The sequence below is a fragment of the Oceanobacillus halophilus genome (genome assembly GCF_003628505.1).
In the GTDB taxonomy this organism is placed as follows: domain Bacteria; phylum Bacillota; class Bacilli; order Bacillales; family Amphibacillaceae; genus Oceanobacillus; species Oceanobacillus halophilus.
On sequence record NZ_RBZP01000005.1, the window covers coordinates 1 to 196,981 of the forward strand.

Genomic DNA, 196,981 nt, shown 5'->3' on the forward strand with positions numbered 1-196,981 from the left:
GATGAGACCCCGCAGTGCGGTAGCACGAGGAGGCTCATCAGCCGCCCGCGGAAAGCGACTGCCCGGAGCGGAAATCAACAAGGCACTACATTTATCTTTAATTAAAGTAATTCGCATTCTATACAAATTACGAATTCCCCATGCACAAAATTTTCTTAAAGTACAAACAATTATATTTACAATAACATACAATCGATATAAACTAGACTTATTTAAGGGGAGGGGAATGGGAATGTCTGTTTATCCAATTATCATGACACAGTCCAGATTTACACATCGGGAACATTTAAAATACCCATTTGAAGAACGGGGCTTACAATTTGGGGATGGAATATATGAAGTTATCCGTATTTACCATGGAACCTATTATTTATTTGAAGAACATGTGGACCGGTTATTTCGTTCTGCTGATGCGATAAAGCTAAAACTTCCATTTAATAAAGAGGAACTAAAAAAGCTATTACTGGAGTTGCTAAGCAGGAACGAAATGAAAACGGACGGAAAACTATACTTACAGGCAACTCGTGGTTCTGCACCACGTGATCATATCTTCCCAGGAGAAGATGTGTTACCTAACATTTATGCCTATGTGCAAGATTTGCCACGTAATTTAGATAGTCTGACAAACGGTGTAAAAACCATTACACAACGTGATGTTCGCTGGGAAAATTGCTATATCAAAAGTTTAAACCTCCTACCAAACGTTCTTGCAAAACAAGAAGCAAAAGAAAATAGCTGTTATGAAGCAATTTTACACAAAGATGGTACAGTAACCGAATGCAGTAGTTCCAATGTATATTTAGTGAAGGATGGAAAAATTTTCACCCACCCTGCCAAAAATAATATATTGCATGGATGCGTTAGAATGGCAGTAGAGCGCTTTGCAAAGAAACATAATATCCCATTTATAGAACAGGCTTTTCAAGTGAGCGACATGAGCTCAGCTGATGAAATTTTCCTAACAAGCAGTACCTCGGAAATTTTACCAATTATTCAAGTAGATAATACCGTAGTTAATGACGGAAAGCCTGGTGATATCACCAGACAATTGCAAACAGCTTACGAAAAGGATGCAAAGATTCATCAAACCATACAAGCAGAATCAAGAGAGTGATCTATTAACGGTCACTCTTTCCTTTTCTAGTATAGGAGGTTTTTATGAAACGAATAGTCATTCTTGGTGGAAGTGGCGCAGGAAAATCAACTTTAGCCAAACAACTCGGTTCGATACTACATATTCCTTTCTATCATCTTGATGCTCTTCACTGGCAACCTGGTTGGAAACCATTGAACAAAGATGACTTTATCAAAAAGCAAGAAGAAATTTTACAACAAGAATCCTGGATCATTGATGGGAACTATAGTGGAACTATGGACAAAAGACTTGAACTTGCTGATACCGTCATTTTTCTTCATTATAGGACCATTCTATACCTATACAGAATAACGAAGCGCAGAATTCAATATCACAATAAAACCAGACCTGACATGGGTAAAGACTGTCCCGAAAAAATAGATTGGGAGTTTTTCCAATGGGTTAAAAATTTTAATAAAGAAAAAGCCCCTGCCCTTCGCAAAAAAATAGCGAAATTGGAAAATACAAATGTTCTAGTCTTTAGATCCCCAAAAGAACTAAATACGTTTTTAATGAAATTAGAGAAAACAACTAAAAAACCAAATGATTCGTAACCAAGTATAACTGTGATAATTTTTTAGGAGGAGTCAATATGACCAACAACAAACGTCCAATTACATCAGAAGATTTAACCAAAATTGAAATATTTAGCGATCCACAGTTCACACCAGATGGGAAAGCATACACTTACGTCTCTACCATTATTAATGATAAAAATGAATATGAATCAAATGTTTACTATCAAAAATTAACACAAGAACCACCTAAACAATGGACATATGGTCATCATAAAACTAGTAATCTAGCATTTTCACCAAATGGAAAAAAAGCAGTTTTTCAGTCTGATCGCACTGGTGTTTCTCAGCTGTGGTTATTACATACAGATGGCGGTGAAGCGAAACAAATTACTACTTTTAAAAATGGAGCTTTCAATCCAGCATGGTCTAAGGATGGGAGATATATTATTTTCAGCGCAACTTTAGATGCAGATGATGACATTCATAACCAAAAGGAACTTTCCAAAGAAGAAAGACAAAAAGAAACCGAAGAAAAGAGAAAAGAGCCTTTATTTGTGAATCGTCTAAAATATAAAGCCAATGGAACGGGCTTTTTGGATAATAAACATACACAAATCATTCGTTATGATATGGTCCATGAAACATTTGAACAATTAACTACGGCAGATGCAGACCACAGTTACCAAGATATTTCACCTGATGGAAAGTATCTTATCTTTGCTGCTAATTTAAGTCCGAATGCTGATTATGAGCTTAATCATAATCTTTACTTACTTGATTCTGATACTAAAGAAGTAAAGAAACTAACAAACGATGAAGGCAGTTACTACAACGCTTCTTTTTCTCCAAGTGGGGATAAAATCGCATTTTTTGGCCATGAATACCAATATGCTGGTGCAACGCTAACGGAAATATTTATTCTTGATGTAAGAACAGGACAACGTACATGTTTAACTAAAGATTTCGACGTTCAAATAGGTGATGCTGTTGCAAGTGATACTAGATTAGGAAGTTCTAAAACGGGTCCAGTTTGGTCTAAGGATGAAACAAGTCTATTTTTTATTGCAACAGACTTTGGTTCCACTGGGTTGTATGAAGTCACTTTAGACTTTAAGATAAATGTCCTATATAAAAATGATAATCACGTATATGGATTTTCTTATGATGCTGGGTCGGGATCTTTTATACTTGGAATAAGTACACCTACTAATCCATGTAACAATTACTTATTAACACAAGACTTTTCCTTAACCCAACTAACGCACTCAAATGACGCGTTTTTAAAGGAAGTTGAAGTTATCAAACCGGAAACTCTAGCCATTCCTGCTGAGGATGGTCTCGAAATTCAAGGATGGCTACTGAAGCCATTTGGATTCAAAGAAGGAGAAAAATATCCTTTTGTTTTAGAGATACATGGTGGACCTCACGCCATGTACGGACAAACCTTTTTCCATGAAATGCAACTGCTTGCAGCAAAAGGATATGCAGTGCTTTACATCAATCCACGTGGGAGCCATGGATATGGACAAGAATTCGTGGATGCAGTTCGATCTGATTATGGTGGCGGTGATTATTCTGATTTAATGACAGCTGTTGATTATGCTTTAGAGAATTATAGTTTTATAGACGAATCACGCCTAGGAGTAACTGGTGGAAGTTATGGTGGATTTATGACTAACTGGATTGTTGGACATACAAACCGTTTCAAAGCGGCCGTAACACAACGATCTATTTCGAACTGGCTCAGTTTTTACGGTGTTAGTGATATCGGTTATTTCTTTACTAAATGGGAGCTTGGACATCATCTACTAGAAGATCCTGCTAAACTATGGGATTTCTCACCTATTAAATATGCTAAAAAGGTAAAAACCCCTCTGCTAATATTACACGGTGAACTCGATTATCGCTGTCCTATCGAACAAGGAGAACAACTCTTTGTAGCACTAAAACATTTACGTAAAGAAGTTGAGTTTGTGCGATTTCCTGGTGCTGATCACGAACTAAGCCGCAGTGGCGATCCAAATATGCGCATCGCACGCTTGGACGAGATTTGTAAATGGTTTGAAAAATATATATAAAATGGAATTAGATTAACAGCCAGTGCACGGTAAGTGTGGTGGCTGTTTTTTTAGGCTCTATTCTAAATGATTGTCGCTTTTAAAATCATTGATATCATTTTATATAGTCGATATCCATCTTTCATCGTTTAAACCTGCAGTCAAATATTTTTCACAACTAGAAAACAAAAAAGCAAGGGCACTCCCCGCACCCTTGCCATCGCTTATTCTCTATCCTATAATTTCACTTCACTTTGACCTAAATATTCCTGCAAGGATAGCGTGACTCCCTCTTGCTGTTGGCTATTATAACAATCAAACATTGCCTGTAAAGTTTCTAGACTCGTAAAATACGAAGTTTGATAACGGACAGCTAATTCGCGAATAAAAAATCCGATTTTCTCTTTTTCACGTCCTTGATTTGGAATATTTAAGACAAGATCAGGTACGTCTGTAATCCAATAATCAAGTAAATCAGACTTATCGTTTGCAATTTCCTTTGCAGTAATTCCTTTTGATTCTAAGAATTCCGCAGTTCCTTCTGTTGCTACGATTTCAGCTCCTGAATCGACCAATTGAAATATTAGCGACACACTTTCTTCTTTTAATCGATCAGAAATGGACACAAAAACCTTATTCACTTGCTCCCAATTCCCCATGTAAGAAGATACTTTCTTCAATGCTTCATTTTTAGAAGACCCGATACCTATAATCTCTCCAGTAGATTTCATCTCAGGTCCTAATACATGGTCTACTCCTTTTAATTTACTCGCTGAAAAGACTGGAGCTTTGACCGTATAATTTTTTGGCTCTTGCAACAAACCAAATTCATTGGTAATTTGCCCTAACGATATGCCTAACTGCGTCATCACAGCCCATTTAATCATAGGAATACCTGTTAATTTACTCATTATTGGTATCGTACGAGATGATCTTGGATTTACTTCCAATACATAAATCACATCATCATGAATGACGAATTGAATATTCATTACGCCGATAATTGGCACAGTTCTGCTAATCTGATGTGCCATTTCCACTAATTGCCCTTTCACCTCATCTGATAGAGATATTGTAGGAAAAATACTCATACTATCACCAGAATGCACCCCTGCTTTTTCTATATGTTCAAAGATTCCTGGCACTACAATATCTTTCCCATCACTAATGACATCAATTTCACATTCTACTCCTGGCAAATATTGATCAATCAATAATGGCCAGCAACGATCATCTGTGTCCTTCTGAATTCGTGAAACATACCCATATAGTTCATTGTAATTATTACAAATAAACATCGATTGCCCGCCAATAACATAGGATGGGCGGATTAACACCGGGAACCCGAGTTCAGTTGCCGATTCAGATAATTCTTCTACGGAATGAACAATATGCCCAGTGATATGTGGGATATTTAATTGATTGAGAACTTCATAGAATTGTTCCCTATCTTCCATTTGATCTATATGTTCAGGCAGCGTTCCAAAAATGTGAATGCCTTCTTCTTTTAAATTATTTGCTAGATTAATAGCTGTTTGACCACCAAATTGGATGAGGACGCCTTCCACCTCTTCTTTTTGTATGACTGCTAGCACATCCTCTAATGCAAGTGGCTCAAAATATAAACGGTCTGCTATAGAATAATCGGTACTAACCGTTTCCGGATTATTGTTAATAACCACCGCTTCGTACCCCAATTCTTTCACTGCCCATGCTGCATGGACAGAGCAATAATCAAATTCAACACCTTGACCAATGCGAATAGGACCCGACCCTAAAACCAATATTTTTTTCCTATCCCTACTAGGCTCCACCTCATCTCGACCATGCCATGTAGAATAATAATAAGGGGTAATAGCATCAAATTCACCAGCACAGGTATCAACTAATTTATATACTGGCTGTAACCCCATCTCTTTATAAAAGTCACGCAAAGTCTTTGCAGTAGTTCCAATCAGTTCGGCTATTCGATTATCACTTATATTAAATCGTTTTGCTTCCTGCAATCTCTCGTTTGGAACCTGTGGCCATTCAAAATCTCCCAAGGATTGCTCACACTCTATAATTTGCTGCACTTTTCTCAAAAACCAAAAATCAATATTGGTTATTTTTATTAATCGATTTATGTCCATGTTACGGTAAAATGCTTCAGCAATTGCAAACAATCGTAAATCATTTGGAATAGAAAGAAGTTCCAGCAATTCTTCTTGTGTTTTCTTCTCCATTCCGGGCCATTTTAGACTATAAACATTCATTTCTAGTGAACGTACCGCTTTGTTCAAGGCACCTTCAAAGGTACGGTCAATCGCCATCACCTCTCCGGTCGCCTTCATTTGCGTACCTAACGTTCGGTCTGCTTCTGTAAATTTATCAAATGGAAAACGAGGTAGTTTTATCACCACATAATCCAATGCAGGTTCAAATGATGCATATGTATTTCCTGTAATCGGGTTAATAATTTCATCTAAATGTTGACCAATTGCGCACTTGGCAGCAATACGTGCAATAGGATAACCGGTTGCCTTCGATGCTAATGCTGAAGATCTGCTCACCCGAGGATTTACTTCAATAATACAATACTCATTGGATTCCGGATGTAAGGCAAATTGAATATTACATCCCCCAACCACATCCAATGCGCGAATCACTTTCAATGAAGAAGACCGAAGCATTTGATATTCAACATCTGATAATGTCTGTGAAGGGGCAACAACAATCGAATCACCCGTATGAACGCCAACCGGATCCATGTTTTCCATGTTACAAACAATGACGCATGTATCGTTCGCATCTCGCATAACTTCATATTCGATTTCTTTCCAGCCTTTAATACTTTTTTCAACTAATACCTGGCTAATCGGACTTAATTTCAATCCATTTTTCAGAAGATTGATGAAATCTTCTTCATGATAGGCAAATCCACCGCCTTCCCCACCAAGTGTATATGCAGGTCTTAGGATAACCGGAAAGCCAATTTCTCTTATAAATTCCAATCCTTCTTCGATATTTTCCACAATTTTAGATTCAGCTATCGGTTCATTTATATCAATCATTAACTGACGAAACTTTTCACGATCTTCCCCTCTTTGAATAGAGGAAACAGAAGTACCTAGAAGCTCTACATGATATTTATCTAAAATTCCTTGCTCATGTAATTGGACGGTTAAATTCAGCCCCGTTTGTCCACCCAACGTACCAATTAAGCCATCTGGTTTCTCCTTGGCAATTATTTTCTCTAAGGAAGGAACGGTCAGTGGCTCCAAATAAACATGATCGGCAATATTTTCATCCGTCATAATGGTTGCTGGGTTATTATTTACCAGCACCACTTCAATCCCTTCTTCCCTTAATGCTAGACAGGCTTGCGTACCTGCATAGTCAAATTCTGCTGCTTGCCCGATTACTATTGGTCCTGATCCAACGACAAGAACCTTATTCAACGTTTTATGCTTCGACATATTTCTCCCCTCCAGAAGTAACTACCTGATGAATGAATTCCATAAAAATATATTCTGTATCACTTGGTCCTGGATGTGCTTCTGGGTGAAACTGTACGGATTGAACAGGTAAATGCACATGTTTCATGCCTTCCACCGATTTATCATTTACATTTTTAAATAACATATCAAATAATTCTGTGTCGACACTTTCTTCAACTACCACATATCCATGATTTTGCGAGGTCATTCGAACTTTACCTGTTTGCACGTCCTTAACCGGATGATTCCCACCACGATGGCCATATGGGAGTTTTTCAGTTTTGGCACCATATGCAAGTGCAATTAACTGATGCCCCAGACAAATACCGAGTGTCGGATAGTTCTCTGTTAGTGCTTTAACAGTTGGAAACACCTGCTTTAACTCCATTGGATTCCCTGGTCCATTACTTAATAGAATTCCATCTGGATTCAGTTCCTGTATAATCTCAAAGGAAGTATTATATGGAACAATTGTTACTTTGCAATTTTCCTTAAGCAAAGCATCTAAAATGGATTTCTTATAGCCAAAATCTACTAGAACAACATGATACGGACCATCTCCGTAGGTTATCTTTTCGTTAACAGAAACTCGCTGAACCAAATCTACTGTATCTTTATTTCCCCATTTCACAGGGGACTTTAATTCTTTCACCAGTCTCCCTCTTACTGTTTTGTGTTTGCGAATCGCCCCTACGAGAGTGCGGGTATCCACATTGGCTAATCCTGGAACATTAGCTGCTTTTAGGTGGGAAGAAATAGAATGTGTAGATTGATAGTGACTTGGTTCTTCACAAAGATCATTAATAATAACAGCAGTGACATTAATACAATTGCTTTCGGAATCCTGATCATTGACTCCATAACTACCAATAATCGGATAAGAGAAAGTTAAAATTTGCCCTGCATATGATGGATCAGTAATCATTTCCTGATAGCCAGTCATGCTTGTATTAAAAACCACTTCTCCTTCTATTTCCATTTCAGCTCCTATCCAATCACCAACAAACTGCTCACCCGTTTCCAATATGAGATAACCCTTCGTCATGATGTTGTCCCCTCCGTCTCCGATAAAATTTCTTTAAAAGTCATTATGAATCGGTTTAATTCTTCTTTTGTTGTCGTTAATGGAGGTAAAATTCGCAGTACATTTACGCCAGCCGCAAGTACTAAAATACCTTTTTCCCGAAATTTATTAATCCATGTTCCCACCTGTTCTGAAAGCTCGATACCAATCAAGAATCCATTACCTCTTACCTCTTCTATTACTTCATAAGATTTCTGTAGTTGCAGCAGCTCCTCATTTAGCCAGGAACTTTTTTCCTGAACTTCTTCCAAGAACCCTTCTTGCACCATGTTCTCCATCGTTGCCACACCAGCAGTTGCAGCTAATGGATTACCACCAAATGTACTACCATGTGAACCAGGCTGAAAAGATGCCGCCACGTTCTCTTTAGCAAGCGTTGCACCGATAGGAACACCGGATCCTAAGCCTTTTGCTAAAGTGATTACATCAGGCTCCACGTCATATTGTTCATATGCAAATAATGTTCCTGTTCTTCCTATGCCTGTTTGGACTTCATCTAACATCAAGAGAATATCGTTATCCTTACAAATTTTGTCCAGTTCTTTTAGCCAGTCACTATTTACAGGTCGTACTCCGCCTTCCCCTTGAATGATTTCTACTAAAACAGCAGTTGTTTTACCATCATTGATTTCTTTTAAACTGTTAAAATCATTAAATGGTAAATAACGAAAACCCGGTGTTAATGGGGTAAAACCCTGATGGATTTTTTCTTGTGCCGTTGCAGCCATTGTCGTCCCTGTTCGGCCATGGAAGGATTGTTTAAAAGTAACAATCTCTGTTCGTTCCGAATTCCCCTGATCCTTGGCATATTTTTTCGCTAATTTGATTGCAGCTTCATTAGCTTCTGCTCCACTATTACAAAAGAAAACTTGATCTAATACACTGTTTATCGATAATAATTCAGATAGCTTTTCCTGGTTAGGAATCTCATATAAATTGGAGCAATGCCAGAGCAAATCTAGTTGTTCTTTCACTTGTCCATGTACATAATCTGGTACATGCCCCAGATTACATGTAGCGATGCCTGATGTATAATCTAGGTACTGATTATCCTGCTCATCCCAAACCTTACTTCCTTTTCCTCGCACCATTCTCACAGGAAAACGATTATATGTATTCATGGTTGCCCGTTTTTTCTCGCTAATGGAATTAGACATGTTGTAACTCCCCCATCACAATTTTTGTTCCTATCATTTGCCCATTCAAGTAACCTTCTAGATTAGTTGGTGTTAATCCATCGATAATAACTGACTCACTTACACCACCAGAAAGGGCATTAATTGCTGATCGCACTTTTGGAATCATTCCACCATAAATGACACCAGAAGTAATCATAGATTCGATTTTATGCTTTGACAGTTTAGAATGGACAACTTGCTTGCCATTAATCGTTTCCATTACCCCCGGAATATCACTGACAAAGATTAGTTTTCCTTTCATCGCACTGGCAACCGCAGCCGCCGCCATATCCCCATTGATATTATAGCGAGTACCTTTCGAATCAATGCCAATAGGAGAAATAACCGGAATTCCGCCTTTTTCGATAATCAACTTTAACCATGTATCATTCACCTTAGCCACTTGACCTACGAACCCAAGCTTACCTGATTGATCCACTGGTTCGGCATGTAATAAGGAACCGTCAACCCCACTTAAACCAAATGCTTTCCCATTGGATTTATTTATTTTTGCAACAATCCGTTTATTAATCGAACCGCTCATTACCATTTCTGCTACATTTAAAACTTCTTCCGTCGTTACCCTCAATCCATCCACAAAGGTTGTTTCTACATTAGATTGTTTTAACGCCAGATTGATTTCCGGACCGCCTCCATGAACAATGATTGGTTGACAGATTCCTGATTTTCTCAACTCTGCAACTTTCTGATAAAAACTTATTGGCAGTTTTTCTAAGATACTTCCGCCCATTTTTAAAATAATAGTATTCATTCTACTCACCTCACGTTCTGTAGGATGCGTTAATTTTTACGTAATCATAGGTTAAATCACAACCCCAAGCTGTAGCTTGATACATTCCGTCTTGCATATGAACGTTGATGATTACAGCGTCCGCCTGTAAATATTGACTAGCTTCATGTTCGTTAAAATTAACAACCTGACCATGATGGACAACCTCGATTTCTCCAAGGGAAATACTTATTTTATCCGTATTTATTGGCTGCTCGCTATATCCTACAGCACAAATAATCCGTCCCCAATTGGGATCTGCACCGTATATTGCTGTTTTCACCAAATTAGATGATATGACAGCTTTGGCTACTTGTTTGGCTGCTGTTTCAGATGGTGCTCCTGTAGTATTCACTTCAATTAATTTCGTAGCACCTTCCCCGTCTTTCGCGATTTGTTTGGCTAATTCTTCGCTGACAAATTTTAATGCCTCCACAAATCGCATCCAATCCGCATGATTCTCAGTGAGGAGATGATTTTCCTTCATTCCATTAGCCAAAACCAGCACCATATCATTTGTACTGGAATCACCATCGACTGTGATCATGTTAAATGAACAATCCGTTATACTGCGCAATGCTTTTTGTAAGCTTTGTGCTTCAACTGCAGCATCCGTTGTAATAAACCCAAGCATTGTTGCCATATTGGGATGTATCATACCTGATCCTTTTGCAGCACCACCAATGGTAATCGTCTTACCATCAATTTCTATTTGAACAGCAACATGTTTTGTGATGGTATCTGTCGTTAATATGGACTGCTCAAATTTCTCTGGAGACAGATGATTAGAATCCCCAATTGACTGTATCCCAGCTTCAATATTCTCCATCGGCAATAATTCTCCAATGACACCCGTCGATGCAACGGCAACATTATCCACTTCCACCTTCAATTTTTCAGCAGCTAATTGCTGCATTTTCAAGGCATCCTGATAGCCTTGTGTACCTGTAAATGAGTTAGCGTTACCTGAATTGACAACAATGGTTTGCAATTGGTCATCTTTTTCCAAACTGTTTTTCGTAACCTTTAGTGGAGCTGCCTGAAATGCATTCAACGTATACACTCCAGCAGCACATGCTGGGACTTCCGAATGAATCCACCCAAAATCAAGTTTGGTTTTACGCAGTCCACAATGTACTCCACCGGCCGAGAACCCTTTTGGGCTTGTAACATGCCCATCTTGCAAAACTTGTATTTTCTTCCCCTTTGTTAAAATCACTCTTTCCACCCTCTCTTATGGATAAATCGGTATCGTGTTAAGCCCGTGTTTTTCATCCCAGCCATTCATTAAATTAGCATTCTGTATCGCTTGACCCGCAGCTCCTTTTACAAGGTTATCTATAGCTGACTCTACAACAAGTTGATTTGTTCGCTGATCAACGTACAACCCAATATCACAGTAATTACTTCCATAAACTTCTCGAGTTGTTGGAAAAGTTCCCTCGTCTCTAATACGAATAAATGGGTGTGTTTCGTAGTAAGATTCATAAAGGTCAATCACTTCTGACGATGTTATATTTTTTTCTAACGGTGCATACATCGTGCAAATTAAACCTCGTGTCATTGGAATTAAATGTGTAGTAAATGTCGTTGTAATAGAATCTTTGGCGATATCAGATAAGTATTTTTCAATTTCTGGTATGTGCTGATGGGCTCCAATCTTATATGGTTTTACATTTTCATTCGTCTCCGAAAAATGCGTCATCGCTGATTGTTTTCTTCCAGCACCAGATACACCCGTTTTTCCATCGATAACAATTGATTGATTTGCAATTACCTGATGTTCAATTGCTGGTATTAATCCGAGTAAAGCGGATGTTGGAAAACAGCCTGGATTCGAGATGATCTGTGCTTGCTTTACTTGTTCCTTATATACCTCGGGCAATCCATATACTGCCTTGTCTAAGGTTTCCTGCGGTGCTGGATCTTTGCCATACCATTCCTTGTATTGTTCAGCTGAGGTTAATCGTAAATCTCCAGATAAATCTATACACTGTACAGAAGAGCCTTGAAAATCTGGTATAATATCTTTAGCCACACCAGCTGGAGTTGCAAAGAAAATGATATCCACCTCTTCTTTTAAACGATCAATATCTAACTCTTCCATGGGTTCTTTTATAAATTCAGTTAAATGAGGATAAGTATTTGCAATTCCTTCCCCATACTGGGAATGTGATATTATTTTTTTTATATGCATAAATTCATGCAATTGGAGTAATCGGATTAACTCTACCGCCCCATATCCTGTTCCTCCAATAATCGCTACATTCTTCACGGTATAACTCCCTTTCGAATTTTCGAATTATTCATTATTATAGTTTTTAAAAGTTATTTATGCAAGTATATTTATAAAAAAATATTAATATTTATGCATAAAATATAGATAATCATTCATTTATTCCGTATATAACATGTATAATTTTTTGTTCTTGTAAAACGGTTTATTCGCTTTAACGTCCTTAATACAGCGCTGTCATTTAAAAAATATTAATCAACAAAAAAACCAAACAGTCAACTGCTTGGTTTTTTTGTATTAGTTTTAACTAGTTACTTGATTCGATCAATCTGTAAATTTTTCTAAAAAACTAGTTAGCTTTTCTATATAGCTCTTTTTTTCTAACACAATCGATTCACCATGACTTGCTTTCTCCACAATCATTAACTCCGTTTCACTATTCGTATGTTCCACTAATTCTTGCGTCATTTCTGTCGGAACAAAAGTGTCACTGCCTCCATGAAAGTACAATATTGGTACTTCCGCTTTTTGCACCTGTTTTAGTGCAGATGCTTCTTTAAAGTTATATCCCGTTTTGATATCCGTAACAAGTCCTGTTGTTGGAAGGATAGGGATTTCTGGCAGTTTGAACATACGATCTAGCTGGTAGGAGAAAAGATCATATACAGTAGAATACGGGCTATCAGCGACAATAGCTTTTACATTACTTGGCAATTCCTCACCACTCGCCATTAAAACAGTAGCTGCACCCATAGAAACCCCATGAAGTACAATCTCTGTATCTTCTCCCAGTTCCTCGATCACTCGGTGTACCCAATCAATTAGATCTAATCGATCATGCCAGCCAAAACCAATATACTCTCCTTCACTATTGCCATGCCCCCGCATATCCGCAGTGAACATATTGTATCCAAGATTCTCATAATAATATTGTCCAAATAATCCCATATCACTTGCACGACCTAAGTAGCCATGAGCAAAAACAACCGTTTTATTAGTTGGCTGTTCCGCTTCCAGAAAATATCCCTGAAGTGTCAAATCATCAAAAGATTGTAGTTGCCATTCGTCAAATGCCTGACTTCTTACCCAATCCCGCCAGCTACCAGCAGTAAATTCCTCCATTGCCTCAGCAGAAACTTCTAAATCCTGGTTTCCTGTTAGAAAGTCTTTCACATTTCGAGCAATGGCCATATCGTATAATACATAACCAATAACAAAATTTATCATTAGTACGATAAGAAATAGTCCAATACTAAGTTTTATCCATAGCTTCCTTCTTTTCACCAACTCGCCCCCTTTAACGCACGATTATATGTGCTTTAAAAAGACTGGTATATACCGTATCATATTTACCAGTCTTTTAGAATCACCTTTATAATTCTATTATACTAGAATATTCAATAAGGAAAAGGCGAGCTGGGGTGGTAGATTCTAGAAATTATTTATTTAACATTCAGGGCTATTTTCTAAAAGATTGTTTCTTTTAGCATATAACCTTGTTCCAGATTTTATAAAAGACTCTGGTCAACTTTAATGAAGAATACTGTATGAAAAGAGCTATTCAATTACTATCTATATATTGCCTTACACATGCCTTCTTTCCATCAAATGAATACCTAATCCCATCAGAACCACACCCATTAAAACTAAAATACTAATTGGTAATAATACTTCTTCCAGTGGATACCCATAGACCACCATCCCATTTAGTGCTTCCATACCATAAGTTAATGGATTTATTTTGGAAAGTGCTAATAATACCTCTGACTCGACAATTTCTATTGGCCAGTAAGCACCACCAATCATTGCCATACTCACTGCAACAATGGGTAAAACAGCATTAAATTGTTGGGCATTTTTCACACATGCTGTAATAAAGATGGATAAAGAAACGACTGCAAAAACATATGGTATCAACAATAGCACAGCCTCCAAGAATCTACCTTGGAAATCAACCCCTATCCAAAAATGGAACACTAAGAATATAATTAGCACTTGTAAATAACCTTCAAAAAAACTATAAACTAAATTTGCGATATACATTTCAGTCTTTCTCACTGGAGATAATATCATACGATCCCAGATTCCTTCTTTTTTCTCCAGCAAGATAGGCAATACATTGTACGCTATCGTGTAAATGACGAAAAATAAGGTAAATCCAAATAAAAAATGAGTCTCATTATCATAGACAAATGCTTCTGAGCTACTAAAATTGCTAGTTTTCATTGTAAAAACCGGAGAATCCATAGCCGTTTTATATTCTTCGTCTAATAGTTGTTTCTCTGAATCCGTTTGTGCTTCAACTTCCTCAAAGAGTTTTTCTTGCTGTAATTTTTTCGCATAAATGTCATGAATTGTTTGTTCCACCATTTGTGCATTGGTAGATTCAACTCCTACGACTAGTTGAAAATCATCTTCTTTCACAATGACTCCAACCTCTGATTTGCCATCAGCAATCAGATCCAACATTTCTTTTTCAGTCATCCAATTAAATGTGTAAACATCATTCTTTTCCAAGGATTTCCCTATAAAAGATTCTTGAATGTTACTCGAACCATAAACAGGAACAGAAATAGAAGTCATTCCTCCACTAGTTCCTAGTATTAAAGCGAAAATGATAGACATGGTGGTAAAAAGCAGAAACATCCAAGGTTTACGTATAAATGTTGTAAATTTTGCTACCAATATACCATTCATGCGGATGCCCCCCTTTTTGGAAAACTAAGTGCGCCAATGATGATGGAAGAAATAGCAAAGCCAAGGATGTATAAGAGGTGATGGCTTACTTCACTTATTCCTTCCCCTCTTAATATCGTCAAATAAGCAGACATTCCTGCCCCATTTGGAGTCAAGTCCCCTAACGTTTGCAATAATTTTGATGAATCCCCAATAGGAAAGAAACTTCCACCGATAAACGCCATTAAGCTGACTACGACACTTCCAAAGAAATCAATAATGTTCTCCGAATTGAGTCGATAGCTAATTGCAGCTAAAAGGACTGTTAACCCACCAACAGAAATAGAAATAAACAAGCTAACAATAAGAAAAGAAGTCAAATCTGGCCAGGTTACATCAAATACAATCCAAGCAAAGCTAAATAGTACGAGCAATTGTATAAAGGCAAAAATCATACCTGACAGTAAAATCCCTAAGAAATATATCCATTTAGATACATTAGCAATTATGACACGATCAAACACATGTGTTGCTTTTTCATGAAAAGATATCCAACCAATTGCCGTTGCCATAAATAATACATTCATCACAGCCATACCAATAGTATAATAGTCTTTTGATGAGATAGGATTCCCTTGATTAATCCTCTTCACTTCTCCAGGAAGTTCATTAGTATCGATTTGAATGGCATCCAGGTCTATGCCTTTCTCAGATAAAAAGACTCCAAATGTCATCTGTTCCTGAAATTGAGTTAGTATATCACTAACTATATTTGCACCAATTTCCTGTTGCTCATTATGGTACACTCGTAATTCTGGACTTATGTCCTCATGGAGCATGATGGTCTGTAATGTATCATAAGTGAAATTTTCCGGTACTTCTATAACAGCAGCAAATGAGCTGTCATCCAATAACTCTTCCTTTTCAGAGGGTTTAGCTTCATGCAAATCTATCATATTTGCTAATTCTTCGCTCTTAAAAACAGAGTCTTTTAATATACCAATAGGAGCGATTTGTGGTGCAGTTTCTTTGATCATCTCTATTGCGGTTTCTGGAATAACACCAGATTCAATATCAGAAATAAATTGGTTAACCTGCTTTTCCTCGTCTTCCTGCTCTATCATTGCAACCTTTACATTGATTTCAATTGATTCTCCATCCATCCAATTACTAAGCGCCGTACCTAATATGGTAATTAAAATGATAGGAAGCCCCAATAATAATAAAATCTGGACTGGGTTTCTCAACAAAATCAAAGCTTGCTTCTTTATAATCTGCCATAACATAGATATCCCTCCTAATCCCTTAAAGCTCTTCCTGTTAAATGCAGGAAGACATCTTCAAGTGTTGGAGAGTTAATATCAATGGACCTTAATTCTAACCCAGCTTGTTCTGCCATTTTTGCCAGTTCTGAAAACATATTAACCTCTTTCGGAACGACGATAGTAATTTCCTTTTCCTCCACTTTTATTCGGTGGATTGTTGGGCTACTCTCTATACTGGCAATAAACGCATCATTCCATCTGTCTGCTTTAATGGAAATGGTGTTCTCGGCTGAAAGAATCTGCTTAATTTCTTGCTTTGTACCAGATGCAATGAGATTTCCTTTGTCCATAATATAAATTCGGTCACAAAGAAACTCTACTTCTTCCATATAATGACTCGTATAAAGAACCGTCATTTGTCGTTCTTCATTTAGCCGCTTTACTGTTTCTAGAATATAATTCCTGGATTGCGGATCAATGCCTACAGTTGGTTCGTCCATGATTATAACTTCAGGATCATGCAGCAATGCTACTCCAATATTTAACCTCCGCTTCATTCCTCCAGAAAACTTTTTCACGATATCCTTTCGATGATCTGTTAAACCGATTAATTCCAGTATTACATCTATTTTTCTCTGCAATTCTTTTCCCTTCATGCGATAAAGTCTACCAAAAAACTGTAAATTTTCTATAGCAGTTAAATCTTCATATAAAGCAATCTCCTGAGGAACCATACCAAGAATCTTTCTTAGCGGTGCTGGATTCTTCAGAATACTTTTATTGCAATAGCGGACATCACCACTTGTTGGTTCCATTAAAGATGAAAGCATCGAAATTGCGGTGGACTTTCCAGCACCATTGGGCCCGAGAAGACCTACAATTTCTCCTTTTTCAATAAACATATTTAATTTCTTCACTGCTTTGACCTTTTTAAAGGATTTGGTTGAATCCACTAACTCTAACATACCAATCCCCTCCTCTAATCTTAGTTTACGATATAACCTGATTTAAGCACACTACCCGAAGTCACTAAACTTACTTCCAAACCATGACCATAGTCACTTTTCGTAAATTCTAAGCTTTGAATCTTCGTAGTTGATAGAAACTCCTGATTTATTTAATTAAGAATAAATATGAAATAAGGTGCATTGTTGATTTCCGCTCCGGGCAGTCGCGCACCTTAGGGCGGCTGATGAGCCTCCTCGTGCTATCGCACTCCGGGGTCTCATCTAGGCCTCTTTTCCCGCAGGACAAGGAAGGCTGCGGCAGCATTACATCGCACGAAGAAAATTGCCCTTTATTTTCGAGGAGTCGACTGCCCTCCGCTCCTATCAACTTGCTTAAAAGTAGTGGCTATATCTAAGAACCTTTATAACACGATTAGAAGTTAAAAAGCACTAAACTAGCGAAGGAAATACACGGAGACTCCTGCGGGATGAAAAGCCTAGGTGAGACTACGTAGAGCGATAGCTCGGAGTAGGCTCAGCAGCGCCCGCGGAAAGCGGAGTGTATTTCCGTAGCGGATGTATAGCGGTATTCTTAATTAAAGTGATCAACAGTCTATACAAAATGCGAAGAATAAAAGGTAACATTTTGTTGGACAATTAATGCCGTCCTAGCTTAAGAGAAAATTCCTTTACTAAAAAAACTCCCTGTAAAACAGAGAGTTTAAGGTTTGTTACGTTTTTTTATTTTTGTTCCTGCAAAAGTGCCCACAGTAAAAATAACAATCTGGCTAATAAGGAGTAAGATCCCACCTTTTTGTTGTTCTGCTACAGGATCAAATGGGAGGAGTGATTGATAAAATTCTGGTGTTAAATATTCTGCATCTGGCAAACACACTACTAGTGAAGACATAAATAAGTCTATATCCGTATAGAGGGAATAGATGCCTTCTTTTGCCATTAGTAAAAAAATACTGTAGGGAATCATTAACAAAATGTTAACTAATCCATAAATAAGTTTCTGTTTATCAGACAATTTACCAGGTTTTAGAATTGGTATCCATATTAGGATTGCAGCAATAAAAATAATAAGTAAAACAAAATAATTTAAATATAAATCAAGCCGTGAATAACTAAAGATTGCAGGAACATGATAACCATAAAAAAGAAGATAGAATGTACTCATTGCGACCACCGGCTTAGTCATGACATTTATAAGATTATCCAATATATTAACCTGTTTAACTTGATTGAAAATCTCATTTTTAAATCCCACAATAAACAATGGTGGTGCAATAAGATATAATAGAATGACTTGAATGATATGAGTACTGAATTTAATTCTACCAATAATATTTAATGGACTTCCTAATGCTGCATACAGCGCAGCTATACCTGCCAAAAAGGCCATTGATTTCCATATAGAATGACTTTTAGACGATGGCAATAATAAAAAATAAATGATGATTGCAAACGCCGAAAAGATAAATATTCCACCATTCCATAATGTAGAAGGATGAAATTCATCTAATATAATTTCTAACATCTTTACTACCAACTTTCTAACTCAATATTACTTCTATAAACTTGCAAAACTACCTTATAGAATAAGTATATAGGATATAAAATTCGATAAGGGAATATAGTTATAACAAAATAATGACAACTTGCTTATTCATCGCTGATCCCATTTTTTATTGCATATATGGCCAGTTTTGTGCGGTCTGCTAACCCTGTTTTTTGTAGGATATGGGTTATATGATTTTTAACAGTTCCTACAGACAAATGAAGGTTCCCTGCAATCTCTTTATTTGTAAAACCCTTTCCAACCAACTTTGTAATTGCTAACTCTCTCGGCGAAAGATCAATTTGTAATTCCTTAGATTTATTCGTTTTCTTTAATAATCGTGGAACAACTTTTGCAGCAACTTCATCATGGATGGTCATACCACCCTTCATACAGCTTTTTACAGCTTCTATTAACTTATCGGGTTCAGCCGTTTTTAAAAGAAACCCATTCGCTCCCTCTTCCAATGCTTGAAGCGCATAATCATCATCATTGAACGTTGTTAGTATTAATATTTTCACATGTGGCCATCGATGTTTAATTTTTCTGGTTGCTTCAATACCGTTCATAACCGGCATCCTAACATCCATCATAACGAAATCAATCATATGTTTTTCAAGTATATGTATTGCGTCCTCACCATCTGCCGCTTCATGTGTAACCTGGATATTCGGGTCCTGCTCCAGTATTACCTTTAATCCTTGTCTCACAATTGTTTGATCTTCTACTAACAATACCTGTAACATTCTATTCCCCCTCATTTGGGATGGTCCCAAGCACAATAAATTCCTTTTCATTTTGATAAACATGTAGTATTCCGTTTACATCTTCCACACGCTGTTTCATGTTTCTTATCCCAAAACCATAAACTATAGATTTAGAGAGATGAATCATATTCTTAATTTCAAATGATAGATCCCCTGTTGCTGATTTGCTTAAAATAACGTGAACTTCCCGAGAGTCACCATGACGCATGGCATTTGTTAACGATTCCTGAATGGCACGATATAGGGCTACATTTTTCTGATTAGAAAGTGGAATGGATAATACACCTTGTTTAATTGTTAATTGAACGAGCATATGACTTTCCGCTTCTAACCTGCGAATCAGATGAACAACCGTAGAAATTCCCTCATTTTCTTCCGATTGAAGCGCTTTTACAGCTTGTCTCGTTTCCTCTAAGCTGTCCTTTGCCATTTTCTTTAACTCTTCATATGCCTCATTTTTTTGTTTAATGGATAGCATTTCTAATTTCATTATTAAAGCTGTTAAGCGATGCCCAACAGAATCGTGAATATCTCGAGCTATCTTGGTACGTTCCTCTAATCGAGCATTATGTTCTAATTGCATGTTCATCCGCTTTAGTTTTCGATATTCTCCATAAAGTTCCTCATAAATCCCTTGCTGTTCTTTCCTATCTTTGGTCATTCCATAAATAACAAAAATTAGAAAGTCTAATAAGACACAATAAAGAATCAATTCCAGACCAAGAATTTCTTGGGTATACATAAGGAGAAGCATCATGACATTTACAAACACGAAATATCCAATCAACACCTTATAGTTGATGTAGAACATTGCATCCATTAATAAGAAGATTAAGATCAAAATACTTAAACTATTGTAATCAGTAACGAAATAACTATGAACAAAAGAAATGAATAGTAAAGATAAATACAATAATAATACTGATTTATTCAAGGAAAGAAGAAAAAAATAATATGCTGATTGGTATATTGAAACTTCCTAATCCAATTAAAAGTGTCCATAAACCCATAAATGATACAAACCGAGCCCAGAATATCTTCAAAACTTCACATCCTCTTCCTCTGCCTATTTTCTTTTAAACATACCAAAGAATTATGAGGATGAAAACAACAAAAGGGATAGAATAGATTGCCTAAACCGGACAGCTTTTATATGCACAACAAAGTATATTATGTTGGTCATCCTTTAGATTAACATTTGAGCAAAAGGCTCTTTTCTAAAGAATTGTTGCTTTTTGTAATATGACTTTGTTTCATATTTTGTATAGAGCCCTAATATCTTTAATTCAGAATACTACTCTGCCTCCGCTACGGAAATACACTCCGCTTTCCGCGGGGAGCTGGTGAGCCTCCTCCGTGCTGAAGAGCGTGTGCGCCTGCGTCTTCCAGTAATGCTTCGAAGCGGGCTTTCTCGGCGCAAGGGACAAGGGAGGTTATTCAAGTAGTTCCCTCACTACGTAGTCTCACCGATGCTCTTCTTCCCGCAGGACAAGGAACGCTTCGTCAGCGAAACATCGCACGCAGAAAAAAGTGGCCTTCTTTTTTCAAGGAATCTCCGTGTATTTCCTTCGCTAAATTTCTGCTCTACTTGATTTTAACTAGAATAATTCTATTTTACGAGGAGCAATGCCCAAAACGCGACATTATAGACTATAGCTTTAAAAATATCTAGAGAGTATATCATAGCGGAGGCAGAATGCGGAGACTCCTGCGGGAAAAGCACGTGTCCGAAGACCCCGCAGGACAAGGAACGCTTCGTCAGCGAAACATCGCACGCAGAAAAAGTGCTCTTCTTTTTCAAGGAAGTGGGTTTCTTCCGAGGAGGCTGAGGCCGTGCCCGCGGAAAGCGAAGTATTCTGCCGGAGCGATTGCCAGCAGAAAACATTCATAAGTGAAAGCGAGAGATAATTATTCTGAATTAAATAAATCAGGAGCTTCTATCAACTGTAAAACTTCAAAAAGCAACAAACTATACAAAAATAGCTATGCAAAAAAATAAGAGGTCCGTTACCTCTTATCAAAATCATACATCTACTTTTCTAAAACTGATTTTCCAATTATCTCCTGTTTCGATATGATATGCTTTAGCAAAAGACCCTTGATTTATTGCAACTCCAATTTTATCAAGTGAATTTACAAATAAAAGGGCTTCACCTAAACGACTATCTGCAAAGGAACGAACAAATTTTATCATATTTTTATAAAGATGCCGCTTATTATTCTCAATAGTAACCTCTAAAAAGTCACCATATAGAACCCCTGTCTCTACAAATAATTCCCGCTCTATGTTGGTCCACAGGTTTCCAAATCGTACATCTAGGATATCTATATTACCAGTGATTACTTTCTCTTTCTCTTTAACTTCTGTTTTGGCAAGGGGGAGTAAAGTCAAATTCTCCACACTTAGTTCCGGGCCGACATCCTCAAATGATATAATACCAGATGCTAGTCTTGCGGCTGTATAGACATAAACATCGCGACCATGAAATGTGTAAGATTCACCAGAATTCGGCAATCGATTGAATTCCTCCTCGATAATTCTTGCTTCGACAATTCCAAATTTATCTTTAATATGAGTTAGTGTCCCATTATCTGGAGTAACGATATATTGATTTAACCCCGTTTTAACCACGACACTCAATCTGTCTGTCCCAACTCCTGGGTCTACCACAGATACAAAAACACTGTCTTCCGGCCAATATTCCACCGTTTGATAAAGTCTGTATGAGGCTTCCCAAATATTAAAAGGAGGAATATCATGAGTTAAGTCAAAAATTCTGAGCCATGGGTCGACTGACAGTGCAACACCATACATCGCACTAACTGCTCCATCACTTAAACCAAAATCTGTTTGCAAGATGATATGTTTTCTCATTGAAATATCCCCCTTATTGGTAGTAACTGCAGTTAAATGAACACATCGCCCATTAAAATTTCCTTAAGTTAACATGATTATACGTAATTTATTTCGCGATAGCAATATTTATATTTTTACTTTTCTAAAAATGATATAATCTAACTAAAATGAAGAGGAGTGGTAACAGATGCAAACATATTTCATAACTGGTTATCCAGGATTTCTTGCAAGAAATCTCTTACAGCAACTAATAAAAGATCACCGGTCCACTATCGAACATATTTATTTGCTGGTACTCCCTAAACTTAAGGAACAAGCAGAAAAAGAACGCATGTATTTTTCAAAAACTGAAAGATTCGATGATGAAAAGATTACGATTGTTGAAGGAGATATTACGGAAGAAAAGCTGGCTATAAATAAGCAGATACAAGCGGAACTACAACAGAATGTTACCCATGTTTTTCACTTGGCAGCAGTTTACGACTTAGCTGTTCCTGAAACGCTTGCCTATCAGGTAAATGTAAAAGGAACCGATAACGTCAATAAATGGTTAAGAACTCTTTTCCATCTAGAACGTTACATCTATTTTAGTACCGCTTATATCTCCGGAACAAGAGAAGGTAACATATTTGAAAATGAATTAAACGAAAATCAATCCTTTCGTAATCATTATGAGAAAACAAAATTCAAAGCTGAAATTTTGGTAGACAAGTTAAAAACATCTATTCCAACTACCATTATCAGACCCGGAATTGTAAAAGGACATTCAAAAACTGGAGAAACCATTAAATTTGATGGCATGTATTTCTTGCTGAACTTATTCGATCGTATTGGATCATTGCCAATTATTCCCTATTTAGGCGAAGGAAACGTGGAAGGTAATTTTGTACCATCGGATTATGTGTTAATGGCAACGAGCTATCTAGCTATTGATAAAATAGGAGAAGGAAAAACATATCATGTAACAGATCCGAATGCCTATACCATGAGAGAAATCTATAAAATGGTATGTGAAGCTTATCTAGGGAAAACACCAAAAGGCATTGTTTCAAAATCAGTAGCTAGTTTACCTTTATATTCAAAATTAGTTCGTAAATGGATTCGTATTGAGAAAGAAGCAATGGATTATTTTATCATTGACTCTTCCTACGATACAACACAAACTATTACTGATTTAGAGGGATCAGGAATTGAATGTCCAGATTTAAAAGATACCATAGAACCCATGATTAACTTTTACCGTAGATATAAACACGACTATAAAAGGCACATCCAAATCTCCTAATAATTGGTAGGACATTTTGAGTACTTAAAAACATTTTCCTCTACTATCATCTTATTAAAATAGCTAACAGTATAGTATTATTCTATCATTTTCTTACTATTTTAACTGTTATGAATTTTTGTGTAGTATAATATATTGAACAGGTCCTGCAAGTTAATAAACATGTTGGTTGCTTAAACCCTTAAGAAGGGGGTTGAAGCGATTGATTCCAATTGACAAAACCATAGAGTTGATGCTCTCATTTGCCATGCTCGTGTTGTTAATTGTGAACAACAACCAAGAAAAAAAGTAATCCGCTCCGATTCCCCCCGGATAAGATTACTTTTTTTCAGGAAACCCTGAAGTAAAGCAGCCCAATTTGTTGCAGGAACCTGTTCGAGTCGTAAGTGCAGGAACTTACGGCTCGTTTTTAGGGCACCCATATGAAGCACACTATATATGATATTATATTGCTAACTCAGATATGATTCAAAATTTCACTCCATGCTTCCACTTTTTCCGAGTATGATTTATTGTATCGTCCAGGAATTGGACTGCTGGAAGGCAATTTCATAACTTCAACACCATTAAGTTGATTGACATCGAAATGTTTTAAGAAGGTTTGATAAGACTTTGTTCCATTACACCCAATAAATGAAATTGACGGATATTGTTCAAGCAAACCTATCATATTGTTTGGTACTTCATCCATAATGTCTGCATCCAGACTCCCTTTCCGATAACAAGCTGCAATCGAATCCCATAAGGCAATATGATGCTTTTTTACAAAATCCACTCGTTTTTCATATTCTGCAATCGGCTCTTCGTTAAATAATTCAAATAATATGGGCCAAAAATGGTTGCGAGGGTTTCCATAATATTGCATTTTTTCAAGGGATTTGACACTTGGCATCGACCCTAGAATCAGCACCTTTGGATTCTTAGGTAATACTGGTGGAAAGGATAGAATCTTCTTGTTCATCATTACTACCCCTGTCTATTGTTGAGTTTCAAATTTCTCATCTAATATTTTCTACAGCATAGCATAAATACAAATAAAAAAAAGGCTATAAAGCCCTTCAGAAATTTTCATTTCAGCTACGGCTTTATAGCAAAAAGGATAGAACCGCTTCTGAAAACCTCATAAGACTGCTCTCTTCTCTATTGACTTTCTTTCCTTGGTTCTTCATGCAACTCATTCTTATTCTTCTTATTTGACAGTTTTTCCTTAATAACTAATAACCAGCGTTTCATATGTTGATAAATATATCTATTCCAATAATGAGCGATCTTATTTCCTAACCAGTTTAACCTATCATAAACGTACGGTATTTTATAAGCTTTAATTAATAAATCTGCCAAAACGATAAGGAGCCAAATCGATATGTAAACATAACCAACCGCAATGAAAATTGCGAGCCAATGATCCGCCTGCAGCTGTATCATTATATATTCATATGGGCTACCTTCTGTTCTTTGCACAGTATAAACAAAGGAAATCAATGGAAGTAAAAGAGAAAAAATTAATGCGATAGCTGCTAATGGACTAAATTTTCGAATAACCCAATATATGATACTACTTATTAATACTAGTGAAAGAATAATACCATATAGAACCCAAAAACCTGCTGGCATACTTTCCAATAGTTACACTCCCCTTTTCAAAAAATGGTGTTAATACTATTATAATATAAAAAAATACTATTATTATATAATTCTGTAAAAAACTCTATCATCCTTTAAATTTTTATCTATAAATAAAGACTCCCAATAGCTTATGGGAGCCCAACGCATTAATTTGCTCTTAAATTAGCGATGACATTAAAACCAAAACAAAAAATTCCTATTACCGTTACTACCCCTCCTATTGTAGCAAGTGGAAAAAATAGCGGGCTCACTTCTAAGATTGCAAGTGCAATAGATATCATCATCACTGGAAGTCCAATGTTATGAAGCCAAAAGTGTGCTTTTGCTGCACCTGTTTCGGCAAGCTGTGGAAATAAAATATAAAATATACCGGCGATAGCTAATGACATCCAACCTAATAAATTTAAATGCGCGTGAACACTTGTTAATGTAAAAACATGAAAGATGGACATATACAATCCAAACAAAATTCCTATCATAAAATAAACTACTGCAATTTTCATTAACTTCACTCCCACACCTATCCCTCCCTTCCTTCTTTTTGACTAAGTCCAATTTATTATATGTTCATTAAACATTCGATTATGTTATATAATTCAGAATTATTAGGTATATAATTAAGATGAATACTTTTATTTTTTTAATATCTCTTTTTATTTACAGCAAAAACTCTGTTATCCTATGCTATAATTTGGAATTTTGATTAGGAGGAATACTTTGTGAAGGCAATCATAATAGGACTTTTGGGAGCATTATTTTTTTCTGTGACTTTTGTATTAAATCGTTCAATGGAACTAGAGGGCGGTAGTTGGGTATGGAGTGCATCATTAAGATTTTTCTTCATGCTTCCAATTTTATTTCTGATTGTAGGATATCAGAGAAATATACTACCCGTCATACGTCATCTAAAAAGGAATTATAAACCTTGGCTTTTATGGAGTACCATTGGATTTGGTCTGTTCTACTCCCCACTCACTTTTGCTACGGTTTACGGACCAGGTTGGCTTGTTGCCGCTACCTTTCAGTTAACCATTGTTGCTGGTTCACTGCTTGTTCCCTTTTTAGCCAAAGATCAAAAACAAAAGATTCCCGTTCAAGGTATCATTATCTCCTTGATTATTTTAGCCGGAGTCTTTATCATGCAGATGGAACATGCATCATCTGTTACACTAGTAAATGTTATTCTTTGTGTGGTCCCCCTTATCGTTTCAGCATTTGCTTATCCTTTAGGAAATCGGAAAATGATGGAGGTTGTGAATGGAGAACTTAACACTTTTCAAAGAATTCTAGGTATGACAATTGCCTCCATGCCTTTTTGGCTCTTACTTTCTGTATATGGCTCTATCGTTCACGGATTACCCGATGGCAGGCAGATGTCACAGACGTTTATTGTTGCCATTTCATCTGGGATCATTGCAACTGCTTTATTTTTTTATGCAACGGAACTAGTTCGTCACGATAATCAAAAACTTGCTGGAGTAGAGGCTACACAATCAGGAGAAGTAGTCTTTGCCTTGATTGGAGAGATACTTTTCTTAAGTTTAGCATTGCCGAGCTTCCTATCTTTTATAGGAATGATACTCGTTATAGCAGGAATGATTTTGCATAGTATAGTATCTTCTATAGGAAAACAGAAAAAGACCCCCGTTATTAATAAGATATCAGGAGAAAACTAGAACACTGCCAGTCTATTGCCAGCAGTGTTTTTATCACTTTATCGTTTGCTTTATGAAGTCTACTAATCTATCCTGATATTCTTCGGTAGCAATGTCATAAGCATCTGTATGTCCTGCGCCAGGGACTAACCATAATTCCTTTCCCCCTGCAGCCGCTTCATAAAGTTCTTTAGCCATCTCTGTTGGTACTAATTCATCTTCTTCGCCGTGAACAAGAAATATTGGAAGATTATTTTCTTTAACTTGATTTAATGCGGAGGCCTCTTCAAATGAATATCCTGATCTTATAACAGTCATGATACTTGTTAAATGAAGTAGCGGAAATGCCGGCAGATTATATAAATGCCTTAATTGGTGTGTTAATTCTTCTTTTACCGTTGTATACCCACTATCTGCAATAATTCCTTTTACTTCTTCTGGGAGGTCCTCCCCACTAGTCATTAATACGGCCGAAGCCCCCATGGAATTACCGTGCATAAGAATTTGTTCAGATTTATATCTATCAATTAATAGCTCAATCCATCCAAGATAATCAAGACGATCATGCCAGCCATACCCAATATAATCTCCTTCACTTTCCCCGTGCCCTCGTGCATCGGGAATTAGCACGTCAAATCCTTGATCATAATAAAACTTCGCATACTGCCCCATGCTCTCACTCGTTGAGCGGTATCCATGAGCAAGGATAACTGCTTTATTTTGAAGTGTATCATTTTCTATTAATTTTGCTTTTAATATTAAATCGTCGTATGATTCCAGTTCTATTAAAGTATGCTCCTGCTGGTCAAACCATACATTGGCTTCTTCTATGAGAGATTGATCTTGCGGACTGGCCATTACCTGCATTGTCTCCTCCCCACGATACAACTCCACTGCCATTCCACGCTTGACAGCTTCTCCATAAAAGTAATTAACAACCAACAATAACATGACAAAGACAATGCCTACTACAACCAATGCTGTTTTTATTATTTTTCTCTTCATCCCACTCCCCCAGATAACGATAATATTCATATTAACTATTTACCTATTAGTTTAGCATATGCCTTAACTATCTACTTCATAATTATTTAAAATCCAGGCTATTTTCTAAAGATTTGTTGTTTTTTGTAATATGACTTTGTTTTATATTTTGTATAGACTGTTGATATCTTTAATTCAGAATACTGCTTATCCCCCGCTACGGAAATACACTCCGCTTTCCGCGGGGAGCTGGTGAGCCTCCTTCGTGCTGAAAATCGTGTGCGCCTGCGTCTTCCAGTGATGCTTTGAAGCGGGCTTCCTCGGCGCAAGGGAGCAGGGAGGAATATTCAAGTAGTTCCCTCACTACGTAGTCTCACCGATGCTCTTCTTCCCGCAGGACAAGGAACACTTCGGCAGGGTTACATCGCACGCAGAAAAAGTGCTCTTCTTTTTCAAGGAAGTGGGTTTCTTCCGAGGAGGCTGAGGCCGTGTCTGCGGAAAGCGAAGTATTCTGCCGGAGCGAATGCCAGCAGAAAACATTCATAAGTGAAAGTGAGAGATAACTATTCTTAATTAAATAAATTAGGAATCTCTAACAATTACGACATTAATAAAGCAACAAAATTGCTTTTACATTTGCATTCACTCCAATAGAATATTACGCCATCCGTAGCTGGTAATAGCACTATCCAGAACCAAATGAAAAAGAGCATCACCACTAATGGTGATACCCTTGTCATCGTTATTAAGCTTCTTTTTCCTTTAAAGCAATTACAGGCTTTTTCTCTGTTCTCATATTAAAGACAATATTCAATACAATTGCTGTGACACTTCCTGCGACAATACCATTGCTTGTTAAAATTTGAACACTAGATGGTAAAGTAGCAAACAATTCAGGAACTACCGTTACTCCCAATCCCATTCCAACGGAGCAAGCAATAATCATGGAATTGCCAGGTGAATCATTGATAACTTTCCCGAGCATTTTGATACCTTGTGAGATAACCATTCCAAACATTGCAATCATGGCTCCACCTAATACAGAGGTAGGGATAATCGTTGTTAAGGCTGCAATTTTAGGAACTAATCCTAAACCAATCAGAATACCCCCAGCAACAAAAATCACTTTACGAGATTTTACACCAGTAAGCTGGATTAATCCCACATTTTGAGAGAAAGCAGTATATTGAAAAGCATTAAAAATACCACCTAGAAATACAGCAATACCTTCTGCTCGATATCCTTTTGATAAATCATCTTCAGACAAATCTCTTTTTGTAATATCTCCAAGCGCAAAATAAACACCGGTTGATTCCACTAAAGATACCATTGCTACTAAGATCATCGTGATAATTGCTGACCACTCAAATGTTGGCAGTCCGAAATAAAAAGGCTGAATCATGTGAAAGTAAGATGCTTCTGTTACAGCACTAAAGTCTACCTTGCCCATGAAAGCAGCTGTTAACGTACCAATGATTAAACCAATTAAGATTGATATAGAGCGAGTGAAGCCGCTAGAGAATCGGTACATAAGTATGATAAAAACAAGCGTTCCAAAGCCCAATGATAGATTTGCAACCGAACCGAAATCATTTGCACCTTGACCGCCACCCAAATCATTAATGGCAACTGGTATAAGGGTGATCCCAATAATAGTTACGACACTTCCAGTTACAACTGGTGGAAAGAACCGTACAAGTTTTCCAAATACCGTACTTATCGCTACAACAAATAATCCAGAAATAATAATAGCTCCATAAATAGCTGTAATTCCGTATTGTCCACCAATTGCAATCATCGGTCCAACCGCTGTGAAGGTACACCCAAGAACTACCGGAAGTCCAATTCCAAAGAAACGATTACTAAGTACTTGTAGGATTGTGGCAACTCCACACATAAATATGTCAATAGCCACTAAATATGTAAGTTGTTCCGAAGTTAACCCTAAAGCTCCACCAACTATTAATGGAACTAGAATGGCACCTGCATACATAGCAAGTACGTGCTGAATGCTCAATGCTGCTGTTTTCATATGGATACTTCCTCCTTAAATTTCACTTTTCCACCGTTTAGCGATTCAATTATTGCCAATGATTCCACTTGGATCCCACGTTCACGCAACTGATTTCCTCCAGGTTGGAATCCCTTTTCAATTACAATTCCAATTCCAGCAACTTTTGCACCAGATTGCTTAACTATATCCATCAACCCTAACGCAGCTTGCCCATTTGCTAGAAAATCATCAATTATTAGCACATTATCCTTGCTAGTAATATAATCTTTTGAAATCGATATTTCACTTGTTTCTTGTTTCGTAAACGAATGAACTTCAGCCGAATATAAATCATCAATTAGAGTAAGTGATTTACGCTTCCTTGCAATAACAGTAGTCACCCCCAGTTGCAATGCAGTCATAACAGCAGGGGCAATACCAGAAGATTCCAACGTTAAAACTTTTGTAATCCCTGCCTTTGTAAACCGAGTTGCAAATTCTTCTCCAATCTTCTGCATTAGAACGGGATCGATTTGATGATTTAAAAAAGAATCTACTTTCAGTACAGATTCAGATAATACTTTACCTTCTTGTGAAATCTTCTGTTTTAGTTCTTCCATTACACAAACAACCTCCATTTAATTCCTTGATATTATTACATAACAGAAAAAGCTCAGGAAATTTGCTTCTGCCTATGAAGAAGCAAATTTCCTGAGCTTTTGAACAAAACATGAGAAAATAAAATGAAAAAGATTATACAATCATTGCATATACTTAGTCATTATCCGCTTTTCATAGTCGGCTCATTTACGGTAAACCGGTAGAAACTTGCAGGCCATATCCCCGCGATTATATGAAAATAGTATTCAATTAAGATGATGTTACTAGTATAGCATGGAATAATTATATTGCAACCCGAACATTATTCAAAAAAACTTTCAAATAATTCGGATACCAAGATTTCAAAGAATTAAAATGATTACTTCCATTCTAACATTTCTATTCGATTACCAAAAGGATCTGATAAGTAGAATCTATTTGCCTCTGGAAGTTTATTGTCGACCTGAAAAACGACGTCCTTGTCTTTAAGGTATGTTTTCATTTGTTCTATATTTTGTACCAAAATAGCTGGATGTGCTTTTCTAGCGGGTATAAAAGGAGATTCTATTCCGAGATGGATTTCCACTGTACCTGCTTTAAACCATACACCTCCATTTTCCTTCAACAATGGAGGCTTTTCCAATTCTTCAAATCCTAACAAATCAACGTAAAATTTACGTGCCTTTTCTTCCCCTCCAGCTGGTGCAGCTAATTGAACATGTTCTATCTTTTCGTATTTAAAATTCATCAAAACCCCTCCCTTTTATAATAATAAGTATATCAAGGAGCATAGCTGAGAAGTGATATCGATTTGTTATCGTAATGAAGAAGAATTACTTATAATAAAAAAGGAATATAATTTCTTAGACCATTAAAAAGACTAGCCCCAAAAAAGGAACTAGTCTTAGAAATTCACTATGTAGTACAGCCACAATTGCCGTATTTATATAATAAAAAGTTTTAAACCACCACTTCACAAAGTGGGTGTTCGCAGAAATCTTCCTGCCTTCCGTTCCAGTTGACGGCCCGGCATTAGGATTCCGATGTAAAACTCCCTATTATTCGATTAGAGGTTAAAACTTAATTAAATACGCACAATGTAGCTTGTATTTATATAATACCCTGTTTAGTTCGATATGACAATAGTAAATTCCTACCAATTCATTAAAATAATAACTCAAACACTTCTGTAAGCTGTTCTACTCTTTCATCATTTTGTACATTCTTAGCGTAGTTTAATTCATTTTCTAAGACATTGTCTAAATACGCAATTTCTTCTTCATCTAAATCCTCAACAAACTGTTCCTCACTCTTATACTCTTTCTGCTCCAATTTCCTAAGTATATGCTGACATATCTCGTTTTCACTATAATTAGCCAACGATTCACGCAAATACTTTAACGTTTTATCTATGACGGTTCACCTCTTGTTAACTAAATCTTTGTATTTTTCTTTTTGGCACGTTGTTCAAGCTGAGATTTTGGCTGCTGATCTGCCACATCTTCCGTTAACCCCTGGGGATTAATACTAGTATTCACTCTTTTTTTACTTCGCTTTTTATCTGTCATTTGAACACCTCCAATTATTAGTGTTTCTAAAATTTATTTATGTATGCTTCGTGATTAAAAAAAGAACGGTACCATTACGGCCCGTTCTTTCATTTCTATTCTTTTGCTAACCCTTCGTATTTGTCGCGCAATGTCCTTTTTAGAACTTTTCCACTTGGGTTTTTCGGTAACTCTTTTGTGACCTCCACATATTTTGGAACTTTAAATTTAGACAGATTCGCTTTACAGAATTCCAAAACATCTTCCTTTGTGAAGGTATATCCGTCTTTTGGAACGATGATTGCTGTGATTGCCTCAATCCAATAGGCATCAGGAATTCCAATAACCGCAACTTCTGAGACACCTTCCATCTGGTAAATAGCTTCTTCCACTTCTCTGCTGGAAACATTAACACCACCAGTATTAATCATGTCTTTTTTACGGTCAATTATCGTTATATAGCCATCTTCATCCATAACCCCTAAATCGCCACTATGAAACCATCCATTTCTAAAAGCTTCTGCCGTTTTTTCTGGAGCATGTAAATACCCCTTCATCGCATGTGGTGTACGATGCACAATCTCTCCAATTTCTCCACGAGCAACTTCTACATCATTTTCGTCTACAATTCTTGTCTGACAATTCAGTACAGGCATTCCTGCTGACCCTAGTTTTGTTAATTGGTCCTCAGGCTGCAGAACTGTTACCAAAGGCGCTACTTCTGTCTGTCCATAACAATTCCAAAGTTCTACATTCGGAAGACGTTCACTCAATTCTTTAATTACTTCACGAGGCATAATAGCTGCCCCGTAATATCCTTTTCGTAATGTAGACAAGTCACGTTTATCAAAATCCGGATGACGGAGTAATGAAATCCAAACGGTAGGTGGGCAAAATAAGGATGTTACTTTTTCTTCTTCAATCGTTTTTAAAATGATTTCCGGTGTCGCTGAACTTAACACAATACCACTTGAACCTACATAAATACTTGGACCCAAGAACACGTGAAGCTGGGCACTATGATAAAGTGGTAAGGCATGAATAACGACATCTTTCTTATTAATATTCGCATCAATAATTGTGCTGACATACTCGCTTATGATACTTTTGTGTGTCAGCATCACACCTTTTGGCTTCGACTCTGTTCCACTTGTATAAAGTACATGCGCAAGATCATCATCTGCAATATCTATATCCACAAGTTCCGTAGATTTCCCATCTCGTGCCACGGATAATGGTGTCCAATCTGATAATTCTCCTTTATATGAGGGTAGTGTATCCATTAAATATTTAAATTTAATATCTAATGTACTCGAAGCCTCGTCTAACACTTTGGCATATTCCAGTGAGGCTAGAAATCCAGTTGCTCCAGCATGCTCTAATATATACTGTATATCACTTACACTTAGCATATAATTTACAGGAATCATGACAGCTCCAACACGAGCTAAGGCAAAATTTGCTAGCACAAAATCTCGACTGTTCTTTGAAAGAACCGTAATCATATCCCCTTTTTTTACTCCATCTGCCAAAAAAGCTTGAGCTGTCTGGTTCACTAAATTATCTAATTCTCGAAATGTTAATCTTTCACCATTGTAAGCAATTGCATCTTTATCAGGATATCGATCTGTTGTCCTGCTTAATAAATCACCTAAAGTATTTCTTCGCGCGCGTTCCAGCGTTTTACTTAATTCCAATTCCTCATTAGATTTCACACTCATTTTACCACTCCTATAAAGAAAAATTGCTGTTAATCCGGTTGAATATTCTTTCTATTATTTTAATTCAGAACATAGTTTTTAGCAAATTTCTAAATAACAGCTTTTTTATAGTGTATCGCATCTTGTATACTGTGGATTACTTTAATTCAGAATAGTGTACTTTCGTTTACGCTTATGAATGCTTTGTGCTACCATTCGCTCCGGCAGAATACTTCGGTTTCCACAGGCACGGCCTCAGCCTCCCTCGCAACAAACCGTAACTGCGCCTGCATTTGCTAGTAACGCTTCGAAGTAGGCTTTCTCGGCGCAAGGTTCAAAGAAGCTTAATCAAGTGGTGCCCTTACTGCGGAGGCTTCGGACACGTGCTCTTCCCGCAGTGCGACAACACGAGGAGGCTCACCAGCCGCCCACGGAAAGCGTAGTGTATTTCCGTAGCGGATATAAAGCACTATTCTTAATTAACTAAATCCACAATTTCTATCAACACGACATCGTAATATAGCAATCCCACTTACGAAATGAACTAATTTTGTTCCTTCTTTTATAGATTCTGAACTATATATGATGGTTGTTGCTTTTTACCGATGTGGATATTACCCTGTTAATGTCAGCTACTCAATCAATTACGATTGCCTAATGAGTGATTTTCGGAATCTTAATATTTTCTCTTTTTAGGGAAACATGAAATGTATGATTCTGATCAACCGCTGCATAAAATACTTCTTCCATATCCTCAATTCCTGCACTATTCAACTGTTCTTTCACCCAATTTTCGTCTAAATTAAAATCTTCAAGCACTTCTTCATATATCTTTCCTTCAATAATTACCGGTAACGTGAATTCTGGCTGTTTATTAAAGATATTTATATCTTCTAAAACAACATTGGATTTACTTGCCGTTTTTAATACAGATAATTTCCCATTGGCTTCTATGATTCCTAACTTTACTGCACGCAGATCAAAAACATCCTTTTCTCTTAACATCATTAATAAATTGTCAATAGAGTAATTAATATCTTTTAAATTCTCGGTTATAAATTTCCCATCTTTAATAACAACGGTAGGTTCAAATGTAGCAAGCTTTCCAAACTTCCTATTGCTGATTTTCCCTTTTACCACGATTTTCTGTAATATAGCTATTAAAATAATTGCTATCGCTGTATGTATATGTTCTATTTTTGGGTCCGCAATATCAGCCCCTACGACCGAACCAAGAGACAACAATATCAAGAAATCAAATATTGGAAGTTCCCCGATAGATCGTTTTCCCATAAATAATGTAGCCAATAACATTAATGGCAATATCGTGAAAACTCTTCCAAATAAAATTAAAAACTCTTTTAGAAAATCCAACCAGACACCTCCGATTCACAACTGATGTGTTCACTATTAAATTGTGTTTAAGTTAAAAAAACTATGCAGGTGTCGCTATACAATTTAATTCTTTGAATATGATTATGATAGGATATAAAAAAGGGGAGATTTTAAATGCAGAATGAATATTTTGTTGGTTGGGGAACCTTAGCATTGATAAATGCTGGCTTGGCACAAGGGAAAAATCGAACCGGACTTAATTGGTTTTTACTTTCACTCGTACTAGGACCTGTTGCAACCTTTATCCTGTTATTTGTAGAAAAACGTTAAAAAGCACACAAAGCTTGTGTGCTAATTCTTTTATTTTATATATAATTTTTTTCTTTGGCGTTTTCTTTTTACTTTCGGAGGGACGTAGCCTCGCTCATAAATTCTTCCTTTTGCCATCTGCAAGTCTTCCAAAATAGTATCAACAGAATCTGTTTCATAATGCTCCATAGTCTTCATCATAACTTGCGCTGCAACTCGCGCATCCTCCAGGGCATGATGATGCTCCAAATTAAAGCCGTGAAACTCTGCTAACGTGTTTAACTTGTGATTCTCTAAATCCGGCCAAATTTTTTGGGAGAGTTTTACGGTACATAGATAATCCAACTCTGGATAAGGTAACTGGAAATAGTCCAACGTATTTCGTATGACACTCATATCAAAGCTGGCATTATGCGCTATAACCAGATTATTTGTTAGAAATTCATCTAATCTGGGCCACAACTCACTAAAGGTTGGCGCATCCAGAACATCCTGTTCATCTATTCCATGAATGTACGTATTAAACGAGCTAAAAGCCATCATTGGATTAATTAAACTGTAAAACTCATCTAGGATTTCTTTCTCATTGGCAATTACTACCCCAATCGCACACGGACTAAATCGTTTTTCATTGGCTGTCTCAAAATCAATTGATACAAAATTCATCGTATTCTCCGCCTTCTCTTTCTTCTATTAGGCATTAACTTTCATAATATCCCAGTTTGTAATAATGCCAGCTAATTTTTCAGTAGTTTTACCATGACTTGTTATAAGCAATGCTTCTAAGCGTATGCCTTTTCCAAGTTGTTCTTTAAAAACCTCTACTGCTTCATAAACAGAACTATCACCGGAAATGAATTTATAATTTCCATCTTTCTCATACTTGAGAACATCTTCCAGGAAGCTTTCCATCATCTTGTTTGAATCGTTAACATGATGAGCTAACCAATTGGTAATTCCTTTTTGTGTTATTAACCCTTGAAATTCATTTCCACGATAGATAGGAAACTTCGTAAATTGTTTTTCTCGTATAACATTCAATAAAGATTCCATGGTATCATCCTGCTGAAACGTATATACTTTTCGAGAAAAAACATTAATAACCCTTCTTGGCTGGGTTAATTCTTTTTCTATTTTCATGATACTTTCCACGATAGAGTCGTGTGGTTCAGCAATAGCGAAGGTGGCATCTGTTTTATTATGGATAATCGCATTTCTTAACTCAGCAAACTCTAAAAGGTCATCACTATATTGTTTTACAATAGCATTCGAATTGCGTAAGATTTTTACTGCTTTAGAAAAACCAACTTCTTTTTTATGAATCAATAAAGACTTTAATTCTTTCTCAATTCTATTAAAAGTTGCCAGGAAAACTTCTGAATTCTTATTCATGATATTACTCCTAAACTAGATTTTCAATATAAAGAAGAAGAACTAGATTGCACGAAACATATGTTTACCATTTACGACTTTTCTTTCTATTTTCCCTAGAGATTCTAAATAAATCAACCTTGTAACAGTTGCCATAAATGCACTTAAATTGATAATAACATTGAGTGTATTATATATTTCATGACTGATTTGGCTTGCAGTCTTATATTCCTGCTTAATTGCACCTATCACTTGTTCAAGTCGGAATTGATGTCTTTCCTGAATTTCTTCTACACGTGTCTGCAAGTCAACAATCGATTCACCATGTCCAGGTAGTGCAATACTTGGTTTGTATTGTTTAATTTTCTCCAAGGAATCAAAGTACTCTTTCAGCGGATTCGTTTCCTCCCCATTCCAGAGCCCAATTACCGGTGAAAAATCTTTCAATATATGATCTCCTACAATCATTATATTCTTCTTTTTATTATAAAAACAATACTGATCATATGCATGGCCAGGCGTCCAAATCGTTTGATATATATCTTCACCAATCAGAATATCTTGTTGACTATCAAATAGTTCATCTGGCATAAACTCATAGATAGATGTATCATCCTTATAGTTTTTCGGCAGTGCAGGTCCATCGTACTTTGTAATCAATTGGTTGAATTGTTTTAACGGCATATTTCGCCTTTTTTCCATTTCACTTAGACCAAATTTAGATACGATGATAGGAACTCCTATTGTTTCCTTAAACCAGCGCGCAAGACCAATATGATCCTCATGTGTATGAGTTAACACCACTTTTTCAACCATAATTCCTGAATCGATGACACGCTGCCAAATATCGATTGCATTTTGATGATTAGTACCTGTATCTATAACAGTATATCCATTTTCTCCTTTAATTAGATAACTGTTTACATCCCCCATCCCCTGTGGAAATTTCACAACTAATTTATATATATTATCCGTTATTTTAGAAAGCATGTAAGGTCCCCTCTTGTTCTAATTAAAAGACTGTCTTCTGAAAAATTGTTGCATTGTTGCTTTATAAAATGACTTTACTTTACATTTTATATAGACTGTTGATCACTTTAATTAAGAATACTGCTATATATCCGCTACTTGATTTTAAGTAAACAAATTTATTTTATATGAGGAAGAGCTATCCCAAACGTGACATTACGGACTTCAGCTATAAAAATATCTAGACCATCTAACATAGCGGAGGCAGAATACGTAGACTCCTGCGGGAAAAGCACGAGTCTGAAGACCCCGCAGCGGCGCTTTTTCCGCGAGGAGGCTGAAGCCGTGCCCGCGGAAAGCGTAGTATTCTGTCGGAGCGAATGATAGCACAAAACTTTCATTAATGTAAGCGAGAGCTATACTACTCTTAATTAAATATATCAACAGTTTCTATCAACTCTAAAACTTCAAAAAGCAACAACCTATAGCGAAAAGAGCCATTTAAAAACATATTTTAAATTTATTTATTTTTATTACCATTGGACTGAACGCTTGGTGTGCCAGAATACTACAGTTCGTAAAATCCATTTCTTGTTATATAATACATATTTTAACGGTAGTTATAATAATTGCAAGATATGTGTTTCGTTTATATTTTTTACAGTTTGGATATTGACAATTATTTCTAAGAGGTGTATAGTAAATTCATAATTTAATAGTTCGAAATTTTCTTATCCAGAGAGGTGGAGGGACTGGCCCTTGGAAGCCTCGGCAGCGGACTTTTAATAGTACTGTGCCAATTCCAGCAGCTAAAAAGCTAAAAGATAAGAAGAGTTGCTAGTCAATGTCTGTCTAACCCTCTTCTTATTTAAGAAGAGGGTTTTTTAGTATTTAAGATATTATACAAAGGGAGAGGTTTTTCAAATGACAAAAACTTTAGTTAAAGCACCATTTAGAGCTGACCATGTTGGGAGTTTATTAAGACCAGAAAGAATTCATCAAGCCAGAAAAGATTTTCAAAATGGAAAGATTAACGCTGAAGAATTACACAACATTGAGACAGAAGAAATTAAACGTGTTGTTGACAAACAAATTGAAGTTGGGCTGAAGGCAGTGACAGATGGAGAATTTCGTCGCAGATTCTGGCACACAGATTTCTTAGAGCATTTAAACGGTGTAGAGGGTTATGTTCCAGAACAAGGTTTTGCCTTTAAGGGTGAGGAAACAGAACGCTATGATGTCCGTGTTACTGGAAAGATTTCCTTCAATCTAGATCATCCACATATAAGAGATTTTATCGAGTTTAAAGAAATTGTTGGTGATCGTGCTATTGCAAAACAAACAATCCCAAGCCCAAACCAATTATTTAACGCAGGGATTCGCAATTTAGAAATCTATCCAGATGTAGAAGAATATGCAAATGATGTTATCCAAGTTTACCGTGATGCAATTAAAGCATTTTATGATGCAGGATGCCGTTACTTGCAATTAGATGATGTCTATATCGCTGGTCTGAATGCACCAGAAATTCCATTTAACGATAGCGGCTATTCCCGTGAGAAATTAATTGACTTGGCATTACGTGTTGCTAATGGTGTTTTAGAAGATAAGCCAGAAGATTTGATTGTAACCACTCACCTATGCCGAGGAAATTATCGTTCGAAATGGGCATTTGAGGGAAGCTACGCAAAAATTGCTCCAACGCTATTTGCTAAAGAAAAAGTAAACGGCTTTTTCTTGGAATATGATGACGATCGTTCCGGTGATTTTCAACCATTGGATTCCATCCCTACTGGTGGTCCACAAGTCGTTTTAGGATTATTCACTTCGAAACATGGAGAATTAGAAGATAAAGATACCATAAAAGCACGTGTAGAAGAAGCAACCCAATATGTGCCATTAGAACAATTATGTATTAGCCCACAATGTGGATTCGCTTCTACCCATCATGGGAATATTTTAACGGAAGAACAACAGTGGGAAAAATTAAAATACATTGTAGATATCTCAAAAGAAATTTGGGGATAAAAAAATAGCGAGCAGCCAGAAACATGGCTGCTCGTGTTTTTACGATTCAAAATGAAACTCCTTCCACCAATCGGTATACTCATTGATTGCGTCCGAATTAAGCTCATAACCAATACCAGGTTTATCTGGTACTTTTATCACGCCATGCTGCGCGACGACTTCCGGCACGATAATATCCTTCTCCCAATAATGAGATGACCCTGCGGTATCGCCTGGCAATACGAACTGTGGCAAGGTAGTCAGAGCTATGTTGTGCGCTCGTCCAACCCCTGCTTCTAGCATGCCACCACACCAGACTTTTATATCGTGCTTCCGGCAATAATCATGGATACGTAACGCCTCTGTTAAGCCACCAACACGGCCAATTTTCACATTCATAATCTTGCAGCTTCCTAGTTCATATGCCTTCCTTACATCCTCTAAAGAATGAATACTTTCATCCAGACAGATTGGTGTTTGTATTTGTGACTGTAACTTGGCGTGGTCAACAATATCATCATGCGCAAGTGGCTGTTCAATCATCATAAGTTCTAGATCATCTAGTTTTTTTAGGTGATCAATATCCTCTAAAGTATAGGCAGAATTGGCATCTGCCATAATCAGTGTACTTGGAAAGTGAGCACGTACTTCTCGGAGTACTTCCATATCCGCTCCTGGTTTAATTTTTAATTTGATTCGCTTATACCCTTCATTAAGGCTTTTATCAATCGTATGAAGTAAATCATTCATTGTAGGTTGGATGCCGATACTAATTCCAACATCAATTTCTTTTTTCTCTCCACCTAGCGCTTCAGCTAGAGTGATATTATTTCTTTTCGCATAAAGATCCCAAATTGCCCCTTCTACTGCTGCTTTTGCCATATTGTTTCGTTTTATTGGACTGAATAATTTAGAAACATCATCTGGATGGCTGATTTCATTTTTTTGAAGAATAGGTACTAGAAAATCCTCTATCATATGCTGACTAGTCTTCACGGTTTCTTCTGTATACCATGGAGACGAAAAAGCCACTGATTCTCCATACCCGCAGTTACCGTCTGAATCATATGCCTCAATAATAAATATTTCTTTTTCTTGTGTTGTTCCGAAACTTGTGGTGAAGGGATTCTTCAAGCTCATATGTAATTTTCTTAGAATGATATTTTTTAAAGGTATAGTCAACGTAATGGCCTCCTGAATTTTTCTGCTTGGTTTTATTATAGAAAAAATAGAGGAAGGAAGCGAATGGTTGGTGTTTCTTGTTGATTTATTTCATACTTGTCGATCAAACCTCTCTCAATGCATCAGAAAAAGTTTTCTCTGACCATTTTCCTCTCATTCCCATCACACAAAACCAAAGGAATCCCCATTACACTTTTCGCTAAATATGTTACTATTTAATATAGCAGTAAAATATTTTAATAGTTTAGGAGTGTCGATATGGTTAAAAAAATGAACGTAGAAAGCTTTAACCTTGATCATACAAAAGTACAAGCACCTTATATTCGCTTAGCTGGTGTTACAGAAGGTGCAAACGGTGATGTTATTCATAAATATGACTTGCGTTTCAAACAGCCAAATAAGGAACATATGGAAATGCCAGGATTGCATTCATTGGAGCATTTAATGGCTGAGTTAATTAGAAACCACCATAATACGATCGTTGACTTAAGTCCAATGGGTTGCCAAACTGGTTTTTATTTAACGGTTCTTAACGATGATAACTATGATAAAATCTTAGACACTGTAGAAAAAACATTAGAAGACGTACTAAAGGCGGAAGAAGTTCCTGCGTGTAACGAAGTACAATGTGGTTGGGCAGCAAGTCACAGCCTTGAAGGTGCAAAAGAAATAGCACACGAAATGCTTGAGAAGCGAAATGAATGGAAAGAAGTATTTGGCGAAGAACAATAATTAAACATTAAGAAGACGAACAATAACACAAGAGTATTGTTCGTCTTATTCTTTTATAACTGTTTCTCTTCTGATCCATTGAGCGAGTAACTTGCCGTAAGCTCTGCATTTAAGGAATGAGATACAGAGCAATACTTATCTTTGGATAAATTAATAGCTCTTACTACTTTGTCCTCTGACAATTCCCCGTCCAAGGAATAATGAATATGAATGGTAGTAAATCGTTTTGGGTGATCATCTGCACGTTGGCCTTGGACATCCATTTGGAATGCAGTGGGCTCCATACGCATCTTTTTTAAAATGGAAATGATATCAATTCCTGTACACCCAGCTACTGCATTAAGTAACAATTCGGTTGGTCTTGCACCGGAATTTTCTCCGCCAATTTCCTCAGCTGCATCCATTTTAAGTTCATGACCGGATGGAGTCATTCCAGAAAAGGCCATCTTTTCATTCCATTTGACTGTAAGTTCCATGGCTATCATCCTTTCATCGAGTAAATCCACTGTATGTTCGAATCCATTAATCGCCATTAGTTTACCCTAAATACAATCACCATACCTATTTAGTTCCTTACCTGCCCATTTCCTTTAATGAAAAACTTGCTGGAAGTTAATGCAGGTAATCCCATTGGTCCTCTTGCATGAAGTTTTTGCGTACTTATTCCTATTTCCGCTCCATAACCAAATTCAAATCCATCCGTAAATCTTGTTGATGCATTATGGTAAACCGCTGCTGCATCTACACCTTGTTGAAACATAGTCGCATGCGAATCATTTTCCGTAATGATTGCTTCTGAATGTCTTGTTCCATATTTATTGATATGTTTAATAGCCTTTTTAACGTCGTCCACTAATTTAACACTAACAGTTAGACCAAGATATTCTGTATACCAATCCTCTTCGGTTGCAGCTTTTGCTCCAGGGAAAGCTTCATCTACTATTTCATCAGCAAAAATTTCTACGTTATTATCCTTAAGCTGCTCCAAAAGTACTACACCATGCTTTTCAAACCAAACTCGATGGATTAAAAGAGATTCGATGGCATTACATACTGATGGACGCTGCAATTTAGCATTTAACACAATTTCTTCCGCCATTTTAGGATTAGCAGATTCATCGATATAAATATGGCAATTTCCTGCACCAGTCTCAATGACAGGAACTGTAGATTCTCTCACAACAGTATCGATTAAATTTTTCCCGCCACGCGGAATAAGAACATCAAGAAATTCATTTAGACGAAACAATTCTTTTGCAGTTTCTCTACTTGTATCTTCTACTAATTGAACCGCATCAACTGGGATAGAACTTTTTCCCAATGCTTGGTGAATGGATTTGACAAGTGCGGTATTGGAAAATTTTGCCGAAGAGCTTCCTCGTAGTATCACTGTATTCCCTGTTTTTAAAGTGAGGGCTGCTGCATCAATTGTTACATTTGGCCTTGCTTCGTAAATCATTCCTACCACACCAATGGGAACCCTTCTTTTTTCAATAAATAATCCATTTTCTTTTTCAATCGTTTCCAATATTTCACCAATAGGATCATTTAACTCCGTTACTTGCCTAATTCCTTCAGCCATCCCTTTAATTCTGCTTTCATCCAAAAAAATTCGATCTAATACAGCTTCTGATAGACCTTTTTCTCTTCCACTCTCAATATCCTTTTGATTTTCCACTATGATAGATGCACTATCATCTACAATTTGTTCTGCAATCAGTCGTAATGCCTGATTTTTCTCTTCCTCCGTTAGTGCTGTCATTTGATAACTGGCATCCTGCGCTTTTTTTCCTTTTACCTGTACTTCATTCATGTTAAATCTCCTCCCCAATTTTGTTTATATGTTCTACCCAGTGGTCGCGATGGATAACTTCCAATGCTGGTGATGAAAATTCTGCACCCTGGTTCTTACGCAATTCAATTCGTTGTTTTAAGTCGCCCGATGAACATTTAACCTGACCTTTTCCGAGAAATCGGTTGGCACTTACGACTTCTACAACATCCCCTTTTTCAAAAATTCCTTTGACTTTAAAAACACCTGCTGAAAGTAAACTTTTGCCATTGTAAAGAATTGCTTCTTCTGCCCCTTGATCTACAAAGATTTTCCCTGAAGACTCTGAATGTAAAGCAATCCATTGTTTTCTAGTATTAATCCAGTTTAAATCTTGGTTCGCAATATATGTACCATTGCCATTTCCATCGATAACTTCCAGCAATTTATTCTTACCTGCGCCTTTCCCAATAAAAACAGGAACTCCCAAAGAAAGTGCCGTTTTTGCAGCCAGAAGTTTGGATTTCATTCCACCAGTTCCGACTTTGGAGCCTTTATCATCTACAGCTTTAAACATATCCTCTGAGATGTTCTCTAAATAATCAAACCTTTTGGCATCTGGATTGGTGCGAGGATTTCCATTATAAATTCCATTGATATCTGTTAGAATAATTAAACGATCAGCATGAACAAATCCACTAACTAAAGCAGAAAGCATATCGTTATCCCCAAACGTTAACTCATCAACAGACACGGTGTCATTCTCATTAATTATTGGTAAAATACCTCTGTCCAATAGTTCGCTTAACGTGGCAAAAGCATTTCGATATCGTTCCCGATTGGAAAAGTCCGACCGTGTTAAGAGAATTAATGCAGCTGATAAATTATAGGCTTGAAATTTTTCCATATATGTTTGAATTAGAAGGCTTTGCCCAACTGCTGCAGCTGCTTGTTTTCCTTTGATTGTTACCGGTCTGGAGGAATATCCAAGTTTTTTAAACCCAGCAGCGACGGCACCAGAAGATACTAAAAGGACCTCGTGTTTTCTTTTCCGCAATTCAACTATCGCTTTTACATGGTCCATCAATTTCTCTTGGTCAATTTCTCCTTTTTCATTTGTCAAAGAACTGCTTCCAATCTTCACAACGATACGTTCCTTCGCCATTTCATCATCATGCTCCTGTTATGATATTTTATATATAAAAAAGCCCAATCATCCCTAATAAAAAGGACGAAAGAGCTTTTAGCTTCCGCGGTACCACCATTTTTGGATGTTCAAACACATCCCACTTTTCTTCAAATAACGCTGAAGAAACGCCTGTGATTTGGCACAGGACTGATAAAGGTAGGTTCTGTGACTTGTATGTGATGGAACCTCTCAGCTCGTTAAGTTCCACTCTCTGACACTACAAATTTCACATACTAGTCCTTCGTTCACGTTCAAAGTATTATTAAAATTATTATGGATAGAAAAAAGGTAAATGTCAATAGGAAAATAAAATTATTAGAAGATTAAATTTTTGTATTCATCCCCCACTCTTCGTATAATATGACAAAAGGGGAGAAAATACGAATGTGTCTAATTAATTTCCATTATCATGATCATGCAAAATATAAACTCATTGTAGCAGCAAATCGAGATGAGTTTTACAAACGACCAACAGCACCAGCAGCCTATTGGGAGGATGAACCAACTATCCTTGCAGGGCGTGATTTATTGCAAATGGGTACTTGGTTAGGTGTAACGAAGAAAGGGCGTTTTGCTGCATTAACGAACTATCGGGATCCAAAGTTAGCCGAGACAGGGAACATATCGCGCGGAGAAATCGTTAAGAGTTATCTTGCCAGTAATGAAACCCCAGAAGAATTTTTATCTCAATTACAAAAAAATAAAACAGCGTATGCTGGTTTTAATATTCTTTTAGGAAATCACGAGGAATTATTTCATTATAATAATGTACTAGATGAAGTTAATAAAGTTTTACCTGGTACACACGGATTAAGCAACCATACCCTCAATACGCCTTGGCCAAAAGTTGTCAAAGGGAAAAAAATGCTGCATGAATATATAAACAACAATCAAAAGATAGACCCTGATGAATTATTTAAAATTACTTCCGATTCAGAACGTGCATCTGATGATATATTGCCTAACACAGGAGTTGGCATTGACATGGAGAGAATGCTCTCCCCGTTATTTATCAAGTCACCAGAATATGGAACGAGATCCTCTACCGTTTTACTAATCGATAATAACTATAATGTTAGATTTCATGAGCGCACATACCAAAATGGTGAATTTCAAAGAGAAAAACAATATACGTTTTCTATTAGTTAAGTTACTTTTTACTCTACAATCCATAACGCTGACATATTTTTCACTTCTTCGGTTAAATTACCGTTAGGAGGTGGAATTATGGCAAAAGATAATAATGAAAAATCCAATGAGAAAATCAACGTGAAATTAGGGGGCATGGGGCTTTATGGTACAACGTCCAATGCTGAAGTTGCCGGCTATAAAGCAACTGGAGATATCGAAAACGCTGGGCAAGCAGATAAACTTCAACGAGTGGAAGAAGAGGATATTTCTGCAACAGCCTCTGTGAAAGAGGAAGGAAAAAAAGGTTATTAATATTTTGAACATAGGATGCAAGGAGCTGAGTTTTTCAGCTCCTTATTATTTCATTGCATTTATACATATTTTCTAAACTTTAGAGAAATCTAAGAAAAAATACTGTTATTTTAGAAATGTAATACCATTTTTTGGTAAGATAGAAACTGATTTATTTTTTAGGAGGAATAGTATAGATGGATAATGTTCGTATTAGTCGTGTCGCTTTAATTGGAACAGGCTTTGTCGGTTCAAGCTACGCATTTGCATTAATGAATCAAGGTATTGCACATGAACTTATTATGATTGACTTAAATGAGGATAAAGCAAAAGGGGACGTGATTGATTTAAATCACGGGAAAGCATTTGCTCCAAGCCCTATGAATATTCGATTTGGTACATATGAAGATTGTGAAAATGTTGACTTAGTAGTTATTTGTGCTGGCGCGAATCAAAAGCCTGGGGAAACAAGACTTGACCTAGTAGAAAAAAACCTAAAGATATTTAAGAGCATTGTTGACCAGGTGATGGAAAGCGGATTTGATGGTATCTTCCTAGTTGCAACTAATCCTGTCGACATTTTAAGTTATGCGACGTGGAAATATAGTAAATTACCTAAAGAACGTGTGATAGGTTCTGGTACTATTCTGGATACAGCTCGTTTTCGTTATTCTCTTGGTGAGTATTTCAAGATTGCTCCAACAAATGTCCATGCATATATCATCGGTGAACACGGGGACAGTGAATTGCCTGTATATAGTTCTGCAAGTCTTGGTACCACTCATATTAATAAAATCATCAGCCAGGATAATGAATACAATAAAGAAGATCTAGATGAGATCTTTGTTAATGTTCGTGATGCTGCCTATAAAATCATTCAAAGCAAGGGTGCAACCTATTACGGTATTGCCATGGGACTTGTCCGGATTACGAAAGCTATCTTGACTAATGAAAATTCAATACTGACTGTTTCTGCACACCTTGATGGTCAATACAATGAAAATGATGTTTATATTGGAGTACCTGCAGTCATAAATCGTGGCGGAATCCGTAATATTGTTGAACTTGAATTAGATAGTGATGAACAAGAAAAATTTAGTCATAGTGCTAATGTGTTAAAAAACATTCTCGCACCACACTTTGAAGAAGTGAAAAAGTCCCTTGATGATTAAAGAAAAACGAGCTCTTGTTAGTCAAGTGCTCGTTTTTATGACCTGTTTCTATCTAAAAACTTTTTAATTCCATAGATGATTAATCCTATAATAGCATAAATTAAAAATAGGACAATGAATCCCCACAAACCTGCAACTGCATCGGCAAATTCCATATTACCTCGATTTGTAATGGCCTGTTGTAATTCAATTGCAAAAACTAACACAACCATTCCGGTAAAAGTATAAATAAAGGAAAGGATAGTGATACTCCATTTTAGCTTTTCTATTAGTTTGAAAAAGAAATAGACTACTAAAAATGTCATCATGCCTATAATCCCAATAATCCAGAAATGAAGTTCCTTATCTGTCATATGAAATCCAAGCAAATCTACTATAATATCGTGTATTTCATTTACAATTTCAGCTAAAATAATAACTATTTCTTTCATAAACCTTCCCAACTTTCATTTTTGTTAATAAAATGTTTTTTCAGACGTATCATTGTTTATAATCTAAGTCGAGGTTAATAGAAAATATGACATAAGAAACTGGTGCATAACCTACGCTACGTGATACCTATCACTACTTGTGTAAACCTTACTCTATATCTAAGGATATGTTGGAAGAATTCATACATTGATAACCTCTATTAAACTATAAAACGAACACTTGCTAAATCACATGAGTTAGCATGATGATAATTAAATGCAAGTTTAATATAAAGGATCTTTCTAAAAGATTCTTACCTTTTGTATTATGACTTTGTTTCATATTTTGTTAGAGTACGAACATCTTTAATTCAGAATACTACTCTGTTCCCGTTACGGAAATACACTTCGCTTTCCGCGGGGAGGCTGAGGCCGTGCCCGCGAACCGCAAGTATTCTGCCGGAGCGAATGGTAGCACAAATCAATCATAAGTGTGAGCGAGACCTACACTACTCTTAATTAAATTTATCAACAGTTTCTATCTACTACTACATTAAAAAAGCCACAAAATATACGAAAAGCGCCAATATAAAAAAAGCAAGGATAAGCTATATTAGCCTTCCTCGCTTGTCGTTGTTTATGAATGGGACATGTAGGGATCGAACCTACGACCCGCTGATTAAGAGTCAGCTGCTCTACCGACTGAGCTAATGTCCCGTATGTTCTTGCGACTTTTCTATGTTATCATAGATAAAGATATTACGCAAGACTTTTTCTATAGTCCTATTTAATCTCTTCTAAGGAATCTTTTAGTTTTAATAGTTCTTCTTTCGTTAAAGTAACGCCCTTGCCCATTTTCATCTTATCCGGAGCCCAGTCTCTAAGATCATATTTTGGATCCCTTCCATTCCAGCTAATTAAATTTAGTTCCTTCGTCCAGCCTTTTGGTGATTCTGATAGTACTGCAATCGTTTGGATAATATCGTATTTTAATTCTGCCATAATAACTACTCCCAACATACTTAAGATAAAATTATTATAACAAACATATTTGGAGAAAAAAATTTTTAATGCGTTTATTCGATTTAAAAGAGATACTTTGGTCCATTCCGTAACTTTCCTAACAAATAAAAATAGCGAATAGTCACTACACCATTCGCTATTTTACTCTTTAAAATTGCTCATACGCTCATATGATATTACCTTTTCCCTTGGAATATGTTTCTTTGGTTTAGGTTGCTCTTTAGGATACCCCAAACCTATGACAGCAACTATGTGATTTTCTTTTGGAATATCTAATAAATCTCTTACGTGACTTTCACGCTTTACCGATTCTTCCGGATCTTCAGAATGATAGACTGCTCCGAAAGCTGATCCAAGACCAAGCTCAACCGCTTCTAACCAAATGTAACCACATGCTATGGACGCGTCCTGTAACCAGTATTTACTAACAGATGGATTACCAGTAACTGCCACAGCAGCAGGAGCTTCTTTCAACCATTTCATATATGGTGTCGTTTCAGCGAGTTTGTCAAGGGTCTGACGTTCTTGCACAACTATTAGCTGCTTAGATGGAAGATTATTTCCTGACGGTGCAAAATAACCAGCATCTGCAATTTTATCCAACGTGTCTGACGGTATATTCATGTCAGCATATCTTGTAATTTCTCTTCTTTTTTTTATTGCTTCCATAACATCCATAACAAATCCCTCCTATAAGTTAGTATATCATTAATTCATACTAAAACAGTAGGAAAACCTCTAGTTATCATCTATATGAAAAAATTTAAACCCTAGATCCTGGTTTGGCCGTGAATTCTGCTTAAATAGCCTTTCCTTGCTTCGTTTTAAGCGCTCCCTACCTATTTCACTTATTGATTGAAAACCTTCGTGATATGCTGCTGACTGTGAATCGATTTTTTCAGGAAGTTGTACGAGAATAAATTGATGATTTGTCCCAAACTCATTATTAAGACGCCAAACAGCTTCCCCTGTTGTTCCAGAACCAGAGAAAAAATCCAACACAATTGCCTGATTATCATTATATAAAAGTGATTGAATTAATCCTCTTATTAGTCTTTCTGGTTTAGAATAGTCAAATATCTTTTTACCAAATATATCTGTAATTTCCTTATCTGCATCTTCATATGTTGGAAAGCCATACCCTGCTATTGAAAATAGATTTCTCATTTTCTTAACCTTTCCGCCTCTCTTCACATGGTTTGGTCGAAAAGGAACCTTGCTGATAACTATCTCTTCCCTATTCTTAACAATTTCATAAACTTTTTCCTGAGAGTAACGCCACTCTCCCTTTAATCGAAAGGTATTTTTATTTCGTCCATTTTCAATAACAACATCGTCTAATAACTCCGTAATAATTTTACCAGCAGACATGTCTTGAGCATTTACAATAGTATCTGGAATTCGAAATGTCACAGCATTCTCTGGGAAAGTTAATGTTCGTAAGGTATTTCCTGCATTATTAAATGGATATTTCTTTCCTTCTTCTGTTTTCTCAATAGAAAGCGCATGTGATTTCTCATTATTCTTTGAAAAAACAAGAATATATTCCGTAACACAGCCAACATTTCTATCTAGAAAGGAAGGTTTTTTCTTTTTCTCCCAAATTAGAGTGGTGACAAAATTTTCTTCTCCAAATATTTCATCACACACCTTCTTTAAATTATATAGCTCTTTATCATTAATACTTATAAAAATCATTCCGTCTTCTGTGAGTAATCTACGAGCGAGCATCAGCCTAGGGTACATAAAGCTTAGCCAATTGCTATGAAATCTTCCTGTTAATTGACTGGAAGAAGCGCTCGTTTTATAACTACTAATCGGTTCTCTAAAATTATCATTAAAAATGAAGCCCATCCCTGTATTATAAGGGGGGTCGATGTAAATCATCTTGACTTTTTCTTGATAGGATTGCTGCAGTATTTTTAATGCATCTAAGTTATCCCCTTCAATATAAATATTATTGGTTCGATCCCAGTCTATACTTTTTTCGATACGAGGCTGGAGTGTTTTAGAAGTTGGTTCTTGTCCCAAACGGATAGCAGCCTTCTTACCTCTCCAGCTAAATTCGTAGCTTTCTTCATCCTCTTCTATACTCTCTCCCAATAATAGCATAAGCTTATTCTTATCTAATTTTGAATTCGTAAATACCTCAGGGAACATCTCTCTCATCTTACTGATATTCTGTTCGATCATACCCGGGGTTAATCCATTCACTTTTTGCATGATTGGTCTCCTCATCATTTGGTAGATAAATTAACAGTCTACTCTCCTATATAATAAGTTAACATAAATATCAGATAATTTTAAATAATAAAGAAGGAAGCTATCGCAATAACAGCTTCCTTCTTTTAAAAAGTTTTCCTTTTTTAAGCCTGGCTTTGTTTCACATTTTGTATAGACTGTTTATATCTTTAATTCAGAATAGTGTAGCTCTCGCTCGCATTTATGTTTGATATGTGCGATCATTCGCTCCGGCAGAATACTTCGCTTTCCGCGGGCACGGCCTCAGCCTCCTCGGAAGAAAACCACTTCCTGCGGGGTCTTCGGACACGTGCTATTCCCACAGGAGTCTCCGTATTCTGCCTCCGCTAAGATAGATGCATAATATATTTTTGAAATGAAAGTTCTTGAAATCACGTTTAAGACCATTATTATTCTTGAAAATAGCATATTTCTTGTTTATACAAGTAGAGCTGCCACATAGCGAAGGAAATACACGGAGACTCCTGCGGGAAGAAGAGCATCGGTGAGACTACGTAGTGCGACAGCACGAAGGAGGCTCACCAGCTCCCCGCGGAAAGAGGAGTGTATTTCCGTAGCGGTGTTAACGAATCGCCCCATTAGTTATTTATACTGAATTAAATATATCAGGAATTTCTTTCTACTACGACATTTAAATTGCAACAATATATACTCAAAAAATCTTCCTTAAACTTAAAGTTTCACTCCTTTTAAAACTGGTGGTACTCGATGCTTTGTTCCTTGCTCATAGGAATAGGCTATTTCAATTAATCTAGGCTCACTATATGCTGTGCCAGTAAATGTGATTCCTACCGGTTCTCCTTCACACGTATAACCTGCAGGAACTGTAATGGAAGGATAACCAGCTTTTGCTGGAATCATTGCTCCATCATTATCAGGGAAAATTAACGCATCTAGGTTTTCACCTTCTAACACTTCATTAAGCCCTTTCTCGCGAGATAGGTAAGCATCTTTTAACAGACTTGAAAGGTACTCTGGATCAGTTAGATTTCCTGTGGTTTCCTCTGATTGTATAAGTACTTTCTGCCCAAACTTTAATGCTTGTTCTCCAATTTCATTATTTTTCTTAATCACATCAGCTAATGTGCGTACACCTAGAGAGGCATCTACATTTTTCAAATACGCATTAAGGTCATTCTTAAACTCATAGAGCATGACCGTAATATCTTCGTCTAATTCCTGGGAAGGTATTTCAACCCCATCCACTATTTCTGCTCCAAGCTGTTCGACCTCTTCTATTGCTTTTTCAATTACAGTCAGTTTAGATTCCTTTAAACTTTCTAAATAGGGTTTACGGACAATACCTATTCGCTTTCCTTTCAATCCATTTTTCATTAGAAAATGGGTAAAATCTTTGTCTTCCAATGAATTCCTTGAAGTAATCGGATCCTTGGAATCAGAACCTTGTAATACGTTCAACAAAATCACTGCGTCTGCAACAGTTCTAGCCATTGGTCCAGCTGTATCTTGAGTATGTGAAATAGGGATAATTCCACTTCTGCTAACTAAACCAATGGTGGGCTTTATTCCTACTAAGGAATTTTGACTGGATGGACTAAGAATGGAACCTGAAGTTTCTGTACCAACAGCAACAGAAGCAAAATTGGCCGCAATCGCCGCACCCGATCCTGCACTTGAGCCACCAACGATAAAATGGGAACCATATGGATTTAATACTTGCCCTCCACGGGAACTATACCCTGTAGGCATATCTTCCGCCATAAAGTTTGCCCATTCTGTAAGATTGGTTTTTCCTAAAATTATGGCACCAGCCTTACGAAGTTGTTTTACCAGGAATGCATCCTCTTTCGCATAGGATTCAGCCAATACTAGAGAACCTGCACTTGTATGCATTTTATCTCCTGTATCAATATTATCTTTGATAACAACAGGTATCCCATGTAAAGGCCCTCTTTTACCAGTTGTTTTACGCTCATAATCCAATGTTTCTGCAATATGAATTGCTTCAGGATTAATTTCAAGGATAGAATTAATCTTAGGTCCTTTTTGATCAAATTCTTTGATTCTATAAAAATACATCTTAACTAATTCCGTGGAAGTTACTTCACCTATATCTAGCTTTTCCTGTATCTCCTCAATGCTTGTTTCTACTAACCATTCTACTTGTTTATACGGATTTTCCATGTACGTTTTTCCTTCCTACTATATATTAATTTAATTAATTCTATTATGCGTCACTACTTTAGATTGGTAAAGTATAATAGTATAATCTATTTAATTATTGTTGTTTTAATGGACAAGAAAAAGTAGTCCAATTCATGAACAATTAGACTACTGAAAAGTTGGTTGTACAGAATTCTAAACTTGTGTTGACTATCTAATAATCAAGACCTTGCAATGGGCATGATGAACGATATTATTGCTTACACTACCCAAGAAGAACCTGCTCATTGTTCCCAGACCACGACTTCCAACAATAATTAAATCAATTTCATTTTCATCCGCGTATTCACAAATCTTAGAGCCTGGATTTCGCTGATTGTAATTAACAAGCACTTCCGTGTGAACATTCATTCCTTCTTCTTTAAGATCCTTCTCGATACGGTCCATAATTGGACGCATGTTATCAGCCATTTCCATCGTAATACTTTTTGCAATCGTATAGTTTGTTGTAGGACCACTTATTGTAACTACGGTCACAACATGTACTTCAGCATCAGGGGTGATTTTCAATTGTAGCTTAGCTTCTTCTATAGCTTGTTTACTTAGCTCAGACCCATCATAAGCAACGAGAATTTTTGTGGTCATAACAATGACCCCTCCCTTGATCATAAGGCTTGATCTTTCTACCTCTATTTTATCATGGGAGTTTGTATTATTGTCAGAAGTTTGTAAACGTTTACAAAATAGTCATAAATATCCTATTTTCTTTAGATTTGATAGGGAGTTATTCTAAAAAGAAAGCATCCTTTCTAGAAAATAACCTGATTTTCATCGCTAGGTAAACATAGACTGATCCAAGACAGATTGCACATGTGAGAGTTCTTTGGAAGCTTGTCTGATTGCTTCTTCATATAATAATGGATCAGAATTGTACTTTTGAATAGCCTGCGAAATTAGTTCCTCTGTTAAAAAAATATTCGTTTGTACTTCTTTTAACTGCTGTAAATTTCCAAAATGATGTTTGTCCATAGTGTCTCTCCTATTAATAAATACTTATTAATAGGATTATCTAATTTCCATCTTTATATAAGTAGCTTTTACTACTAACAAAAACAGAACATTAGTTCTATTTTACGATTATATTCCTACGGCATTTATGGTAGAATATTTATATCAACTATAAATGTATAGTGGGCGGTTGACCATCTTCCCTTGTGAAGGGAGGTGGTAATTTGACGGCATACGAACACTTGAGTTTAATGTCACAATTCAGTAATACACTGATTGCGGTAATTACAATTACAGTGACTATGGTCGTGTATATAAATAAAAAGAAGTAACCGCCTGCTATGACTAAGGTTGGCGATTACTTCAAAAGTTTCAATCATCATTATCTTGGTCAACCGCTCTTTATGCGGTTTGTAGTTGATTGGGGTTTGGGTAGTTGCAGCTACTCCAATCCCTATTCTAATTATAGTATAAAATCTGTAAATTATACTGTCAATATACAGGGAAATTAGAACTATTTTTACTACATCGTACGTCATTTCACTGCATGTCTATGTCGAAAAAACGCATAAAAATTCTTTACCCTACCTTTACACTCATAAAAAAAGAGTTTATAGTTTATTATTATAACATTTATTTTCCATCTGAAAATAAATAGGGTTTATATAGGGGGACTTCAACATGACAATGAAAAAAACACTAACACTTGCTGGTTCGGATACAAGTGGCGGGGCAGGACAAGCAGCGGATCTTAAAACTTTTCAGGAACATGATACGTATGGAATGACTGCATTAACAAGTATCGTTACAATGGATCCTCAAGGGTGGCACCACAATGTTGCACCAATAGATGTAAACCTTGTTGAAAAACAATTAGATACAGCTTTATCTGTTGGTATTGATGCTGCAAAATCAGGCATGCTGGGTACAGTTGACATCATAGAACTTGGTGCAAAGAAATTCAAAGAAGCAAACTTAGATAAATACGTACTTGATCCTGTAATGGTATGTAAAGGCGAAGATGAAGTATTACAACCAGAAAACACCGATGCTATGCGAGAATTATTGCTACCTCAAGCACTTGTTACTACACCGAACCTTTTTGAAGCATGGCAATTAGCAGGTACAAGTGGTCCAATCAAAGATATTGAAGGCATGAAAGAAGCAGCTGCTATCATCCATGAATTAGGTGCCAAAAACGTTGTAATTAAAGGCGGGAAAGCACTTCAGCATGACAAAGCAATTGATCTCTTCTATGACGGAAAAGAATATATTGTTTTAGAAGGAGATAAGATTAATACAACTTACAATCATGGTGCTGGCTGTACATTTGCTGCTGCGATCACAGCAAACCTAGCACACGGCAAACCCGTGAAAGAAGCTGTTACGAACGCAAAAGCATTTGTTACTGCTGCAATCAAACATGGCTGGAAACTAAATGAATATGTGGGTCCAGTTATGCACGGAGCATATAATAAGTTTAACAAATAAGTAACATATTAATTATACTGGAAAGCAAGTTGTTAGGAAAACTTGCTTTCCTATTTTTTATCCACTCCTGCGAGAAAACACTTATGCGTAGACACGTAATCGTGATTTTTTCGTGAGGAGGCTGTGGCCATGATCTATGGTGAATTACTGCCCAGAGTGAGAATTAACAAGTCTATTCAGATATTTGTTATTAGCTAAGTCAGTACGAAATCTATTTAAAAGATTTCTCAAGATGACTAGTAATACATAGAGAAGATTTTACGTATCTGATACATAAATCCCTTACAAACCGACCCAAGGTTATTAGATATATACTTACAGATAGGAGGTTAGATTTTGTCCAAATTCAGGCAACTGCACCCATCTATAAAAATTCGTTTATATTTACAGTTTGCCACCAATTTAGCTACGATGACAATTATGCCTTTTATCGCCATTTACTTTAGCAGATTAGTAGGAGAAACGATTACCGGTATACTCGTTATTTCTGTTATTGTTTCAGGTATTATTGGTGGTTTGTGCGGTGGTTACTGGTCCGATCAAAACGGTCGAAAGAAGTTACTTGTACTTTCCGAACTAGGAATTGGCTTATCATTTTTAGCGATTGCTTTTGCAAATTCCCCATGGTTTTTATCGCCATATTTGAGTTTTATCCTGTTTCTTGTAAACATGTTTTGTAGTGGAATATTTTATCCTGTTTCTACCGCAATGATTTATGATTTACTTAAAAAGGAAGAACGGAATTTTGTGTTTACAGCAATGTATTGGATAATCAATTTATCTGTTGCGCTTGGCAGTATTACAGGAGCATTCTTATTTGAAGAATATCATTTTTATTTATTTCTATTCGTTGCTGCTATTTCTATGACTTCTTCTTTGATTACTTTTCTGTTTATTGGAGAAACTTTTGTTAAAAAAGAAACAAAGGATCCAAGAGCTCCATCCTCTATGTGGTCTAATTATCTCCATGTATTAAAAGATGGTACATATATGATATTTCTCATTGGTTCCTTATTGGTTTTCTCTCTGGAAGGTCATTTAACCAATTATATCGCGATTCATTTAGAAAAGAACATGACGGAGATTTCATTATATGACTCTTTCACCATTAATGGATTAAACATGGTCGGAATACTTCAAGCTGAAAATACCTTGCTTGTTGTATTTACAGTGGGCTTTGTTACCTGGCTGATCAAAAACAAATCGAATACCTGGAAACTCCTTTTTGGAATGAGTATTTATGTAAGCGGCTATGCCCTATTGAGCTATACAGCTTCTCCATGGGCATTAATTGCCTTAATGTTCTTTATATCCATAGGAGAATTAATTTATGTTCCCGTTCATCAAGGATTACTTGCCGATTTAGCTGATGGTTCATACCGAAGTTCTTATCTCGCTTTGGATAGTTTAGCTGGCCAAGGACAAATGATTATTGCTGGTGCAGCAGTTACTATCGGTGGAATCATACCAGAACAACTAATGAGTGGAGGATTTCTCGTATTTGGTTTAATTGGTGTTTTCATGATGAAATATGTAATAAATATACAAAAAAGTAAAGAACAATCGAACGTTATTGCAAAATAATTTCACAACTAGAATGTATGAGGTGTATATTTAATGATTAGGAAAAACAAAACTATTGTTATTACCGGAGCTAGCAGTGGTATTGGGGAAGCAACGGCTGAAAAATTTGTTCACGAAGGTTATAATGTCGTGCTGGCAGCAAGAAGAAAAGACAAAATACAAGCTATTCTAGACCGATTGAGCCAATATAACGGGAATGTCAAAATAAAAGTAACGGATGTAACTTCACAGAAAGAAGTACAGGAATTGATAGACTTTACTATAAAAGAATTTCAACAAGTTGACATCCTCTTTAACAATACTGGACTAATGCCGCTTAGCTTTATGAAAAATAGAAAAGTAGATGAATGGGAAAAGATGATTGACGTTAACATTAAAGGTGTACTATACGGTGTGAACGCCGTATTACCCTATATGATGGAACGCAATGAAGGGCATATTATTACAACCTCCTCCGTTGCTGGCCATGAAGTAGCACCTGCAGAAACGGTGTATGCAGCTACTAAGTTTGCTGCGAGAGTAATTATGGAAGGATTGGGAAAAGAGCTAGCTGGAACCAATATTCGTACCACCTCCATTTCACCCGGATTTACAGCAACTGATTTAGCTAGCACCATCACCGACCAGGAAGCTATCGATATGTTAACAAGCGGTCCTGAAGTAACTCCACTCCAAAGTAAAGATGTCGCAGAGGCTGTATTCTATGCTGTGAATCAACCATCACGGGTCAATGTAAATGAAGTCATCGTACGTCCAAATGACTTACCATAAAGAATTGCATAAAAATAAGGATGTACTATAACATCCTTATTTTTTATAGGCTCTTTTGTATACTTTGTTCCTTTTTAAATGTCGTAGTTGATAGAAATTGTTGATTTATTTAATTAAGAATAAATATGAAATAAGGTGCATTGTTGATTTCCGCTCCGGGCAGTCGCGCACCTTAGGGCGGCTGATGAGCCTCCTCGTGCTATCGCACTCCGGGGTCTCATCTAGGCCTCTTTTCCCGCAGGACAAGGAAGGCTGCGGCAGCATTACATCGCACGAAGAAAATTGCCCTTTATTTTCGAGGAGTCGACTGCCCTCCCGCTCCAATCAACTTGCTTAAAAGTAGTGGCTATATCTAAGAACCTTTATAACACGATTAGAAGTTAAAAAGCACTAAACTAGCGAAGGAAATACACGGAGACTCCTTGAAAAAAGAAAACCACTTTTTTCTACATGCGATGTAACCCTGCCGAAGCGTTCCTTGTCCTGCGGGATGAAAAGCCTAGGTAAGACTACGTAGAGCGATAGCTCGGAGTAGGCTCAGCAGCGCCCGCGGAAAGCGGAGTGTATTTCCGTAGCGGATGTATAGCGGTGTTCTTAATTAAAGTGATCAACAGTCTATACAAAATATGAAACAAAGACATGTTTCCAAAAGGAACAATCTTTTAGAAAGAGCTATTTATAAGAATTTACCTTGAGCTGATTTTAACTTCTTTTCTGTCTTTAATATAAAAAGCTATCAAAAGACCAATGATGGCAAATATCCCCGAAACAATAAATGATACGTTCACCCCATGAATAATTCCATTAATTCCTTCTTCAGGGACAGCTGCAGTCGTCATAATCGTTATCGGCAGTGCAGTACCTATGGCACCTGAAACCTGACGAAATGTATTATTCACTGCTGTACCATGAGAAATTAAATGCATCGGCAAAACATTTAATCCAGCTGTAGTTGCTGGCATCATGACCATGGCTATACCTAACATTCGAAATGCATGCACGGTTGCAATATACGTGAAAGTGGTTTGATCTGTTAAGATAGCCAACATAAACGTTGTAATTACAATTAAAGACAAACCGATAATAGATAGCCATCTTGCCCCATACTTATCAAATAATCTCCCGGTTATCGGGTTCATTATTCCCTGTAAAACAGCTCCAGGCAACAATGCTAATCCAGAATGAAATGCCGAAAAACCTAACATGTTTTGCATATATAAAGGTAATACAACCGCTGCTCCAATCATTGCCATGAATGTAACCATGCCTAAAGCGGTAGTTAATGTAAACATTTTGTATTTAAATACACTAAATTCTAGAATAGGTTCTTTCAGTTTGGTCTGTCTCACGATAAACCATGTTAATGTAATGGACCCAACTATAAAGGAAGTAATTACTTGCACACTTCCCCATCCGGCACTTCCTGCAATACTAAATCCATATAAAAATCCCCCAAATCCAAAGGTAGATAAAATAATGGATAACACATCAATTTTTGGATTGGTTCGTTTGGTAACATTTTTAAGAATAAAATATGCCACAATAATATCTATAATTGCTATCGGTAAAATCATATAGAATAAGGTTCTCCATGGGGCATGTTCCACGATGTATCCTGATAAAGAAGGGCCAATTGCTGGTGCAAAGGCGATAACCAGCCCAAACATCCCCATAATTGTTCCTCTTTTTTCGATAGGGAATATGAGCATCATAATTGTCTGCATTAAGGGCATCATGATACCTGCACCCGCTGCTTGAAGTATTCTTCCTATCAGTAATACAGAAAAACCTGGTGCGATAGCTGCCGACAATGTACCTATTGTAAATAGAGTCATTGCAGTTAAAAATAAACCCCGTGTTGTAAACTTTCCTATTAAAAATGCCGTTACTGGAATCATTATCCCGTTAACCAACATAAATACGGACTGTAACCATTGAACAGTATTTTCATCAACTTGAAGATCTGCCATGATATGCGGTAACGCTGTACCTAATAGCGTCTGGTTCAAAATAGTAACAAACGCACCTGAAATCAAGACAATAACAATTGGTACCTTATTGATAGTATCTGTTGATTGCCCAGAAGATGTTTGATCTGTCATTATATAATTCCTTCCTTCTTTCAAGCACTTGCTATAATAATTTCCAAAAAATAGTAATCCTATCAAAGGCAACTTATGTATTTTATCATAATTACCGTAGAGATAACAGCTTAATTGCTCTAGCCAAATACTTCACACCAACAAAATATTTTTTCATTAATTTTAAGAATGGCTATTGGTCATCTGCTTTTATAGTTATATCGTATTTTGTATAAAGACCCTACTAGTAAAAAGTTATGATGATGCTCTCGCTTGTCCTAATTTTTGCTTTCGCTCAGGCAGCATACTACGCTATTATAGATTTCTGAATAAAGTTTCGTTTTAAACGGCTAAGACTCCGACATTGTTAAAAGCAATGAGACTTATAAAAGAGTCTAAGGACAATAGAATTAAATAGGGAAAAATCATTTACATAGTTTAATCTTTTTAATTTTTATTATGCAAAAGACATAGTGAGTAAGCTCAAAACCTTAAAGAGCAATAAAAAAGCTGAGACAAACCTCTCAGCTATAGTTACATTTCTTTTATATCAAAAGAAACTATTCTATCCGTATTCGGGTTATAAATGACTGTTCCTCTGACTTTTATCATTTCTTGATACGATTGTAAGGAGAATTCATAGGTCTCTTTCATTTGAGAATCGGAAACCTTGGTTTTCCCGATGGTTCGATAATCTGTTATTTGATAATTTGGATAGGCTGTTTGAGTAACTTCTAATAAATATTTTCCCCATTTTTCCTGTTCTAATTCAGGCGTTGGAATAATTTCTACGTTTAATACACCTATATTTGGGTTTACACCTAGCGCTTCAAAAGCTTTGCGATGAACATTGACTCTGTTTGGTGGGAAACCAGCTACTTCATCAACAATCATCACAATAATTTCTCTTCCATAAGGTGCAGCTACATTTCTTATCTTAAGTAACTGACCACATTGGTAAGGAGAATCCTCTCCAACAGCCGCTGTCATATATTCATTTTCTGACCATGGTATATCACATTTAGTAACATCCCCTCCTTCTGTCCAGGTTACTTGACCATTTATTGGTTGCTGCCGGTATGGATGATGGGGTTGATTAGGATAAAAATATGGTTGCGATCTAAATGAGTTAACCGGTAGGGCTGGCACTCCATAATACATATAAGGATAATATGGATACATTTGTATTCCTCCTGTAATCATCATAGACTTTAAGTGTCTTTACACACTTTATAACTATGTGTGTTTTCCTTATTAGTAACGTTACCCAAAAAAATAACCTTCTTGATAGCATATTATCAAGAAGGTTGACCGGTTCCTCCTATTACCTTTGCGCTCTTCTTTTCCGAATAAACACTAAGATTAGCATAAAGACACATAGTGATCCTATCGGTATCATTGTTGATAAATCGAAAAAGCCAGAACTGTTGTTATTACTGCTTTTTACAGAGGTAGTATCAAGTTGTTTTTCTTTTTCTCTGGAAACTTGATGCAAGGGTATTGTTGTCGTCAGCATACTATCTTGTATTCGAAGTACTCCTTCATCTTGCACTTCTTTTTTAACTTCCTCATGTAATGAATGAGTGTAACGAACCGTTTCAGGTATTACATACTCTTGATTTCCCAGAAAATAGGATGTACCCTTCTCAATCTTAGAGGTTTTAAAATGTTCAAACCCATAGTCTAATAGATTAATAGTGTCCGTATACACCCCATCTTTCATAGGATGGTTTAAAGTAACTACAATTAAACTTAAATCGTCCTTTTTTGCCGTAGTTGCTAAGGTATAACCTGACTTACTGACAAAACCATTTTTACCACCAGTAATACCTTCATACGGGTATTCTCCTTTTAGGAGTTTATGATGTGTTTGAATGGTTGTATCCCACGTTTTCCCATTCCATTCTAAATACTTCGTCCCAAAAATATCCATAAATACTTCATTTTTCATAGCATATTGAACAATCCTAGCTAAATCACCAGCTGTTGTAACATGACCGGGATTATAAAGTCCGTGTGGATTATTTAGTTGAGTATCTTTTATTCCAATAACTTTGGTCAAATACGTATTCAAATCTTCTGAAAACTTCTTCACACTTCCACTTAAATGTTCTGCAATTGCTACGGAGGCATCATTACCAGAATTGATAAGCATCCCTTGAATGAGTTGTTTTAATAGAACTTTTTCCTCTTCTACAAGAAAAACGGTTGTGCCATCCACATCTACCGCATTAGCACTTATGGTGACAACATCATCTAGGTTCCCTTTCTCAATCGCATATATGGCTGTTGCCATTTTTGTTAAACTAGCAGGATACATTTCTTTTTCCTCATTTTTACTATATAGTACCTGCCCAGAATCAGCTTCAAGTAAGATTGCTGCTTCACTTTCAATAGTAGGAGTTTCAGGTTCTGAGGTTTCTGCGAAGATTTGCGGAGAAACTATTAAATTGAGAGTTAATACTACTAATAGTAATGTCAAATATTTCTTCTTCATTGTGCCTACACCTATTCTGTTTAAATATCCTTTCACTAAAACCAGTCCAATTATATGGTAAACTTATGGCAAAAGTGTGGAATTTTCTTTACTAGTTATTACATCCCTATTACGTACAGAACAATCAATTAAAAACAGATCCCCAACTACTTTCGGAGATCTGTTTCTGTTTTTTAATAAAGGCACTTAGCTAAGAAATCGTTGCTTTTTAACATGACTTTATCTTGCATTTTGTATAGATTCCAAATTTATTTAATTAACTATAAATCTCTAATGTAGTGCTCTGTTGATTTCCGCTCCGGGCAGTCGCTTTCCGCAGCGAGGTTAAGCATATTACTCTGAATTCAAGTTATTAACAATTTCTATCAACTGTACAACTCAAAAAGCAACCAAACTATACATAAAATAGCCTTAATAAGAAAGGTTAAGGAAGTTCATTCCCAGCTGCACGGTACAATTCATACCATTCTTCTCTAGTTAACTCTACAGCAGACGCTTTCGCAATATTGGTTAACCGCTCTGGAGTCATTGTACCAACGATTGCCTGAATTTTTGCTGGGTGTCTTAGAATCCACGCGATGGCCGCAGCTGATTTATTGATATGATACTTATCACCGATTTCTTCCAGTTTACTATTCACTTCCGGAAATTCATCATTATCAATAAACAAACCTTCAAAGTTTCCATATCGGAAAGGTGACCATGCCTGAATCGTCATATTATTTAAGCGGCTATAGTCTAATACACTCCCGTCACGATTCACTCCATTTTCGTGTTTCGTATTCACTTGTAAACCAGCATCAATCATCCCCGTGTGCATCACACTTAACTGAAGCTGATTCACAATTAATTCTTGTTCTACATATTTTTTTAATAACTCTATTTGCATTGGATTATGATTACTGACACCAAAATGACGTACTTTGCCACTTTTATGCAGCTCTGAAAATGCTTCAGCAACTTCTTCGGGCTCTACTAACGCATCTGGACGATGGAGCAGCAAAATATCAATGTAGTCCGTTTTTAGTCTTTTTAAACTTCCCTCCACAGAATTTATAATATGTTCTTTTGAGAAGTCAAAAAAGCCCTTTCGTATTCCAGTTTTTGTTTGAATGGTGATTTTGTCTCTTGTTGATGGTGTCAATACTTCAGAGAATATCTCTTCTGATTTTCCACTTGCATAGATATCTGCATGGTCGAAGAAATCAATTCCCAGTTCTAGGGCATTATGTAATACTTTTGAGGCTTCTTCCGTAGTCTTATTTCCCATGCTCATACAACCTAGTGCAATATTAGAAACTTCTAAATCACTAGTACCTAGCTTGATTTTTTTCATGTCATCACCTCTTTATTTTATCCTCTTTAGTTTAGCACTTTTATTATTTTTCCCATATTTAAAAGACGCCTATATCAACTATAGGCGTCTTTTTCCTATTTGTGGCGAGGTGATCCGTGTGTTCACATTCACACGTGTTGCACAATCCCTCGACTTACACAAATCAGCTCATCGCTTATCTAGCATAACATATACTTTTTCAAATTACTAATGGGAATCCATGGTATGAGTGAACTAAAGAACTTTATTTAAAAATTCCTTCGTACGTTCAGATTTAGGATTAGAGAAAATTTGCTCTGGTTTCCCTTCTTCCATAATAATCCCCTCATCCATAAACAGCACACGATCTGCTACTTCACGAGCAAATCCCATTTCATGTGTTACAACTACCATCGTCATCCCCTCAAGTGCCAGCTGCTTCATTACTTCCAGCACTTCCCCAACCAATTCCGGGTCTAGAGCTGAAGTCGGCTCATCAAAAAGCATTAACTTTGGTTCCATTGCTAAAGCTCTAGCAATAGCAACACGCTGCTGTTGTCCACCAGATAGGGAAGATGGATATTGATCTGCCTTTTCAGATAATCCTACTTTTTCAAGAAGTTTCAACCCTCGTTCTCTTGCTTCACTACTTGAAATTTTCCGTACTTTTTCGGGTGCAAGCATTATATTTTCTATGACCGTTTTGTGAGGGAATAAATTAAACTGCTGAAATACCATTCCAACTTCTGTTCGGACCATGTTAATGTTTGTTTTAGGGTCTTTCAAATTTTGACCATCAACCTCAACATCACCGCTTGTAATGGATTCTAGCATATTTAAGCAGCGAAGGAATGTACTTTTTCCAGAACCACTTGGTCCGATGACACAGACAACCTCAGAAGACTGAATCTCACAATCTATTCCTTTTAAAACCTCGTTATCACCAAATTTTTTGTGTAAATCTTTAACTTTAATCACTGAACATCCAACCTTCTTTCGACAATGCGTAATACATAAGATAATGTTAAAGTAATAAATAGGTAGAAGACTGCTACAGTTGTATAGATTTCTACTGCGTTAAAATAGTTGGAAGCAATTAATCTTCCTTGGAACATAAGCTCTGGTACAAGGATAACAGATAATAGTGAAGTATCTTTTATACTAATTATAAACTGGTTTCCTAACGGAGGTATCATTCGCTTGAATGCTTGAGGCCAAACAATGTATCGCATTGTTTGATTCTGACTTAAACCAAGAGAACGTCCAGCTTCAACTTGTCCCTTCTCAATCGATTGAACCGAACCACGAACAATCTCAGCTATATAAGCTCCTGAATTAATGGCAATTACCACAATACCTGCCATTACTGAATCCATATTGTATCCAGTAATTAATGGGAGTGCAAAGAATATCCAGATTGCCTGTACCAATACGGGGGTTCCACGTATGACTTCAACATAGACTGCTGATATTCCATAAAACAGCTTATTCTTAGAAATTCGTCCAAGACCAAATATTGCTCCTAAAATAAAGCCGATTAAAAGTCCAACAATTGAAATTAATAAAGTATAATATAGTCCTGTGCCAAGTTCTGGTATAAATTCTATCACACCAGCCCAATTAAATCTTCCTTCCATATTTCCACCTCTTAAGTTCTATAATAAAATAAGGCTTACCTGCAAGGAGATAAGCCTTATTCTAATTATTATTTTTCACTGAAGCATACCTCTGGATTGTCTATAAAGTTATTATTCTGGTTTGCTACCGAACCATTCCTCATAGATTTCGTCGTACTTGCCATTTTCTTTTAATGATGCCAATGCATCATTAATCGCAGTCACTAGTTCTTCTTTTCCTTTCGTAATTGCAATACCATAGTTCTCAGCTTGATACAGGTCACCAACTACTTTCAACTTGCCCTCACCAGCTGTTTTGATGTAATAGCTCACATTTGGTGCATCATAAAGAATCGCATCAGCACTGCCATTTTCAACTGCTAAATATGCTTGGTCAAGCTGTTCATATTCGTTAGGTGTTGCACTTTCTATATTTTCTTTAATAAATGCGGAACTGGTAGATCCTAAACGTGTTGCAACTGTTTTTCCTTCTAAATCTTCTAATCCTTGAATCTCATCATTATCTGCTGCCACCCCAATATGTAACCCAGATTCATAATAAGGATCAGAATAATCAATTACCTGTTTTCTTTCTTCTGTTATACTGATACCTGCAATAGCGATATCAAATTGTCCTGTTTGTAATCCTGGAATAATTCCATCAAAATTCGTTGTTTCTAATTCTATCTCAAAACCAGCCTCTTCAGAGATAGCTTTAATTAATTCAATATCAAATCCTGTGTATTCACCATTTTCATCTTGGAACTCAAATGGCACGAAAGATGTATCGCTAACTACTGTATATGTTTCCTCTAATTCGGCATTTGAACTAGCCTCTTCATCTGTACTTGATTCTTCTGCACTTTCTTCAGTTGCAGCTTCCTCACCACCAGACGATCCTTCTTCTTCTGTACTAGACTCTTCACTGCTTCCACATGCTGCTAGTAAAAGAACTAGTGCTAATGATATAAATAAAGTAACTCCCAACTTCCATGTACTAACCTTCATAAAAAAACTGCCCCCTTTAAATATTGCGTTTCTCTAATCGAGATTTGTCAGAAAAACTAATATAATTAATAGTATCAGATTTTATATTTTTTAGAAAATTTAATTTAAACTTATATTTTCGAATATACAGGCGAAAAATTGATTTACAATCTATTAATACACTAAATACTTACATATCTTTACATATACTCGCTAATTCTTTAGATTAGTCGGAAAAGTAGGACATTTGGTATGTCATTTTTTTCTACTGTAGCCATAAAAATACCTGAATCCTACTATAGATTCAGGTATTTTGTCTCTTCTTTAATGCACTTCTCTTTCAAACGGATAAACTTGTTGTTCTTTGGCTTCTTCATAATGATCGGTAATAATCTCATCGAGCAACGCTTCTGAGTCCTTCCCTTCTGTTTCAATACCTAATTGTTCTGCAGCTTGTGTTAATTTTGCTTGTTTTATTTCTTTAGCAAGTTCACGTAGTTCTTTCCCTACCGTATCTAGTCCTAAAGCTTCTGCTTCCATATTTATCTTTACTTCAAACATTTCTTTTTTCAACTCATCTGATTGTTTTCCCTCTGTAGATATTCCTAACTCTTCTGCTTTTTGAATTAATTTTGCCTGATGTACTTCTTCAGCTAGTTTTTTCGTATCCTTTCCTTCTGTTTCGATTCCAAGTTCTTCCGCTTTTTGCAACATTTTTACTTCCATAACTTCCTTCTTTAATGTGTCTAATTTTTTACCTTCTGGATCGATTCCGAATTTTTCAGCCGATTTTTTTATCCACGCTTCGTATACTTCTTGTTTTAACGTTTCGATATCCTTGCCTTCTACTTCAATTCCAAGTTCTTTTGCGTGTAATTTTACCATTGCATCGCTCTTGAAGTGATGATGTTTCTCTTTTTCTTCTCCCTTATTATCGTCCTTTTCTTTAAGGCTCCAAACAGGATCAAAATCCATGCTTGCTGAAACTGACATTCCAGGATTAGTAAATCCAAAGATAAACATTGCCGTCATAACAGCTGCAAAAACATACTTTTTCATCGCTATACACCTTCCTATGTAATTATTTGCATTTGGTAGTGTTTCCTGGAATATGTAAAAAATGTAAATAAATTTAGGAAAGTGCAAACTAATTTGAAATGGATAATTTTACGTCTACACACATAGATTTAATAGATTAATTTCTTATAATTATAGTATCCGGTTCTCAGACTGTTCTTTAATGATGTCCCGTTTCGCTCGTTCCATACGGCCTATTTTTTCTTCACATCAGCGGAACGACTTGATATTACACCAAAGGCCCAGCTTAGAAAATCAAAAACATTCATAAAGAGAAAAATCGAAGGGATACGAGCCTTTGCAAATAATATAAACAGACCCACAATTCTTATTCAATTGTAGGTCTGTTTCATTCTTGGAATAATAAAGAAAAACATCGTTCCAATCACAAGGCTTACAGCTATTATCATTAAAATCATTATGGTTGAGTTATTCTGTACACTTTCAGCTTCATCGGTCAACTGTATCGCTCGCTTGTCTTGTTCCGAGAATAGATTAAACTGTTGTGCTTTAGCTGCTATCGTGTTGGTTTCTATATTTGATGATAAGAATAATTGTTCTTCTATTCGATCTGTTTCTGTTTTATTTTCTTTTTCAAACGTTAAGTTCTTTTGCTCTTCCGGAAGTGGTTTTTTTTGCTCAGTTTCCTGGAAGTTTCTGTTTATATTAATATCTTTCCCTTTATAAATATTAGGTTCCACCTTAATGGTTGAATCATCGGCAAGCACTGGAGATCCAACCATTAAAATGATAATTAAAACGATATTACTAAGAAGCCTTTTCTTCATGATCATCCACCTTAGGTTTATCACGCATTATCTGAAGAGCATAAATAAATGCCGAAACTAGTAATACGATACCTATTAAAATGGTCATGGTTAAATACTTAGGTGCATCTAATCCACTATATTGTAAGGACATATACACATTAGCAATAGGATTATCGAAGCTAAACTCAGGTATGACAATATTCATTAATGGTGAAATGAAAAATACAATCATCACAATGCTTGCCATCCACCCAACAAATGGGCCAATAAACAAACCAGCTCGAACTATATTAGAGCAAGCCATTAATAATAGAATCGTGAAAACAGACCATTGAATGGCTTGAGCATTTTCCAATGAATACAGATTTAATCCATATATGCTAATAATTAATCCAACTGCTAAATTCAACATAAGGAATAAAGCACCTTGAACAACATAGGAAATATTGGAATAGTAATGGCAAAGGAAGCCAATCATTAGGCCACTTACTAATATGATAATAAACATCATAACTGGTGGTACTCTCTCATCTGTTTCAGATAACACTTTTCCGTTTACTTGACCTGCAACATTGACAGGACTGGATAAGTGATGATAAACAGTTGAGTTCTCCTGGCCATCGACCACTGTGTTTCCTAAAATTTCATAAATGTCATCTCGAATTAATCCAGTTGATGCGACATTCGTTGACCATCTGTCATTTAAAATGTCTGATTCTTGCTGAACATTATTTACTTGTTCCTGTAATTCCTCTGTCGTACTAGTAATATTGCTTTGACTTTCTTGCAAGGAAGTCATTAATTCAGAGAGTTGGTCCAGATTAGCTGCTGTTCCTTGTTGAATATCCATCACCATTTGTCCGTCTAAGTATTCAACTGAAGGGGATTCTTCCCACTCATAGTTTTCAGCGTTGACGGTTTGGAGGTGGTTAGTAATCTCATCTGTTGTTGACAATAGTTGATTTACATTATCTATTATCTTATGCTGTTCTTCTTCGACTAGCGCATTATATTCATCCATGAATTTTTGAGTATCTGCAACCAGTTTGTTGAAACGTTGTTCGAGTAATTTCATTTCTCCAATATCTTCCCCATCATCCAGGAGAACACTAAACATATCTTGGAGTTGATCTGTATAAGGTGTATGGATACTTAACAATTTATCTAGCTCTTCTTGAACTTCATCTTGAGCTAACAGTTCCCTAACAAATGTTAAATCTACTTGTCCTTTGTTAATAAGATTCTCTTGTAGTGTCGCCAACTTACCAAAATACCTCATAAGTAATGCAGCATCTTTATCCTTTAAAACTTCTTTATCAAGGAATATCCCTTTCAACTCTTTGGCTTCTTCCTCACCAATAGTTTCAACACCGTAAATTTCATTTTGCTTATTCATTATTTGATTTATCATTGTATCCGAAACCTGTAAATGAATTTCTTCCAAATCATCATATGCTTTTTGTAATTCTTTTGCATATTTTTTCCAATCACTGATTGTTTTGTTAACTCCATCTTCACCTGACAAATTATTAATTTTTTGTTCCAAATTATCCAGATTAGTTAAGACCTGCGTCCAGTCAGGTACAGTTGGTTTTGGCTCCGGTTTCTCTGCAGGTGATTCATCTTTATCTTTCTCTAACCCTTCTTTACTACCTGCTTCTGCGGATTCCTCGTCTTGTGATGCTTCTTCCCCATCTACTTCTGTGGATTCCTCGTCTTGTGATACTTCTTCCCCATCTGCTTCTGCGGATTCCTCGTCTTGCGATGCTTCTTCCCCATCTACTTCTGTGGATTCCTCTTCCTCTGTTACTTCTTCATTATCCTCTTCTACTGTTGTCTCTTTCTCTTCCGGAGTTTCTTCTTTTTCTGGAAGTAAATTCACTAATTCATCTACTAATTCTTTCATATTTTTAACAGAAGAATCTAATTGATGAAGACTTGATTTTATTTCTCCAAAGTCTACTTCCTCATTATTTGGTACATCTGGCAACTCTGGCATAACGTCTTCCGTACCACTTTCTTCAATCTCGTTTGCTACATTAAATAAATCTGACTTCGCTTGATTATAAATATCTGTGTTATAGACATTCAGCAAAGTCTCATTCAATTTAAAAAGTTGTTTTCTAAAATTGTCTTTCCCTTGCTCTTTCCAATGAATAAAACCATTAATTGGCTTCCCATTTTCATCTAAAGATCCATGCTTTAATTCATAGATTTGTCCATAAATAGTTTCATAACTTTGTGTAATTCCGCTTAAACCATTTTGTATATTCTCTTGTTCTAAATAAACTGGCGGCTGAAACGAGTTAAATTGGGCAGTAACCAAATCCGTACTTACTGCTAAAGCTTCTTGGTAACTATCCACCCCAGCCTGAATCGCTTCTTGATTCTCTGTTTGGAATATATCTAGTAACTGCTGTTGTTCTTGCTGGGTCTCTTTATAGTTCTCTAAGGCTTCTACGAAAGTACTTAACTGTGCTTCTGCTTCATCCACTGCATGAGCACTATCAGCAGAAACTCCTTCTACTTGACTAGTTTGTTCCAAAATATTTTCTAAATCACTTTTATGTTGGTCAATCTCATAAGCTAGTGTTTTTGAAGATGGTGCATAAAAGGCGTACATTGCTTCTTGAAATTCAACTTCCTTTTGCAATATCGCATCAAATTGCTCTTTCATATGATCTACTTCTTGCGCGACATAACTCCAATAAATCATAGACATTTCCTGATTGATAATATTCTTGGCATTTGCCATGATTCGATGAATATTTTCGCGATCTTTTGCTTCCAAGTTCGGCTGGATTTCGTAATTAACGGAAGCCTTCATGGGCTGATCCTGCGTAAATGTCATGACGTTTTCCGTAAAGTTAGACGGAATATAAATAATAGCATCATAGTTTTGATTATTAAATCCCTGCTTCGCTGCACTCCGGTTCATAACAGTCCAATTGTAATCCCCTTGCTCGATTTGTTCGTTTAGGAGCATTGGAATCTCTTTTCCTAGTGTTATCGTCTCATTATTCATCTCATGTCCATTATCTTCATTTACCACAGCAATACTTTCAGTAACTGTATTTTCTTCACTACTGAAACCACTAGTTCCACTAACCTGTGGCTGACTATCTACGTAACGAAATAGTAATAAAGGTAGTGCTAAAACGATAAGCAGTTTAACAATAATTCCTAATGGAAAATTTTTTCTTTGATTCATATGGTTACCACCCTTTCAGCATCGTAGTGCGGGATTTGTATTTTTTTGGCTTTTCCATTTTGTACGTAGTAGCCAAATCCAGCTTGTATGTCTTGTTCATTTCGGGTGTAAGGCAGTGTAAGTAGATTTTGATCTGACTTCTTCATGAGCAAGATTGCTTGTTTAATCTGTTTCACTTCATTAGTAAATGGATCGAAACCTTTCGAGAACTCATTAGCACTTCCTGAAACAATGATGCTAAATCCTAAGTGACTGTAATTTTTCACTAACTCGGCTATCTTCGGCTGCATTAAAGTATCAATGGTTTGTTGAAAGTTCCCCATCCCATCAATCATCAGCACAATAGGAGAGAACGCTAGACTTGCTGTTTTTCTTTCCCGGGAAGCTTGCACATATATGTCTTTTCGTTTCGTGAATTCCTCTTGAATATCAGCTAGCCAAGTGCTGATATGATCTTTCGTTTCCAAATACGTGATTTGTTCATCCTCTGCATAGTCTATTAAAGAACGATTAATTGAATCGAATAAGCCAATCTGCACTTCATCCGTACCTTCTTTGATTCCGTTTATCATGAGTTGTAAGACATTGGTTTTACCTTTTTGCGCTTCTCCGACAATCAGACAATGTTTACTATTTTCAAAATCAAGGTATACAGGCATTACTGAATCCTCATCTAACCCTATAGCTAACCTATTCTTTGTTTGCTGTACATGGTAGTTTTTGTAAAACATCGCAATATTTAACTTGCGTGGCAGCATTGGTATAGCTCTTGGTTTAACCGTATGTCGGTATTTTTCTTTCAGTTCTTGAACACACGATTTCATATTTTCCAATACTTCCACATCATTTTCACCAGCAACAGGTAGGTAGATTTGCGCTAGGTATGCTTCGTCTTTTTTAATATAAACTCTTCCAGGAATTGCTTCCGTATCATATGGTGTTCTACCAATTACAGCAAATTTTTCGGATGTGTCCATTAAATAATGAACGATTTTTGTTTTTAAATTACTCATTAATGCATGTTTTACAGCATTCGTTCTTGTTGCAGTCAGAATTGTATAAATCCCAAGTGACTGGCCATCACGTGAAATTTGCGTAAATCGGTTTTCAATTTCCATCATTTCCTCTTTTACCAAATCAAAGTTATCTATCGAAATAAAGATTGCTGGCAATTTCTCAGGAACAATGGTGTTATACATTTTTATATTACTCACTTCATAATCACGGAATAATTGTTTTCTTTTTTCCATTTCTTCCGATATAAATGTTAAGAATTTTTCAATCTTCCTTTCATCATCTGACCGGAAATAATCACCTGTATGTGGAAGTTGCTGCAATGGAAGCAATGCACCGTTACCAAAATCAAAAATATAATATTGCACTTCTTCCGGGGTGTTTCTAGCTGCTAATTGCATAAGTAATGTCAACATGGTTGTGGATTTCCCGTAACCAGATGACCCAAATATACCAACATTGCCATCATCCATTAATTGATAATGATAGACAGACTGTTTTTGCTTTTCTGGTTCATCCACCAATCCAATTGGATACTGATTTTCTTCCGTATCTTCGGTTGTTTGCATTACAATTCTATGCCCTAATGGTGGCAGCCAAGGACTTCTTAGCTTTTCAATCCCCATATGTTGCTGAACAGTCGTGATTTCTTCCACAATAGCATCAATTTCTGTTTTCTTATCTCTTTTGCCTGTATCTTCTGATGCTACATCTGAAAGTGGAATAAGCCCTAAATCGGTTACTAGAGCCACTTCATCTTCTGTACCAAAGGCATCTTTCGAATAAGGAGCACCACTCCAGGCAGATTGGAATAATTCATATACTTCATTATTTCCTACCTGCAAATATCCACGGCCAGTTACAGTAATTTTAGCAGCATCTCCATTTTTTAAAATCTCGTTACTGTCACTGTCATCCTGAACTTTCAATGCCACTTTAAAACGCGAATTACTCCAAATTTGATCATCTATTACCCCGCCAGGTTTTTGAGTTGCTAGAATCAAATGAACGCCTAAACTTCTACCAATTCTTGCTGCACTAACCAATTCTCGAATAAAATCTGGTTCTTCGCTTTTTAGTTCAGCAAACTCATCTGAAATAAGGAATAAATGAGGTAGTGGATTTTTTGCCTCTCCTTCTTTATATAACTCTGTGTAATCATTGATATGATTGACCTCATATTGATCAAACAAGTGCTGTCTGCGTTTCAACTCACTCTTTATCGATTCTAAGGCACGTTTACTAAAGTTCTTGCTTCCCTCAATATTCGTAATTGTCCCTAGCAAATGTGGCATGTTCTTGAAAGGCTGTGCCATACCCCCGCCTTTATAATCAATTAATAAAAACGCAACTTCGTAAGGATGAAAATGAACAGCTAACGATAAGATAAAGGTCTGTAAAAATTCACTCTTACCTGAGCCTGTTGTACCTGCCAATAACCCATGAGGACCATGTGCTTTTTCATGAAGGTTTAAGTAAACAAGGTCTTCTCTCCCCTTTAGACCAACAGGTACAGCGAGTGACCGGGAAGATTGGTTTTCTCGCCATTTATTCTCTATATTCAATTCGGAAACATGGTCTTTTTGAAACAGTTCCATGAACGTCACTTTATCTGGAATAGAATTACTCATTCCTAATTGGTGGTCTAAGGATCTAAGCGTGCGCGCAAAACGTTCATTATTTGTCGTAGCATGCTCATCGATTTGAAATGGCTTATGTACGGCCTTTTGTTTTTCTATTAAAATATCTCCCTGCGTTTCATCAATATATCGAACCAATGTATGAATATTTTCTGATAGATTCTCTTTCGTATCAGCAGCGAATATGACAGACATGCCAATAGGTTGATTCTCTCCTTCCAAATACTCCAGTATGGCATGTTCGGAAATCAACTGACGATTGGTCACAACAAATACAAAATGCGGAGTGTATATTTTTTTCTCTTTTTCCTCGTCTAGTGCTCGCTCTTTTAATATTTCATAAATCGATGAAAGCAGCTGATCGCGCGTCTGCTCATTGTAAATTAGACCTCTTGCATATAAATGGGGCAGCTGAAACTGTGGCAGCCACTTCATCCATTCCCATGAGGAATACTCAGCCTCATCAAATATGGCAACAAAACGAATATCATGATAGCTTTGGAAGAAACTTAACTGGCCGACAACCTGCTGCATTTCTTTTTTAACTACAGATTCTTTTCCGACCATCCCCATGGGTCCTTCCGATAAGTCAATGATGAGTGGAACATTCTGTACTTGCTTATAATGGGCAACTAATTCCTGGGACTTTTCAAGTAAATCATCCATCTCCTGATTGGACATATCCCGTCGTTGTACAGAAACCTCATAACTGGATGGCACTGTTGCTCTCCCCACTCGAAAATGGAGAAAATCATTACTCATTCGATTACGTTCCCAAATTCGCTCACTAATTTCACCAGTTAAATACTTCATCCGTTCAAATGATGGGAAATGATAATATAAGATTTCTCGTTGTTTCTCTGAGAGCTCTTGTAATTCTTCTCGTTTGGTTTCTAAATAACGGGTATATAATCGTTTCCGCTTTTCTTTCCTCTTACGCTGCATCTTTTTCTCTTTAAAATATTGAAATGTAGATGTTACCAAGGTGGTTCCAAACATAGCCACAGAAATTAAGATAAAAATCCCCCTTGGACGTACAAGTGCCACAACTCCCATTACGATTAACATCATTAATGGAGGAGCAATAATGAGCCACAAACTACGCCCGTAATCCTCTGTTTCTTCCGTTGGAAAGGAAAATTGTACTTTCTCTTCCGGTAATTCATAAATCATTCTGGGCGTTCGTCTGTATTTAGGATATTTTTGTTTCATGACAGATGTAGGTTGTTTCATTTCTATTAGATGTTCCGGCTGCTTTCCCGATACCGAAATAACATCACCTTCCTTTAAAGTAATGCTTGAAAAATCGGTAAAGATTATATCTCCGACTTGAAGGTGGCGCATTTCAACCATTTTTTCACCATTGATATATACATCTTCAATAGAAGGTTCTATCCTCCACTTATTCTTATCTCTCAGAAGAGAAAACTTTTTAGAATGTTGATTAGGATATAATACTTCATTCTGGTTACCGATATAATACAATTTCTCTTCCGTTTCTTGAGCCTGATAAATAATGGTTACTTCCTCTTTATTGATTAAAACTTTCAATGACCGTTTTTCCTCTAATGTTCCAAGGAACTGGCTTTCCTGATACACCGAATAAGCCCCTTCTTTGGGTACTATTGTAATTCCCGGTTTGACTGGAAAAGCTTGTATGGTGATCGTATGAGATAATTGATTGCCAATTGTCACTTCTTTATCACCTAGTTGCAAATATTGATACGTATTCCCATACAAGACCCATAACTCACTCAAATTCACACCTCCCAATCTATTTCTTATTCTGTGAGATTACTTTCTTCTGTATCTTCCTGTGTTTCTTCCTGCATTTCTTCTAAATAGTCATCAATCTCTCTTTGAATGGAATCCAGTTCTGTTTCTCTTTCATCGCCACTTAAGCTTTCATCCGTTTTTACTGCTTCCCGCAGCTGTAATAATCCATAAACAATTAAATCTCGGTCCTCTAGTAATCTCGCAATATCAATTGCTTCTTGATAATTACCTCGTCCAATATCAATCCAATAAAGGAAGTATCGATTATCTGATTGTAAGGTAATGGTATTTTCTACGTTCTTACGCTGCTCTTCGGTTAAGGATTCGTTCATCATATAAGCAGTCGCTAGCTGGTATTGTACACTGTAGGGCATATCTTCAGCATCATAACCATTTAACGATTCAACAACAGAGCTATACTGATTTTGCATATAATACCGATTACTCTCAACATAGGCTTGCGTTTCCGGAATTTTAAAGAAAAAACCATATACAGATAAAATAATTGCAGGGATTAATAAAATTCCTAAAGCTAAGATGCCATACCGTTGTACTTTCCACTTCTTTTTTGGAATATGGACAACCGTCTTTTCATATGCTTCTTCCCTTTTTATATTTTCATCGGCAATGGTGAGCAACTCATCATACGAAGCAGCATCCATTATTTTCTTCGTCACCGGGGTTAAATCAATGGTTTCGTGATGAGATAAATATGTCATAAAGTCATATTTTTGCTCCACTATCGCAGCCACAGTCGCTTTTGTTTCCATCCATAATCGTTCTGGATCCTCTTCATATGGTGGAATACTTTCTTTCACACCATAATGAAGAAAATGAGGCATGAGTCCTTGATCCATTAGAATATTCTCTGGACAAACCCATAAATGCAACCTTGATAAAGAATGATGTTGAATAGACTGAATAAGGTTATACACAAGCTGCCATTTCGACTGAGCGCTCTTTCGGTAAATATGATGTAATGGTTCATACGTACTAGGCGGCAAAATTCGAATGGTAAGCTGATCATCAGTCAGTATAAAATCCTTTTGAAATTCTGGATTCATCGATTTCAAAAGGTGAATTTCCAATTCATCATGCAGTTTTACTTTGGCACGATGGAATATAATGTCAATTTTTTCTTTCTCAGCATATATTTTGGCTTCTAATTTCGATTCCCAGTAGGTGGGCTTGTCTTCATTCATTTGGTATCTTCCCTCCTTTTTTAAATTATAAAACTTCTACGCAATCTCCTGTTGTGATGCCACAATCTTTTAATGTTTGCACCCCAAGGTATATCTCATCTCGATTTTTCACTCGAATCCAATGTCCCTCTCTTGGTTTTTCTTCCAATTTAACCGTCTTCCAAGTAATATCAATTAACTTTTTTATGTAATGTTGATCAGACAACCTTATTTCAATGGGAGGTTTATTATATTTGTTTAAATCAACTGTTATCTGTATATACACCGTTTAAACACACCTACTCTTTACTGATTACTATTATGCATATCCAAAGACTCACTTATCTTACAAATAAAAATAGTGCCTGCAAGTTAGTACTGATTGCGGCACTATTTCTCATCCAAATCGTTGTATTATCCGCGGATTTGACTTGCAATATTTGCGTCGGTTTCTCGAAGGGTTTGAGCAGTAGAAGCTAACTGTCTATTTACATCTTCTAGCAGTTCCACCATTCTTAAGAAGGATGGTCTTAATTCTTCGTATTGTCCATGAAATGCTTCTTTTGCATTCCCTTCCCATACTTGATGTAAAGTTTCCATAAGTCCATCTAAATTACCGATAATGTTCATCACATTACCACTTTCTACACCATAACGCTTAGCAATACTTTCTAATTCTTCCGGGCTTAATCGAATCATGCCAGACATTAAATTACCTCCATAAATGTATTAAACTCAATCTCCATTGATATTATAGAAGAAAAGATTGATAATATCTACACACATACAGAATATTTAAAAAAATAAGCACAAATCCCTAAAGAGTTTTTACATAATTTAGGACAGAAGGCCATACTAAGTTATTTAAGATAGAGCATATAGTCTACGTATATAGTCTATATCAACCAAAAGTATTGGAATCCTTAACTTCAGAAGAATATATCCATTGGTATATTGTAACTTTTGCTACAAGAATGACTTAAGTAATAGTGAATGGATTTTCATTGGTTCATTAGCCCCGTTTTTCAAAAGGACAATATTTTAGAGGTTAATATATGATATATTGTCAAATATAGGTTGATTAAAACAGTGGAAACAGTGGAGGAAGTTTATCTTATGGATACAAACGTTCTTTTATTTATATTATTAGTACTACTAAATGCTACACTCTTTTCTTTCTTTCAATATGAGATTTCAAAAAATAGTGTGAATAAGGAACACTACAAAGCAGGATGGAAAACAGCAATAAACATTTTCATTTCTATCATTCCAGCGTTTTTCTTTTTAGAGATGTTGCAGGAAGACCCTACTAATTATGAAGGCTCTCCTCTTTTGAAATCTACTGTCACATTAATGAATGTCTTGTCAGCTTCTTTCCTCTTTCTTGTTATATTTTTGAATCTACTTGCTATTCTCATCACGCATGTAGTTACACTAAATTATTACAAAAAAAAAGAGTTCGATTCTAACGTCAGTAGCAGTCAGGAAGCAAACAAGCATTAGTCCGTTTTACACAAAAAAACTCGCCCTTCATTCAAGGACGAGTTTCTCTTTATTAATAAGCACTTTCATATACAACCGTTTTTTCAACCCATTGGATGAAGTTATCTACTACAGAATCAATAAATTCGATAGTTGCTTGGTCTGTCAAGTTTCCGTAGTCATCCATTTTAGTATGAACAGATCCCACATACACTTCATTTCCAGGTAGTGTGCTTGTGGATACATTCACTGCATTTAAAATCTGACGTAATTGTAGTTGAGCTTTTACCGTTCCTAATGCTCCCATTGATGCTCCGACGATCATAGCAGGTTTATCAACTAATACTGTCTCTACTCGAGAGAACCAGTCAATTGCATTTTTTAACAAAGCTGGAATAGATGCATTGTATTCCGGTGTCGCAAATAAAATTCCATCACTTTCTTTTATTTTCTCTCTAATTTCTTTAACAATTTCAGGTGGATCTAGTTCATCATCCTGGTTATAAAAAGGAAGCTGATCAATTGGTAAAATTTCAATTTCTACTTTATCAGCATATCTGTTCTGCATATATCTTGTTAATTTCATATTATACGATTCTTTACGATTACTACCAACCATAGCTACTATTTTCATAGATATATATTCCTCCATACTTATGTATTCTTTATTAGTACTTCTATTATTATTTCAAAGAAAAGCAATTACTTCAAGTGACGTTTGTTTCATATAATGGGTAAATTTTCTAGTTATTTAGTTTTATTACATTGTAGTTTTCTAATATTCGAACATCGCTAAAACCCCTTGAAGAATTTTACAAAAAAGATTATTATTTATAATGTATTTCATAGTGGTTTTCAATTTCTATTCGCTGGTGTAGCACAGTTGGTAGTGCACTTCACTCGTAATGAAGGGGTCGGGGGTTCAAGTCCTCTCACCAGCATCATAAATGCTCAAGGTTCCTTTTAAAAGGACCCTTGAGTATTTTTTATTTAATCCTTTACATCATACTCGACCGAATTACTGCCTAATAAAAAGACATACCAATTCTAACAAATTTGGTATGTCTTTTACACTTATGAAATTTCAGCAAACATTACTGGATAACCTAGTTCTTTTATCATCTCTTCAATTTGTTCTACTTTGATTTGTTTCTCATCATATTGTGTTTCTACCATTTTAGAACTAAAAGAAACACTAGCTGAATATATTCCATTAGTTGTATTTAATGTGTTCTCTATATTATTAATGCAAGATGGACATGTTAATGGTTCTAGTTCAAAAATTGCTTTTTGCATTTTGTTTTCCTCCCAAACTTTCATGTAAGTCAGATTGATTTTAAACCATTTTGATATAAAAATCATGAGAAAAATAAAGGTTTCAATAATTGTTCACACATATTAGGATGAACCGTGAATGAAGATAATATAATCAGAATTTGCAGTTTAGAGCGAAATCTTTTCATCCATATTTTTTACATGTAAAATTGGAATCAGACACTAATTGAAGGATGGATAAAATGAGAGAAATATTCAGTGATATTATTCAATTTCGAGGAAGTCATTATGATTTTGGATATATGCAAGGAAAGCAATTAAAAAATTCTTTAATTGTCAAGAACCGAAAGAAATTCTGGAAATTGCGAAGACCAAGATTTACGGTAAATATCCAAGAAACAAAACAGATTTTAAATCGGTATGCTCCTGGAATGTGGGATGAGCTAGAGGGTCTGCAGAATGCAATGGAAGCACCAATGAATGAAATATTACGCGACTTCGGAGGTTATCGAATAAATACACCAAAAAGCGGCTGTTCCATTTTCACTGGTAAAGATTATTTAATACGCAATTACGACTATCATCCAAAAACTTATGAAGGACGATACAGTATTTATCAACCAAGTGATCAAGGGTATGCAGTGATTGGACCACAACAGCGTGTGACAGGTCGAATGGACGGTATGAACGAGAAAGGGTTAGCAATGGGATACAATTCCATTCATCGAAAAAAACCGGGTGCAGGATTTGTTTGTCATATGATTGGTCGCATGATTTTAGAAACTTGTGCAAGTGTGGATGAAGCAATTGCTTTCCTAAAAGAAATTCCACATCGCCATTCATTTAGTTATATCTTATTGGATAAAAATAATGAAACATATATTGTAGAAGCAACTCCCAGGTCTGTTGATATTCGTCAATCTCATGTTTGCACAAATCACTTTGAGCTGCAAAAGGATGAAAATAAACGTATTTTGGATGATTCATATAACCGCCTAAATGCAATGAAAAAACACAAAAGTGAAGTTTCTGACGTTCATACAGCCTTTCAAATGATGAATGATACAGATAAAGGTGTTTTCTCGAAAGAATATAAAAACTGGGTAGGCACAATACACACTTCCGCCTATCTGCCAAAAGAACTAAAAGCGTGGATTGCCTTAGGAGGAAACCAAGAGCCTGTTGTGTTTGATTTTGAAAAATGGCTTCAAGGAGAGAACGTAACGATGGAAAAGTTTCATGGACAGATCGATACAGATTTACCATTTGCTCATATGGATTAGCTATTATGTTGAGAAATGGGAAGCAACATATATGATATCTCACTCGCTCCGGCAGAATACTTCGCTATCCGCAGGCAGGGCTTATAGATGCTTCTCACGGTCTATAGGCGTTTCTCTCTTTTTATAGGCGCTCCTCTCTTTTTATAGGCGCTCCTCTCTTTTTATAGGCGCTCCTCTCGTTTTATAGGCGCTCCTCTCGTTTTATAGGCGCTCCTCTCGATTTATAGGTGCTCCTCTCTTTTTATAGGCGCTCCTCTCTTTTCATAGGCGCTCCTCTCCATTTATAGGCGCTCCTCTCGATTTATAGGCGCTCCTCTCGATTTTATAGGCGCTCCTCTCCATTTATAGGCGCTCCTCTCGTTTTATAGGCGCTCCTCTCGTTTTATAGGCGCTCCTCTCATTTTATAGGCGCTCCTCTCGTTTTATAGGCGCTCCTCTCGTTTTATAGGCGCTCCTCTCGTTTTATAGGCGCTCCTCTCGATTTATAGGCGCTCCTCTCGTTTTATAGGCGCTCCTCTCGTTTTATAGGCGCTCCTCTCGTTTTATATTGATAGGGAACTGTTGGATGCATGGAATAGTTTAAATAAAGGTGGCCGCTTCCATTCTTTAACTAACTCGCAACAGCATAAAGTAACACTTTTCGATTCCTTTACAGAAAGCTTTTTAGATAAGGACAAGATTATTGTTGCAAATCCACTTTGGAACTTAAGTATTCCAACTTATTTAAAGGCATGGTTTGATGCAATTACAGTCGCTGGGAAAACCTTTAAATACACAGAAACTGGTTCAGTTGGCCTGCTAAAAGGTAAGAAAGCTTTACATATTCAAGCAAATGGTGGAATTTACAATGGATCCGATCCAGCAAGCCAATATGTAAAAACCATGTTTGATTTTCTAGGAATCACCGACTTTGAGCAATTATTTGTTGAAGGCATGGACCACCACCCAGAAAAAGCAGACGAAATCGTTTCAACAGCAATTCAAAAAGCAACCAATCTAGCCAAAACATTTTAAGCGGTGCCTGTCACTCCCCGATTTTTGTCGAAAATTATTTCAAAGGTGTAGACAAATTTGGAAGTTTTATTTATAATTATTTATTGGAATTAACGTTGGGAAGTGACAGATCCCCCTTATTTATAGTGGAGAAGTACCCAAGTCCGGCTGAAGGGGATGCACTCGAAATGCATTAGGGCAGGCAACTGCTGCGTGGGTTCGAATCCCACCTTCTCCTCCATTACCAGAATGCTAGTTTTCATACATATCAACTATTAATCAAAGAACTCCATATGCTTTTTATCCAACTTATAATACTCCAATCTATCCTTTAGACTCCCTGTATGAAATTCAAATTTATGCCCATCTGGATCTGTGAAATAGATAGACTTTTTATCTCCTACATCACGAGGCCTTCCTTTTAGAATATTTACCTTCATGTCTAGTAAATTCGTATGAATTCTATCAAATTGCGATTCTTCAATGGAAAAAGCAATATGTGTATATGACTCGTGAATTTCATTTCTTTGAATCCCTTTCTCCTCATTAAGTGCTAACCATAGTCCTTTTAAATCAAAATACGCCGTCTTATTCCCCTTCACTAACAGTTTTGCACCAAAGACACTTTCATAGAATACGATCGATCGTTCAAGATTAGATACAGAAAACAACAGATGATTGATGCCCTTAACATCCAATTTCATACACCTCACTTTTTCACTGCTCTTTTCATCGTAATAAATTCCACACCATTATCACTTACAAATGCAATCTGCTTTACAAAGCCTAATTTCTCATAAAGGCGAACAGCCCTTTTATTAAATGTAGCAACTGTAAGGCGTATATCCTTATGCTGATTCTGTTCCTGAACAAAACGAAGGATATAAGAAAAGAACCGTTCCCCATTTCCTTTCCCTGTCAGTTCCGGCTTCATACCAATTCCGATATCAATACAGTCTTCCTTGTAAGCATCATGTTGATCTCCAACCGGAACTTGCGCAGGCCTGCCAACACAGAAATATCCGATTAAATGATTATATTTATCTAAAACTACATAATATTTATACGTGAGCAATTCCATAATAGCACCGCTGGTAAGTACGTTGTTATAGAAATCATACGGTTTCTCATACTTCCAACAAAGAACATCAATTGCATATTTCTCTGTCATTTTTCTAATAGTAAGCTGCATCGTTTCTCCTCAATTCTATAGCGGTTTACTATTATTTTAGCAATTTATGATAGGAATCGCATCTGATTGATAAAAATAAAAAAAGCCCTACATTATAAATGAGAGCTACATCTTATCTCCTGTATCAATCAATTGCCAAGCTAGCCTTGTCAATTCTGTTACTTCTTGCTCAACCTCCGTTCCCCCTGCAATCTTTTGTAAGGACATCAACACACTTTCCAATAAGAATACGCGTGGATCCTCATTCTGTACTTCATCCAACAAAAATTGCACATAGTTAATAGCTTTATAATCAGATTTTTTATCAAGTTTCTCCTGCAAATCATTTAGTTTGCATATAATCATTGCTTTGACGTCAGTACTATTATCTTCTTCCTTATACAAATAGGAATGGAATAATTCTTCATGGATAAGAACGACATCTGAATTTTTATAATTGGTAATTATTTTTTCCGTTTGGTTAAGTGCAAATTTAATTGCTTCTGCTACTTCATTGGATGTAGTCGCGAAAAATTTCGTCACGAGCATCCCTTGCTGGAGTATGCCTAAGAAAGAGATAGCATGATCCAATGAGAATCGCTCTATTTCAATTCCATAAATATCTTTAAACCGTTCTGCTATCCACTTTATCTCTTTCATGTATAATTTTGTCATAAAATCTTTCAAAACCTGATCATCCGTAAAAGTTACAGAATGAAAGAGCTGCATTAAATTATGTTTTTTATCTATGTTAAAACGCACTTCAATTTGTTTGGCAAATACAGATAAATCTTTTGATTCTCCCTCACTCACAAGTAGCCTGCGTTCCTGCTCAATTTCCTGATTAACTAATTCCAGTATCGCCATTAAACACTCGTTTTTCGAGCTGAAATAATTATAAAACGTCCCTTTTGCTATTTGGGCTTCCTTTAAAATATCTTGAATGGATGTTGATGCATATCCCTTTTTAATAAATAGCTTTTGTGCCGCGTCAATAATTTGCTTTTGTTTTCGATTCATGAAAACCACCTTTTTTGTAATGCTAGTCTACCATCATTTTAGTAACTAAACACTTATTTATCAAACGTTAATTGCTGTTATGTAAATTGATGTTGATTTTTTTAGACTATCGGTATAGAATATTACAAGTCTAAAGAAACGTAAAAATCATAAGCCCTATTTCTAAAAAATGTGGGGCTTTATTTTATTGATGATATATAGGCTCTTTCTTATACGATTTAGTTAAACACTAGGGCGAAAAGAGCAAAAATGAAAATGCAGGGGATGAGAAAATGACAGAAAAAAATTCAATACACAGCAACCCTCCATATGGGATGATTGCCATTCTTTTTATTGGAGCGTTTGTCGCCATCTTAAACGAAACCTTATTAAATGTTGCACTCCCGTCTATTATGACGGAATTTGAAGTAGATGCAACAGCGGTACAATGGCTAACTACTGGATACATGCTAATTAATGGGATTCTAATCCCAGCCAGTGCATTTTTTATCCAGAGATTTACAAACAGAGGGTTGTTCTTGACAGCTATGACGCTATTTACCATCGGTACTATTTTAGCAGCTGTTTCACCTACTTTCGGTGTCCTTCTTGTTGGACGTATGATTCAAGCATCTGGTTCTGCTGTCATGATGCCACTTCTAATGAATGTAATGCTGATTGCTTTTCCAGTGGAAAAAAGAGGTACTGCGATGGGTACTTTCGGTCTTGTAATGATTGTCGCACCTGCAATTGGACCTACACTATCCGGTTGGGTAGTCGAGCATTACAGTTGGAGAACCCTATTTGAGATAGTTGTACCAATTGCCATTCTATCCCTAGTAATCGGCATATTCAAACTGAAAAATCTTACACCACAGCGTGATATTAAACTGGATGTCTTCTCTATCATTCTTTCCAGTTTCGGATTTGGAGGATTATTATACGGATTCAGTACAGCTAGTGATCATGGATGGTCCAGTCCGTTTGTTTATGGAACCATTATAATAGGTGTTGTTTCATTGGTCACCCTCATTCTTCGTCAAATGCAAATGGAAGAACCAATGCTGGAATTTAGAATCTTTAAGTTTCCAATGTTCGCATTATCATCAGCTATTTCAATCGTACTAGCGATGGCAATGTTCTCTGGAATGATATTAATACCTATCTATGTTCAAACTGTACGTGGCTTTACACCAATGGAGGCAGGTCTGCTCATGTTGCCAGGTGCTCTAGTTATGGGATTCATGTCTCCTATTACTGGTAGACTTTTTGATAAATATGGTGCTAAGACGCTCGGTATTATAGGGCTATCGATTACGATAATAACAACCTTTTATTTTAGCAAATTAGATATGAATATCTCTTATACTAGCTTAATGATTCTCTTTGCGATTCGTAGTTTGGGAATGTCTATGGTAATGATGCCAATCATGACAAACGGGTTAAATCAGCTTCCTGCCAAGGACTACCCTCACGGTACCGCCATGAATAACACCCTGCAGCAAGTATCCGGTGCGATAGGTTCTGCTCTCTTAATTACGGTGATGAATAACCGCACCGAAACAAGAGCAGAAGAACTAGCGAATAAAGCAATGGCTACGATGGATCCTGCTATGAGTCAACAAGCATTAGCAGAAATGCAAGCTCAAATGATGAACGAAGCAATGTTAAATGGAATTAATTTTTCACTCTTGGTTTCAACATTTATTGCTGGTCTTGCACTGATACTCGCATTCTTCATCCAGCGAGTTGGAACAGATGGCCAGATTAATAATAAAAAGAAAGCAAGTTCCTCCAAAGCTGTTGTAGCAGTAGAAAAATAGTATAAAAACTCCCTCTGATTTATTTTCAAAGGGAGTTTTTTTTACATATTTCCAAGGTCTTCATTGATTTCAATTAAAGTTCCTGACGGGTCGCGAAATTGCGCAACCTTAATTCCCCAGTCTTCCCTGCTTACCGGTTCTGTTATAAACGATACTTTATCCTTTAATTTTGAATAGGTTTCTTCTACACTATCTACTCTGAATATTAACATCGATGTATCTTGAGCAGTCTCAAGGGTCGTATGATTCTTTCCAAGAGATTCTACCATTTGCCTGCGATCAAATATTGCTAACTTATAGGATGGAGTTACTTCAAAGTCTGCATAATTAGAATCCTCATCCCCCCATGAAACTGCTAATCCTAAAATATCCCGATAAAATAAAAAGCACTCCCGATAATTGTCTATTAAAAGTCTAGTATGAGTTAACTGCATAAATTCATCTCCTCCCTTTATAAACAATTATATATTATCTGAATATTATTTAAATAGAGAACCTCACAATTAAGCCAAAAGAGAACACAAGAAAGAAAATCTTCTTTTATGTTCTCTTAGATTAAACTCTCTTTTCTGAAAAATGTCGCTTTTAACATGACTTTACATTTATATAAACTGCGGTTCACTTTAACAAAAATAAATACTTAATGGAGTAAATTATAATAAACTAACTAAACCAGCCTCTGTCACTATATTTTCTACCGGAATATCATATGATTCTCTCGGCACACTCTCCACAAGTTGTGAAGAGTGTAGTAATGCTATGGTGTCATTCGAATAATCTGTTAGGAACCGGTCATAAAAACCTCCTCCAAAACCAATTCGATATCCTTTTTTATCAAAAACTAATCCAGGAACAATTAACAAATCCATTTCATTTTTATCCATTTTCTCTGTTTCTTCTGGCTTTGGTTCGAGTAGATTGTAATAGACTTTTTCCAGCTGATGGAAATTTTCTAATTTATAGAAATCCATTTTTTTCGCTTTTGGGAGACATTTGGGAACCGCGACCGTCTTCCCCTGTTCCCATGCTTCTTCGATGATTGATTTTGTATCCCATTCAAAACCTTGTGACACAGTTATCCCAATAGTTTTCGCCTCAGTCCAAAGATTTGATCTGATTAAATTGCTCGTCAATTGCTTGTCAATTTGCTCTTTCTCGGTGTCAGCTAAATGTTTCAGCTTTGCGATAGCAGATTTTCGAAGTTCTGATTTATCCAGCGGAAACCCCTCCACAAATCTATTTATTAATAAGTGCTAGTACTTCATTTCTTGATTTGCTATTTGAATGGAATGAACCACGCACTGCGCTTGTTACGGTTTTCGCCCCTTGTTTGTTCACACCACGGATACTCATACACATATGTTCTGCTTCCAGTACGACCATCACACCAACAGGATCCAATTCTTCCATTAATAAATCAGCGACAGATTTTGTAATACGCTCCTGAAGTTGAGGTCGTTTGCTGATATCATCCACAATTCTTGCTATTTTGCTTAATCCAATCACACGACCATTCTTTGGTATATATGCAACGTGCGCTTCTCCTATAAATGGAACCAAATGATGTTCACACATGGATGAAAACGGAATATCTTTAACGAGTACCATTTCCTCATGCTGCTCTTCAAAAACTGTTTCACAGTGAATAGCTGGGTTTTTCGAAAGCCCTGCAAATACTTCTTCATACATATTCGCAACACGTTTCGGAGTATCAAGCAATCCCTGTCTATCTGGGTCATCTCCTATTGCTTCTAAAATCATTTTGACCGCTGATGCAATCTTTTCTTTATCCATTATTTGCTGCCTCATTTCTTTCCTATTTTCTATTTCTAACTATTCTCCGGACTGCTCCGATATAATAAAGAGATCCAAAAGCACAAATCACGTCGTCTTCCCGTGCTTCCTGAAACGCTAATTGAACCGCTTCTTCATATGTTTCGCTTGAAGTGACAGGTATATTTTTTTCTTCTAAAAGTGTTGCCAGTTCCTCGGCGCCCACTGCTCGAGGACTATCTGGTGTTACAGTAATAAACTGATTAATTACTGGTGAGACTTCCTCTAAAATCTTATCAACGTCTTTATCTTTCAGAACCCCGAGAATAGCAATGATTTTTTTCTTTGAAAAATACTTTGTTAAATTATCTACTAATGCTTGAATACTGTCAATGTTATGGGCTCCATCAATTACAACAACGGGGTTCTGATGAATGATTTCAAAGCGACCTGGCCAAGTTGTTTTGCTTAACCCTTTTCGCAATGTTGCATCATGGACCGAAAATCCTGCTTCATTCAGCAAATGCACCGCTTCAATAGCTAGTGCTGCATTTTTCAGTTGGTGTTCTCCAAGTAGGCTAATTTGCAGATCCTGATAAGATTGATAACTGAAATACTGCCCTGTTAAGCTACTGCGAACATCTTTGATAGCTCCAAAATCTGGTTGATAGACTACCGCATTTTTCTCTCGAGCAGCTTGATAAATTACTTCTTCTGCGTCCTTATCCTGTGGGTATAGCAGTACTTTCGCATTTTCCTTTATAATGCCTGCTTTTTCTCCAGCTATTTCTGTCAGTGTTGTACCGAGAAACGATTGATGATCATAACTGATTGGAGTAATGACAGACAATATAGGTGTATCAATGACATTAGTCGAATCAAGCTTTCCGCCTAGACCTACTTCCAGAACAACTATATCACACTGTTGCTCATAGAAATATTGAAATGAAATTGCTGTTATGATTTCAAATTCAGTTGGATTTTGTTTCATTTCTAATATTTTTTCTTTCACTTCACCAGTTATTTTACCGAGTGATTCATTAGAGATTTTTTCATGATTGACTTGAATTCTTTCATTAAACTGTTCTATGTAAGGGGAAGTGAACAATCCTGTTTTATAGCCAGCTTCTGTCAAGATATGGGCAAGATAGGATGCTACCGAACCTTTGCCATTTGTCCCTGCAACATGAATGAATTTCAACTGTTTCTGTGGGTTTCCCAGTGCTGCCATTAATGCCCTGATATTGTCGAGTCCCAGTTTCATTCCATGGTACTTGGGACTGTTGATATACTGAATTGCTTCCTCATAAATCATGAATGTTCTCCTTATACTTCTATTTGATTAGGTTTATCCTTGAATAATTAAATACACTTTTTAAAACAAACCGTGAATTTGGCCTTGTTCATCAACATCTATTCTTTCTGCTGCTGGTCTTTTTGGTAAGCCTGGCATCGTCATTATTTTCCCTGTCAGCACTACAATAAACCCCGCCCCCGCAGAGACTTTGACATTCGTAATTGTTACGGTAAAATCTTCTGGCCGTCCTATTTTCGATGGGTCATCCGAGAAAGAATACTGGGTCTTCGCCATGCAAATAGGTATATTTCCAAATCCTAAGTTTTCGAGTCTGTCGATTTCCCTTGCAGCTTCCCGCGTTAATTGAATGCCATTTCCGCCGTATACCTTTTGCACCACTTTTTCAATCTTCTTCGTAATACTGTCATCCAATTCATAGACATACTTGTGTTGTTTATATCCTTCCGCTAATCGTATGACTGCTTTGGCTACATCTTCTGCTCCTCTACCACCGTTTCCCCACACATCGGAGAGAACCACTTCGACTCCATATTCCTTGCATCTTGTTTTTATTAAATTTATCTCCGCTTCTGTATCTGTTGGGAATTTATTGATAGCAACCACTGCAGGCATACCATGGACATCTTGAATATTTTCTAAATGCTTCATTAAATTGGGCAATCCTGCTTCCAGTGCTGTCAAGTTTTCACCATCTAATTCAGATTTCGCAACTCCTCCATGCATTTTTAATGCTCTAATTGTTGCTACTAACACAACTGCGGATGGCTTTACTCCAGATAACCGGCATTTAATATCAAAGAACTTTTCTGCACCTAAATCTGCACCAAATCCAGCTTCTGTCACTACATAGTCCGCATATTTTAATGCCATTTTTGTTGCCATGACACTATTACATCCGTGTGCAATGTTGGCAAAAGGGCCACCATGAACAATAGCTGGTGTATGTTCTAATGTCTGTACTAGATTCGGTTTTAATGCATCTTTTAACAAAGCTGCCATCGCTCCATGTGCGTACAAATCTCCTGCAGTAACCGGTTTGTCATCATATGTATAACCAATAATTATTTGTTCTAGCTTGGCTTTCAACTCAGCAATTGAATTAGACAGACAAAGTACTGCCATAATCTCAGACGCTACCGTAATATCAAAACCATCTTCTCTAGGGACACCATTCGTTTTACCTTGAAGTCCACCTACGATAAATCGCAATTGTCGGTCATTCATATCTACAGCGCGTTTCCAAGTAATCTTACGTGTATCGATTTGCAATTCATTTCCCTGATGAATATGGTTGTCTAACATGGCTGCAAGTAAATTATTTGCCGCACCAATAGCATGAAAATCACCAGTAAAATGTAAATTAATATCTTCCATTGGAACCACTTGAGCATATCCACCACCAGCTGCTCCACCTTTAATCCCAAATACCGGACCTAAGGAGGGCTCCCTGATAGCAATCATCGCCTTCTCGCCTAAACGCTTCAATCCATCACCCAATCCAACTGCTGTAGTCGTCTTCCCTTCTCCTGCTGGTGTTGGTGAAATCGCAGTAACAAGGATTAATTTTCCATCTTCTCTATCTTGCAATTTATCCATGGCGTTATAATTTATTTTCGCTTTATAATCACCATATAATTCTAAATCACTTCGTTCGATGCCTGCTGTTTCAGCTATTTCTTCAATTGGCTTGATTTCCACTTCTTGTGCAATTTCGATGTCTGATTTATATGCCATTAATTGATTTCCCTCCTTGCGATAATCCTATTATAGAGCAAAAGGTTGTTAATCGACAAAAAATAATTCATTGTGTACAATAGCATTTGCAAAAAAACTATAAAAATAGAAAAAAGCCCCCTCTTTAATCACAAGAGAAGACTTCTTCTAATAAACGTGCGCTTCTGTTCGCAACATAACCAACACTATTGTCAATAAAACCATCACCAATAAACCAATGGTATCTCTGCCATGCCAGTTTAAACGTCGGAAAGAGGATCTTGGTTTACTTGATTGATACCCTCTAACCTCCATTGCATTTGCCATGTCCTCTGCCCGATTCAAAGAACTTACAAATAATGGTAAAAATATAGGGACTATCTTTTTCATTTGCTGAACTAGTGATCCCTCGCCAAATTCTGTTCCCCTAGCACGTTGAGCATCCATGACCTTTTGCGTTTCATCCAATAAATTAGGAATAAACCGTAAAGAAATAGATAGCATTAAGGAAATTTCATCTACCGGAACTTTTAACCGTCGTAGTGGGTGAAGCAAATAATTGATAGCATCTGTTAAATCAATTGGTTTTGTTGTCAGTGTAACAACAGTGGAAATGAAAATGATCATCACAAATCGGCTAAAGATATAAACACCATTAATTAAACCAAACTCGGAAATAGTAATCGGACCCCAGTCAATATAAATTTCGCCACCAGCAGTAAATAAAATCTGCAAGAAAACGGTAAATATAATTAGCCAGATCAGCGGACGTACGCCTCGAAAATAAACACGAAATTTCACTCCAGATAGACGCATGACAAAGAAAGTAAATAACCAAAGCAGCACGTAAGATAACCAGTTATTAGCAATAAATAATACAAAAATAAAATATATACCTGCAAGCAGCTTTGCTCGTGCATCCATTTGGTGAAGAATAGAATCGCCTGGGAAATATCTGCCTAAAATTAACTTATTCATGCGAGCCCCACCTCAATCAACACGTCTGCTAACTCATTTAGCGTTAAACAAACCCTAGGTAATGATACTGCTTTTTCTTTCTCTAGTTTTAACTGAAACCTTCTTGCTTCTGGAAGCTCCAGATGCCAATTACGTACTCTGTCAGCATCACGGAAAGCATCTCTGACAGTCCCTTGAAATGCGATGCTGCCTTTTTCCATGACAATCACTTCATCTGCATACAACGCTACGTCATCCATATCATGGGTTACAAATATGGTAGTCAATCCTTTTTCTTCATGCCATGAACGAATCAGCGACATAATTTCTTTTTTTCCTTTTGGATCTAGCCCTGCTCCAGGTTCATCTAAAACTAAAATATCAGGATTCATCGCTAAGATCCCGGCAATTGCAACTCTTCTTTTTTGTCCCCCTGATAAAGAAAATGGGGATTTTTTCAATATTGAAACCTCTAGACCAACCTGTACAATAACTTCTTTTGCAATTACTTTTGCTTCTTCCACTGACATACCGAAGTTAAGTGGTCCGAAAATAATATCCTTTTCTACCGTTTCAGCAAATAATTGAGACTCAGGAAATTGAAATACCATTCCTACCTTTTTCCTGGCTGCTTTCACCGACTTTTTTGGGTTTTCCGATTTTATAATGTGGTCACCTATTTCGACCTGTCCACTTGTTGGCAGCAATAAACCGTTTGTCAATTTCAGTAAGCTGGACTTCCCTGAACCTGTATGACCAACAACCGCAGAAAACGACTTGGATTTCACCGTTGTACTTACTGCATTTAATATTTTCGGACTACGAATTGGACCGACCCGATAATCCGCTGTTACTGTATCTAATCTTATCTGCATAACCATCGCACCATTTCATCTTCTGTCATATATCCATCAGGAACCTTGCTGCCTCGATTCTCCAGTTCTCGTCTAAGTTGCTCAGCAAACGGAACATCTAACGTAGGTTCTTTTTGAAAAACTTCCGCCGGCTCTCCATCATGAAGAATCTGCCCACTACTTAACATCAGAATTCTATCTGCAGCCTGAGCTTCATTCATATCATGCGTAATAGAAATAATCGTGATATGATTATTTGTTTTTAAGTTGCTTAGCGTTTCCATTAATTCTTTTCTGCTCTTAGGATCTAACATCACCATCGCTTCATCTAAAATAAGAATGGAAGGATTTAGGGCAAGAAGCCCAGCAATAGCGACTCGTTGTTTTTGTCCACCAGATAAACGGGAGGGATCATACTCGGCGAAATCCTCTAAACCAACCATCTCTAGCGCTTGCTCTACACGCACTTTCATTTCATCATAGGCCATGTTCATGTTTTCTAAAGCAAAAGCAACATCATCTTTAACAGTCGTACCAATAAACTGGTTTTCCGGATTTTGAAAAATTAATCCGATTTGACTGCGAAGCTTCCACTTCGAGTCTTCGTCCAACTTGATACCATTAATATGAACACTTCCTTCATTCGGTGTTAACAAACCAACTAGAAGCCTAGCCAAGGTAGATTTACCAGAACCGTTATGACCAACTACAGCTAACCACTCCCCTTTTTGCACCGTAAATGAAACATTCTCCAATGTGTTTTCCTGCTTCCGTTCATCATAACGGAATGTCAACTGTTCAACTTGTAATCGAGGGGGTAACATGTAGTTGCTCCTTTCTATAAAACAATAATAGCTATGATCAACGCTGCAACCATGGAGCCATTGACAAGAACCATATTTTTTAACGATACAGAGAACGTCTCTGCTTTGCTTTGTTTTTGATTAAACTTATGAACATGCTGAAATACTGGCACACCCACAATTAATACGAGTAACATTACCAATGGCAGTACATTAAAACTAACAGCACTTAAAATGGCAAGGAAGGAAAAAATATAAAGGGCATCAAATAAACGCACTGCATTTTTTCTTCCTATATAATATGGAAGGGTAAATCGTTTATTTTTTATATCATCTTCTAAATCACAAATATTATTAGCTAGCATGATATTGGCAATCGTAAATATACAAGGAAGGGAAATCCAGAAAATCTCCAGCATCAACAGAATATCCATTTCGAAACTTAATGTACGTCCAGTTAATAGAAGATTCGCTATTCCTTGGTCAAATGCATTTACGTAGATAATTAAAAACGTAATTCCGAATCCCATTGTAACACCCGAGAACACCTCACCCAAAGGCATACGTGATAGCGGAATCGGACCAAATGTATAGAAAATACCAATACCAAAGCAAACCATACCAATGAATAGGACAAATAAATCTGTTCGAAAAACAAGCCAGATTCCTAGAGTTGTTGCAATAGACAGCATGGTCAAAATCGTTGTAACAACCAGCCACTCCGGAATCTCTTTCTGACCGATTATGTTAGATTCCTTCTTATAAATTTCACTTGTTGCTTTTTTATAATCCATATAATTATTAATTGCTGTTGTAGTTAAATCAAATATCAACATTCCACTGAAAAATATAATGGTGTTTACAGGGTCAAAGGCATCAAAACGGTAAATAACAAATAGCAGTCCGACAATAAATGGAAATAGACTAGCTAATTTTGTTTGAATTTCTACTAATTTTAAAAATGTCGGTAGTGACACGAATAATCTCCCCCTTACTCATTTCCAAACGTAAATTGCTCATTGGTTATTTCAAAATTATCGGTAAGACCATCTGTTGTATAAATAGTCTTATCTTCCATAATAAAAATTGCTTCGACACCTTCTAATTCATGAATGAAGTCCAATCCATCCTGAAGACCTTTTGAGAATAAGACAGTTGATAAGGCATCTCCATCGATGGATTTGTCACTTATAATAGATACACTTGCCAGTTTGTTATTAAATGGATAGCCGTCCTTTGGATTTAATAGGTGATGATATTTCACACCATCCACTTCCAAGTATCTTTCATATATTCCTGATGTAACGATTGATTTATTGGAAGCTTTCAATTTTCCGATTGTGTCCCCTCTACCTGAAAATGGGTCCTGAATCCCAACGGTCCATGGATTACCCGAATAGTGATTTCCCATAACAAAAATATTTCCACCCAAGTCAATAATTGCTGTTGTAACTCCGTTTTCTTTTAATAGTTGCACTACCTCATCAGCGATATAGCCTTTCGCAATCGCTCCTAAGTCCATCCGCATACCCTTATCTTTCAGAAAGACCTTTTTATTTTTCTCATTTAATTCTACTTTTTTGTAATTAATTAACGGTAAAATCTCATCAATTTCCGCTTGCTCCGGTTTTCTTGCATCATCAAAACCAATATGCCAAAGCTTTGTAAGCGGACCAATCGTAATATCAAAAGATCCTTCCGCTACTTCGCTGTAATTTTTCCCTTCCGTAATAAGTTGGAATATATCTTCAGAGACGTTTACCGCTTCTTCTCCAGCCTTGTCATTAATCGTATTAATCTCAGAGCCTTCTTCATCAGCCGTAATCTTTTGATCCAGTTCCTCTATTTTGTCAAAGACTAAACCTAGAACTTCTTCCTTACCCTCATCATAAATTTTTATCGTAACCACGGTCCCTAACAAAAACTCTGTCTGTTTATATGGGTTTTCGATTAGATTTAACTTTTCTGCATGTGTTTCTGGGTCATTGGAACAGCCAGTTATTATCAATATAATAGCTAATAAAATAAAAATAATTACCTTGTTATTCACCATACCTTGCTCCTTTCATTTTGACTTTTATTCATATTATTATTTCCATATCGAACGAAAGTTTTTTCAACTAATATAAGTGAAAACTTCACGATTAAAATATCACTTACCTATTGTGAAAACAATCACAATATAGTTTACGTTTTAATTTTACATCTATATTCATATATTGTCTAGACAAATTTATGAAGAGTTTATGGCATTTATATATTCACTATTATATATACATTTTATATAGTAGATACGCAATTTACATTTTACTAATATGTGACATCCCACAATTATTTGTGAATTAAATTACATTTTTCTATAGACAAATAAACCATTTAATTATACAATACAATTGTTCATATATTCACATTATCAATATTTCTACAGTGATAAATAATTCAAGGGAGTGAAACAAATGGCTGAAAAAAATATTGTAATTATTGGAGCAGGTTATGCCGGCGTCCATGCAGCCAAGAAGTTAGCAAAGAAATACAAAAATGATGACTCTGTTTCTATTACATTAATAGATAGACATTCTTATCACACGATGATGACAGAGTTACACGAAGTAGCTGCGCATCGCGTAGAACCAGATGCCATTCAATTTGATTTAAGAAGGTTATTCAACCGAACAAAAGTGAAACTTGTCACAGACAACGTTACAAACGTGGATTATAAAACCAAAACTGTTACAACAGAACATGGATCTTTCCCTTTTGATTATTTAGTGCTTGGTATGGGTGGAGAACCAAACGATTTTGGTACACCAGGCGTACAAGAACATGGATTTACATTATGGTCATGGGAAGATGCCATGAAAGTGAGACATCAATTAGAAGATGTTACAAAACGTGCAGCATTAGAACATGATCCAGAAAAACGTAAAGCAATGCTTACTTTTACTGTTTGTGGTTCTGGCTTTACCGGTATTGAAATGGTTGGGGAATTAATCGAATGGAAATATCGTCTAGCAAAAGAAAATAAGTTAGATGAAGATGATATTAGCTTATATGTTGTCGAAGCAGCACCAACCATTTTGAATATGCTAGATCGTAAGAGTGCAGATAAAGCAGAATCTTACCTAGTGAAAAAAGGAGTTAAAATCCTAAAAAGTTCACCAATTGTAGAAGTGAAAGAAGACAGAGTGGTATTAAAATCAGGTGAAGAATTACCGACCCATACCTTAATCTGGACAGCAGGTGTGAAAGCTAACTCTGATACAGAAGATTATGGTATACCTTCTGCAAGAGCTGGAAGACTAAAAGTAAATGAGTACATGGAAGCTGAAGGTTACGAGAATGTTTATGTAATAGGTGACTTGGCTTACTTTGAAGAAGAAGAAGGAAAACCAACTCCACAAATCGTAGAAGCAGCAGAACAAACTGGTATGACAGCTGCAAAATCTATTATTGCTGAAATTGATAATGGTGAAAAAGAAGCATATGAAGGTAAATATCACGGTACGATGGTATCCATCGGTGCAAGATATGGTGTCGCTAACCTAATGGGGCTTCGCCTAAGCGGCTGGTTAGCTAACTTTATGAAACACATGGTTAATTTATATTACTTCTTTGGTATAAGAAGCGGCTATTATATGTTCCATTATATTATGCATGAATTTTTCCAAACAAAAGACAAACGTAATATTTTCCGTGATACCATCACACGCACTGGGAATGTCCTATGGAGCTTACCATTACGACTCTTCGTTGGTGGTTTCTGGTTAGTTGAAGCAGGTGCGAAGATTTGGGGAGAATCGACCTGGAAAGAAGCAACATCAAGTTTTAGTAATATCCCTCTATTGTTTAAAGGATTAGGCGAAGATTCTTGGTTAACAGGCAACACAGTCAACATGCCTTTTGAATGGTTACAAACCGCAACAAGTGGTGCTAGTGAAGCTGCTGCTGATGGTGGCGGAGAATGGGCAACACCAATCTTGAGTGAAATGTGGGGCTGGTTCGAATGGATTATGCAAATCATGCTTCCTACACCAGAAATGGCTATCTTTATGCAAAAAATGATGGTATTTATTGAATTAGGTATTGGATTAGCAATCGTATTTGGTTTATTCACTTGGTTAGCTAGTGCAGCAAGTGCTGGTTTCCTAGTAATGTTTACTCTATCTGCCATGCTTGGCTGGGATAAAGTTTGGGCATTACCTGCATCCATCGCTCTTATGAATGGTTCAGGTCGTTCCATTGGTCTTGATTACTATGTAGTGCCTTGGTTACAAAAAGTAGCAGGTAACTGGTGGTATGGCAAAGAACGCGCCATTTACAGTGACCATAAAGGTTCTGCAGCAAGTAAATCAAAAACAGAAAAAAGAAGTGCTTAATTAAAACGGCAATTAACTATTGTTAATGATGAAATGAGGTGAAAAGATATGAAGGAATTTTTCCAAATGGTTAAAACATGGGACATTATCCTGATTGTGTTACTCATCCTTCTATCTTTTCTGCCTTTTGGTATATTTACTTACCAACAAGCTGCACAAGCAGGTAATGATTCTACGCTTGTTGCCGTAATTACAGTTGATAACCAAGAAACAAGAAGAGTTCCTTTAACTGGCAATACTGAAACGGAGGTTTTTGATATTGTCGTATCTGAACACGAAAAGAACACAGTAGAAGTAGATCATGAACATATTCGTATAAAGAGTGCAACCTGTTCTGATCAAGTATGTGTTCGAACTGGAGCTATTTCCAAACCCGGTGAAACCATCGTTTGTTTACCACACAAAATAGTGATAGAAATTCAATCAACAACCAATGAGCCAACGGATGAAGAAATAATTATCAGTTCTTAATTTTCGTTTAAGGCATGACTATTTAACCTATCTTAGAGATTGGAAGTTATAACTATGACAAATAACCAGCGCCTCGTTTATATTGCATTACTGGCTGCACAAGCGGTAATAATCAGTTTACTGGAAAGAGCTATTCCCTTTCCTTTTGCTGTAGCACCTGGTGCCAAACTCGGTTTAGCCAACATCATTACCTGTATGGCGTTATACACACTGAGTACGAAGGATGCTGGCAAAGTTGTCATGATTCGAATTACCTTAGCTACATTACTCGGTGGAACAATTTCTACTTTCATGTATAGTGGCGCAGGAGCATTATTAAGTTTTATAGGAATGTGGGGGGTTAAAAAATTAGGGCCTTCTCGTATTAGCCTAATTGGTGTCAGTGTTACTGGAGCAATTTTGCATAATGTCGGTCAATTGACGATAGCCAGCTGGATTGCCCAAACCTGGACCGTCCTCCTCTACCTACCTGTATTATCTTTTATTGGCATTCTATCTGGGATTGCTATTGGTATCATTGCAAATTATTTACTAAATCATGTGGAAAAACTTCAATATTATCGAAGTTTACAAGAGTTAAATTATACGCGTTAATCTAACGTGTTGACATAAATGGGGGTTTTTATGATGCAAGTCCAAGTTCATCCTATGTGGGAATCTTACCCAAAAATAAAAGCAGACCTTTTATCTGTCCTTCAAATGGTAGAATCACATGTACGAATCCATGATAAAAATATCGAGTCTACGATTAGAGACTTAATCTACTCGGGGGGGAAATTACTTCGACCTGCCTACACACTATTATGTTCCCAAATTGGTTCAGCTTCTAGTCAAGAAAAAGAGAGATCGATAGCAGTAGCTGCAGCACTTGAGACTTTGCACATGGCAACACTCGTTCATGATGATGTAATAGATGAAGCTGATACCAGACATAGCAATCCGACCATTCACACACAAAAAGGTAACCAATTTGCGATTTACTCTGGCGATTATTTATTCTGTGTTTGCTTTACGATACTATCTAAACATGCTTCCTCACTGGCACACCTTGAGTTCAATGCACGAAGCATGGAGAAGATTTTAACTGGTGAATTGGATCAGTTAAATTCTCGTTATCGCACAGTTGCTAGTGTGAAAGACTATCTATCTCGTATTTCCGGTAAGACAGCACAATTATTTGCAGTAAGCTGTTACTCCGGTGCTATCACGAGTGATGCGTCACGAAGACAAGCGGTGACAGCATGGAATATGGGGCATTACATTGGGATGGCATTTCAAATTATGGATGATGTGCTAGACTTTAAGGGTGATAGCCAAACACTTGGAAAACCAAGCATGGCTGACATTCGTCAAGGCATTTATACATTGCCTTTACTCTACGCAATGAAAGCTAAACCTAATGTATTACATCCATTGCTAGCGAAAAAAGAAGCATTAACAGAGAATGACTTGATGCAAATTATGGAAATCGTCGAAGAAACTCGAGGTGTCGAAAAAGCACAGCAGGTCGCTGAAAAATATACAAACAAGGCGTTGAAAGCTTTGGCTAAATTGCCTGATGGAGAATATAAGCGAACATTATATGAAATAACAACAAACCTATTGCATAGAACGGTATAAATAGTTTAATAGAATTTTAGATACTTTAAAAAGAGGCATCTGTCGCAGGAGAGCCTCTTTTTTATGATCGGAAAATTTATGGCTGCAAATGTGAACTTTAGCATTTACTCTTACTCTTTATCAAAGACTCCATTTTCGATATATCATTTTTACTGGACTTTTTGAAGAATCTATAAAAAGAAAAAGTCCTCCTTCATCATAAAGAGAACCCTTTAAGTATATTTATTCTACTACACTCCAAAACAATCCCAGCGTTCCTTCACCAGCATGCACAGCAAGCGACGAACTAATATCACCAATCGTTATTTCCACACTAGGAACTTCACTCTTAATTCGCTTCTCTAATTCTTTTGCTTTTTCTATTGTATTTCCATGCATAATTCCTACTCTTTGCACTTTGCTTTCCTCACAGGACTGCTTTAACAAAGTTATTATTCGAGTCGTCGCCTTTTTCTCTGACCGAATCCTCTCCAATAAATCTAACTCTCCATTGGATTTAATGGAAAGAATAGGCTTTATTTGCAGGAGATTCCCCACTAAGAAGGATGCACCAGACATTCTTCCACCTTTATATAATTGCTCTAGACTACCTAATAAAACAAGATTTCTGGAGTTATGCGAAGCATCCTTAAGTTTATTGGCAATCGTAGCGACATCCTCTCCCATTTCTGCTAATTCCAATCCCTTTGAAAGAAGTACAGTAATAGCATAAGAAAGGGATAAGGAGTCAATAACTTCAACATGAAAATCGGACTGCTCTTTACCTGTAACGGAACTGGAAAAAGTCCCACTTAATTTAGATGAAACATGTATGGCAATTGCCGCATCATAATCTTCCTTCAGCTGTTCATATAATGCTTGGAATTTTGCTACGTTCGGCTGCGATGTTTTAGGTACTTCTTTTTCCGTCCGAATAATTTCGTATAGTTTATCAGCCGATAAGTCCACTCCGTCTTCGTATTCCTTCCCATCTGAAATGACCACAATCGGTACAACATAAACATCTGGATGCGTTCGTAATTCCTCTGTTAAAAAAGCCGTACTATCAGTTACAAAAGCAATCTTTTTCTTGTTCATTTAATATATCGCACCTTTCCGTCACCTTGCTAATTTGATTATACAATTAATTACACCCACAAACAATACCAAGTGTTAGTAATAGGTACTAATTTTATTATCTGTATCGTAAGGGAGATAATATAACCAATATTACTTTAATAAAATCGTGACTAGCCCTTTTTCTTCATGACCTTTATAATAGTAAAAGTATGTATTTTAAAAGAAAAGGTGTATTAATTATGAGCTTATTAACCGTAAAAAATTTAAGTCACGGATTCGGAGATCGAGCAATTTTCGATGACGTTTCTTTCCGATTATTACAAGGTGAACATATTGGACTTATCGGTGCCAATGGAGAAGGCAAGTCCACTTTTATGAATATCATTACAGGAAAACTGGAACCAGATGCAGGAAATGTAACATGGTCCAAAAATGTCCGTGTGGGCTATTTAGATCAGCATGCTGTTCTAAAACAAGGCATGACAATCCTTGACGTACTGAGAACTGCTTTTCAGTATTTATATGATATGGAAACAAAAATGAATGAACTGTTTGCCAAAATGGGACAAGTTGGACAGGATGAATTAGAAAAGTTTTTGGAAGAAACTGGACGCATTCAAGATGCGCTATCAAATAGTGATTTCTATACAATTGATGCAAAAGCAGAAGAAGTAGCCAATGGACTTGGATTGGATGAATTCGGTTTAGACCGTGACGTTCACGACTTAAGTGGGGGTCAGCGAACCAAGGTCTTGCTAGCTAAGTTACTACTAGAAAAACCAGATATACTATTACTCGATGAGCCTACAAACTATCTGGACGTCGAGCATATCGAATGGCTGAAACAATATCTAATTAATTATGATCATGCGTTTATTCTTGTGTCACATGATATTCCATTCCTAAATAGTGTTGTAAATTTAATCTATCATATGGAAAACCAGGAATTAACTCGTTACCCTGGGGATTATGATGAATTCCTGCGTGTCTATGATATGAAAAAACAGCAGCTGGAGGCAGCCTTTAAGAAACAACAAAAGGAAATAGCCAATTTAAAAGACTTCGTAGCGAGAAATAAAGCAAATGCTGCCACAAGCAGAATGGCAATGTCTCGTCAGAAAAAGCTAGATAAGATGGACGTCATTGAATTAGATGCAGAGAAACCAAAACCTCAATTCCTTTTCAAACAAGCACGTACACCTGGCAAGTATTTATTCGAAGCCAATGATCTAGTGATTGGTTATGAGGAAGCATTATCCAGACCACTGAATATATCCATGGAACGCGGTCAAAAGATTGCTCTTTATGGTGCAAACGGAATTGGTAAAACCACGCTACTCCGAAGTATACTTGGAGAGATCCCCCCTGTTTCTGGTTCCGTAGAGCTAGGAGACCATCTCCATATTGGATACTTTGAACAAGAAATGAAAACGGAAAGCGAGAAAACGTGTCTGGATGAAGTTTGGGATGAATTTCCTCACTTCACACAATATGAAGTACGAGCTGCACTTGCGAAATGCGGACTTACGACGAAACATATTGAAAGCAAGGTAAAGGTATTAAGCGGTGGTGAGAAAGCCAAAGTACGTCTTTGTAAATTAATTAATCAAGAAACTAATTTGCTTGTACTGGATGAACCAACGAATCACCTGGACCATGACGCGAAAATTGAATTAAAGCGGGCCTTGAAAGATTATAAGGGAAGCGTCCTGCTTATCTCCCACGAACCAGAGTTTTATGATGGAATTGTAACAGACATGTGGAATTGCGAAGACTGGACAACAAAGGCATTTTAAAAGAAGCCTCTTTTTAAAAGATGACCAAATGAACCTAATAAAAGACATATATGCTTTGGATACAGTGCATAGAAAAAGGACCAGTACCCGGTCCTTTTTTCTTATTCGTTCTATAAGATATCATTAATATTTTGCTGTGCTTCTTGCACTTGCTGGCGTACGTCATGTAATTCTTCAAAAGCTTGCTGAAATTGAGGATTTTCGGTTGCTTCCTCTCCTGCTTCACTTTGAACATTTTTTAGTACCTGTTCGGCTTGCTGCAATTGCTGCTCTGCTTGCTCAAGTCGTTGCATATCCTGTCCCTGTGCTTGGATTACAGCCTCCTGAGCCGCATTCACCTGCTGACTTGCTTCTTGTAATTTCTGATGTAGGTTCAGATGCGCCATATAAGTGACCTCCATTATAATAAAATCGAAGAATATCTCTCTATATATTGCCTCATTCTTGTTGAACTATGTATACTTTATAAGACATGCTTCATTTTTAAATGAAAAGGCCACCCGTAACAGTGCTTTTACCATAAATCACAATCACATGGACGTACATTCCAATTGCATCTTCAATAAAATAAATAGGCTCTTTTCTTATATTTTGTTGCTATAAGAATTTTACAGATGGAAATTCCAAATATATTTAATTAAGTATAAATAATTAATGGAGCGATTTGTTAACATCGCTACGGAAATACACTCCGCTATGCGTCTGCTCTACTTGTATAAACAAGAAATATGAAATATGCTGTTTTAAGGATCATAACGGTCTTAAGACGTAATTTCTAGAGATATAAGTTCAAAGTAATCTTAAGCGCCTATTTAAGCGAAGTATTCTGCCGGAGCGGATAATCACACGAATCAAACATAAGTGTGAGCGAGAGCAACACTGTTCTGAATTAAGGATATTAGGACTCTATACAAAATATAAGGTAGAGTCCTGATAAAAAGTAACAATCTTCTAGAACAGAGCCAAAAAAATTCACTCTAAGTACCGTCATGTATTCTTTGATTTTTTTCGTTTTTAAACATATAACGAATTCCTTTTCCTGATAGAGGTTCATCTTGATACCTTGGTAATACATGAAAGTGTGCATGAAAGATATGCTGCCCCCCAACTTTCCCACAATTCCATCCAAGATTGTATCCATCAGGCTGGTGCTTTTCATCTATATATTTTTGTACATCAAGAAGCAAATCGTATGTTGCATTCCACTCATCCTTCGTTAAATCAAATGCGGTTTCACGATGTTTTTTTGGTACGATTACCCCCGCACCTTCTAAATTCTTTCCTTTAATATCGCTATCATCCAATTGTAAAAACATACAATGTTCGTTGCTTAAAAGCATCCTTTGCTTTGGTTCCAACTCTATCTGACAAAAAACACAATCCTTCCTCAACTGACAAAAACTCCTCAAAACATTATTCACAATAATACCAATTTTAACATAAATATCATTCTGTATCTAATCTGTATTGACCTACCTTTTGTGGAAAAACTAAATACAAATGATGGAAAGGAGAGATGAAGAATGAGCCGTGGTAAAGGATTTAATCATAAAAGAAAAGGACACCCTGGAAACTTTCCGAAAGATAACTTAGTAGAGGAAAAAGAACATAGTCGACAGTTCGAACAAGAAGAGGATATCGTCACACACGAAGCTTTCAAAAACCGTCCTAAAAATGATGAAATGCCATAAGAAAATAGTAATAAAAAGGACCAAGACGCAATTCACCGGTCTTGGTCCTTTCACCTATCTTCTTCCGTTCTTTTCCGTTTCATTTGCTAACTGTTCGAATGACTTTACATTACCATGAGGGTTTTGTTGCTGTTTTCTTGCTCTCCACCTGCGCTCACGGCGTGATTTAGAATGCGACAATGATATTCACCCCTTTTTGATAAGGTAACAGTTATAGAATAACCTGCTGAGGAAATTTGATTCTTCATCAGTTGCAATTTAAACCTTTTCTATTTTACTTATAGAGCGCATTGGGTTGTAAACATCGAGGTCTACATCAATTTCGTCCCTAGTCATAATAGATGCTGCTAACTTCCCAACGTAAGGTCCCATTGTCAGTCCAGATGCTCCCAATCCTGTTGCCAAAACAAGACCGTCTACATAATCCAATTTTCCTAGCAAAGGCAAACCATCTGAGCTCATAGGACGAAAGCCAATTCTTACTTCTTCTAATGTTCCAGAGGAAAGATCTGGAGCAATCTCTAATGCTTCTGTCAATACCTCGTTTACCCCTCCTGCTGTCATACGGTAATCATAACCAGAGCCAGTTTCCCTTGTAGCTCCTGCCACAATTCTTGAATCATCAAAAGCAAGCATATAATAGCTGCTTTGGGGTAACACTACAGGCCAAGTGGAGGTATCTTTCTCTGGCAATTTAATATGAGCAATCTGCCCCCGCTGTGGCTCTACCTTTAATTGTAATCCTAATGGTTCTAAAAGGGCTGGACTCCATGCACCTGCTGCAACTAATACATAATCTGCCTGATAAGTATCTGTATGGACTGTTACTCCCGTTACTTTCCCCTCTTCAAATACTAACTTTCCATCACCCTGGATTAGTTTGGCACCATGTTTTTGAGCAGCTCGCTTCATTGCGTCCGTTAGCAAGCGGCCATCAACCCGTGCAGCTCCTGATACAAATACGGATTCATACTTTTCACTTATTGGGGGAAATAAGGCTCTTGTTTGTTCAGAATTATACCTAGATATGTCTCCTAATTCTGGTGCGTTTGGTTGCTTTATTTTTATCTTTTTTTCAATCTCGTCTAATTCCATTTTGTTAGAACTAACACAAAGTGCACCAACCTTTTTATAACCAACCTCATTTTCTCCATCTTTTTTTAGTTCTTCTATCAAGGATGGATAGAATTTAGCACCATTTCTAGCTATTTTATACCAGTCTTTATCCTCTACTCTCGACACCCAAGGACATACAATCCCCGCACCTGCTGCTGTTGCTTTTCCTTCCTGTATGTTATCAATCATGATCACCTCATGATTGTCTTTGGCCAGTCGATAAGCAGCACTAGCACCTACGATTCCGCTACCAATTATCACTATTTTCACTTAATCACTCCTTGTTTTTTTAAACGTATTTCTAAATGAAAATATCATGACAAAATTTTAAAGCCAGTGTATGGTATGAAGTAATCTCTTTTGTGATTGACACTCATTGTGCTATATAACTCTTTATTTTTTCATAAGTCTCTTCTTTGCAAACAATTAATAATTTCGATTCTTTACGAAGAATTTCCTCCGTTTTTTCCGTAACATTTAATTCGTTGTCTATTGAAATTAATGTTGCACCTTTTTCATATAAATCAGTAAAAGCATCTTTATACGTTCTCCAGTTTCGGTGGGGCTGAATGGTGAATATATCCGAACCATAGTTAGAAGAAGCTAGCTGGCGGAACACTTCACTTACCCCTTTATAAGAACCACTTTTTGCGATTAATCGAGCACTCGTGTGCGTTGGCGTTACAAATTCATCTATACCGCCATGGATAAAACTAGGGATATGTATTTCATCATTTATTTCAGCAATCGTATAAATCGGTTTGTTCGTTTTTTTGGAATAATCTTCGATGGTTGTTGCAATGAGAAGAGTCTGACCATCTGCAAGAGAAGATTGCTGAACTTCATCTGAAGCAAAAATCATCACGGACTCTGCTTCTGCTAAATTGGCTTTTAAAAGAATATGAATATCACCAGGATCACCACTTACAAAATGTACGCGTTCATTATAATGGGTCCTTCTCTAATGCCCCATCAACGAGAACGACATCCTTATCTTCGTTCATACTAAGTAATTCTTTTATTGTTTCTTTAGATCGTCGTGAAAAATTAATAATCACATGATGATGTTTTCCTTTATAACTCAATTTCCCTGTCTCCTTTCTTCTTTTGTAATCGATATAAACGTCTACAACATATCCAACTGCCACCCCCATAATCCCTATTCCGACAACATAGACAATGGTCATTGCAAATATCTTACCGCCTACTGTTACTGGAGATACATCTCCATATCCAACCGTTGTTACAGTAGTCATAACCCACCACAAAGCATCAAAGTAATCTGGAAACGTGTCAGGTTCGATAAGTTGAATTATTTTTGTAGTAATTAATATAAATGCGAATAAACCAATGAAAATAGTGAATTTCACATCCATCTTCATTGCTTTTTGGATGATACGAAAAATCAAAATACTCCCCCCTTTTTTACGTCTTATTTCCATATCTTGTTCCGTATTAGTGCATGTACCTTCCTATGGTCAGGCTTTCTTACACCTGTCGATGCAACCTTTATAGTAAATGACATTTGATCAGTTCTCACGTAGAGTTCCTCTTTCTTAACTTAGGATAATGCTTTTCCAAAAACTCATCTAATATAACTCGATGACTTTTGACCATGTTAGCTGGAAATTCATCTGGATAAAAAAATGCAATTTGAATGGATTCTATTTTATCTACTTTGATATCGCCTTGAAAATTAGTTGTATAGTAGGCAACAGTGACGGTATAAAATTCATCACCATTTTCAGCTTTGATAAATTGATCTGCACCAGAATAGACATTGATTAAATGCAAATCACGGATAACCAACCCCGTTTCTTCCATTACTTCACGTTGCGCCACTTCTTCTGTAGACTCCCCAAGTTCCATGAGACCTCCAGGTATACCCCATACTCCTTTTGGATGCGTGCGTTGTTGCAGCAATATTCTACCTAGATCATCGACGATAACAGCAACAGCCCCTGGAAAAATTAATGGTCGATGTCCTACTACTTTTCGCAAATCTTCTATGTATCCCAATTTTAAATCTCCTTGTGTTTGATTGGTAATTGTTCGGCCTTCTTTTCGTATGGCGCTTCTAGTAGTCAGACTTATACACATATTCTTCTATCGTATTTCTACCGATAAAATATAAACCTGTTCATAATTCGTTTGCTTTTCCAAAGCTTCATCTCTAGAAAAATGGTTCAACATAACGATGCTTTCTTTATTCGAATAAACAATGGAGGCTATTGGAAGTTTTTCTCCTATAAAAAGTGGCGTTGAATCAGTAATGCCACCCCATGCGGATGAGTTTAAATTCACTATTTCGGATGAATCATACGTATTGGTTCCACTTCCACTGCCGCTATTTGTCATCACGGCACTCATCCACTTTTCATCATGTTTATTTAACATGGAGCTTAAAAACACCGTTCTTATGGTTTCTTCTTTCTCGGTCTCAGATATCCCTTTTCCAAATTCAACTACCGTATCCTTGTACTCTCCATTTTGATAGACATCGACGGTAGTAGAAATTTCCTTCACCTGATCATTCTTTATTTCGATATCATGGACAAAAGATACACCGTCCAATAAATCCGTAAATTGCTTTTCAAAATCAGTCAGTTTTGCTTCCTGTATTGTTGCATCCCCTTGAGTTTCTACTGAATCTTTTGTAGAACAAGCAACCAGGAGCACCATTGTTATAATGATTATACTTACAAAAAATCGTTTCATTCTTCCCCTCTTTTCATTTGTCAATTAGGCACTATCCATAAGATTGTTGTTTTTTCACCATACATTTGTATAAAAGAGCGAATATCTTTAATTCAGAATAGCGCTCTGTTGCCGCTACGGAAATAAACTATATGAAAAGAACCTTTCATTATGTAAGTAGTATACTGTAATGTCATTTATTTCTGTTTGTTTCAAGTATCAAGTAAATAACTAGGTGTATTGTCTTGAATCTGTGTGTTGCATATAACTATTATTGGTTGGATTACTTATGTTTTCTAGCCAGAGGGTGTTGGTGGATTTGTTGAAGGTGTGATATTGGATATAAGACTAGAATTTGTAATTTAACAAATCACCTTCAGTTAAATGGAAGTAAAAGGAAATTTATCTTAGCGATGACTGATTTTAGGGCTGGTTCTTAGACAACTTCAATTTTTATCTAATAATTTCATTTCAATTGCTAAAGTCCCCCATTTTTTCTCTTGTTCAGGTGTATAGATTTGGTACGTATTTTCTACCATTCCTTGGATAGATTCTCCTTGTGTATCAAAGGCCGAGGATGGAATCGATTCGTACATTTCTTTAAACGTAGGGAATGTTTTCAGTCCAATTACTTGTACACGAAGTTTTTGGTTTTGATTAGGTAGCTTGGTAAATTCTATTTCATCACCAATCTGCAGACTTCTGCGCTTTTCATCATTTAACCGAACTTCGACTGTCTTTCTTTCCGATTGTATGGATTCAAATGGTACGTTATATAAGCGCATTTTATGTAACATATTTTTCCTCTTTTCTTTTTTGTAACTTTCCGTGAGCACCGCCTCCCTCTCCTTGGAAAACCAGCTTTCTCTGGGAGTAGAGAGGTTTCGATTAGCCCACGTAATTTGTTTCCCAAAAGCTATAAAATAGAACCAACTCTCAACGAATGTCAAACTCTATAAAAAGATTTAACACAACCTACAATAATATTTACACATCCATCTTTAAACGAATCATATCTCGGCAAATGATTCCATTTTCAACAATTACTTCTTCGTAATTTCTTGTAAAATAGTCAAAATCTACCTCTACCATGCGAAAGCCGCACTTCTGATAAAAAGCTATTTGGCTGATGCTTGAATTTCCTGTTCCTACTTCTAGTATGGAGAAATTTTGTTTTTTTGCTGTTTCTATCGCATGTTCGACTAATGCTTTTCCAATTCCTTTGTTTTGTTCCGTTTCTAATACTGATATATTCATAATCTCAAGCGTGTCATCTTTCGTGCTTGCTAAGACGTAAACTCCTATCACTTTCTCACCATGATCATTTATACCAATATAACATTGGCCATCTTCTAAATACTTTTCTATATGTTCCTTGTCCGGGTCTGCTCCTAGAAGTAAATCCATAGGTGGTGTTTCATTAGATGCTAATTTTCGAATATGCATCGTTATCTCCTAACTTTTTCTATCTTCTTATTTATTATTATTTTTTCTTTCTTTTTCTGCGAGTCTTCTTCTTTCCGTCAAAAACTAAATCCGCTACTACCATTATTGCTGCAGCAATCATTTCTGTCTCAACAGGAACTGTAATGCTTAACATCATCTCATCCACGATAAAAATGGCTAGCCAGGCAAATAAAAATTCTAATATGATCTTTAGTGCTATCAATTGGCCTTTGTTTTTATAATAATAAGTTGCCGAAACCACTAAGAACGCTTGTGCCAAAAGGTCTGTAATAAAACTAAATATAAATATGAATGTAATAAATAAGAATAAGGAGCCAAGTGTCTCATATTCAACATTAAATAGATTAAAAAAACCAACGAATCCAAAGAAATACGCCCCAAATACAAATACTAGTGCTAACGCAACCAGCAGTCCAAGAGACGTAATCACTACAATTTTTCCACCAAAATTCATTTCACGAAATGAATCGTCTTTTTTTTTACGCATCAAAACATCCTAACAAAAATAATAGATTACTAGGTTACATAGATAAAAATTTAAGGTCTACTTTAACGGACTTCTATGCTTCCTTTGACTTTAAGTGCCATTTCAACGGTTTTTAGTATATGTCCATCAAAATCATCTTCATATTCTCTAACTTTCTCAAACCCCTTCGCCTCATAAAAGCGCATTCCAATTATATTGTTTTTTTCCACATTTAATTGAATTTTTCGCACATCTCCCAATTTCTCCATTCCTTCTTTTAAAAAGGCAGATCCAATCCCCTTCCCTTGGTATTCCGGATAAATATAGATGGCACCTAGGATTGTAGATCCTTCTTTTGAAACAGGCGAATAGTTGGCAAAACCCACAATTTTACCATCCATTTCTGCAACAAAAATAGTCGTGTGTTTTAATCGCCTTTTCATATTTTTATAACTATATGCATTTTGTAAAAAGTTATTTTGAATGTCAAGTGGGATAATCCCTTCATATGTACTGTTCCAGCTAGTCTTGGCAACATGCTGAACCTGAGGTATATCTTTCTTTTTCATATACCGAATGGTGTAAACCACTGTAATCACCCTATTCACTTTCGAATTTTATTAATAGTTTTTAACATTATAACACTATATAGCTATCCGGTTAAAGAAGGTAGAATTTGATGCCTCTTCCTATATTATAAAGTTTTATGCAAATACATTCCACAGTGACTAGCCAATACGTACATTTTCTCCTTCCTTTCGCACACCAACAAGCATTTCTTAATATACTGCATTAGGTGTGAAAGGAGGGTGAAAATCTTATGAAAAACTACTTTGTTTACACCCTGTTGGGTCTTGCTGCATTTTTTGCCATTACGTTTTTAGTCATCTTCTTTGTCGCGGCACCGACGATGAATGAAAACGTTAATGAAGCCCCCGACAACAACACCGAAGAAACTTCGGACAATGAGGATGAATCGGAGGATACAGATACAGAGAATTCCAATGAAGAGGAGTCTGAGGAAGCTAGTAACGAAGAGAATAATCAGGATTCGAACTCAGAAGAAGATGGCAGTAATGAGGAAGAATCCGAAAATGGGGAAGAAGAAAACAATAACGACGAGGAGTCTTCAGATAACAACGACGATGGAAGTAGTGAGGATGAAAATACAGAGGAAGAGTCCTCACAAGAACATTACTGGGGTGTTGATTCAGCAAGCTATACGGATGAGGAACATTACTCCTGTATTGTAGACAATTTCGGTGAACCTTCTGTTTTTGGTCGCTATATCGGTGAAAACGAAGGTGTTTCCATAGGCTTGGATAGGGAGGAAGTCAACTTTCTCCACGATAATGATATTTCCATTCTAGTAATCTATAATCATGTTAATGATGCTGTTGGTAATGAGCAAGGTGTAGAACATGCGGAACAAGCCATTGCCATGGCAGAAGATTTAAGTATCCCTGAAGACATAGCATTATTCGTAGATATTGAACCTGAGTATCCAATTGATTCGTCTTTTTTACAAGCATGGTATGAAACAGTTAATGAATCTAATTATTACCCAGCAGTTTACGGTGTATTTGACGAAGGAAGTGAACTTCTAGAAGCATATAACGCAATGGAATCAGAAGCACTAGAAAATATGATCGTTTGGACTGCGTACCCTCAAGAAGGTGTTACCACTAAAGACAATGCTCCAGAATACAATCCACAAGGACCAGACAATTCGATGCTTTATGGTTGGCAATATGGACTTGAATCTGAAACATGTACAATTGATACCAATTTGTTTACAAATGACATGATGGATTATCTGTGGAAGGAATAGGGATTTATTCTCCCTATCCCACCACTTTCCTTTTTTGCAGTGAAGGAGGACAAGCATAATTATATTCTCTTATTTTTTTATTAACCTCTTTGACTAATTTCCGTTTTTCTCTTCCCGCAGTTTGCTTTAGTTCTTCTTTTAAAATGTCAATTTCTTTTGCTAATTTCACCCATTTGGGAAGAATATGATTATCTTTAAGAGTCTTATAGAGTTGCCTTTCTTCTGATTGGATACTTTGTCCTGCCATTTTCAGTGGTTTTCCCTTACCAGGAAGATAATCAAATTGCCCTTCCCTCTCAGCATTTCTGATAATTGCCGTCATATGATCCGTGTACTGCAGCCTTTCTTCTATCTCTGGAGCCTCGTTTTGAACAGACCATTCCGGCTTTAACAAGGAATGTATGATAGCGTCATGCGATTGATTATTCTGATGTAAATAACCTCTGAGGAGCCCTTCCTGTTTGAATCCCAATTTTTTAAGAAGTTGATTGGAAGCCGTGTTCTGAGGAAAAGTTACGGCACCAATTCGAAATAAGTTTAATTCATGAAATGAATACGCAAGTACTTTTTTTGCTGCTTCTAAAGTAATTCCTCTTCTCCAGAAGGCAGGATGCAGTTCGTATCCGATTTCTCCCTTTTTATTCCATAAATTCAAGTTATTTAGTCCCACAGTTCCTAAAAATTGCCCCGTTTCTTTCCAGATAATTCCCCATCGGATACTACGTTTTTGCCGAAACAAATGATAAAATCCATCAATCATCTCTTTCGCTTCTTCTAGACTTTCCAGACTTTCTTTCCCGTAATAGATGGTTACTCGATCCATTGATAAGATCTCATATAAGTCTTTATCATATTTATGGTCGATTTGCACAAGCTCAAGTCTTTTTGTTTCCAGTTTAGGAAATTCCCCCATCTCATTTCCTCCCGAATAACTTTGTATTTATATAAGAGTCCCCTTTTCTCGGTTATGTAAAGTAAATGAATGTTTACTTTTTCGGACATTTCATCCACCTTATACTTATTATTCTCTTCTTTTTTTTGAAATCCTCTTAATATTTAAATATTGCGTCTATTTCTGCTTGTATTTGAATCTGTCCTGGTTTTATTGGGGTAGAAAAACTATCTTGGGTGCTGGCTGCCAATACTCTTGGTGTAACCTGGTCCCTTGTTACTTTTTCTACTAATTTTACGGGAGTTTCATGAAGATTGATTTGTAATGTGTCTGCTATCGTCATCGCTTTCTCCATAGCATTTATAATAGCTTGTTGCAATGCTTGATTATAATAAGCATTTTCATTTTGTGTGGTAAATTGAATATTCATTACACGGTTTACACCAGCATCTACTGCCGCATCAATAATTTGCCCTGTTTCTTGGATTTCCGTAATCTTTAGAGTGATTTCGTTTTGAACTTCATAACCTCTGAAAACTTGTTTGCCTTCCACAAAGTCATATTTAGGCTGAATGGTATAGCGAGAGGTTTGTATTTTTTCTTGTGGAATTCCTTGTGCCTCGATCGCTACCAACACTTGATTCATTGTCTCCGCATTTTCCTCTTGTGCCTGTGTAAGTGATATATTTTCTGTTAGGACGGCAAGTTGGACACTGGCCATATCAGGTTGAATAGAGACGCTCGACATGCCTCTTACCGTGATCGTGTTTGGCTGACTTGGTTCGCGTGCAGGTCTTGTAATTTGTTGCGTATTGGGGTTAGGACTCGGATTCGACTGATAAGGATAATGCGCATTGTAAGGATAATACATAATCATTCCACCTTTTTTGATTGATATTAGATATTATGCAGGCCGAGGCAGAATGATTATGGTTTGTTTTTTGAGGCTGAGAGTTGATTCAAGCATGAGTGGGGTGTATGAGATGTGAACTTTAGCAATTTTACTGTAAATATTAGCATTTCATCAAAAAATAAGCACAAGCTGCCACCACAGCTCCCTATCACTCCCAATAATCGGGATCCTGCATCCTAAGTTCTTCTACGATATCTTCTAAATCTGTAGGGGTAATTGTGAATATTTCATATCCATCGGCCTTTTTTGCCACATCATAAAAATACTTTGTACTTCCTGGAAATTCCTCATCCATTAACAAAAGACAGGCATCACTTTTTTCGATCAGCCACATATTTTTTGCACGAAACTGGTATGGACCTTTGTAATCTCCTTCATATAAAGGCTTATAAAAATCAACAACAAAAGTTAACTCCTGGTACTTTTCCTTTAATGGATCTGGCCAGCGACTTTCTTGATTCTCGAATGGTGGAAACATGGCAATGTTAATATCATAAGTTTCTTTTAAGTCCAGAACAATCTCAGCAGTCCATAATTCTACCCCCATTTGTCCGGTAACAATCACCCACTCAAGACCTTCGTTTTCTATAAAACTGATTATTCGTTTTTCAATAGCAGCTTTGACAAATGTTACTCGTGGATCGTTTTCTTTAAAAATACCCATTTCCATCGGTTTGTAGCCAGTAACCGTTAATATTTTCATATGTATCCCTCTTTCATAAACCTTCAATTATTATAAATCCCATAAGAAAAGCTGGCAAATATTTGCCAGCTTACTTATCAATAATGACTGTTATCTGTTATCTTGGTTTTCTATTCATCATGCCTGGCATCTGACCTTGTGCACCAGTTCCCATTCCTGTGCCTGGCATTTGACCTTGTTGTGCACCAGCGCCCATTCCTGTGCCTGGCATCTGGCCTTGTTGTGCACCAGTGCCCATTCCTGCTCCTGGCATCTGACCTTGCATGGCACCTGGTCCCATTCCTGCTCCTGGCATCTGACCTTGCATGGCACCTGGTCCCATTCCTGCTCCTGGCATCTGACCTTGCATCCAACCTGGTCCCATTCCTGCTCCTGGTCCAGCTCCTGCACCGAATCCTGGCCCCATTGGACCTGGTCCTGGCACATTGTATTGAGGTCCCATTATATCTACACTGTTTGTTACATTCTGATGCGAAGTTGAGTGTGGGAACGTGTGGTAATTTTTCACGGTATGATGATTAACTACATTTGTATGAGAAGGGTGTACATGCTCTACGCAACTTTCGGAATACGTGTTTACATTATTAACTTTAGTCGGATAGACACATTTCGGACAACCGCAATGTGGCCCGTGATGATGACGTCGTCTCATAGACAATCTCCTTTCTTTTTTTGGTACACTAATAACCTATGTCAACTGTCATCCGAATGTATAAGCGAGTACCCATTTTAAAGGAAATTACAAGACACACCCAAAATAGGTGTTTGCTCCTTGGGAACAAACACCTTCTCTAACCATGCTAATAATGCGCAAGCAGTCCCTTTTTCATCGCTACTTTTTCACAATTCAGGTAAAACACTAATCCAATGACAAAATAAAATACCGCATTGAATAGAAGAATCATGTAATCAGCAAATGCAACTTGACTGAGTGTTATCCCATCAATCATGATACCGCGTACAAGGTCAACCCCTTTTACAATTGGAAAAAAGGCTAAGATTGGAGCTACAGACACAGGAACAAATACTAACCCAGCTAAAATAAATTGCAGAATCTGCAAGAATGCTTGGACTTGTTTAAAGACAACCGACATTCCAGCAATAATAAAGCCCAAACCAAACATACTAAAAAGTGTAGATATAAGAATCGGTAATAAAGATATGACATCAATATTTAGCCACTGGCCGGTTGTAAACATGGATAAATACAACAAAAAAACAACAATCAAAAAATGGACAGCAACGAGTGCAATTAAACGGGCGAAAAGAATCCTCCACACACCCATGGGAGACATACTAAGTTGTTCAAAAGTTCCCTGTGTTGCTTCATTCGTAATCTGCCAACCAATGTCTTGGACAACCATCATCGACAAGTACCAAAAAATATAGTTTACTATAACAAATTGGATATTCGCATCCTGTGTACTTGGATCACCAATCACTTGAATTCCTGCAAACATGGCTAAAAAAATAATATAAAAAGTAAGAAGTAAAGCAATCGTATTTGGTAAGTATCGTTTCAATTCGATATACTCTTTCCTTGTATTTGCTTTAAGAAGATTTAAGCTTTTCATTCTGTTGTTCCCCCTTTACAATTTTCAGGAATACTTGCTCAAAATTAACAGTCTTTCGATCTATAGCTTCCACTGGTGTCCGTGCCAGTTTTAAAATATCAAAAAGCTCATAGATTTCTTCACTCTTCGCCAACTCAACCTCTAATTTAGATTGATAGGTATCAGGCGTATATTGATATATTGCGAATTTCTTCTTCAAAAGGGTCTGCTGATTGTCACTTAATAAATTTCCAAGTGTCAAGCTATAGGCACGGACATCAAATAGTTTCAATAAATTTTCTACCTTATCATTTGTGACAATTTCTCCATTATTAATAATTACGGTTCGTTCGCAAATATCCTGAATAACATCCATATCATGGGAACTAATAATAATGGTACGTTGGTGTTCGTTTGCTACTTTTCGCAGCAATTCCCGAACTTCATAACTCGTTTCAACATCCAGTCCAAGTGTTGGTTCGTCCAGTAAAATCACTTCACTATCAGCGAGCATTGCAACGGCAATCGCTAGTTTTTGCTGCATGCCTCGAGATAGTCTGTTCACCAATTCCTTTTCTTTCCCCTTTAATTGAAATTCATCCAATAACTCATCAACTTGTTCAGTGACAGCTTTTCGTGAAAAACCTCTATTACCAGCAAAGTATTCCAGATTTTCTCTTACCGTTAGCCGCCAATATAAATTTCGATTCCCTTCAAGTACAGCGCTTATGTGACGTAATGCTTTTAACCGTTTTTCCTGATTATTGATACCGTTAATTTGAATAATTCCTGAATCAGGCTTCACTAAGCCGCATATCATTTTAATTGTAGTTGATTTTCCTGCTCCATTAGGTCCTAATAATCCTAAAATTTCCCCGCGTCTTACAGAAAAGGAAATTCCTTTTACCGCCTGTATCACTTCTTTTGTTTTTCTTTTTTTATATGACTTCTTAAGATTCTGAACATGAATAATCTGTTCCATCATAATCTCGCCCTCCATCTTTTAACTATTACTATTTTAAGCAATATAAAGTCCCAATAACACGACCCTTAGTTCGAAAAATACTCAGCCTGAAGACTGAGTATCTGAAACTTATATCCTTTGTATATGTGTGTCTTTAAATGCAGTTGGATATTTTAAACCAAATCCAATCATTCGGTCCATCCCAATATGTGCCGTCCAAATCAATCCAACAATAATCAAGAATTGTATCTGTACATCACTAAGAAAGCGAACCCTTCTATCCTTACTAAAATATTAGGCATTTATACTCCCTCCCAAACGATATTACGAGAGAGTCCATCGAAAGTTTCATAAAGTTCTAAATAATCATTATCCATCTCCTAGATTATTTTACCATTGCTAAAAAGTGAAACCTATCATAGGATGAATACGTACTATTATTTATCACTGCAAAAAGTAAACTCTTAATTACATATTAAAGGAGGTGAATACAGATGTTGCTTGAATTATTTAATGAAATGTTTTATGAGTTCTCACCATTCTATTTTTATTTAAGCATTGCTTTGTCTCTCATTACTATAGACATATTTTACGTGAACCTGGAGCATAAGGCTTTTGAGAATCAATTATATATAAGAAAATCTCACGACGTTAAAATACAGCAATTGCCAAGACAGATTATCATTCCTCGAGTCATAGAAATCCGCAATTGGATAACAACAAAAACCAAACGGATAGAAGCTCCAGATGATGATTCTGATGCTCATTCCTTCTCGTTATTTCCATCAATAAAATATCGAGGAGGAAAACAATGGAAACAACATCTGTATTCACTTTTATTAAAAAATATAGCGTTATTATAGGGATTCTTGCTTTACTCTTATTATCTGGATGCCAACAAAACATGGCTATGGAACCAATTGATCCAAGTTCTGCCGGATTTTTTGATCAATATTTTGTTCTTCCATTTTCCCAACTAATCAAATGGATTGCAGGAATCTTTAATGAGAACTACGGTTTATCCATTATTATCATTACATTGCTCATTCGCTTTGCGATCATGCCATTCATATTAAAGCAAACGAAAAACGGTGTACAAATGAAAGAAAAAATGAATGGTATGAAGCCTGAACTTGATGCATTAAATGAAAAATATAAGGAAAAAAAAGATACGGAGTCTAAAGCAAAAATGCAGCAGGAAATGATGCAACTTTATCAGAAGCATGATATGAACCCGCTAGCTTCACTCGGTGGCTGTTTGCCAATGATTATTCAAATGCCTATACTAATTGGATTTTACTATGCAATCCGTCGGACGCCTGAGATTGCAACTCATTCATTTTTGTGGTTTGATTTAGGTCAAACGGATATTATTCTGACCGTCGCTGCTGTCGTCATTTACTTTTTCCAATTTAAAGTTTCACAAATTGGGATGGATCCAAAAATGAAACAACAGATGGCATTTATGGGAATGCTGTCCCCTATTATGATCGGTATCATTTCGTTGAGCGCACCATCCGCTTTGCCATTGTATTGGGCAGTTGGGGGAATATTCATGATTGTACAAACCCTTATCTCCCGAAAAATTTATACAACTGCTGCAGCTAGTAATTAATAAATGATGCTGGGACGGAGGGATCGTAATCGTATCAAAGTAAAACCCGAACATGTTTGGAGTGTTAATCCCTCTTCGAAAAATACACTCCACTTATCGCAGCCAACTGTTCTGCGGTGCGGGGCCTCAATTAAAGACACTTCCATCACACAATTAAGTGATGAAAGTGCTTTTTTAATAAAAGAATCTTACTGTTGTTACATATCGTGATGAGGATTATGTTTTTGTCGAGAATGATTTGCATTTTTTACCTTTTTGGAGCCACTTAGAGGTTCTCCATAGGGTTGTTCTGGACTTTTAGGCAAACGAGGGCGTTCCTGTTGCTTTGGTCCTTTTGGTTTACCAGACATTCGGGCATTCCTCCTTTCACCTGTATTAGTCTTTGAGGAATTACTAAATCATATACAACCTGGTAGTAGGCAAACATATATTTTATTGATTCAGTAGACAGGTACACGGTCGCCCTCTATTTTTTCACATAACATGAACAGAGAGAAAACATAAGGAGGGATTTCAGTGTCAAAAAGTGTATACCGATCAAAGCGTTCTCGAAACAAAAAACACCACTCATCTTCGGACTCAGCATCTATGACGAAAACGGAAACCGTGTTAAATAGCTTTGTTAAAAATTGGATAAACAACAATTCAAATTCTATAGACCTTGAGCAAATCATTTCTAAATTAATGAATTCTAGTGAGGGCAATGATCTTCTTAAAAATAGCACTTCCATCTTAAATGAATATCGTGACTCCTTTGACACTAACAACGGATTTGATTTCGGACAAATTTTAAAAACGATTCAATCAAACGAGAATTCGGATAAACTGGAAGACATATTAAATGATTCAGATATTAAAGATCAAGCAATAAATATGGTAAATAATATTTTGCAGCAAACAAATGAGGAAGAAGAAAATGATGATGAAGATAATTAAAAGTAAACGGCAAATACTCTGATTAGAGTATTTGCCGTTTATTAGGTTACTATCCTTATTTCGAAAATTCTTCCGTTAGTACCGTTACGATTTGTTTCTTACGTGATACAACACCTTTAAGAAGTGCACGGTTCTTATCACTTAAAGTAACATGATAGGCGGATTCTACTTTACCTTTTCCTTCTCCAAGTGCCAGTACTTCGGAGTCATTATTTAAGATATCTGTTACTACAAATAAGAATAAATCTAAATCTTTATCATCTACAATCTTATTAATTTCCTTCTCCAGTTCTGGTTGAATAGCATAAACTGTTTCCGTATCAACAGCATTAACTTGAGCAATTTCTACTTTTGCATTGCCCATTGTGAATTCTTTTGCATCCATGGTTACTAGTTCAAGAGCAGATTTATCACTTAAATCTGCACCAGCCTGAAGCATATCCAATCCATATTCTTCCAAGTTTACTCCAGCAATCTCCGCTAACTCACGAGCAGCATTCACATCTTCTTCCGTACATGTAGGAGATTTTAATAGTAATGAATCAGAAATAATCGCGGATAGTAAAAGTCCTGCAATTTCTTTGGATACTTCTACATTTTTCTCTTTGTACATTTTATTTAAAATGGTTGCTGTACATCCTACTGGCTCTGCACGGAAAAATAATGGTTCCTTTGTTTCAAAGTTAGAAACACGGTGATGATCGATAACCTCCGTAATTTTTGCTTGATTAATATTTTCTACACTTTGCTGGAACTCATTATGGTCCACTAATATTACCTCTGCACCATCTTCTACTTTTTCAATTAATTGCGGTGCTTCAGCTTTAAAATAATCCAAAGCAAATTGTGTTTCTTTATTCACTTCACCAAGTCTAGCTGGTTCAGCGTCTTCTCCTAATTTCACTTTCAAATCTGCATAAGCTAATGCAGAGCAAATTGTATCCGTATCAGGGTTTTTATGTCCAAAGATTAACGTTTTTGCCATTTTTCTACAACTCCTTTTATGTATATTATTCAACTATTAGATTATCATAGTTTTTTCATATATGAACATGTTTTACTTTAAAATTCTATCACAAGGCATATTCATCTTCAAATTAAGTATTGCGATAAGATGCAAGCAATTGATTCACTGTCTCTGCGTGATGAACTTCTTCTGCTGCTTGACCACGAACATCTACTACCTTTAACCCTGGATCTAATGGTCCATTATAATCCTGCACTTTTACAATGCAATATCCTTTCGTATTCGAAGCGGTTATCTCTAAGATGGCTTGATTGGCGTACAGTTCATATATTTTTTCTTGATCATTTTCTGTTAGCGTCCAAACTTCATGCTTCTTTTCGGAAGGTGTAACTGGAAGGCTACTATGTTCGTTGTGATGTTCTTGTGTAGGAGTGTCCCCTTGCATATTTTTATTTTTCAATGCATCTAAGTATTTTATAAATTCCGAGAAGGCGATTAACATCATTCCATTAAAAATGGATTGAGTCATCGATGATAAGAAGAATCGCCATTCAAATACTGTTTCCTCTTCCCCATGCGGCCCGACATAATTGACATACTCTGCATTTAGATAGGCCGAGATAATTCCGACCACAATCAACCCAATTCCGGTAAAAAACAATATATTGCCAATGATATTTTTCTGTAGAATTGTCATTCCCTCCTTTTTAATTGACTCTTCTATCATTTTACATTTACTTGCTTTATTTTTATAGTAATAAATGTATGGATGAAGGAGGTATGCTTTTTGGTAAAGCAATTAAATATATGGGTTGTGGATAAATTATGAAAAAATATATTATCGTAGGTGCAGGAATAGTTGGTGCAAGTACTGCCTACTATTTAGCAAAAAATGGTGCCGATGTAATAGTCGTGGACCGTGTTGATAAGGGCCAAGCAACAGACGCTGCTGCTGGGATGATTTGTCCATGGATCTCTCAGCGAAGAAATAAAGCATGGTACAGACTAGCAAAAGCTGGTGCCAAAATTTACCCAGAATTAGTAAAAGAACTGGCTGAAGATGGAGAAAAAGACACTGGCTATTCGCAAGTAGGGACTATTCGTTTACATAAAGATGAAGAAAAGTTAATAAAAATGCGAGATCGTGCGATTAAACGACGGGAAGATGCAACTGAGATTGGCAATGTCACATTACTTAATGAAACAGAAACAAAAGCCATGTTTCCACTGTTGACAGATGGATATCAAGCGGTCCATGTAAGTGGCGGCGCAAGAGTTGACGGGCGTGCGATGAGAAGCGCTCTACTCCGTGGCGCCGAGAAACATGGTGCGACAGTTATTCGTGGTAATGGCGAGTTGGTTCATGATGAATTTAGAGTTACAGGTGTAAAAGTTGGTACCGATGTTTACAAGGCTGATATGGTAATTGCAGCAACAGGCGCATGGATGAATGAATTGCTTAAACCATTAAATATTGCTTTTGATGTTGTTCCGCAAAAAGGACAAATTCTGCATGTGCAAATTCCCGGCTCAGATACATCAAAATGGCCAGTCGTTATGCCGCCAACAAGTCAATTGATTTTAGCGTTTGATCAACGCATCCTTATCGGAAGTACCCATGAAGATGACCAAGGATTTGATGGTCGCACTACTGCTGGTGGCTTACACGAAATTTTATCTAGTGTGATGGATATCGCACCAGGCCTAAGGAATGGAACCTTCTTAGAGACACGTGTCGGATTTAGGCCATTTACTCCGGGATACTTACCTGTAGTTGGCAAATTACCTGGATACGAAGGCTTATTATTAGCAAACGGGCTAGGTTCATCCGGATTAACCACCGGTCCTTACATAGGTCAGCAATTAGCAAAGTTGACGCTAGGCGAGGAACTTGAAATACATTTAGAGGACTATCCTGTGGCTGGCGCGTTGAAGGAAAATTAAATATTGTGAGCGAACCCATTGTTTGTGAGGGTTCGTTTTTTTCTAACTAGATTGGCTATGTGGAGTCTTGCTGGGGTGTGAAGCATGGTAGTTAGTTAGAGATTATGAGCTTATAACTTGTGATGAGAACTTATAAATTCGGGTAAGCGCCTATAAATTTAGGTGAACACCTATAAATTCAGGTAAACGCCTATAAATTCGGATTAACGCCTATAAATTCAGGTGAACGCCTATAAATTCGGATTAACGCCCATAAATTCGGATTAACGCCCATAAATTCGGATTAACGCCTATAAATTCAGGTGAACGCCTATAAATTCGGATTAACGCCCATAAATTCGGATTAACGCCTATAAATTCGGATTAACGCCTATAAATTCAGATTAACGCCTATAAATCCAGATTAACGCCTATAAATCCAGATTAACGCCTATAAACTCAGATTAACGCCTATAAACTCAGATTAACGCCTATAAACTCAGATTAACGCCTATAAACTCAGATTAACGCCTATAAACTCAGATTAACGCCTATAAACTCAGATTAACGCCTATAAACTCAGATTAACGCCTATAAACTCAGATTAACGCCTATAAACTCAGATTAACGCCTATAAATCCAGATTAACGCCTATAAATTCAGATTAACGCCTATAAATCCAGATTAACGCCTATAAATCCAGATTAACGCCTATAAATCCAGATTAACGCCTATAAACTCAGATTAACGCCTATAAATTCAGGTAAACGCCTATAAACTCAGATTAACACCTATAAACTCAGATTAACGCCTATAAATTCAGATTAACGCCTATAAAGCCAGATTAACGCCTATAAAGCCAGATTAACGCCTATAACTCTCAATCAGCACCCGCATGAACGCTCCTAACATGTGTACAATACTGATTCAGAAGGCGTCGTTCTCTACCCAATCTGAGCAAAATTTTATCATCCAAACAATCTTCCTACTAAAACTAAAAAAACAGCCAAAATCAAAAAGAGCAGTAACTCCCCAAAAACAGGAATTACTACCCACTACTTAGAAATTCTCCTATAAAATTAATGCTCAGAAGCTTTCGTCATGCCGCCAATTCGATTCTTCAATTGCTTACTTTCTGTATTTAATCCTACATACTGAACATTAATTCCATTTTGTTCGAATTTCATTTCTATTTTATCTAAAGCCCCTATAGCTGAATCATCCCAGAGGTGTGCATTCGTTAAGTCAATTACCACTTCTTTGACAGAATCTGCAAATTGGAATTTTCCTGTAAAATCATTAACCGAAGCAAAGAATAATTGTCCTTCCACACGATAAATGCGTTTTTGACTTCTCATATCCATTTCTTCTGTAACTTTAACTTTGGAAATTTTCGCTGCAAAGAATATAGCACTTAATAATACTCCAGCTAATACTCCTTTGGAAAGGTCATGTGTTGCAAGTACGATACCAACTGTCACTACCATAACGATAGCGTCTGTACGTGGTATTTTGTGTAAGGTTGTTAAGGATGACCAATCAAATGTACTGATGGAAACCATAATCATCACACCGACCAGTGCTGCCATTGGTATTTGGACAACTAATCCACCTAATACGACGATTAAGAACATAAGGAAGACACCAGCTACCAAAGCAGATAAGCGTCCTTTACCACCGGATTTTACGTTAATCACAGATTGTCCAATCATGGCACAACCTGCCATCCCGCCAAAGAATCCTGAAACGATATTCGCAATTCCTTGTCCGCGTGACTCTTTGTTTTTATTACTCTCTGTATCTGTCATATCATCTACTATATTTGCCGTTAACAATGATTCTAGCAATCCCACAATTGCTAGAGATAAAGAGTATGGGAATATGATCATTAATGTTTCAAAGTTTAATGGAATATCCGGTATTAAAAATACTGGTAACTGTTGTGTTAATGCACCCATATCCCCTACCGTACGGACACCAAGATTACCGAAAATAGTGATTGCTGTTACAACGATGATAGCTACTAGTGTAGATGGTACGGCTGTTGTTACTTTCGGGAAAAGATAGATAATAGCTAGTGCGAGTCCAACTAATGCATACATTATCCATGTTTCGCCAACAAAATGCTGAAGCTGTGAGGTAAAAATAACAATAGCTAAAGCATTAACAAATCCGACCATTACTGAACGTGGAACGAATTTGATTAAATTCGCTAACTTAAATACACCAAACAGTATCTGAATAACTCCTGTCAGAATGGTTGCCGCTAATAAATACTCTAATCCATATTCTGCAACAAGGTTGATCATCAACATTGCCATTGCGCCGGTTGCTGCAGAAATCATACCCGGACGTCCGCCAACAAAGGCGATAACTACCGCAATACAAAATGATGCATACAATCCTACCATTGGATCGACGCCAGCAATGATGGAAAAGGCAATTGCTTCTGGAATTAATGCTAAAGCAACTACAAGACCTGCAAGCACATCACCTTTTACATTACCAAACCATTCTTGCTTTAATTGTTCTGTTTTCAACTAATTCCCTCTTCCTATTTATATTTCAAGCTTCATTTAGCTTGATCCGTCGAAGACAATATGCATCATACCATAGGTAGGGTTTTTTTGAAAACACCAAGAAAACGTGAACATTAACCAAAAACTCGATAATGCTCGTTCTTTTTCAGTTTTTCACAGCAACTATAGAAAATAGTCTCTAAGGAGAGGTTTTTATAATTCGCTTTATGAAGACAATTCGTATTTTCTTACAGGATATTTGTTCGATTATTTTATTCACCTGCTCTTGTTCCTCGTTGATACGTACGTTCATTATACTATTTTCCCTCTTTCCATTTGTTTTAGCGTAATATTTAATAATGATGGATATAATTGTGGATTAGCGTAGTAGTTTCCTGAAGAAGCATTCTTTTTAAAGTGAGGAACAATATGACTTACAATCGTTTTACTTATTGGTGCTGGAATTCTGATGAATCCTCGTAATATGGAATGTGATTCATCCGCCATCGGCATGACCATCCCTGTTATTAAATCACCGCGCTGCATTTGCTGAAAATGCGTGTGAAATACACAGACCAACTTTTGGCGATTATCTAACATATTTCGAAATATATAAACCCTGCCACTCAGACTGTTGTCGCTTTCAACTATATAAAAACCAGGGTTTAGGAATAACCAGTTTACTAGGACTTTTTGTACTGGAGTTGGCTTATCACGCATTTTTGTCTTATTCCGAAATAAATAATGTTGATAAATCGTCTTATTTTCCATCTCGATGGGCTTGCAAAAGATCATCCAATAAATCAGTTGTGACATCAAATCACTTTCGATTTCTTTTGAGTAGTTCAACTGAACAATAATCTCCTCTGTTTCAGCCAAAATTTTTCGTCGAAAGTTGTGAAGTGAAAAATCAAAAATGTCATCTAAAATCTCAAACAAATTCTTTTGTAAATAATCGGGATAGTACATAAATGAATCATATTTGCTCTCCATTTAATCATTCCTTTCTGTAATTTTTATCATTCTAGCACAGTACCATTTTCCTTGCAGATTCCATAATTTCTTTTTAGAGGCCTTTTAAGTGTTATTTCCTAGAAATAGTTCGTACCATTCTGGATTTCTGACTCAAAGATCGTTCTAATTTGCAAAAAACGTAAAAAAATAGACAACCATTTAGTTGTCTAGGAGACTATTTCTATTTACTTAAGAACAAGGGTTTATAATACTCATACGAAATTACATTTTTGAAACTGCTCGTTTATCGGAGTATGTTGAGGGTAACCGGTCCAGAATACTTGCCAGTTTTAAGTAGGTTACCTGGAAGATAGGGCTTTGGATAAATGTAAAAATAAACGTCACGATAAAGACAGGTCCTCCAAGTATTAATCCAATAACTAGCACGGAACTCTCTGTAATAATTCTTACTTTGCCAATGGATGCGCCAGTTTTATCGGAAATGGATAGCATAAATCCATCACGCGGGCCGGAGCCAACTTTCGCTGCATTGTAGATACCACCACCAATACCCATTACGACAATTCCTACTAACATTGTCAAAATATCTATCCATGTGTTGGTTGCTTTTGGAAGGAAATCAAGCCACATATACGTATCTACAAACACACCAATCAATACAGCATTGAAGAATGTACCGATTTTAATATAACGCTTATCTAAAATCCACGAAATGACAATTAATAATCCAGATATGATAATAGCCCACGAGCCAATAGATAAACCGATTAAATTAAACATTGCTACATTCAATACATCCCAAGGGTGAATCCCCAAATGCTGTACATTTATTGTCATTGTAATTCCTAAACTAAAAATCATTAATCCTATAAAAAATACAGTCCAGCGAATCCAAAAATTCAAAGAATCACACCCCACTTTCCTCGTTGTTTTAATTACTTACACTATAATAGCAGATTTTCTACCTTAATGGGAAAATTCTTTATAATAAAGATACTTTTTCAATTTCAGATATTTGTCCTATAATAAGTGAAATATGTTGTTCCCTATTTTGATAGGCTCTTTTCTATAAGATTGTTCCTTTTTCTCATGACTTTACTTTACATTTGTATAGATTACGGGCCTACTTTATTAAGAATAGTCTAGCGCTTGCTTACACTTATGATTGATTTGAGCGGATATTCGCTTCGGCAGAGCACCATGCTAACCGTGGGATTCTCCGTGCTCTCTCTCCGTTTTGATAGTTGCTCAAGATATTTTTGAGGTGATACACCATCAAATTACGTTTAAGACAGTTATTTTTCTTAAAAACAGCAAATTCATAATCAAAAAAATATAAAAATTACGCGACAAATTAATTTCTTATACGTCTAAGTAATGATAATAATTCTAGAGGTGCTTTTATGTCTAATAAACAACGGGTAATTACAGATTGGTATTCGAAATATAGTTCGTCGATATATCGTTATATTCTTATGACTATTCGACATGCTCATCATGCTGAAGATCTGACACAAGAAACTTTTTTAAAAGCTTATAAATATTTCCACTCCTTTAAATGGGAAGCCAATCCAAAAACTTGGTTATTCAGCATTGCGCATAATGTAACCGTAGATTTTATGAGGAAAAAACAGCCTTATCTGTACTTAATGGAAATGTTTCCTATCAAAGCAGCAAAAGGAGAATCTCCAGATGAGATAGTTCAAATAAATGAAAGCTCTAATGAATTATTCCAGGCAATCGGACGGTTAAAAAAGTCGTATCGTGAAATTATCATTTTAAGAAAAATCAAAGAGTTTTCCATAAAAGAAACGGCTGAAATTTTAAACTGGAGTGAAAGCAAAGTAAAATCCACCTTGTCTAGAGCCATTCAAGCTTTAGAAAAAGAACTTCTAAAGGAGGGCTTTGTCTATGAAAACACCATTTGATAAATCTCTGAAACAATTGGAACATGATATTTCTTGGAATGAATCTAGAAAACAGCAAACGAAGATTAAATTAGTAGAAGAAATGCAGAAAACAGGTCGGAAACAGAAACCGAAAGGACAGTTAGCCTATTATTCTAGCATTGCAATGTTTTTACTTGTTGCCAGTATTGGTTTAAACTATTTACTAAATACCACACCACCTATAGATCAATCGATCACGCATGTGGAAAAACAGACTGGTATAAGCCTGAAAGAAAAATGGCTACCAGCGTTTATTCAACAAAAAAATGTGTTAGAAACAGATTCGTTACAGTTGACTAAGGACTATTCTGAACGGACCGAAGAAACAATGAAACGTGATGTGGAAGTAGCAATTCACATCCTTTATCTTCAATTAGAAAAACTGGAAGAAGGTAAGTGGGATCCTGATTTTGACCGTGAGAAAGATCATATTATATTTTCAGATATGATTAGTGCTGCAAACCAGGCTTCCACTGCTGCTCATCTTTTAGATCTGGATAATTGGTTATACGCAGATTTATATAATATTTCTCCATTAATTGCAGAAGCCAGGGATAAGAAAGATATAGATGGTCTCGTACTTGCCTATCAACTAGTCCATGACCTGCATGTTGCGTATAATGGGTATGAATCTGATGAACCATCTTACGGAGTGACACTTTACCGTGACGCAAATAATGATAGTATTCGAGAGTATCTTGGAAGAAAATAATTTATGAAATAAATGGGGAGAAGTATGATGAAGAATAAAAAATTGTACATTATTATTACATTAGTTGCTTTCGTTATTGCTGGAATTGGATTTTTTGCATTTAATTTTATTAGTGATAGGATGGAAGAGCAGAAAGCCATTGAAGCGGAAAAGGCAAGTATTGTGGAGGATTTGAAATCGGAAAACCCGGATTTGTCTGACACGGTACAAGTAAGTGAAGATACGGAAGTAGAAAATACAGAAGATGTTATGAAAGCCACAAAAGAAAATACAGTTATTGCCAACATACACGAAGACTTTAATGATATGACTGGATGGGGCAGGTATCATAATTTTGATTTTAACAACAGCAAAGTTTTAAACCGTCTCCAACGTATTCAAGAACAAATAGAGGCTGTCATTCAAGAATCGTCAGATGAGGCATTAATAGGAGATTTCACCAATGCATTATTAGTTTTAGAAAAGGCAATAGAAACCGAAGATGTACAGGGAATCCTATATGCCCATCGAATTTTTCATGACCTGGACATTCATATAAACAACTATGATTCTAAGGAAATTTTTGGAATAACCGAATGGAAAAACGGTCGCCAGCCTCGATCAATTAATAGTTATCTAGGCTCATAACCGTGGAGAACATTGCCTCCACGGCTTTTTTATCATTTGCTCATCTCTAAAACATTGTTGCCTTTCTTTATCGGAGTTAATATAGGGTGCGGCCTTAGTCCCCCCATAATGAAAAACACTTTATATTTAAAAAGCCCAGTTACCCTTGCGGAAAATCGGTTCGAGGGTTCCGTCACTTAACTCACCATCTATATCCATTTCTCCATTACCAATCATAAAATCCTCATGGGTAATCGACGTGTTTAGCCCAAGATTCTGAATTGCTTGCTTATCTAAGTCTCGTGCTCCTTCAACACACGTTGGATATGCATCACCAAGTGCCAAATGATTCGAAGCATTTTCATCAAACAGTGTATTATAAAATAATATGTTGGAAGATGATATTGGTGATTGATGTGGAACGAGAGCAACTTCTCCTAAATAGGAAGATCCTTCATCCGATTGAAGCAGTTCGTTCAAAAGTTCTTCCCCTTTTACTGCTTCCGCTTTAACGACTTTGCCATTTTCAAAGGTTAATTTAAAATCATCAATGACATTCCCTTGGAAAACGAGTGGTTTGGTATTGGAAACATAGCCATTTACACCTGTTTTCAGTGGGGCTGTATAAACTTCTTCCGTCGGCATATTCGCGATAAATGGTGTTTCTTCAGGTGTTGTGCTTGCTCCCGATAACCATATATGTTTTTCCGGTAATGCAATAGATAATTCAGTTCCAGGTGCTTTATAATGCAGTTTTTTATATCTTTTATCATTCAATAATTTTGCTTTTTTTTCTAATTCGGTAATATGATTCTTCCACTTTTCAACAGCGTCCCCATCACCTATGCGAACTGTATGGAATATCGCATCCCAAAGAGCATCTACCTGTTCTTCTTCTGGTTTATCTGGGAACACTTTTTTTGCCCAATTCTTTGAAGGTACAGCAATAATCGACCAGGCAATTTTATCATTGGTGACAGCGTTCCGATAGTTTTCTAGTGCCTGTCCAGCTGCTTTTTGCTGCTTCGCAATTCTTTCAGTTGAAATTCCATCTAGTAAATCTGGATTCTCAGCATCAATCCACAACAATACTCCCTTTTTCTCGATCAGTTCATCACGCTGTCTGACCACCCACTCTGGATATCTATTAAATTCGTCATCCGGAGCCATTTCATAAAAAGCTCGTTGAATTACTTCATCTGTCAAGTTCACTTCGACTCGAGAAGCTCCTGCTTCATATGCTTTTTTTACAACGATTCGGGTAAAATCCAATGTTTCTGTTGTTGTATTAATAAGAACATATTGTCCTTTTTGAACATTCATTCCTACCTGTACAGCAAGTTCAGCATACTGTGTTAGTTTCTCATTAAAGTTCATTTAGATAACTTCCTTTCCTGTTTTGTTCAGTAATTAATGTCTTTAAGCTTTTTAATACCCTGATATTATTGTACTAGCAGAGGGGTTATCTATCTTTAAATATTATATCCCCATAATGAACAATTTTCGAGTAGCTCGTTTTAAGATTTGTTGCTATTTTACTATATCAGAGTTGATGGAAACTCCTCATTTATTTCATTCAGAATCGTTATCTCTCGCTTACACTTATGAATGTTTTCTGCTGTCATTCGCTCTGGCAGAATACTTGCGGTTCGCGGGCACAGCCTCTGCCTCCTCGCGGAAAAAGCATACTGCGCCTGCGTCTACTAGTAATGCTTCGAAGTAGGCTTCCTCGGCGCAAGAGCCAAAGAAGCTTAATCAAGGAGTTCCCTCGCTGCGGGGTCTTCAGACTCGTGCTTAGTCAAGTCTAAATTTATGTGTAAATTCATAATACAAGTTATCATCCACATTAGATATTTAGTTATTGAAGAGACTGGGACAAAAGTATTTTCTAAAGAAAAACCCGAACATGATTGGTGGATCGGTGCATAAATACCGCTCCGGAAATATACTTCGCTTTCCGTAGCGAAGACAGAGCAGTATTCTGAATTAAAGATATCAGGACTCTATACAAAATGCGACCTAATTACAACAATCGCCAATCCCTTTCGCTAAGCCGAGTATTCTCAGTCCCAATCAATAGATAAGAGCCAAAAAGAACCTAGCAGTGAGGACAGGATGAATGTCCACTCTAGGCTCTAATCTCCACCTACGCAACTAATTATTTGTTTTAGCCTTTTCCCTATTTCTTTATCCCTTTGGATAACTGTCTTCTATCCACCGCCAATGGTGGCTGCTCCAACCAGCCTTCTTTAATCATTAAATTTGAACCGTCCTCTGCGTATAACGCTAGTTCGCCGGCTAATTTCATGTGTTTTGCAGCTAAATCTCTTCTGGCATTAACGCTAAAAGCTGAACCATAAAAAGCAATTGCAATTTGTGAAGACAATTGAATTTGATACATCATTAATTTATCAGAAAAAGGAGGGGTTGTAGAATCAGTAACAAACGATTGCCATGCTACTGGAGAACTTAACTTTTCTTCACGAAGGATCTCCTCAAATACATTAATATGCTTGTTGGCAATCTTCGCACCACGATTGGAATATTTGCGAAGTGCATCTGACTTCGTAACCTGACTAAAACCAACTTTCAATCCCACATGTAGATGCATTTTCATCATATTAAAAGTAATGTCACCAATTTCCATCGCAGTAAGAGGTCGACGTTCACCCAACCAACCAGTTAAAAAGCTTTGATCTTTCACAAAATCAATAGAACTAGGTGGAGTAAGTATTGGAGGACGTGATAAAAGTCCCTTATTCAACATTATTTCTATTGTTTGATCAAAAAGATTCATTGTTTCGGTATACACTTTCATATAATATTTGCGCAAATCAGACCGAATTGACGTGCTTACAGATAGTGAATAACCTGTTAACCCCTGTAAGGACATAATATATAAATAATTTAAGTAAAAAGGATCCTGGAAAAGCCTTGGCGCATTCACATCTACATCTTCTTCAGTAAAGCCTTTTGGAATAGGATAGTTTTCACCTTTAAAAAATTTCTTTATCTCCTTAATATGTTTTTCTGATAACATCAATGCTTTTTCATAAAGTTCACTTATCTCTTCATCCTCCATATGGTTGAGTGCATATCTAAAAAAGCAAATGGACATTGTATCAAACATATACTGAGTCCATAGAGCTGCCATTTCTGGTGCACAAAGCGGAATTTTATTTTTTGAATTCATTAGGGCCTCCCCTTTTTTCATTATAATTATATGTTTTGAATACAGCGAGATTTTATACTTAAGAATGATTTGACCCTCTCTATCTTAGCGTTAAAATTTTCCACTATTAGTAGATGCATTATTCCATATAATACAACTGTTCTATTTCATAACTAGGCGGTGTGAACGTGACTTGGCAAAAACAATTATTAAGCATGATTAACCATTCAAAAGATAAGAATATTGCATTAGCCGTAGATGTATCAACGGATGAATACCCTATCGAAACCATTCGCAACATAATAACTTTGTTTGATGAAGTTAAAGAAGAAATCCCATTAATTCTTGCAGATTATAAACTGAGAGAAGTAACAGACACGAAAAAGGCAAAAAACATCATGTTTCACACCCATGGCAGAGCTTCCTACACAGATGCGCTCGAATGGGGACAAGAAAATGGCATAGAAAAGCTTTTCTATATTACGGATGTAACGGGACACTTTTGGGAAGAACTAAAAATCGATTATGACGTCGTGTGGTTAATACCAGATAAATTTAAACCGCAAGTACCATTTGGGAAAACTTTTAATTTGGTCCAATGATCGAGTCTAATTCTTACATTGCATCAAGTGCGTAGTAGTTATGCTTTATGTAACGACTACGCACTGTTTTCATTCCATCCAAGAGGATTCGCCGATGAATAACAATCTCCTCTGTACATCATACTAACTCGTAAAATTATCTCGTAAATGAATGAATATATCAGGAGGTTATTATGAAAAAAGTCTCTAGTGTTTTTTACATAACTGCCGCTTTAATAATTATTGCGGTTTTATTAGGATCCTTATTTCCTGTAAACGCAGAAAGAGTTACTTCTTCTCTAAATACGTTTCTCTCTAATACCTTTGGCTGGTATTACATGTGGATTATGCTTGGGTTTATTACTATTTCCATATTCATCGCGCTTAGCCCATATGGTAAGATTCGTTTAGGAAAAGATGATGAGAAGCCAGACTTCACCACAACATCATGGATTGCCATGCTTTTTTCTGCCGGACTAGGTATCGGTCTTGTTTTCTATGGTGCTTCTGAACCACTACTTCACTCTTTTTCAGACGCTCCTTTATCCGAACCTGGTTCTGAACAAGCTATTAAGGAGGGTTTAGTATTCACATATTTGCACTGGGGATTTCATGGTTGGGCAATGTATGGACTTGTGGCCCTTTCACTTGCATTCTTTCAATTTCGAAAAGGCGAACCTGGTTTAATTTCCTCTACTTTGAAGCCTCTCTTTGGAGATAGAATGAAAGGAACGTTTGGAAAAGGAATAGACGTGCTTGCCACATTTGCAACCATATTCGGCGTTGCAACTTCACTGGGGTTAGGGGCTGCACAAATTAATGCCGGTCTTTCCCACCTATTTGGATTACCCGAAAACTTCATTACCCAATTTATTATCATCCTTATCATTACCGTTTTATTTCTCCTATCTGCTTGGTCTGGGCTTAGTAAGGGAATCCAATATTTGTCTAACGCGAACTTGGTACTGGCAGTATTATTGTTTTTTAGTGTTTTGCTCGTTGGACCAACCCTACTGATTTTGAACATGTTCACGGAAACTTTTGGAAATTATTTGCAGAATATCATTCAAATGAGTTTCCTAACCATGCCACTTGATGGTGATAATCGCACCTGGCTAAATGGCTGGACTATTTTCTATTGGGCATGGTGGATTGCCTGGGCACCATTTGTCGGGATGTTTATCGCTCGTGTATCACGTGGGCGGACTATTAGAGAATTCATCATTGGGGTGATGGTTGTACCAACAGTAATATGTGGTATTTGGTTCGCTACCTTTGGGACAACAGCGGCAAGTGTACAGCAAAGTGGATTTGACCTTACTCAATTTGCGATAGAAGTATTAAACTTTCATATGTATGATAATTTGTCATTTTCGTTTATGTTGTCTATCATCTCTATCTCACTCCTTCTAACATTTTTTATTACGTCAGCTGATTCTGCAACTTTTGTACTCGGTATGCAAACGACAAATGGTTCCCTGAATCCAGCAACAAGCGTAAAAATTGTTTGGGGATTGGCACAGTCATCCGTAGCACTTGTTTTGCTATATGTCGGGGGATTAACAGCTCTGCAAAATACGATTATTGCAGCCGCTTTTCCATTTTCATTTGTAGTGATTTTGATGAGTATTGCCCTCTTAAAAGCTTTAAATGCAGAATTAAAGCAAATCAAAAGGAGAAAAAATATCTAAGTTATCAAAAGTAGGTAGTAGCTTCTTAGTCAAGCTACTACTTACTTTTGTTTTACTTCTTACAAGATACAACTTAACTCCATCTCTTTACGCAACGCATATTCTTTTAAAAATTTCTTTCTGAATTCCTGATAACCCTCTTCACCTAAAATATGAGTGAAGTACTTTTTAGTCGTATTGTTTTTACCTACTATTTTTCCTTCCACCTCATAATTTTTAATTGGGTAGTGATGGATGGTTCCATCTTCCTTTAACACGATATCTTTTTGGTAGGTTGCGATGGTATCTGTTGCATAGTGTTTCATTGTAACGTCAATAGCTACACTACTCTCATCTACTTTTTTAAATAGAATGGTTGCTTCTGCAGTATCGTTTTGAAATGTAGATTTCTTCCCATTAAATGTGTAATTCATAAGTAACCCCCCTAGTATTCGACTATGTATACCTATAAAATCATATCATACATTCAGAGGTGTATCAGATTAGAGTACATGAGATAGAAAGTAGTACTAAACTTTCTTGTCTGGCTTAATTTCTTTCATTTATCATTTGATTCCTCTATACTTTATAGTGTTATGTGATAGAGGAGGGAAAACAATGTCAGCATTAAAACAATTTAACCTTGCAAGAACTTCTTTGCTTTCATTTATTCAAGATTTAGATAAAGAAACGTTAGATTACCAATCCAACTATTTCGATAATACGATTCGCTGGCACATTGGAAATACATTATTTATAGATGAGAAATTATTATTTGTAAACCAAAATAAGTCTCAAAAAATACCTAAGGAATATGCTGAACTATTTAGTTCCGATATAAAAGTTACAGACTGGTCAATCACCCCACCATCGCTTGAACAGTTACAGGAACATTTAATAACTCAGCAAGAAAGAATTAACAGTTATGATGAACTGTTCTGGAAATCAAATGTTAAATTTAAAGTTCCATATGGTCATATTGAAACACATGAAGACTTGTTGATTATGCTTGCCTATCGAGAAGCGGAACAAATAGGTAAAATAAAAATGATGAAACAAGTAATTGATGCCAAGTAATTTGATATAAAGAAATAAAACATCAAAAATGCGTAGCAGGGAGACTGATTTAGTCCGACTACTACGCATTTTTTTTGTATAATTCTCCATCATTAGATAGGAACGGTAATCCAGCATTTATATTACACCGTGTTCAATCATAGCATCTGCTACTTTAACAAAACCTGCAATGTTAGCACCAATTACAAGATTGCCTTCAGCTTCGTATTCTTTAGATGCGTTTATGCTCTTCTGATAGATATCCTTCATAATATCTTGCAATTTCGAATCAACTTCTTCTTGTGTCCAAGCAAGCCTTGCGCTATTTTGAGCCATTTCTAATGCGGAAACAGCTACTCCCCCTGCATTTGCAGCTTTGGCAGGTGCAAACAAAATATCGTTTTCTAAAAACGCATCGATTGCTTCTTGAGTAGATGGCATATTGGCACCTTCGCCTATAGCTTTTACACCGTTGGAGATTAATGATTCAGCAGCTTCTTTGTCTAACTCATTTTGCGTTGCGCATGGTAATGCAATGTCACAAGGAATGGACCAGATGCCAGAACATCCAACTTTAAAGGAAGCTTCTGGGTGTATTTTCACATAATCATAAATTCGTTTGTTCTCTACTTCTTTTAATTGTTTAATGGTATCAAGATCTATTCCATTTGGATCATAGATATAACCGCTTGAGTCACTGCAAGCTACTACTTTGGCACCTAATTGCATCGCTTTTTCCATCGCATAAATCGACACATTCCCTGATCCTGATACTACGACCGTACTATCATTGAAACTTAGCCCTTGATCTTTTAGCATTTCATCTACAAAATAAACCGTACCATATCCCGTTGCTTCTTTTCGTCCTAAACTACCACCGTATCCAATACCTTTTCCTGTTAGAACTCCGGCTTCATAAGCGCCTCTAAGTTTCTTATATTGACCAAACATGTAACCAATTTCTCTTGCGCCAACTCCAATATCACCAGCAGGGACATCAATATCTGGTCCGATATGTTTGCTAAGTTCTGTCATAAAGCTCTGGCAAAAGCGCATAATTTCTAAGTCTGATTTTCCTTTTGGATCAAAGTCAGAGCCACCTTTTCCTCCGCCAATAGGTTGACCTGTTAAGGAATTTTTTAAAATTTGTTCAAAACCTAGAAATTTAATGATGCTCGTGTTTACAGAAGGATGAAAACGTAATCCCCCTTTGTACGGACCAATTGCGCTATTGAACTGAACACGAAATCCACGATTCACTTTTACATTTCCTTGATCATCTACCCATGGTACTCTAAAAGTAATTAAGCGCTCAGGCTCTACCATTCTTTCTAGTACAGCTTGTTTAATGTATGTTGGATTTTTCACAAGGACAGGAATTAAAGAATCGAGTACTTCCTTAACAGCCTGATGAAATTCCAATTCATTCGGATTACGTTTTTCTACTTTTTTAATTAAATTATCAATGTAATCCTTCACGTTTTGCTTATGTGTCATTTCCATCTCTTGTAATACTTTCAATATATCAACCCCTAATTTATTTAAATATTTACGAAACTACAATTTTTGTCATGTTTTTATTTTATAATTATATCCATGATAGTTACAATATGAATATACGATGAAACCGATGCGTTAAATGCATGAATGGAGGAAAAGTCATGGAAATAAGACAAATTACATATTTTATGGAAGTAGCAGAAAGAGAACATGTTACAGAGGCTGCAGATGCTCTCCATGTTGCCCAGTCTTCGGTCAGCAGGCAAATTTTTAATCTTGAGGATGAATTAGGGGTAGAACTTTTTATTAGAGAAGGGCGTAATGTTAAGTTAACTCCAATAGGAAAAATTTTTTATGAACGAATGAAGCAGGCTATGAACTTGATTGAAGAGGCAAAAAGGGAAGTAAAAGAATATCTGGATCCAGAAAAAGGAACCGTTCGTATTGCGTTCCCTATTAGTATGGCAGCTCATATACTTCCTTCCACCATCTATGCATTTCGCACAAAGTACCCAGATGCAAAATTCGAGATGAGTAATGCATTATACCATGATTTAATTAAAGGTGTGGTGAATGGAGATTATAATTTGGCTATGATTGCACCAATGCCTAATAAAGAAAAAGTGAAAAAGATTAAAGGAACAACGCTATTTACAGAAGATATCGTAGCCCTTCTTCCTGTTAATCATCCATTAGCAGATAAATCATCCATCATGTTACAAGAACTGAAAGACGACCCATTTGTGGTATTGCCGGAAGGGCATGTCTTTCGGAATCAGGTGGTTAAAGCGTGTAACAATGCAGGCTTTACTCCAAACATTGCTTTTAAAGGCGAGAATATGGATGCATTAAAGGGATTGGTTTCCGCTGGTCTAGGTGTTGCTCTGATGCCTGAAATGACATTGGTTGATAACACCCCAAGGTCAACAACTATCGTACCTTTAGAAGATCCTAATCTGACAAGAACGGTTGGTATCATATACCCAACACAACGAAAACTGTTGCCAACAGAAAAGTTATTCTTTGAGTTTTTAGTGGAAACTTATGATAGGTTAAACAAATTTATGTAATGGTTGGTGTGGGATGACATAAATTGTGAAGTTAGTCAGTACGTATATTACCGCTTCGGAAATATGTTTCGGTTTCCGTAGCGGTAGATATGACACAAACTAGTGTACTTAGAGTTATTCAGTGACAGAAAATCGCCCTCTCCCCCACTGCCTCTTTAGTCCTTCATTGCTTTTGTTTCTTCGTGATGACAAGTATAACAATAAAAGTAATGCAAGCATTCATGATTTTCCAGTGAATTCGCATCTCCATCATACATTTTCATCATATCTATATCCATATAAGCACTATAATCATCAAAAAAATCAGTAACTTTCCCCTGATCCTCCATGGCTGTTTGGCAATTGGGACATTCAACTATCAGCGTTTCCACACCGTTACACAAAGGACAAAATTCCATCGTTTCAACTCCTTTATACTTCCTACATACTTCTAGAATTCCTCAGGATAAGTGAATTATGTAACTAAAAAAGTAGGCTCTTTTCGTAAGTTATTGCTTTTTATTGTTACAGTTGATAGAAACTGTTGATGATCTGAATTCATAGGAATGTGCTTAACCCACTGCGGAAATACACTGCGCTTTCCGTGGGCTGCTGGTTTAAGAAAATAGCCAAAAAGAAAAACCGTTCACCATCATTAGTCTAATAAAGCCATGATTTTTCTCTCTGATTGTAAATTCTATTCGATTCTTTTTCCCCATCTATTGAAATACGGAAATCATAAATTGTATAATAAATAATGTACATATAGAAAAGAATAAATATTTTGCTTATTTTATTTATGGGAAATAAAGTAAGACTATTTAATGAGAGGAGCACAACATGGAATTCGCAATTGTATTATCCATTATTTTAGCAGTTGTCGTACTAGCAGTTATTGGAGGTATTGTTTGGTTTGTTTATATGAAGCTAAAATATAAAACAGTCCCTTCCAACACCGCTTTAATCATAACCGGTCCAAAATTAGGAGATCCTGAAAAGGAAACCAATATTTTCCAGGATGATCAAGGGAGATATATGAAGGTAATACGTGGTGGTGGACATCGCTTAAGAATGTTCCAAACACATACCCCTGTTTCCTTAACAGCTTTTCAATTAAAAATATCTACTCCTACCGTATACACGCTACAAGGAGTTCCTATCGTTGGAGAAGCCGTTGCGATGATTAAAGTGGCAGATTCTCTTGACGGAATTGCTAAATACGCAGAACAGTTCTTAGGAAGAGACCAAGATGAAATAGAAGCAGATATTTCTGAAGTACTTGGTTCCAATTTACGTGCCATTCTTTCAAAAATGACAGTTGAACAAATTAACAATGATCGGGAAAGCTTTAATGAGCAGGTACGGGATATTGCACAGAAACAACTAGATGACATGGGATTCAAAATAACCAGTCTAGGCCTTACCGACTTAAAAGACGTGGAGGGCAGTGATTACTTAACCAACCTTGGACGTCCTCGTACTGCAGAAGTTCAAAAAGCTGCCGAAATTGCAGAAGCAACGAACCGAAGAGAAACAAAAGTTCACGTTGCCCAAATGAATGAAGATGTAAAACGAGAAGAATACGAAAGAGAAATTGCCATTGCAGAATCAAGAAAACAAAAGGAAATTCAAGAAGCACAAAATAAAGCAGAAACGGAAAGAGAGAAAGCGAAAACGGAAGCTGCTTATGCTTTAGAAAAAGCCGAGAGAGAAATTGAAGTAGAAAAAGAACGACTCAAGATCGTTAGTCAGGAGAAAGAAGAACAGTTACGATTACAATTACTGGAACGTGAAAGACAAGTAAAATTAGAAGAAGAAGAAGTGAAAGTGAAAAAAGCAAAAGCAGAAGCTGATTATTACGAAAGAATTAAAGCAGCTCAAGCGGAAGCAGAGGCACAAGAAAAAGCTGGTCGAGCGGAAGCAGAAGTTATTCGTATCAAGAGCTTAGCAGAAATTGAAGCGATAGAAAAACGTGCGGAAGCATTAAATCGAAACAAAGATGTCATGATGACAGAAATGCTCATCAAGATGCTTCCAGAGTTTGCCAAAGCTGTATCTGAACCACTTAGCAACGTTGATTCTATTCGAATTCTTGATGGTGGAAACGGAAATGGTGTCAATAACATACCTAATAGTGTCACAGGCATGATGGCCAATCTTCAGGAAAGTTTATCACAAATGACCGGAATTGACTTAAATGAAATTATTGAGAACATTTCTGGAAAAGGTAATCTTAAGACAGAATTAGGCCAAATTGCAAGCTCTCTTGAAGAGCAAAAAACCACTCCAAAGGAAGAGACAGAAAATGCTGTTTCTAATGAAAATGAGAAAGAAATAGTTAGTGAAGATATAAATACGGAAGAATCGTAATAAAATATATAAACGCTCATAGTTCAGTTTTCGTAGAGTTAATAAAAAATGGCAGTATAAATGTAGTGCTCAATCACACAGGGGTTAGCACTACATTTTTTGTTATTAAATTACCAGTTGTATGGATTATTAGCGGCAATTAACATAGTATCCATAACTGTTAAAATAAGTGCTGGATAGCATACACTATTGTCAGTTCTTCTTTTTTTTGCTCCATAAAGAGAAAGTTAACGAAATGAGTTAACGAATGAGTTAGATTTTTCGATAAGATAATGATATCCATAAACAGTGATCGAAATTAAATAGTAAAATACAAAAAGATGGATTCGTTTAAAATTGACTAATTTATAGACGTTATGTTTTTCAAAAAAGGCAGTCAATGGATATGAGAACATAAAATTCGCGAAAAGATTGATAAGTAAGTAGCGTTTAAAATTATGGGGCGATGCACGAAATGCCCACATGGTACCGACAAAAAAAGGACCCAGAATGAAACTTAAATCCATGAAAGTTAGTTCTGCAATTCCACCTCGTACTTTCCACCATTTATATTTATGGGATATGAAACAAAAGCATATAACGAGTAAGGAACTGAAAATCGATAACGGTAAATATTTTCTAAACGTTTGCTTAGATAAAAAGATAGCAGTAAGCCACGAAATGACTATTAATCCAATTCGGATAATATGAGGGTTCATTTTATTCCTCCTCCTTTAAAGGTTAATCTTTTCCATTAAGCTAAAATTATTCCTTATGAATGTTATATTCCCAACAGATTAAAGAAAATACTATTGGGTAATTTATTAGTTAAGGAGGGGTCGTTTATGGTTAACCAAGACTTTAACAAGTTTATTAAGTATCAGCAAAAAGAAAAAACGAACTATCCTGGGCATGGTGAGCGTGCCAAGAATAGAGATCCAAAAACAAATAATACGAAGACATCAAATAAACACCCTGGGGCAGCAGGAAGAGATATTTAAGTAAGAAAAGTCGAGTGTGTTAGAGAAAGCACTCGACTTTTCATTTGTCATTTAATTACTAAATTTTTGTCTAAGTTCGAGTATTTCCTTCCCATAAAACTCCCCTGTCATTTTGCTGCTCCACGCCAATTGTTACAAAAAATCGAAAACTAAATATAACTCCCTTTTTTACTATTCAAATAATATTGACCAATCCTTGTAGTTTGTACTATGTTTGAATTAGAAGGGTTTTCATAAAACAAAAGGAAGAGGGATGCAAAATGAAAGGTTGGGAATTTACTACTACAAACGTGCCATTAAAGATTGTAGAGAAGCCAGATCCCGTTGCAACCGAAGGAAGAGTTGTCATTGATGTCAAGGCTGCAGGTCTTTGCCATTCAGACGTTGGGGCATTAAGAGATGAAAAATGGTTAGATATTATTGAATATACACCAATTATAATGGGGCATGAAGTAGCTGGTGTTATCTCTGAAGTTGGTGAAGGTGTTACAGATTATCAAGTTGGTGACCGAGTAGGTGTATGTCCAGTAAGTAAGGTAGGTATGGGTCCAGGTTACGGGTATGATGGAGGTTACGCAGATAAGGTATCTGCTCCTGCAGTAGATTTAGTCCCTATTCCAGATAACGTGAGCTTTGCACAAGCCGCCGCTGGTACCGATGCAGGAATGACTTCCTATCATGCCATGTTCAGACGAGGAGAAGCAAAGCCTGGTATGAAAGTAGGCATTATCGGTATCGGTGGTTTAGGTCAAATAGCTGCTCGTGCCGCTGTCGTGAAAGGAATGGACGTGTATGCGGTCGATTTAAGCCCGAAAGCTCGTGAACTAGCAAGAGAAATCGGAGTAAAAGAAGTCTATGAAAATGTTACGGATTTAGCTGAGGTTGCTCCAGAACTAATAGTTGACTATGCTGGGTTCGGAACAACAACTGCTGATGCATTGGATGTTGTAGCCCAAGGTGGTAAGGTCGTCCTTGTCGGTATGGGTAAACTAGAATCAACTATAAATACAGATAGTTTAATCCTTAAACGTGCGGATCTGCTTGGTAGTGTTGGTGGAGATGGAGACGATATTGCTGAAGTATACAAACTTTTCGCATCCGGTGATATTGATCCAGTTCTTACTAAAATTACTTTTGATGAAATAGGAGAAGGACTGGGACGCCTCGAACGCCATGAAATTTCTGGTAGGTTGGTAGCGATAATGGATTAACTGGAATACGAAAGGGAGACCGGGACATAAGTAAAGTCTTTTGCCAAAAGACGAACAAAGCAGAAGTCGAGCGTAGGTGAGTCTACGTATGGTGGCAGAACATAGTAGACTCACTAGCTCACCATCATCGAAAGCCAAGTATATATCTGAATTTCTTTGTCCCCCCTCTTTTTATGTAAATATGTAAATTTAAAGGAAGTAAAATTTAGACGATACATTAAAAGTAAGGCACTTCTCTTACTTCACCATCTTTTACTACTATATAATTGTAATTTCTCCCTCTAGATTTTTCTTTTAGATAGTCCAATAAATCTTCATGTTTTGAATGAAAAACGTAACGAAAAACATCATCAAATGCTTGAAAGAATAGAGTATAACTGCTTTTCATCAAAGGTAACTTCCGAATATAGGCAACCAATTCCATCTGATTATTTAACTTGTCTAATAAATACGCCTTCTCTTCCCCACTTATGTGGGCCATTAATTCAGAAGGTCTTCTTAATTCTTCTATAGGATGAAAAATTAGAATATTACTGCGTTCTTGGCCTAAGAATATACGTAATCCTTTAGGCTTCTCAGAAAGTAATAAAAAGTCATCTTTAAGTCCGGTTAGTTTCATGAAGTTCATCCTTGTCAGTAAAATTAGAGAAACTTATAGTCAACAACTTTATCTGGTCTTTGGCTAATTTGCACACTCAATCTGGTTTCCATGTTTAATTTTTCATACAAATACTTGCGCTTAATGGATGGTATTAATGCAAGCATTTCTACAGGATCCTTCGTTCTTTCGTTACGCATAAACGCTAAAAAGTTCTTATTATTTTCTCCAACAAATGCCGCAAATACCTCATGAGTCTCTCCACCAACTGGTTTATAATCATCCCCCAGCCCTGGTAATTTTAGCACCGTCTCCGCCATAACCAAACACCTTCCTTTCCAAACTAATATCTATTATGTTTTATCATTTTATCCACTTAGTTATAATCTAAACGATATACAGAAGGGAAGTTTGTATTCGTAAAAAGATTGGGTGCCTTGTCTCTTGTATAAACCTTACAGATTGTTTAATTACCACGTAACACACCTCAACTCACCCTTACTTCACAAATGACAACCCTTTATTCGTAAGATTGATTATCATTTTAGCCAACTCTTTCGGCGATTTATCCATTCCATTATCCAGCCAGCTTTTAATCACGTGAATGCTGCCACTAATAATAAATGTGCTTAAGTACTCGGATACATCCTCATTCAGGCTATTTTCATCCACCCAGTTTTCAATTAAAAATCGTTGTGCTACAATCATAACTCTCTTTGGAAATGTCGTATCCCCATTTTCATTAAGTAACGTCTGACAGACATCGCTTTTCGATACGATGTATTCAAGCATCTTTTCTGTCATTTGTAGGGATTCCTCTTCTTTCGCAAAATTATATTGACTTAAGTACTCATTCATATCCTCAATAATTTCTTCTTCCATTCGAGCCAAAAGATCAAATTGGTCCGAGTAATGGGAATAGAATGTCGAGCGGTTAATATCAGCTAACTGACAGATTTCCTTCACGGTAATGGAAGAAATTGGCTTTTCTTTTAGTAATTTCATTAAGCTATCTTTTAACATCATTCGGGTATATTTTTTTCTTCGATCTAATTTAGAAGAAGTCAAATGTAAAGTCCTCCTTAAATTTTTATGTTTTCCAACATAAATTCCATTTGTGTTGTGCTTTTTACGTAAATAACAAAACTGTTTGTTGTATATCCAACACTGTGTCTATATAATAATATAGTGGAAATTTTTCTAACGCAAGAGAGGATGAAATATTTTAAGCATGGCAGCAAAGATTATTAAATATAAAAAATCCATTGTGATCGCATTTATGATTTTAACCTTAATCAGTATATTTGCTTCGTTTACTGTATCCGTAAACTATAATATGGTAGATTACCTGCCGGAGGATGCCCCATCAACGGAGGCAATGGACGTCATGGAGCAGGAATTTGAAGGTTCTGTAGCAAACACAAGGGTCATGATTCAAGATGTGACCGTACAAGAAGCACTTGTAATGAAAGAGAAACTTGCTGCCATCGACGGTGTGTCCGATGTTACCTGGTTAGACGATGCCATTGATATAAAAACTCCTATTGAAATGGCGGATCAGGACACCGTGGAAACCTATTATAAGAACGATAATGCCTTGTTTACGTTTAGTATTCGTGAAGGGGACGAGGTTCCAATAACGGATGACATCTATGAACTAATAGGCGATGACAACGCCATGTCAGGTGACGCTCTCGATACAGCCAATTCACAAAAAATGGCTGGTAGTGAATCACTTAATGCAGCAGCATTACTGGTACCGATTATCATTATCATATTGGTACTATCTACTACCTCTTGGGCAGAACCTATATTCTTCCTGACAGCCATTGGTGTTTCTGTCCTTATTAATATGGGAACAAATTTCTTTCTTGGTGAAGTTTCATTTGTTACGCAGTCTGTTGCACCAATTCTGCAATTGGCCGTATCACTAGACTATGCAATCTTTCTACTTCATAGTTTCCAGGATTATAGGAAACAAGAAGAATATCCGCACGTAGCAATGAGACGAGCAATGAAACGATCATTCCCTGCGATTGCTGCAAGTGCGTCCACCACGTTCTTTGGTTTTATCGCTCTGACGTTTATGAACTTTGAAATTGGTTCTGATTTAGGGCTTAATCTTGTAAAAGGAATTGTCTTGAGCTTTATTAGTGTCATGATCTTTTTACCTGCATTAACTTTACTTTTATATAAATGGATTGATAAAACGCAGCATAAGCAGTTCATTCCAAGCTTCAGAAATGTTGGAAGCAAAGTAGCTAAGTTGAGAATACCGAGTTTAGTAATTGTATTTCTGCTTATTGTTCCTGCCTTTTTAGGACAAGGTCAAACGAACTTTATCTATGGGGTAGGAGAGCAACCGGAGAACACACGCGCTGGAAGTGACGCGATAAAGATTGAAGAGAATTTTGGCAAATTCACCCCGATGGTCTTACTTGTTCCAAAAGGTGATGTAGCAAAAGAAGAAGAATTAGTCCAGCAGTTGGAAAACCTGGACCATGTATCAAGTGTTCTAGCATATGTTAATGCAGTGAGCGCAGCAATACCATCCGAGTATATAGATGAATCGGTGACAGAGCAATTCTATTCCGAAAATTACAGTCGTATTATTGTAAATACGAATACTAAAAACGAGGGTGAAGAAGCGTTCGGCTTAATTGAATCGACACAAGATACAGTTGAAACGTATTATGATGATTTTTACCTACTAGGGGAAAGTGTTACCCTCTACGATATGAAAAATGTTGTGCAGAAGGATAATACGGTTGTAAACTTGTTAACCGTAATTACAATCGCCATCGTTTTACTGGTAACATTTAAATCCATCTCATTCCCTGTAGTTCTGTTGCTTACAATTCAGTCTGCAGTGTGGATTAATTTATCTATCCCCTATTTTACTGGCACCTCTTTAGTGTACGTCGGGTACCTAATTGTTAGTACGGTTCAGCTTGCTGCAACTGTCGATTATGGAATCCTTTTAACAGAGGCATTTAAGGAAAATCGCAAGGAAATGTCTGCACTAAATGCTATGAAGAAAACGGTAGATGAAAAATTATTCTCTATCCTAATTTCAGCATCCATTTTATCCAGTGTCGGTTTCATTTTATCCTGGACCTCTTCTAACCCTATCGTGTCATCGATCGGTTTGCTGTTAGGACGAGGAGCATTGCTTGCATTTCTAATGGTTGTACTATTCCTTCCTGCAATGCTGTTGGTATTTGATAAAGTCATTGAAAAAACAACTTGGAAAGCTAATTATAGTAAGGAGAAATGATGATGAAACGAATGAAAAAAATACTTTTTGTCTTTATGGCAATCTTACTAATACTTCCGTCATTTCTTGTAAGTGCTGAGTCCAATCAAAACAAGACGGAAGAAGAAACTTCCGAATCAAAAGGGAATATTTCTTCAAAAGACGAAGTTGTATACGCAACACTTGGTGCTACAGGTGATAGCAAAGAAATTTTCGTTGTGAACACGTTTGATGTGGCAAAAGCCGGAACCATTGTCGATTATGGTCACTATGAAAGTCTTAAAAACCTAACCGATTTATCAAAAATCGAGCAAAACCATGATACGGTTGAGTTTCAAGCAGCAGAAGGGAAATTCTATTATCAGGGAAATATGAATAATGAGTCCCTTCCATGGAATATTTCCATTTCCTATTTTCTAGATGGGGAAAAAATGAACCCGGAAGAACTTGCTGGTAAGGATGGACACGTGGAAATCCATATCGAGACAACTGCTAATAAGCAGGTGGACCCACTGTTTTTCGAAAACTATTTATTACAGATTTCCATGACACTGGATCCAACTATTTACAGCAATATTCAAGCGCCTGACGGAATGATTGCAAATGCTGGTAAAAACAAGCAAGTGACCTTTACCGTCATGCCGGAAAAAGAGGAAGAATTTGTTCTAGAAGCCGAAGTTGACGGCTTTGAGCTGGATGGAATTGAATTTACTGGAGTTCCATCATCCATGTCTATTGACTCACCAGATATGGACGATGTTACTGGAGATATGGAGTCTCTAACAGATGCGATTGCGGAAGTAAACAATGGCGTTGGAGAGTTAAGAACTGGAGTTTCTGATTTGAATAGCGGTGTGTCGAGCTTACGTGATGGCTCCGCTCAGTACAAGCAAGGAATGTCTGATATTAGTGCTGGATCTTCTGATCTTATTCAAGGATCTAAGTCGATTGATCAAGCACTTGTAGCAATGAGCAGTTCTTTGGATGTTGGTGAAGTGGATTTAAGTGAATTGGAAAAGTTGGCTACTGGGCTTAAGGAGATTTCTAAAGGACTAAATGAATCAGCGGATGGATTGGACGAGCTAAAAGAAGGCTATACTAGTGCTTATACAGCTTTAGATGAAGCTATGCAAGCCATTCCGGAACATGAAATCTCAGAAGAAGAATTTCAGGAATTATATATGAGTGGTGCTGATCCTGAAACAGTGGATAAGTTAGTAGAAACCTACGAAAAAGCACTTATAGCCAAAGGAACTTATACTAACGAAGACCTACAAAAAGCCTTCAAAGCTGTAGACCCTACTTTAACAGAAGTTAGCAATGGTCTTAAAGAAATGGCAACAAACATGGACACCATGGCATCTGAACTTGATTCCTCCTTGGAAGGAATGGATGTTTCCGATTCTCTTGGTCAGTTACAGGAAGGATTAGAAGCACTATCTTCTAACTACAAAGACTTCCATTCTGGATTAACAGAGTATACGAATGGTGTTGGCCAATTAGCGAATTCTTATCATGAGCTACACGCTGGTATAGAAGAACTTTCAGGTGGAACAAATGAACTGGAAAATGGTGTAGCCGAACTTCATAACGGTACAAACGAATTATATGAATCTACCAATGATTTACCAGATCAAATGAAAGAAGAAGTCGATCAAATGGTTTCTGAATACGATAAATCAGATATCGAACCTGTATCTTTCGTTTCATCAAAAAATAACGACAAAATCCAATCGGTGCAATTTATCATTAGTACAGATAGTATTCAAATCGAAGAACCAGAAACCGTCGAAGCTCCTAAAGAAGAAGAAAAAGGCTTCTGGGATCGTTTAATGGATCTGTTTTCTTGATAAGGAATAGAAAAAATGCCTTTCCTTTTACTTTAAAAGGGAAAGGCGTTTTTATTTAAGAAGGGACATGGGGACAGGTTAGTTGTCCCACGAGGCTGGGACAACTAACCTGTCCCCATGTCCCCACTCATTTATTTCCCCCCGTCATCCTTTTTAAATGCATGGATAGAATTAGCTATTTTAACTAAGTCTACAGCAGGGACTTTATCAGAAACCCTCTTATCGACACTTAGGATATATTGCCAATTACTTTGTTCAAAGACTAATACATGGAAACCTGAGATTTTTAGATATGTTGCATCCTTTCCATTCTTTAATTTGAAAACATCTATAATATCCTTATCTCTAACTGGAATTCTGTTTTCAGCTGGCCGAACATCGATTTTGTAATGATTCTCTGGTACCTGTTCATGGATAAATTTCAACTCAAAAGAAGCATTAATATCTCCAGCCAACCTATCAAACCTTCCAAAATAATGCGTAAATGTCAATGCTGGAAGTCTCGTAGGAAGTGGTAATTTTTGATCGAAATGCTGTTCTGCTTTTTTTATTGCCTCTTCCACTGGTTCATACCCAAATTCCTCATAAAATTCTTCAGCTGGTTTAGGTCTGTCTTCTTTGCTAGCGAATACTGCCCCATTACCTATTAATATGCTGATTAAAAAGAACAACAATAAAAAGATATATTTATTCAATGAAACTCCTCCATTTTCCTTAAAAGGGACGTGGGGACAGGTTGGTTGTCCCAGTGGGGGGACAACTAACCTGTCCCCACGTCCCCATCCCCACGTCCCCAAAATACAAAAAGAGAACACAAGTTTTTCATGGTATTACGTGCCTTAGTAAGTATCTTTACCCAATGGAAAAACTGCATTCTCTTATATTTAGTTAATCTCCTAATTTAACTCTGGCAATCATGCTTCTTCGTCATTCACTTTGTCATGCCATTCCTTTTGCCGCTTCTTGCGTAAGAGTTCTTGGTAAAAAGCTAACCGAGCCACTTCATATAGAACCAGACTAAAAATGGCCCCAATCACAAATAAGAACACACCTATTATTAAAGCTATTCCCGTTAATAGGAACAGTCCCAATAAGGACCATCTATAACCCTTCATAAGCGAAAAGCTGTTCTTTATACTTCGGAATATACCAAGTTTCGGATCATCATGTAAAAGATACATTGTCTGTGAAATCCCTAAGTATAGCCAAAACAGAATAGCATATAAAACAAGATAAATGAGAATTACTATACCCGTTCGCACATTCCACCCAGCTGCAGCAATGACAACGGCGCCTATGCCTGTGTATATAATCAACATCCCAATGAAATAGATCAGCAAATTATTTAGAACGAAAATAATAACCCCTTTATACAATAAACGCGCATTACGAAATGGGTAGGTGATTGCTGTCATCCATCTGTTTCCCATTGTATTCTTTGTAAGGGTAATATATTGAATAAGTATAAAAAATAAGATGCTATTTACAAATGCTCCTATTAGAAGAGACTGAAGCGTTTCGGAAGTAGCAACAGCTAAAGGATCCATTTTTATGCTTAGTGTCCCCTGAATAGGAAGTGTACCAATTACAAGCTTAATTAGGTAAATTAACAGTACCATACCAATAATTTTTAGCCAATTTCTATTAAGAATGTCCATAGCACCCTTTAAAACAGTTCCAATCATAACATTTCCCCTTGTGGTTGGGACAGAGGGACAGGTTCTTTGTCCCTGTGTCTACTGGGACAAAGAACCTGTCCCCGCGTCCCACAATATTATCGGTTCATTTTCTTCCATGGTTGCTTTATATAGGCTAATATTTCCTACAGTTGAATCAGAAGCAGTTGGATGTACTTCAAAATTTTCGTTTAATGAGATGGTCCATACAGCTTCATTATGTTTTTTTAATACAATAGCCAGTGTACCAAACTGATGAATGTTATCCCAATCAAAAAGTTCCGTATCTCCATTTTCTGTTACAGAAATTCCTGCTGTATTGCTTATTACCTCTACATTTTCACCATCCCATTGTCCATGCATCTCTGCTCCAACATAATAATAAGACCTGCCAGTTCCACGATCACCATATGTACCAACGAATTGCTGTATCGTATTATCTGCTGCTTTGTAGGTTACAGCTGCAGCATCATTTGCTAACCACTCCACTTTATATTCTCCAACCGTTTCATGTGGCAATCTTTCTTTAGGTCGAGCCAGAATACCGTAATATGACCGGTAATAAATTGCATTTCCATTCTCTGTATTCTCTTTAATTGATAAGACGTGCTTGAAATTAGGTGATATGCTTGTTATGTTTTTTATCTCCTGGTTACTATCTATAAGGAGCACTACGTGAGCGATAATAATAATTCCTGTAACGCTTGTACCAATTATTTTGGACCTTTTGTTAAGTCTAAGTAAGAGTAAGATGGCGAGTGCCAAGCATATTATGCAGAATATATTTATCATGTAAAATAACCGATTATCAATATATTCTATTTGAAATCTTTCATGAACGAATAAATATCCCATTTGCAAACCAAAAGACCCAATTGCCAATAAAAATAGACTCCAGCCTACTACTTTAATTAAATTATTCGTAATCAGCTTCACCTGGCTCTACCTCCATCAGAAATTCCCATGTTTTTCCGTTATCTTCTGAAATGAATTTTCCTTTTACTTGTCCACCTTGATAATCACCATTAGGTCCTTGATTAACTAAAACAGCTAAATGTTCTCCTTCTTTTACAGGTACTTCAGCTGAAACAAAAATCGGCTGATACTTTTCTGGAATCTGGAAGTTCGCTTTACTCCAAGTTTTTCCTGAATTTTGGGTTACATAAAGATTCGGTTCTTCTGGATTAATGGTACCATAGGATAAAAATCCAGTAGTTTCATCTACAAAACCACCATCATAAATTAACCTTGTTATCCCAGGGTTATTCGTTTCCTCCCAATTCTCTCCCCCATCATGAGTTAAAAAGATGGGACGCGGGGACAGGTTAGTTGTCCCAACGGCTTGGGACAACTAACCTGTCCCCGCGTCCCCATTTCCACAAACCAAACATTTTTTTCAATAAGACACCTAACATACGGTTTATGGCATTATCTGTGAGATAAACGGAGGATAAGCAAGATAATCACGTTGTTTACTGTGCTAACCTCCATATACGAACACTATATACAGTTGAAACTTTTTTTATTTGTTGTTATGTTTAAACAGTTGCGTTTTGTCGTGAAATAAATGTAATTAGCGACGTCATACCAAATATTGTGCAATTAATAACAAAAAAGGAGCTGATTACAAATGGAAGCCTACGAATCTCAACATTACGAGAAAACGGAAGAAACAAGTGATGATTATTCACTTGATAGAGTACCTCGAAAAGAGAGGAACATGGGCTGGTTAAGTATTACTAACATTACATTCGGAATTGCAACAGCTATTTTTTATTTCCAAATGGGAAGTGTTATGGCACTTCAGTTTGGAGCTATTAACGCCATTATATCTGCTGTATATGCAATCATTGTTGCGGGGATTCTTGGAACATTTATCGCCTATTTATCTGCTAAATCAGGAATGAATGTAAACTTATTATCCCGTGGCGGTGGGTTTGGTTATATTGGAGCATCGCTAACCTCATTTATTTATGCTACAAATTTTATTATGTATTGTGCACTAGAAGGTTTGATTCTAGTAGCTGCGGTTCATGAATTCTTTCCTGTCATCCCAGAATGGGTGCTTATTATCTTCTTCGGTACGATTGTCATCCCATTAAATTGGTTTGGCATTAAGCAGTTGGATAAACTACAGAAATGGTCATTGCCATTGTTTTTTGTTTTCCTAATCGCCGCGATTATTATGGCTGCTATGAAACCATCTGGCTACGATGGAAGCTTTTGGTCCTACTTGCCTGAAGGAGTTCAAGTTGGCGGAACCGCGTTATTACTCTGCATCGGAATGCAGCATGGCATTATGGGTCTAACCCCTCTTCTCGCATCAGATTATGCCCGCTTTTTAAAACCAAAAGATACGAAGATTGGAATTTTCGCTATCGGATTTATCCCTCAAATATTCTGTTTTGGAGTAATGGGTGGTCTTGGTATCTGGTTTGGCGTACGTTTAGGTGAACCAAATCCTGGAGTATATATTGTATTGCTTCTTGGTATTTGGGGTGCTTTATTTACGATGTTAACGCAAATAAGAATTAATGTAACGAATATTTATAGTGGTTCCTTATCTTTATCAAGTTTCTTTGAAAATATCTTTAAATTTAAACCTGGCAGACGTTTCTGGGTAGTAGTTACTGGGGTAACGGCAATCATCTTAATGCTTCTTAACATTGTAGATCACCTGGAAGCTGTCATGACATTCCAAGGGGTCTTCCTTCTAACCTGGGCAACTATTTTAGTTGTAGATGCGATTGTTGTTAAAAAACTCTTAAAAATTGGTCCTGGTTATTATGAAGCAAGACAAGGTAATTTATATAGATGGAATCCAGTAGGTGTAGGGGCACTCCTAATAGCAAGTGGCCTTGGTACTATTGCAGCTTTAGGGTTTATGGGAACCTTCCTGCAAAGCACTGCCGCATTCTTTGCTTCTATACTAGCTGCTATTCTAACGATTGTTTTAGCACTTATAACAAAAGGGAAATACTATATTAAAAAAGAAGCAACTGATATTGATAAAGAAGACTATATTGCTTAAAAACAAAAGGACGGTCACATGCTACCAAAATGGAAGCATGTGACCGTCCTTCTTTCTTTCAAGAGGTGGGACGAGGAACCTGTCCCTCTGTCCCTAGATTGCTTTCTTTCGTTTGTCATTTTCTGATATGATATATGCGCATGTTGCGTCTCCGGTTATATTCATTGCTGTTCGCAACATATCTAGGATACGGTCAATACCGATGATTAGTGCAATCCCTTCTACTGGCAGGCCAACTTGATTAAGCACCATGGCAAGCATAATTAATCCTACACCAGGCACACCAGCTGTACCAATACTAGCTAGGGTAGCTGTTATGATAATTACAATAATATCGCTGAATTCCAAAGGTATCGCGTAAACTTGTGAAATAAATACGGCAGCAGTAGCTTGCATAACGGCTGTACCATCCATATTAATAGTAGCACCAAGTGGCTGGACGAAACTGCTAATGTTCTTGCTTACCCCTAAATTTTCCTGTGCAGTTTTCATAGACACTGGCAATGTGGCACTAGAACTAGCCGTACTAAATGCGACAGACATTGCTGGCAAAAATCCTTTGTAAAATTGAATTGGATTTGCTCTACCAAGTAACCAGATAATCAAAGAATAAGTTAATCCGGCATGTAGGATCAAGCCTAAAATAACGGTTATCATATAGGCACCCATGGATCCCACTGCATCTAATCCTGCCCCTCCTATAGCAGAAGCAATCAAAGCAAAGGCACCATATGGGGCAGTTTTCATAATGAAATTAACAAGCAGCATCAGGATTTCATTGGCCTGCTCAAATAAACTGTAAATCCCTTGCGTTTTCTCTCCCAAGAAAGCAAGCCCAATCCCAATAAAGACAGCAAATGCGATAAGCTGAAGCATATCTCCTGCAGCCATCGATGATATTGGATTGGTTGGAATAATATTGACAATAGTTTCCATGATTGGCGGAGCTTCACTCGCTTCAAAAATTCGCGCTGCTTACATCAAATACTCCTTCCTTACCTGGCTGAATGATATAGGCCAAGGCAAGGCTAATACAAAGTGCAACAGCTGTTGTCACAAGGAAAAAACTAATCGTCTGTACACCAATTTTACCAAGTCTTGCTGGTTCACCAAGCCCTGCTGTCCCAAGAACAATCGATACAAATACGATTGGCACAACCAGCATCATAATTAAATTAACAAATATCTGCCCAACTGGATTTAAGAGATAAGAATCTAAGGTAGAATAAATATTTTCCGGTACAAAAGTTAAAATAATACCTGTAACCACACCAAGAACAAGAGCTATTAAAATCTTTTTGGTTAAACTCATGTAGCTACCACCTTCCTATGAATTTAATCATATCTTTTTATAGAATTCTGGTAGTACGTTATTGCTAGTTATTCTAAATGTACATCCGATCACCGACAATTTATTCTTTAATCTTATATTTGATACACCCCCTTCTTAAACCAGAATCATAGAAAGCGATTACATTTCAGTCCTTAAATCGCTTCTGCTGAAAATAACAACCACTTACCAAAACTCATTCTAACTTTTCTGAATATTTTTTATAATAATATTACTAAATAATAGAATATAGAACTTTTTGATTAAACTTTTTTCTCATTTTAACTAACTAGTCCTTGAATCATCCTTATATAGGGGGAGGGTTTTCTAGGATGTAATAGTTTGTTTCTTTCAATAAACAAACAAAAAAGCCAGTCCTTTTACACGTAAGAACTGACCTTTCTAGATGGTTATCCCTTTTTGTACAGTTTCTTCTCAACCAAATATTGTACGCCATACAATATAAAAACCTTATAATGGATATAGAGGAAAAATTGAAAGTGATTTAACCTTCTTAATCTGATTATTTTAACACGTCCAAGAAAATTCATAATAACAAAAGCAAAAAGTCCATCTGCAATAGCATTAAGTAACCAAAACTTTTTAAAATTTCCATAGGATAGTTTAAGCAACCACATAGTAAGCGGCATATATGGTCCAATACTAAATGGAAGCTCATCTTTTAAAAATGACCTTTTCTTATCGAAAAACTTCCACCATCTCCGCTTATAGCCTATTATATGATTGATTATCTCGAACACAACAATGAAAACCCCAGTTATAGAAAAACGCTTGAAATTACGCTTACCTATGAAAAGCATCGATAGCCAAGGAACGATTATTATACCGATATTAAATAATAAATGCCTTTTGGAAATCATAAATTATCTCTCCAATCCTTTCCTTTTCGTCTCTTTTAAAGTAACCAGATAAACCATTTCTATTCCTAACATATTACATCATAGACTGAAAGGTTGGTTTGCAGATAGGCTCTTGTGTTACTATTTGATTTATAGGATTTATTGAAGGAGAGTTTATACCATGCAAGTCCCAATACTTTATGAGGATAATCATTTACTTTTTGTAGAAAAGCCAGTTAATATACCAGTTCAAGAAGATCGTTCGAAAAGTCAGGATTTACTATCATTCTTAAAAGAAGATATAAAATACCGGTATCAAAAACCAGGGAATGTGTATCTTGCTCTTATCCACCGATTGGACAGGCCTGTTGGTGGCGTAATGGTGTTCTCCAAAACATCAAAAGCTGCCTCCCGACTATCAGACGCCTTCCGCAGACAGGACGTTGATAAAAAATACCTTGCTATTGTGCGAGGGAAGCCATCGAAAAACCAAGCAGTCTTGGAAGATTATCTGGTTAAGGATCGGCGTAATAATAAAGTTTATACCGCTCAACCGAACCAAAAAAATGCTAAAAAAGCGATATTGGAATATAACGTTATTGGTACCAAAAAGGGGCTAAGTTTGCTTTCCATCACGCTTCATACTGGAAGACCCCATCAAATACGAGTTCAGCTTGCTTCCCGCAATTGTCCACTATACGGAGATCAAAAGTATGGACAAGACGTCAATCAACCAGGACAGCAAATTGCCTTATGGTCTCATTCGCTAACCCTTGAGCATCCAACTAAAAAGGAAGAATTAGAAGTAACGTCCCAGCCACCTGATGAATATCCATGGAATCTTTGGTAAGTTTTAATCCGTATTGGGAGGGAATTTATATCATTGAAATACGATAGGAGGACTGACGAAAGCATGGCCCAATATTTGATTTTAGCATCTTCCTCTCCTAGAAGGCAGGAGTTATTACAACAGGTTAAGATTCCTTTTACCATTCGTAAACCAGGAACCGATGAATCACAAATCGTGACCAGTAACCCTTTGGAAAAAGTAAAACAATTAGCCATTCTTAAAGGACGAAATATACCAATTCAGAATGAAACGGAGGTAGTACTCTCCGCCGATACCGTTGTTTCATACCAAAAGAATATCTTTGAAAAACCACAGAACAAAGAGGAAGCATTCCAAATGATGTCAGCATTAAGTGGACATGTTCACGAAGTATTAACTGGAGTCATGATTCGGTCTCTAGATGATGAAGTAGTATTTGTAGAACGAACACAGGTAGAATTTTGGCCATTATCTGAGGATGAAATAAATTGGTATATATCCACAAAAGAGCCTTATGATAAGGCAGGTGCTTACGGAATTCAAAGTCTTGGAGCTATGTTTGTAAAACAGGTTATTGGCGATTACTATACTGTTGTAGGGTTGCCCATTTCCCGAGTGGTTAGAGTACTGAGGGAGTTTGGCGTTTATCCGAGAGATTAAATAAGGCTGACTTCAGCTTAGATTAGATACGGTAAAACAGTAATTATTAATCGTTTCTATAGACCTTATCTAAGTTTTTTATCTTAACCCGATACATCATAAAAATGGACGGTTAAATTGTTCCTCACAATTTAACCGTCCATTCATACTTACTTTTAAGAATGAACCCATTAATTCTTTTGCACGGGAATCCAAATTTCACTCTTAAACGTTGGAGACTCAATATCTTTACTTTCATTCCATAAGATTTCTGGTCCTTCAGCTAGTTGGTAGTTAGAAGATGGAAACCATTCGGAATAAATACGTCCCCAAGTTTCTTGCAGTGTTTTAGGAAAAGGACCAACAGACTCAAACACAGCCCATGTTAAGGCTGGTACCTTTAGCTGGGAAAATTCTTCTGGGCATGCATTGGTTGTCGCTACTCCAATATACTGGTCCAATCCTCCCTTTTCCTCCATACGTCCTTCTGAGAAATTCGTAGAAGCTTGGATCAACCCGCTAGGTTCGATATTGGAAAGTTCTTTTAGTCTATCTATTTTTTCCATGTCTAACATTTTCCACATCTTTGTGATTTCTGGATTTTCTCCTTCAAAGACAATAGGAACTCGTTTCATCACACCAACAATCGAAAAGGCTTCTTTTTCTACGATTCGGTAGTTCATTTCATTTCCTCCTTTGATAGATAATTGGAAGGTCATTCGTGGATAGGCTTTGAGCGATTTATTGCTGTTTCTTGCTTCTGATGGAGTGATACCGTGTAAACTTTGAAAAGCTCTTGTAAATGAGTCTGGTGAACTATATCCATATTTAATTGCTATATCGATTACTTTTATGTTGCTGTCCTTCAATTCAAATGCAGCAAGTGTCAAACGTCTTCTCCGAATATATTCTGATAAACTAACTCCTGCTAGAAATGAGAACATCCGTTTAAAATGATACTCTGAGCAACGAGCCCGTCTCGCAACTTCTCTAAAACTTATCTCATTTATCAAATTATCTTCTATATACTGTATCGCTTCATTCATATCTTTAAGTGAATCCATTATCATGACCTCCTTATCTAGATATTAACAAGAATGGAATGCAGCCATCCGACATTCTGTGTACAATTATGCAGGGTTATGGCAAATCACCATCCACTAAGGCTTTCTATTAATAAATATCCACCTGTAACTAACAAAATAATGTATATAATCATTTGGAAAGTTCGTTGATTCATCCATTTAAATACGAGTTGTCCTGCATATAATCCGATGAAAATCAAAGGGAGGGCCATACTGCTTGAAATCCAGACCGTACGAGTGGTACCAGCAATCGTAACCTGAATAATTAAACTCATAAAATAGATAAACAAATAAAACGCAAGTGTCGTCCCTCTCAATGTTTCCTTTTGTGTGTTGGTTCCGGAAAAATATAACAATAAAGGAGGTCCAGGCATCCCGATACTGGTCGTTAACATACCTGAGAGACCTCCAACTCCCAAATCACGTCCGTCTTTTTGATGGATGCGAAATTGCTTCATAAGTAAAATCGTTAAAGCTACGATAATCAAGCTTACTACTAGCTTTAACTTTGTCATATCCATTAGTAAAAAAATTCCAATTCCTATTGGTAGGCCAATAATACTTCCAATAATAAGTCGTTTGAGAATGCCAAAATGAATGTCTTTTTTAATCTTCCTAATTAACGCAAAAGAGATAACGAAGGATAAAAATAAATTAATCTGTATCGCTTCTGCAGGATGGAATAATAAGAGAAGGAAAGGAGTTGCCAAAATAGAAAAGCCAAAGCCTGTACTCGTTTGGAGAATGGATGCAATTAGTATGATGACACTGAAATAGATTATTTCCATAAAACCCTACCTTTTATATTACTTTAAATTAGGCTCTTTTCTAGATGATTGTTGCTTTATAACATGACTTTACCTTATGGTTATTATAGTTTGCTGAGTTCTTTAATAAAGAATAAATATCTAATTTGGTATGTTGATTTCCGCTCCGAAGCGTTCCGTGTCCTGCGGGAAGAAGAGCATCGGTGAGACTGCGTAGTGAGGGAACTACTTGAATAACCTTCCTCGTTCCCTTGCGCCGAGAAACCCCGCTTCGAAGCACTACTGGAAGACGCAGGCGCACACGCTTTTCAGCACGAAGAAGGCTCACCAGCTCCCCGCGGAAAGCGTAGTGTATTTCCGGAGCGAGAGTTAAGCACATTACTCTGGAGTCAGATTATCAGGAGTTTCTATCAACTATAAACTACAAAAAGCAACAAACGATACGAAAAGAGCCTTAAATAAAGAACGAGACTCTTTCAGATAAGTTTACCATATTAGATACCTGAGATAGAAACTAGCAAAGACTTAGATGAGCGGTTCATAAAGTCGATAAGTAGAGTAATATATTGTTAGTCTCTCTGTTATATATGATAAAATATGTAACATTACATACATAATGGAAAATCGTATGAATTAGGAGTGTGCTTTGTGAAAAAGACAACAGTTGCTAATACGGCAATGGAGACCGTTCAATGGTTTATTTTTCTGTTAGCAAGTTCCGTGGCATTGCCGATAGTTATCGGAGCCATTTATGAAATGAGTTTTGGTGAAGTCTCTGGACTAATGCAGCGCACCTTTTTTGTTATTGGAGTTGCCTCCTTGTTGCAAGGTCTTTTTGGACATCGACTGCCAATAGCAGAAGGCCCGGCTGGACTATGGATCAGTATTTTTGCCGTAATGGCTGTAACTGGGGTTCAAAATGGTTCCACGTTAAACGAAACATTGCGATCGTTGGAAACCATCATGATACTGACTGGTTTATTTTTGTTTTTGTTTGGTTTGTTAAAAATCGCCCAAAAGATTTTACCAATCTTTACTCCACTAGTAACAGGGACTTTTTTCTTGCTCTTAACCGTGCAATTGAGTGGAACGTTTTTAAAAGGGATGCTTGGCCTGCAGGGTAATACAAATACGATACAGCTGTCAGAAGCTACCCTTGCATTTATCACCTTTTTTATTATCCTATGTCTATCCTCCTTTGCTAGAGGATGGTTACGTAACTACGGCGTACTTGTTGGAATTGTCATCGGCTGGATTGGATATGTAGTCTTCATAGGGGCCCAGGAAATGCCTGGAAGTGTTCAGTTATTCTCTGTCCCAAAATGGTTTGCTTTTGGTACACCAACGTTTGATCTTAGTGTCGTTCCAGTTGCTTTCCTGACAGCTGTCATTATTTTATCGAATATTGTTGCTTCTATCGTAGCTGCAAATCAGACACTAGGAATCAAATCTAAAAACAGCAATGCAGAAATAAACGGGGGAACTGCTTTTTCTGGAATTAGCCATGGACTAGCAGGTATGTTTTCGGCAATTGCCAATGTTCCTTTAGCGACTTCTTCTGGATTTATTGCGTTAACCGGACAGAAAAGGAAAATGCCATTTATTTATGCAACGATTCTATTAATCTTTATTGCCTTTTTCCCACCAATTATTTCATTGATTTCTAGTATTCCCTCTCCTATCGCAAATGCAGCATTAATGGCAACCTTTGTTCAATTGGTAGGATTAGCGATAAACAATGTCTCCATGGAGAGATTAGACTCCAGAAAGATAACGATTGTTGGGGTCGCATATTTATTTGGTATGGGTACCATGTTTTTGCCAACTGAAGTATTCGCTAATTTCCCAGCAATTCTACAAAATATAGTGAGCAACGGGCTTTTAGTAGGTACAGGACTAGTTATCTTGCTCGAACAGGTGTGGAGAGAAAAATAAAGTAACCGCAAATACTTCGTCTAATTTTAGGTGAGGTTTTGCTAAAATTCTAAAAGAAGGTGGTAATTTTGGAAAAACTTCTAGTTAAAACAGGTATATATGGCTTTATATGTTCGCTTGCTATTGGAATTTTATTTATTGAAAAAACAGATACTATCCAAACTTCAAACGGTATGTACTCATATTATGAGAAAGATTTAACCGAATATGTTATTGAGATTTTAAGATTCTCCATAAAGGTAACAATCGCGTTAATTTTCCTGGCTCTATTATATAAATTATATCGAACATACAAATCATAATACTATGAACTTTAATTATAGGGTACTTTTTTAAACAAAAACAGATATTGTAGAGTATGGAGATTCGGCTGGGACATAACTAAAGTGTTTTATCAGAAAACGAACAATGTGCTACATAGCGGAGGAAATATACGTAGACTCCTTGAAAAAAGAAAACCACTTTTTTCTGCTTGCGATGTAACCCTGCCGAAGTGTTCCTTGTCCTGCGGGAAGAAGAGCATCGGTGAGACTGCGTAGTGAGGGAACTACTTGAATAACCTCCCTTGTCCCTTGCGCCGAGAAAGCCGCTTCGAAGCATTACTGGAAGACGCAGGCGTACACGCTTTTCAGCACGAAGGAGGCTCAGCTGCTCCCCTAAGGTGCGCGAAGTATATTTCCGGAGCGGTATTTTCTGATTTCGTCTTTAAATTTCTGTAAATCTAGGCAGAATGCAAACAAGTAACTTTTAAGTATGCCCCAAATAAACATGCTATATTTGATAAGTTAACTTTATTTACTCAAGTATATCAAACGGGTTTTTGTGACTTTCTAAAGTTTTTAAATTTCCCCATGTACATTCACCCAAAATCTGCATAGGATAACATGGAGAATTTCTTAACTTTTGGAGATGATAGTTTGAGTATTGCTACAAGTCCACAAATTATTTATACTGTTCAGCCAGGAGATACGCTGTATTCCATTGCCTCAAGGTTTGCAAGTAATATTCAGGAAATTGCCCGCAGCAATTATTTGTTTCCACCTATTACCGATTCTTATTTAATTTTTCCTGGGCAGACACTTGTTGTACCTACTGCTGCAATGTCTGAATTAAGTACATTTTATTTCACAGCACCAGGCGATACATTGTTTAACATTGCACAACGATTTTCCACATCAATAGACTTGGTTGCTGAAGTAAATCATATAAATAACCCCAACCAGATTCTATCAGAACAACTGCTACAGGTTCCTGCTTTTATTTACGATATAGAAGTTACTGATACACTTCAAGATATCGCCAGCCGCTTCGAAATTTCATTGGATGTATTAATAGCAGCCAACATGGGACGTCCAGGATTTTCACCAGACACCATGTGGCCCTCCTATTCCTTAATTATTCCGCTTCCGTGAGACTAGCGCTCCAGCAGATGGGAATTTCTCTATACCACTGGAATTTGAGCGACAGCCTACTGCTAGCACTGGTGAGATTTGGGAAATGAATCTTAAGTTTCATCTTCTCCAAACTAAAAGGGTACGGTTTTATACTGATCCGTACCCTTGAGCAAAACTATGAACTTACTACTTTCATCCCAACATTTCCATCAATCGACTGATCATCATGCCCCATGTCTACTATTAACTAACCAACAACTCTCATGACTTTTGATCCACACTTTTCACAATACCCCTCTAGAAAAACCCGAAAATTAGAAGAATCTACCTCATAATTCACAATAGTTGTGACGCCACAATTGCCACAATAGACATTTTCTTCCACCTTTTTTCTAGTGTTGCTAGGAATAGTCAGCCATCTCTTTTTAGCAAGTTGATCGAGAGACATTGCCCCCACTTCCCCCTATCCTATTTTATCTTAATAGTACGACTAAATGACTGATTATTCAAATATAAGCGATTAAATGTTAAACTCTCTGTCTCTTTCATGAATTACTTTGTGTAAAGTTTGTAAGAAAGGTGCCTTCCTCTTGGATTTCCACCATCATTCTACGGGGCAAAAGGAAAATATGTAAAGGCAACTACAAACAATACTAAGCCACCAAACCAAAGGTAAATAAAACTGAACAGAATATCCAAACTTATTAATGCCCACCTAAGCCATGATTGTTTTTTCCAAGCAGCTTTTAACCAGCGGTAATTAATCATTCCCAACAGATACAATCCTAAAACGATGAAACATGGAACTACCCATTGTCCAACAGGCTCAGACGCTTCGAAACTTCGTGCTCCAAAAAAACCTGATTGAAATTTAATTATTTGGCTAACAACTATAAAAATAAGCGCAAGCAAGCCTCCGATGCCGCCAATCCACTTCTTCTCCTTGTGATTCATACCTATTATTAAAAACGAACCAATAACCGTGAACAGAGCAAACAGTATAAAATCGATAGGGCACATCTCCTTTCTAGTTCATGTAAAGTGGTATTTCTTCTGGATTGCCGCCACCGATAGTCATTTGATATAAGTAATAGTCCGGTTTTGGGCTACCAAATTGCTTATCTACCACAAAGTAAACGTACTTTTCATCCGGGCCAATTATTGGGTTAGTCGTATGTTCTCTTAAATGAGTAAAGCGTTCCCCTTGTTCCGTTTGACGGTCATAGAAAAAGAGCTCATATTGAAAAATCCCATCCTCTCCGGTATCATTCACTGCTTGATAGATAAACGCATCATCATTTGCAGCTACGGCAAAGTCATATATGTCCTGTTCATTATCTTTCTGACTTACTACTTGAATCGATTTTGGATCATCTAAACTAATTTCAAAAATTCGCAGGTATGTTGCAAAGCTATCTTCTGCTGTCTCTACATCTGTATCATCAAACATCGATACATATACAGTATTTTTCGTCCTAGAGACGCGTAATGACTGCATCATATATTTTTTCAAATCCGTGTGCTGTTTTGTTTCGCCGCTTGATATCTGATAACTAAACACATCAAAATCATGCGGTTTGGCACTGGCAATGGGGGAGTAGTTTTCAAACGTATCTGCATTCAAATAATAGAGCATATCTTCATTGGTTGGGTGATATTCTATTTCCGTCACAAGCGTTCTTTTAGCAAACAACACCTGATTAGAGCCAGTTTCTACGTTTACCACATGGATGGCACTCTTTAGATCTTCTTGCTTATTTTTATGACTAATAATATAGGCAAGCTTTTTTCCATCTGGAGAAAAGCTAATATCTAAAATTTCCTGATCTATTTTCAACTGAACAATTGGCTCTTCGGGACTAGCCGTATCACTTTGTAAATAAATACCAGGATTGCCCTCATCAAAGAACACATAGGCAATCGTTCCGTTAGACGATACATCATAAATAGAAGTACGTCCTTGTTGTTTTTCAAACTCTTCTTTATCAAAGATGATTCCTAGCACAATCAACGTGATCGTTATTAATCCAATGATAATTAAGATAGAAATAATTGTTTTTTTCTTCATCATAAACCCCTTTACATACCGATAAAAATTACAATTATGTACCAAAACATTAGAAGGATAGCAGCCATTGGAACAACTGCTACTGCATATGCTCCCTTTTTTCTTCTTTTGCGAATCAAATGCATTTGCCAAATATATAGACTAATCCACACAAGCAGCGGTATTAAAGGAATCACCATAACAGGTGACAAGCTGCCAATCATCACCATCATTCCCCATAAGAAAAATAAAATATAGCCAATAACACCAACTCCTGCTGTCATGTTAATCACATGGAGCCATTTTGCATAATGTGGTAATGGATGATCAGTCGCCCGGTAATCATGAATGGTCGTACGGTAAATCAATACGATAGCGAGCAGGATAATGATGCTCGCAAAGATGGTTAATGGTGCTGAGATAGAAGGTACTGTTACTCCTGTGGTGAGTAGTAATCCAAACAAATAGATGGCAATATGTATAAGAAGCAGGCTATTCATCCATAAGCGCCTATTGAAAAAGGCACGTGATTGGATAGAAAAGATGAACAATAGAGCGCTTGCCATAATGGAGAGCACCAGCCATAGAATATAGGCATCACCTTCTAAAAATAGCTGAGCTAAATAAATACCGATTGAAAAAATTATCGATCCAATAGCCAATACTATCATCATTTCTTTTCTATATGGATACATCGCCTGCTGGATTTCACTACCGATTTCTGTTTCCTCTCCAAAATCTTCAAGTGCCTTCTTTTCTGCCTCTGTCTCACTTAATCCTGCTTTGACAAATTGTTCTTTAGACAATTCCAAGTGAATCATTAATTCTTCGTACAAATCATCTTTCTCTTGCTGATTGCCTTCAATTTGTTGAACGGTTTTATCAACAAATTTTGTGAACCGCTCCGTCATATCAGCCCCTCCGAACTCTTATGTACGAGTGATTCTACTAACTTCCAATTATCTTGCTTTCGTTTTAGTTCTTTCCCTCCTGTTTCGGTTAGGTGATAATACTTTCGCCGGCCATTTTCTGTATCACTCCAATAAGATTCAACCCACTGCTTTCTTTCTAATCGTTTCAGCGCAGAATACAACGTCCCCTCACTCATCTCGTAAGTATCATCACTTAAGCGCTTTAGTATTTTAGTAATCTCATAGCCATACAGGTCACGCTGCGAAATGAGAGACAATATTAATAAATCAATACTTCCTTTCATCATTTCCTTATCAACCATCGATTTCACCTCTTTTATTAACATTACCAGTGTAATACGATGCACCTCGTATTACAAGGGTATAGAGGAAATATTTTTGGAAGAAATTACACGTCTAGCATTGGTTGTTTCGGATGGAGCGTGTCTATTAGCTGCTTGGCCTGTTTTTTTACCCGATTGTGGTGAGCTATCAGCCTTGGCGGATGTTCTATCGATTGTTTGGCGAGCTCTATCAACCGACTCATCCTCTCTATCAACCGCCCCATACTCTCTATCAACTGCCTCATCCCTTCTATCAACCGACCCATACTCTCTATCAACCGCTCCTCCCTCTCTATCAACTGCCTCATCCCTTCTATCAACTGCCTCATCCCTTCTATCAACCGCCCCATACTTTCTATCAACCGCCTCACCCTCTCTATCAAACGCCTCACCCTCTCTATCAACCGACTCATACTTTCTATCAACCGCCCCATACTCTCTATCAACCGCCCCATACTCTCTATCAACCGCCCCATACTTTCTATCAACCGACTCATACTTTCTATCAACCGCCCCATACTCTCTATCAACCGCCCCATACTCTCTATCAACCGCCCCATACTCTCTATCAACCGCCCCATACTCTCTATCAACCGCCCCATACTCTCTATCAACCGACTCATACTTTCTATCAACCGCCCCATACTCTCTATCAACCGCCCATACTCAGCTACCACCCCAATGTACACCATAAACAAAAAATGCCAGCCCCTATCGCAAGAAGGAACTGACATTTTTGAAATTAAACAGAACATTGATTTAGTTGGTCCCGCAACATTTCTCTACCTTGCCTAAGATAGGTTAATGTTTCGGTTTTTGAGGTATTAAGAACTTCACTGATTTCCTGTATGGATAAATGATTACTGGATTTCAGGATAAGGGCTAATCTTTCTTTCATAGATACATGCATCAAAAATCCTTGTATATCAGCTTCTGGACATTTTTCAAGAAGGAAACATTTACTTACCTCATTAAAATCTTCTTCATCCATTTGAACTTGTGCGAGATCAATCGTTAGTTGGTATAACCACAATGAAAATTTTTGATTGGTCAATGGATAATCGTGAATATGGGAATAGACATGTAAAAAGGTATCATAAGCAAGATCATCCGCCATTTGCTTGTTCCCCATCAGAATATAACAAAGTCGGTAAACTGCTTGATGATAATGCTGAACTAGTTTCTTAAATGCATGACGATTTCCTTTTTTCACCTGTTTAATGATACATAACCTTATCTCCCTCATCCTACACCCTCCGTATACTTACTCCCTATCCCCTACTAGGTTCCGCATAAAGCTTCACCTTCCCGGGTATTTATTTCATTACTCATCAGAACTTAATTTCATATTTTCAAGCATATTCAATATTTCTTCCTCTTCTACATCTGGATTCGTCATTAACAACGAATAGCGCAACCCATCTTCATCCCAAAGATACCCATTAATTACTTCTTCATATTCTGCAGGATTTCCCCGGATTTCTAGATCTGCTCCTTCAATCGCCATCTCCTCTGGTGTTGGAAAGATGGATAATGTAAACATTGGAATATCCTCTTCGGAACTATATGTTAATTCCACCTCATAGCGCTCAAGCTCACTTGAGAAATCATACATCTGTACATTAGAGAGATGTACCTCTTCTTCCGGTAATACGAGAAAGGCTTGACCTAATGCTTCTTCTGCTTCCTCCAATGTTACGGTATCTGGACCAAAACTTTCTTCTAAGTTTTCAATTTCTACATCATCTGGAATCTCGAGAGTGAACGTACCTTCAGGAAATTCCGGTGAAAAGTCCAGCTCGGTATATTCTAATTCTGTTCGAACATCTCCAGTTTCTGAGATCATTTTAACGACAAACCAAGTTTTCTGGTCTACCCATAATTCCATATCCCCTAGTAAATTATCTGCTTCATTTGCTTTAATCTCTATATGGTACGTGTCATAATCAAGCACTTTTTCTTCGCCAGACATTTCATAGGTATGGGAGTCCTTCATCGATTCCATCATTGTTTTTAACTGATCTTTTGGACTTGAACCTGCTATGTCACCAAGCTCGGATGTATCCATTTCATGCGCCTGCCCTTTGCCTTTGTCGTACATAATCATTTTCTGGCCATCATTAAATACCTCAACCTCTTGATCAAGTAACTGATCTTTCGTAAGAACCTTTCTCTTTTCATCTGCAACATTTTCCTCGAGAATGATATGTTCAGTCATCTCTTCTCCATCGAACATTTTCATTTCAGACACACCATGATAGGTAGTAACATCTTTCTCCGACTCTATGGCATTATGGATAATTTCTTCCGCAGAAACATTCATACCTTGTGAACATCCTCCTAATAATAAGATGATTATACTTACTAAAATAATGCTTTTTCTCCACATAACCTTCATGTTATCCCCTTTCCTTTAGCCAACAGGCAATTAATGTACCTTTATTTTCAGTTGACCAAATGTTCATTTTTCCATCGTGTTTTTCGATAATTATTTTTGCAATACTTAATCCAAGTCCTGATGTAGCTCCTTTTCCTCTAGAAGCATCATTCTGATAGAAAGGCTGGAATACTTTTTCCAGATTACTTTCTTTGATTCCCTCTCCCTCATTTTGAATCAGAATAACGGTTCCATCTTTTCTCCATTCATCCAATTCCTTTTGAAATTCCGAAAAAACCCAATGTGGCAATGGTGATTTCGATGATATGCCCGAAAGCCAAATGCTGTGATTGTTTGGTGTGTAGCGAATGCTATTGTCCATCAGGTTATCTATGAGACGAATCATCTGCTTCGGATCCAAGTGATAGGAATTTCTTACATACAGTTCTGTTGATAGTTCTATCCCTTTTCTTGCACATGGTTCCTCATATCCGGAAAATAACATTTCAAAAAATTCATTCCCATTTACTTTTACCTTTTCCAACATATTTTCGGATGATTGAAGGGCAGTGAATACAGATAAATCATCGATCATCTGTTTCATATGATCCAATTTATCATTGAGTATCGTCTGATATTCCCTTCGTTCTTCTTCCGATAACTGATGATTTTCCAAAGCTTCTGTGTATGTTCGAATAACGGTTAATGGCGTTTTTAAATCATGAGATAAGGAGGCAACCATATATTCTTTTTCCTGCTGCTGTTCCGTAAGCGCTTCTCTCGTTTCTTTAATTTGGGCTTTCATATCTTCAAAATGCGAGATGAGTACCCCGATTTCATCTTTTGATTGCACCAGTTCTTGCTCAGAATCTTTCCCTTCCGCAAATGCCTTCATATGTTCCTGCAACTGGTGTAATGGCCGATTTAATTTTCGGTTGAGGGACCAAATGAGGATAGCATATAAAATGATGAAAAATGCAACCAAGATACTAAGCATCAGTACCGTACGCTTACTAGTTGTTTCCACCCACGCATTTCTTCCCATGGTAATTTCATATAGTCCTACTAATTGATTCTCCTCATTAAAAACGAGTTTTTTCGTTGTGTAGGTTCGTGGATTCTTTTGATATTCATTTAAATTCTGAAACAATTTTTCTTTATTCACTTGAAAATAACTAGAAGATCCAGGCGTATCCATACTGGAAAACAGCGTAATCCCATCATAGCGATATAAATCTATTTTGAGATTGTTTCTGGTAAGATTTCGTAAATGCTGATAGTTTTCTTCAGGCTGAATTTCATATAAAGACGTATCCTGCAACTCCTTTTCCAAAGAAGATACTAATTCCTGAAATTCAAGATATTCTTTTAAATCCTGCTGACTGTCATAGTCACTTAGATTTATATAGAGCAAATAAATCGCTACAATCGGCAGAAGCATGACAATCAGATAACTGATGATTAACCAATTTTTAATTTTCATCCCAATTGCTCTCCTATAAAGCGATAGCCAACTCCCCAAACAGTCTGGATAAATTTTGCTTGTTTTTGCGTGTCATTCAGTTTTTGGCGCAGACTTTTAATATGTACAGTTACTGTATTATTTCCATCCACATTTTTGAGTTGCCACACATGTTCATAGACTTTCGATTTTTCGAAAGTGATAAATGGATTCTTAGCTAACAAAAATAGAATGTCCTTCTCTTTGGCAGTTAAATTAACCAGCTCTTGATTTAAAAACACAGCCTCATTCAGGAAATCAATGGATAATCCATGTTTGTACTGGATGTTTTGCTCATTGTAGTGTTTCTTTGTATACCGATGATATCTTCTTAGGTGTGAATGAACACGTGCAGTCAGTTCCTTTAGACTGAATGGTTTGGTCAAATAATCATCTGCCCCAAGATTTAGTCCTTGAATCTTGCTTTCATCCTCATTCTTTGCACTAACAATTAGCAGCGGAACATCACTTTCTAACCGAATCGTTTCACATAGAGTAAAGCCATCCATTTCCGGCAGCATAAGATCAACTATCACTAAGGAATAGGTATCGTCTTTAAAGTCCTCCCAGCCTTCTACACCAGTAGATGCCCATGTTACGTGAAACCCTTCTCTATCTAAATGGTCTCTCATAATCCGGGCAATTCCATAATCATCTTCTACAATAAGAATTTTGCTTCTTTCTCCCATATGTCCCCCTCTTCTCTATCTTAAGTATAAGCCATGTTGCTTGAACTGATGGAAAAGTTTATTTTTGTTTAATAATTGCTAATACTTGAAGTACACGGTAACAATTACATAACATTTTACAACCTCCATAAATATCCTATCACAGCACACTTATCAATTGATAGAAGGTGCTTAGGAGGTGCCTGTCACTCCCCGAATTTTGTCGAACCGAATAAATTTGTTATCCCCTTATCTACCAAGGGAGGAGATGACTTCATTTCTGAATAGTATTCGACAGGTGACAGGCACCAGAAAGGCGGCACCAGAAAGGCACCAATGAAATGTGATTTTACAAATGTTTAATAAAGTAATAAAAGGATTTTCTTTCTTATCCTGTTGACTTGCTAAACGATAGGTTTTTAGAGTTCTTATCACCTATTACTTTATCACCTCTTTTTGCCATAAACTTGTAAATAGGGTGTTATTGCTATTCCACAGTTTTGATACAAGCCTTTGTTACTCTTTAAGAGAAGTCAAAACTGAAAGGAGATAGAAAATGAAAATTAAAAACATCATGGTAGGTGTACTTTCTGTCGGTACTGCATTGACTTTAGCTGCATGTGGTGGGGATACGAACGAGGAGGAAATAATTGAAACTCCACCGGAAACAGAAACGGAAACAAACCCAGGTAATGATGAAATGGATCCTGGTTTAGAGTCTGAAGAGCCTGAAGAACCTGCTCCTGGTTCAGATTCTGAAGTAGATCCTGAAGAACCTGCTCCTGGTTCAGATTCTGAAGTAGACCCTGAAGATCCTGCATCCGGGACAGATTCCGAGTTAGATCCTGAAGACCCTGATTCTGAATCAGATTTTGAATTAGATTCTGAAGATCCCGCTTCTGAATCAGAAACTGAGCTAGAATAAGACGAATATTTGTAAGGCATAAGAAACCTTAATTGTATATTTCCCCTTTTTTACTGAAGTCTGTCTGCAGAAATGTGGACAGGCTTTTTTTGGATTGTGGCTGTATTTAAAAGAATTGGGTCTGTTGTTTGTATGAAAGTTAGAGATAGACTACTTTTTCTGGGAGATATTGATACCTGGTACGGTGATAAACGCATCTGATTCGTTGCTATCTTCTCCAATCGTTAATATAAACTGCAACGAATAACACTTTTGCCTCCCAAAAAAAGACAATTCACCAAGTCGGCAAATTGTCTTCTAGTCAACCTTCTATTCTATTATATCGATTTAACAGCGTCCTTAACCGGAGTAGTTCCAGTGACTATCTGAAATTCTTTTCTAATTGTCGAATCGTTCTCTAGGCTTGCAACAATGACACTTGCTACATCTTCACGAGGGATTTCCCCGCGTTCGACTTTCGATGCTGCCTCAACTTGTCCTGTTCCTTCGTCATTAGTTAACAGGCCAGGATGAATGATTGTGTAATCTAAGTCGGTCCGCTTTAGCCATTCATCTGCATAATGCTTCGCTGCAACATATGGTGCAAAGGAAGATGGTGCCGCTTGAATTGCTTCGCGACTTGTGTCAAACGAACTGATCATCACATAACGTTTCACACCAGCTTTTTTTGCTGCCTCCACAGTTTTCACCGCACCATCTAGATCAACCATAATGGTTTTGTCTTTACCTGTATGCGGTCCAGATCCCGCAGTAAATACCATCGCATCTACGTCCTCACAAGCTTTGGCAATAGTGTCAATATCTCCTTCTAAATCCACCACCGCTGTTTCTGCACCTAAATTTTCAAAATAAGAAGCTTGCTCTTGTTTACGAATCATGGCTTTTGCTTTCAATTTATCACTATCCTGAATAAACGAAACGAGATGTTTCCCAATCTGACCATTTGCTCCAACTACTAGTACCTTCATATTTTCCACCCTTTCTATGTAATAACAACTATCTTTATCGTATAGCAGACAGATGGAAGATGTCTAGAACCGTGCTCGCTTTAGGTGGAAAATTGGGACAGTGAACCTGTCCATGTCCCCCATCACTTTTCATCACTGCCTCTGTAGCGGTTGTATGGGAGTGGGTTCCAGGTTCGGTATTGCAGCTCTTCAGATCGCAGTGCTGATGGGATGTCTTCTGCAATTCTCCGAGCTACTTTTAATTCGCGTTCTGCTTCTTGCCTGTCTTGGTACATAAATTCATCTGATGCTTTTTCTGGTGCTTTATCCACCTTTTCCTCTAAGTAGTCAATCACCATTTCCTGTTGTTGATGGATGGATTCACGAGCGTCTGTTACCCAGTCCGCTTGAGTCGAACGCAGTGTGTCTGTCACATAACTGAATTCTTGATAAATATCTTTGTAAATTTGGTCGGCATTGGCACGAACATCTCTAACTGCTGTTTCTAAATCTTCAATGGTTAAATTCTCTACATCTAAAGGCTGTGCACGTTTTGCCCCACCTAACCGAGAGGAATTTAAATAATATGGAAAGATACTCTTAATCGTTTTTCCAACTGGTGAGACGGCCTGGTTGTTCTCATCGACTCCTTTTGGCTGAACACCCTGCATGGCAATTCGAGCTGATTCTGGTCGAACAATTTCTTTAGGTGGTAGCACTCCATAACGGAGCATTTCCCTGATACCTGTACCAGAAATATTGATTCGATAGCGATGGTCATGCGGACAAGTTTGTTCTGTTGCTGGATTGTCACAGCGCGTGCAATAAAACACTTCATGGAACAAGCGAATATCAATGCCTAGTTCATCAGCAGTGAATTCATCAAAAATAGTATGGCTGGCATATTTATCATAGTAATCCCCAATACCTGCGTGATCACGACCAATAAGGGCATGCGTACATCCATAATTTTTCATAATCAACGCGTGAAGAACAGCTTCACGAGGTCCGGCAAAAATATACGTAACCCGTAGTGGTGCTAAAATGGTCCTTTCTTTTGGATAATACGTATCTAGTACACTTCGATAAGATAACATACGGAACTCATGTCTTGTGTATTCTCGTTTGGCCATCTCTACTAGAGGCTGAACAAACAAGCCATCCATTTCTTCTAACGCATTTCTATGAATATATTCATGTCCTCGATGTAAAGGATTCGCACCTGTTATAAATCCCCCAACGGAGCGAAATTTCTTTTCTTCATAAAATAGATTCCACGTATCTTTTGGTTCCATTCGTATATTTTCAAACGGTCCCCAATGAACCCGCCTGAGCAATTGAATGGGTCCACCTAATGCTGTATCCCCCATCCTTCGATAAATGGCATCTACTCCCGGATGGTTTCGATCGGTTGTTCCGAATAGATTAGAAGCACGAAACTCCCTATCATAATAAAAGATATCATCCAACTTAAGGATAGCTACTGGCTCTTTCGTATCATCTGCTAGCGCTACTTCATCCCCAACGGATAGTGTTTTTATAATTTCCTTGTTCCGATCACCAATTGGTGCAAAACTTAGTGGAACTGGCCAAACTACCCCATTTTTCAATCGGCCGTTTGTAAGAACGGACTTATAATCGTCTTCAACCATAAACCCTTCATTTGGAGATAACACACCTGTTGCAATCATTTCAAGTGTAATCACAGCCTCTAAATCTACCATAATCATTGGCAATTTTTTTGCCCTTTCCATCGCCTCATCACGTTCTTTCCCTGTAAGAACACGATTCACTAATTTCCCGCCATGCGGCTGCTGCGGATAACTTGCCAATTTCTCTTCAGTTAATCCTTTACCTTGACTCATACCACCCCTCCTTTGGGACAAAGAACCTGTCCCTCTTTTTTCTAGTTTATGACATGGGAGGTGTAAAATATGATAGAGAAATCTAAACGCCAATTTTCCTGTAGAAGGACTGACACTTTATTTTTGGAATGATATGATAGGAAGAATAAGAATGAACGAAGGAAGTGCAGCTTCATGAATTTACATCAATTACAACAAAAACTTATGGAACGAGACTTCAAACAAACCGCGGAACTGCTCCGTAACATTCATTATAGTGATGATAAATTAAGTCATATCCAGGATATATTAAAAGGTCTTCCATCTTCAGGTGTTCATTTTTCTGATGAGGTAGAGGTTCTTTATGCTCAAGTCCGTGCTTTATCGTCCTACGACACAGAATACGAAAAAATAGTACTTCGAGACTTAGAAAGTATCTTAAGCGAGATCATTAAGCCTACCGAAGATTCAGCGGTAATTTTCATGGAAAAGGGGGAGCTACAAGAAGCAATTACACTATATAAACAAGCCATGCAGTCTGATTACGATGCACAACTTTCACTAGGTAAATACTATAAAGCAATTGGTCGGGATGATTGGGCATTTAGTTGGTATGAGACAGCTGCAACTAACGGGAAAACGGATGCCATTTACTGGCTTGGAAACTTTTACTTTGATGGAAATTTTGTTACGAAAAGTCTGGAAAAAGCTTTCTATTACTATAAGGAAGCTGCGCTTAAAGGGCATGGAGACGCAATGAATAATTATGCGGATATGCATTTTCGTGGGGAGTATGTAGAAAAGAACAATGAACGTGCATTTGAACTATTTACTATCGCGGCTAAACGAGGAGTTCCCGAATCCATGTACACACTTGCCTATTTATACGAAAACGGGATTGGTACAGAGCAGCACAGAGACAAAGCGAAGTATTGGTTTACTCAATCGGCTTTACATGGGGATGATTTTGCCGCCAATCGACTCGGAAAAGAGGCCGTAGAACATGGAGATGGCAAAGACGCTCTCCGCTGGTTTAAAATGGCTGCTGACAGGGAGGATCTATATGGAGAATTTAATCTCGGTATGTGCTATGAATCCGGTATCGGCACCCAAATCAACTTAAAAAAGGCAAAGTATTGGTATCAAAAAGCTGCCCTTAAAGGCGATCAAGAGGCAAAAGCAAAATTGAAAGAATTTTAATCCTCCTTGGGCTAACCAGTTCCATTAAATATCGTATTTTTCACCCACCACAACGTGTGTTGCGTTGAGGGTTTTTTAAGAAAAATGTCCGTTGTAATTCTTGACGAAAAAACCGGGACAGTTAACCTGTCCCTATGTCCCCCCCCATTGTGAGTACTAGGAAAATGGAGATGGTGATGATGGATATTGCTGTGGTTGCCAGTATATATAAAGGTACTTGTTTAACTAAGGTATTATATTTTTCGGCGAATACGTAGACCAGTGCTCCTGTTGGTAATGCCGATAGAATAACCACCGATGTTGCCCATAATTCATTTTCCAGTGGAAAGAGAACATAAACGAATAAAATGGCCAATAATGGTAAAATGATTAATTTTAAACTTAATAGAGTGATAAACTCTGATAGCTGATAGTGTTTATTTTTTAAAACATTTCGCTCACTGGAAAGCCCCAATCCTAAAGCGAATAAAGCAGTAGGACCTGCTGCCGGACCAAGTGTTTCTGTGAATACATAGATTGGTTGAGGGATTGAAACCCGCGATATAGCTACAATTATTCCTAATAATAAGGAAGCATTAATTGGATTAAATAAAACAGACTTCACAATCAATCCAATTAATGGCAAAATGTTTCTCTTTTCTTGTTGTCTTTTATGGAAAACCTTGGTTACTTCAAATGAGACAATAATTAGTGTAATAATGGTTAAGTCATAAATAAAAGTAACAATTGCAGCCGGGACTGCAGCTTCTTGTCCAAACGCTGCAACTAATAGTGGGATACCAAGAAATCCTGTATTCCCATAAGTGGTTATCATCCCATACATACTTACCTCAGGAAATTTCTTTTTAAAAAAGATTTTAAATATAAGAACGGTCAAAATAAAGCAAGTTAAGATAAGGAATAAATTGGCCAAAATAAAATCCACATTGGCGAGTTGTTCTACTGGTGCAGTAGATACTGAAAAGAATAATAATGCCGGAAGGGAAAAATAATAGACAAAATAATTTAACGAAGATGTTCCACTAAATGGCAACAACGAAAGTCTTCCAGCTAAAAATCCACATATTATGATAGCAAAAATTGGAATGACTACCTGAAACAATATAAGCATGAACTTACCTCCCCCTTACAACACGAAACTGCATCTAGTATAACAAATCAAACCGGAACATTGATAACATTCAGAAAAGCAATGCAGTAACGACTTGATTCGAATCGCTTATTTCTAGTACTCTATAAGTAAATTTAGAAATAACCGAAACTGTTCCTAGGGTCAAATCGTATGAATGATAAAGGAGGTAACTGTAATTAAACACTTTAAAAACACCCGTTACTGGATGATCATGCCACCATTTTTATTAACAGCAATAATCATCTTCTTCTTTATCCCCAGAGAATTCAGAGGGTACTATCCCCTTTTCGTGATTATTATTTTTTGGCTGATTTATTATACTTGGAATTATATTGCAAAGAAAAAGAGGAATAGTGATACATAGAGAATTTAGACCGCAAGTATTCTGCTGGAGCGAATGGCAGCACTATCTTTCATAAATGTATGCGAGAACTACACTATTCTTACTTAAATATATCCACCATTTCTATCAATAGTGATTCTCAAAACAGCATCATAATCGACGAAAAGAACTTAATTTTTAATAAAATCAACAACTACTGTTTAGGATTAATAGAGAATCTGAGATTAATCGAAAGCAAAAATTTGTTCTAAATATTTAACATTGCTACGCTTATTAGAGAAGAGTACTTAAAGGTGGTATACATATTTTTTTAAGAAAGTTCAATATAATTTTGGCATTTTTAGTTCTTTGCTATCTGCTTATAGTCTTATATTCAATCGCACAATCCCCTTCACACACTATCTCCCTTTAATTATGCTGTTATCGTTTGGTATGGAGTACGTTCGCGAAAAAAGAAAGGGGATAGGATATTTTTATCTATTTGGATTTATTCTTATTTGTTTGACAGCAATTTTATCGTTTTAATTAGGTTAAACGATTCATTGTGTTTGCTCGGAGGATTAAGTGAATAAGTTAAAAACTAACGCTCAAAGACATTATTTTGTCGGTGAGCGTTAGTTTTTATTTATAAATAACAGAATTTGGGGTGCTTTGAAATAATCAAACGCACAATCGTTATATTTCCCAATTATCTGCTCTAGCTTGCTTTGCTTTTTCTTTATGAGCTTTATTTGCTTTTGCACTTCCAAATTCCTTGGAGAACTCAGAATCGCGTTTGCTCGAATCAAAACCCTGTTTATTCTTTTGCTTTGGATCATTCTTTTTCGTTTTCTTTGCCATCATTTCACTCCCCTTTTTTATTATTATGGGAAGAGAACATGATATTATACGGTTTAGAATCTGTTACAAATATTCACCTTGTAGAAACCTCTTTTAAGAACTTCAGGTTTTACTTCTTTATATAATTAACATCTAAAATAATTTAAACTGGAGGGTGTTTTATACTTTTTAAATCAGTATGCTATTTTTCATTCGCATATCTTCTTGCAAATGTAGACGGTGAAAATGAGACCTTGTATGGAATCCCCATTTCTTTTTGCACTTGTTTTGTTAGAATATACCCTTGATTATTATGTTCATCTTCGAGTTTTATTCCATTAGTGACGATTTCATCTTTATCCCAATCTATCCATTCCCCATAATTAGCTATCCATTTCCTTAGCTCCGACTTTAAACCGAGTGAAATTGGAACTTCTTCTATTTCAAGGTTACCATTACAGCGATTACACCAAATAGGGTCTGCCCCCACATCTCCCTCAACTTTTAATTCTTTTGTTTCTTTTTGTTTACATAGACATCTCATATTGATTTCCAACTCCATTTATTAACTGAAAGCATAAATCTTTTAATATCCTTAATGAATAATCGCTCCGTTAGTTGATAAAATCTAGCTTGTTTCATTTAATGTAAAGGTGTTTTTTTACTCCAATTGAAGTTTGCATAAATAAATGACAGAACAGTTGATCCAACAACACTTGGAAGTAAAATAAACGCAACAAATTGAAGTGTGAAAATTCCATTCACATCAAAGTGTCCGTGAATAGGACCTAAAATTTGTGTAGCAGTCATCATTGCAATATGAAATCCAATAGATGTCCAAACACTTCCTGATATTGCTCTAAACACACCTAAAATGATTGCAAAACCAGGGATAAATTGTAGCTGTTCAACAGAATAAATCGCTCCTATAAAATAGGCAAATAATGTAAACAAACATGCTTGTAAAATGATTGTTCCCCAATGAGGGAATAATACATTTAAGTAACGATATATATATCCTCTAAAAATAAGTTCTTCTGGTAATGCTTCTATAAAAAATACAGTTATGAATAAAATAAAAATACTCAATAAAAGGGAATTAAAATCTGTATGCACGGTTATTTCTACCCATCCAAACGATAAACAAATAAATAAACCAATAGTAGCAGGTATTGTCCAGAGGAAGAAACCAAGAAGAAATGAAAAAATATTTGTTTTAAAAGTAGATTGACCAAGATGTTTCCAAGAAATTTTGTCAGATTTTAGTAGAACTTGTATAAGAATAATGGTTAAAGCTGTTGTGATAAGAGCAATAATAAAGTGGCTTAGAGGATTATATTCTTTCCCTATAAACGTATCACTAAGGTAAGATACAAAATTCCAAATGATAATACCTAATACTAAAACTACAACAATTCTTATCATGATGTCTTTCCTTTTAACATTATTCATCCTGTATCAACTCCACTCTCACCTTTTAGATTTTCACTTAAAACTCTCCGTCTCTTGAATATTAACATAAAATCCCAATAACAAGTATGTCTCTTATTAGCATCTAAACGCAACATCCTAACAGAGAACAATCCATTATAAAAGCAGGACTTAATAAAGAAGTGACATTCTATCACCAACCCACTCCTAAAGTCCTATATCCAAGTCGTTTTTTGTCGAACAAAGTGGTATAATTTAATAGAACAATGTAAGCGGTTGATTAGGTATTCCTATACAACTTGTTGACTTCTACCATCTCTGCAATACCAATGCCGATCAATTTGCTTTAAGAGAACACAACGAAAGAAAGGAGAAATATCTATAAATTTAAACGTTTTCATTAATAAATGTAATAGATGCAATGGAGGTAATTTTATTGATATGGGTAAAGAGAAAACTTAAAAAAAACAGCCAGTCAAATAAGAAGAAACGATCAAATACCGAAAGCTTAACTTCTAATCATGTAAAAAAATCGATCAGCAAAAAAATACTTTACAGTTTTTTCATAAGTGTACTATTCAGTGTATCAATCGTCGGCTTCTCCTCTTATTTTATTTCTAATAACATTATCGAATCAAAAGTGACTAATGCATCTGAACAAACCATTATTCAAGCAGGAGATAAACTCGATTTTATGATTAATAATTATAAAAATAAGATATCAGAAATGATGATGGATAAGAATTTTCTAAACTCGCTTGAAACAATCAGTAAACACGATTCGGAAGAAGATACATACGAGTATTACCAAACGTTAACAGATATCGATGACCATATTGTAGAGATTGCAATAAGTGATGAATATTTAGATTTACATTTACTTAATACTGAAAATAAAATGCTATTTTCTTCTTCCACACTAACTCCAGAGGAAATAGATAATTTACTTCAATCCGAATGGTATAAGGAAGCAATTGGTTCAAAGCAGTCAACGATTTGGATTGGTGGAGGGGATAAGTTAGGAGGTTCTCCATCTGCTAACACTACTACCACCAGCTTTGGTCAATTAATGAACATAAGCAATAATCCTTATCTGATGATTATTGAATTGGATAATGAATTAATTAAAAATGCGATGAAAGATGTGACATTTGGAGAAAATGGATTAGTAAAACTTATAGACCAAAACGATAATATCGTCTTTTCCTTTAATGATGAGGAAATTAATACCAAGAATAACTTCCCAATAGCAGTTGATTCCAATCAAAATGTTATCGAAAAAGATGGACAGTTAATTTTCCAATATGAATCAGACGTAACGGACTGGTATCTAGCAGGAGAAGTTACATCCAAAGAATTAACGAAAGACACACAATACATTTTTATGATCACTCTAGTCATCATCATCCTTTCTAGTATTTTAGCGATTTTCATAGGCAGACGAATGGTGAAGTTAGTTGGAGTTCCTTTAGCACAAATCTCTGACTTAATGGCTACAGCGAAAGAAGGAGATTTAAGCGTCCGCTCAGAACTATCTAGTCGCAATGATGAAATCGGTTCTTTAGCAGTGAGTTTTAATGAAATGCTCGAAAAAATATCGGAAATCATCTTGAAAACAAGAGATGCATCAACAAAAGTATTAGATGCAGCTTCCGAATTAACCGACGTTTCCCAGATGCAATCCGACTCATCGAAGGAAATTGCCTCTGCCTCTGAAGAAATTGCAAGTGGTGCTACTAGTCTTACTCAGGAGGCTGAAAATGGCAGTCAATTAGCAAACAAGATTAACAGAGAAGTTGAACTTGTATTTAACAACAACAACGAAATGGAAAACTATGCATCGGAAGTATTGGCGAAGAGTAATACTGGTATCCATAAAATGAATGATTTGGTTCAACAAACCCAACAAGTCGATCAAATGATAACCGCTTTACGGAACAAAACTGATTCTTTAAAGACCAGTACCAACCACATAAGTGAAATCATGAACATATTAACGAATATTTCGGAACAAACCAATTTGCTTTCATTAAATGCTACCATCGAAGCAGCTCGTGCAGGTGAAGCTGGAAGAGGTTTTGCAGTTGTTGCTGATGAAATTAGAAAGCTATCAACACGATCGAAAGAATCGATTAATACGGTTGGCAATATCACTTCGGAGATTATTACGAACGTGAATGAAACACTTACCGTTTTAGAGGAAGCGAATCCCATATTTAAAGAACAAGTGGTGAAGGCAAAAGAGACCGATGGGATTTTAAGTGATGTTGGAGAAAATATGAGTGAATTCACAAACAAAATCGATTTAGTATCTCGTTCAATCAACCAACTACGAGAATCTCAAGAGATATTATCATCGACAATCGAACATGTAAGTGCAACAGCACAAGAGTCATCCGCAATTAGTGAAGAAGTAACTGCATCAACCGTAGAACAAACAAGAGTGAGCCATTCACTTGTTACGACTTCAGATGAGCTTAAGCATTTATCCGAAGAATTACAACGGATTTTAAAACAGTTTAAGATCTAATTTTGATTAAAGGAAGGCACAACATGGTAAAAGGATTCTTGTTGTGCCTTCTGTTAAGTATTACTATTCATTCTATCATCTCCCCTCCCTTTCTCCCATCAAAAACCGCGCATAAACACAAAAAACCACACAAACATTGTGAAAACAATGTCTGTGTAGTTTTTCTTCACCTACTATCTAGGAAACTGTTTCACTAGATGGGTTTTTATTTGGATCTGGAGTTCGGATGAGATAGTCAAACGCACCTAATGCTGCAGTTGCGCCTGATCCCATGGATATAATAATTTGATTATAAGCACTATCCGTACAGTCCCCTGCCGCAAATAATCCTGGGATGTTTGTAGATCCATGCTTATCTACAATGATTTCACCAATTTTATTTCGTTCTACAGTATCGTCTAGCCAATCGGTGTTTGGTACAAGTCCGATTTGGACAAACACACCCTGTAGATCAACTTTTTTCACTTCTTCCGTCTCACGGTCATAATAGCTAATGCCATTGACATTGTCTGTACCAGTGATTTCTAATGTTTGAGCATTCTTCTTCACTGTTACATTCGATAAGCTATTTAGACGATCTTGCAATACGTCATCCGCTTTTAGCTCTGAAGCAAATTCAAGAACAGTTACATGATTGACAATACCCGCAAGATCAATGGCAGCTTCAATACCAGAGTTACCTCCACCAATTACAGCTACATCTTTGCCTTCGAACAATGGTCCATCACAGTGAGCACAGTATGCTACACCTTTGTTCTTGAACTCTTCTTCTCCAGGAACACCAATATTGCGCCAGCGAGCACCTGTTGAGATAATAACGCTTCGACTCTTAAGAATAGCACCATTTTCAAGCTCTACTTCAAAAAGGTCTTTCTTCTCTAAACGACTAACACGTTGTGTGTTAAGAATCTCAATATCGTAATTTTTCACATGCTCTTCCAAGCTTGCTACGAGCTTAGGTCCTTCCGTCTGCTTCACACTGATAAAGTTCTCAATACTCATAGTGTCTAGAACTTGTCCACCAAAGCGATCGGTAACAATACCAGTACGGATGCCTTTACGTGCTGCATAAATCGCTGCACTTGCACCAGATGGTCCCCCACCTACAACAAGCACATCATATGGTTCTTTGTTAGACAACTCGGATGCATCTGGCCCGCTACCTAATTTGGATAGAATATCTTCTATTGTCATACGGCCACTGCCAAATGATTCCCCATTTAAGTGTACAGTTGGCACTGCCATAATGTTTTTACTTTCTACTTCATCTTTATTGGTCGCTCCATCAATCATCGTATGGCTTATTCCAGGATTGAGAACACTCATCATATTCAATGCTTGCACAACGTCAGGGCAGTTGTGGCAGCTTAGACTAACGAATGTTTCAAAATGATATTCACCACTAATGTTTTTCACTTGATCAATAACACTTTGATCAACTTTTGGAGCTCTTCCACTAACCTGTAGTAGTGCTAACACTAAAGAAGTAAATTCATGACCTAGCGGGATACCCGCAAAAGCAACCCCTGAATCTTCCCCAACACGGTTTACACTAAAACTTGGAGTTCGCTCCAATTGAGTTTTTTCTACCGTAATTTTAGATGACATGGAAGCTATCTCATCAACAAGAGCAAGCATATCCTTTGAAACGTCGTCAGAACCCAAACTTACTTTCAGTACAATATCATTTTCCAATAGTTGAAGATATTGGTCTAATTGAGCTTTAATACCTGCTTCTAACATGATTTATGACAACTCCTTATATTTTTCCAACAAGGTCAAGGCTTGGTTTTAATGTCTCAGAACCTTCTTGCCATTTTGCTGGACAAACTTCTCCTGGGTTATTACGTACATATTGTGCTGCTTTGATTTTATCAACTAGAATACTTGCATCTCGGCCAATGCCATCTGCATTAATTTCTACTGTTTGGATAACACCGTCTGGATCAATAATAAACGTACCACGATCAGCAAGACCTGATTCTTCGTTTAATACTTCAAAATTACGAGAAATAGTTTGAGATGGATCTCCTATCATGGCATATGTAATTTTACCAATTTTCTCGGAGCTATCATGCCATCCTTTATGAACAAAATGAGTATCTGTAGAAACAGAGAATACTTCTACTCCAAGGCTTTGTAATGTTTCATATTCCTTTTGAAGATCCTCAAGTTCTGTCGGGCATACAAATGAGAAATCTGCTGGGTAAAAACAAACAACACTCCAGTGGCCTTTTAAGTTTTCTTCTGTTACATCGATGAACTCTCCATTTTGATAAGCTTTCGCGCTAAAAGGTTTTACTTCACTTCCGATTAATGACATAATTAATCTTCCTCCTATATAAATATAAATTTGATTTATGAATAATAATTCTAATCTAACACTTATTATTGTATAAATGTCGGTATTTGTCAAGTATATTAACAAACTGACACAGAATAAGGTATATCACGTCAGTTTATTCATACCAAGCAATCTGTAACAAATTTGTCATATCTTTTTTTACTATTTTCGCGTCGTTAAATGATTGGTTACTAGATTATATTTTACGAGCCAACATCTATTTACGTTATAAAATAAACTTCTGTTGAACCAATTTCTTCTGTTTACCCCTTTTCGTGTCTTTGTTCCACTAACTAGTTTCTCATTAGGTTTACTTTTCATACATCTAATTGAAAAAACTTTTAAATAGATTGGATAAAACATCTGAATTATCATAGAATCATAAGGTTCTTTTCGTAGAGTATTGTTTGTTGCTTTTTGAAGTTGTACAGATTGTTGATAGAGCTTCCTGATTTATTTAATTTCATCTTTATAATGGGAACCAAATACAAATTATGACATAATCTATTCCAATCAAATTAGATTCTACCTATTTCAAAATATCATTTTACAAAGAACATTTATTCCACTTATAATGGAGAAAGCTATTAGTAAATTGGAGATGATGAAAGTCATTTCTGCTAATAAATACGAAAAGATAAGGGGCCAGATATATGAGTAAAAAGATCAAACTAGGAATTGTCGGGTATGGTAATCTTGGGAAAGGTGCCGTTAAAGCAATTAAAGAAACGCGAGACATGGAGTTAGTGGCAATATTCACGAGAAGAGACCCCAAGGATTTAGACATGAATGAACCTAATGTAAAAGCTGTACATATCTCAGATGCAGTTGATTATAAAGATAAAATTGATGTCATGCTTCTATGCGGTGGATCTGCAACGGACCTACCAGAACAAACTCCTCATTTTGCAAGTATGTTCAATACCGTTGATAGTTACGATACACATGCTAAAATCCCTGAGTTTTATCAGTCCGTTCATGAAGCTGCAAGCAAAAATAATACGACTGCAATCATTTCAGTAGGATGGGATCCAGGCTTATTCTCCATCAACCGTGTAATGGCCGAGTCTGTTCTACCAAATGGGGAAACCTATACATTCTGGGGTAAAGGACTTAGCCAAGGACATTCAGATGCAGTTAGACGTGTCGAAGGGGTAAAAAATGGCGTTCAATATACCATCCCAGCGGAAGACGCAATAGAAAAAGTACGCAGTGGTCAAAATCCTGAATTAACTACAGCTGAAAAACATCGCCGCGTATGCTATATTGTTCCGGAAGAAGGTGCGGACAAAGCAGAAATTGAAAACACCATCAAAACCATGCCAAATTACTTCGCTGATTACGATACAGAAGTAAACTTTATCACAGAAGAAGAATTAAATCGTGACCACTCCAAAGCACCACACGGTGGGTTTGTGATCCGAGGTGGTAATACAGGAGAAGACAACAAGCAAATTTATGAATTCTCCCTTAAACTAGACAGCAATCCAGAATTCACTTCTAGCGTATTGGTAGCTTATGCAAGAGCTGCTTATCGATTAAGCAATGAAAAACAATTTGGTGCGAAGACTGTTTATGATGTGGCACCAGGTCATATTTCTGAGCGATCAGCAGAGGAATTAAGAAGAGATTACCTATAAAAAAATGCCTTGAAACAATCTCCTTTATATAAGGGGATTGTTTTTTTGTTATCACTAAAACATCGTTAACTTTGCATGATTGAAAATGGAATGACACACACTACATGAAAAAGGAGGTTTATCATGAGCACAAATAAAGGAAAAAAGAAAAAAAATAAGAATAAAGAAGAATTAAATGAGATGAAAGGCGGTAAAGAAAGACACCGCCGTAACAGATCTTAAGTGGAGTATTTCTTATTGGGGGGCTGCTTGAACATGTTATGAGCATTCTCCCCTATACAATGAAAGCCTAGTTCAACTATTGAACTAGGCTTTCATTCTCTAAAGGTACTAGATTATTTAAAATTATACTCCGTTACAATCTTATCTCTACCAGTAACTAAATCATTAAAGTATTCATAAAGGTTTACACCCAAATAGGATCCAGAAATGTTATAGACATTCTCATATCCTAGGTTTTGTAATGCCATCACCATGTTATAGCTTCTTTGACCAGAACGACAGTGGATATATACTGCTTGATCTTTTGGAATCTCATCCAGTCTTTGTCTAAATTGACTTAATGGAATATTAACTGCATGGATAAAATGACCAGCATGATATTCATTTTCTTCTCGAGCATCAATAATGAAAGCATTGCTCTCTACTAATTCTCGTACTTGTGAGACTTTTACCTCTTTGTATCTTCCTTGCAATAAATTTCGCCCTACTAATGCCGCATGATTGACGACATCTTTAGCAGTTCCTAGCATTGGAGAGTAACTCAATTCAAGGTCTTTTAAGTCTTCCAATGTTCCGTTCATCGTAATCATCGTCGCGATGACGTCAATTCGTTTATCTACATTTCCTTTTCCGATTGCTTGAGCACCTAAAATACGACCAGTTGGATATTCAAAGATTAATTTAAAGTGCATTGGATTACTATTTGGCATTAGTCCTACTTTATCTCCTGGCATCAAGTAAACGTAATCGTGGTTGATTCCAGCTTGTTGTGCTGTTCTCGCATTTAATCCAGTAGAAGCTGCATTAACGTCAAATAGATGGATAGATGATGAGCCTATGACACCAATATTTTTATTAGGAATTCCATACATATGGTCAGCGGCAGCTCGTGCTTGTTTTTGAGCTGGGCCTGCTAGTGCTAATCTTGTAGGCTTACGTAACAAGCGATGGTATACTTCAATTGCATCCCCTACTGCATAAATATCTTTATCACTAGTTAAATAATGATGATCCACTTTAATCGCACCAGTTTCACCAATCTCAAGACCTGCATCAGATGCTAAGCTGGTTTCTGGTCTCACACCAATTGCCAATATTACTGCCTGTGCATCAATATTTTTACCAGAGTTTGTTGTTACAAAGCCATCCGCAATCTTAGCTAACCCATCATCTAGCACAAGTTCTACACCATGATCGGTCATCTCTTTATGAAGAATTTGTGCCATATCATAATCAAAAGGCGCCATTACTTGATTAGCAAACTCAACTAACGTTACATTATAGTCCGCTAATTTTAGATTTTCTGCGACTTCTACCCCAATAAATCCTCCACCAATGACCGCAATATCTTTCATGTCTTTCTGCATAATATAAGATTGGATATTCTCGATATCTACTACATTACGAACGGTGAATACATTCGAATTATTGATTCCTTCTAAGTTTGGTCGAATAGGAGAAGCCCCAGGAGAAAGAACCAATTTATCATAACTTTCTTCATAGGTCTCATTTGTCATCAAATCTTTTACCGTAATTGTTTTCTTCTCCCGGTTAATCTGCATGACTTCTTGATGAACTCTGGCTTCAATATTGTATCGATCTTTAAAAATTTCAGGAGACATTAAAACAAGTTTTTCGCTCTCTTCAACAATACCACTTAAATGATAAGGCAATGAACAGTTCGAAAAGGATACATGAGGACCTTTTTCAAACATGATCACTTCTGCACTTTCATCTAAACGTCGAACTCTAGCAGCAACAGAAGCACCTCCTGCAACTCCACCAACAACTAAAACTTTTTTGGTCATATCATACCCTCCTATTTTGTTTCTCCTGGCCAAGCTAACATGCCGCCAATCATATTTGTTACGTCGTATCCTTGATTGACCAAATATTCACATGCCGAAGAACTTCTTCCGCCAGAATGACATACCATATAATAATGTTTGTTTTTATCTAGTTTATCCAATGAATGAGGAATATCCCCTAAAGGAATATGATTCGCTTCAGGAATTTTACCCGCAGCAACTTCAAGATCCTCTCGTACATCAATAATATTAACATTTTCACCTTTTTTTATTTTTTCAAGTAACTGATCTGGTTGTATAGTTTTCATAAGATGTTTACTCCTTCTTTTCTTGTTGTTATACATTTTCTATGAATCTTTATTTTGCTTTTTATACTTTACAGTTAATAGAAATTGTTGATAATCTGAATTCATAGTAATGTGCTTAACCTCGCTTCGGCAGCGACACATCGCACGCAGAAAAGTGGTTTTCTTTTTCAAGGAGTCTCCGTGTATTTCCTCCGCTAATTTGTCTGCTCTACCTGTAAAAACAAGAAATATGCTGTTTTTAAGAACATTAACGGTCTTAAACGTGATTTCATGAGCTATACACTCAAAAAAATCTTGAGCATCTAACTAAGCGGAGGCAGAATACGGAGACTCCTGCGGGAATAGCACGTGTCCGAAGACCCCGCAGCAGCGGGTTTCTGCGAGGAGGCTGAGGCCGTGCCCGCGGAAAGCGAAGTATTCTGCTGAAGCGAATGATCGCACAATACATTCATAATTGTAAGCGAGAGCTACACTATTCTGAATTAAAGATATCCATAATCTATATAAAATGGAAATTAGGTTATACTGAATATTCTAAAGGATTTTCGCTTATTAAACATCGTAGTTGATATAGAGTGCCACCTCTCACGAAAAGCGTAGTATTCTAGCGCAGCAAATGTAAACACACTAAATTATCAGGACAAGCTGGAGTCGATTTATCAACTCCGACGATTAAGAAGTAATTACGTTAAAATATCTATCCAAATTTTAATAGCAGTTCCTGCAATCATTAGCGCCAAGATAATCTGTAATATTCTTGTGTTCATGCTCTTACTAGCTCTTGCTCCAAGTGGGGCGGCTATAAGACTGGCAATTATCATGATGATTGCTGGTACATAATCTACCTGTCCTGTTAGAATTTTTCCCGCACTACTTCCAATCGAGGAGATAAAAGTAATAGCCAAACTTGAGGCAATCGTCATTCTTGTCGGTATGTGCAAAACAGTTAACATAATTGGCACAAGCAAGAATCCACCCGCAGCACCAACTATCCCTGATCCAATACCTACAATGAATGCTAAAATAGTTGCAAGAGGTTTATTAAAAGTAACCTGCTCCATCGGTTTCGAATCCACTTGTTTCTTAGGAATAAACATCATCACAGCTGCAATTAATGCTAATACACCATAAACCACGTTAACGGCCGCTTCTGGTAATAAACTTGAGCCATAGCTACCAATCAAACTACCAATTAATATAGCAACACCCATATAGAGGATGAGTGATTTATTTAAAAATCCACCTTTTCGGAATGCCCATACCCCTGCAATGGAAGCAAATAATACTTGTACTGCACTAATCCCAGAAACTTCATGGGCCGTAAATGCTGCAAGTCCAAACAATGGAGGGATATATAATAACATTGGGTATTTAATAATCGATCCGCCAACACCCAACATTCCGGATAAAAATGAACCGACGAATCCAATAGCAAATATGACCAAAATAAATGATAAGTCCATTCATTTTCCTTCTTTCTACAGCTTATTTCTTAAAGGGTAATTTCTGAAAGATTGTTGCTTTTTAAACATTTTATATAGATGTCTAAAAAGCAACAAAACTTCCAAAAAGAACACTTTTAAATAATAAAAGCGAATAGCTTACACTACTCGCTTATTTAATTAGTTTTTTTGAATATAGAAATAAATAACGCCGTCTTCTTCTTTTTGATCGATAATAGAGTGACCTCCTGATTTTGCCCATGCAGGTATATCACTTAAGGCACCTTTATCTGTTACCATTACTTCTAACACTTCATTTGAATGGATTGTATCCATTGCCTTTTTTGTTTTAACGATTGGCATTGGACATGCTAATCCTTTTGCATCTAATGTTTTTGTTATATTCATATTACTCTCTCCTTGTTAAAAAATTTATCAAGAAATTATCTTACCGCACAACGGTTCGGTCCGATTTCCATTTCCGTTTGTTCGTCATTATTTGGCGTAATTTTACCCATATTTACTTGACGAATTTGTACATGTGCATTTGGTTGTGGTGGTAGATTATCCGTTACAGTGGAACGGAATTCTTGTTCGTCTTCGATATTTAATCCATGATTTTCTTTTAATAAGTCACCCAAAGGTTTGGCAACTGTACCATCTTCATTTAATTCATCGATAATCATGAAATGCGCTGGTAATACAATTAAGTCTTCCGCTAATTTACGGTATCTAGTGTACAAGGTTTCACGCAAATCACCTACCCAATCATCAGCTAAACCAGCTAAGTCAGGGCGACCAATGGAATCAATAAATAAAATGTCTCCAGTTAGTAGGAACTTATTGTCAATGACAAAGGATGTTGATCCAATTGTATGGCCTGGTGAATATAGAGCATTCACTTCGATTTTAGCAGACCCTATTTGTACGGTTAATCCATCTGTTAGAGCTGTATATTCATACACTACTTCACCAGCATCTTTAGGTGGCAAGTAATAGGTCGCACCTGTTTCAGCCGCAATATGACGACCACCAGAAATATGGTCCGCATGTAAATGGGTATCGAATACATGCTTAATCTCTACCCCTTTTTCCTTAGCGAAGTTAATGAATACATCTGTAAAGCGTACAGCATCAATGATTGCAGCTTCATTCTCAGAAATAACCATATAAGATAGACAACCTTTACCTAGACGGACAAATTGGTATAATTCTCCACCATCAGCTAAATCTGCTACTTTAATAGGCTCTAAATACATGCTCCAGGATTTCATACCACCTTCAAGATAAGCAGCATCAAGACCAGCATCAGATAACATTTCTGCCACCATGACAGATGAGCCTTCTTTCGCACACACGACTAAAACTTCTTTATCTGTTGGTAGTTTCGGTAAAATTTCCTCTACGCCATCTAATAATTCAAAGTATGGAATATTTAAATACTCGAATTGATGACCTTCTATCTTCCAATCATCAAAGTCATTTTTATTTCGTACATCTAAAATGAATAATTCCTTGTTTTCAATTACCTTTCTAGCAACTTGTGCTGCTGTCCATTTATTTACTGTCATCACACTTACCCCCATAGGTATATTTTTGTCCATTTTTTATGCAGCAAGGAAATCCTCACTGCATATAAGATTTTTAACTATAAATGATTTAGAAAGTTAGAGTTGGTGAAGCATCTTTTGCGAAGTCTAGGAACGTCACAGCTCCCCCAACTTCAATGTTATCAACAAAGTCTTCTTTTGTTAATCCCATAACATCCATCGTCATTTGGCAAGCAATAAACTTAACACCTAATTCGGTTGCCATTTCAACTAATTCTGGAATTGATGGTACTTGTGCTTTCTTAAAGCCTTCCGCAAAATGTTCTTTTCCTGCTGGCATTTCTAATGCATGCATTCCTTGTTTATGAATAAGGTTTAAACCTTCAAACGTAAAGAAGATAGCTACTTCCTTATCAGAAGCTGCTGCTGCTGTTGCAATATTAAACACCTTATATGCATCGAACATTCCACCATTTGCTGCGATAATTGCTACTTTATTTGACATACTACATTCCTCCATTAACATTTTTAGTTAGATTACCATTCCACTCGGTCATCCCCGGTAGAACATTATATACTTTAGTAAACCCATTTTTTGCTAAAAGTTGTGCTGCCATGTCTGAACGTTTTCCAGTTCGACAAATGACAAATATTTCTTGGTTTTTATCCAGTTCATCCATACGTGACTCTAATTCACCCATAGGAATGGACTTGGCACCTTCCATGTGACCAAAGGCAAATTCAGCCTCTTCCCGTACATCTAGCACCAATCCGTCACGCTCTTCTAGGTCATCATGCGAAACGGTTTTTTCATATGTTTTTTCCTCGATGGTGTCGTCACTACATTTACGAATATAGTGGTATAACACGTCGTCTTCTTCTACCGTTCCGATATATTGATGTCCAACCGTACCAGCCCAAGCAGCTAAATCTGCTTTGGATCCTTTATCGGTGGCTTGAACTTCAAGAACTTGACCTTCTTCTAGTTCATTTATTGTTTTTTTCGTTTTTACAATAGGCATCGGACATGCTAAGCCCTTTGCATCTAATTGTTTATCTGCTTTAACCACCATCTTACCCCCTTAGGTATTGTTTTCAGTAAAAAAATAAAGCATTGGTTAATCTTTATACCATCACGGGTATTTTGATTAATAAATAAAAAGTCGTAACGCTATTGATTTACGACAAATTTAAATGTTTGCTGCTCCCCACCAAACAACTTCAGTTATTATTCACTGATAATGTTTCGCAGAAAAATACTTACAGGGGTAATAATATACCCTTATAGGTAATTTGTCAACAGCTTTTTATAATAATTATAAACGGGACAGAGGGACAGGTTCATCGTCCCCCCTCAAGGTTCGCGTCATTAGTGCACTGCAACGTATATTACTAGTGTAAATTTTAATTAAAAAAACGGGAGACAGTCTAATAAAATAAATCACCTCCCCAATTGCTAAGAAGTCAGTTTTGGAGTACAACTTTTAGCAGAAGGTTAGTTCAATGAAAATAAAACTCTCGTAAATAACACAAAATAAAAGGAGGTGATAATAATGAAATTGAATGCAACGATTATACTGATTTTTTGTTGTTTTATGTTGCCCTTAACAGTACACGCAAGTAATCAACAAATGAAGAATGCTAATGATGAATTTAATATCGATTTATCAGGGTATACATATGAATCTTTAGCTAGTCTCAATCAATTAGGGAATAAAATAACTCCACTGATGCAATTATATCTTTGGGTAATTCAATTAGAACAAGAATGGATAGATGAACCTCGTTTCTATACAAAAGGAAATCAAGGCTATATCCACCTTTGGAAAAAAGACGGTACCAATGTTCTTTATCAGGTTGAAAAAGGACCAACTGGTGTATGGGATATTACTGATATAAAAAGAAAGAAAATAGAAAGAATACCTGTACCGAAAACACTATTGAAAGAGGTTTTAATTAAACGGTTAATTGAACCGATAAGCAAAGCAATTGAAGAACATTACGAACCAAAACTTTGGTATCAGGGCTTCGAGAAAATTATTGAAATAAAAAAAGATGAAACAGACAATATTTATTACGTGACAGTTCAAGTTCAAACATTTGAAGGTGCTCATAATCCTCCATACGGTGAAGAAACCATAACCTTTAGAATAAAAGGAAATGAGATTAACGTTTTGGATTACAAGCATAGGGACATACCTGAAGAGGAATGGTCTAAGTTAGAATTGCGTTAGATTCTTCTTCAACCAAAGGGGACAGGTTCATCGTCCCCCTCCCTCTTGGCGTTCGCGCATGAGGGACACTAAAAATTACTAGTGTAGATTGTAATTAAAAAACGGGAGACAGTCTAATAAAATAAACCACCTCCCAAATTACAACCCCGTTATTCACCACTCAGCCACCAAAAATTTCCTGATTTAGAAACCCTTGCTCGTATTCAATGGTTCCCTTTATCTGCTTAATGTTGATTTTTTCTCCCTGCAAGAAACGGTTAAAATCAAAAATGACAGGATTTCGGTCCCCACCGATGGCAAACCAAGCCTTTCTTTCTTCAGGAAGATAAACAGCAGTATGCAATGTTCCTGATGCCGCACCATATTTATTCGAAAATACTTCTTTATCGGTATCATTTAACAGGCGGTAAGAATTCACGACGGTTGCTTCTCTTGCTTGATTCCCTAACAATTGTTGTCTTCGAAGCGAGTCAGCCATATGATAGCGGTTTTCTTCGGTTAACATCTCAAAATGATTCGTACTAATATGGTTTTTTCTTACTGCAACCGACCTTGGAGATGCTTCGACTACATAAGATATTCCACTTGAATCTAATAACACATAACTAAACGACGTGCGATGTGGAATTTCTTTTATAAGTGTTACTGCTTCTTCTACGTTCGCACAGGTTTCTAACAGAATGCGGGTAATCATGGCACAAATAAAGCCGTCAGCAGAGCCTAGTCGATTGATGAAATTAAATCCCACTGCTAAACCTTTTTCATTCATTCCATCTAATCGTCCGGTAATCTGCCCTGAAGGACCCATTGTCGCATAGCCAGCATCTGTTGGTTGATACAATAGATAACGCCCCTCGTAACCTGCTGGGTGGCTGTCGTAATTACGAATCATATAGGAAGATCCAGTTAAAATCGAGCAACCGCTTCTCGTATATTCCATATAATATCCACCAAACTCTCTTAGCGCTTCGGTTGAATTCATTTGCAAAGCGTCCGCTAATCCACGAAGTTCATCTATCATTCCTGGAATAAGCGTCGTTAACAACTCGACGGATTTTTCTTCATCTATCGTAAAATGATGTTTTCTTCTTGAGGCACTCTGGTTTTGCCGATTGGCTAGTATAGGAGAGGACTTTAATAATTCTCCCTGCATGTAACCGAAATCGTAATGATTTCCTGTAAATGTAATCACATCACTATACACATGTTTCATGTTTGCCTTTCCTTTCTGAACTAGCGTATGTGTCTATCACGAATAGGTTTTACTTATCAACTGAAATTATAAATAATACCTATATTCCAATTAACCGTCAAGCAAATAATCTTGCATTGCGAACACTACTTTTTTTGAAAAGGAGAGGCATATAATAGAACAGAGAGACGTTTATCATCGATGGCTGAAGGATCCTGATGCGTATGATAGTTTCATGAAAAGAACGGGGGGCACTATCGGAGTTTATAAAAATTGCTATAAATTCGCTCATCGGATTTTAAAAAGCTCCTGGACAAATGTAGCAACATGTTAGCTTTCATTTGTCCAAGAGATTAGAAGTTCCATTTTAAATATCCAATAATATAGGGATAATCATCGGTTCCTTTTTCGTGCGGTCTTTTACATATTTTGCTATGGATCTTTTGATCTGTTTTTTCAGCGTGTTCCATGAATATCGATTGGCTTCATGGAGCTCGTTAATTGTTTCTAGCGTAATTCGATTCATTCCTTTTCGGAGCTCAGAGAAATTCTGATCGACGAAGCCGCGTGAAATAAATTCAGGATTGGTGAGGACTTTTTCCTCCTGTTTATTCATTGGAATGATAATCATGAGCATACCGTCCTCGGAAATTTGTTTGCGGTCTCGTAATACAAATTCCATATTTCCAATATCCACGCCGTCAATATACGTGTTGCCACTTGGGATGCTTCTCGTACTGCGAGCAACCGAATTTTCAATATCTACTACATCGCCATTTTTCAAGATAAACGTGTTTTCTTCTTCGACTCCTACTGATTCTGCGAGTAGTCGATGATGATGCAGCATTCGATATTCTCCGTGTATAGGTACAAAGTATTTTGGTTTCATTAAAGTAAGCATCAGCCGTAAATCCTCTTGATAACCATGACCGGAAACATGCATACCTGAACTGCTACCAGAACCATATATGACATGTGCTCCTAGTTTATATAAGTTATCAACAATTCTCGTCACATTTTTTTCATTCCCAGGGATGGGCCCTGCTGCAAGGATAACCGTGTCTTCAGGTAATATCTCGGCATCTCGATAGTTGCCAGTGGATAATCGACTAAGCGCCGCCATTGCCTCTCCTTGGCTTCCAGTGCATAGAACTGTCACCATTTCTGGAGGAAATTCTTTCATATCACGAGCTTCTATTAACATCCCTTTTGGTATATTTAAATAGCCACGTTCCCTTGCAACCTTTACAACATTTACCATGGACCGACCAAGTAAAGCCAGCTTTCGATTGGTCTTCTGTGAAGCTTCCACAACCTGTTGAATCCGGCTAACATTGGATGCGAAAGTTGATACAAATACTTTTCGATTCGCTCTGATAAATAATTGTTCCAAATTTTTACCTACCATTTGTTCCGAAGGGGTATAACCAGGCCGCTCTGCATTCGTGCTTTCCGACAACAGAAGCAGTACCCCTTTGTTCCCAACTTCGGCCATCTTGTGAATTTCTGGTCGCTCATCATTCGCAGGCGTCCAGTCAAACTTGAAATCACCCGTATGTACAATCGTTCCTTCAGGCGTATTAAATACGATCCCTAAGCAATCAGGAATACTATGATTCACCTGAAAAAAGCTAATATCCATATCCCCGATTTGAACGGTGGAATCGGAATGGATTTCAATCAGTTCACTTTCTCTTAAGTAGCGATGTTCTTTTAATTTGATTTCAATAAGCCCCAGTGTAAATCGCGTTGCATACACTGGTACATTAATTTTTTTCAAAAAGAAAGGAACTCCTCCAATATGATCCTCATGACCATGTGTGACAATTAAAGCCCGAACTCTCTCCTTATTTTCGATTAGATAAGAAATATCGGGAATAATTAAATCAATACCTAATAAACTCTCGTCGGGAAACTTATTTCCACAATCGATTAGTACAATATCTTCGCCACATTCAATAGCGTACATATTCTTCCCTATCTCATTTAAACCACCAAGGGCAAAGATGGATAACCCATTTTCCATTGATTGCAATTTTATACCCTCCCACATATTAATTTCCTTTAGTATGCCCCTGGAAAAATCATTTTATCAGTGGGACGGAGGGATATCAGTGGGACGGAGGGACAGGTTCCTCGTCCCCTGGGGGACAAGGAACCTGTCCCCCTGTCCCACTAACATTTACATACCATTAAGACATTTCCATCTGGATCTTTAAAATTAAAATAATGATTATGTTGGATTGGTGTAATTAAATCAACGTCCTTATTACTCATAAAATGAAATGCTTCTTCAATGTTTTTTGTATTGAAGTGGAATGGCGGAATTTAAAAATATTATCCTCTGAATAAATCTTACTATCTAACACTATCCCGGTTCCTTCCATAGGAATAACATAAAGATGGCCAAACTGAATTTCTCCATCTGTTTTTAGTCCTAAAATATCGCAGTACCAATCTCTCGCTTTCTCAATGTTGCTTACTGGAATAAATACTGTTCCGATTTGTTTTAAAATAGGATGATCCATAGAAGCCCCCCTTTTAGAAGATTCAAATTAACTATTCTACATAGTTAATTTGAAATCCTGCTTCTAAATGGGGACGGAGGGACAGGTTCCATAGCCATCAAGCTAACAAAAAATAATGAATACAAATCATTAATTTTTGTTAGCTTTTTCTCTTTTTTGTTTTTCTAAATAATTTTCTGCATGCGGAAATAAGCCTCCTAAGGAAACTTTATTTTCAGACTATTTATTTTACTAAAGGATTAGTTCTTTGCTTCTGATACGTTTGGTTTATATGCGATATTTAAAATATCAAATACGGTTTCTTTCTTTTTCTTATGGCACTTCCTTCCATTTATTTTAATACTTATATAAACC

At 36.8% G+C, this 196,981-nt stretch carries 188 protein-coding genes, 3 tRNA genes, 1 other RNA gene, 4 pseudogenes and 2 riboswitches; of the genes and pseudogenes, 54 read left to right on the forward strand and 142 right to left on the reverse strand.

The features are described from left to right. Positions 1-232: 232 nt before the first annotated feature. Genes dat through D8M06_RS08460 form a run of 3 tightly spaced genes read left to right on the forward strand, consistent with a single transcriptional unit; the run spans position 233 to position 3,731 of the window. The gene (dat, locus tag D8M06_RS08450) at positions 233-1,114 is read left to right on the forward strand and encodes a D-amino-acid transaminase (RefSeq protein ID WP_121203965.1); all 882 of its coding nucleotides are present in this window, start codon (positions 233-235) and stop codon (positions 1,112-1,114) included. Positions 1,115-1,158: 44 nt separating this feature from the next. Next, the gene (locus D8M06_RS08455; RefSeq protein ID WP_121203966.1) at positions 1,159-1,689 is read left to right on the forward strand and encodes a DNA topology modulation protein; all 531 of its coding nucleotides are present in this window, start codon (positions 1,159-1,161) and stop codon (positions 1,687-1,689) included. Between the two features lie 38 nt (positions 1,690-1,727). Further along, positions 1,728-3,731, forward strand: coding sequence for a S9 family peptidase (locus D8M06_RS08460; protein ID WP_121203967.1), 2,004 nt, complete (start codon positions 1,728-1,730; stop codon positions 3,729-3,731). Between the two features lie 215 nt (positions 3,732-3,946). Here the strand turns inward: D8M06_RS08460 and carB are convergent, their stop codons facing one another. The 14 genes from carB to D8M06_RS08530 all read right to left on the reverse strand — a co-directional run bounded on the left by carB (position 3,947) and on the right by D8M06_RS08530 (position 22,571). Next, complete coding sequence (gene carB, locus D8M06_RS08465; RefSeq protein ID WP_121203968.1) at positions 3,947-7,168, reverse strand: carbamoyl-phosphate synthase (glutamine-hydrolyzing) large subunit; 3,222 nt, start codon at positions 7,166-7,168, stop codon at positions 3,947-3,949. Continuing rightward, positions 7,155-8,234, reverse strand: coding sequence for a carbamoyl phosphate synthase small subunit (locus D8M06_RS08470; RefSeq protein WP_121203969.1), 1,080 nt, complete (start codon positions 8,232-8,234; stop codon positions 7,155-7,157). Before D8M06_RS08470 ends, carB begins: the two co-directional genes overlap by 14 nt. After that, entirely contained in the window at positions 8,231-9,430 is a 1,200-nt protein-coding gene (locus tag D8M06_RS08475) for an acetylornithine transaminase (protein WP_121203970.1), read from the reverse strand. Before D8M06_RS08475 ends, D8M06_RS08470 begins: the two co-directional genes overlap by 4 nt. Next, complete coding sequence (gene argB, locus D8M06_RS08480) at positions 9,423-10,223, reverse strand: acetylglutamate kinase (RefSeq protein WP_121203971.1); 801 nt, start codon at positions 10,221-10,223, stop codon at positions 9,423-9,425. Before argB ends, D8M06_RS08475 begins: the two co-directional genes overlap by 8 nt. Positions 10,224-10,233: 10 nt before the next feature. Then, positions 10,234-11,460, reverse strand: a complete 1,227-nt coding sequence (gene argJ / locus D8M06_RS08485) for a bifunctional ornithine acetyltransferase/N-acetylglutamate synthase (RefSeq protein WP_121203972.1) — start codon at positions 11,458-11,460, stop codon at positions 10,234-10,236. A gap of 15 nt (positions 11,461-11,475) precedes the next feature. Then, positions 11,476-12,516 carry an N-acetyl-gamma-glutamyl-phosphate reductase gene (gene argC, locus D8M06_RS08490; protein WP_121203973.1) on the reverse strand — a complete coding sequence of 347 codons (1,041 nt, stop codon included), beginning with the start codon at positions 12,514-12,516 and terminating at the stop codon, positions 11,476-11,478. A gap of 285 nt (positions 12,517-12,801) precedes the next feature. Beyond that, positions 12,802-13,761, reverse strand: coding sequence for an alpha/beta hydrolase (locus D8M06_RS08495; protein ID WP_241558910.1), 960 nt, complete (start codon positions 13,759-13,761; stop codon positions 12,802-12,804). Positions 13,762-14,061: 300 nt separating this feature from the next. Then, positions 14,062-15,174, reverse strand: a complete 1,113-nt coding sequence (locus D8M06_RS08500; protein ID WP_121203974.1) for an ABC transporter permease — start codon at positions 15,172-15,174, stop codon at positions 14,062-14,064. Then, complete coding sequence (locus D8M06_RS08505; protein ID WP_121203975.1) at positions 15,171-16,439, reverse strand: ABC transporter permease; 1,269 nt, start codon at positions 16,437-16,439, stop codon at positions 15,171-15,173. The genes D8M06_RS08500 and D8M06_RS08505 overlap by 4 nt, the downstream gene beginning before the upstream one ends. Before the next feature lie 11 nt (positions 16,440-16,450). Then, positions 16,451-17,383: an ABC transporter ATP-binding protein gene (locus D8M06_RS08510; RefSeq protein WP_121203976.1), complete on the reverse strand. Its 933-nt coding sequence runs from the start codon at positions 17,381-17,383 to the stop codon at positions 16,451-16,453. Between the two features lie 703 nt (positions 17,384-18,086). Next, positions 18,087-18,908 carry a cytochrome c oxidase assembly protein gene (locus D8M06_RS08515; protein ID WP_121203977.1) on the reverse strand — a complete coding sequence of 274 codons (822 nt, stop codon included), beginning with the start codon at positions 18,906-18,908 and terminating at the stop codon, positions 18,087-18,089. Between the two features lie 125 nt (positions 18,909-19,033). Then, a complete protein-coding gene (locus tag D8M06_RS08520) occupies positions 19,034-19,675 on the reverse strand; it encodes a response regulator transcription factor (RefSeq protein ID WP_121203978.1) in 642 nt (213 codons plus the stop codon). A 1-nt stretch (position 19,676) separates the two neighbouring features. Then, on the reverse strand, positions 19,677-20,438 hold the full coding sequence (locus tag D8M06_RS08525) for a sensor histidine kinase (protein ID WP_241558911.1): 762 nt from the start codon (positions 20,436-20,438) through the stop codon (positions 19,677-19,679). 1,281 nt (positions 20,439-21,719) lie between these two features. Next, a complete protein-coding gene (locus tag D8M06_RS08530; protein ID WP_121203979.1) occupies positions 21,720-22,571 on the reverse strand; it encodes an SAM hydrolase/SAM-dependent halogenase family protein in 852 nt (283 codons plus the stop codon). Between the two features lie 169 nt (positions 22,572-22,740). On the opposite strand from D8M06_RS08530, the gene D8M06_RS08535 reads away from it, so the two are divergent. Continuing rightward, positions 22,741-23,838 carry an SDR family oxidoreductase gene (locus tag D8M06_RS08535; RefSeq protein ID WP_121203980.1) on the forward strand — a complete coding sequence of 366 codons (1,098 nt, stop codon included), beginning with the start codon at positions 22,741-22,743 and terminating at the stop codon, positions 23,836-23,838. Positions 23,839-24,295: 457 nt separating this feature from the next. Here the strand turns inward: D8M06_RS08535 and D8M06_RS08540 are convergent, their stop codons facing one another. From D8M06_RS08540 to D8M06_RS08550, 3 genes are all read right to left on the reverse strand, one after another. Continuing rightward, on the reverse strand, positions 24,296-24,799 hold the full coding sequence (locus D8M06_RS08540) for a DNA-deoxyinosine glycosylase (protein ID WP_121203981.1): 504 nt from the start codon (positions 24,797-24,799) through the stop codon (positions 24,296-24,298). Positions 24,800-24,978: 179 nt separating this feature from the next. Beyond that, positions 24,979-25,461, reverse strand: coding sequence for a hypothetical protein (locus tag D8M06_RS08545; protein WP_121203982.1), 483 nt, complete (start codon positions 25,459-25,461; stop codon positions 24,979-24,981). 149 nt (positions 25,462-25,610) lie between these two features. Then, positions 25,611-25,967, reverse strand: coding sequence for a cytochrome-c oxidase (locus D8M06_RS08550; protein ID WP_241558912.1), 357 nt, complete (start codon positions 25,965-25,967; stop codon positions 25,611-25,613). A gap of 216 nt (positions 25,968-26,183) precedes the next feature. Between D8M06_RS08550 and D8M06_RS08555 the strand changes: the two genes are divergently transcribed. Continuing rightward, a complete protein-coding gene (locus D8M06_RS08555; protein ID WP_121203984.1) occupies positions 26,184-27,140 on the forward strand; it encodes a DMT family transporter in 957 nt (318 codons plus the stop codon). A gap of 33 nt (positions 27,141-27,173) precedes the next feature. Here D8M06_RS08555 and D8M06_RS08560 read toward each other — a convergent pair whose 3' ends face one another. From D8M06_RS08560 to D8M06_RS08600, 9 genes are all read right to left on the reverse strand, one after another. Beyond that, complete coding sequence (locus D8M06_RS08560; protein ID WP_121203985.1) at positions 27,174-28,124, reverse strand: alpha/beta hydrolase; 951 nt, start codon at positions 28,122-28,124, stop codon at positions 27,174-27,176. 724 nt (positions 28,125-28,848) lie between these two features. Continuing rightward, on the reverse strand, positions 28,849-30,135 hold the full coding sequence (locus D8M06_RS08565) for a nucleobase:cation symporter-2 family protein (RefSeq protein ID WP_121203986.1): 1,287 nt from the start codon (positions 30,133-30,135) through the stop codon (positions 28,849-28,851). Next, positions 30,132-30,716, reverse strand: coding sequence for a xanthine phosphoribosyltransferase (locus D8M06_RS08570; RefSeq protein WP_121203987.1), 585 nt, complete (start codon positions 30,714-30,716; stop codon positions 30,132-30,134). The genes D8M06_RS08565 and D8M06_RS08570 overlap by 4 nt, the downstream gene beginning before the upstream one ends. Positions 30,717-30,871: 155 nt before the next feature. Continuing rightward, positions 30,872-30,973: riboswitch (purine riboswitch) on the reverse strand. A 102-nt stretch (positions 30,974-31,075) separates the two neighbouring features. After that, on the reverse strand, positions 31,076-31,444 hold the full coding sequence (locus D8M06_RS08575) for a VOC family protein (protein ID WP_121203988.1): 369 nt from the start codon (positions 31,442-31,444) through the stop codon (positions 31,076-31,078). A 173-nt stretch (positions 31,445-31,617) separates the two neighbouring features. After that, a non-coding RNA gene (gene ssrS, locus D8M06_RS08580) (6S RNA) lies at positions 31,618-31,805 on the reverse strand. Between the two features lie 55 nt (positions 31,806-31,860). Beyond that, positions 31,861-32,109 (reverse strand): sporulation protein, encoded by a 249-nt coding sequence (locus D8M06_RS08585; protein WP_121203989.1) that lies wholly within the window; start codon positions 32,107-32,109, stop codon positions 31,861-31,863. Positions 32,110-32,129: 20 nt separating this feature from the next. Further along, a complete protein-coding gene (gene sspL / locus D8M06_RS08590; protein WP_121203990.1) occupies positions 32,130-32,264 on the reverse strand; it encodes a small, acid-soluble spore protein L in 135 nt (44 codons plus the stop codon). 95 nt (positions 32,265-32,359) lie between these two features. Next, a complete protein-coding gene (locus D8M06_RS08595) occupies positions 32,360-33,964 on the reverse strand; it encodes a fatty acyl-CoA synthetase (protein WP_121203991.1) in 1,605 nt (534 codons plus the stop codon). 633 nt (positions 33,965-34,597) lie between these two features. After that, complete coding sequence (locus D8M06_RS08600; RefSeq protein WP_121203992.1) at positions 34,598-35,317, reverse strand: DUF421 domain-containing protein; 720 nt, start codon at positions 35,315-35,317, stop codon at positions 34,598-34,600. Positions 35,318-35,452: 135 nt separating this feature from the next. On the opposite strand from D8M06_RS08600, the gene D8M06_RS19975 reads away from it, so the two are divergent. Continuing rightward, positions 35,453-35,608 (forward strand): hypothetical protein, encoded by a 156-nt coding sequence (locus tag D8M06_RS19975; protein ID WP_170150264.1) that lies wholly within the window; start codon positions 35,453-35,455, stop codon positions 35,606-35,608. 30 nt (positions 35,609-35,638) lie between these two features. On the opposite strand, the gene D8M06_RS08605 is transcribed toward D8M06_RS19975, so the two are convergent. Genes D8M06_RS08605 through D8M06_RS08615 form a run of 3 tightly spaced genes read right to left on the reverse strand, consistent with a single transcriptional unit; the run spans position 35,639 to position 37,948 of the window. Continuing rightward, complete coding sequence (locus D8M06_RS08605) at positions 35,639-36,253, reverse strand: 3'-5' exonuclease (RefSeq protein WP_121203993.1); 615 nt, start codon at positions 36,251-36,253, stop codon at positions 35,639-35,641. Between the two features lie 27 nt (positions 36,254-36,280). Next, entirely contained in the window at positions 36,281-36,979 is a 699-nt protein-coding gene (locus D8M06_RS08610) for a CBS domain-containing protein (RefSeq protein WP_121203994.1), read from the reverse strand. Between the two features lie 42 nt (positions 36,980-37,021). After that, positions 37,022-37,948 carry an MBL fold metallo-hydrolase gene (locus D8M06_RS08615; protein ID WP_121203995.1) on the reverse strand — a complete coding sequence of 309 codons (927 nt, stop codon included), beginning with the start codon at positions 37,946-37,948 and terminating at the stop codon, positions 37,022-37,024. A gap of 707 nt (positions 37,949-38,655) precedes the next feature. Further along, a riboswitch (SAM riboswitch) is annotated at positions 38,656-38,758 on the forward strand. 93 nt (positions 38,759-38,851) lie between these two features. On the opposite strand from D8M06_RS08615, the gene D8M06_RS08620 reads away from it, so the two are divergent. Then, positions 38,852-39,955, forward strand: coding sequence for a 5-methyltetrahydropteroyltriglutamate--homocysteine S-methyltransferase (locus D8M06_RS08620; protein WP_121203996.1), 1,104 nt, complete (start codon positions 38,852-38,854; stop codon positions 39,953-39,955). 39 nt (positions 39,956-39,994) lie between these two features. Here D8M06_RS08620 and menC read toward each other — a convergent pair whose 3' ends face one another. Then, complete coding sequence (gene menC / locus D8M06_RS08625) at positions 39,995-41,110, reverse strand: o-succinylbenzoate synthase (protein ID WP_121204140.1); 1,116 nt, start codon at positions 41,108-41,110, stop codon at positions 39,995-39,997. Between the two features lie 264 nt (positions 41,111-41,374). On the opposite strand from menC, the gene D8M06_RS08630 reads away from it, so the two are divergent. Beyond that, entirely contained in the window at positions 41,375-41,848 is a 474-nt protein-coding gene (locus D8M06_RS08630) for an S-ribosylhomocysteine lyase (RefSeq protein WP_121203997.1), read from the forward strand. 53 nt (positions 41,849-41,901) lie between these two features. Here the strand turns inward: D8M06_RS08630 and D8M06_RS08635 are convergent, their stop codons facing one another. The 3 genes from D8M06_RS08635 to proB form a co-directional block, all read right to left on the reverse strand. Next, positions 41,902-42,324 carry an OsmC family protein gene (locus tag D8M06_RS08635; protein ID WP_121204141.1) on the reverse strand — a complete coding sequence of 141 codons (423 nt, stop codon included), beginning with the start codon at positions 42,322-42,324 and terminating at the stop codon, positions 41,902-41,904. A gap of 89 nt (positions 42,325-42,413) precedes the next feature. Continuing rightward, positions 42,414-43,661: a glutamate-5-semialdehyde dehydrogenase gene (locus D8M06_RS08640; RefSeq protein WP_121203998.1), complete on the reverse strand. Its 1,248-nt coding sequence runs from the start codon at positions 43,659-43,661 to the stop codon at positions 42,414-42,416. A gap of 1 nt (position 43,662) precedes the next feature. Continuing rightward, positions 43,663-44,784, reverse strand: a complete 1,122-nt coding sequence (gene proB / locus D8M06_RS08645; RefSeq protein WP_121203999.1) for a glutamate 5-kinase — start codon at positions 44,782-44,784, stop codon at positions 43,663-43,665. 408 nt (positions 44,785-45,192) lie between these two features. On the opposite strand from proB, the gene D8M06_RS08650 reads away from it, so the two are divergent. The 3 genes from D8M06_RS08650 (at position 45,193) to D8M06_RS08660 (ending at position 47,402) form a co-directional block, all read left to right on the forward strand. Continuing rightward, positions 45,193-45,957, forward strand: a complete 765-nt coding sequence (locus tag D8M06_RS08650; RefSeq protein WP_121204000.1) for an NRDE family protein — start codon at positions 45,193-45,195, stop codon at positions 45,955-45,957. Positions 45,958-46,035: 78 nt separating this feature from the next. After that, positions 46,036-46,251: a hypothetical protein gene (locus D8M06_RS08655; protein ID WP_121204001.1), complete on the forward strand. Its 216-nt coding sequence runs from the start codon at positions 46,036-46,038 to the stop codon at positions 46,249-46,251. A gap of 176 nt (positions 46,252-46,427) precedes the next feature. Further along, the gene (locus D8M06_RS08660) at positions 46,428-47,402 is read left to right on the forward strand and encodes an L-lactate dehydrogenase (RefSeq protein WP_121204002.1); all 975 of its coding nucleotides are present in this window, start codon (positions 46,428-46,430) and stop codon (positions 47,400-47,402) included. 35 nt (positions 47,403-47,437) lie between these two features. Here D8M06_RS08660 and D8M06_RS08665 read toward each other — a convergent pair whose 3' ends face one another. The 8 genes from D8M06_RS08665 to D8M06_RS08700 all read right to left on the reverse strand — a co-directional run bounded on the left by D8M06_RS08665 (position 47,438) and on the right by D8M06_RS08700 (position 54,250). After that, positions 47,438-47,833 (reverse strand): hypothetical protein, encoded by a 396-nt coding sequence (locus D8M06_RS08665; protein WP_121204003.1) that lies wholly within the window; start codon positions 47,831-47,833, stop codon positions 47,438-47,440. A gap of 623 nt (positions 47,834-48,456) precedes the next feature. Then, positions 48,457-48,529, reverse strand: a tRNA-Lys gene (locus tag D8M06_RS08670). Between the two features lie 66 nt (positions 48,530-48,595). Then, positions 48,596-48,814, reverse strand: coding sequence for a YdbC family protein (locus D8M06_RS08675; RefSeq protein WP_121204004.1), 219 nt, complete (start codon positions 48,812-48,814; stop codon positions 48,596-48,598). 162 nt (positions 48,815-48,976) lie between these two features. Next, a complete protein-coding gene (locus tag D8M06_RS08680) occupies positions 48,977-49,513 on the reverse strand; it encodes a nitroreductase family protein (protein WP_121204005.1) in 537 nt (178 codons plus the stop codon). 60 nt (positions 49,514-49,573) lie between these two features. Then, positions 49,574-51,058, reverse strand: a complete 1,485-nt coding sequence (locus D8M06_RS08685; RefSeq protein ID WP_158591765.1) for a site-specific DNA-methyltransferase — start codon at positions 51,056-51,058, stop codon at positions 49,574-49,576. A gap of 711 nt (positions 51,059-51,769) precedes the next feature. Then, positions 51,770-53,242, reverse strand: coding sequence for an amidase (locus D8M06_RS08690; RefSeq protein ID WP_121204007.1), 1,473 nt, complete (start codon positions 53,240-53,242; stop codon positions 51,770-51,772). 189 nt (positions 53,243-53,431) lie between these two features. Continuing rightward, entirely contained in the window at positions 53,432-53,866 is a 435-nt protein-coding gene (locus tag D8M06_RS08695) for a universal stress protein (protein ID WP_121204008.1), read from the reverse strand. Positions 53,867-54,055: 189 nt separating this feature from the next. Then, entirely contained in the window at positions 54,056-54,250 is a 195-nt protein-coding gene (locus D8M06_RS08700; RefSeq protein ID WP_121204009.1) for a hypothetical protein, read from the reverse strand. Between the two features lie 185 nt (positions 54,251-54,435). Here D8M06_RS08700 and D8M06_RS20450 point away from each other — a divergent pair, with 185 nt between their 5' ends. The 4 genes from D8M06_RS20450 (at position 54,436) to D8M06_RS08715 (ending at position 58,075) form a co-directional block, all read left to right on the forward strand. Beyond that, on the forward strand, positions 54,436-54,561 hold the full coding sequence (locus D8M06_RS20450; protein ID WP_421904212.1) for a putative holin-like toxin: 126 nt from the start codon (positions 54,436-54,438) through the stop codon (positions 54,559-54,561). 349 nt (positions 54,562-54,910) lie between these two features. Then, positions 54,911-55,720 (forward strand): pyridoxine/pyridoxal/pyridoxamine kinase, encoded by an 810-nt coding sequence (gene pdxK / locus D8M06_RS08705; protein WP_121204010.1) that lies wholly within the window; start codon positions 54,911-54,913, stop codon positions 55,718-55,720. 336 nt (positions 55,721-56,056) lie between these two features. After that, on the forward strand, positions 56,057-57,304 hold the full coding sequence (locus D8M06_RS08710; protein WP_121204011.1) for an MFS transporter: 1,248 nt from the start codon (positions 56,057-56,059) through the stop codon (positions 57,302-57,304). Between the two features lie 33 nt (positions 57,305-57,337). Further along, positions 57,338-58,075: an SDR family oxidoreductase gene (locus D8M06_RS08715; RefSeq protein ID WP_121204012.1), complete on the forward strand. Its 738-nt coding sequence runs from the start codon at positions 57,338-57,340 to the stop codon at positions 58,073-58,075. 686 nt (positions 58,076-58,761) lie between these two features. On the opposite strand, the gene D8M06_RS08720 is transcribed toward D8M06_RS08715, so the two are convergent. From D8M06_RS08720 to D8M06_RS08785, 14 genes are all read right to left on the reverse strand, one after another. Next, entirely contained in the window at positions 58,762-60,177 is a 1,416-nt protein-coding gene (locus D8M06_RS08720) for an MDR family MFS transporter (protein ID WP_121204013.1), read from the reverse strand. 513 nt (positions 60,178-60,690) lie between these two features. Continuing rightward, positions 60,691-61,338, reverse strand: a complete 648-nt coding sequence (locus D8M06_RS08725) for a DUF3889 domain-containing protein (RefSeq protein ID WP_121204014.1) — start codon at positions 61,336-61,338, stop codon at positions 60,691-60,693. A 142-nt stretch (positions 61,339-61,480) separates the two neighbouring features. Next, positions 61,481-62,653, reverse strand: coding sequence for a D-alanyl-D-alanine carboxypeptidase family protein (locus D8M06_RS08730; protein WP_121204015.1), 1,173 nt, complete (start codon positions 62,651-62,653; stop codon positions 61,481-61,483). A 424-nt stretch (positions 62,654-63,077) separates the two neighbouring features. Then, the gene (locus D8M06_RS08735) at positions 63,078-63,989 is read right to left on the reverse strand and encodes an aldo/keto reductase (protein WP_121204016.1); all 912 of its coding nucleotides are present in this window, start codon (positions 63,987-63,989) and stop codon (positions 63,078-63,080) included. Positions 63,990-64,223: 234 nt separating this feature from the next. Next, on the reverse strand, positions 64,224-64,946 hold the full coding sequence (locus tag D8M06_RS08740) for an amino acid ABC transporter ATP-binding protein (RefSeq protein ID WP_121204017.1): 723 nt from the start codon (positions 64,944-64,946) through the stop codon (positions 64,224-64,226). Continuing rightward, the gene (locus D8M06_RS08745; RefSeq protein ID WP_121204018.1) at positions 64,943-65,605 is read right to left on the reverse strand and encodes an amino acid ABC transporter permease; all 663 of its coding nucleotides are present in this window, start codon (positions 65,603-65,605) and stop codon (positions 64,943-64,945) included. Before D8M06_RS08745 ends, D8M06_RS08740 begins: the two co-directional genes overlap by 4 nt. 111 nt (positions 65,606-65,716) lie before the next feature. Next, positions 65,717-66,592 (reverse strand): glutamine ABC transporter substrate-binding protein, encoded by an 876-nt coding sequence (locus tag D8M06_RS08750; RefSeq protein ID WP_121204019.1) that lies wholly within the window; start codon positions 66,590-66,592, stop codon positions 65,717-65,719. A 303-nt stretch (positions 66,593-66,895) separates the two neighbouring features. Next, positions 66,896-67,630: a hypothetical protein gene (locus D8M06_RS08755; protein WP_121204020.1), complete on the reverse strand. Its 735-nt coding sequence runs from the start codon at positions 67,628-67,630 to the stop codon at positions 66,896-66,898. A gap of 350 nt (positions 67,631-67,980) precedes the next feature. Then, positions 67,981-68,436 (reverse strand): type VII secretion protein EssA, encoded by a 456-nt coding sequence (essA, locus tag D8M06_RS08760; RefSeq protein WP_158591766.1) that lies wholly within the window; start codon positions 68,434-68,436, stop codon positions 67,981-67,983. Continuing rightward, the gene (gene esaA / locus D8M06_RS08765; protein WP_121204022.1) at positions 68,417-71,629 is read right to left on the reverse strand and encodes a type VII secretion protein EsaA; all 3,213 of its coding nucleotides are present in this window, start codon (positions 71,627-71,629) and stop codon (positions 68,417-68,419) included. The genes essA and esaA overlap by 20 nt, the downstream gene beginning before the upstream one ends. After that, positions 71,626-76,041 carry a type VII secretion protein EssC gene (gene essC / locus D8M06_RS08770; RefSeq protein ID WP_121204023.1) on the reverse strand — a complete coding sequence of 1,472 codons (4,416 nt, stop codon included), beginning with the start codon at positions 76,039-76,041 and terminating at the stop codon, positions 71,626-71,628. The genes esaA and essC overlap by 4 nt, the downstream gene beginning before the upstream one ends. 23 nt (positions 76,042-76,064) lie before the next feature. Next, positions 76,065-77,261, reverse strand: coding sequence for a type VII secretion protein EssB (essB, locus tag D8M06_RS08775; RefSeq protein WP_121204024.1), 1,197 nt, complete (start codon positions 77,259-77,261; stop codon positions 76,065-76,067). 25 nt (positions 77,262-77,286) lie between these two features. Beyond that, on the reverse strand, positions 77,287-77,526 hold the full coding sequence (gene yukD / locus D8M06_RS08780; RefSeq protein WP_121204025.1) for an ESX secretion system protein YukD: 240 nt from the start codon (positions 77,524-77,526) through the stop codon (positions 77,287-77,289). A 128-nt stretch (positions 77,527-77,654) separates the two neighbouring features. Continuing rightward, positions 77,655-77,948 carry a WXG100 family type VII secretion target gene (locus D8M06_RS08785; RefSeq protein WP_121204026.1) on the reverse strand — a complete coding sequence of 98 codons (294 nt, stop codon included), beginning with the start codon at positions 77,946-77,948 and terminating at the stop codon, positions 77,655-77,657. 408 nt (positions 77,949-78,356) lie between these two features. Here D8M06_RS08785 and D8M06_RS08790 point away from each other — a divergent pair, with 408 nt between their 5' ends. After that, a complete protein-coding gene (locus tag D8M06_RS08790) occupies positions 78,357-78,743 on the forward strand; it encodes a hypothetical protein (RefSeq protein WP_121204027.1) in 387 nt (128 codons plus the stop codon). Positions 78,744-78,795: 52 nt separating this feature from the next. Here the strand turns inward: D8M06_RS08790 and D8M06_RS08795 are convergent, their stop codons facing one another. Continuing rightward, positions 78,796-79,356, reverse strand: coding sequence for an NADPH-dependent FMN reductase (locus D8M06_RS08795; protein ID WP_121204028.1), 561 nt, complete (start codon positions 79,354-79,356; stop codon positions 78,796-78,798). A gap of 234 nt (positions 79,357-79,590) precedes the next feature. On the opposite strand from D8M06_RS08795, the gene D8M06_RS08800 reads away from it, so the two are divergent. After that, a tRNA-Thr gene (locus D8M06_RS08800) sits at positions 79,591-79,663 on the forward strand. Positions 79,664-79,796: 133 nt separating this feature from the next. On the opposite strand, the gene D8M06_RS08805 is transcribed toward D8M06_RS08800, so the two are convergent. Further along, positions 79,797-80,018, reverse strand: a complete 222-nt coding sequence (locus D8M06_RS08805; RefSeq protein WP_121204029.1) for a heavy-metal-associated domain-containing protein — start codon at positions 80,016-80,018, stop codon at positions 79,797-79,799. Between the two features lie 221 nt (positions 80,019-80,239). On the opposite strand from D8M06_RS08805, the gene D8M06_RS08810 reads away from it, so the two are divergent. The 3 genes from D8M06_RS08810 to D8M06_RS08820 all read left to right on the forward strand — a co-directional run bounded on the left by D8M06_RS08810 (position 80,240) and on the right by D8M06_RS08820 (position 82,514). Beyond that, complete coding sequence (locus D8M06_RS08810) at positions 80,240-81,280, forward strand: C45 family autoproteolytic acyltransferase/hydrolase (RefSeq protein ID WP_121204030.1); 1,041 nt, start codon at positions 80,240-80,242, stop codon at positions 81,278-81,280. Between the two features lie 561 nt (positions 81,281-81,841). Further along, positions 81,842-82,294 (forward strand): NAD(P)H-dependent oxidoreductase, encoded by a 453-nt coding sequence (locus tag D8M06_RS08815; RefSeq protein ID WP_241558913.1) that lies wholly within the window; start codon positions 81,842-81,844, stop codon positions 82,292-82,294. Between the two features lie 127 nt (positions 82,295-82,421). Next, positions 82,422-82,514: transfer RNA gene (locus D8M06_RS08820), tRNA-Ser, on the forward strand. Positions 82,515-82,548: 34 nt separating this feature from the next. Here the strand turns inward: D8M06_RS08820 and fosB are convergent. From fosB to D8M06_RS08835, 3 genes are all read right to left on the reverse strand, one after another. Then, positions 82,549-82,977 (reverse strand): metallothiol transferase FosB, encoded by a 429-nt coding sequence (fosB, locus tag D8M06_RS08825; RefSeq protein WP_194074627.1) that lies wholly within the window; start codon positions 82,975-82,977, stop codon positions 82,549-82,551. A 5-nt stretch (positions 82,978-82,982) separates the two neighbouring features. Next, the gene (locus D8M06_RS08830) at positions 82,983-83,465 is read right to left on the reverse strand and encodes a GNAT family N-acetyltransferase (RefSeq protein ID WP_121204033.1); all 483 of its coding nucleotides are present in this window, start codon (positions 83,463-83,465) and stop codon (positions 82,983-82,985) included. Positions 83,466-83,570: 105 nt separating this feature from the next. Continuing rightward, the gene (locus D8M06_RS08835; protein ID WP_121204034.1) at positions 83,571-84,464 is read right to left on the reverse strand and encodes a TetR/AcrR family transcriptional regulator; all 894 of its coding nucleotides are present in this window, start codon (positions 84,462-84,464) and stop codon (positions 83,571-83,573) included. A gap of 272 nt (positions 84,465-84,736) precedes the next feature. Between D8M06_RS08835 and D8M06_RS08840 the strand changes: the two genes are divergently transcribed. Then, positions 84,737-86,266, forward strand: coding sequence for a DHA2 family efflux MFS transporter permease subunit (locus D8M06_RS08840; RefSeq protein ID WP_121204035.1), 1,530 nt, complete (start codon positions 84,737-84,739; stop codon positions 86,264-86,266). 41 nt (positions 86,267-86,307) lie between these two features. Here D8M06_RS08840 and D8M06_RS08845 read toward each other — a convergent pair whose 3' ends face one another. The 10 genes from D8M06_RS08845 to D8M06_RS08890 all read right to left on the reverse strand — a co-directional run bounded on the left by D8M06_RS08845 (position 86,308) and on the right by D8M06_RS08890 (position 95,734). Then, positions 86,308-86,700: a VOC family protein gene (locus tag D8M06_RS08845; protein ID WP_121204036.1), complete on the reverse strand. Its 393-nt coding sequence runs from the start codon at positions 86,698-86,700 to the stop codon at positions 86,308-86,310. Positions 86,701-86,919: 219 nt separating this feature from the next. Further along, positions 86,920-87,498, reverse strand: a complete 579-nt coding sequence (locus tag D8M06_RS08850) for a 5-formyltetrahydrofolate cyclo-ligase (RefSeq protein ID WP_241558914.1) — start codon at positions 87,496-87,498, stop codon at positions 86,920-86,922. A gap of 4 nt (positions 87,499-87,502) precedes the next feature. Then, positions 87,503-88,060 carry a GTP cyclohydrolase I FolE gene (gene folE / locus D8M06_RS08855; RefSeq protein WP_206613287.1) on the reverse strand — a complete coding sequence of 186 codons (558 nt, stop codon included), beginning with the start codon at positions 88,058-88,060 and terminating at the stop codon, positions 87,503-87,505. 22 nt (positions 88,061-88,082) lie between these two features. Then, entirely contained in the window at positions 88,083-89,354 is a 1,272-nt protein-coding gene (locus D8M06_RS08860) for a bifunctional folylpolyglutamate synthase/dihydrofolate synthase (RefSeq protein WP_121204038.1), read from the reverse strand. Between the two features lie 60 nt (positions 89,355-89,414). Further along, positions 89,415-91,091, reverse strand: coding sequence for a formate--tetrahydrofolate ligase (locus D8M06_RS08865; RefSeq protein ID WP_121204039.1), 1,677 nt, complete (start codon positions 91,089-91,091; stop codon positions 89,415-89,417). A 147-nt stretch (positions 91,092-91,238) separates the two neighbouring features. Further along, complete coding sequence (locus D8M06_RS08870) at positions 91,239-92,048, reverse strand: energy-coupling factor transporter transmembrane component T family protein (RefSeq protein ID WP_121204040.1); 810 nt, start codon at positions 92,046-92,048, stop codon at positions 91,239-91,241. Further along, positions 92,045-92,902, reverse strand: a complete 858-nt coding sequence (locus D8M06_RS08875) for an energy-coupling factor transporter ATPase (RefSeq protein WP_121204143.1) — start codon at positions 92,900-92,902, stop codon at positions 92,045-92,047. Before D8M06_RS08875 ends, D8M06_RS08870 begins: the two co-directional genes overlap by 4 nt. Beyond that, entirely contained in the window at positions 92,893-93,705 is an 813-nt protein-coding gene (locus D8M06_RS08880) for an energy-coupling factor transporter ATPase (protein WP_121204041.1), read from the reverse strand. Before D8M06_RS08880 ends, D8M06_RS08875 begins: the two co-directional genes overlap by 10 nt. 14 nt (positions 93,706-93,719) lie before the next feature. Beyond that, positions 93,720-94,661: a 1,4-dihydroxy-2-naphthoate polyprenyltransferase gene (menA, locus tag D8M06_RS08885; protein WP_121204042.1), complete on the reverse strand. Its 942-nt coding sequence runs from the start codon at positions 94,659-94,661 to the stop codon at positions 93,720-93,722. Positions 94,662-94,675: 14 nt separating this feature from the next. Next, complete coding sequence (locus D8M06_RS08890; protein ID WP_421904213.1) at positions 94,676-95,734, reverse strand: FAD:protein FMN transferase; 1,059 nt, start codon at positions 95,732-95,734, stop codon at positions 94,676-94,678. Between the two features lie 406 nt (positions 95,735-96,140). Here D8M06_RS08890 and D8M06_RS08895 point away from each other — a divergent pair, with 406 nt between their 5' ends. Genes D8M06_RS08895 through D8M06_RS08910 form a run of 4 tightly spaced genes read left to right on the forward strand, consistent with a single transcriptional unit; the run spans position 96,141 to position 100,151 of the window. Then, entirely contained in the window at positions 96,141-98,060 is a 1,920-nt protein-coding gene (locus D8M06_RS08895; RefSeq protein ID WP_121204044.1) for an FAD-dependent oxidoreductase, read from the forward strand. 48 nt (positions 98,061-98,108) lie between these two features. Beyond that, positions 98,109-98,531, forward strand: a complete 423-nt coding sequence (locus D8M06_RS08900; protein ID WP_121204045.1) for a NusG domain II-containing protein — start codon at positions 98,109-98,111, stop codon at positions 98,529-98,531. A 54-nt stretch (positions 98,532-98,585) separates the two neighbouring features. Then, positions 98,586-99,125 (forward strand): Gx transporter family protein, encoded by a 540-nt coding sequence (locus D8M06_RS08905; RefSeq protein ID WP_121204046.1) that lies wholly within the window; start codon positions 98,586-98,588, stop codon positions 99,123-99,125. 30 nt (positions 99,126-99,155) lie between these two features. After that, complete coding sequence (locus D8M06_RS08910) at positions 99,156-100,151, forward strand: polyprenyl synthetase family protein (RefSeq protein WP_241558915.1); 996 nt, start codon at positions 99,156-99,158, stop codon at positions 100,149-100,151. A gap of 222 nt (positions 100,152-100,373) precedes the next feature. On the opposite strand, the gene D8M06_RS08915 is transcribed toward D8M06_RS08910, so the two are convergent. Continuing rightward, entirely contained in the window at positions 100,374-101,228 is an 855-nt protein-coding gene (locus D8M06_RS08915; RefSeq protein ID WP_121204048.1) for a DegV family protein, read from the reverse strand. A 221-nt stretch (positions 101,229-101,449) separates the two neighbouring features. Between D8M06_RS08915 and D8M06_RS08920 the strand changes: the two genes are divergently transcribed. Next, positions 101,450-103,006: an ABC-F family ATP-binding cassette domain-containing protein gene (locus D8M06_RS08920; RefSeq protein ID WP_121204049.1), complete on the forward strand. Its 1,557-nt coding sequence runs from the start codon at positions 101,450-101,452 to the stop codon at positions 103,004-103,006. A gap of 110 nt (positions 103,007-103,116) precedes the next feature. Here the strand turns inward: D8M06_RS08920 and D8M06_RS08925 are convergent, their stop codons facing one another. Both D8M06_RS08925 and D8M06_RS08930 read right to left on the reverse strand, forming a co-directional pair. Next, positions 103,117-103,392 carry a hypothetical protein gene (locus tag D8M06_RS08925; protein ID WP_121204050.1) on the reverse strand — a complete coding sequence of 92 codons (276 nt, stop codon included), beginning with the start codon at positions 103,390-103,392 and terminating at the stop codon, positions 103,117-103,119. A 591-nt stretch (positions 103,393-103,983) separates the two neighbouring features. Further along, positions 103,984-104,397, reverse strand: a complete 414-nt coding sequence (locus D8M06_RS08930; protein ID WP_121204051.1) for an HIT family protein — start codon at positions 104,395-104,397, stop codon at positions 103,984-103,986. Positions 104,398-104,529: 132 nt separating this feature from the next. Between D8M06_RS08930 and D8M06_RS19980 the strand changes: the two genes are divergently transcribed. Continuing rightward, positions 104,530-104,697: a hypothetical protein gene (locus D8M06_RS19980; protein ID WP_170150265.1), complete on the forward strand. Its 168-nt coding sequence runs from the start codon at positions 104,530-104,532 to the stop codon at positions 104,695-104,697. A 54-nt stretch (positions 104,698-104,751) separates the two neighbouring features. Here D8M06_RS19980 and D8M06_RS20140 read toward each other — a convergent pair whose 3' ends face one another. The 10 genes from D8M06_RS20140 to D8M06_RS08975 all read right to left on the reverse strand — a co-directional run bounded on the left by D8M06_RS20140 (position 104,752) and on the right by D8M06_RS08975 (position 111,012). Next, positions 104,752-104,877: a DUF6254 family protein gene (locus D8M06_RS20140; RefSeq protein ID WP_241558916.1), complete on the reverse strand. Its 126-nt coding sequence runs from the start codon at positions 104,875-104,877 to the stop codon at positions 104,752-104,754. Between the two features lie 78 nt (positions 104,878-104,955). Next, positions 104,956-106,083: an NAD(P)/FAD-dependent oxidoreductase gene (locus D8M06_RS08935; protein ID WP_121204052.1), complete on the reverse strand. Its 1,128-nt coding sequence runs from the start codon at positions 106,081-106,083 to the stop codon at positions 104,956-104,958. Positions 106,084-106,186: 103 nt separating this feature from the next. Then, positions 106,187-106,720, reverse strand: a complete 534-nt coding sequence (locus D8M06_RS08940) for a potassium channel family protein (RefSeq protein WP_121204053.1) — start codon at positions 106,718-106,720, stop codon at positions 106,187-106,189. 37 nt (positions 106,721-106,757) lie between these two features. Continuing rightward, positions 106,758-107,222 (reverse strand): potassium channel family protein, encoded by a 465-nt coding sequence (locus tag D8M06_RS08945; protein ID WP_158591767.1) that lies wholly within the window; start codon positions 107,220-107,222, stop codon positions 106,758-106,760. 127 nt (positions 107,223-107,349) lie between these two features. Further along, positions 107,350-107,832, reverse strand: coding sequence for an NUDIX hydrolase (locus tag D8M06_RS08950; protein ID WP_121204055.1), 483 nt, complete (start codon positions 107,830-107,832; stop codon positions 107,350-107,352). A gap of 87 nt (positions 107,833-107,919) precedes the next feature. Continuing rightward, positions 107,920-108,531: a hypothetical protein gene (locus tag D8M06_RS08955; RefSeq protein WP_121204056.1), complete on the reverse strand. Its 612-nt coding sequence runs from the start codon at positions 108,529-108,531 to the stop codon at positions 107,920-107,922. 425 nt (positions 108,532-108,956) lie between these two features. Further along, complete coding sequence (locus D8M06_RS08960; RefSeq protein ID WP_121204144.1) at positions 108,957-109,307, reverse strand: ASCH domain-containing protein; 351 nt, start codon at positions 109,305-109,307, stop codon at positions 108,957-108,959. A 190-nt stretch (positions 109,308-109,497) separates the two neighbouring features. Continuing rightward, the gene (locus tag D8M06_RS08965; protein WP_121204057.1) at positions 109,498-109,956 is read right to left on the reverse strand and encodes a GNAT family N-acetyltransferase; all 459 of its coding nucleotides are present in this window, start codon (positions 109,954-109,956) and stop codon (positions 109,498-109,500) included. A gap of 37 nt (positions 109,957-109,993) precedes the next feature. Further along, positions 109,994-110,464, reverse strand: coding sequence for a YrvL family regulatory protein (locus tag D8M06_RS08970; RefSeq protein ID WP_121204058.1), 471 nt, complete (start codon positions 110,462-110,464; stop codon positions 109,994-109,996). Positions 110,465-110,526: 62 nt separating this feature from the next. After that, a complete protein-coding gene (locus D8M06_RS08975) occupies positions 110,527-111,012 on the reverse strand; it encodes a GNAT family N-acetyltransferase (RefSeq protein ID WP_170150267.1) in 486 nt (161 codons plus the stop codon). Positions 111,013-111,263: 251 nt separating this feature from the next. On the opposite strand from D8M06_RS08975, the gene D8M06_RS08980 reads away from it, so the two are divergent. Then, positions 111,264-112,274 carry a glycoside hydrolase domain-containing protein gene (locus tag D8M06_RS08980; protein ID WP_241558917.1) on the forward strand — a complete coding sequence of 337 codons (1,011 nt, stop codon included), beginning with the start codon at positions 111,264-111,266 and terminating at the stop codon, positions 112,272-112,274. Between the two features lie 13 nt (positions 112,275-112,287). On the opposite strand, the gene D8M06_RS20145 is transcribed toward D8M06_RS08980, so the two are convergent. From D8M06_RS20145 to D8M06_RS09015, 8 genes and pseudogenes are all read right to left on the reverse strand, one after another. Further along, entirely contained in the window at positions 112,288-112,596 is a 309-nt protein-coding gene (locus D8M06_RS20145) for a DnaJ family domain-containing protein (RefSeq protein WP_241558921.1), read from the reverse strand. A 54-nt stretch (positions 112,597-112,650) separates the two neighbouring features. Next, positions 112,651-113,187: pseudogene (locus D8M06_RS20150) on the reverse strand (GNAT family N-acetyltransferase); the annotation flags it as partial. A gap of 136 nt (positions 113,188-113,323) precedes the next feature. Then, positions 113,324-114,037 (reverse strand): SIMPL domain-containing protein, encoded by a 714-nt coding sequence (locus D8M06_RS08990; protein WP_158591768.1) that lies wholly within the window; start codon positions 114,035-114,037, stop codon positions 113,324-113,326. Positions 114,038-114,227: 190 nt separating this feature from the next. Continuing rightward, the gene (locus tag D8M06_RS08995) at positions 114,228-114,782 is read right to left on the reverse strand and encodes an SLOG family protein (protein ID WP_121204062.1); all 555 of its coding nucleotides are present in this window, start codon (positions 114,780-114,782) and stop codon (positions 114,228-114,230) included. A 97-nt stretch (positions 114,783-114,879) separates the two neighbouring features. Continuing rightward, on the reverse strand, positions 114,880-115,434 hold the full coding sequence (locus D8M06_RS09000; protein ID WP_121204063.1) for a CotD family spore coat protein: 555 nt from the start codon (positions 115,432-115,434) through the stop codon (positions 114,880-114,882). Positions 115,435-115,582: 148 nt separating this feature from the next. Then, positions 115,583-116,356, reverse strand: a complete 774-nt coding sequence (locus tag D8M06_RS09005; protein ID WP_121204064.1) for an ABC transporter permease — start codon at positions 116,354-116,356, stop codon at positions 115,583-115,585. Then, the gene (locus D8M06_RS09010) at positions 116,334-117,317 is read right to left on the reverse strand and encodes an ABC transporter ATP-binding protein (RefSeq protein ID WP_121204146.1); all 984 of its coding nucleotides are present in this window, start codon (positions 117,315-117,317) and stop codon (positions 116,334-116,336) included. The genes D8M06_RS09005 and D8M06_RS09010 overlap by 23 nt, the downstream gene beginning before the upstream one ends. A 111-nt stretch (positions 117,318-117,428) precedes the next feature. Continuing rightward, positions 117,429-117,539, reverse strand: a pseudogene (locus D8M06_RS09015) (DUF4260 family protein); the annotation flags it as partial. Positions 117,540-117,793: 254 nt separating this feature from the next. On the opposite strand from D8M06_RS09015, the gene D8M06_RS09020 reads away from it, so the two are divergent. Together D8M06_RS09020 and yidC are read left to right on the forward strand one after the other, a co-directional pair. After that, entirely contained in the window at positions 117,794-118,162 is a 369-nt protein-coding gene (locus D8M06_RS09020; protein WP_121204066.1) for a hypothetical protein, read from the forward strand. After that, the gene (gene yidC / locus D8M06_RS09025; protein ID WP_121204067.1) at positions 118,111-118,914 is read left to right on the forward strand and encodes a membrane protein insertase YidC; all 804 of its coding nucleotides are present in this window, start codon (positions 118,111-118,113) and stop codon (positions 118,912-118,914) included. Before D8M06_RS09020 ends, yidC begins: the two co-directional genes overlap by 52 nt. Positions 118,915-119,111: 197 nt before the next feature. Here the strand turns inward: yidC and D8M06_RS09030 are convergent, their stop codons facing one another. Further along, the gene (locus D8M06_RS09030; protein WP_121204068.1) at positions 119,112-119,264 is read right to left on the reverse strand and encodes a small acid-soluble spore protein P; all 153 of its coding nucleotides are present in this window, start codon (positions 119,262-119,264) and stop codon (positions 119,112-119,114) included. 166 nt (positions 119,265-119,430) lie between these two features. Here D8M06_RS09030 and D8M06_RS09035 point away from each other — a divergent pair, with 166 nt between their 5' ends. Beyond that, positions 119,431-119,850, forward strand: a complete 420-nt coding sequence (locus tag D8M06_RS09035; protein ID WP_121204069.1) for a hypothetical protein — start codon at positions 119,431-119,433, stop codon at positions 119,848-119,850. Between the two features lie 55 nt (positions 119,851-119,905). Here the strand turns inward: D8M06_RS09035 and D8M06_RS09040 are convergent, their stop codons facing one another. Both D8M06_RS09040 and D8M06_RS09045 read right to left on the reverse strand, forming a co-directional pair. Beyond that, the gene (locus tag D8M06_RS09040; RefSeq protein ID WP_121204070.1) at positions 119,906-120,835 is read right to left on the reverse strand and encodes a manganese-dependent inorganic pyrophosphatase; all 930 of its coding nucleotides are present in this window, start codon (positions 120,833-120,835) and stop codon (positions 119,906-119,908) included. A 112-nt stretch (positions 120,836-120,947) separates the two neighbouring features. Further along, on the reverse strand, positions 120,948-121,514 hold the full coding sequence (locus D8M06_RS09045; protein WP_121204071.1) for a hypothetical protein: 567 nt from the start codon (positions 121,512-121,514) through the stop codon (positions 120,948-120,950). A gap of 128 nt (positions 121,515-121,642) precedes the next feature. Here D8M06_RS09045 and D8M06_RS09050 point away from each other — a divergent pair, with 128 nt between their 5' ends. Next, positions 121,643-122,761: an NAD(P)/FAD-dependent oxidoreductase gene (locus tag D8M06_RS09050; protein ID WP_121204072.1), complete on the forward strand. Its 1,119-nt coding sequence runs from the start codon at positions 121,643-121,645 to the stop codon at positions 122,759-122,761. A 1,058-nt stretch (positions 122,762-123,819) separates the two neighbouring features. Here D8M06_RS09050 and D8M06_RS09055 read toward each other — a convergent pair. The 3 genes from D8M06_RS09055 to D8M06_RS09065 all read right to left on the reverse strand — a co-directional run bounded on the left by D8M06_RS09055 (position 123,820) and on the right by D8M06_RS09065 (position 127,137). Next, the gene (locus tag D8M06_RS09055) at positions 123,820-125,280 is read right to left on the reverse strand and encodes a SulP family inorganic anion transporter (RefSeq protein WP_121204073.1); all 1,461 of its coding nucleotides are present in this window, start codon (positions 125,278-125,280) and stop codon (positions 123,820-123,822) included. Between the two features lie 291 nt (positions 125,281-125,571). Then, a complete protein-coding gene (locus tag D8M06_RS09060; protein WP_121204074.1) occupies positions 125,572-126,252 on the reverse strand; it encodes a hypothetical protein in 681 nt (226 codons plus the stop codon). 243 nt (positions 126,253-126,495) lie between these two features. Then, positions 126,496-127,137, reverse strand: coding sequence for a YczE/YyaS/YitT family protein (locus D8M06_RS09065; RefSeq protein ID WP_121204075.1), 642 nt, complete (start codon positions 127,135-127,137; stop codon positions 126,496-126,498). 500 nt (positions 127,138-127,637) lie between these two features. On the opposite strand from D8M06_RS09065, the gene D8M06_RS09070 reads away from it, so the two are divergent. Genes D8M06_RS09070 through D8M06_RS09080 form a run of 3 tightly spaced genes read left to right on the forward strand, consistent with a single transcriptional unit; the run spans position 127,638 to position 129,522 of the window. Continuing rightward, positions 127,638-128,162, forward strand: a complete 525-nt coding sequence (locus D8M06_RS09070; RefSeq protein WP_121204076.1) for an RNA polymerase sigma factor — start codon at positions 127,638-127,640, stop codon at positions 128,160-128,162. Continuing rightward, entirely contained in the window at positions 128,146-128,895 is a 750-nt protein-coding gene (locus tag D8M06_RS09075; RefSeq protein WP_121204077.1) for a hypothetical protein, read from the forward strand. Before D8M06_RS09070 ends, D8M06_RS09075 begins: the two co-directional genes overlap by 17 nt. A 27-nt stretch (positions 128,896-128,922) precedes the next feature. Further along, entirely contained in the window at positions 128,923-129,522 is a 600-nt protein-coding gene (locus D8M06_RS09080) for a hypothetical protein (RefSeq protein WP_121204078.1), read from the forward strand. Between the two features lie 126 nt (positions 129,523-129,648). On the opposite strand, the gene D8M06_RS09085 is transcribed toward D8M06_RS09080, so the two are convergent. Beyond that, positions 129,649-130,878 carry an aminopeptidase gene (locus D8M06_RS09085; RefSeq protein WP_121204079.1) on the reverse strand — a complete coding sequence of 410 codons (1,230 nt, stop codon included), beginning with the start codon at positions 130,876-130,878 and terminating at the stop codon, positions 129,649-129,651. Positions 130,879-131,680: 802 nt separating this feature from the next. Continuing rightward, positions 131,681-132,694 carry a DUF3231 family protein gene (locus D8M06_RS09090; RefSeq protein ID WP_158591769.1) on the reverse strand — a complete coding sequence of 338 codons (1,014 nt, stop codon included), beginning with the start codon at positions 132,692-132,694 and terminating at the stop codon, positions 131,681-131,683. Between the two features lie 167 nt (positions 132,695-132,861). On the opposite strand from D8M06_RS09090, the gene D8M06_RS09095 reads away from it, so the two are divergent. Together D8M06_RS09095 and D8M06_RS09100 are read left to right on the forward strand one after the other, a co-directional pair. Beyond that, a complete protein-coding gene (locus tag D8M06_RS09095) occupies positions 132,862-133,275 on the forward strand; it encodes a VWA-like domain-containing protein (protein WP_121204081.1) in 414 nt (137 codons plus the stop codon). A gap of 173 nt (positions 133,276-133,448) precedes the next feature. Further along, positions 133,449-134,945 carry a BCCT family transporter gene (locus tag D8M06_RS09100; protein ID WP_121204082.1) on the forward strand — a complete coding sequence of 499 codons (1,497 nt, stop codon included), beginning with the start codon at positions 133,449-133,451 and terminating at the stop codon, positions 134,943-134,945. Positions 134,946-135,004: 59 nt separating this feature from the next. On the opposite strand, the gene D8M06_RS09105 is transcribed toward D8M06_RS09100, so the two are convergent. Then, positions 135,005-135,358 carry a hypothetical protein gene (locus D8M06_RS09105; RefSeq protein ID WP_121204083.1) on the reverse strand — a complete coding sequence of 118 codons (354 nt, stop codon included), beginning with the start codon at positions 135,356-135,358 and terminating at the stop codon, positions 135,005-135,007. Between the two features lie 184 nt (positions 135,359-135,542). On the opposite strand from D8M06_RS09105, the gene D8M06_RS09110 reads away from it, so the two are divergent. Beyond that, the gene (locus D8M06_RS09110) at positions 135,543-136,001 is read left to right on the forward strand and encodes a DinB family protein (protein WP_121204084.1); all 459 of its coding nucleotides are present in this window, start codon (positions 135,543-135,545) and stop codon (positions 135,999-136,001) included. A gap of 117 nt (positions 136,002-136,118) precedes the next feature. On the opposite strand, the gene gdhA is transcribed toward D8M06_RS09110, so the two are convergent. Then, entirely contained in the window at positions 136,119-137,483 is a 1,365-nt protein-coding gene (gene gdhA, locus D8M06_RS09115) for an NADP-specific glutamate dehydrogenase (protein ID WP_421904229.1), read from the reverse strand. Positions 137,484-137,641: 158 nt separating this feature from the next. Between gdhA and gltC the strand changes: the two genes are divergently transcribed. Then, positions 137,642-138,550, forward strand: coding sequence for a glutamate biosynthesis transcriptional regulator GltC (gene gltC / locus D8M06_RS09120; RefSeq protein WP_121204086.1), 909 nt, complete (start codon positions 137,642-137,644; stop codon positions 138,548-138,550). 155 nt (positions 138,551-138,705) lie between these two features. On the opposite strand, the gene D8M06_RS09125 is transcribed toward gltC, so the two are convergent. Continuing rightward, positions 138,706-138,948, reverse strand: coding sequence for a hypothetical protein (locus tag D8M06_RS09125; protein WP_121204087.1), 243 nt, complete (start codon positions 138,946-138,948; stop codon positions 138,706-138,708). Between the two features lie 421 nt (positions 138,949-139,369). On the opposite strand from D8M06_RS09125, the gene D8M06_RS09130 reads away from it, so the two are divergent. Continuing rightward, complete coding sequence (locus D8M06_RS09130) at positions 139,370-140,899, forward strand: flotillin family protein (RefSeq protein ID WP_121204088.1); 1,530 nt, start codon at positions 139,370-139,372, stop codon at positions 140,897-140,899. 227 nt (positions 140,900-141,126) lie between these two features. Here D8M06_RS09130 and D8M06_RS09135 read toward each other — a convergent pair whose 3' ends face one another. Next, positions 141,127-141,597, reverse strand: a complete 471-nt coding sequence (locus tag D8M06_RS09135) for a hypothetical protein (RefSeq protein ID WP_121204089.1) — start codon at positions 141,595-141,597, stop codon at positions 141,127-141,129. 126 nt (positions 141,598-141,723) lie between these two features. On the opposite strand from D8M06_RS09135, the gene D8M06_RS19830 reads away from it, so the two are divergent. Both D8M06_RS19830 and D8M06_RS09140 read left to right on the forward strand, forming a co-directional pair. Continuing rightward, complete coding sequence (locus D8M06_RS19830; protein WP_158591770.1) at positions 141,724-141,879, forward strand: hypothetical protein; 156 nt, start codon at positions 141,724-141,726, stop codon at positions 141,877-141,879. Positions 141,880-142,139: 260 nt separating this feature from the next. After that, positions 142,140-143,090, forward strand: coding sequence for a zinc-binding dehydrogenase (locus D8M06_RS09140; RefSeq protein ID WP_121204090.1), 951 nt, complete (start codon positions 142,140-142,142; stop codon positions 143,088-143,090). A gap of 217 nt (positions 143,091-143,307) precedes the next feature. Here D8M06_RS09140 and D8M06_RS09145 read toward each other — a convergent pair whose 3' ends face one another. The 3 genes from D8M06_RS09145 to D8M06_RS09155 all read right to left on the reverse strand — a co-directional run bounded on the left by D8M06_RS09145 (position 143,308) and on the right by D8M06_RS09155 (position 144,714). Beyond that, positions 143,308-143,709 (reverse strand): hypothetical protein, encoded by a 402-nt coding sequence (locus D8M06_RS09145; RefSeq protein WP_121204091.1) that lies wholly within the window; start codon positions 143,707-143,709, stop codon positions 143,308-143,310. A gap of 23 nt (positions 143,710-143,732) precedes the next feature. Continuing rightward, complete coding sequence (locus D8M06_RS09150; RefSeq protein ID WP_121204092.1) at positions 143,733-144,008, reverse strand: hypothetical protein; 276 nt, start codon at positions 144,006-144,008, stop codon at positions 143,733-143,735. A 178-nt stretch (positions 144,009-144,186) separates the two neighbouring features. Beyond that, positions 144,187-144,714, reverse strand: coding sequence for a TetR-like C-terminal domain-containing protein (locus D8M06_RS09155; protein WP_121204147.1), 528 nt, complete (start codon positions 144,712-144,714; stop codon positions 144,187-144,189). 205 nt (positions 144,715-144,919) lie between these two features. On the opposite strand from D8M06_RS09155, the gene D8M06_RS09160 reads away from it, so the two are divergent. Both D8M06_RS09160 and D8M06_RS09165 read left to right on the forward strand, forming a co-directional pair. Beyond that, entirely contained in the window at positions 144,920-146,965 is a 2,046-nt protein-coding gene (locus tag D8M06_RS09160) for an efflux RND transporter permease subunit (protein WP_121204093.1), read from the forward strand. 2 nt (positions 146,966-146,967) lie between these two features. Continuing rightward, complete coding sequence (locus D8M06_RS09165) at positions 146,968-148,794, forward strand: coiled-coil domain-containing protein (RefSeq protein WP_338322969.1); 1,827 nt, start codon at positions 146,968-146,970, stop codon at positions 148,792-148,794. A 131-nt stretch (positions 148,795-148,925) separates the two neighbouring features. Here the strand turns inward: D8M06_RS09165 and D8M06_RS09170 are convergent, their stop codons facing one another. From D8M06_RS09170 to D8M06_RS09185, 4 genes are all read right to left on the reverse strand, one after another. After that, on the reverse strand, positions 148,926-149,489 hold the full coding sequence (locus tag D8M06_RS09170; protein ID WP_121204095.1) for a hypothetical protein: 564 nt from the start codon (positions 149,487-149,489) through the stop codon (positions 148,926-148,928). A 219-nt stretch (positions 149,490-149,708) separates the two neighbouring features. Further along, on the reverse strand, positions 149,709-150,479 hold the full coding sequence (locus D8M06_RS09175) for a DUF975 family protein (protein WP_121204096.1): 771 nt from the start codon (positions 150,477-150,479) through the stop codon (positions 149,709-149,711). A gap of 51 nt (positions 150,480-150,530) precedes the next feature. After that, positions 150,531-151,406, reverse strand: a complete 876-nt coding sequence (locus D8M06_RS09180) for a hypothetical protein (RefSeq protein ID WP_121204097.1) — start codon at positions 151,404-151,406, stop codon at positions 150,531-150,533. Then, on the reverse strand, positions 151,387-151,821 hold the full coding sequence (locus tag D8M06_RS09185; RefSeq protein WP_121204098.1) for a WD40/YVTN/BNR-like repeat-containing protein: 435 nt from the start codon (positions 151,819-151,821) through the stop codon (positions 151,387-151,389). Before D8M06_RS09185 ends, D8M06_RS09180 begins: the two co-directional genes overlap by 20 nt. A 279-nt stretch (positions 151,822-152,100) precedes the next feature. Between D8M06_RS09185 and D8M06_RS09190 the strand changes: the two genes are divergently transcribed. Beyond that, positions 152,101-153,501: a purine-cytosine permease family protein gene (locus D8M06_RS09190; RefSeq protein WP_121204099.1), complete on the forward strand. Its 1,401-nt coding sequence runs from the start codon at positions 152,101-152,103 to the stop codon at positions 153,499-153,501. 93 nt (positions 153,502-153,594) lie between these two features. Here D8M06_RS09190 and D8M06_RS09195 read toward each other — a convergent pair. Together D8M06_RS09195 and D8M06_RS09200 are read right to left on the reverse strand one after the other, a co-directional pair. Further along, a pseudogene (locus D8M06_RS09195) lies at positions 153,595-154,813 on the reverse strand (dicarboxylate/amino acid:cation symporter). A gap of 428 nt (positions 154,814-155,241) precedes the next feature. Then, complete coding sequence (locus tag D8M06_RS09200) at positions 155,242-155,712, reverse strand: hypothetical protein (protein WP_121204100.1); 471 nt, start codon at positions 155,710-155,712, stop codon at positions 155,242-155,244. Between the two features lie 160 nt (positions 155,713-155,872). On the opposite strand from D8M06_RS09200, the gene D8M06_RS09205 reads away from it, so the two are divergent. Together D8M06_RS09205 and D8M06_RS09210 are read left to right on the forward strand one after the other, a co-directional pair. Beyond that, on the forward strand, positions 155,873-156,541 hold the full coding sequence (locus D8M06_RS09205; RefSeq protein WP_121204101.1) for an RluA family pseudouridine synthase: 669 nt from the start codon (positions 155,873-155,875) through the stop codon (positions 156,539-156,541). 63 nt (positions 156,542-156,604) lie between these two features. Continuing rightward, positions 156,605-157,180, forward strand: a complete 576-nt coding sequence (locus D8M06_RS09210; protein WP_121204102.1) for a Maf family protein — start codon at positions 156,605-156,607, stop codon at positions 157,178-157,180. Between the two features lie 170 nt (positions 157,181-157,350). Here D8M06_RS09210 and D8M06_RS09215 read toward each other — a convergent pair whose 3' ends face one another. Both D8M06_RS09215 and D8M06_RS09220 read right to left on the reverse strand, forming a co-directional pair. Beyond that, a complete protein-coding gene (locus tag D8M06_RS09215; RefSeq protein ID WP_121204103.1) occupies positions 157,351-158,223 on the reverse strand; it encodes an AraC family transcriptional regulator in 873 nt (290 codons plus the stop codon). A gap of 86 nt (positions 158,224-158,309) precedes the next feature. Continuing rightward, positions 158,310-159,032: a sulfite exporter TauE/SafE family protein gene (locus D8M06_RS09220; RefSeq protein ID WP_121204104.1), complete on the reverse strand. Its 723-nt coding sequence runs from the start codon at positions 159,030-159,032 to the stop codon at positions 158,310-158,312. Positions 159,033-159,659: 627 nt separating this feature from the next. On the opposite strand from D8M06_RS09220, the gene D8M06_RS09225 reads away from it, so the two are divergent. Both D8M06_RS09225 and D8M06_RS09235 read left to right on the forward strand, forming a co-directional pair. Next, on the forward strand, positions 159,660-160,946 hold the full coding sequence (locus D8M06_RS09225) for a purine/pyrimidine permease (protein WP_241558919.1): 1,287 nt from the start codon (positions 159,660-159,662) through the stop codon (positions 160,944-160,946). Between the two features lie 917 nt (positions 160,947-161,863). Continuing rightward, on the forward strand, positions 161,864-162,358 hold the full coding sequence (locus D8M06_RS09235; RefSeq protein WP_158591771.1) for a LysM peptidoglycan-binding domain-containing protein: 495 nt from the start codon (positions 161,864-161,866) through the stop codon (positions 162,356-162,358). A gap of 229 nt (positions 162,359-162,587) precedes the next feature. Here the strand turns inward: D8M06_RS09235 and D8M06_RS09240 are convergent, their stop codons facing one another. The 10 genes from D8M06_RS09240 to D8M06_RS09285 form a co-directional block, all read right to left on the reverse strand. Then, complete coding sequence (locus tag D8M06_RS09240; protein WP_121204107.1) at positions 162,588-162,788, reverse strand: hypothetical protein; 201 nt, start codon at positions 162,786-162,788, stop codon at positions 162,588-162,590. A 161-nt stretch (positions 162,789-162,949) separates the two neighbouring features. After that, a complete protein-coding gene (locus D8M06_RS09245; protein ID WP_147404964.1) occupies positions 162,950-163,294 on the reverse strand; it encodes a DUF3810 domain-containing protein in 345 nt (114 codons plus the stop codon). 73 nt (positions 163,295-163,367) lie between these two features. Then, a complete protein-coding gene (locus D8M06_RS09250) occupies positions 163,368-164,408 on the reverse strand; it encodes a TolB-like translocation protein (protein WP_158591772.1) in 1,041 nt (346 codons plus the stop codon). A gap of 11 nt (positions 164,409-164,419) precedes the next feature. After that, on the reverse strand, positions 164,420-165,298 hold the full coding sequence (locus tag D8M06_RS09255) for a permease prefix domain 1-containing protein (protein ID WP_121204110.1): 879 nt from the start codon (positions 165,296-165,298) through the stop codon (positions 164,420-164,422). Then, on the reverse strand, positions 165,295-165,621 hold the full coding sequence (locus D8M06_RS09260; RefSeq protein ID WP_121204111.1) for a PadR family transcriptional regulator: 327 nt from the start codon (positions 165,619-165,621) through the stop codon (positions 165,295-165,297). The genes D8M06_RS09255 and D8M06_RS09260 overlap by 4 nt, the downstream gene beginning before the upstream one ends. Positions 165,622-165,707: 86 nt before the next feature. Next, on the reverse strand, positions 165,708-166,340 hold the full coding sequence (locus tag D8M06_RS19700; RefSeq protein WP_147404965.1) for a methyl-accepting chemotaxis protein: 633 nt from the start codon (positions 166,338-166,340) through the stop codon (positions 165,708-165,710). Positions 166,341-166,384: 44 nt separating this feature from the next. Beyond that, complete coding sequence (locus D8M06_RS09270; protein ID WP_121204113.1) at positions 166,385-166,888, reverse strand: sigma factor; 504 nt, start codon at positions 166,886-166,888, stop codon at positions 166,385-166,387. 78 nt (positions 166,889-166,966) lie between these two features. Further along, positions 166,967-168,040, reverse strand: coding sequence for a LolA family protein (locus tag D8M06_RS09275; RefSeq protein WP_121204114.1), 1,074 nt, complete (start codon positions 168,038-168,040; stop codon positions 166,967-166,969). A 1-nt stretch (position 168,041) separates the two neighbouring features. Next, positions 168,042-169,502, reverse strand: coding sequence for a HAMP domain-containing sensor histidine kinase (locus D8M06_RS09280; RefSeq protein ID WP_121204115.1), 1,461 nt, complete (start codon positions 169,500-169,502; stop codon positions 168,042-168,044). Beyond that, on the reverse strand, positions 169,499-170,209 hold the full coding sequence (locus D8M06_RS09285) for a response regulator transcription factor (RefSeq protein ID WP_121204116.1): 711 nt from the start codon (positions 170,207-170,209) through the stop codon (positions 169,499-169,501). The genes D8M06_RS09280 and D8M06_RS09285 overlap by 4 nt, the downstream gene beginning before the upstream one ends. A gap of 535 nt (positions 170,210-170,744) precedes the next feature. On the opposite strand from D8M06_RS09285, the gene D8M06_RS09290 reads away from it, so the two are divergent. Next, the gene (locus tag D8M06_RS09290) at positions 170,745-171,113 is read left to right on the forward strand and encodes a hypothetical protein (RefSeq protein ID WP_121204117.1); all 369 of its coding nucleotides are present in this window, start codon (positions 170,745-170,747) and stop codon (positions 171,111-171,113) included. A 317-nt stretch (positions 171,114-171,430) separates the two neighbouring features. Here the strand turns inward: D8M06_RS09290 and D8M06_RS09295 are convergent, their stop codons facing one another. Together D8M06_RS09295 and D8M06_RS09300 are read right to left on the reverse strand one after the other, a co-directional pair. Continuing rightward, the gene (locus D8M06_RS09295; RefSeq protein WP_121204118.1) at positions 171,431-172,081 is read right to left on the reverse strand and encodes an SDR family oxidoreductase; all 651 of its coding nucleotides are present in this window, start codon (positions 172,079-172,081) and stop codon (positions 171,431-171,433) included. A 122-nt stretch (positions 172,082-172,203) separates the two neighbouring features. Continuing rightward, positions 172,204-173,925, reverse strand: coding sequence for a sulfate adenylyltransferase (locus tag D8M06_RS09300; RefSeq protein ID WP_121204119.1), 1,722 nt, complete (start codon positions 173,923-173,925; stop codon positions 172,204-172,206). Between the two features lie 174 nt (positions 173,926-174,099). On the opposite strand from D8M06_RS09300, the gene D8M06_RS09305 reads away from it, so the two are divergent. Continuing rightward, positions 174,100-175,104 (forward strand): tetratricopeptide repeat protein, encoded by a 1,005-nt coding sequence (locus D8M06_RS09305; RefSeq protein ID WP_121204120.1) that lies wholly within the window; start codon positions 174,100-174,102, stop codon positions 175,102-175,104. A gap of 121 nt (positions 175,105-175,225) precedes the next feature. Here the strand turns inward: D8M06_RS09305 and D8M06_RS09310 are convergent, their stop codons facing one another. The 4 genes from D8M06_RS09310 to D8M06_RS09325 all read right to left on the reverse strand — a co-directional run bounded on the left by D8M06_RS09310 (position 175,226) and on the right by D8M06_RS09325 (position 178,850). Next, the gene (locus D8M06_RS09310) at positions 175,226-176,215 is read right to left on the reverse strand and encodes an AEC family transporter (protein ID WP_121204121.1); all 990 of its coding nucleotides are present in this window, start codon (positions 176,213-176,215) and stop codon (positions 175,226-175,228) included. Between the two features lie 1,039 nt (positions 176,216-177,254). Further along, positions 177,255-177,419 (reverse strand): hypothetical protein, encoded by a 165-nt coding sequence (locus D8M06_RS19985; RefSeq protein WP_170150266.1) that lies wholly within the window; start codon positions 177,417-177,419, stop codon positions 177,255-177,257. Between the two features lie 181 nt (positions 177,420-177,600). Beyond that, positions 177,601-177,942, reverse strand: coding sequence for a hypothetical protein (locus D8M06_RS09320; RefSeq protein WP_121204123.1), 342 nt, complete (start codon positions 177,940-177,942; stop codon positions 177,601-177,603). 98 nt (positions 177,943-178,040) lie between these two features. After that, positions 178,041-178,850, reverse strand: a complete 810-nt coding sequence (locus tag D8M06_RS09325) for a CPBP family intramembrane glutamic endopeptidase (RefSeq protein WP_121204124.1) — start codon at positions 178,848-178,850, stop codon at positions 178,041-178,043. 415 nt (positions 178,851-179,265) lie between these two features. On the opposite strand from D8M06_RS09325, the gene D8M06_RS09335 reads away from it, so the two are divergent. After that, the gene (locus D8M06_RS09335) at positions 179,266-181,359 is read left to right on the forward strand and encodes a methyl-accepting chemotaxis protein (RefSeq protein ID WP_158591773.1); all 2,094 of its coding nucleotides are present in this window, start codon (positions 179,266-179,268) and stop codon (positions 181,357-181,359) included. Positions 181,360-181,536: 177 nt separating this feature from the next. On the opposite strand, the gene ahpF is transcribed toward D8M06_RS09335, so the two are convergent. After that, a complete protein-coding gene (gene ahpF / locus D8M06_RS09340) occupies positions 181,537-183,105 on the reverse strand; it encodes an alkyl hydroperoxide reductase subunit F (RefSeq protein ID WP_121204127.1) in 1,569 nt (522 codons plus the stop codon). 13 nt (positions 183,106-183,118) lie between these two features. Next, positions 183,119-183,682, reverse strand: a complete 564-nt coding sequence (gene ahpC / locus D8M06_RS09345) for an alkyl hydroperoxide reductase subunit C (RefSeq protein ID WP_121204128.1) — start codon at positions 183,680-183,682, stop codon at positions 183,119-183,121. 674 nt (positions 183,683-184,356) lie between these two features. Here ahpC and D8M06_RS09350 point away from each other — a divergent pair. Next, on the forward strand, positions 184,357-185,343 hold the full coding sequence (locus D8M06_RS09350) for a diaminopimelate dehydrogenase (protein WP_121204129.1): 987 nt from the start codon (positions 184,357-184,359) through the stop codon (positions 185,341-185,343). A 335-nt stretch (positions 185,344-185,678) separates the two neighbouring features. On the opposite strand, the gene D8M06_RS09355 is transcribed toward D8M06_RS09350, so the two are convergent. The 7 genes from D8M06_RS09355 to D8M06_RS09385 all read right to left on the reverse strand — a co-directional run bounded on the left by D8M06_RS09355 (position 185,679) and on the right by D8M06_RS09385 (position 191,746). Further along, positions 185,679-187,373 carry an FAD-dependent oxidoreductase gene (locus tag D8M06_RS09355; protein WP_121204130.1) on the reverse strand — a complete coding sequence of 565 codons (1,695 nt, stop codon included), beginning with the start codon at positions 187,371-187,373 and terminating at the stop codon, positions 185,679-185,681. An 11-nt stretch (positions 187,374-187,384) separates the two neighbouring features. Next, the gene (locus D8M06_RS09360; protein ID WP_121204131.1) at positions 187,385-187,681 is read right to left on the reverse strand and encodes a rhodanese-like domain-containing protein; all 297 of its coding nucleotides are present in this window, start codon (positions 187,679-187,681) and stop codon (positions 187,385-187,387) included. Between the two features lie 683 nt (positions 187,682-188,364). Continuing rightward, positions 188,365-189,144: a sulfite exporter TauE/SafE family protein gene (locus tag D8M06_RS09365; protein ID WP_121204132.1), complete on the reverse strand. Its 780-nt coding sequence runs from the start codon at positions 189,142-189,144 to the stop codon at positions 188,365-188,367. Between the two features lie 159 nt (positions 189,145-189,303). After that, positions 189,304-189,531, reverse strand: a complete 228-nt coding sequence (locus D8M06_RS09370; RefSeq protein WP_121204133.1) for a sulfurtransferase TusA family protein — start codon at positions 189,529-189,531, stop codon at positions 189,304-189,306. Between the two features lie 35 nt (positions 189,532-189,566). Continuing rightward, the gene (locus D8M06_RS09375) at positions 189,567-190,694 is read right to left on the reverse strand and encodes an MBL fold metallo-hydrolase (protein WP_121204134.1); all 1,128 of its coding nucleotides are present in this window, start codon (positions 190,692-190,694) and stop codon (positions 189,567-189,569) included. Between the two features lie 88 nt (positions 190,695-190,782). Further along, entirely contained in the window at positions 190,783-191,178 is a 396-nt protein-coding gene (locus tag D8M06_RS09380; RefSeq protein ID WP_121204135.1) for a DsrE/DsrF/DrsH-like family protein, read from the reverse strand. A gap of 1 nt (position 191,179) precedes the next feature. Further along, positions 191,180-191,746 carry a sulfurtransferase TusA family protein gene (locus tag D8M06_RS09385; RefSeq protein ID WP_421904223.1) on the reverse strand — a complete coding sequence of 189 codons (567 nt, stop codon included), beginning with the start codon at positions 191,744-191,746 and terminating at the stop codon, positions 191,180-191,182. A 480-nt stretch (positions 191,747-192,226) separates the two neighbouring features. Here D8M06_RS09385 and D8M06_RS09390 point away from each other — a divergent pair, with 480 nt between their 5' ends. After that, positions 192,227-192,907, forward strand: a complete 681-nt coding sequence (locus D8M06_RS09390) for a DUF3888 domain-containing protein (RefSeq protein WP_121204137.1) — start codon at positions 192,227-192,229, stop codon at positions 192,905-192,907. Between the two features lie 160 nt (positions 192,908-193,067). On the opposite strand, the gene D8M06_RS09395 is transcribed toward D8M06_RS09390, so the two are convergent. The 3 genes and pseudogenes from D8M06_RS09395 to D8M06_RS09405 all read right to left on the reverse strand — a co-directional run bounded on the left by D8M06_RS09395 (position 193,068) and on the right by D8M06_RS09405 (position 196,627). Then, a complete protein-coding gene (locus tag D8M06_RS09395) occupies positions 193,068-194,120 on the reverse strand; it encodes a C45 family autoproteolytic acyltransferase/hydrolase (protein ID WP_121204138.1) in 1,053 nt (350 codons plus the stop codon). Between the two features lie 346 nt (positions 194,121-194,466). Continuing rightward, positions 194,467-196,134, reverse strand: coding sequence for a ribonuclease J (locus D8M06_RS09400; protein WP_194074628.1), 1,668 nt, complete (start codon positions 196,132-196,134; stop codon positions 194,467-194,469). A gap of 140 nt (positions 196,135-196,274) precedes the next feature. Continuing rightward, a pseudogene (locus D8M06_RS09405) lies at positions 196,275-196,627 on the reverse strand (VOC family protein). Between the last annotated feature and the right edge of the window lie 354 nt (positions 196,628-196,981).

What these genes read in the sequence shown, in the direction of transcription:
- dat (WP_121203965.1), top strand. Translation starts at nt 233, where the DNA reads ATGTCTGTTTATCCAATTATCATGACACAGTCCAGATTTACACATCGG.
- D8M06_RS08455 (WP_121203966.1), top strand. Translation starts at nt 1,159, where the DNA reads ATGAAACGAATAGTCATTCTTGGTGGAAGTGGCGCAGGAAAATCAACT.
- D8M06_RS08460 (WP_121203967.1), top strand. Translation starts at nt 1,728, where the DNA reads ATGACCAACAACAAACGTCCAATTACATCAGAAGATTTAACCAAAATT.
- carB (WP_121203968.1), bottom strand. Translation starts at nt 7,168, where the DNA reads ATGTCGAAGCATAAAACGTTGAATAAGGTTCTTGTCGTTGGATCAGGA.
- D8M06_RS08470 (WP_121203969.1), bottom strand. Translation starts at nt 8,234, where the DNA reads ATGACGAAGGGTTATCTCATATTGGAAACGGGTGAGCAGTTTGTTGGT.
- D8M06_RS08475 (WP_121203970.1), bottom strand. Translation starts at nt 9,430, where the DNA reads ATGTCTAATTCCATTAGCGAGAAAAAACGGGCAACCATGAATACATAT.
- argB (WP_121203971.1), bottom strand. Translation starts at nt 10,223, where the DNA reads ATGAATACTATTATTTTAAAAATGGGCGGAAGTATCTTAGAAAAACTG.
- D8M06_RS08500 (WP_121203974.1), bottom strand. Translation starts at nt 15,174, where the DNA reads ATGAATGGTATATTGGTAGCAAAATTTACAACATTTATACGTAAACCT.
- D8M06_RS08505 (WP_121203975.1), bottom strand. Translation starts at nt 16,439, where the DNA reads ATGTTATGGCAGATTATAAAGAAGCAAGCTTTGATTTTGTTGAGAAAC.
- D8M06_RS08510 (WP_121203976.1), bottom strand. Translation starts at nt 17,383, where the DNA reads ATGTTAGAGTTAGTGGATTCAACCAAATCCTTTAAAAAGGTCAAAGCA.
- D8M06_RS08515 (WP_121203977.1), bottom strand. Translation starts at nt 18,908, where the DNA reads ATGTTAGAAATTATATTAGATGAATTTCATCCTTCTACATTATGGAAT.
- D8M06_RS08520 (WP_121203978.1), bottom strand. Translation starts at nt 19,675, where the DNA reads ATGTTACAGGTATTGTTAGTAGAAGATCAAACAATTGTGAGACAAGGA.
- D8M06_RS08525 (WP_241558911.1), bottom strand. Translation starts at nt 20,438, where the DNA reads ATGTATACCCAAGAAATTCTTGGTCTGGAATTGATTCTTTATTGTGTC.
- D8M06_RS08530 (WP_121203979.1), bottom strand. Translation starts at nt 22,571, where the DNA reads ATGAGAAAACATATCATCTTGCAAACAGATTTTGGTTTAAGTGATGGA.
- D8M06_RS08535 (WP_121203980.1), top strand. Translation starts at nt 22,741, where the DNA reads ATGCAAACATATTTCATAACTGGTTATCCAGGATTTCTTGCAAGAAAT.
- D8M06_RS08540 (WP_121203981.1), bottom strand. Translation starts at nt 24,799, where the DNA reads ATGAACAAGAAGATTCTATCCTTTCCACCAGTATTACCTAAGAATCCA.
- D8M06_RS08550 (WP_241558912.1), bottom strand. Translation starts at nt 25,967, where the DNA reads ATGAAAATTGCAGTAGTTTATTTTATGATAGGAATTTTGTTTGGATTG.
- D8M06_RS08560 (WP_121203985.1), bottom strand. Translation starts at nt 28,124, where the DNA reads ATGAAGAGAAAAATAATAAAAACAGCATTGGTTGTAGTAGGCATTGTC.
- D8M06_RS08565 (WP_121203986.1), bottom strand. Translation starts at nt 30,135, where the DNA reads ATGAAAACAGCAGCATTGAGCATTCAGCACGTACTTGCTATGTATGCA.
- D8M06_RS08570 (WP_121203987.1), bottom strand. Translation starts at nt 30,716, where the DNA reads ATGGAAGAACTAAAACAGAAGATTTCACAAGAAGGTAAAGTATTATCT.
- D8M06_RS08575 (WP_121203988.1), bottom strand. Translation starts at nt 31,444, where the DNA reads ATGAATTTTAAATACGAAAAGATAGAACATGTTCAATTAGCTGCACCA.
- sspL (WP_121203990.1), bottom strand. Translation starts at nt 32,264, where the DNA reads ATGACAGATAAAAAGCGAAGTAAAAAAAGAGTGAATACTAGTATTAAT.
- D8M06_RS08595 (WP_121203991.1), bottom strand. Translation starts at nt 33,964, where the DNA reads ATGAGTGTGAAATCTAATGAGGAATTGGAATTAAGTAAAACGCTGGAA.
- D8M06_RS19975 (WP_170150264.1), top strand. Translation starts at nt 35,453, where the DNA reads ATGCAGAATGAATATTTTGTTGGTTGGGGAACCTTAGCATTGATAAAT.
- D8M06_RS08605 (WP_121203993.1), bottom strand. Translation starts at nt 36,253, where the DNA reads ATGAATTTTGTATCAATTGATTTTGAGACAGCCAATGAAAAACGATTT.
- D8M06_RS08610 (WP_121203994.1), bottom strand. Translation starts at nt 36,979, where the DNA reads ATGAATAAGAATTCAGAAGTTTTCCTGGCAACTTTTAATAGAATTGAG.
- D8M06_RS08615 (WP_121203995.1), bottom strand. Translation starts at nt 37,948, where the DNA reads ATGCTTTCTAAAATAACGGATAATATATATAAATTAGTTGTGAAATTT.
- D8M06_RS08620 (WP_121203996.1), top strand. Translation starts at nt 38,852, where the DNA reads ATGACAAAAACTTTAGTTAAAGCACCATTTAGAGCTGACCATGTTGGG.
- D8M06_RS08630 (WP_121203997.1), top strand. Translation starts at nt 41,375, where the DNA reads ATGGTTAAAAAAATGAACGTAGAAAGCTTTAACCTTGATCATACAAAA.
- D8M06_RS08635 (WP_121204141.1), bottom strand. Translation starts at nt 42,324, where the DNA reads ATGGAACTTACAGTCAAATGGAATGAAAAGATGGCCTTTTCTGGAATG.
- D8M06_RS08640 (WP_121203998.1), bottom strand. Translation starts at nt 43,661, where the DNA reads ATGAATGAAGTACAGGTAAAAGGAAAAAAAGCGCAGGATGCCAGTTAT.
- proB (WP_121203999.1), bottom strand. Translation starts at nt 44,784, where the DNA reads ATGGCGAAGGAACGTATCGTTGTGAAGATTGGAAGCAGTTCTTTGACA.
- D8M06_RS08650 (WP_121204000.1), top strand. Translation starts at nt 45,193, where the DNA reads ATGTGTCTAATTAATTTCCATTATCATGATCATGCAAAATATAAACTC.
- D8M06_RS08655 (WP_121204001.1), top strand. Translation starts at nt 46,036, where the DNA reads ATGGCAAAAGATAATAATGAAAAATCCAATGAGAAAATCAACGTGAAA.
- D8M06_RS08660 (WP_121204002.1), top strand. Translation starts at nt 46,428, where the DNA reads ATGGATAATGTTCGTATTAGTCGTGTCGCTTTAATTGGAACAGGCTTT.
- D8M06_RS08665 (WP_121204003.1), bottom strand. Translation starts at nt 47,833, where the DNA reads ATGAAAGAAATAGTTATTATTTTAGCTGAAATTGTAAATGAAATACAC.
- D8M06_RS08675 (WP_121204004.1), bottom strand. Translation starts at nt 48,814, where the DNA reads ATGGCAGAATTAAAATACGATATTATCCAAACGATTGCAGTACTATCA.
- D8M06_RS08680 (WP_121204005.1), bottom strand. Translation starts at nt 49,513, where the DNA reads ATGGATGTTATGGAAGCAATAAAAAAAAGAAGAGAAATTACAAGATAT.
- D8M06_RS08685 (WP_158591765.1), bottom strand. Translation starts at nt 51,058, where the DNA reads ATGCAAAAAGTGAATGGATTAACCCCGGGTATGATCGAACAGAATATC.
- D8M06_RS08690 (WP_121204007.1), bottom strand. Translation starts at nt 53,242, where the DNA reads ATGGAAAATCCGTATAAACAAGTAGAATGGTTAGTAGAAACAAGCATT.
- D8M06_RS08695 (WP_121204008.1), bottom strand. Translation starts at nt 53,866, where the DNA reads ATGACCACAAAAATTCTCGTTGCTTATGATGGGTCTGAGCTAAGTAAA.
- D8M06_RS08700 (WP_121204009.1), bottom strand. Translation starts at nt 54,250, where the DNA reads ATGGACAAACATCATTTTGGAAATTTACAGCAGTTAAAAGAAGTACAA.
- pdxK (WP_121204010.1), top strand. Translation starts at nt 54,911, where the DNA reads ATGACAATGAAAAAAACACTAACACTTGCTGGTTCGGATACAAGTGGC.
- D8M06_RS08715 (WP_121204012.1), top strand. Translation starts at nt 57,338, where the DNA reads ATGATTAGGAAAAACAAAACTATTGTTATTACCGGAGCTAGCAGTGGT.
- D8M06_RS08720 (WP_121204013.1), bottom strand. Translation starts at nt 60,177, where the DNA reads ATGACAGATCAAACATCTTCTGGGCAATCAACAGATACTATCAATAAG.
- D8M06_RS08725 (WP_121204014.1), bottom strand. Translation starts at nt 61,338, where the DNA reads ATGTATCCATATTATCCTTATATGTATTATGGAGTGCCAGCCCTACCG.
- D8M06_RS08730 (WP_121204015.1), bottom strand. Translation starts at nt 62,653, where the DNA reads ATGAAGAAGAAATATTTGACATTACTATTAGTAGTATTAACTCTCAAT.
- D8M06_RS08735 (WP_121204016.1), bottom strand. Translation starts at nt 63,989, where the DNA reads ATGAAAAAAATCAAGCTAGGTACTAGTGATTTAGAAGTTTCTAATATT.
- D8M06_RS08745 (WP_121204018.1), bottom strand. Translation starts at nt 65,605, where the DNA reads ATGGAAGGAAGATTTAATTGGGCTGGTGTGATAGAATTTATACCAGAA.
- D8M06_RS08750 (WP_121204019.1), bottom strand. Translation starts at nt 66,592, where the DNA reads ATGAAGGTTAGTACATGGAAGTTGGGAGTTACTTTATTTATATCATTA.
- D8M06_RS08755 (WP_121204020.1), bottom strand. Translation starts at nt 67,630, where the DNA reads ATGAAAAAGTATGTTTTTGCAGCTGTTATGACGGCAATGTTTATCTTT.
- essA (WP_158591766.1), bottom strand. Translation starts at nt 68,436, where the DNA reads ATGAAGAAAAGGCTTCTTAGTAATATCGTTTTAATTATCATTTTAATG.
- esaA (WP_121204022.1), bottom strand. Translation starts at nt 71,629, where the DNA reads ATGAATCAAAGAAAAAATTTTCCATTAGGAATTATTGTTAAACTGCTT.
- essB (WP_121204024.1), bottom strand. Translation starts at nt 77,261, where the DNA reads ATGAATGAAGACAAGCCCACCTACTGGGAATCGAAATTAGAAGCCAAA.
- D8M06_RS08785 (WP_121204026.1), bottom strand. Translation starts at nt 77,948, where the DNA reads ATGTCTGGCATGATTCGATTAAGCCCGGAAGAATTAGAAAGTATTGCT.
- D8M06_RS08790 (WP_121204027.1), top strand. Translation starts at nt 78,357, where the DNA reads ATGGATACAAACGTTCTTTTATTTATATTATTAGTACTACTAAATGCT.
- D8M06_RS08795 (WP_121204028.1), bottom strand. Translation starts at nt 79,356, where the DNA reads ATGAAAATAGTAGCTATGGTTGGTAGTAATCGTAAAGAATCGTATAAT.
- D8M06_RS08805 (WP_121204029.1), bottom strand. Translation starts at nt 80,018, where the DNA reads ATGCAAAAAGCAATTTTTGAACTAGAACCATTAACATGTCCATCTTGC.
- D8M06_RS08810 (WP_121204030.1), top strand. Translation starts at nt 80,240, where the DNA reads ATGAGAGAAATATTCAGTGATATTATTCAATTTCGAGGAAGTCATTAT.
- fosB (WP_194074627.1), bottom strand. Translation starts at nt 82,977, where the DNA reads ATGAAATTGGATGTTAAGGGCATCAATCATCTGTTGTTTTCTGTATCT.
- D8M06_RS08830 (WP_121204033.1), bottom strand. Translation starts at nt 83,465, where the DNA reads ATGCAGCTTACTATTAGAAAAATGACAGAGAAATATGCAATTGATGTT.
- D8M06_RS08835 (WP_121204034.1), bottom strand. Translation starts at nt 84,464, where the DNA reads ATGAATCGAAAACAAAAGCAAATTATTGACGCGGCACAAAAGCTATTT.
- D8M06_RS08840 (WP_121204035.1), top strand. Translation starts at nt 84,737, where the DNA reads ATGACAGAAAAAAATTCAATACACAGCAACCCTCCATATGGGATGATT.
- D8M06_RS08845 (WP_121204036.1), bottom strand. Translation starts at nt 86,700, where the DNA reads ATGCAGTTAACTCATACTAGACTTTTAATAGACAATTATCGGGAGTGC.
- folE (WP_206613287.1), bottom strand. Translation starts at nt 88,060, where the DNA reads ATGGATAAAGAAAAGATTGCATCAGCGGTCAAAATGATTTTAGAAGCA.
- D8M06_RS08860 (WP_121204038.1), bottom strand. Translation starts at nt 89,354, where the DNA reads ATGATTTATGAGGAAGCAATTCAGTATATCAACAGTCCCAAGTACCAT.
- D8M06_RS08865 (WP_121204039.1), bottom strand. Translation starts at nt 91,091, where the DNA reads ATGGCATATAAATCAGACATCGAAATTGCACAAGAAGTGGAAATCAAG.
- D8M06_RS08870 (WP_121204040.1), bottom strand. Translation starts at nt 92,048, where the DNA reads ATGAATAAGTTAATTTTAGGCAGATATTTCCCAGGCGATTCTATTCTT.
- D8M06_RS08875 (WP_121204143.1), bottom strand. Translation starts at nt 92,902, where the DNA reads ATGCAGATAAGATTAGATACAGTAACAGCGGATTATCGGGTCGGTCCA.
- D8M06_RS08880 (WP_121204041.1), bottom strand. Translation starts at nt 93,705, where the DNA reads ATGTTACCCCCTCGATTACAAGTTGAACAGTTGACATTCCGTTATGAT.
- D8M06_RS08895 (WP_121204044.1), top strand. Translation starts at nt 96,141, where the DNA reads ATGGCTGAAAAAAATATTGTAATTATTGGAGCAGGTTATGCCGGCGTC.
- D8M06_RS08900 (WP_121204045.1), top strand. Translation starts at nt 98,109, where the DNA reads ATGAAGGAATTTTTCCAAATGGTTAAAACATGGGACATTATCCTGATT.
- D8M06_RS08905 (WP_121204046.1), top strand. Translation starts at nt 98,586, where the DNA reads ATGACAAATAACCAGCGCCTCGTTTATATTGCATTACTGGCTGCACAA.
- D8M06_RS08910 (WP_241558915.1), top strand. Translation starts at nt 99,156, where the DNA reads ATGATGCAAGTCCAAGTTCATCCTATGTGGGAATCTTACCCAAAAATA.
- D8M06_RS08915 (WP_121204048.1), bottom strand. Translation starts at nt 101,228, where the DNA reads ATGAACAAGAAAAAGATTGCTTTTGTAACTGATAGTACGGCTTTTTTA.
- D8M06_RS08920 (WP_121204049.1), top strand. Translation starts at nt 101,450, where the DNA reads ATGAGCTTATTAACCGTAAAAAATTTAAGTCACGGATTCGGAGATCGA.
- D8M06_RS08925 (WP_121204050.1), bottom strand. Translation starts at nt 103,392, where the DNA reads ATGGCGCATCTGAACCTACATCAGAAATTACAAGAAGCAAGTCAGCAG.
- D8M06_RS19980 (WP_170150265.1), top strand. Translation starts at nt 104,530, where the DNA reads ATGAGCCGTGGTAAAGGATTTAATCATAAAAGAAAAGGACACCCTGGA.
- D8M06_RS08955 (WP_121204056.1), bottom strand. Translation starts at nt 108,531, where the DNA reads ATGAAACGATTTTTTGTAAGTATAATCATTATAACAATGGTGCTCCTG.
- D8M06_RS08960 (WP_121204144.1), bottom strand. Translation starts at nt 109,307, where the DNA reads ATGTTACATAAAATGCGCTTATATAACGTACCATTTGAATCCATACAA.
- D8M06_RS08965 (WP_121204057.1), bottom strand. Translation starts at nt 109,956, where the DNA reads ATGCATATTCGAAAATTAGCATCTAATGAAACACCACCTATGGATTTA.
- D8M06_RS08970 (WP_121204058.1), bottom strand. Translation starts at nt 110,464, where the DNA reads ATGCGTAAAAAAAAAGACGATTCATTTCGTGAAATGAATTTTGGTGGA.
- D8M06_RS08975 (WP_170150267.1), bottom strand. Translation starts at nt 111,012, where the DNA reads ATGAAAAAGAAAGATATACCTCAGGTTCAGCATGTTGCCAAGACTAGC.
- D8M06_RS08980 (WP_241558917.1), top strand. Translation starts at nt 111,264, where the DNA reads ATGAAAAACTACTTTGTTTACACCCTGTTGGGTCTTGCTGCATTTTTT.
- D8M06_RS20145 (WP_241558921.1), bottom strand. Translation starts at nt 112,596, where the DNA reads ATGACGGCAATTATCAGAAATGCTGAGAGGGAAGGGCAATTTGATTAT.
- D8M06_RS08990 (WP_158591768.1), bottom strand. Translation starts at nt 114,037, where the DNA reads ATGTATTATCCTTACAATGCGCATTATCCTTATCAGTCGAATCCGAGT.
- D8M06_RS08995 (WP_121204062.1), bottom strand. Translation starts at nt 114,782, where the DNA reads ATGAAAATATTAACGGTTACTGGCTACAAACCGATGGAAATGGGTATT.
- D8M06_RS09000 (WP_121204063.1), bottom strand. Translation starts at nt 115,434, where the DNA reads ATGAGACGACGTCATCATCACGGGCCACATTGCGGTTGTCCGAAATGT.
- D8M06_RS09005 (WP_121204064.1), bottom strand. Translation starts at nt 116,356, where the DNA reads ATGAAAAGCTTAAATCTTCTTAAAGCAAATACAAGGAAAGAGTATATC.
- D8M06_RS09010 (WP_121204146.1), bottom strand. Translation starts at nt 117,317, where the DNA reads ATGGAACAGATTATTCATGTTCAGAATCTTAAGAAGTCATATAAAAAA.
- D8M06_RS09020 (WP_121204066.1), top strand. Translation starts at nt 117,794, where the DNA reads ATGTTGCTTGAATTATTTAATGAAATGTTTTATGAGTTCTCACCATTC.
- yidC (WP_121204067.1), top strand. Translation starts at nt 118,111, where the DNA reads ATGGAAACAACATCTGTATTCACTTTTATTAAAAAATATAGCGTTATT.
- D8M06_RS09030 (WP_121204068.1), bottom strand. Translation starts at nt 119,264, where the DNA reads ATGTCTGGTAAACCAAAAGGACCAAAGCAACAGGAACGCCCTCGTTTG.
- D8M06_RS09040 (WP_121204070.1), bottom strand. Translation starts at nt 120,835, where the DNA reads ATGGCAAAAACGTTAATCTTTGGACATAAAAACCCTGATACGGATACA.
- D8M06_RS09045 (WP_121204071.1), bottom strand. Translation starts at nt 121,514, where the DNA reads ATGACAATTCTACAGAAAAATATCATTGGCAATATATTGTTTTTTACC.
- D8M06_RS09050 (WP_121204072.1), top strand. Translation starts at nt 121,643, where the DNA reads ATGAAAAAATATATTATCGTAGGTGCAGGAATAGTTGGTGCAAGTACT.
- D8M06_RS09060 (WP_121204074.1), bottom strand. Translation starts at nt 126,252, where the DNA reads ATGGAGAGCAAATATGATTCATTTATGTACTATCCCGATTATTTACAA.
- D8M06_RS09070 (WP_121204076.1), top strand. Translation starts at nt 127,638, where the DNA reads ATGTCTAATAAACAACGGGTAATTACAGATTGGTATTCGAAATATAGT.
- D8M06_RS09075 (WP_121204077.1), top strand. Translation starts at nt 128,146, where the DNA reads ATGAAAACACCATTTGATAAATCTCTGAAACAATTGGAACATGATATT.
- D8M06_RS09080 (WP_121204078.1), top strand. Translation starts at nt 128,923, where the DNA reads ATGAAGAATAAAAAATTGTACATTATTATTACATTAGTTGCTTTCGTT.
- D8M06_RS09085 (WP_121204079.1), bottom strand. Translation starts at nt 130,878, where the DNA reads ATGAACTTTAATGAGAAACTAACACAGTATGCTGAACTTGCTGTACAG.
- D8M06_RS09090 (WP_158591769.1), bottom strand. Translation starts at nt 132,694, where the DNA reads ATGAATTCAAAAAATAAAATTCCGCTTTGTGCACCAGAAATGGCAGCT.
- D8M06_RS09100 (WP_121204082.1), top strand. Translation starts at nt 133,449, where the DNA reads ATGAAAAAAGTCTCTAGTGTTTTTTACATAACTGCCGCTTTAATAATT.
- D8M06_RS09105 (WP_121204083.1), bottom strand. Translation starts at nt 135,358, where the DNA reads ATGAATTACACATTTAATGGGAAGAAATCTACATTTCAAAACGATACT.
- D8M06_RS09110 (WP_121204084.1), top strand. Translation starts at nt 135,543, where the DNA reads ATGTCAGCATTAAAACAATTTAACCTTGCAAGAACTTCTTTGCTTTCA.
- gdhA (WP_421904229.1), bottom strand. Translation starts at nt 137,483, where the DNA reads ATGGAAATGACACATAAGCAAAACGTGAAGGATTACATTGATAATTTA.
- gltC (WP_121204086.1), top strand. Translation starts at nt 137,642, where the DNA reads ATGGAAATAAGACAAATTACATATTTTATGGAAGTAGCAGAAAGAGAA.
- D8M06_RS09125 (WP_121204087.1), bottom strand. Translation starts at nt 138,948, where the DNA reads ATGGAATTTTGTCCTTTGTGTAACGGTGTGGAAACGCTGATAGTTGAA.
- D8M06_RS09130 (WP_121204088.1), top strand. Translation starts at nt 139,370, where the DNA reads ATGGAATTCGCAATTGTATTATCCATTATTTTAGCAGTTGTCGTACTA.
- D8M06_RS09135 (WP_121204089.1), bottom strand. Translation starts at nt 141,597, where the DNA reads ATGAACCCTCATATTATCCGAATTGGATTAATAGTCATTTCGTGGCTT.
- D8M06_RS19830 (WP_158591770.1), top strand. Translation starts at nt 141,724, where the DNA reads ATGGTTAACCAAGACTTTAACAAGTTTATTAAGTATCAGCAAAAAGAA.
- D8M06_RS09140 (WP_121204090.1), top strand. Translation starts at nt 142,140, where the DNA reads ATGAAAGGTTGGGAATTTACTACTACAAACGTGCCATTAAAGATTGTA.
- D8M06_RS09145 (WP_121204091.1), bottom strand. Translation starts at nt 143,709, where the DNA reads ATGAAACTAACCGGACTTAAAGATGACTTTTTATTACTTTCTGAGAAG.
- D8M06_RS09150 (WP_121204092.1), bottom strand. Translation starts at nt 144,008, where the DNA reads ATGGCGGAGACGGTGCTAAAATTACCAGGGCTGGGGGATGATTATAAA.
- D8M06_RS09155 (WP_121204147.1), bottom strand. Translation starts at nt 144,714, where the DNA reads ATGATGTTAAAAGATAGCTTAATGAAATTACTAAAAGAAAAGCCAATT.
- D8M06_RS09160 (WP_121204093.1), top strand. Translation starts at nt 144,920, where the DNA reads ATGGCAGCAAAGATTATTAAATATAAAAAATCCATTGTGATCGCATTT.
- D8M06_RS09165 (WP_338322969.1), top strand. Translation starts at nt 146,968, where the DNA reads ATGAAACGAATGAAAAAAATACTTTTTGTCTTTATGGCAATCTTACTA.
- D8M06_RS09175 (WP_121204096.1), bottom strand. Translation starts at nt 150,479, where the DNA reads ATGATTGGAACTGTTTTAAAGGGTGCTATGGACATTCTTAATAGAAAT.
- D8M06_RS09190 (WP_121204099.1), top strand. Translation starts at nt 152,101, where the DNA reads ATGGAAGCCTACGAATCTCAACATTACGAGAAAACGGAAGAAACAAGT.
- D8M06_RS09200 (WP_121204100.1), bottom strand. Translation starts at nt 155,712, where the DNA reads ATGATTTCCAAAAGGCATTTATTATTTAATATCGGTATAATAATCGTT.
- D8M06_RS09205 (WP_121204101.1), top strand. Translation starts at nt 155,873, where the DNA reads ATGCAAGTCCCAATACTTTATGAGGATAATCATTTACTTTTTGTAGAA.
- D8M06_RS09210 (WP_121204102.1), top strand. Translation starts at nt 156,605, where the DNA reads ATGGCCCAATATTTGATTTTAGCATCTTCCTCTCCTAGAAGGCAGGAG.
- D8M06_RS09215 (WP_121204103.1), bottom strand. Translation starts at nt 158,223, where the DNA reads ATGGATTCACTTAAAGATATGAATGAAGCGATACAGTATATAGAAGAT.
- D8M06_RS09220 (WP_121204104.1), bottom strand. Translation starts at nt 159,032, where the DNA reads ATGGAAATAATCTATTTCAGTGTCATCATACTAATTGCATCCATTCTC.
- D8M06_RS09240 (WP_121204107.1), bottom strand. Translation starts at nt 162,788, where the DNA reads ATGTCTCTCGATCAACTTGCTAAAAAGAGATGGCTGACTATTCCTAGC.
- D8M06_RS09245 (WP_147404964.1), bottom strand. Translation starts at nt 163,294, where the DNA reads ATGAATCACAAGGAGAAGAAGTGGATTGGCGGCATCGGAGGCTTGCTT.
- D8M06_RS09250 (WP_158591772.1), bottom strand. Translation starts at nt 164,408, where the DNA reads ATGAAGAAAAAAACAATTATTTCTATCTTAATTATCATTGGATTAATA.
- D8M06_RS09255 (WP_121204110.1), bottom strand. Translation starts at nt 165,298, where the DNA reads ATGACGGAGCGGTTCACAAAATTTGTTGATAAAACCGTTCAACAAATT.
- D8M06_RS09260 (WP_121204111.1), bottom strand. Translation starts at nt 165,621, where the DNA reads ATGGTTGATAAGGAAATGATGAAAGGAAGTATTGATTTATTAATATTG.
- D8M06_RS09270 (WP_121204113.1), bottom strand. Translation starts at nt 166,888, where the DNA reads ATGAGGGAGATAAGGTTATGTATCATTAAACAGGTGAAAAAAGGAAAT.
- D8M06_RS09275 (WP_121204114.1), bottom strand. Translation starts at nt 168,040, where the DNA reads ATGAAGGTTATGTGGAGAAAAAGCATTATTTTAGTAAGTATAATCATC.
- D8M06_RS09280 (WP_121204115.1), bottom strand. Translation starts at nt 169,502, where the DNA reads ATGAAAATTAAAAATTGGTTAATCATCAGTTATCTGATTGTCATGCTT.
- D8M06_RS09285 (WP_121204116.1), bottom strand. Translation starts at nt 170,209, where the DNA reads ATGGGAGAAAGAAGCAAAATTCTTATTGTAGAAGATGATTATGGAATT.
- D8M06_RS09290 (WP_121204117.1), top strand. Translation starts at nt 170,745, where the DNA reads ATGAAAATTAAAAACATCATGGTAGGTGTACTTTCTGTCGGTACTGCA.
- D8M06_RS09295 (WP_121204118.1), bottom strand. Translation starts at nt 172,081, where the DNA reads ATGAAGGTACTAGTAGTTGGAGCAAATGGTCAGATTGGGAAACATCTC.
- D8M06_RS09300 (WP_121204119.1), bottom strand. Translation starts at nt 173,925, where the DNA reads ATGAGTCAAGGTAAAGGATTAACTGAAGAGAAATTGGCAAGTTATCCG.
- D8M06_RS09305 (WP_121204120.1), top strand. Translation starts at nt 174,100, where the DNA reads ATGAATTTACATCAATTACAACAAAAACTTATGGAACGAGACTTCAAA.
- D8M06_RS09310 (WP_121204121.1), bottom strand. Translation starts at nt 176,215, where the DNA reads ATGCTTATATTGTTTCAGGTAGTCATTCCAATTTTTGCTATCATAATA.
- D8M06_RS19985 (WP_170150266.1), bottom strand. Translation starts at nt 177,419, where the DNA reads ATGGCAAAGAAAACGAAAAAGAATGATCCAAAGCAAAAGAATAAACAG.
- D8M06_RS09320 (WP_121204123.1), bottom strand. Translation starts at nt 177,942, where the DNA reads ATGAGATGTCTATGTAAACAAAAAGAAACAAAAGAATTAAAAGTTGAG.
- D8M06_RS09325 (WP_121204124.1), bottom strand. Translation starts at nt 178,850, where the DNA reads ATGAATAATGTTAAAAGGAAAGACATCATGATAAGAATTGTTGTAGTT.
- ahpC (WP_121204128.1), bottom strand. Translation starts at nt 183,682, where the DNA reads ATGTCATTAATCGGAAGTGAAGTAAAACCTTTTAGCGCGAAAGCTTAT.
- D8M06_RS09350 (WP_121204129.1), top strand. Translation starts at nt 184,357, where the DNA reads ATGAGTAAAAAGATCAAACTAGGAATTGTCGGGTATGGTAATCTTGGG.
- D8M06_RS09355 (WP_121204130.1), bottom strand. Translation starts at nt 187,373, where the DNA reads ATGACCAAAAAAGTTTTAGTTGTTGGTGGAGTTGCAGGAGGTGCTTCT.
- D8M06_RS09360 (WP_121204131.1), bottom strand. Translation starts at nt 187,681, where the DNA reads ATGAAAACTATACAACCAGATCAGTTACTTGAAAAAATAAAAAAAGGT.
- D8M06_RS09365 (WP_121204132.1), bottom strand. Translation starts at nt 189,144, where the DNA reads ATGGACTTATCATTTATTTTGGTCATATTTGCTATTGGATTCGTCGGT.
- D8M06_RS09370 (WP_121204133.1), bottom strand. Translation starts at nt 189,531, where the DNA reads ATGAATATAACAAAAACATTAGATGCAAAAGGATTAGCATGTCCAATG.
- D8M06_RS09375 (WP_121204134.1), bottom strand. Translation starts at nt 190,694, where the DNA reads ATGACAGTAAATAAATGGACAGCAGCACAAGTTGCTAGAAAGGTAATT.
- D8M06_RS09380 (WP_121204135.1), bottom strand. Translation starts at nt 191,178, where the DNA reads ATGTCAAATAAAGTAGCAATTATCGCAGCAAATGGTGGAATGTTCGAT.
- D8M06_RS09385 (WP_421904223.1), bottom strand. Translation starts at nt 191,746, where the DNA reads ATGGTGGTTAAAGCAGATAAACAATTAGATGCAAAGGGCTTAGCATGT.
- D8M06_RS09390 (WP_121204137.1), top strand. Translation starts at nt 192,227, where the DNA reads ATGAAATTGAATGCAACGATTATACTGATTTTTTGTTGTTTTATGTTG.
- D8M06_RS09395 (WP_121204138.1), bottom strand. Translation starts at nt 194,120, where the DNA reads ATGAAACATGTGTATAGTGATGTGATTACATTTACAGGAAATCATTAC.